Below are 230,686 nucleotides of genomic sequence, written 5' to 3'. Positions count from 1 at the left end.
ACGCCAGATCGAGCCGGCGAGCAGCACCACGCCGGCGCCGATCAGCGACATCAGCGTCTCCATGACATCGACATGGCTCGCGAGAGTGGTCTTGCCGGCGAGCAGCGCCGAGGTCGCCTCGATGTTGATGACGACGGTGCCGTCGAGCAGATGGTGCAGCATCGGCTCGATCGCGGGATCGGTCGCGATCACCTCGCCGGCCACCCAGCCGAGCAGCATCGCGCCGAGCCAGACCAGCAGCGGGAAGCGATCGAGCACCAGCATGATCAGCGCGGCACCCGCGATGATCAGCGGGATGCTCATGGCGAGGCCGATGATCAGCAGCGACGCCTGGCCGTTCGCGGCCGCAGCCACCGCGATCACGTTGTCGAGGCTCATCACGAGGTCGGCGAGCGCGACGATGCGGACCGCATGCCACAGCGTCGTGCCGGCGGCGATCTCGTCGTTCTCGTCTTCGGGCACCAGCAGCTTGGCAGCGATCACGAGCAGCGCCAGCCCACCGACCAGCTTCAGGTACGGCAACGCCATCAGGGTGGCGACGATGCCGGTAAAGGCGATGCGCAGCGCGACGGCAATGCCGGAGCCGGCGACCATGCCCCAGAAGCGATGCTTGCCGTGCAGGCCGCGGCAGGCGAGCGCGATGACCAGCGCATTGTCGCCCGACAACAGCACGTTGATCCAGACGATCTTGCCGAGCGCGAGCCAGAAGCCCGGGCTCTGCAGGTCGGCCTCGAATTGAGCGAGCATGTGGCCGAAGCTGGCGGAATCGGCGAGTTGCGATAGCCAGTTCACGGCCGGGCCTTTCAGACAAGTTCAGCGTAGAACACGAAGGTCGTGCGGCGGAGGGCGCCCTCCGCCGCACGAGGATCGATCAACCGACGATCTCGTTGCCGGAGAAGAACTGCGCGATCTCGATCGCAGCCGTTTCCGCCGCGTCGGAACCGTGCACCGAGTTCTCGCCGATCGACTTCGCATGCAGCTTGCGGATGGTGCCGTCGGCCGCCTTCGACGGATCGGTGGCGCCCATCACGTCGCGGTACTTCAGGATGGCGCCCTCGCCCTCGAGCACCTGGACCACGACCGGCCCGGAGATCATGAAATCGACCAGTTCGCCGAAGAACGGCCGCGCCTTGTGCACGGCATAGAAGGTCTCGGCCTGATCGCGCGTCATGCGGATGCGCTTCTGGGCCACGATGCGCAGGCCGGCCTTCTCGATCAGCGCGTTGATCGCGCCGGTGAGATTACGCTCGGTCGCGTCGGGCTTGATGATCGAAAAGGTGCGCTCAATCGCCATGATGTCGTCCTTGGAGGTGCGGGATTTGGGTGAGTTGCGGGCTTATATCGACGCGATCGGCCGACGGCAAGCGACCGGGACCCTGCCGGAGGCGGGACGCCTTACGACAATTTCACGATTCTGAACATAGTCTGAAGGGTCCGTGCCACCCGTGTTCAGCTCAGGGGCCTTAAGGTCGTGGCTATCGGGCGGGGACGAGCCAGCAGCACGACCGGTGGCCGCCCTCTCCCAGCCTCATCCGTCGGACAATTTCGGCGCCACCAGCGCTGTCATCCAGGAGACGATCATGTTGCGCAAACTCTCCCTCATCGCGGCGGCCGCAATTGCCCTCGGCGCAGCCGCCCTCGCCCCGACCGCCGCCTCGGCTCATTGGCACGGCGGCTGGCATGGGGGCGGTTGGCACGGCGGCTATGGCGGATGGCACCGTCCGTTCTACGGCCCGCGCTTCTTCGTCGGCGGCCCGGTCTACAGCTACGGCTATGGCGGCTGCTACGTGCGCCGCGTGGTTCCGACCCCGTGGGGACCGCGCTGGCGGTTGATCAACCGCTGCTATTGATACGAGCCTCGGCGCGGCACCCGCCCCCCGCCGCACCGAACTCGCATTGCCCCGGCGTCTCCCCCACGCCGGGGCTTTTTTTGTGCACTTTCAACCTCATTTCGGGGTATTCCGGTCGGGAGCCGGAAACAAATCGAGCGGCCACGACTTGTTACAGCATCGTCCTGCAACTGCCCGTGGAATACCGTCATGTCTGGCCGCACCGCCGATTTCAGCGACGCGCTCGATCGCAAGACCAGCCGGTCGATCTGCGAGGCGGTCGGCGAGCGCCTGCAACGCAGCCTGCCGCCGGACGGCTCTCACCTGCCAGCTCCCCTCGCGGAGCTGATGAACGAATTGCGCAAGCGCGACGAGGCCGGGACGAGCCGATCCGGCCGCTGAGACGCGACAAAGCGGTTGCCTTTGGCCGCGCGCGCGGTGACAAGGCGCGCATGCTTTCCATCACCGACATCTCCATCCGCCTCGCCGGACGGCTTCTCATCGACCAGAGCTCGGTGCAGATTCCGCCCGGCGCCCGCGTCGGACTGGTCGGCCGCAACGGCACCGGCAAGTCGACCCTGTTCAAGGCGATCCGCGGCGAACTGTCGCTGGAGACCGGCAGCATCAGCGTGCCACCGCGGTGGCGCATCGGCAGCCTGGCCCAGGAAGCCCCGAGCGGGCCCGAAAGCCTGATCGAGGTGGTTCTCCGGGCCGACCTCGAGCGGCACGCGCTGCTGCACGAGGCCGAGACGGCCCATGACGCAGACCGTATCGCCGAGATCCAGACCCGCCTCGTCGACATCGACGCGCATTCGGCGCCAGCGCGCGCGGCCGCGATTCTCAGCGGCCTCGGATTTTCCGCCACGGACCAGGCGCGGGCCTGCGCCGAATTCTCCGGCGGCTGGCGCATGCGGGTTGCGCTGGCGGCCACGCTGTTCGCCGCGCCAGACCTGCTCCTGCTGGACGAGCCGACCAACTATCTCGACCTCGAGGGCACGCTGTGGCTCGAGGATCACCTGGCGCACTATCCGCGCACGGTGATCGTGATCAGCCATGACCGCGATCTCCTGGAGACCTCCGTCGACCAGATCCTGCATCTCGACCGTTGCAAGCTGACGCTATATCGCGGCAGCTACTCCTCCTACGAAGAACAGCGCGCCACGCGCGAGATGCTCGATGCCAAGGCGGTCAAGCGCCAGGAAGCGGAGCGTGCGCGGCTGCAGGCCTTTGTCGAGCGCTTCAAGGCCAAGGCCTCGAAGGCGCGCCAGGCGCAGTCCCGCGTCAAGATGCTGGAGCGGATGAAGCCGATCACCGCGCTCGTCACCCAGGACGTGCACGAGATCACATTCCCCGCACCGGAGCGACTGCTGTCGCCGCCGATCATCGCGGTCGACAACGCTTCCGTCGGCTACGACCCCGCGCAACCGGTGCTCAACCGCGTCACCCTACGCATCGACAATGACGACCGCGTCGCATTGCTCGGCGCCAACGGCAACGGCAAGTCCACGCTGGTGAAGCTGCTCGCCGGCCGGCTCGCGCCATTCTCCGGCAAGGTCACGCGCGCCGACAAGCTGTCGATCGCCTATTTCGCCCAGCACCAGCTCGATGAGCTGGACGAGACCGGATCGCCGTATAGTCACGTGCGCAAGCTGATGGGCGATGCGCCGGAATCGAAAGTGCGCGCGCGCGCCGGCGCGATCGGGTTTTCCGGCAAGGCGGCGGACACGCTGGTGAAGAGCCTGTCGGGCGGCGAGAAGGCGCGGCTGCTGCTCGGGCTCGCGACCTTCTTCGGCCCGAACATGATCATCCTGGACGAGCCGACCAACCATCTCGACATCGACAGCCGCGCCGCGCTCGCCGAGGCCATCAACGACTTTCCCGGCGCCGTGATCATGGTGTCGCACGACCGCTATCTGATCGAGGCCTGCGCCGACCGTCTCTGGGTCGTCGCCGACCGCACCGTGAAGACCTATGATGGCGACCTCGATGACTACAGGCGCATGGTGCTGTCGTCGCGCAGCGGTGCCGGCACGCGAGACACCGAACGTCCGCAGGGGACCGCCGAGAAGACCGAGCGGCCCCGCAGCGACAACCGGCGGAGCGGGCTGAAGCAGAGGATCACCGCGGCCGAGGCCGAGATCGCGCGGATCACCGAGATCATCGCCAAGATCGACGGCGCACTGGCGCTGCCCGACATCTTCACGCGCGACCCGAAGCAGGCGGCGCAACTGTCGAAGGCGCGCGCCAATGCCGCCGACGCGCTGGCGCGCGCCGAGGAGCAATGGCTGGAGGCCAGCACGCTGTATGACGAGGCGGGGAGCTGAAGCGCCCCGAGCCTCGGATCGGGCATTCGGCGGAAAGTCGCAGACAACTCGGCTTTCGCGGAATGCCCTCGCGCTCAGCGGCTCGCGCGGATGAATGCGTGGTCGGCGCGAGCGGCCGGATCAGTTGGTCCGCTGAAACAGGTCCGCACCCGGCAGGTTGCCGAGATCGCCGTTGGGCTGAATGTAGAAGAGATTCCAATTCGTCCGGAGTAGATTGCCGCCGACCTGGCCTCTCCACCGCGTGATCGAATTGCACTGAGCAAACGTCACGACCAGCATGACGGCGCTGCCGGCCGATCTGCCGGATACCGGATAGGGGATACCCTGGCACGCAAATCCTGGCGCGTTGTTGGTGAATTGTCCTCGCACCTGTCCATCGGTGACTGACCAGATCTCGAGCACCGAGCCTCGTTGATTTGTCCATCTCGACGGCGCCGGCAGAACGTCGGCACGCGCAGCAATCGACGAAACTACGACAATCATCGCTGCAAAAAGATACTTGCTGAAGAACCACTTCATGGCGCGCCTCGCTATGCCCGGAGCTGGAGGTAGCAATGATGCCTACATACATCCATAAGCTGGAAAGCGCCATTGTGGCAGGTTCAAAATTGCTCTACTTTCGGTAGACAACGTTGATGTTGAGGTTCGATTGAAGCGATTTCAGGAGGACGAAACATGAACAAGCAGCTCTACGCTCGACTTGACGGCCTGCTCTACGACGTCTGCGTCAAGGCGGGTCAGAAGGTGCAGACCGGTGAGGTCCTCTACGTCATCGAGGCGGCCAAATCACAGCTGTCGGTGAAAGCTCCCTATTCCGGGACAATCAGTCAGGTCCGGCGCGGTGCGGGCGAGACGTTGAGCGCGACCGATGTCGTCATGGAGTTGGATGCGGAGGACGCAGCGGCCTGATCAGTCGCTCAAGTCCGGGGTTCGCTGCAGACGGATCGGCGAGGACGCGCCGTTGTAGACCGTCGCTCGAGCCAGCACGCGCTCGGCCTCTACGGGCGGCCAGGATTTTTCGATCTTGGGTCGTTTCCTGTCGAAGGCGCATTGCAGCTCCTCCGGCAGGTCGGACCAGAAGGGCACGAAGGACAACACGATCAAGGCGCGGTCTTCGCTCGAATTGTTGGCATGGGATGCATGCAGAAGCCTGCCGTCGCGAACGATCAGATCCCCCCTCCGAACGGTCACATCGACTTCGTCGCGTCGTGTGGAAACCAGCACGTCGTCGACAGGCAGAATCCGATCGGGATGGGTCGGCCGGTCCTTGATCAAGGCATGGAGATCGTTCTTGCGCCGATGGCTGCCGGGAAGCACGCGCAAGCATCCGTTCGCGGCGCTCGTGTCGGTCAAGTAGTACATGAAGTAGAGAATTGGAGGCGTGGCGGCGTAGCTCGCAGCGCTCGACCAGCCCCACCAATCCTGGTGCCAGTGCAGCCTCGGACATCCGGCCGGCTTGGAGATCAGGAAGCCGGCAAAAAAGCGCGCATCCGGGTATCCGGCGCGCTCCAACAGTTCATACTGTGCATCGAACAGAATGATAGGCGCGAAATCGACCGAAGAGCCGACTGAGACAACGGATCCGAGATGAGGCTCCGCGATCGCCTCACGACCGGCTCGCGACTTGATTCGATCGCCGGCCTCGAGCAACGCGCGAGGAAGAAAACCACGGCGCACCGCATACCCGGCCTCCTCCAACTCGCGACGGAGGCCGGTGATTTGCATGGCCGCCTCCTCCGTCAGGTCGCCCGCTTCTTCGCCTTGGGCTTCGCCACCTTCGGCGCCGGTCCCGGATCGGGCGCCCGCTCGACCGAGGTCAGGCGGCCGGAGCTGAACGTGTAGACGCCGGCGCGCGCGCCGCGCAGCCAGGTCACGGTGGCCACGCGCTCGCCGCCATTGCTCGAGATGTTGACGTTGTCGGGTGCACCGATGCCGCGCACCACGTCGCATTCGGTATGACCGAGCGCAACGGTGCCGCCGACAGCCGGCGCGGCCGTGGCGGGATCATTCGCCAGCGCGTTCGCGCCCGCAGCACCGGCCGCAGGCGCCATGCCCGGGCATGCGCCTTCGGCGCTCACAAGATCCTCAGCGGAGACCGGCTTGTCCGGCGTCAGCGGCGGCGCGTCGATCGAGATGTTTTTGATGAACAGGCGCTGCGGCCGGTTGAACCACTCGGCGTCCTTGGACAGGAAATCGGGCGTGCTCGAGCATCCGGCGACGACCGGGGCAAGCACAAGGAACGCCAGAGCGCGCGTCAGCTGTTTGGTGTGGTCTCGCACGATGAACCTTGCTGAATTGCAACCTGTGGACACTCTAACGTGTTGTCCCAACATCACTTTGCGGCACGTTCGTGGCTTTGCCAACGCTCTGCCGGCAAATCGGCAGATTATCATTAATCACGCGGCGCTGCCATCATCGGCGCTTCACGGGCTTCCGTATCACTGTCGGCGCTGCCAGCGGCCCCGTTCATCCGCCTGCCAGTAGGTGACCTCGAATCCCCGCGATTTGCAATCGGTCCACGCCGATCTCGCAGCCGCGAGCGCGTCCGGATCATCCCCATTGAACACGAGCACCATGCGCTCGTAGCTGTGCGAGTCCGCTGGCAGCGGCGCGTTATCCACCAGGAACCGGACGTTCGCGCGGTTGGGATTGCTTTCTTCCACCGCGAGCACGATCGGCTGGTCGGCCACGTCGGCCACCCGCCAGGTGGCGTGCGGCAGAAACGAATCGTCGCGATAGGTCCACAGATGCGCATCGAGCGCATCCGCACGCTCTTCGGACGTCGACTGCACCACGACGCGCCAACCGCGCTCGAGCGACTTCTCGAGCAGCGGCGGCAGCACGCCTTCCAGGGTCATGTTCTGCAGATGGTAGAACAGGACTTCAGTCATCGCCCGACGTCACGCCTTGGCGCCGGATTTGGCTTCAGCCTTTTCAGCCTTGGAGTCGGATTTGGATTCGTAGGAATCCCACACCAGCCGATCGAGCAGCCGGACGCCGTAGCCCGATCCCCAGCTCTGGTTGATCTCCGATTTCGGCGCGCCCATCGCGGTGCCGGCGATATCGAGATGCGCCCACGGCGTGTCGTTGACGAAGCGCTGCAGGAATTGCGCGGCGGTGATCGAGCCGCCATGGCGTCCGCCGGTATTCTTCATGTCGGCGAACTGCGAATCGATCAGCTTGTCGTATTCGTGGCCGAGCGGCATCCGCCACACCTTCTCACCCGTCTCCTGCCCCGCCTTGAGCAGCTTGTCGGCGAGATCATCATTGTTGGTGAAGAGACCGGCATGCTCGGTGCCCAGCGCGACCATGATCGCGCCGGTCAGGGTCGCCAGGTCGATCATGAATTTCGGCTTGAACTTGGTCGCGACGTACCAGAGCACGTCGGCGAGCACGAGGCGGCCCTCCGCATCGGTGTTGATGATCTCGATGGTCTGGCCCGACATCGAGGTCACGATGTCGCCCGGACGCTGGGCGTTGCCGTCCGGCATGTTCTCGACGAGGCCGATCGCGCCGATCACGTTGGCCTTGGCCTTGCGGGCGGCGAGCGCATGCATCAGGCCGACCACGCAGGCCGCGCCGCCCATGTCGCCCTTCATGTCCTCCATCGAGCCGGCCGGCTTGATCGAGATGCCGCCGGTGTCGAAGCACACGCCTTTGCCGATGAACGCGACCGGCTGCTCGCCGCGCTTGCCGCCATTGTAGTGCATCACGACGGTGCGGCTCGGCCGTGCCGAGCCCTGGCCGACGCCGAGCAGCGCGCCCATCCCGAGTTTCTTCATCGCGGGCACGTCGAGGATCTCGACGGTGACGCCGAGCTTGCGCAAGGCGGCAGCGCGCTTGGCGAACTCCTCCGGGTAGAGCACGTTCGGCGGCTCGTTGACGAGATCGCGCGCCAGTATCACCCCGTCGGTCACGTGGGATCGCGGCGCGAAAGCCTTCTTGGCCGCCGCGACGTCCGGCACGGCGATCGAGACATTGGCGCTGACGGCGCCTTCCTCGTCCTTCTTCTTGGTCTTGTAACGGTCGAACCGATAGGCCCGCAGCCGAATGCCGGCGGCCAGCGAGCTGACCTGATCCGGCAACAGCGGTCCCGAAGGCAGCTCGGCGAGCACCGTCACCGCTTCAGTTCCGGCGTTCAGCTTTCCGGCTAAAGTCCCGCCGTATTTGAGGAAATCCTTGTCCTTGAGGTCCGAGCCCTTGCCGATGCCGATGACGATCAAGCGCTGAATCTTGATTCCCTCTGGAGCCAGCAGGTCCAGCACCGCGCCATCCTTGCCCTTGAACCGGGCCGCACCGGCCGCGCGCTTGACGAGGTCCGAGGCTCCCCCGAGCACCTTGTCGGTCGCGCCTCCAAGTCGCAGGGTGTCATCGCAGAACGCCACCACGATGCCGCGCGGGGCGGTCGACAGCGGGACGAAGCCGACCTTGACGGCGTCGGACATCAAGCAATCCTCCAAATTTCGACGTGATGAGCAGCCACGTCCGACCGAAAACCTCAACGGCCAGACCAGGATGGCGGCAGTTCGGAACCCAACTTGGCAGCAGTATGGCCTGCCCGGGCCCGGGCTGCCAAGGGTCGCGTGGCGGACCGGTCACAATGATGAAATTTTAACCGTATTTTCGTGGCGCCATGCCACAGCCATTTTGTCGACGGATCAAAGGGATGGTACAGATATTCACCGCCTTCGGAACGTGACGGCGACTGCAGCCTTGGGGGGCCCGTTGCGAGGGTTGGCTGCAGCGCGCGTTCCGGCACAGATGACTGGGGATCGAGCGCAGACGATGGGGTCCATCGACAGGTACATCTTTCGCACGACGCTGGCGTCGTTCGCGTTGGTCCTGGTCAGCCTCACCGGCGTGATCTGGATTACGCAGGCGCTGCGCGGCATCGACCTGATGACCAGCCAGGGCCAGACGATCCTGACCTTCCTTGGCATCACCGGCCTCGTGATTCCCTCCCTGCTCGGCGTCATCGCGCCGATCGCGCTGATGATCGCGGTCTCGCACACGCTGAACAAGCTTGCGACCGATTCGGAGATCATCGTCATGAACGCGGCCGGCATGTCGCCGATCCGGCTGTTCGTGCCGTTCGCCTATGCCACCTGCGCGGTGGCCGTGCTGGTGACGCTGATCGCCGCCTTCTTCGCCCCCGACGGCCTGCGCCGGATCAAGCAGTGGGATGCCGAGATCACCGCCGACGTGCTCGCCAACATCCTGCAGCCCGGGCGGTTCGCGCAGCTCGACCAGAACCTGACCATCCGGATCCGCGAGCGCCAACCCGGCGGCGAGCTGTCCGGCATCCTGATCGACGACCGCCGCGATCCCAAGGAGCGAATCACGATCATCGCCGAGAAGGGCACCGTCGTGAAGAATGCCGACGGCTCGTTCCTGGTGCTCGAGGACGGCAATCTGGAACGCTTCGAGCTCGGCAAGCGCGAGCCGGCGATGGTCGCGTTCGCCCGCTACGCCTTCGACATGTCGAAGTTTTCGAACCAGGGCCGCGACGTCACGCTCGGCATTCGCGAGCGCTATCTGTGGGAGTTGATGGCGCCCGCCGAGAACGATCCGATCTACAAGCAGATCCCCGGACAGTTCCGCCAGGAATTGCACGACCGCTTCCTGGCGCCGATCTATCCGTTCGCCTTCGCGGCCCTCACCTTCGCATTCCTGGGCGCGCCGCGGACGACACGCCAGAGCCGCAACTTCTCGTTCGGCAGCGCCATTCTCGCCGTGTTCGGCGTGCGCATGGCGGGCTTCGCCTGCTCGGTCATGACCGTGAAGACGCCGATGGCGGCGCTGGTGCAGTACCTCATGCTGTTCGGCGTGCTCGGCCTCAGCATCTGGATCATCATCGGCGGCGTGGTGGTCGAGCCGCCGGCGCGGCTGATGGAAGCCATCAACCGCTCGAACGCGCGGATCGCACGGCTGTTCGGGAGGCCGGCCACCGCATGAGCATGGTCACCAACACGCTCGGGCGCTATTTCGCCGGCCGCTTCCTGGTCTCGGCGGTCGGCGTGTTCGCGAGCATCTTCATCCTGCTCGTGCTCGTCGACTACATCGAGATGGTGCGCAAGACCTCCGGACTTGCCTCCGCTTCGGCGCTGATGGTGGCGGAGACGTCGCTGTTCCGGGTGCCGCAATTGCTCGAGAAGATGATGCCGTTCTGCGTCCTGATCGGCGCCATGACCTGCTATCTCGCGCTGTCGCGCCGACTCGAACTCGTGGTGGCGCGCGCAGCCGGGGTCTCCGCCTGGCAGTTCATCGCGCCGGCGCTGGCAAGCGCCATCGTGCTCGGGCTGATGGCCACGACCCTCTACAATCCGATGTCGGCCAATCTGCGCGAGCTCTCCAAGCGGATGGAGGCCGAGCTGTTCGGCGCAGCGCCGGGCGGCGGCGTGCAGGATGCGGCCGGCTTCTGGCTCAACCAGATCAACCCCGACGGCTCGGTCATCATCAATGCCGCGCGCAGCGAGCAGCAGGGCGTCCGCCTGACCGGACTGACCCTGTTCCGTTTTGATACGGACAAGCACTTCAAGGAACGAATCGAAGCGCGCGAGGCGACCCTGGAAGAAGGCCGGTGGGTCTTCCGGTCCGTGCGCCGATTCTCCCTCGATGCCCCACCGGTCGACGAACCGACGTACATTCTTCCGACCAGCCTGACGCCGGCGCAGGTCCGAAACAGCTTCTCCACCCCCGAAACTGTGTCGTTTTGGCAACTGCCGACATACATCCGTTCGTCGGAGAGCTCAGGCTTCGCGACCGCGGGGTACCGACTGCAGTATCATAAGCTGATCGCGCAGCCGTTTTTGCTGGCTGCGATGGTCATGCTGGCTGCGTCCGTGTCGCTCAGGTTCTTCCGAATGGGTGGCGTACAGAAAATGGTTTTGAGTGGCGTGGGCGCCGGGTTTCTGCTCTACGTTCTGTCGAAAGTAACTGAAGATTTGAGCAAGGCTGAGTTGATGAATCCGATCGCTGCGGCGTGGCTGCCGGTGTTCGTCGGCGGCCTCACCGGTTTCATGGCTTTGCTCTACCAGGAGGACGGCTAGTGTCGTTCGTTGCCGTCCGTCAGACAGCGCTCGCCGCGCTTCGGCAGCACGCCGTTGCTCGCGCCGGTTGCGCGCGCGTGCGTCGCGCCGGGTCTGGCGTACTTGGATTCGTTCTGGCCTGCGGGCTCGGCCTGATGGTTGCTGCTGCGACCGCGGTCGTGGCGCCGACCCCTGCCGTCGCGCAGGGCTTCACCTACAATCCGCGCCCGCCCAAGCCGCCGCCGCCGCGCGTCGCCAACGACAACCAGATGCTGGTGCAGGCAACGGAGGTCGATTACGACTACAATAACTCGCGCGTGTCGGCGGTCGGCAACGTGCAGCTGTTCTACAACGGCACTTCGGTCGAGGCCGACCGGGTGATCTACGACCAGAAGACCAAGCGCCTGCATGCGGAAGGCAACATCCGCATGACCGACGCCGACGGCAAGATCACCTACGCCAACAGCCTCGATCTGGCGGACAATTATCGCGACGGCTTCGTCGATTCGCTGCGCGTCGAGACCGAGGATCAGACGCGGATGGCGGCGACTCGCGCCGACCGCTCCAAGGGCAATTACACCGTCTTCGAGAACGGCGTGTACACCGCCTGCGCGCCGTGCAAGGACGATCCGAAGAAGCCGCCGTTGTGGCAGGTCAAGGGTGCTCGCATCATCCACGACCAGACCGAGAAGATGCTGTATTTCGAGAACGCTCAGCTCGAGTTCTTCGGCGTTCCCCTGGCCTACATCCCCTACTTCTCGACACCCGACCCGACCGTGAAGCGCAAGAGCGGCTTCCTGATGCCCGGCGTCACCCAGACCGGCGGCTACGGCTTCGGCGTCGACATCCCCTATTACTGGGCGATCGCGCCGGATTACGACGCGACCTTCACACCGCGCATCACCTCCAAGCAGGGTGTGCTGCTGCAGACCGAGTTCCGCCAGCGCCTCAGCAATGGCGGCTATCAGGTGCGCCTGTACGGCATCGATCAGCTCGACCGCAAGGCCTTCGCCGGCCAGCCGGGCGATCGCCAGTTCCGCGGCGGCGTCGACACCAAGGGTCAGTTCGCGCTCAACGACAAATGGGTCTGGGGCTGGGACGGCATCCTGCTGTCCGACTACATGTTCCTGTCGGATTACCGGCTGGCGCAGTATCGCGATCCGTTCAACTCGTTCATGAGCCTCCCGACCGAGGCGATCTCGCAGCTTTACTTGACCGGCGTCGGCAGCCGCAGCTTCTTCGACGTCCGGGCGATCCACTATCTGAGCTTCTCGGGCAACCAGCAGACCGTGCCGGTGGTCTATCCGGTGCTGGATTACTCGAACGTGCTGAACTATCCCGTGTTCGGCGGCGAGTTCAGCTACAAGACCAACTTCGTCAATCTGAGCCGCCAGACGGCCGTGTTCGACCCGATCACGACCACGGCCAACACCGCCGGGCTGTGCACGACGGTGTCTGCCGATCCGCGGGCGCGCCTGCCCACCCAGTGCCTGCTGCGCGCCACGCCCGGCACTTACACCCGCCTGACCGCGCAGGCGGAGTGGCGGCGGTCGTTCACGGATCCCTACGGCCAGATCTGGACGCCGTTCGCGATCCTGCGCGCAGACGCGATCAACGCCAACGTCTCGAACCAGCCGGGCGTGGGCAACTTCCTGCAGACCGGGGACACCCAGGCGCTGCGCCTGATGCCGACGGTCGGCCTGGAATATCGCTATCCGTTCATCAACGTTCAGCCATGGGGCACGACGACGATCGAGCCGATCGCGCAAGTGATCATCCGGCCGAACGAGACCTATGCCGGCCGGCTGCCGAACGAGGACGCCCAGAGCATGGTGTTCGACGCCAGCAACCTGTTCAGCGTCGACAAGTTCTCCGGCTATGACCGCGTCGAGGGCGGCGGCCGCGCCAATGTCGGTGTCCAGGCCACCACGCAGTTCGACCGCGGCGGCACCATCAACGTGCTGTTCGGCCAGTCCTACCACCTGTTCGGGATGAACTCGTTCGCGGTGCAGGACGCCAACAACACCGCGATCGGTTCCGGCCTGGACAAGAACGCCTCGGACTACGTGGCGCGCGTCGACTATTCGCCGAACCGCACCTACACGTTCAGCATGCGCAGCCGGTTTGACCAGCAGACCCTGAACATCCAGCGCTTCGAGGCGGAAGCCAAGGCGAACTTCGATCGTTGGTCGGTGGCCCTGACCTACGGCAACTATGCCGCCGATCCGGCGCTCGGCTACCTCGACCGTCGCGAGGGCATCCTCGGCAGCGGCTCGGTCAAGGTGGCGCCGAACTGGGTCGTCACGGGTGCGGCGCGCTGGGATCTGGCAGCCAACAAGATCAACCAGTATGTGATCGGCGCCGGCTATGTGGACGATTGTTTCGTGCTGGCCGCCAACTATGTAACGTCGTATAATTATACGGCGGGCACCACTCCCCCCGTTCTGAGCCATGCCTATATGCTCCAGATCGGACTCCGGACGCTGGCCAATTCCTCGTCCACGGGAACCGGGGCTGGGGGCCTGCAGTAGCGCGCGCCAGTCTCCGACGGGCCGCTCCGTGGGGGTCGAAAGTCCCTCGTTGGGAGCCGTGGCGCCGCTTCCAGTTGGATCAATAGCGACAACGAAGCTTGGTCATGACGATCGCGTTCTCTCCTCGCCTTCGGGCCCTGGCCATCTGCACTCTTGCCGCACTCGTCTGCGGCATCGGAACGATGTCGGCTCGCGCCCAGAGCATCGTCGTCATGGTCAATGGCGATCCCATCACCGACTATGACATCGAGCAGCGCACCAAGCTGAACTTCCTGAGCACGCGCAAGCATCAGACTCGCCAGGAGATCATCAACGAGCTGATCGACGACAAGGTGAAGATCAAGGAAGGCAAGAAGTTTGGCGTCGAGCCGACCGCCTCCGACGTCGACCAGTCGTTTGCCGGCATGGGCTCTCGCATGCGGCTCAACCCGGAACAGTTGACCAAATCGCTGGAGAGCCAGGGTGTGCGGCCGGAGACGCTGAAGGCGCGCATCAAGGCCGAGATCGTCTGGAGCAGCCTGGTGCGCGGCCGCTACAAGGAACGCCTGATCGTCTCCGACAAGGACGTGGCCGCGGCTGTCGCCGCCGCGGGCGGCGATGGCGATCAGCAGGGCCAGGCGTTCGAGTACAAGATGCAGCCGATCGTGCTGATCGTGTCGAACTCCTCGAACCAGGGCCTGATGGAAGCGCGGCACAAGGAGGCCGAGGCCTTGCGCGCACGGGTGCAGACCTGCGCCGAAGCCAACAACATCTTCAAGACGACGGCGAATGCGGTCATCAAGGAGATCGTCGTCAAGACGTCCGCCGACATCCCGCCGAATCTGCGCAAGCTGCTCGATGACACGCCGATCGGCCACCTGACTCCGCCGGAAGCGACGCGGCAGGGCATCCAGATGGTGGCCCTCTGCTCGCGGACTCCGACCACGATCGACACGCCGAAGAAGCGCGAGATCAAGGAGCAGATGTACACCAAGAAATACGAGGCCACCTCCAAGGCCTATCTGCAGGAAGTCCGCAAGGCGGCGATGATCGAATATCGCTGATGACGAAGCCGCTCGCGCTGACCCTGGGGGAACCGGCAGGCATCGGACCCGACATCACCCTGCAGGCGTGGCTGCGCCGCACCGAGCTCGGACTCCCCGCCTTCTACGTACGCGGCGATCCTGTCTTTCTCGCGCAGCGCGCCAGGCTGCTCGACCTTCCCGTCACCGTGGACGAAGTTCGTCCCGAACAGGCGGCACAGGCGTTTGGGACCGTGCTGCCCGTGGTCTCCACCGGACACGCCGTGACGGCCCTGCCGGGCCGTCCGGACACGACGAGTGCCGCGGCGGCCATCGGCTCGATCCGTGAGGCGGTGGCCGACGTGAGGGCCGGACGCGCCAGCGCCGTCGTGACCAACCCGATCGCCAAGGCCGTGCTCTACCGTGCCGGCTTCTCGCATCCCGGCCATACCGAATTTCTCGCCGAGCTCGCCGCCGATGGCGGCGCGGTCCCGCAGCCTGTCATGATGCTGTGGTCACCGATGCTCGCCGTCGTGCCGGTGACGATCCACGTCGCGCTGCGCGACGCGATCGAGCAGCTCACGAGCCCGCTGATCACCTCGACGACGCGCATCGTCGCGGCGAGCCTGCGCCGCTATTTCGGCGTGTCGCGGCCGCGCATTGCGATGTCGGGACTCAATCCGCATGCGGGCGAGGACGGTACGCTCGGCACCGAAGAGGACACGATCATCGCGCCCGCGATCGCAACCTTGCGCAATGCCGGCCTCGACGTGCAGGGACCGCTGCCCGCCGACACGATGTTTCATGACGCCGCGCGCAAGACCTACGACTGCGCCATCTGCATGTATCACGACCAGGCGCTGATCCCGATCAAGACGCTGGCGTTCGACGACGGCGTCAACGTGACGCTCGGCCTGCCGTTCATCCGCACCTCGCCGGACCACGGCACGGCGTTCGGCATCGCCGGCAAAGGCACCGCCAATCCGGCAAGCCTGATTGCAGCGTTGCGACTCGCCGCACGCATGGTCCAGCAATCATCATGAGCGCGATCGACGACCTCCCGCCGCTGCGCGAGGTCATCCGCGATCATCAGTTGTCGGCGCGCAAGGCGCTCGGCCAGAACTTCCTGCTCGATCTCAATCTCACCGCCCGGATCGCGCGCGCCGCGGGGCCGCTCGAAGACGCCACCGTGGTGGAGATCGGCCCCGGCCCGGGCGGCCTGACGCGGGCGCTGCTCGCGCTCGGCGCACGCCACGTGATCGCGGTCGAGCACGACGAGCGCGCAATCCCGGCGCTGCAGGCGATCGCCGAGCATTATCCCGGCCGCCTCGAAATCGTCTGCGGCGATGCGCGGACCTTCGACGTCGCGCCCTATCTCGGGACCACCAAGGCGAAGATCGTCGCCAACCTGCCCTACAACATCGCGACGCATCTCCTGATCGGCTGGCTCTCTACAGAGCCGTGGCCGCCCTGGTACGACATGATGGTGCTGATGTTTCAGCGCGAGGTCGCCGAGCGCATCGTCGCGCGCGAGAACGAGGACGCCTATGGGCGGCTCGGCGTGCTCGCCAACTGGCGCTGCGAGACCAAGATCCTGTTCGACATCTCGCCATCCGCCTTCGTGCCGCCGCCGAAGGTCACGTCGTCCGTGGTGCGGCTGGTGCCGCGCCCGTCGCCCGAACCCTGCGACCGCCGCGCGCTCGAGCAGGTCGCCGCCGCCGCCTTCGGCCAGCGCCGCAAGATGCTGCGGCAGAGCCTGAAGTCGCTGCCGGCGGATCCCGCGCGGCTCGCAGCCGCCGCAGGCGTCGATCCCACCCGCCGCGCCGAGACCATTCCGGTGTCGGGCTTTGTTGCCATGGCCCGCGAATTGACCAATAGTCGCGACGAGAACAAGTCGTAATCAACAAGCATTTCAGGGAGTTTCATCATGGCGTTGATGCGCCGTCAGTCGCTCGTCAAGTTCGACGCACCGCTGTGCGAAACCATCGTCGAGACGCCGAAGCCGCAAGGCCGGGAAGTTCTGGTTCGCATCGAGCGCTGCGGCCTGTGCCACTCCGACCTGCATATCCAGGACGGCTATGCCGATCTCGGCGGCGGCAAGCGCCTGGACACCACGCGCGGCATGACCCTGCCCTTCACGCTCGGCCATGAGATCGCCGGCGTTGTCGACGAGGTCGGAGCCGACGTGCCGAAGGAGCTGATCGGCGCCCGGCGCGCGGTGTTTCCGTGGATCGGCTGCGGCCAGTGCCGCGACTGCGCCAATGGCGACGAGAATTTGTGCGCCAAGCAGCGCTTCCTCGGCGTCTCGATCGACGGCGGCTTCGCCACCCACGTGCTGGTGCCGGATGCGAAGTATCTGCTGGAATACGATCCGCTGCCGGTCAACCAGGCCGCGACGCTGATGTGCTCCGGCGTAACGGCCTATGGCGCGCTCAAGCGCCTCGTGGATCGGCCGCGCCAGCGCAATTTGCTGCTGATCGGACTCGGGGGCGTCGGCATGATGGGCCTGTCGTTCGCGCAGGCCATGTTCAAGCAGCCGATCTCGGTGGCCGACCTCTCGGCGGCCGCGCGCGAGACCGCGCTGAAGAATGGCGCTGCGACGGCCTACGATCCGGCCGAGCCGGATGTGATCAAGCGCATCCTCAAGGAGACCGAGGGCGGCTTCGACGAAATCGTCGATTTCGCCGGCAACGAGAAGTCGATGGCCTTTGCGGTCTCCGTCGCAGCGCGCGGCGGCAAGATCGTCGTGTCAGGACTGATGGGCGGCCAGTTCACCCTGCCGATGGTTCAATGGGTGTACAAGCGCATGACCATCGAGGGCTTCATGGTCGGCACGCTGGCCGAGGCGCACGAACTGATGGCGCTCGCGCGCGCCGGCAAGATCAAGCCGCCGCCGATGCGCGAGGAGCCGATGGCTGACGTACAGAAGTGGATCGATGCGCTGCGCGCCGGCCATGTGGTCGGACGCGTGGTGCTGACGAACTGATCCCTCGCCGTTGCGACATCGCACGCGGCCGCGGTGCTGCACCGCCGCCACTGCGGCCAATCATTTGTCCACAAACGTAGAGGTTGTCGGCGCGACGCCTCTGACCCCTGAGGGTGAAAAGCCAGGTCCATCGTCACCGATGTGACCGATTTGGCGCGATAGCGCGGCCAAAATCGCGGCGTGATGCGGAGCTTCTTGTGGGAAAAAAGCCGCACTCGGGCACGAAAGGATCGCGACAGAATTAATCCGGAATTGCGGCTCATTGCCACCCAACTTCTCTCCGAGAACGCGCCGTTGCGTAAGCGTATCCGGAGTCTTCAATGGCAAGCCGAACGGCAGGAGTTGCGTTTGCCATTGCAGCCGGAATCCTTGGCACCGTCGTGCTCGTGCTGCCGCGCGTCGTGTTGGCGGCGGAGGAATGTCTGACCGAGCCGACGGGAGAGAAGTCCGACGCGCAACGCTGGTACTATCGTTTCGATCGTGGCACCAATCGGCGTTGCTGGTATCTGAAAGACGCCAACGGCAACACCCGTGACGCCGCGGCACCGATACGGGCGACGCAGCAGCCGGCTCCGTGGGACTTCGCCCAGCCCGCTCCACCCAAACTGACGCCAAGACGCACCGATGGCCCGGTCGCTCGCACCAGCGACGCCCTCGCAGAAGCGCCGCAGCCGCGGCTGCGTGCCGATCTCGCCGTGCGGGGCACCCCGAAGCCGCAGACTCTTGCCACACCGACGACGCTGACCGCATCCGACACCAGCCTGCCCCGCAGCCTCGATACCTCGCCCTGGCCCTCTGCCCCGCCACAACAGGCGGAGCCGATCGCTGCCGATGCGCCACCGCCGGCAATGGCCGACGACGGCAATGCGGAGCCGGACACGAATGCGGCGCCGGCTGCCGACGGGCCGATCATCGCACCGAAGCCAAGCAAGCCCGAAGCGCCCATCCACGTGCTCATGCTCGTGGTCATCGGCGCCCTCGCGATTTCAGGACTGCTGGCGAGCGCGCTCTATCGGCTCAGCCGGATGGGACGGCGGCAACGGCGCAACGGCAGCTGGCACGCGGACGCAGTCCGGATGCGCCGTAGTCGCATCAAACCACGGTCCAAGGCGCCGCAGGGCGGGATGCGTGCGGGCCGCGGCAGCATGCCGGCAGCACCCTCCCATTCAGGCGGCAGCCGCGGCTCTCAGCCGGCTTCGGCGCTCGACCTCGCGAGCGCGCGGCTGGCGGCTTCGCCGGACCAGGTCGAGCCCCGTCCGCAGCGGCCGGCGCCGTCTCCCCAGCAGCAGGATCACCCGGCCGTAGCCGCACGCCGACGCGACCGGGACGCGGCTGCGGCGATGCAACGATCGCAGTCCACCGACGCGGTATGGCAGGCGGTCGATGAGCTGGTCGATCGCGCAGCAGTACGCCGGGCCGAGCCTTCCGGGGCACAGACCGCTGCGACCAACGCGCAGCCAATGCCGGTTGCCGCAACTGCCCCATCGCCTGCTGCTCCGGCGCAGGCACAACTGACGGCTGCCCAGATGGCCGCGGCGCAGGCCGCTGCCGCCAAGATTGCAGCAGCCCAGGCGAGCGCTGCTGCTGCAGACGCCTCGCCGCGCTCGCCGACCTATGCGGCACCGACGGCACCCGCCGAGCCCTGGCCGGCGGCGCAGCGGGTTGAACCAGCGAATCCCGCCCGTATCCAGGTGGGCGCACCAATGCCGCCATCGGCCCCGCCACCGACGCAGGCTGCCGCGACCGCCGCCCCACCCGCCCCTGTCGACGTCGGCGAAATCGTGTCGGCGCTGCGCAGGGCCCGCAACAGCGATGCCACGTCCCCCGCTGCCGGCGCGCCGATCGACGCCGCCAAGGTGATTGCCGCGCTGCTGGTGTCGCGCGCGGCCAAGCGGCGTACCCCGCAACCCGGCGAGGCTGGCGACGGTCCGGCTGCAGCGGCCCTCGCTGAGACGGCTCCGCCAGCGCAGGCGGACGCTGCACACCGGACCACGCAGGCGTCGCAACCCCTGACGAACCAATTGCGTGGCGGCCAGCCGGCCGCTCAGCCCGTTCCCGCGATGCCCGATCAGCCCGCGCCCCCGCGCGCGCCGTCAACGGCACCAGCCGATCCAGCGGCCGCGCTGATCGAGACGCTTCGCGCGCATGCGGCACGACAGCCGGCCCCTCAGCCTGACGATGACATCGCGAGGGCCGGACCCGGGATGATGTCGGAGGCCCCTGCCGCCGAAGACGACGAGCTCGACGATCCTGCGGCGGCGCTGATCAACCTTCTGCAGTCGCGCTTTTCATTGCCCGAAGACGAGCTGGAGGCGGAGCCGCAGCAGGAGGAGTTCTCCGTCGAGGCTCCGCAGGACGTCGCGCATATGCATGATGATCCCGCGGCCCGACTGATGAGTCTCCTGGAATCGCGGTCGTCGATCCCCGCCGCGCCACCGATCATCGACAGGCCGCAGGCGCCGCAGCAACCGCAGCGACCGCCGCAGCAGCGACCCCTGTTCGTGCCGAGCCAGTTCGAGGACCCGGCGACCCCGCCGCTCGACTTCATTCCGCGGCCTCCGGCGCTGCGCCCGCGGCCGCGCAACATTCAGCACGATGATGAGCTCGACGGCATCCAGGACATCCTGGCGCGCCTCGGCCGGCGGGCGTAGACAGAAGGCGTTTCAGCCCTCGAGCTGGCGCTGCAACTCGCGCACGAAGGTCGTCAGGCCGGTGCGGCGCTCGCGCTTCAGGCGCTCGGCCTTGAGGATCGACTGCACCTCGGCAAACGCGTCGTCGACGTTGCGGTTGATGACGATGTAGTCGTACTCCGCCCAGTGGCTCATCTCGTGGCTGGCGCGGCTCATGCGCCCGCGGATGACCTCATCGGAGTCCTGCGCGCGGGTGTGGAGACGCTTCTCCAGATCGGCGGCGGACGGCGGCAGGATGAACACGCTGACGACGTCCTGCCGCGCCTTCTCGCGCAGTTGCTGCGTGCCCTGCCAGTCGATGTCGAACAGCACGTCCTGGCCCGCCGACAACGCCGCTTCGACCGGCGCGCGCGGCGTGCCATAGCGGTTGTCGAACACGGTGGCCCATTCGAGCAGCTCGTTGCGCTTGGCCATGTGCTCGAAGCGCGCGCGGTCGACGAAGTGATAGTCGCGGCCGTCGACCTCACCTGGCCGCATCGAGCGCGTCGTCGCCGAGACCGACATCCGCAGACCCGACATGCGCTCGATCAGCAGGCGCGACAGCGTCGTCTTACCCGCCCCCGAAGGCGATGACAGCACGAACATCAGGCCGCGCCGCTCGACCCCATCGAAGCTTCCGTCGTGAGCCGCCATGGATCACTCCAGATTCTGAACCTGTTCGCGGAACTGCTCGACCACGGTCTTCAGCTCCAGGCCGATGTTCGTCAGCTCGATGTCGTTCGACTTCGAGCAGGTGGTGTTGACCTCGCGATGGAATTCCTGGGCGAGGAAGTCGAGCCGGCGGCCGACGGGCCCGCCCTTGCCGAGCATCTCGCGCGCCTGCGCGATGTGGGAGGCGATGCGATCGAGTTCCTCGCGCACGTCGGCCTTGGCCGCGATCAGCAGCGCCTCCTGCGCCAGGCGGTCAGGATCGAAGCGGTCCGACGTGTCGAGCAGGGCCGCGACCTGCTCGGCGAGTCGCGCCTTGATGGCCTCTGGCTTGCGGCCCGGCGATGTTTCGGCCCTCTTCGCCAGTGCCTCGATCTCGTCGACGCGCTGGTTGAGGATCTGTCCGAGCGTGTCGCCCTCACGCCGACGCATCTCCACGAGATGTTTCAGCGCGGTCTCGAACGCCGCGATCGCCGCCTCCTTGGCGGCCTTGTCCTCGGCCTCGTCGGTCTCCGGCTCCGCCACCTCGATCACGCCCTTGATCGACAGCAGCCCATCGATGCTGGGCGCGACCGCGTCGATCCGGCCCGCGAGCTGGCTCGCCACCTTCACGACGGCCGCCAGCACATCCTCGTTGATTCGTACCGTCGACCCGGTCTCGGTGCGCTTGACGGTGAGATTGGCGTAGACGGTGCCGCGCGACAGCACCTCGGTGGCGCGCTTCTTGGCGAAGGCCTCGACCTCGTCCCAGCCCTGCGGCAGCCGCACCCGGACGTCCAATCCCTTGGCATTGACCGATTTCAACTCCCACTCGAACGAGTAGGGACCGCTTGCCCCGTGGCTACGGGCAAAGCCGGTCATGCTCGACAGCGCCATTTCGTCCATGTCTCCGGCATATCGGGAATGGCGGGACAGACTCGCTCCGCCAAAAGTGCGCGAACCTTACGGCCTTTTGGGCAAATGTTAAGCCCGGTTCTGCGCGGCCGACATGCGTGGGAAATTATTGCTGAACGACCGGCGGGGTCGGCTGCGCAGCGCCCTGCCGCGCCCCGTTGCCGGGTGCAACACCGCCGTTGGCGCGGTTGGCGGGCGGCCTCTTCGCACCGGCCGGCGCCCGTGGCGCGGCTGCCCCGGCCGCCGGATCCACCGCTCCGCCGGCAACGGCCGGCGGCGCCTCGTCGGGCTCGACGGTGTCGTTCTGGGTCTGCCGCTCCATCGCCCTGAGCTTGGCGACGTTCTTCTGGTGCAGGTCGTAGGTCTCGGTGAACGCGTGGCCGCCGGTGCCGTCGGCGACGAAATAGAGATCGCGCGTGCGCGCCGGATTGGCCGTCGCCTCCAGCGAGGCGCGTCCCGGATTCGAGATCGGTCCCGGCGGCAGGCCCTCGATCACATAGGTGTTGTAGGGCGACGGTTGGGTGATCTCGCTGCGCTTGATCGGACGGCCCAGCGTGCCCTTGCCGCCGACCAGACCATAGATGATGGTCGGATCGGACTGCAGCTTGATCCGCTGCTTCAGCCGGTTGACGAATACTGCGGCCACCCGGCTGCGCTCGTCGGGCTTGCCGGTCTCCTTCTCGACGATCGAAGCCAGCGTCACCAGCTGCTCCGGCGTCCTGACCGGCAGATCCGGACTACGCCGTTCCCAGATCTCGGCCAACACGCGCTTCTGCGCCTGCTGCATGCGCTGCACGACCTGATCGCGGCTGGTCCCGCGCGGGAACTTGTAGGTCTCCGGCAACAACGTGCCTTCGCGCGGAATCTCGCGGACGCTGCCGGTGAAGATCTCGTTCTCGGACAGACGCGCCACGATCTGCTCTGACGTCAGGCCTTCGGGCACGGTCACCGAATGCTGCACGACCTTGCCTTCGACGATGACGCCGATCACGTCGCGCAACGATGCATTCTTCTGGAACGCATACTCGCCCGGCTTGAGGTCGGAACTGGCCTTCAGCGCATAGACCCCACCGATGAAGATCCACGGATTGACGTCGATCACACCTTCACGCGCGAGCACGTCGGCAATATCGCGTTTGCCCGCGCGCTGCGGGATGTTGACGACCTTGTCCTCCTGCAGCGGTCCTGCCGCTTCGAGGATCTGCCGTCCATAATAGTAGGCCGCGCCCACGCCGAGCATGGCCAGGATGAGCAAGGTGATGATCGCATTGCCGACCACCACGAACGGATTACGGGCGCGGTCGGAGCGGCGCGGCGGCGGCGGCACGCGTTCCGGCTCCAGCGCTGCGCGCGGGCTGCGGGGCGAGATGGGCGGCCGTTCACTCATCGATGCAACCTTCAGTCCTGTCGCTCTCGTCGTGGCCGTGCGCTCCCCAACGCAAGCGACCTGAAGTCCACGCCCAATTTAACGATTCGTCATCTCGTCATCGAATACGGCGAAAAGGTGTTTTCGCCGGGCCTCACCGCCATGCGCATCCACTTACCGCATCGGCGCCGAAGGCCGACCTGCGAAAGACACGCGAAGTTAAAGACACGCGAAGTCTTGGGTTCTAGTGTGGCTGCAGTCGGATATCCGCGTGACCAAGCGACAATCGGCCCGAGCGGCATTCCGTCCTTCCGCACTAGGTCACCACGCGCCGCAAAACCACCGACGCGTTGGTGCCGCCGAAACCAAAGGAGTTCGACAGCGCCACGTTGATCTCGCGTTTGCGAGGTGCATGCGGCACGAGATCGATCGCGGTTTCCACCGACGGATTCTCCAGATTGATCGTCGGCGGCGCGATGTTATCCCGAATCGCGAGAATGCTGAAGATGGCTTCGACGGCGCCGGCCGCGCCGAGCAAATGGCCGATCGACGATTTGGTCGACGACATCGAGATCTTCGAAGCGGCATTACCAAGCAGGCGCTCGACCGCACCGAGTTCGATCTCGTCGCCGACTTGAGTCGAGGTGCCGTGCGCGTTGATGTAGTCGAGGTCGGCGGCCGTGATGCCGGCCCGCTTCAGCGCCGCACTCATGCTGCGAAAGCCGCCGTCGCCATCCGGCGATGGCGATGTGATGTGATAGGCGTCGCCGGACAGTCCGTAGCCGCAGACCTCGGCGTAGATCCGCGCGCCGCGTGCCTTGGCGTGCTCATACTCCTCGAGCACGACCACGCCGGCGCCCTCGCCCATCACGAAGCCATCGCGGTCCTTGTCGTAAGGACGCGACGCGCGCTCGGGCGTCTCGTTGAATCCGGTCGACAGTGCGCGGGCCGCGCAGAACCCGGCCATGCCGATTCGGCAAATCGGCGATTCGGTGCCGCCGGCGACCATGACATCGGCATCGCCGAGCGCGATCAGGCGGCTGGCGTCGCCGATCGCATGCGCGCCGGTCGAGCAGGCGGTGACGACCGAATGATTGGGGCCCTTGAGCCCGTGCTCGATCGAGACATAGCCCGAGGCGAGATTGATCAGACGTCCGGGAATGAAGAAGGGCGACACTTTGCGCGGACCGCGCTCCTTCAGCAGGATCGCCGTGTCGGCAATGCCCGAGAGGCCACCGATGCCGGACCCGATCAGCGTGCCGGTGGCGCAGCGGTCCTCTTCCGTCGCGGGATGCCAGTTGGCGTCATCGAGCGCCTGACGCGCCGCAGCCATCGCGAAAATGATGAAATCGTCGACCTTGCGCTGGTCCTTGGGCTCCATCCACTGGTCGGCATTGAAGGTGCCGTCGGAGCCATCGCCGCGCGGCACCTGACAGGCCACCTTGGCGGGAAGATCGGAGACCTCGAACGACTCGATCAAGCGCGCACCGCTCTTGCCCTGAAGGATGCGCTGCCAGGTCGTTTCCACACCACAGCCAAGCGGCGAAACCATGCCAAGGCCAGTGACGACAACCCGCCTCATGTTCGTTTCTCCAGACCCGATTTTGAGCGCTTGTGGATCGGCTGACGGCCGTCGCCGCATCTCGGGTCAATTGTTCGAGTAACACGGTCTGGCCAGGCAGCGCGACCGAATCGTCTGTCGCCGGCCGCCAGATGACGGCTCATCACGACGCCGCCAACAGCAAGAAACCGGTCGACCGCACAAGACGGATCGGCCGGTTTCGCGCAACTTCGCCGGAGCGTCAGCTCTTGGCGTTCTTCTCTAGGAACTTGGTGGCGTCGCCGACGGTCAGGATCGTCTCGGCGGCGTCGTCCGGAATCTCGCAACCAAACTCTTCCTCGAAGGCCATGACGAGCTCGACCGTGTCGAGGCTGTCAGCACCGAGGTCGTCAATGAAGCTCGCGTTGTCGACCACTTTCTCGGGCTCGACACCAAGGTGTTCGACCACGATCTTCTTAACCCGCTCGCCAATCTCACTCATCGTTCAACCTCGTGCTTGTTCCTTTAAGACCCGACCCCCGGATGATCCGCATCACCCCGGCCGCTAAACTTCCTTCGCGATCGCGCAAAACCAGATTTGCCCCGCAGCGCCCCTTTACCGAAATTTGGCGGACGACTTGCGGTCCGAAAACTTCGGAAACGGGGCCACTCACAAACTCCAATCCACACTCTCCATGAGGCCGGTACGCCTCCGATCCAGAGCGCTCAAACAGGAACCCGGATCAGCAGCGCCAGCCGACGGAGGCCCGGCGAACGATGGCAGCTCGCCCCGCCAATATACAGGGTTTGGAAATCCTGCAATGGCGTTCTTCGTGCCCCCATCAGCTGCCCGGTTACCATACACGCGAATCGTTGACCACACGGCCCGGTATGCTGGTCGCGACGTCTTTTCGCCGCATTCCGAGCCGCGGCAGGGCCTAGATCATCGCCATGCCGCCGTTGACGTGGATGGTCTGGCCCGTGACATACGCCGCCTCGTTGGAGGCGAGGTACACCGCAGCTGCAGCAATGTCCTCTGGCGTGCCCAGCCGCGCCGCCGGCACCTTGGCGAGGATCGACTCGCGCTGCTTCTCGTTCAGAGCGTCGGTCATCGGTGTCTTGATGAAGCCCGGTGCGATGCAGTTGGCGGTCACGCCGCGCTTGGCGTACTCGGCGCCGAGCGTCTTGATCATGCCGATGATGCCGGCCTTGGACGCCGTGTAATTGCCCTGCCCCGGATTGCCGGTGACGCCGACGATCGAGGTGATCGCGATGATGCGGCCGAAGCGCTTGCGCATCATCAGCTTGGTGGCGGCACGCGAGAGGCGGAATGTCGCGGTCAGGTTGACCTTGATTACCTCGTCCCAATCCTCGTCGCGGAGCTGCACGAACAGGTTGTCGCGGGTGATGCCGGCGTTGGCGACGAGAATGTCGACCTGCCCCATCGCCTGCTCGGCGGCCGGCACCAGCGCCTCGACCTCGGCCGCGTCAGACAGATTGCAAGGCAGCACATGCACACGGCTGCCCAGCTCGCCCGCGAGGGTCTCGAGCACCTCGCGCCGGGTGCCGGAAACGGCCACGGTCGCTCCCTGGGAATGCAAGGCCTTGGCGATCGCATTGCCGATGCCGCCGGTCGCGCCGGTGACCAGCGCGGTCCTGCCACTCAGATCGAACATCAAACTCTCCTCAATGCCGCTATACGCGACGCTCTACGACGTTTTGACCGCGGCCAGCGCATCCTTGGCGGCCGCAATGTCCGCCGGTCCGCCGACGGCGACACCGACTGCACCATCCGCGATCCGCTTGACCAGGCCGCTGAGCACCTTGCCCGCGCCGATCTCCAGGAAGCGCGTCACGCCCTGGCTCGCCATGTAGGCGATCGATTCGCGCCAGCGCACCGTACCCGTGACCTGCTCGACCAGGCGACGGCGAATCTCGTCGGGATCACTGATCGGGGCCGCGAGCACGTTCGAGACCAGCGGCGAGGCCGGCGCCTTGATGGTGACCTTGGAGAGCGCCTCCGCCATGACGTCGGCCGCCGGCTGCATCAGCTTGCAGTGGAACGGCGCGGAGACCGGCAGCAGCATGGCGCGCTTGGCGCCCTTGGCGCGCGCGATCTCGACGGCGCGATCGACGGCGGCCTTGTTGCCGGACACCACCACCTGACCGCCGCCATTGTCGTTGGCGGCCTGGCAGACCTCGCCCTGAGCCGCCTCTTCGGCGACCGCCACGGCTGCCTCGTAATCCATCCCGAGCAGCGCGGCCATGGCGCCGACGCCGACCGGAACGGCCTTCTGCATCGCGAGACCGCGCGTCCGCAGCAGGCGGGCGGTGTCGGCGATGGTCAGGCTGCCGGCGGCCGCCAGTGCCGAATATTCGCCCAGCGAGTGACCCGCGACGAAGGCCGCGTCCCGCCCGACCGAGAACCCCGCCTCGGCCTCCAGCACCCGCAAGGTCGCCATCGACACCGCCATCAGGGCGGGCTGGGCATTTTCGGTCAGCTGCAGGGTCTCGGCCGGACCTTCCCAAATGATGGTCGTCAGCTTCTCGCCGAGGGCAGCGTCGACCTCCTCGAACACGGCGCGGGCCACCGGGAAGGCGTCCGCGAGCGCCTTGCCCATGCCGACGGCCTGGGACCCCTGCCCCGGAAAAGTGAATGCTGCCGTCATGGCCGCCCCCTGAACGTTCCAAAATCCCTGGAATTGAGTAACTTTGGCCGGAAAGACACTGGCAAAGGCCGGGATGTCAAGCGCGTGACGGGCGCATTTCGACCACTTTCCCTTGCCTTGGCGCCGAAAATCGGTATAAGGCCCGCCATCCGTGGATCCCGAGCCGGGAGCTGAACGGACGGTCCCAGCAAATTCACCTTGCTCAACCTTGGGGATGTACCCTCTCCAAGCTGTCCAGGCGATTTGATGTGGCAGGGCCAGTCGGCCCGTCGTCCCGTGTTCCCGCCTTCTGAGCTGACGTCTGCGAGTCCTTTCCACAAGGGCTCGAAGGGCTTGACGCCGGGATTTGCGCCAACTTGGAAAGGACAGCCATGCCGCTTTACGAGCATGTTTTCCTCGCGCGTCAGGACGCGAGCACCCAGCAGGTGGAAGAACTGACGGCTCAGATGACCGGTATCGTCGAGGGTCTCGGCGGTAAGGTCACGAAGACCGAGAATTGGGGCGTTCGCTCCCTCACCTACCGCATGAACAAGAATCGCAAGGCGCACTTCGTGCTGCTCAACATCGACGCGCCGTCCGCGGCGATCGCCGAGATCGAGCGCCAGGAGCGGATCAGCGAGGACGTGATCCGCTACCTCAGCGTCCGCGTCGAGGAGCTCGAGGAAGGCCCGTCGGCGATGATGCGCAAGGCCGATCGCGACCGTGAGCGCGACGACCGCGGCGGTGGCTTCCGTGGTGAGCGCGATGGCGGCGGCTTCCGTGGCGATCGCGGAGACCGTGGCGATCGTGGCCCGCGCCGGCCCCGTGACGAAGAAACGACGGACGAGGAGTAAGATCAATGGCTGAAGCCCCCGCACGTCGCCCGTTCTTCCGCCGCCGCAAGACCTGCCCGTTCTCCGGGCCGAACGCGCCGAAGATCGATTACAAGGACTCCAAGCTGCTGATGCGCTACGTGTCCGAGCGCGGCAAGATCGTGCCGAGCCGCATCACCGCCGTGTCCGCCAAGAAGCAGCGCGAGCTCGCGCGCGCCATCAAGCGCGCCCGCTTCCTCGGCCTGCTGCCCTACGTCATCCGCTGATTGCGGACCTCGGACCGGCGGCCCCGCGCCGCCGGCTCCTTCCGTTGAATTCTCATAAGGCTTCCGGGTCGTCCGGTCGCCGATGGTTGGGGCGAAGGCGCCTCTAACCGCTCGAAGGGAGCGGGACAGCTGATGATCGGAACGCTTCTCATCGCGCTCGCAGCAGGCGCTGCCTCCGCCGTCATGTTCGCCTCGACGGCGTCGGGCGTAATGACGGCGCTCGTGCTTGCGCTGCTCGCGCCCGTGCCGCTGCTGGTCGCCGCAATCGCCTGGGGCCGGCTTTGCGCTGTCATCGGCGGTCTCGTGGCAACCGCTTGCGTGCTGGCCATCTTCGGCTTCGATCGCGCGCTCGCCTTTGCCGTCTCGGTGACGCTGCCGGCCTGGTGGCTCGGCCACCTCGTCCTGCTCGGCCGGCCGACGACCAGCCCATCCGGCCAGGATGGCATCGAATGGTATCCGCCCGGCAACATCCTGCTGTGGATCGCGGTGATCGCCGCGCTGATTGCCGCATTCTCCTTCGGCACCGACATGACGGCCACCAATCAGGGTCTCAGGCGGCTGCTGTCGCGCGTGCTCGGCAATACCGTCGCGTCGACCGACGCGGTCGACATTCCCCGGCTGGTCGAGCTCCTGGTCTTCATGGCGCCGCCCATGGCCGCAGTGATCATGACCACGATCCTGTCGCTCAACGTCCTGGCGGCTGCAAAGATCACGGCGATCTCCGGCCGGCTGATGCGCCCATGGCCACGCCTGCGCGACACCAAGCTGCCGCTGATGACGCTGCCGGCGCTGTTTGCGATCATCGCCTTCTGCTTCCCGGGCGGGCTGATCGGCATGCTCGCGCGAATCGCCGCCGCAGCGCTGCTGACCGCCTATGCGCTCACTGGCTTCGCGGTCCTGCATACGCTGACCCTGCCGCTGCGCACCCGGCCGCTCTGGCTCGGCCTCGCCTACGCGCTGATGCTGACCTTCATCTGGCCGATCCCGATGCTGGCGATGATCGTCCTCGGCCTCGCCGACGCCGCCTTCGACCTCCGCCACCGCTTCGGCCCGCGGCAGCCGCCGCCGTTGCCGGTGCCGTAGAAGCTTCACCTCAACCAACCGCTTCGAACATCTTAAAGGAGAACATCGATGGAAGTCATTCTGCTGGAACGTGTCGCCAAGCTCGGCCAGATGGGCGAGATCGTGAAGGTCAAGGACGGGTTCGCCCGCAACTTCCTGCTCAAGCGCAAGAAGGCGCTGCGGGCCACCGCCGAGAACAAGGCCAAGTATGAGGGCATGAAGGCCGAGCTCGAGGCCAACAACATCAAGGCCAAGGGCGAGGCGTCCAAGGTCGCCGAGAAGATCGACGGCCGCGACATCGTCATCATCCGCCAGGCCTCCGAATCCGGCCAGCTGTTCGGCTCGGTCTCGGTGCGCGACATCGTCGCCGCCCTCGCCGCCGACGGCATCACCGTCAGCCGGCCGCAGGTCTGGCTCGACGCCCCGATCAAGACGATCGGCAAGCAGACGATCACCATCGCGATCCATCCGGAGGTCGAGACCTCGGTGACCGTGACGGTCGCCCGCAGCGCCGACGAGGCCGAGCGCATCAAGCGCGGCGAGGACATCTCGACCCGCCAGGAGGACCGCGACGCCGCCGCCGAAGCGATCGCGGCCGCCGGCGAGTTCTTCGATCCGGAGGCCCAGGACGAGGGCGCTGCCGGCGAGCCTGCGCAGCAGTAAGCGCCGCGCTAGCCCATTTGCGGAAAAGCCCGGCTCAACGAGCCGGGCTTTTTCATTGCCGTCTCACCGCGAGGGCGAGGACGGAACCGAGGGATCCGACGGCACCGACTGGGTCGTGGCCGGCGCCGGCGTCACCGGCGGGACCGGATCGGCGCGCAGCGCCGGGGCGGCGTCGCTCGATCTTGCCGGCTCAACCCGCGGCGGCTCGGAGCCGGCGGCGCTGTCCTCGCGCGACGGTGACGGCTGGGTCGCACCGGTCGGCTCGCTGCGCGTCTCATCCGCGGCCGCGCCCTCCTGGGCCGGCTTCTTGCGCTTGCCGAGCCGGCCCTTCTTTGCGGGCGCACTGCCCTCGCCGTCGGCCGGTGCAGCCGCGGGCTCCGCTGCCGCATCGGGCTTGGCCTCGGCCGGCGCGGAGCGCCTGGAATGATGACCCCGACGGCGCGGCTCGGCCGCATCGTCAGCGGTGGCCGGCTTCGCCTCGGACGGCTCGGTGGTGGCCGACCGGGCGCGACGCTCGGACCGCGTCTCCTTGCCGGAATGGCCCGTGGATCGCGCATCAGCGGCGCCGTTCGCAATCAGGTAATTGGCGAGCACGCCGGCCATCTCGGGGCTCGTCGTGTAATGCTGGCGCAGAAACCCGGGCAGCGAGCCGGCCGAGGTGTTCTTGGCCAGACCGCGCGGCGACTTGTGGCAGACCACGCAGGTCCCGTTGAAGATCTGCGCAGGACTCTTGCCCGCATCGAGATTTTCCTGCGCAACGGCGGCCCCCGCAAAGCCCATGCAGAACACCGCCACCACCGCCGCCAAATTGAGCGCTCGGCCCACCATTCTCATTCTCCAGCTATGGTTTCGCCCACACGGCGCCGCCCCGCGCGACATCCGCTGCCGTGTTTCCTCTCGCTATCAGCCGAACGTGACAGCGGACATTGCGGTCGCTCCACGCCGTCGACGGCGATCCCTTCAGACCTCGTCCGGCGGTCAGATGCCGGACACCGGCCAAAAGGCCGGCGGCCGCGGCCTTTTTAACGGATTGCGGAGCGAATGAAAGCGCACAGATGTTCCTGCGCCGAGATGTCCATCGATCAATGACAATGACCGTTCTGAATATCGGCTTTGTGTTCATGGCAGTGGCATCGGCGTGTGCCCGCTGGGTAACATAACAACGTGATGATTGGGAACCAATCGGTTCTCAACGCGTCGAGTGCGACGGCCGGGAAAGTCAGCAACTCACGGGAATAGCTCGTTGGGTGGTGTGGATGGACCGTTTGCTGCGAAGTCTGTTGAGTGGCTTCATTTGCCGTGGGTCGATCAGCTTTACGACGGCCAGCGGCACGTCGTTCAGCTGCGGGGATGGAACCGGTGTCCCCGTGGCGGCACGATTTCTGACTCGTGAAGCCGAGCGCCGGATTCTGGCCAATCCCGAGCTCGCGCTCGGCGAGGTCTATATGGACGGCTCGTTCGTCGTCGAACGAGGATCGATCGCGGATCTGCTGTCGATCGTGATGAGCCAGCCGGCCGCGGTGCCCGACTGGGCCAAGACGCAATGGTGGCTGCGCTACCTCGTCCGGCACCTGCACCAGCTCAACATCCGGGCACGCGCGCGCCGCAACGTCGCCCATCATTACGATCTCGACGGGCGGCTGTATTCGCTGTTCCTCGATGCCGACCGGCAATATTCCTGCGCCTATTTCGAGAAGCCGGATGCGACGCTGGACGATGCCCAGCTCGCCAAGAAACGTCATCTGGCGGCCAAGCTGCTGATCCGCCGCCGCCATCGCATCCTCGACATCGGCTGCGGCTGGGGCGGGCTCGGACTCTACCTGGCTGAGATGTGTGATGCCGACGTCACCGGCGTGACCTTGTCGGCCGAGCAGTTGCAGGTCGCCGAGGCCCGCGCGGCCGAACGGCACCTGTCCCATGCCGCCCGCTTCCTGCTGCAGGATTACCGCGACGTGCCAGGTACGTTCGAGCGCATCGTCTCGGTCGGCATGTTCGAGCATGTCGGGGTCGCCTTCTACGACACCTTCTTTCGCCGCTGCGCCGAGCTGCTCGCGGACGACGGCGTCATGCTGCTGCATTCGATCGGACGCTCCGAGGGCCCTGATGCGACCAACCCCTGGATCGCCAAATACATCTTCCCCGGCGGCTACGTCCCAGCCCTCTCGGAGGTTCTGCCGGCGATCGAGCGCGCCGGGCTCCTCGTCTGCGACATCGAGATCCTGCGCCTGCACTACGCGGAGACCCTGAAGGCGTGGCGCGAACGCTTCATGGCCCGGCGCGACGAGGCCGTGCAGCTCTATGACGAGCGCTTCGCGCGGATGTGGGAGTTCTACCTGGCGGCCGCGGAAATGGGGTTCCGCAAGCAGAACCTGATGAATGTCCAGATCCAGCTGACGAAGCGCCAGGGCGTCGTGCCGATGACGCGTGACTACGTCCACCGCGAGGAGACGCGGCTGCGGGCGCGCGAGCGCGGCAGCCGCCCGGCGCTGCAGATGGCGGGTGAGTAGCGCGCGCGGCCCGCGACGAAGGCGGAAGGCGGCGTCAGTGCAATGGTCCTGCAGAGACGGACGCCCGGATTCGCGCGGCCGCGCCGCGGGCCCGACTTCAATCTTGAGATGCGTAGATAACGGATCGCGTCCCAAGCGTGAGATCATGCCCATCCGACTCAAATTTTCAAACAAATCGTGCGGTCTGTGAACTGGCTCACAGACCCCGGGTAAGCCCGGCCGTAGTGTCCCGGCGTGTCCCAGAGCACCGCCAGAGCCATGTTGGAACCCCAGACCGACTTCAGCACCGACTACGCGCTGATCGCCGCGGGCGTAGGGGCATCCCTGATCGCCCTCCTCTATCTGCTGCTGGTCTGACGCCGGGCGCGGATCCACGCGCGGCCCTCGCACGCCCTGCCGTACCGACTCTCGTTCCCGCCTCGCGGACATGTCGAACGATCGCGCCGGTTGAGTGCACCGGCATGTCGCTCGCGCTCGCGCGGCCTTGAGTCCTGTCGGTTCCGTCAAGCACGGCATCTGGCGAGTCCGGATTCATCCACCAGATTTACCAGACGGTGAATTGCGCTCAGCTTTCGCTTCCGCTTCGCGCGCGACTGGCGCTTTATCCCCTCCCCTTCAAAGCTGCTAAACACGCGGTCATGGCACTCACCGATTCGAACGTTCACAAGCTGGCGCCGGCTGACGCAGCGACGCCGGCCTATCGCAGCGCTCCTCACAACATCGAGGCGGAACAGGGTCTGCTCGGCGCGATCCTGGTCAACAACGACGCGTTCTATCGCGTGTCTGACTTCCTGGAGCCGAAGCATTTCTTCGAGCCGCTGCATCAGACGATCTTCGAGACCGCGTCGAGCCTGATCCGCATGGGCAAGATCGCGACGCCCGTGACCCTGAAGACATTCCTGCCGGCCGACGTTGACATCGGCGGCATGACGGTCGGGCAATATCTGGCGCGGCTCGCGGCCGAGGCGACCACGATCATCAACGCCCAGGACTATGGCCGCACCATCTACGACCTTTCGTTGCGCCGCGACCTGATCGGCATCGGCGAGGACATGGTCAACGTCGCCTATGACGCGCCGGTCGACTTCGCGCCGCGCAACCAGATCGAGGACGCCGAGCGAAGGCTGTACGAGCTGGCCGAGTCCGGCCGCTACGACGGCGGGTTCCAGAAATTCTCGCAGGCGCTGACGACCGCGCTCGACATGGCCGCCAAGGCGTTTCAGCGCGACGGCAAGCTGTCCGGCATCTCCACCGGCCTGCGCGATCTCGACGCCAAGATGGGCGGCCTGCAGCACTCGGACTTGATCATCCTCGCCGGCCGTCCCGGCATGGGCAAGACCTCGCTCGCGACCAACATCGCCTACAACGTCGCCCAGGCCTATGTTCCGGAATTGCAGCCGGATGGCACCTATCGCGCCGCCCAGGGCGGCGTGGTCGGGTTCTTCTCGTGCGAAATGAGCGGCGAGCAGCTCGCCACCCGTATCATCGCCGAGCGCTCCGGCATTCCCTCGAGCCACATCCGCCGCGGCGGCATCACCGAGGCCGATTTCGAGAAGCTGCGCGAGTGCTCGATCGAGCTGCAGTCGCTGCCGTTCTATGTCGACGAAACCGGCGGCATCTCGATCGCGCAGGTGATGGCGCGCGCCCGCCGCCTCAAGCGGCAGAAGGGCCTCGACCTCCTGGTGATCGACTACATCCAGCTGCTGTCGGGCTCGGGCAAGCGCGGCAACGACAACCGCGTCCAGGAAATCACCGAGATCACCACCAGCCTGAAGGCGCTGGCCAAGGAGCTCAGTGTTCCCATCATCGCGCTGTCGCAGCTGTCGCGCCAGGTCGAGAACCGCGAGGACAAGCGGCCGCAACTGTCGGACCTGCGTGAATCCGGCTCGATCGAGCAGGACGCCGACGTGGTGCTGTTTGTGTATCGCGGCGAGTACTACCTCGCCGCCAAGGAGCCGCGCCCCGGCACCGAGGAGCACCAGAAGTGGCAGATGGAAATGGATCTGGCGCTTGGCAAGGCTGAGGTGATCATCGGCAAGCAGCGCCACGGTCCGACCGGCACGGTCGAATTGCACTTCGACGCCTCGGTCACCCGGTTCGGCGATCTCGCGCATGACGGTCTGCCGCCGCAGCATCACGACTATTGACCTGACGCGGTTGAACCGTGACGCCGTGGCGCGTAAAAGCGCCCCATGAGTGTTCCCGAACAGAAACCCGCCGAACAGCCTGTCTCGGCGGTCGATGACGCTGTCCCGGCCAGCGCCACCGGCGTGCTGACCATCGATCTCGACGCTCTCGCCGCCAATTGGCGCAAGCTGGAAAAGACCGCGGTGCCGGCCGAATGCGCCGGCGTGATCAAGGCCGACGCCTATGGCTGCGGCATTCCCCAGGTGGCGCGCACGCTCGCGGCCGCGGGCTGCAAGACCTTCTTCGTCGCAACCCTCGCCGAGGCCAAAACCGCCCGCGCCGCCCTGCCCGACTCGGCCGCGCTCTACGTGCTCGACGGGTTCTTCCAGAACACCGGCGACGACTACGCCGCCATCAACTGCCGCCCCGTCATCGGCGATCTCAACGAGCTCGCGGAATGGGACATGTTCTGCCGCCGCACCGGCTGGAAGGGTGGCGCGGCCATCCATGTCGACACCGGCATGAACCGGCTCGGCCTCAGCCTGATCGATGCGCAGAGCATGATCCCGCGCATCCAGAGCGGCGACCATGGCATCACCTTGGTGATGAGCCATCTCGCCTCCGCCGAGCAGATCAACAGCCCGTCGAACGCGCGCCAGCTCGCGGCGTTCCGCGAGGTCGCCGGCGTCTTCACCGGCGTACCCGCCGCGCTTGCCGCCTCCTCCGGCATCTTCCTCGGCGCCTCTTTCCAGTTCGACATGGTGCGCCCCGGCGCGGCACTCTATGGCGTCAACCCGACGCCGGAGGCCGACAACCCGATGCAGCCGGTCGCCGAGATCAAGGCCCGCATTGTGCAGCTGCGCGACCTCGCGCGCGGCGACACGGTCGGCTATGGCGGCACCTGGAGCGCGCGCCGGCCGACCAAGCTTGCGATCCTCTCGGCCGGCTATGCCGACGGCTACTTCCGCGCTGCCTCTTCGAATGACGGCACCCGCGGCGCCGACGTCATCATCGCCGGCCAGCGCTGCCCGATCGCGGGGCGCATCTCGATGGACCTGATCGCGGTCGACGTCACCGACCTGCCGCCGAAGGCCGCCCGCCGCGGCCACTTCGCCACCCTGCTCGGTGAGGGCATCACCGTCGACGAGCTGGCGCATCATTTCGGCACCATCGGCTACGAGGTCCTGACCAATCTCGGCCGGCGCTATCACCGGATCTACAAGGGTGGCGCGGCGGCCGCGGAGAGCTGATCGCGCGCAGCAACGCTCTCTGTCTGATGTGCACACCGCCGCTGCCACATCGTCATTGCGAGCTGACATGAGCCATCGTTCTCGCGGCATGTCACGCCCGAGGCTTGCATCTCGTTTTGACCCTCTTCGAAAGACGAGGGCGCAGGGAATGCCGGGTGAAGGCCTCACCCATGGCCCGCCTGCAGAAAAAAAGCAGGCGGCAGTCACCACAGGTTCAGCCGGTCAACCGGCATTCCCCGCGCGATGGCTTTACGCCTTATGCGTACTCTCCCCGGGGATCGGCTGTCTTGCCCCCGTGACCGGCGGATCATCACCGCCAGCGTAGCATCAGCGTCGAGATGCCAGGACCATACGTTTTCGACGTGCGCCCCGTGTCGTTCGTCCGCACGACGTCAAGCCATGCTGCGACCCGAAGCGCCCACCACATCCCACCCCGCGTGTCATGACGATCGCGATACGCCCCTCGTGTCGAGGCGGGACGGAGGGAGTGAACCACAATTTTCTGATAAACGGAAGTACAATATTTTTCGCGGAAGGACTGGACAGGGTGAGTCGCGTTGAGATTGCAGGAGAACTTCCCGTTTTGGCGCAGTAGTTTTGAGGGCGACCGTTGGATACTTCGGCCGACAAACCGATCACCGGCCTTCCCCACTTCAAACCGACAAGCGGCTGGATCCGGCAAGATGCTGCGCGCTCCCGCACTCATCTACGTGGTCGAAGATGGCGAATACTGTGGCTCGCCGTAGCGACCTGAAACGCGGCGACGTCCGGCGCCAATGCGGCGACCGCCACGTCCCACAGGTTGAATTGTCTGCATGCCCGAATGCTGAGCCGGTTCCAAAAGGCCGTCATGCCGCTTCGAAGAGCCCAAGCCCCCCCCTAAATCTTGCGTTATCAACCGTAGAGTTGTGCGCATATGGTGGAAAAGGGAACAAAACCGGCACGATTCGCTTGTGTGGGATCCACAACCAGCAGATACATGCCCACAATGTAACCAGGGGTGATTCGCCCCTTTAATTCGGAAACAGGACAATGGCAAAGACCTCTACCGTGAAGTCAGGAGGCCCGGCGCGCGTGCGCCTGGTCGTGTTCGATGCTGAGGTGCCGGATGGCGATTTCAATTCGCTGGCTCAGGTGCTTCAGAATGCCTTGAAGACCCCGACTGTCATCCAGGCGCCGCGCGCGGCCAACGGCTCCGCAGCCGCCAAGACCATCACGCATCAACCCTCTGAGACCGTGCAGGACGACGAGCCCGGCTTGTTCGATCACCTCGAGGCGGAGGACGCCGCGGAGGCTGCGTCGGCGCCTGCCAAGCCAAAGGCAGCGCGCAAGGCACCGAAGGCGCCCGACATCGTACCGATCGAGATGAACGAGCCGGTCTCCTTCGCCGACTTTGCCGCTGGCAAGAAGAACGATAGCTTGCACAAGAAGTACCTGATCGCTGCCGCGTGGCTACACGAGTGCCGCAACACGCCGATCGTGACCGATGGGCATATCTACACCTGCTTCCGGTCGATTGGCTGGTCGACCGCGCATAACGATTTCGGTCAGCCGTTGCGCGAGTTGAAGGCCCGAAAGTTCTTTACGACGCCGGCCCGGGGCCAGTACGAGATCAACCATATCGGTCTCGACTATGTGAAGAAGCTTGCCAATGGAGCTGAGTGACCTCGCCAGCCAGGTTACCGGCTTCGACGGAATGGCACCAGGCGAGAGGATCAGACTCTTCGCCTGGTGGCTTCACACTCACCAGAAGCTGGCGACGTTCAAGACTGGCGATATCCGCGGTTGCTACGAGCAGCTTCACCTGCCCGTGCCGAACATCGCGATGTATCTGACGCGCATGACGGAGACGAAACCGGCGAAGGCGCTCCGTAAAGGAGACGCCTATAACCTCACGCGTGAAGCCCGGACCGACCTCGATGCGAAGTACGGCATCCACCCCACCATTCAGGCCGTGAGCAAGCTGCTGACCGACCTGCCGGACAAGGTGCCGGACATAGCCGAGAAGGTGTTTCTCCGCGAGGCCATCGATTGCTACCGCGTGCGCGCCTACCGCGCCTGCATCGTGATGACCTGGAATCTGGCGTTTGACCACCTCTTGAACTGGATTTTCAAGGACGCGACGCGCTTGGCTGCGTTCAATGCGGCGATCCCGGTGAAATTCCAGAAGACGCCGAAGAAGGCTGCCATCGTCATCAACCGCTACGACGACTTCGCCGACGAGATGAAGGAGTTCGAGATCATCGAGCTGTGCAAGAACGCAAACCTTCTCAATGACAATCTCGTCCGGACGCTGAAGGAAAAGCTGGGCAAGCGGAATACCGCCGCCCACCCGTCCACGATGGTCGTGGTGCAGTCGCAGGCGGACGATGTCGTCACCGATCTGGTCAACAACGTCGTGCTGGCCCTGACCTGATTTTAATTTCTGATGTTCACGATGGTGGACCTAGTGGGTACCGGCAACCGCAACCAGCTTGGCGGCGCGCGACCGCGCGCACTCACGGTCGCGGCCGGCGCTCACGCCTTGAAGTGTTCCGGCTGGCCGATGTCGGCGATCAGGCCGATGCCCTCGGGCGTCCAGCCCAGGCGCTGCTGTGTCAAGACGCTGGAGGCCGGCATGTCCAGGCCCGCGAACATCGCCAGTGGACCGTAGTAGTCGCCCGGGCAAGCCGGTAGAGTCACAAATTCGGTGACAGTGCATAAAACTCTCCGCGCCAAGGGCCCGAGTCCCGGTTGACGCTACGATGGAAAGCACTTGCCGAACGCCGCCATCAGGCGGACCGGGCCTTTCAGCCGCAGCGAGCGGGTGAGGACCAGGCGTGCGACCGAGATCTCCTTGGCGAGGAAGCGCAGCCACGCCTTGGCGTCGGCGGTGATGCGGAGGTCGGCCTTGCCGACATGGCCCGGCTGCACGGTCAGCCGGCGGTCGCGGATGGTGACGGTGGCTTCGGCCGTCTCTTGGCCGGTGAAGGTGAAGTGATAGATCGCCGTCAGGCCCTTGGATTTGCCGGGCTGGAAGGTCAGCCGCATGCCGTCGAGGAAGCCGCGGATCGAGGTCGCACGGACGCTCGCCCGCACGAAGCGGATCGTCTTGTGCTGAAAGCGCCGCGCGACGTAGTCGGCGGCGTCGCTGCCGGGCACGACATAGACCGGCTCGGTCCTGCGCGTCAGCGGCTCCAGCACGTCTGCGACGTGCTGCTTGCGGTCGGCGAGATAGGGGCCGATGACGTCGTGGCCGGCGGGGCAGACGGCGAGGCAATAGGCGGCGTTGTAGTTCGGCCCGTAGGACAGGCTCTGCCAGCGCGTCACCGTCTCGGCGTAGCTCACGCGGCTGCGGAGATCGTTGGCCGAGCGCGACTCGGCGATGTCCTCGACGAAGTTGACGAAGCCGCCCATGAATTGCTGATAATTGTGGGTGAGGCAGGCGGAGAAGTCGAAGGCTCCGTCGGGCTTGATCGCCCCGACCGGACAGGCGGCGACGCACAGCTTGCATTCGAGGCATGGATTGTGGTCGAGCGGAGCAGCGACCGCATCGACCTCGGCAGCGATCAACACCGTGCCGAGCAGGATGAAGCTGCCGAAGCGCGGATGGATGACGCTGCGATGGATACCCATGCGGCCGAGCCCGGCGGCCTCGGCGGCGCGCTTGTGCGACACGATCCAGCCGCGCTCCGGAAAACGGTCCATCTCCATCGGAAACGCCATCGCCGGATTGAGCGCGCGGATGCCGCGATCCTCCAGCACGCGGACGATGCCGCGCGCGACCTCGTCGATGTGGTCGCCCGAACGGTGAAATTCGAGATTGGCGACCGAGCGCGCCGGCGAGCGGACCGGCTCGCGATGCATCCGTCCGACCAGCACCAAGAGCGTGCGCGTCTTGGGAAAGGCTGCGAGAATATGCGGCCGATCCTCGGCAAGGCTGGGATCGTCGATCGAGGCAAGGCCGCAATCATCGGCGCCGCAGGTGCGCGCAAGATCGAGCAGTTCCGATGCCGAAAGCCGCGACGGCGGAGGCGATGGGACGGCGACGGGGGACGGCGTGTCGGTCATCATGGCAGCGCACTCCGGGCTTCGGGAAGGATCGGCTCACGCCGCCTGCGTCATGCCGGCCATCACGCGTGCCAGCATCGCGGCACGGGCCGAGCGCGGCAGCAGCATCAGGCTCGCCTCCAGGGCCTTGGCGAGGAAGCCGGGCCGCACCGTGGTGCGACGTCCGAGCATGTTGAGCGTGCCGACGGCGACCTCGTCCGGTGTCTGGCCGCTGCGGATCGTCATGTGGGCGCGCTGGCCGAAGCCGCTCATCACCGGCCCCGGCGCCGAGGCCAGCACGTCGACGCCGAACGGCTTGAGCTCCGGCGCGAGACCTTCGGCGAGACTCTGCACGAAGGCCTTGGTCGCCGCGTAGTTGGCGACGCGCGCCACGCCCTGGAAGGCGACGAGCGAGCTCATCAGCACGATGCCGCCGCGCCGGCGCGCGGCGAAGCGGCGCCCGAACAGATGCGTGAGCTGCGCCAGCGCGCGGCAATTGACGTCGATCATGTTCAGCTCGGCTGCGAGATCGCCGTCGACGAACGGCCCCGAAGTGCCGAAGCCGGCGGCCGCGACCAGCAGGCCGACATCGATATCAGCGGTCTCTTGCGCGATCCGGTCGACATCGTCCGGCACCGAGAGATCGGCTGTGATCACGACCGGGCGGATGGGCGTGCGCGGTTCGAGCTCAGCGGCGAGCGCCTCCAGCACGGCGCGGCGCCGCGCGACCAGTACGAGGCCGAAGCCGGCCTCCGCCAGCCGCATAGCCACCGCGCGGCCGATCCCATCGGAGGCGCCGGTCACGACCGCATAGGTGCCATAGGCCCGGCGGAGGCGCTCGGCCTCGGTCAGGGGACGCAGGGATGGGCTGGTCATGGTCAGCTCCTATTTAGATTTCGATCGAACTCTAATTGCAAAGATGTCGAACGACCGCTAAATTGTCAAGCGACACGAGACAGGTTCGATCACATGCGCAAGACCAGGGAACAAACCGCTGAGAGCAAAGCGAAAATCGTCGATACGGCGGCGCGCCTGCTGCGCGAGCGCGGAGTCGCGGGGGCCAGCATCGCTGACGTGATGGCCGCCGCCGGCATGACGCAGGGTGGCTTCTACCGGCACTTCGCGTCGAAGAACGACATGCTCGCTGCCGCCACGCGGCACGCCTTCGCCGCGATGGCCGGCGGCATCGACCGCGACATGGACACAGGCGGCGCCGAAGCGGCGCTCGCCGCCTACGTGGCGCGCTACCTGTCGCGCGAGCACATCGCCCATCCCGGGATGGGCTGTCCCGCGGCGGGCTTCGGTGCCGACGCCGGGCGGATGCCGGACGTGCTCGGCACGGAATTCACCGTCGGCGCCGAGCAGTTGATCACGCGCGTTGCAGCCGGTCTGATTGCGCGCGGCGTTGCAGAGCATGACGCGCGCGCGGAAGCGATCCGCACACTGACGATGCTGATCGGTACTGTCGTCATGGCCCGCGCGCTCGGCGCCTCGCCGCTACAGGACGAAGTCATCGCGGCCGCGACGGCGGCGCTTGCAACGGATTGAACTCGACTGCGCAACTCCGGTGACAAGCATGAAATTTGAGACGATCCGCTCCAGGCAATCCTTCAACTCCGAGAGCTCGGCTTGAAGTAGTCCGGCTGGCCGATGTCGGCGATCAGGCCGATGCCCTCGGGCGTCCAGCCCAGGCGCTGCTGTGTCAGGGTGCTGGAGGCCGGCATGTCCAGGCCCGCGAACATCGCCAGCGGCCCGTAGTAGTCACCAGCCTCCTCCTTTCTGATCGAGACGACCGGCACGTTCAGCGCGCGGCCGACCGCCTCGATGACCTCGCGCATGGGGACGCCCTCCTCGCCGACGGCGTGGTAGATCGCGTCGGCCGTACCTTTCTCCAGGGCGAGCCGGTAGAGGCGGACGACATCCGATCGATGCGCCGCGGCCCAGCGCTCGGCGCCCGCGCCGACATAGGCGGCGCGGCCCTTCTGCCGTGCGAGCTCGACCAGATAGGAGATCAGCCCGGCTTTTCCCGGCGCGCCGTGCACCTGCGGCAGGCGGATCACCATTGCGCGCACGCCGCGCGACGCATAGGCGAGACCCGTCTGCTCGGACACGCGCGGGACATGCGCTGACGACTCGCGCCGCATGTCTTCGGTGACCACCACATTGGCCGCCACGAGCCCCGTTCCGGAGGTGACGATGAACGGCTTGTTCGAGCCCACCAGCACCTCGCCCATGGCTTCGATGGCAGCCTTGTCGATCGCACCGTTCTCCGCGAACTTCGCGAAGTCATGGATGAAGGCCAGATGGATCACGCCGTCGGCGTCCTTCGCGCCGCGCTTGAGGCTGTCGAGGTCCTGCAGCGATCCGCGATGAACCTGCGCGCCCAGTTGCTCGAGCGTGCGGACGTTCTCTTCGGAGCGCGCGAGGCCGATGACCTGATGCCCGGCAGCGATCAGCTCTTTGGTGGTTTCGGAGCCGATGAAGCCGGCGGCGCCGGTGACGAAGACACGCATGAGACACACTCCCTGTTCAGATCGCCGGGATATTGCTACGCTGCTCATGCGGGTAAAGTCGTGACATTATACGGGTATAATCGCTAACAGGATGACGGACAGCAACTCGCTCGGGACCTATCTCCGGGATCGCCGCGCCAAGCTCGATCCGACCGCGTTCGGCCTGCCGCTGCAGCGGCGGCGAACGCCGGGGCTGCGGCGCGAAGAGGTGGCGCAACGCGCCAATGTGAGCGCCACCTGGTACACCTGGCTGGAGCAAGGGCGCGGCGGCGCGCCCTCCGCCGACGTGCTGGACCGCATCGCGCGCGCCATGATGCTGACCGACGTCGAGCGCGAGCATCTGTTCCTGCTCGGTCTCGGCCGGCCGCCCGAAGCCCGCTATCACGCCATCGACGGCATCTCCCCCCGCCTGCAACGCGTGCTCGACACGCTGGACTACAGCCCCGCCTTCGTTCGCACGGCGACATGGGACATCGTCGCCTGGAACAGGGCCGCCACGGTCGTTCTCACCGACTACAGCACCCTGCCCGAGGGCCAGCGCAACGTTCTGCGCATGATGTTCCACGACAGCCGCGTCCGCGCCGCACAGTCCAACTGGCAGGCCGTGGCGCGCTATGTGGTCGCGTCCTTCCGCGCCGACGTGGCGCGCGCCGGCGCGGCCCGCAATGTCCAATCGCTGGTCGACGAGCTCTGCGCGACCAGCCCGGACTTCGCGGCGATGTGGCGCGACAATGATGTGCAAGGGCGGCATGGCGATGGCGTGAAGGTCCTGCACCATCCCTTCGCCGGGCCGCTCTCGCTGGAATTCTCGGGCTTCGCCGTCGATGGCCGGCCCGACCTCACCATGGTGATCTACAATCCCGCGACGCCGGAGGATGCGGACAAGATCCGCGCGCTGGTGACGTCGCGACCTAAATAGACACGTGCGCCCTCTCGACTCGCGCCGCCGAGAAGCGCGTGGCTGCCTGATGGGCCGGGCTTTCATAGGCAGCCTTGGCTGCATCGATGCTGCAGCGTGAACCAAAAGGCGATTGCGAGCTTGGTCATCCGGACCATCCCCACCGCAACAGGCATCATGAAGATCGCGACCTTCAACATCAACAATGTCCGGCGGCGGCTCCCCAATCTGCTGCGCTGGCTGCGCGCCGCCAGGCCCGACATCGTCTGCCTGCAGGAGCTGAAATGCACCGAGGTCGATTTCCCCGTCGATGCGATGGCCAAGGCCGGCTATGGCGCGGTGTGGCAGGGGCAGAAGACCTGGAACGGGGTCGCGATCCTGGCGCGGAAGGCCGAGCCGGTGCTGACGCGCACCGCCCTGCCCGGCGATCCCGGGGATCACGAGGCGCGCTACATCGAGGCCGCGGTGCGTGGCATCGTCGTCGGCTGTCTGTATCTGCCGAACGGCAATCCGCAGCCGGGGCCGAAATTCGACCACAAGCTCGCCTGGTTCAAGCGGCTGCACAGGCACGCGGCCAAGTTCATCAAGGACGACCTGCCGGTCGTGCTCGCCGGCGACTACAATGTGGCGCCTGATACGCTCGACATCTACCCGACAAAATCCTGGGACAAGGACGCGCTGATCCAGCCGAAGAGCCGCGCCGCCTTTCACGCGCTGGTCGATCAAGGCTGGTGCGACGCGATCCGCACGCTGCATCCGAAGGCGCCGATGTTCACGTTCTGGGACTACAAGCGCAACCGCTGGCCGCGCGATGCCGGCCTGCGGCTCGATCATCTGCTGCTGAGCCCGCAACTCGCGCCGCGCCTTGCCAAGGCCGGCATCGACCGCGCCATTCGCGGCGAGGACGGCGCGAGCGATCACGCGCCGGCGTGGATCGTGCTGACATAGTCCGAAGGTCGCGCGCGTCGGAGCTTCAGCCGCGGTCCGGCCAGGTCTGCTGCAGGTTGGTCGCCCGCTCCGGCAGGCCCTCGGTCAGCACCGCCATGCCGCCGCACACCGGCAGGTGTACGACGAGGCTCGCGGCGTCGGGCACGTTCGGGCGCGGCGTCACGTTCCACAGCATGATCTCCTGGCGCGTGCGCCGGATCTCCCTGAACTCGTAGCTGAAGGTCTCCGAGCCGCGCGGATATTCGCGCCAGAGCTGGCCTTCCTTGCGGAAGCTGCTCTGCGTGCCGTCATAGCGATCGGCATAGGACAGGCAGGCCGGCAGGTTCAGCGCGTCGAGCACGGCCGCGCCGACGTTCGACGCCGCGGGAATGACGCTGTTCACCGCGCCGATCGCAGCGAACACGGTCGTGATCACGCCGGCGGCCATCGCGAGCCAGCCGGCCCTGGTTGCGGCCGGCCGCGCGGGCGCTTTCGCGGCTGATGTCTTGGATGCAAGACCCCGAGGGGACGTCAGGTGGAGCTGGGCCATGACGCGTTCTCCGATGGTGCGGCGAGGATGGATGCCCCGCCGAGCTGCAATCATCGGAGATCAGTCTGGCCGATCGCGCTCCCGGCGAATGTGACGCCGATCACAACCTGGAATCATCACCGCGTGGCGTCACACCGAGAGCGTGACGGCGCCCCGTCAGTCCCGGCCCGCATCCATGATCGCTTGCGCGAGCCGGCCGGGATCGGAGAAGCACAGCTCATGGCTGCCGGGCACCTGGACCAGCCGGAACAGGCCGAGCTTGCCGGACAGGCGCGGGTGCCATGGCAGGCTGTGCGGCAGCGCCGTGTCCTCGGTGCAGTTGATGTAGGATTTCGCGATTGCCATCTCGGCGGGATTGGTGCGCAGCGTGATCTTGTCGGTGAAGGTCTTGTTGGGATGCGGATTGAGCATCTCATAGGTGCGCGTCGCGGTGGCGAGATCGGCGTCGTTGATGAAGGCCTCGCGCCAGACCGGGAACGGCAGCACCACCGAGCCGTCGCCGCGCTCCACCGCCACCGCGTCGAACAGCGCAACATAGTGCGGTGGCACCATGTCGTTGAGGCACTCGCCGTCGTTGGGCACGAACGCGTTCCAGTAGACCAGGCGGCGGATGCGCTGAGCGATGCGGTCGGCGACGCCGGTGATGACCATGCCGCCATAGGAGTGCCCCATCAGCACGGCGTCGGTGATGTCGTGCTCGGTGAAGTAGTCGCAGATCGAGGCGATCGCCTCGTCGAGTCCGGTGGTCTTGGCGTCGCCGGGGCGGTTGCCGCGGATGGTCGGCAGATGCACCGTGTGGCCGGCGGCGCGAATAGGCACTGCGACCGGTTCGAGCTCGGCGCCGGTATGCCAGGCGCCATGGACCAGGACGTAGGTTGACATGATCACGTTCCTTTGCACGATGGAAGGCGGTGCAAGGACTATGGGCCGGACCGCGCCCGCGGCGCTTGGCTGCAACTGAACCCGATTGGTCTCGGAGTGAACCGATGGGCGCCGAGCCGGAACGGCAGCGGAGCTGGAATACGGCAGCGGTGCGGCCGGAGGAGCAGTTCTCGTATTACCGCGAGGCGATCTGCCAGGCCTTCATGAACCTGACGCCGGAGCCGGCGCGCGGCATCGGATTCGCCGCGGAGGTGCAGAGCATCAGCGTCGGGAGCGGCGCCATCAACCGCGTCAGCTTTCCCGAGCACATCGTACGTCGCTCGCGCACGGACATCGCCGCTTCCACCCAGCGCTGCTTCTATCTCAACCTCAAGCTCGCCGGCCGCTGCACCATCCTGCAGGACAAATGCAATGTCAGCCTGTCCGCCGGCCAGGTCGGCATCTTCGACAGCGACCGCACCTTCGTGCTTCAGCACGATCGCGGGCCGTCGCTCGGCGTGATCTCGTTCCGCGTCCCAGCCGATGCGCTGTTCGGCCGCCTGCCGGCGGTGCCGGACATCGCGCCGACGCGGCTGTCCGACGACCCGTGCGTCGGCGCACTGATCGTGGAGACGGCGCGCTCCCTCAACGCCAACGCGCTGCGGCTCGCGCCGGACGATGCGTCGGCGCTGTTCGGCGTGCTGCTCGATCTGGTGGCGCTGAGCCTTTCGCGCCGCGGCCGCCGCGAGACGCATGCGACCACCGCGTTTGCCGATGCAACGACCTTGGCGCTGCGCCGCGCCATTCACGAGCGGGTGCGCGAGCCCGGCCTGACGGTGGCGACCATCGCATCTGTCGTCGGGATCAGCGAGCGCTATGTGCACAAGCTGCTGGCCCGCGCCGGCACCAGCTTCTCCGAACTGGTGATGGAGCGCCGGCTCGATGGCGCGGCGCGCGATCTGCGTGATCCCGCCCGTGGCGGCCGCGACATCGGCCGCATCGCCTTCGACTGGGGCTTTTCGGATCTGTCGCACTTCACGCGCCGCTTCAAGCAGCGCTTCGGCATGCGTCCGCGCGACTGGCGCGCGGAGACCGCGCGTTACTCGGGCTGACAGCCCCGCCGGCTCAGCGCGGACTCGGTTCGCGTGCTACGCCCCACAGCCAGATTGCCGCCAGCAGGACGAGCGAGCCGACGAACGCCGCGACGACATCGCGCAGCGAAATGACGATGCTGCCCATGCCAGGAAACAACCCGAACAGGTTGAACAGGACACCGCCGATCAGGGCGCCGACGCATCCCAATCCGATGTTGGTGAGGAGCCCGAAACCTGCCCGGCGGCGCTTCACCAGGATTCCGGCAAGGCCGCCGCCAATCAAGCCGACGACGAGCCAAGTCACTGCGTGTACCAGTGTGAACATTCTTCACTCCGTCGGTCTGCCGTCGCACTTCGGTTGGAGCATCACGGCCAGCAGCAAGATCATGAGAGCACGTTGCCGAGCGAAGCGGGACCGCCGGTTGCGACACGGATGCAGCCAGATCAGGGGTCACGCTCGCAGAGCCGGGCGAATCGCGCACGTGCAGGTTACATCGATTTCGTTGCCATGAGCTGAACTCTGCAGATCGGATGAGTTCGCGACCTAATCGCAAACTGGACGATACGCAGGCCGGCGTCCCTCACAATGTGATGCGGCCTGCTTGCTTCGAATGGCGATTCCGCTTCGAAGTCGCGGAGTTATTCCGAATTGACAATCATTCTAACCTATTCGTCTCGAACACGCGCAGCTCATGCGAACGCTTCGCACACAATGGACTACGTAGTTCCCCCGAGTTCATACGATCCGCGGAATCGGGAATAGTGCGTTTCCCGCAGAGCGTGCAAAGGTGAATTCATGTATGTCGCATGCAACTGGCCGAGATTTCGCGGTTTGCTCCAGCTTGATTGTGAATCCGCCAACGAGGCCGGGCTGTCACGACTCCGGCTCCTCCAGACAGGCGCGGCGTTCGCCGCGGTCGATGCTGGCCCAACATTGAGGTGCTCATGACCGTCATGAACGGCCAGGTCAGCCACGAACAGCGAAGCTGAATCCTAGTTTTTCTCCGATCGTCACCTCACGATCCAATCGAAATACTCGGACCGATTCCCGGAAATGCGGAGGCGTGTATGATCGACAGACGAATGCTCATCAAAGGCGCGGGAGCGGCGTTGGTCGCGTCCGAACTCGGTTTGCCGGCCGCGCGGGCCGAGTCCGCCGATCCGCTCTGCTACGCATCGGTCGCCGATCTCACCGCCATGTTCCGGGCCCGCAAGGCGTCGCCGGTCGATCTCCTGAAGGCGCAGATCAAGCGGATCGAAGCCTACAACCCGAAGGTCAATTGCATCACCTACGAGCACTTCGACCAGGCGATGAAGGAGGCCAAGCAGTCCGAAGACCGTTATCGGCGCGGCACCCCGAGGCCGCTCGAAGGGATCACGGTGGCCATCAAGGACGAATTCTCCAGACCGGGCTGGCGGACCACACAAGGCTCGCTCATCTACAAGGACTCGCCGCCGGCAACGGAGAACGCGGCCATCATCGACTCGCTCGAGGCGGCCGGCGCCGTGATGCCGTTCCAGACGACCGTGCCGGAATTCTACCTCTTCCTCGGCGCATCCACCCGCGCCTGGGGCACGACGCGCAATCCATGGAATCTCGAATATTCTCCGGGCGGGTCGTCGGCGGGGTCCGGCGCGGCGTTGGCCGCGGGCTTCACGACGCTCGCCCTCGGCTCCGACATGGGCGGCTCGATCCGAATTCCCGCCTCACAATGTGGTCTCTATGGCTTCAGGCCGCCGTTCGGACGCGTGGCCGGCGGGGAAATCCCGTTCTCGACCTCGGGCCCGATGGCGCGGCGCTTCGACGACCTCGTCCGCCTCCAGAACGCGATCGTCGGTCCGTCCGAGCGGGTGATGGCCGCGATGCGCCCTCGCCTCGACTATCCCACCCGTTATCCGCGCCTTTCCGGGTGGCGCATCGCCGTGGATTGGGGCGCCGGCATTGCGGAGGTCATACCCTCCGTGAAGGCTGCGATGCTGGGAGGCATCGCGGCGCTGCGCGCCGCGGGTTGCACGGTGGACGAGGTCGATTGCGGCTTCACGAAAGCCCACAAGATGGTCTTCATCCGTGGGCTGATGTCGACGTCCATCGGCACCGCGATCGAGATCTCGAATGCGCATCGCGATCAGCTCTCGCCCTACATGACCGAAATGCTCGACCAGGTCGGCCCGGTCGGACCGCGCCAGGCCGAAGACGCCGAGGAGCTGCTGCAGCGGCTGCACCGCCAGGTCCAGCAGCGCGTGTTCGGGAAGGGCTACCGCATTCTGCTCATGCCGACCATGGCAACGCCTCTTGTCGGGGCCGACATGTTCAAGAGCAAGGACAACAAGGTGGACCCGTGGGTGGGCACCGGCCTGAACCTGGCGCTGACGTGGCACTGGAACCTGCTCAACCGCTATCCCGTCGTCGAGGTCCCGCTCGGCTTGGTCGAGGACCGCATGCCCGCGGGCATGCAGGTGATCGGCCAGACCTACACCGATCTCGACACGTTCCAGTTCGCGTCCAACTGGTCCCGTCTCCGGCGCTCCCTGTTCGCGGGCGAGCGTTTCCCGACCTTCACCTGATGCAAGCGGGGCCATACGGTGCGGACGCGAGACAATGGCTGCCAGAGCAGCGCTTCGACAGCGAGGTCGACAAGGATTCCGAGAGCTTTTCGACGTGTGGTTCTGTCGCTCCTGATCGCGGCGCTCTGCCATGACTCCGGCGCCCTGGCACAGCAGGCCAGGGCGCCGTCGCTCGAAGATCTGGCCAAGGCGGCGCAGAACCCGATCGCGGACACGATCAGCGTCGGCCTCGAGAACATCGCGATGCCGAATACGGGCCCGTACCGGCAGACGGCCGACGTCTTCAAGATCGAGCCGGTCATCCCGTTCGAGCTCAATGCCGACTGGAATCTGGTGACGCGCACGACCATTCCCGGCATCGCCCAGGTGCGCTTCTCCCCTGAGCAGGGCCGGATCGGCGGGGTCGGCGACATCAACCAGATCTTCGCGCTCACCCCGTCGCATTCGGGCGCCCTCATCTGGGGTGTCGGCCCGACCTTTTCCTATCCGTCGGCGACCGATCCCGCCCTCGGTTCGGGAAAATGGAGCGCAGGTCCGACCCTCGTCGCGCTGACCATGCCGGGTCCGTGGGTGCTCGGGGTACTCGCCAACAACATCTGGTCGTTTGCCGGTCCGAGCGACCGCGCGCCGGTGAACCAGATGATGCTGCAGTACTTCGTGACCTACAACTTCTCCGACGGGTCCTACATCAGCTCGAGTCCCATCATCACGGCGAACTGGCTCGCGAAGGGCAATGATCGCTGGGTCGTCCCGATCGGCGTCGGCGTGGGCAAGCTCTTCATGGTCGACAAGCAGCCGATCAATGCCGAGGTGGGCGTCTACTACAACCTGCTGAAGCCGGACCAGGCATCGCATTGGCAGTTTCGGGCGAGTCTGGCTTTCCTGTTTCCAAAATGATTCTGCTCGGATCGAACGGCCGCTGTGGCCGTGAGTAGTGATCCGGTCTGCGATCCGGTCTGAAGGCATTCGATTTGAATTTTCGCCATCAGCAAACAGAACTTCGGTGTGCGTACGCACGTTCGCCTAGTTTGAGGCCGACTTGATCGCGGTCAATCCTGGAAGGCGCGGAGAGACGTAGTTTCGCGTTCGATTGGTAGACGACGCAGCTCATGCGGAGCGCGGGCGTTCGGAGCAGGACAATGTGCATCGCATGCGGCTCAGCCCTCGGTTCGCTGTTTGCGGCGTCGAACAAGGAGGGCGGCGGACTGACCCGTCGCCGGATGGTTGCAACCACGGCTGCCGCCGCAGCATTCGCGGCCGCCGGGCCGGCTCAGGCTTTTGCCGCCTCCAGCCGCACGACCGTGTTTCGCGGCGGGCGCGTCTATACTGTGGAAGACTCGCAGCCCTGGGCGACGGCGGTCGTCGTCAAGGGAAACAAGATCGTCTATGTCGGCGACGACGCCGGAGCGATGAAGTTTGCCAGACGCGAGGCTGAGGTCATCGACCTCGATGGCCGTATGCTGATGCCGGGCTTCGTCGAAGCGCATTGGCATCTTTGCACGCTCGCATTTGCTCGCGGCGCCTGGGTCAACGAGGAAGATCCCGAGCGCATCTACGAGATCCTGCGCGATTACGCCAAGACGCGTTCCGACGAGAAGTTCATTCTCGGCTTCGGATGGATCGCGGGCGCGTTTCCGGCCTCGGGTCCGCGCAAGGAACCGCTGGACGCGATCTTCCCTGACCGGCCGGTCCTGCTCGTCAGTTGCGATCTGCACAGCTACTGGGTCAATTCCAAGCTGCTGGAGATGGCCGGCATCACGAAGGACACCCCACGCGACGTCGTACCCGGCTCCTCCTGGTACGAAAAGGATCCTAATGGCGCGCCGACCGGCTTCATTTTGGAAGTGCCCGCGCTGTTCGCGGTGCTGAAGACGCTCGAAAAGCACGGCATCGAACCGTTCGGTCTCAAGTCGACCGCCGCCGCCATCGAGGAATGGCAGCCCAAGCTGGCGGCCGCCGGCATCACCACCTTCTTCGATGCCGGCTTCAGCGCCTGGCCGACCGAGCAGCATCACGGTTTCGACATGCTGGTCGACCTCGAGAGGCGCGGCAAGCTGCTGCAACGCGTGATCGGCTGCCTCTATCACAATGATCCCAACGTCGATCCGCTGCCGATCATTCGGGCGTACCGGAAGCGCTATCGCACGCCGCTGGTCAAGGCCGAGGTGCTCAAGCTGCTCGTCGACGGCACCGAGCTGACCCGCACCGCCTATCTGCTCGATCCCTATGCCGGAAGTCCGGATTGGCGCGGCGAACCGTTGCTGCCCGCGCCCGTGTTGAACCGGATCCTGCGCCAGGCACATGCGGAGGGAATCGACACGCATCTTCACACCGTCGGCGACGCCGCAGTCCGCATGAGCCTGGATGGATACGAAGCCGCGTTCGGCAAGCATGGCCCGGGCAACCGCCGCCATACCATCTGCCACGCGTTCCTCACTGCGCCCTCGGACATTGCGCGCTTCAGAAAGCTCGGCGTGATCGCGAACACCCAGATCCAGTGGGGCGTGCCGGACACGAGCCAGCGTCGCATCCGCGAGCTCTACGGCGAGGAACGCTGGAGCCGCATGTACACCTTCAAGACGTTCATCGACCAAGGCGTCACGGTGTCGTTCGGAATGGATGCCCTGGCGACCGGCTCGAAGGTCGTCGTCAAGCCGCTCGAGGCGGTGCAGGCGGGCCATACGCGTCAGGAGCCCGGCAAGCCCGACGGCCTGGTCCATCCACCCGCGACCGAACGCCTGAGCCTGCCGGAGCTCATTCGAGGCTACACGATCAACGGGGCCTATCAGATGCGCATGGAGGATAAGATCGGTTCCATCAAGGTCGGGAAGCTGGCCGATCTGATCGTGCTCGAGAAGAACCTGTTCGATATCGGGCCGCACGAGATCGGCAAGGTCAATATTCAGCTGACGATGATGAACGGCCGGATCACACATCGCGACGGACTCTGAACGGGAATGATGACGGTGCACGAGATGGCGAATGCGCGGACTGACCAGAGTCTTCCGCCGGCGGATTCGCCGATGCCGAAGCGCATTCGCTGGCTGATCCTCCTGACCGTCTCCGGCGCGCTGGCGCTCGTCGTCATCGACATGACTGTGCTCTATACGGCGCTGCCCAGCCTGACCCATGAGCTCGGAGCAACCGCCTCGGAGAAATTGTGGATCGTCATGGCCTACGGGCTCGTCGTCGCCGGCCTGCTTCCCGGCTTCGGCTCGCTCGGCGACCGCGTCGGGCACAAGAGGACATTCGTCGCCGGCCTCATCGTCTTCGGACTGGCCTCGGTCGTCGCCGCCTATTCGCCGACCGCCACGATCCTGGTTGGCGGACGCGTCCTGCTCGCGATCGGCGCCGCGCTGATGATGCCGGCGACGCTGTCGATCATTCGCATCACCTTCTCCGATGACCACGAACGGGCGCTCGCCATCGCGATCTGGGGAGCCGTTGCGTCCAGCGGGGCGGCGGTCGGCCCCTTGGTCGGCGGCGTCCTGCTGGAATATTTCTGGTGGGGCTCGGTCTTTCTGATCAACGTGCCGCTCGTCGTCCTGGCGCTGGCCGCCGGCCTGCTGCTGATTCCTGCGCCGCGAGATCGTGCTGAGCGCGACTGGGACCTCCTCGGTTCAGTGCAGGTGATGGCCGGACTGATCGGCTTCGCCTACGTCGTCGAGGAGCTCGGCAGTCGCCAGTCGTCCTATGTCGTCCTTGCCGGCACGGCCGTCGCGACAGTCATCATGTTGACGGTGTTCGTGCGCCGTCAATTGCGTCTCGAGGATCCTTTGCTCGACTTCACCCTGTTCCGAAACGTCGAGTTCACGCTCAGCGTGATCACCGCGATCGTGGCTTCACTTGCCATTGCGGGCACGGAGCTCGCGATCAGCCAGCGCCTGCAGCTCGTCCTCGGCTACTCGCCGCTGCAGGCGGCATTGTACATCCTGCCAGCCCCGCTGGGGGCATTCATCGGCGGGCCGCTCGCGAGCCTCATGCTCCGTCGCGTGGGAGCCGCCACCACGATGTCCGGCGCGCTGGCGATCGCAGGCATCGGCGCGGCCGGCTACCTGCTCTGCTACAACGCCAGCCTCGTGCTGCAATTGATCTGCATCGCAATCAACGGGCTCGGGCTCGGCGCATCCATCGCGGCCGCCTCCAACGCCGTGATGAATCACGCGCCCGAAGGCCGCGAAGGCATGGCCGCGTCGATCGAGGAAGTGTCGTTCGAGCTCGGCGGCACCATCGGCATCAGCATTTTCGGAAGCATCCTGTCCGGGGTCTATACGGCCTTCATGGTTCTGCCCGACGGCCTCGGCATTCCCGCCGCTGCGCGCGACAGCATCGACGAGGCGCTGATCGCAGCCGAGCGGCTGCCGACCGAGCTCGCTGCCATCGTCACCTCGCACGCCCATCGCGCCTTCGATCAGGCGTTCCTGACGGTCGTCACCGTGGCGATGCTCGTCCTGCTCGGAACCGCCTTCCTGGTCCGGCCCCGGGCAGAACGGACGACATCGAAAGCGGCTCGTCAGCGTGTCCATTAGACAGACGACGGCAAATCATGTGTCGTCGTCTGCGGTGGAGACCAACAGGCTCGCCAACGCAATGTCTCCGTCCGTCACGTAGTGATTGACCCGCTCGGGGAGGCTCTGACCAGCCTTGTACAGCTCCACGGTCTCGATCGATCGTGTCCTGATCAGTTCGGCCATGATGTAGTCCCGCTCGGCGTTGACATCCGGATCGGTGGCGTGCGTGACCTGAAACGTCAATCGGGTGAACGACAGGCCGGTGTCCTTCGTGCCGGCGCCGACCCACAGAGCGGATTCATCGACCGCCGGCTGATCGGCGTTGGACCAGAAATCGCCTGCATTCCAAGTTTGCTCTGCGTGTGCCAGGCCAACAGCCCAGAACCTGACGTGATGGCGCTTTCGCGGGCTGTTGCCGATGGCTTTCTGAAAGCCGATATCCTGGCCGCGCCCGAACAGATAGAGCGTGCTGAACGGAGCGGCGGGGTAAGGCGCATCGAGGACAAAGGCGCGGATCATGGCCCAGGAGCTCGTCAGGCCCAATCGGTCCGCTTCAGACCAACCGACCGCAGCAAAGCTTGCGCGAAGCTGTTGGAGCGTCCCGACCAGGGCGAGATTGACGGGGTCGCCGGGCAATCCATCCCCCGTGATCGTGTAGCTGGGCACTCGCCGCTTCTGAAGAATCCTGAGGCTCAACCGGATCACGCGTGGCAGAACGACATAGGCCGCGAACGCGTAGCTGACGCCGACTGCGGCAATCCAAGGCAGCCTGCGGTTCGCGGTCTCGAACACCACGAAGACGATCAGCCAGACCGTGAAGATCCCCAGCCCGGCGACCAGCACGCGTTGCATGAGGCGTATGAGCAGTCGCACTCGATCGGTCCGGCGAAAGAATTGAGCGGCAGTCGGTGGTTTCGGGAAGGTGTCCGATCTTCATCACAATGGCAACACACCGCACCTGAACGCATGAAACGGCCCAGCCGGCGGCGTTTCGACCAGCTCGTCCACGCTCGGTGGCTCGACATCCGCAGTCCAACGCAATCGGACTGCGCAGGGCTTAGGCCGACAGCCGCTCGGCGTTGGCCGCGACATAGCCCCGATAGAGATCGACGACTGCCGCCGGGCTCGCGCCGGCCATCAGCTTCGCCGTCGCCTCCAGGGCTGCGGCGATCTTTTCGCTGACCATCAGCTCAGCCTCCTCGCCCGCATCGGCTTCGCCGCGCGCGAACTTCTCCAGCCGGAGCCGGATGACCTCGCCGGCTTCCATGGCCAGCATCGCAGCCGTGAACCAGGGGAACTCCGCATCGGCGGTTGCCGTCATGGACGGCCGCATCTGCAAGGACATTGGCGTTTTGCTCATCGTCATCGTCCGAGAACATCAGCGGACCTGCGAGGAAATACGCTTCAACTTTTAATGATGCGGACGCACAATCATCGCCGATTTCGAGTCGGCTCGAACGAGCCGTTAACCACGGGACGCATCTCTCCGACTCCGTCATTGCGAGGAGCCCCTCGAGTCTCGCCTGCGGCGAGCCCGAGGGCAGGCTCCGCGACGACGCAATCCAGGGGCACGCACAGCCTGGATTGCTTGGCTTCGCTCGCAACGACGCGGAGAGAGATCTCGTCCGAGCGCGGAGACGATCTTCTTGGGCTTCCTCTTCGTGCTCGCGGTCGGCCTCGTGGCCGGCACCTTGTCCGGTATCGTCGGCACCGGCTCGTCGATCATGCTGATGCCGGTGCTGACCTATGAATACGGGCCGAAGGAGGCCGTGCCGATCATGGCGGTCGCCGCCGTGATGGCGAACCTGTCGCGCATCCTGGCGTGGTGGCGCGAGGTCGACTGGCGCGCCTGCGCGGCCTATTCGGTCACCGGGATTCCGGCCGCCGCACTCGGCGCGCGCACCTTGCTGATCCTGCCGTCGCACGCCGTCGACATCACCATCGGGCTGTTCCTGATGGCGATGGTGCCGGTGCGGCACTGGCTGGCGCGGCACGATCTCAAGGCCAACCTCTGGCATCTCGCGACCGGCGGTGCCGTGATCGGATATCTGACCGGCATCGTGGTCTCGACCGGGCCGCTGAGCGTGCCGCTGTTCCTGTTCTACGGGCTGTCGAAAGGCGCCTTCCTCGCCACGGAGGCCGCGAGTTCGCTTGGGCTCTACGTGTCCAAATCCATCACCTTCCAGCGCTTCGGCGCGCTCACGCCGGACATCCTGCTGAAAGGTTTGATCGCCGGCGGCTCGCTGATGGCCGGCGCCTTCGTCGCCAAGCGCTTCGTGCTGCACATGAAGCCGGACGTGTTCCGCGTGGTGATGGATGGCATCATGCTGGCCGCCGGCCTAAGTATGTTATGGAACGCTACCCACTCCTGACCGCACCGATTCTCACCTCATGGCCAAGACCACACTCTCCTTCGTCTGCCAGAACTGCGGCGCGGCCTATTCGCGCTGGCAGGGCAAATGCGAGGCCTGCGGCGAGTGGAACACGCTGGCGGAGGAAGACACGACGGGGGCAACCTCGGCGCCGGTGTCGCTGCGCTCCAAGCGCAAGGGCCGCACCTTCCAGCTGGAATCGCTGACCGGCAAGACCATCGACGCGCCGCGGCTGTCGTCGGGCATGACCGAGCTCGACCGCGTCACCGGCGGCGGCTTCGTGCGCGGCTCGGTGCTGCTGGTCGGCGGCGATCCCGGCATCGGCAAATCGACGCTTCTGACCCAGGCGACCTCGATGCTGGCGCGCGCGGGCCATCGCGCGGTCTACATTTCCGGCGAGGAAGCTGTCGCCCAGGTGCGGCTGCGCGCCGAGCGCCTCGGGCTTGCGGATGCGCCGGTACAACTGGCGGCTGAGACCTCGGTCGAGGACATCATCGCGACCCTGTCCGAGGGCGGCGTGCCGCGGCTGATCGTGATCGATTCGATCCAGACGATGTGGACCGACACCGTGGAATCGGCCCCGGGCACGGTGACCCAGGTGCGCGCCTCGGCGCAGAAGCTGATCAGGTTCGCCAAGAAATCCGGCGCGGCCATCATCCTGGTCGGCCACGTCACCAAGGACGGCCAGATCGCCGGCCCCCGGGTCGTCGAGCACATGGTGGATGCGGTCCTGTCGTTCGAGGGCGAGGGCTCGCAGCAGTTCCGCATCCTGCGTTCGGTCAAGAATCGCTTCGGCCCGACGGACGAGATCGGCGTGTTCGAAATGACCGGATTGGGTCTGCGCGAGGTCACCAACCCGTCCGAGCTGTTCCTGTCGGAGCGCGATCTCGGCAGCCCCGGCACGGCGGTCTTTGCCGGCATCGAGGGCACCCGCCCCGTGCTGGTCGAAATCCAGGCCCTGGTGGCGCCGACCTCGCTCGGCACGCCGCGCCGCGCCGTGGTCGGCTGGGATCCGAGCCGGCTGTCGATGGTGCTGGCCGTGCTGGAGGCGCATTGCGGCGTCAAGCTGTCGGGCCACGACGTCTATCTCAACGTCGCCGGCGGCCTGCGCATCAACGAGCCGGCGGCGGATCTCGCCGCGGCCGCAGCTCTGGTCTCGTCACTGGTCAACGCGCCGCTGCCGCCCGATGCGGTCTATTTCGGCGAGATTTCGCTGTCGGGCGCGGTCCGACCGGTGGCGCAGACCTCGGCACGGCTGAAGGAGGCCGCCAAGCTCGGCTTTTTGCGCGTGGTGCTGCCGGAGCGCGCCCGCGGCGAGGCCGGCGGCGACGCCGGGCTCAGCCTCAATACCGTCGGCGGGTTGACCAGCCTGGTGGCCGACATCGCCGCGCGCGGCACGCCTCGTGCCCGCCATGAGACGACCCGGCAGGGCGACGATGACGGCGACCACGGCCGCCGCGGACCGCGCCCTGCCGAAAAAAATGCCACACCAGCGAGATTCCGCCGCCAGGACGGCTAGCCGGACCGTGACGTTCGCGTGACTCGCCGCTATACAACGCCGCAACCGGTCGCCCACACGGGATCGTGCAGCGTCCGGACTTGCCGGGGAACCTCGCTGTCCTCCACCTGGAGGGGCGGTCCTCCGTCGATTCGAAGCGAACCTTGGACCTGTGAAGCGGACCTGAGCAGCCGATGCCGATAACGATCCTCGATCTCATCCTGCTCGGCGTGATGCTGGTGTCGGGGCTGCTCGCGATGGTCCGCGGCTTCATGCGCGAGGTGCTGTCGATCGCGGCCTGGGGCGCGGCCGCCCTGGTCACGCTTTATTCATTCTCCAAGCTGCTGCCGACCGCGAAGACCTATTTCAACAACGATACCGTCGCCAGCGTCGTCGTCGTCGCCGGTACTTTCGTGGGCACCCTGCTCATCGTCTCGGTGATCACGGTCAAGATCTCCGACATGATCCTCGATTCGCGCATCGGCGCGCTGGATCGCACCCTCGGATTCCTGTTCGGACTGGGCCGCGGCCTGCTGATCGTCGTGGTCGCGTTCCTGTTCTTCAGCTGGCTGGTGCCGGACAAGCAGCGCCCGGACTGGGTCACCGGCGCCAAATCCCGCGTCGTCCTGCAGGGAACCGGGGATTGGCTGATGTCGCTCTTGCCTGATGATCCCGAGAACACCATTTTAAAGAAATTCAAGAAGAACAAGCCGGACGACGACCAGACTGACACCGAGTCGCCCGGAGCGGGCGGCGATGGGTACAGCAAGCCTGCCCGCGACAGCTTGAAGAAGCTGATCGAGAAACCCGCGGCCAAGTGAGCTCAGCCCAGAAGAGAGGCGCGATGGACCTGCACCACGATTCTTCCGGCGAAGCCCAAGCGGATACTCACGCGGATCTGGACTTCGGACCTCAAGCCTACCTCAGAGACCCAGACCTGGACGGAGACACGCTGCGCGAGGAGTGCGGCGTGTTCGGCATTTATGGGCATAGCGATGCCGCCGCGATCACTGCGCTGGGCCTGCATGCGCTCCAGCATCGCGGCCAGGAAGCCGCCGGCATCGTCTCCTATGACGGCGCGCGCTTCCACAGCGAGCGCCGCCTGGGCCTGGTCGGCGACACCTTCTCCCGCCGCGAGGTGATCGAGCGCCTGCCCGGCAACGCCGCGGTCGGCCATGTCCGCTATGCCACCACCGGCGCCACGATCCTGCGCAACGTGCAGCCGCTGTTCGCCGAGCTCAATGCCGGCGGCTTCGCGGTCGGCCACAACGGCAACCTCACCAACGGGCTCACGCTCCGCCGCGAGCTGGTGCGCGCCGGCGCCATCATGCAGTCGACCAGCGACACCGAGGTGATCCTGCATCTGGTGGCGCATTCCCGCCGCACCAATTTCATCGACCGCTTCATCGAGGCGCTGCGCGCGCTCGAAGGCGCCTACTCGCTGGTCTGCATGACCAACAAGAAGCTGATCGGCGCCCGCGATCCCCTGGGCATCCGTCCGTTGGTCTATGGCGAGCTCGAAGGCTGCCCGATCCTGGCCTCGGAGACCTGTGCGCTCGACATGATCGGCGCGCGCTACATTCGCGACATCGAACCCGGCGAGGTCGTGATCTTCGACGAGACCGGCGCGCACAGCCACAAGCCGTTCCCGCCGAAGCCGGCACGTCCCTGCGTGTTCGAATACATCTACTTCGCCCGTCCCGATTCCGTCGTCGGCGGCCGCTCGGTCTACGAGGTGCGCAAGGCGTTCGGCGCCCAGCTCGCGCGCGAGAGCCATCCCGAGGTCGACGTCGTCGTGCCGGTGCCGGATTCCGGCGTGCCGGCGGCGATCGGCTACAGCCAGCATTCCGGCGTGCCGTTCGAGCTCGGCATCATCCGCAATCACTATGTCGGCCGCACCTTCATCCAGCCGACCCAGGCGATCCGCGAATCCGGCGTGCGCATGAAGCACTCGGCCAACCGCGCCGCGATCGAAGGCAAACGCATCATCCTGATCGACGACTCGCTCGTGCGCGGCACCACCTCGCGCAAGATCGTGCGCATGATGCGCGACGCCGGCGCCACCGAGGTGCATTTCCGCCTGGCCTCGCCGCCGATCCTCTACCCCGACTATTACGGCATCGACCTGCCGGATCGCGGCGGCCTGCTCGCGGCGACGCATTCGCTCGAGGAGATGCGCCAGCTGATCGGCGCGGACTCGCTCGCCTTCCTGTCGATCGACGGCATGTATCGCGCGATGGGTGAGCCCGCCCGCGACCCGGCAGCGCCGAAATATGCCGACCACTGCTTCACCGGCAGCTATCCGACCCATCTCACCGACCAGTCACTCGTCGAGCCGCCCCAGCAGCAGCTCTCGCTGCTGGCGGAAGCGAGCTGAGGCTCTTTCCACACGCCGTCGTTCCGGGGCGATGCGCGGTTGCCCGTCGTCTCTGCGAATGCCAGGACCATAGCCACCAGCGATCGTTGGGCGGCTAGGACTAGCCACGACGGTCCAACTCCCTCATAACCGCCGAGGAGTACGGGTCCCGGCTCCGGGCGCGCAATCGTGCGCCTGGCCCGGACGACGTCTGAGAGAATAGCGGCCATGACCACCCTTCCCCTCGCCAACCGGATTGCCCTCGTCACCGGCGCCTCGCGCGGCATCGGCCATGCGACCGCCCGCGCGCTGGCGCGCGCCGGCGCGCATGTTGTCGCGGTCGCCCGCACCCAGGGCGGGCTGGAGGAGCTCGACGACGAGATCCGGAAAGAGACCGGCAACGGCGCCACCCTGGTGCCGCTCAGCATGACCGACAGCGACGGCATCGCCCGTCTTGGCGCCGCGCTGCATGAGCGCCATGGCAAGCTCGACATCCTCGTCGGCAATGCCGCCGTGCCCGGCCCGTCCTCGCCGCTCGGCCATATCGACCTGAAGCCGTGGAACGACGTCGTCGCCGTCAACCTCTCAGCCAACTTCCAGCTGATCCGCTGCATGGAGCCGCTGCTGAAGGCCTCCGACGCCGGCCGCGCCGTGTTCCTCACCTCAGGCGCCGCCCACAAGGCCCAGGCCTATCTCGGCCCCTACGCCGTCACCAAGGCCGCGCTGGAGACGCTGGCGCGGGTGTGGGCGCACGAGACCGAGCGCACGCCGCTGCGCGTCAACCTGTTCAGCCCGGGCCCGATCCGCACCCGCATGCGCGCCACGGTCTTCCCCGGCGAAGACCCGATGACGCTCGAGACGCCCGAGCAGGTCGCCGACTTCATCGTGCCGATGTGCCTGCCGTCCTGGACCGAGACCGGCAAACTGTACGAGTACAAGACCCGCACGCTGAAGAGCTTTCAGCCGCCGGCGTGAGATCGTTGCTCCCCTCACCGTACGGCGAACGCCGGACCGATAGCCACCGGCGGTCGTGGTGGGCGACGATGACGACGCAGACCGTCTTTCCCAACACGCATCACGCGGTATCCGTCCCGGCGTTCGCCGGGACGACAGCGGCGGACGTGGTCGGCACCACGCCTCTCACGCACGACGCGTCAACCCGTTCGTGCCCCGACCACTTGTGAGCCGATCTGCGTCGGCAGCTATTTCGGAGCAGGACTCGCCGCCGCAGGCTTTGCGGCAGCGGGCTTCGCGGGGACGGGCTTCGCCGCGGCCGGCACCTGACGATCGCGCACCGCCGTCAGCTCCTTGCGCAGCTTTTCCTGCTGCTCCACCGACAGCACCGGACGCTGCTCGTCATGCGGCACGTCGTTCACCGGGAGATAGTTGTACGTGTTGCCGTACTGCGCCGTGTCGGACGATGGCGTCGTGCCCGAGGTCGCGCAGCCGCCGAGCAGCACGGACGTCAACAGCGCCGCGCTCCCGAGCACTGAACGCCAGGGCATGGGCCGCGTCAATCGTAAGCAGGTCCGGCGGAAGCTCATCGCGCGGCCGCTGCCATGGTGCGCGTGGTCCCCTGCGCCGTGATGCCATGCTCGTTGGATTGCAGCCCGGGCAGGCTCTTCACCCAGGGATAGCCCCGACGGCCCATGTCGTAACCGCGATCGAACAGCGCGGTCATGTAGGTGCGATCGAACGGGCCGTCGGCCTTGGCCTGGAAATCGGCCGGCACGCTGGCCAAGTTGAAGTCGATGCCGTTGAATTTCGCCACCGAGTAGATGCGGTAGATGTCACCGATGCCCTGGTTCTTGATCAGGGTCGACAGCGAGCGCTGGGTCACCGAGAGCACGTCGGCGCCGACGCTGTCCCATTGCGGATCGATGCGGGCATTGCGGATGACGTAGAGATGCGCGCCGCTCACGCTCCGGCGCGGGCCGCGGCCGGAGACGAGACGCAGCACCGACGGGCCGATGAAGACCTGCCGGGTGACGCCGCCATCGACATGCAGCTCGTCGTAATCCTTGTCGCCGATCCGCACCTTGATGCGAACCGGGGCGAAAGCGCCCGGCACGGTCGCGGACGCCAGCAGCACCTGGCGGAACAGCGCGATCGCCTCGGGCGTGTCGGCGGCAGCGATGCGGCCCATGTCCCACAGCACCGGCCGCTGCGCGTCGAGATTGGTGGTGCCGACCAGCAGCACCCTGCCCTTGCTGCTCTCGCGCGCGACATCGCGCAGGAACTCGCGATCGACATATTTCTCGATCAGCCGCGACAGCGGCGTGTTGTCGGCCAGCGCCGAGCCCTGCAGCAGGCCGGGAATGTTGACCGTGAAGATGTCCTTACGCTCGTAGGCGGTGAAGATCTCGCGCAGCTTGTCATCGTGCTCGCGCCCCAGGAAGACGAACGGCGCGATCAGCGCGCCGGAGCTGACGCCCGTCACCATGTCGAACGACGGCCGGTTGCCGGACTCGCCCCAGCCGGCCAGCAGCCCGGCGCCGAATGCACCGTTCTCGGCGCCACCGGAGATCGCGAGGAAATTCAGCGGACGCGAGATCGGGATTTCGGCCGAGGCGCGCGACATCGCGGCCTCGGCAAAGCGCGGCGCCGGCTCGTCACCCCAGTAGCGCACGTTGCGGAAGCCGACCGGGTCGGCGCTGACGGCAGCCGCTTCCGGCAGCGCGTTGCGCGGCATGACGGCTGCGCACGCCGCCAGCAGCAGCGACGCGGCGCATGCGAGCAGGATACGCGGAACCATCGCGCGGAAGGAGGCGGCAGACTTCATCGCGACGCTTGCTGCTCCACGCTTGCGATCTCCGACGCCGGCGGCGGCACGCCGGGCTTGACCTCGTCGGCCCCCTTGTCGGTCCAGCCCGGCGGCAGGCCCAGACCGGCACCGACGAAGCCCTTCAGGCCGGGGAAGCGTCCGTACTGCTCACATGCGGCATATTTGGGAGCGCCGCCGAGCTTGGCGGGCACGCTCGACACCGAAGGCAGCGAGGCCAGCGACGGGACGCCGGAGAACGGCGACTCGCCGGTCGATACCAGCCTGGCGAAATCGGCGCCGAACTCCGAAGCGAGGTCGTAGGCGTCGCCGTCATTGGCCATGCGGGCGGTCGACACCGAGGAGGCGCCGCGCGCCCACACCATCGCGGCCTTCTGGAAGCCGGCGAAATCGCGCGCCTCGGCCTCGACGGACAGCGTGCCGAGCCCGACCGGCAACCGTGGCACCGGCACCGGGACGCCCGGTAGCGCGACGCTCTTGGCGATCGACGCCGCCTGCGAGGCGGCCGAGGCGGTCGCGTTGGTCGCCGTGGCGTGAGTGACGGTCGCCTTGATCGTCAGATCCGCCTCCTCGCCGAGCGCAACGATGCGGAAGCGCTCGCTGAGCCGCAGGCACATTTCCCGGCTGATGGCGTTGGCGACCAGCTTGCGCTCGTTCTCGTCGAAGGCGATGTCGGGACGCGGTGGAAACGCGGTCGGCTCGATCCGGATCGTCCTGGCCTCGAGCAGCTCCTTCTTGTTCGCCTTGATCTGCGCGCGCGTCATCAGGCCATTGGCGTCGGCGAGACGATCGTAATTCTTGAGCGAGCCGGCCCGCTCCAGCGGAGCGGTGGCGCAGCCGGCCGTTGCCAGCGCCAGGGAAATCAGGGCCGTCGACTTCAGCGGGGCGAGGCGCATCTTACCGGCGAGACCCATTGATAGATAGCTCACTCTAATTAAGTCTCACAAGCCGAAACGCTTGTCCAACTAAACTAGATCAAATTCTCTAGATTAGAGCGGCGCGAAATATTATTTTATATTACAAGCAGTTGGCGGAAACGGCGAATGTGGCGAGAGTTGGCCCGACAGGACGTGTGATGAGAGACGCGTGATGAGAAAGGTCGATCCGGTCAAGCACGAGCAGAAGCGCCGGGAGATTCTCCAGGCGGCGTTGTCGTGCTTCGTCCGGAACGGTTTTCACGGCGCCAGCACCACCGACATCTGCGCCGCCGCCAAGATCAGCCCAGGCCACCTCTACCACTACTTCCCCAGCAAGGAGGCGATGATCCAGGCGCTGGTCGACCAGAACCTGAGCCACGCCGCAGCGCGCCTCCAGGCGATCCTGGCCTCACCCGACGTGATAGACGCCCTGGTGCAGGAGCTCGAGAGCACCAGCATTCATCAGCCGCAGGCCCAGGTCCTCAGCGCCGAGGCGTTGGCCGAGGCCTGCCGCAATGCCGATTTTGCCGCCATCGTCCACGCCCATGCGCGCGCGATGCGGGCGCTGCTGGTCGATTTTCTCATCAAGGCGCAGCGGCGCGGCGACGTCGATCCCCGCCTTGATCCCGAATCGACCGCCAATATTCTGTTCGCGATCGTCGACGGCGCACGCGCGCTGCCGATCCGGAATCCGAACGTCGACATAAAGAAGAGCACCGCACATCTGCGCATCATGCTGACGCGCTTCCTGCGGCCGCCCGCAGCCCCCTCGCCGGTCGGCGACAAGACCAGAAAGGCCCGCGGCTCGACGCCCATCGTCGAGCCCTCATGAGCTACCGCGCCGTGCTCAGCCGAGCATGACCTGATCATGGAAGGCGTCGGTCACGGGCCTCGTGATGAGCAACGGTATTCTTGCAGGGCCTGTACGCCCAGCGTTAACGCTCAAGCGAAACGCACAAACCTTGGGCGCGCCTCGCGCCTTTTGGCACATTGCCGCAACTCACAAGACCGGCTATCCAGGGAGACAGACGGCAAGGGGCGCCCAAGAAGCCTCGCCGTGACACGACACCAGGGAGGACTTTGATGACGACGTCTCAGGCGCGGCGGATGGCCGCGCTGCTTGCCGCCACCACGCTCAGCTTTGCCGGCTCCGCCTTCGCCGACGACAAGGTCGTCAAGATCGGCGTGCTCAACGACATGTCCAGCCTCTATGCCGACATCGGCGGACCGAACTCGGTCGCAGCCGTCAACATGGCGGTCGAAGATTCCGGCATGAAGGCCAAGGGCTGGACCATCGAGGTCATCAGCGGCGACCACCAGAACAAGCCCGACATCGGCGTCAATATCGGCCGGCAGTGGATCGACACCCAGAAGGTCGACGTGATCATGGACACGCCGAATTCCGGCGTTGCTCTGGCCATCTCCAATCTGGTCAAGGAGAAGAACTCGGTCCTGATCAATTCCGGCGGCGCGAGCGCCGACCTCACCGGCAAGGCCTGCAACGCCAACACCATCTCCTACACCTACGACACCTACATGCTGGCGAACGGCACCGGCAAGGCGCTGACCAAGGCCGGCGGCGACAGCTGGTTCTTCCTCACCGCCGACTACGCGTTCGGCCATGCGCTGGAGCGCGACACCTCGGCGGTCGTCACCGCCAATGGCGGCAAGGTGCTCGGCTCCGTCAAGCACCCGCTCAACACCGCCGACTTCTCCTCCTTCCTGCTGCAGGCGCAGTCGTCCAAGGCCAAGGTCATCGGCCTTGCCAATGCCGGCGGCGACACCACCAACGCGATCAAGCAGGCCGCCGAATTCGGCATCGTCCAGGGTGGCCAGAAGCTCGCCGCGCTGCTGCTGTTCGTCAACGACGTGCATGCGCTGGGCCTGAAGGTGGCGCAGGGCCTGACCTTCACCGAGTCGTTCTACTGGGATCTCAACGACAAGACCCGCGAATGGTCCAAGCGTTTCCAGAAGGTGTCGCCAAAGGGCACGATGCCGTCGATGACGGTCGCCGGCGTCTATGCCGGCACGCTGCATTACCTCAAGGCGCTGGACGCGATGGGCGGCAATCCGCATGACGGCGCCAAGGTCGTGGCCAAGATGAAGGAGATCCCGACCGACGATCCGCTGTTCGGCAAGGGCCCGCTGCGCGCCGACGGACGCCGCCTGATCCCGGCCTATCTGTTCGAGGTCAAGAAGCCGGAAGAGTCCAAATATCCGTGGGACTACTACAAGCTGATCGCGACGATCCCGGCCGAGGACGCCGCCAAGCCGCTCGAGGCCAGCGAGTGCCCGCTGGTGAAGAAGTAATCGTCCCGCATCGGTCCGGGCTGGCGCGCCAGCATCAGTCCGGACTCACGCCCATTTCCGATGCGCCGTCGCACGCATCGGGATGATGTCAGGAGGCGGCCTTCGCTTTTGCGAGCGTCCGCAGCGCGATCACGATCGCGACGATCATCAGCCCCGAGGCCAGCAGGAACGGCGCGCCGGGCAGATGCACGGGCGCAGTGGCCCCGATGAAATAGGCGAAGCTCAGCGTGAACAGGAACGGCCCCGTGAGCTGGGCCACGCTCTGCACGCTCGATGTCGCGCCCTGGAGCTGGCCCTGCTTGTCCGGCGCCACCAGCCGGGTCATCAGCGCCTGCAGCGCCGCGCCCGAGACGCCCCACAGCGCCATCACGGGAATGCCCAGCCAGCTCAGCGGTCCGGTCGGCGCCACGCCGAAAATGAAGAAGCCGACCAGCCCCGCGGATAGCCCCAGCATCAGCGCGCCGCGCTCGCCGAACACGCGCACGATCAGCCCGACCGCGCCGCCCTGCACGATCATCGCGCAGACGCCGACCATCGCCAATGTGAGGCCGACGGTGCGCGTGTCCCAGCCGTAGCGATAGGTCGCGTACAGCACGAAGGTCGACGGCAGCACGACATGGGCGAGCTGGGTGATGAAGTTCACGGTCGACAGTCCGGCCAGGATGCGGTCCGATGCCAGCAGCCGCAGCGCCCCGAGCGGATTGGCCGTTCGCCACCGGAATGGACTGCGCCGCTCCGGCCTCAGCGACTCCGGCAGCACCAGGAAGCCGTAGAGCGCGTTGGCGAAGCTGAGCCCCGCGGCCGCCCAGAACGGCAGCCGCGGATCGATGTCGCCCAACAGCCCGCCGGTGGCAGGCCCGAGCACGAAGCCCGCGCCGAACGCCGCGCCGATGCGGCCGAAGATCGCGGCGCGGCGGTCCGGCGGCGTCAGGTCGGCGATATAGGCGAAGGCAGTGGAGATGCTCGCCGAGGTGACGCCGGAGATCAGCCGCCCGACGAACAGCCAGGCGAGCGACGGCGCCAGCGCCATCAGCACATAGTCGGCGGCGAGGCCAAAGTTCGACAGCAGGATCACCGGCCGCCGGCCGAAGCGGTCGGACAGGCTGCCGAGCACCGGCGAAAACACGAACTGCATCAGCGCCCACGCGGTGCCAAACAGCCCGAAGATGCGTGCCGCCTGCGCGGTGTCGTTGCCGACGAAGCTCTCGATCAGCTTCGGCAGGATCGGCATGATCAGCCCGAGCGCGAGCATGTCGAGCAGGATGGTGACGAAGATGAAGGCGACCGCGCCGCGGCGCGGGGCCGGCGCATTTTCGGTCGCGACGCTCGGCGGGCTTGCTTCCATGGCCGGACCGCTTCCGCTACCGCGACTGATCAGTTCGGCCGCTTGCGCTTGTGCGCGAACGGGTTGGCCTTCTCGCGCAGGGTGATGCGCACCGGCGTGCCCGGCAGCTCGAAGGTCTCGCGCATCGAGTTGGTGAGATAGCGCAAGTAGGATTGCGGGATCGCGTCGGCGCGCGAGCAGAACAGCACGAAGCTCGGCGGCCGCGCCTTGGTCTGGGTGATGTAGTTCAGCTTGAGCCGGCGGCCCGACACCGCCGGCGGCGGATTGTCGGCGATCGCCCCCTCGAACCAGCGGTTCAGCGCCGCGGTCGGCACGCGCCGGTTCCAGACCGCGTAGGCCTCGACGATCGCCTGCATCAGCCGGTCGATGCCCTCGCCCATCAGGCCCGACACCGCCACGATCGGCGCGCCCGCGACCTGCGGCAGCCAATGGTCGGCGTCGCGGCGCAGCATCGAGATCTGGCCGGGCTTGGCCTCCATCAGGTCCCATTTGTTGACCGCGATGACGAGCGCGCGACCCTCGCGCTCGATCAGGTCGGCGATGCGCAGATCCTGCTCCTCGAAGCGGTTCTGCGCATCCATCATCAGCACGACCACCTCGGCGAAGCGCACCGCCCGCAGCGCGTCCGCCACCGACAGCTTCTCGAGCTTCTCCTCGATGCGCGAGCGCCGGCGCAGGCCTGCGGTGTCGTAGATGCGGAAGCCGCGGCCCTTCCATTCAATCTCGACCGCGATCGAATCGCGCGTCGTCCCGGCCTCGGGGCTGGTCAGCAGCCGCTCCTCGCCGAGCAGATGATTGATCAGCGTCGACTTGCCGGCATTGGGACGGCCGACGATCGCGACGCGGATCGGACGTGCGGCGCGCTCCTCGTCGGTCTCCTCGCGCTCGTCGTCCTCGTCGTCCGTGGGCGGCACGAGCTTGCTGACGGCGTCGTAGAGCTCGCCCATGCCCTCGCCGTGCTCGGCCGAGATCTGGATGGGATCGCCGAGGCCGAGCGCATACGACTCCATGGCGCCGAGCTCGCCATGCTTGCCCTCGCTCTTGTTGGCGAGCAGCAGCACCGGCTTGTCGGCGCGGCGGGCGAAATCGGCGAAGGCGCGGTCGGCGGGCGTCAGGCCGATGCGGGCATCGATGACGAAGAACAGCGCATCGGCGAGCGCGATCGCGGTCTCGGTCTGCTCCTGCATGCGCGCGGTCAGCGAGCCCTTCGGGCCCTCGTCGAGGCCGGCCGTGTCGATGATCGTGAAATGGAGATCGCCGAGCTTCGCTTCGCCCTCGCGGCGGTCGCGCGTGACCCCCGGCATGTCGTCGACGAGCGCCAGCTTCTGCCCGACCAGACGGTTGAACAGGGTCGACTTGCCGACATTGGGCCGGCCGATGATGGCGATGGTGAAAGGCATGATGATCCGTGCGCGTGAGCGCGCAGCTTTAGCGCATTCGGCCGCAAAACCGAACGGGCGATCAGTCGATTCGCGACTGAGATTAACGGCTGAAGGAGCCGCTCGGCATCGGCGCCGGGAAGCCGCCGCCCGAGCTCTGGGCGGCCGGCGGCTGCGCCGGGGCCGTGTCATCCGCCGGCGGTGCGGTGGTGCGGCGGCGCACGATCTTCTTCGGCTTCGGCGCCGGCGGAACGCCGGCGGCGCCCTGCTCGACCGCAGCGGCCTCGCCGTCCTGCGGATCGGCCGTGGTCGGGTTGCTCACGGCGGCCTGCTGCCGGCCCTTGGCGCCCTTCTTGCCCTTGGGCTCCTCGGCCGGGGGCGCCGGCATCGCCTCCTGGGCGCCTGGATCGGTCATCGGCTGCTGCTGCGCGCCCTTGTAGAGTTCCTTCGGCACGCCCTGCTCGAGACCCGGCACGCCCTCCGGGAACACCGGCTTGCGGTCGCCCGGCAGCTTCTTCTTGGTGTCGAGGAAGTCGAGCATGTCCGAGGGGTCGAAGCTTCCCCCGCTCGCGCAGCCGCCCAGCACGCCGGAAAGCGCAATGAGGACCGTGAGGGCAATGGCACGTTGGGCGCGGCGCATGATCGTCGTTCCAATCAACTCGGTTTCGCCGTCGCGCGATCCGCGATCAGCTCTTGGCGACTGCAGGCAACAGCGCCAGCAGCGCTTCGGCGCGCGAGCGCAGGCCCGGCGGGGTCTCACCATCCAGCGCAATCATGTCGAGCCATTGACGGGTCGCGGCGGCATCGTTGGCCTTCCACGCCGACAGCGCCAGCAATTCGCGGGCCGCGTGGCGGAACGGCGCACCAGGCGCCGTTTCGCCTTCGAGGCGCTGCTTGAGGTCCGCGTAAGGCGCCGTATCGGCCAGCAGGCCTGCCGCGCGCAGCCGCGCCATCGACTGCTGCTCGGCCCCGATGCTGCGGTCGGCAGCAAGCTCGTCATAGAGCTTCACGGCCGCCGCCTTGTCGCGCATGGCGGCCTCTGCGGCCTGATGGAAGCGGGCCAGCGTGCGGTATCCCGATGGGGCCGTGGCCGCGACATCCGCAAAGGCCTTTTCCGCCTCGGCATGCTTGTTCTGCTCGGAGAGCTCGAGGGCCTTGTTGAAGGCCGAGCCCGCCTCGGCCGCCTTCTGGCCTTCCAGGTATTGGTAGCCGCGCCAGCCGCCAACGCCGGCGATGATCAGCACGGCCAGGGCGATGATCAAGATCGAGTAGCGGTCCCACAGCTTCTTGAGCTGTTCCCGGCGGACCTCCTCGTCTACTTCATCAATAAAATCAGACACCTAAGGACATCCAGTCAGGTTCGCTGCGAACGCGCGCGCATGGCTTCGAAGGGCCGCGCGAGCGGCCCGTTGCCCACGCGCCGGCGCCGATACCGCATCGGCATGGCGGTGGCAAGGCGAGTCCAGCCGAATCAAGGCGTTACTCCCCGGTTCTGCCACAGGGTCCGAACGCGGCTATCACGCCGTCAAGGCTTCGCGCAACTGCCGTTTCATCACCTTGCCGTTGGCGTTGCGCGGCAGGGGGTCCGCGGTCACGGTCAGGGTTTCCGGAACCTTGTAATCCGAGACCCGCTCGGCACACCAGCTGCGCAGCGCCTCGGCGCTGATCGGCTCGCGGGTGACGACCACCGCGTGCACGCGCTCGCCGAGCACGGGACATGGCCGGGCGACGATCGCGCTCTCGACCACCGCCGGATGGCTCGCCAGCACCGATTCGACCTCGGCCGAGTAGATCTTCAGCCCGCCACGGTTGATCATGTCCTTCTGCCGGTCGAACACCCGGACGAAATTGTCGGCGTCGACGGAGCCGAGATCGCCGGAATGCCAATAGCCGGCGGTGAAGCTCTCGCCGGTGGCCTTGGGATTGTTCCAGTAGCCCCTGATGACCTGGCCGCCGCCGATCCAGATCTCCCCGATCTCGCCGCGCGGCAGTTCCCGCCCCTCCCCGTCCATGACCAGGATGCTGGCCCCTGGACACGGCAGCCCGACGCTGTCGATATGGCGCGCGGTCAGATCCGAGGGCATCAACGTTGCCGGCGAGGTGGTCTCGGTCGAGCCATAGGCATTGACCAGCCGCAGACCCGGGATCTTGGCGGCCAGCCGCTCGATGGTCGCGACCGGCATCGGCGCGCCGCCGAAGCCGCCGATCCGCCACGACGAGAGATCGTGGCTGTCGAAGTCGCGCTGCAGCAGGCAGAGATTGTACATCGCCGGGACCATGACCGTGTAGGTCACGCGCTCGCGCGCGGCGAGCTTCAGATACTCGCCGGCCTTGAACTCCGGCATGATGATCAAGGTGCCGGCGCAGCGCGCCATGCTGGTGATGTTGGCGACGACGCCGGTGACATGGCCGAGCGGCACCGCGGCGATCGAGCGGTCGGCTGGCGTCAGCCCCAGGCAGGCCTCGTAGACCATCGAGGAGTGGATGATGTTGCAATGGGCGAGCATCGCGCCTTTCGGCCGACCGGTTGTTCCGGAGGTGTAGAGGATCATCGCGGTGTCCTCTTCCGCCACGTCGACCCGAGCCTCGTGCGCGGCATGATCGGCCAGCGCTGCAAAATCCGATCGCGCCGGACGATCATCGACGGCAATGCGCCCCGCCAGCTCCGGCGTCTCTGCAGCAGCCGACAACCGGTCCGCCAGTGCCGCCTCGTGCAGCAGCAGCTTGGCGCCGCAATCCTTCAGCACATAGGCGATTTCCGGGGTCTGCTGCCGCGTCGACAGCAGCACCGTGATCAGCCCGAGCTTGGCGGCAGCGAACAGCGTGAGCACGAACTCGATGCGGTTGCCGAGCAGCAGCGCCAGCCGATCGCCCTGGCGCAGGCCCCTCGCCTGCAGCCCGCCGGCGATCCGCGCGGCGGCCTCGGCGACCTCGCGCCATGACAGCCGCACGGCCCCGCAGACCAGCGCCTCGCCGTCGCCGTTGCGCGCCGCGGCCTCCCCGACCATGGCCCAGATGTTCGCCGGCCGCTCCGTGAACAGCGGCACCACGCGATCGCCGAAACGGGCTTCGCGCCGCATCGGCGGCGTCACATAGGTCGACCAGTCCATGGCATTTCCCCGAGCTTGGCTTTTTTGTCGTTGTTTGCCGCGATGCGGACTGGCCCAAGCATAACCATCGGGCGATGCGCTTGGCTATCTCCGGCAGCGCCGGAGATAGCGCAGTGCCGCCGCGCGCATCACGGCTGCAACGCGACGACCAAGCGAGAGGCGCCCGTCAGGTCTTGGACTTCATGCCGTAGACATGTTCCGCCGCCGGAAACACACGGCTACGCACGTCGGCCGCGTAGCGCTCGACCGCCTCGTCGATCGCCGGACCGAGATTGCCGTAGCGACGGACGAATTTCGGCGCCCGTGACGACAGGCCGAGCATGTCCTCCAGCACCAGCACCTGGCCGTCGCAGGCGGCGCTGGCGCCGATGCCGATGGTGGGGATCGCGATCTGCTGCGTGATCTTGCGCGCCAGCGGCTCGGCCACGGCCTCGATCACAACCGAGAACGCGCCGGCCTGCGCGATCGCCGCAGCGTCGCTCTCGATCGCGGCCCAATCCGCCTCGTCGCGGCCCTGCGCGCGGAACGAGCCGAGCGTGTTGATCGATTGCGGCGTCAGGCCGACATGGCCCATCACCGGAATGCCGCGCTCGCTGAGGAAGGCCACCGTCTCGGCCATCCGCACCCCGCCCTCGAGCTTGACCGCGCCGCATTGCGTCTCCTTCAGGATCCGCACCGCCGCATGAAACGCCTGCTCCTTCGACGCCTCGTAGCAGCCAAACGGCATGTCGACCACCACCAGCGCCTGACGCGAACCACGCATCACGGCGCGGCCCTGCAGGATCATCATCTCCAGGGTCACCGGCACGGTGGTCTCGAAACCGTGCATCACGTTCCCAAGGGAATCGCCGACCAGGATCACATCGCAATGGCGATCGACCAGCGCCGCGGTATGGGCGTGGTAGGACGTCAGCATCACGATCGGCTCGCCGCCCTTGCGGGCGCGGATCTCGGGAGCCGTCTTTCGGCGGACCGTCGACTGCACCGACATCGCTACCCCCCAATGACCGGAATGCCGAGCACGACGGGATGGAACGCGAAGGCCAGCGCCAGATAGACGACGATGCCGACCACCACCGCGATCACGTCGTTGCCAACGCCGCCGACCGGGATCGGCGGGCCGCCGGCGTCAGCGCGCCGCTTCAGCGAAATGCGGTCGAACACCGCCCAGGCCAGGATCGAGCCGAACAGGATGATGCCGCCGAGGTCGCCATTGGCGAGCAGATGCCCGAACGCCCACAGCTTCACGCCGGCCAGCATGGGGTGCTTCAGCACGGTGTAGATGCGGCCGCGGATGTAGGCGGCGACCACCATGATGACGGCCGGCAGCATCAGCGCGAGATTGATGTGCTTGAGCGCCTTCGGCGGCGTCCAGACCTGGATCCAGCCACCGCTGCGGTAATCGGCAAAGCCCCACACGATCAGGACGAGGCCGGCAAGGGCCACGACCGTGTAGACCAGCTTGTACGTGCCCTCGCCCAGCCGCGCGATGACCTGCGCGCGCGCCTCGCGCCGGGTCGTGAACACATGGGCGCCGAGAAACAGCACCAGCCCCACCACCATCACCAGAAGTCCCACGGCATCCCCCTTCGCTTGCACGCGACCTGTGCGTGGGCACCGGTATCATTTCCGGGGGCGGCCTCGCAACGTGGCGCATGTCAAGGTCGGGGCGGCTCGAAAGCCGAAGCGGGAGTGACGGGCTGTCCGGTCGGGAGATCGAGTACAGCGCACGAAGCCATCACCGCTCCGACGTGTTCTTCAGATCACGATTCTCGACATAGCGGATCGCGATCGGCCGGCCGGCGAGCGCGCCGCCCAGCCCTTTTGTGAACTTCAGCGGCAGGCAGCCGTCGAGCGAGGCATTGATCGTCTTCAGATAGGTCGCACGCGTGTCGGCCGGGGCGCCTGATGTTGCGAAGGTCACGCGCGGCGGCGCGATCATCTCGCCGGTCCGCTTGAAGCTGAAGCGCACCGTCATCTGCATCCCGGCGCGGGCGTTGTCCTCCGGCGGCGGCGTCCAGCATGCACGCAGCGCTGCGAACAGATCGCCGATCGTGTCGAGATCGTGATCCGGCTTCTGATATTTGGCTTCCTGATCCTTGGCGGGCCGGCTCTCGATCGTCAGTTGCAGGTTCTGGCCATAGGGATAGTTCATCTCGGGAATGCAAGGCCACGGCCCGTAGACGCTGCAGAACGACGGCGTGCATGGTCCCTCGTCGAGCACGCTGCACGGTGTGTGCGCGAACGGCACCGGATTGATCTGCTGGCGGCGCGCGTCGGCGGTGGCCGGAGCGGCCACCATCAACAGTACGAGCACGACGACACGGAGCATGGGACTCTCGGGCTGGAATGGACTCCAAGCTGGATCCGATCGCAGAATTCGCAAGCTCAATCCCGTTCACGTCTGCGCGTTCCCGCGTCGCGAACGGCCCTCGACCGTACCTGCGGAACTCGGCTAGAACACGGCAGGATGCGACAACGGACGGACGCGACGATGAGCCACAGCGAGACCGTGATCAACGTCATCAACCCGAACATGACGGTGACGATGACCGAATTGATCGCCAAGGCGGCCCAGGCCAGCGCAAGCCCGTCGACGCGGATCGTCGGCCGCACCGCGCGGTTCGGCGCCGCCTCGATCGAGGGGCACTACGACGAGGCGATTGCCGCGGTCGGCATGCTCAAGGAGATCGAAGCCGGCGACGCCGAGGGCTGCCACGCCCATGTGATCGCCTGCTTCGGCGATCCCGGCCTGCTCGCCGCGCGCGAATTGTCGGGCGTGCCGGTGCTCGGAATCGCGGAAGCCGCGATGCATGCGGCGAGCTTCGTCGCCACCCATTTCAGCATCGTGACCACGCTGTCGCGCACCAAGGTGATCGCGGAGCACCTCGTGCGCAACTACGGCATGGAGCAGCATTGCCGCAAGGTGCGCGCGGTCGACGTCGCCGTGCTCGATCTCGACAAGCCCGAGGCCAATGTGCGCGGCACGCTGCTCGGCGAATGCCGGGCGGCGCTGCGCGAGGACGGGATCGGCGCCATCGTGCTCGGCTGCGCCGGCATGGCCGATCTGGCGCGCGATCTCTCGACCGAGCTCGGCATTCCCGTGATCGACGGCGTCGCCGCCGCCGTGCGCTTCGCCGAGGCGCTGGTCGGGCTGGGGCTGAAGACGTCGAAACACGGCGATCTCGCGTTTCCGCTGCCGAAGTCGCGGAAGACGCTCTGAGTTCAACTCATAGCCTGCCCATCCGGGGAGTTCCGAAACGCCGACCGACGCTCCACATTGGGATCAACCCATGGAGCCCGCGATGTCCGATCTGTCCACCCTCTACTCGCTCTCATCAGCGCTTTCGACGACCGTCGCCGCGGTCGCACCGTCTCTGGTCTCGGTCCACTCGCACCGCTTGCGCGCCTCCGGCTTCGTCTGGAAATCAGGCCTCATCGTCACCGCCGATGAGGCGCTGGCCGATGAAGGCGACGTCACTATCGTCTTCGCCGACGGCACCACACGTCCCGCCGGGATGGCAGGCCGCGATCACACCACCGACATCGCCCTGCTCCGCTTCGATGGCGGCGCGGCGGCGCCAGTCAAACTCTCCGGCGAGGTGCCCGCGCTCGGCTCGCTCGCGGTCATCGCCGCCGCCGACCAGGGCGCGCCGGTCGCAGCGCTCGCCATGGTCTCGAAATCCGCCGGCCCGTGGCGCAGCCTGCGCGGCGGCGACATCGATGCGCGGATCGAGCTCGACACCCGGCTGCGCCACAGCTCCGAAGGCGGCCTCGCGCTCGACGCTGCAGGCCACGCGATCGGAATGGCCGTGCGCGGCCCGCGCCGCACGCTCGTCATTCCCGCGGCCACGATCGAACGGGTCGCGGGCAAGCTCGAGACGAATGGTCGCATCGCGCGCGGCTATCTCGGCGCCGGCCTGCAGCCGGTCCGGCTCGACGACGGGCTCGGTGCGATGATCATGAGCCTCGACAAGAGCGGCCCGGCCGCGGCCGCCGGCCTGCGCCAGGGTGACGTCATCACCGCTCTCAACAAGGAGCCGTTCAGGGGCATGCGCGCGATGATGCGCGAACTCGGTCCGGACAGCGTCGGCGCCGTCGTCGAGGTCGCAGCGCTGCGTGCCGGCGAGCCGGTGCAGTTCGCCCTGACCATCGGCGAGAGGCCGGCGTGAGCGAGGAGGCGCGCGGGCCGATCAGGATCGCAATCGCGGTCGACGATGCCGAGCTCGCCGACCGGCTGGCGGCGCTGCTCGGCGATGTCACGGGCCTGACGCTGGTCGCCCCCGGCGAGAGCGCCGACGTCGCCATCGCGCCATTGCATGGCAGTGATGAGACGCACAGCGGCGACGACAGGATCGACGGCCAGGCGATCGATGATTTTCAGCTCACCGCGCGCGAGCGCGACGTGCTGGCGCTGATGGCCGAGGGCCGCTCCAACAAGGAGATCGCCCGCAGCCTCGGCATCTCCGTGCATACCGCGAAATTCCACGTCGGCTCGCTGCTCGACAAGCTCGACGCCACCGGGCGAACGGATGCGGTGGCGCACGCGGCAAGGCGCGGCATCATCGAGCTGTGAGCAGCCCCGAGTTTTGCAGGGAACTCTCTCCCCACGTCATTCCGGGGCGCCCGCAGGGCGAGCCCGGAATCCATCGGGCGACAGAACCAGAGGCAAGATGGATTCCGGGCTCATCGCTGCGCGATGCCCCGGAATGACGGCTGACAACGGAGCCAGCCTCACGCCTTCTTCTTCACGTCCTTGACGTTGGAGAACACGATGCCCTCCGCGCGCTCCTTGGTGTAGCCGAGATAGAACTCGTTCTTGGCCAGGAACACGGGGTCGCCATCGACGTCGTCGGCGACGCCGGAATTGTTGGCGGCGATGAACGCCTCGAGCTTCTTCTTGTCGTCGCAGGAGATCCAGCGCGCCAGCGAGAACTCGGAGATCTCGAACTCGACCGGCAGTGAATATTCCGCATCGAGCCGCGCCTTGAGCACGTCGAGCTGCAGCGGTCCGACCACGCCGACCAGCGCCGGCGCGCCATCGCGCGGACGGAACACCTGCACGACGCCCTCCTCCGACATCTGCTGCAAGGCTTCCTTGAGCTTCTTGGCCTTCATCGCATCGGTGAGGCGGACGCGGCGGACGATTTCCGGGGCGAAGCTCGGCACGCCGACGAAGGTCAGGTCTTCGCCCTCGGTCAGCGTGTCGCCGATGCGCAAGCTACCGTGGTTGGGAATGCCGACGACGTCGCCGGCGAAGGCCTCGTCCGCGACCGAGCGGTCCTGCGCGAAAAAGAATTGCGGGCTCGACAGCGGCATGGTCTTGCCGGTGCGCACCAGCTTGGCCTTCATGCCGCGGTTGAGCTTGCCCGAGCACAGCCGCGCGAACGCAATGCGGTCGCGATGGTTCGGGTCCATGTTCGCCTGGATCTTGAAGACGAAGGCGCTCATGCGCGGCTCGGCGGCGTCGACCTTGCGCAGGTTGGACTCCTGCGCGCGCGGCGACGGCGCGTAGCGGCCGAGACCTTCCAGGAGATCGCCGACGCCGAAATTGCGCAGCGCGCTGCCGAAATAGACCGGCGTCAGATGGCCCTCGCGGAACGCCTCCAGGTCGAACGGCTTGCAGGCTTCCTTGACCAGCTCAAGCTCGTCGGTGATCTGGCCCATGTCGAGATTGGCGTTGAGCTTGCCGAGCTCGGAGATCGCGATCTGCTGCGCCGCGCCGGTCTTGGCGCCACCGCCTTCGAGCAGGCGCACGCCGCCGTCTCTGACGTCATAGGTGCCGATGAAGTCGCGGCCGCGGCCGACCGGCCAGGTCATCGGTGTGGTGTCGAGCGCCAGCGTCTTCTCGATCTCGTCCAGCAGGTCGAAGGTGTCGCGGCTCTCGCGGTCCATCTTGTTGATGAAGGTGATGATCGGGATGTCGCGCAGGCGGCAGACCTCGAACAGCTTGCGCGTGCGCGCCTCGATGCCCTTGGCGGCGTCGATCACCATGACGGCGGAGTCGACTGCGGTCAGCGTGCGATACGTGTCCTCGCTGAAGTCCTCATGGCCCGGCGTGTCCAGCAGGTTGAAGACGAGGCCCTCGAACTCGAAGGTCATCACCGACGTGACGACCGAGATGCCACGCTCGCGCTCGATCTTCATCCAGTCCGAGCGGGTGTTGCGGCGCTCGCCCTTGGCCTTGACCTGGCCGGCGAGGTTGATGGCGCCGCCGAACAGCAAGAGCTTCTCGGTCAGCGTGGTCTTGCCGGCGTCCGGATGCGAGATGATGGCGAAGGTGCGCCGGCGCGCGACCTCATCGGAGAGCGCGGAGCGGGACGGCTGTTCAGTGGTGACGGCGGAATCGGACATGAGGCGGCGGACGTCGTTTTGAGGCCAGAGAGAGCGCTATGTGATGAAAAGGCGCGGGATCACGGCCGCCGCGCGCCCTCCATATAGGCGTTTTGCACCGCAACTCCAACCGGGGAGTTAACCGGCCTGACCGTGGCCCGCCCACGGCCGTCCTTCAAGACGCGCGCCAAGCGGCGCGCTCCTCAGGACGAGGTCTGAATCTGTAGCGGAGTCCGTTTTGCGGACCAGATCCAGCCTCAAACCCTCATGGTGAGGAGCGCCGCGCTTGCGGCGCGTCTCGAACCATGAGGCCCCAACGTTTCAGGACGGTCCCGCCGTCTTTAGTGCCTGAGCACCGACACCAGCCAGAAGCTCAGTGCCGCTACGATGGCCGAGGCCGGAATCGTGAAGATCCAGGCATAGACGATCGATCCGGCGACGTTCCAGCGCACCGCCGAGGCGCGGCGGGCCGCGCCGACGCCGACGATGGCGCCGGTGATGGTGTGGGTGGTCGAGACCGGCACGCCCAGGAAGGTCGCCAGGAACAGCGTGATGGCGCCGCCGGTCTCGGCGCAGAAGCCCTGCATCGGGTTCAGCTTGGTGATGCGCAGACCCATGGTGCGGACGATGCGCCAGCCGCCCATCAGGGTACCCAGCGCCATCGCGGCCTGGCACGACAGCACCACCCAGAACGGCACCGTGAACTGCTCGCCGAGATGGCCCTGCGAGTACAACAGCACCGCGATGATGCCCATCGTCTTCTGCGCGTCGTTGCCGCCGTGGCCGAGCGAATACAGCGAGGCCGAAGCGAATTGCAGGATGCGGAAGGCCCGGTCCACGGCAAACGGCGTCGAGCGCACCGAGGCCCAGGACACGATCGCAACCAGGATCATCGCCAGCACCAGCCCGACCAGCGGCGACAGCACGATCGCGAGCACGGTCTTGGACAGGCCGCTCCACACGGTGGCCGAGATGCCGGCCTTGGCGACCCCTGCCCCGACCAGGCCGCCGATCAGCGCGTGCGAGCTCGACGACGGAATGCCGGCCGCCCAGGTGACCAGGTTCCAGACGATCGCGCCGACCAGGGCCGCGAAGATCACGTGGGCGTCGACGATCGCGGGATCGATGATCCCGGTGCCGATGGTCTGCGCGACATGCAGTCCGAACACGCTGAACGCCACGAAATTGAAGAACGCGGCCCAGAACACCGCATATTGCGGCCGGAGCACGCGGGTCGAGACGATGGTCGCGATCGAGTTGGCGGCGTCGTGCAGGCCGTTCAGGAAATCGAAGGCGAGTGCGACGGCGATGAGGCCAACCAGGATCGGAAGGCCGAGTTGAGCGTCCACGGCGCGGCCCTACCCTAGACCTGTTCGATCATGATCGAATTGATCTCGTTGGCGACGTCGTCGAAGCGGTCGGCGACCTTCTCCAGATGGTCGTAGATCTCGGCGCCGACGATGAAGTCCATCGTGTTGGCGTTGCGGTGCTTGAGGAACAGCTCCTTCAGCCCGATGTCGTGGAGGTCGTCGACCCGGCCCTCGAGCTTGGTCATCTCCTCGGTGATTGCGGTGATCATCGGCACGTTCTGGCCGATCGCCTGCAGCAGCGGCAGCGCCTTCCCGATCAGATTGGCGCAATCGACCAGCAAGGTGCCCATCTCGCGCATGGTCGGCTCGAACTCCTTGACCTCGAACAGCACCACGGCCTTGGCGGTCTGCTGCATCTGGTCGATGGCGTCGTCCATCGAGGTGATCAGGTTCTTGATGTCGCCGCGGTCGAACGGGGTGATGAAGGTGCGGCGGACCGCGGTCAGCACCTCCCGCGTGATGTTGTCGGCCTCGTTCTCGAGCTGGCTGACGCGCTGGCAGTGCCTGAGGATGTCGTCGCCGCCCTTAAGCATGTCCTGCAGCGCATGCGCGCCTTGGATCACCACCTTGTTGTGGCGGGCGAACAAATCGAAAAACCGCTCCTCCCGCGGGAGAACGGCGCGAAACCAGTGCAGCATGGGACGAGATCCATCCATTCCGAAACGGGCCAGGGCCGACCCGTCACAGAACTGTCATACTCCGGATCGCGCACCAGCAGAAGCGGTGGCCGGTTCATCCACCGCTTTCTGCCCTTTCGACGATCTCTTTACAGATCAATAGCTTAGAGGGATCGCTTGAACAGATGGGCGATTTCTCCGACCACGCCGCGGCGGAAGGTGAGCACGCAGGCGACGAAGATGCCGCCCTGGATCACCGTCACCCACTGGCCGAAGCCGGACAGATATTGCTGCATGCCGACGATCACGAAGGCGCCGACGACGGGGCCGAACACGGTGCCGAGCCCGCCGACCAGGGTCATGAGCACGATCTGGCCGGACATCCCGACCTCGACGTCGGTCAGCGAGGCATTCTGGGCGACGAACACCTTCAGCGCACCGGCGAGGCCAGCCAGCGTCCCCGACAGGATGAAGGCGAGCAGCTTATACTGGTCGGTCTTGTAGCCCAGCGAGATCGCCCGCTGCTCGTTCTCGCGGATCGACTTCAGCACCTCGCCGAACGGCGAGTTGATGGTGCGGAAGATCAGCAGGAAGCCGGCGAGGAAGCCGGCCAGCACGACGTAATACAGCACCGTCGGCTTGGACAGGTCGAGGATGCCGAACATCCGCCCCTGCGGAATGCCCTGGATACCGTCCTCGCCATGGGTGAACGGCGCCTGCAGATAGATGAAGTACAAGAGCTGCGACAGCGCCAGGGTGATCATCGCGAAATAGATGCCCTGCCGGCGGATCGAGATGTAGCCGGTGATCACCGACAGGACGAACGATCCGGCAACGCCCGTGACGATGCCGAGCTCGGGCGGCAGCCCCCACACTTTCAACGCGTGGGCGCTGCAATAGCCGGCCGTTCCCAGGAACATCGCGTGGCCGAACGACAACAGGCCGCCATAGCCGATCAGGAGGTTGAAGGCGCAGGCGAGCAGCGCGAAGCACAGCGCCTGCATGACGAAGAACGGGTACAGCCCGGTCCACGGCACGATCGCCAGCAGCGCTGCCATGATGACGAACACGATCATCTCGTCGCGCATCGCGCGCGGGGTGATCGGCAGGGTCGCGTCGGTGATGGATGTCATGTCAGGCCGCCCGTCCGGTCAGACCCGTCGGCTTCACCAGCAGCACCAGGACCATCAGAACGAAGACCACGGTGTTGGAAGCCTCGGGGTAGAAATACTTTGTCAGTCCCTCGATCACGCCGAGCAGGAAGCCGGTGATGATCGAGCCCATGATCGAACCCATGCCGCCGATCACAACCACCGCGAACACCACGATGATGATGTGCTCGCCCATCAGCGGCCGCACCTGGTTGATCGGCGCCGACAGCACGCCGGCCAGCGCCGCAAGCCCGACGCCAAGGCCGTAGGTCAGCGTGATCATGCGCGGGACGTTGATGCCGAAGGCCCGCACCAAGGTCGGGTTCTCGGTGGCTGCGCGCAGGTAGGCGCCGAGCCGGGTGCGCTCGATCAGGAACCAGGTCGCCAGGCAGACGACCAGGGAGAAGATGACGACCCAGCCGCGATAGACCGGCAGATACATGAAGCCGAGGTTCATGCCGCCACGGAGCTGATCCGGGATCGCGTAAGGCAGGCCGGACGAGCCAAAGAAGTTCTGGAACACGCCCTGGATGATCAGCGCCAATCCGAACGTCAGCAGCAGTCCGTAGAGATGGTCGAGCCCGGCAATCCATTGCAGCATGGTGCGCTCGAGGATCATGCCGAAGGCGCCGACGATGATCGGCGCCAGCAGCAGCGCCCACCAATAATTGATGCCGCCGAGGTTGAGCAGAAAATAGGCGCAGAACGCGCCCATCATGTAGAGCGCGCCATGGGCGAAGTTGATGATGTTGAGCATGCCGAAGATGACGGCAAGCCCGAGACTGAGCAGCGCGTAGAACGAGCCGTTGATCAGTCCGACCAGGAGCTGTGCGTAGAGGGCCTGCATCGTCTTGTTTCTGTTTTCTCTCGGCGTTTCCTAAAGACAGCGGTTCCGGCGGGATCAGCCGCCGGGACGGCAGCGGTTCACTTCTTCAACAAGGCGCACGCGCTCTTGTCGAGCGGTGTGAAGGCCTGGTCGCCCGGTACCGAGCCGACCAGCTTGTAGAGATCCCACGGGCCCTTGGACTCCGAGGGCTTCTTGACCTCGAACAGATACGCAGTGTGGATGGTGCGGCCGTTCGGCTGGATCTCGCCCTTGCCGAACAGCGCATCGTCGGTCGGGATCGATTTCATCTTGTCGACGATCTTGACGCCGTCATGCGGGTTCTCGCCGAGCGCCTCCAACGCCTTGAAGTAATGCATCAAGCCCGCATAGACGCCCGCCTGCACCATGGTCGGCGGCGCGCCGTTCTTCATCCGTTTGGCAAAGCGGTCCGAGAACGCGCGGGTCTGGTCGTTCATGTCCCAGTAGAAGGTCTCGGTGAAGTTGAGGCCCTGCGCGATGTCGAGCCCGATCGACTTGACGTCGGTCAGGAACAACAGCAGCGCCGCGAGCTTCTGGCCGCCCTTCGTGATGCCGAACTCGGCCGCCTGCTTGATCGAATTGGTGGTGTCACCGCCGGCATTGGCGAGGCCGATGACCTTGGCGTTCGACGACTGCGCCTGCAGCAGGAAGGAAGAGAAGTCGGAGGTGTTGAGCGGGTGCTTGACGCTGCCGATCACCTTGCCGCCATTGGCGGTCACGACCGCCGTGGTGTCGCGCTCCAGCGCCGCGCCGAAGGCGTAGTCGGCGGTCAGGAAATACCAGGTCGAGCCGCCCGCCTTGACCAGCGCCTGGCCGGTGGTGTGCGCGAGCATGTAGGTGTCGTAGGTCCAGTGCACCGTATTGGGCGAGCACTGCGCGTTGGTGAGATCCGAGGTCGCAGCGCCCGAATTGATGTAGACGCCGTTCTTTTCCTTGACGACGTTGTTCACCGCCAGCGCCACGCCCGAGTTCGGCACGTCGACGATGACGTCGACCTTGTCGACGTCGAACCACTGCCGCGCGATCGAGGTGCCGATATCCGGCTTGTTCTGGTGATCGCCGGAGATGACGTCGATCTTCCAGCCCTTCGCAGTGAGACCGGAATCCTCGATCGCCATCTGCGCCGCGAGCGTCGAGCCGGGACCGCCCAGATCGGCATAAAGACCCGACTGATCGGACAGCGCGCCGATCTTGATGGTCTTGTCGCCGGCCGAAGCGACGCTGCCAGCGGCGAGCGTGAGTGCCGTTCCCAGCAGCAGCGACGCGATGAATTTGCTCTTCATTTCCAACTTCCAGAACTTTCCAAGACAACTGCCGAGAAAACTGCCGCAACACTAACGATCAAACCGTCGAGCCGACATCGCCGGCGCCGGTCAGACGCCGAGGTAAGTATGCAGCTTGTCCATGTTGGCCGACAGATCGGCATTGGCGAAGCCGTCGATGACCTTGCCGTGCTCGACCACGTAGTAGCGGTCAGCGACCGTCGAGGCGAAACGGAAGTTCTGCTCGACGAGGAGAATCGTGAAGCCTTCCTTCTTCAGCCGCGCGATGGTGTGGCCGATCTGCTGGATGATCACGGGCGCGAGACCCTCGGTCGGCTCGTCCAGCATCAGGAAGCTGGCGCCGGTGCGCAGGATGCGCGCGATCGCCAGCATCTGCTGCTCGCCGCCGGACAGCTTGGTGCCCTGGCTCTTCAGCCGCTCCTTCAAATTCGGGAACAGCTCGAAGATCTGATCGAGCGTCAGCCCGCCCGGCCGCACCACCGGCGGCAGCAGCAGGTTCTCGCGCACGTCGAGACTCGCGAAGATGCCGCGCTCCTCCGGGCACAGCGCAATGCCGAGCCGCGCGATCCTGTCCGAGGTCATGCGGATCAGCTGCTGACCGTTGAACTGAACCGAGCCGGTGCGCTTGCCGATGATCCCCATGATCGACTTCAGCGTCGTGGTCTTGCCGGCGCCGTTGCGCCCGAGCAGGGTGACCACCTCGCCGGCATTCACATTGAAGTTCATGCCATGGAGAATGTGGGATTCGCCGTACCAGCTCTCGAGGTTGTTGACGTCGAGAATGGTGCTGGTCGCAGCCGCCGCGCCTGGCTTCGTGGCCGTCATCACCTCAGGCATGTCCGGCTCCCAGATAGGCTTCCTTGACGCGCTCGTCCTTGGAAAGCTCTGAATACGGCCCTTCCGTCAGCACCTGCCCGCGCGTCAGCACGGTGATGGTGTCGGAGAGGTTGGCGACGACGCTGAGATTATGCTCGACCATCAGGATCGTGTATTTGGCGGAGATGCGCTTGATCAGCGCGGCGATCTTGTCGATGTCCTCGTGGCCCATGCCGGCCATCGGCTCGTCCAGCAGCATCATCTCCGGATCGAGCGCCAGCGTGGTCGCGATCTCCAGCGCGCGCTTGCGTCCATAGGGCATTTCGACCGCCGGAATATTGGCGAACTCGCTCAGGCCCACGTCGTTGAGCAGCTCGAGCGCCCGGCCGTTGAAGCGGTTCAGAACGCTCTTGGAGCGCCAGAAGTCGAACGACGAGCCATGCTGCCGCTGCAGAGCGACGCGGACGTTCTCCAACGCGGTCAGATGCGGAAACACGGCCGAAATCTGGAACGAGCGGACCAGGCCAAGCCTTGCCACGTCGGCCGGCGCCGTCGCTGTAATGTCCTGACCCTTATAGAGAATCTTGCCGGCAGACGGCGTCAGGAACTTCGTCAGCAGGTTGAAGCACGTGGTCTTGCCGGCCCCGTTCGGGCCGATCAGCGCGTGAATGGTGCCCCGGCGGATCTTGAGCGAAACATCGCGAACGGCAAAAAATCCCGCGAATTCCTTCGTCAATCCGTGGGTCTCGAGAATGAACTCGTCAGCCAAAGATTCCCCCCAAGCCGGCGCCTTCAGCGCCTGGCCCTCGCTTCTTCCTGTACGACGGCTCTGCTGGACGGCTGGACGATTCCTCGCCGCCACCCGCGACCGCTTCGCGGCGGAATATGCCGTCAATCGAGTGAGTTAGGCAAGGCGGAAAGCTGGGCAACGACGTCGCAAGGCGGCCAGCGGACCTTGCGTTGAAATCCGCCGGTATTTCCCGCTGACATAGAATATCATGCCACCGGCATTTTCCCGCACGCGCGCAGCGATCGCCGGCTCCAACTACTTCGCGGCCTTCACGTCCCTGGCGTAGAGATCCGGCTTGAAGCCCACCACGCGCCGGCCGCCGAGATCGAGCACCGGGCGCTTGATCATCGACGGCTGCGCCAGCATCAGCGCGATCGCCTTGCTCTCGGTGAGTCCGTCCTTGTCCGCGTCGGGCAACTTCTTGAACGTCGTGCCGGCGCGGTTGAGCAGCACCTCCCAGCCGAGTTCGTCGCTCCACGCCTTGAGTTTAGCCTTGTCGATTCCGGCGGTCTTGTAGTCGTGGAATTCGTAAGCGACGCCGTGATCGTCGAGCCAGGCGCGCGCCTTCTTCATCGTGTCGCAGTTCTTGATTCCGTAGATCGTGATGCTCATGCCACGCGTCCTCAAACAATCGTGTCCGACGGTGATGGATGTCCCACGTTGCGACAATCGGCCCTGCATTTTGCAGTGCGATTCACCCGCTTTTGATGCGGCGGAGGCCACGCGTTCCGCGGTCGGAATTCACTCCGACCTTTGCCACGAAACTGTCGGCTGAGCATTACATTTTCTTCGCATCCCCGGCGTATCTGGCCCACGAACAGGAGACCGCGATGGGCAAGATCATGGTACGTTGTCCGCAGACCGGCCGCAGCATCGAGACGGGGATGGAAATGGACGCTGCGCGCTTTCAGCGCATGCCCGTGTTCTTCTCGCGCGCCTACTGCCCGCACTGCCGCATCTACCATGAATGGTTCGCCGCCCATGCCTGGGTCGAGGAGATCAGCGACCGCGAGCGGGTTGCGCTGGCCTGACCTGACCCGCGAAAGGAAACGGCCCGCGCGATCGACCCTACCCACGCCACTGCTGCGGACGTCGCTCCAACGCACCCGTCCGCGGGATATCTCCCTGGAGCAGGCGAACCGCGATCGGGTGCTCAATCGTCTTTCGGATCGCTTTTCAACGGCGTATTGGAATCGCCCGGCATCAGGCAGGGATACAGCTCTGTGAACTTGAAATCGGCCCCGCCCGCGGCGCGGTCGAAGCGCAGCACGACATCGAAGCGTTTGCCGGACCAGTGGGTCGGCAACTGGCCTTCATTGCTCACCGGCAGCCGCGGCAGGATGTCGGAGATGATCGCCTTGTGCTCCCACGCCACCAGCACGGTGCCGGACAGCGGCAGCAGGGCTTCGACCAGCGCCGCCTCCTGCCCCTTCGCAAAGGACGTGTTCGGCTTGTCGAGCCCGATGCGCGCCGCGAGCTCGAGCACCGTCTCGTACGGCCGGCGGCTCGGGTCGGAGCCGTCCTTGGTGCTGTCGGGATCGGCGGCATAGACCGCCTGCGGTGTCGGATAGTCCGTGCCGCCCAGCCCGCTGCCGAACAGCGCGGTCCAGGCCCCTGCCCGCTCCCAGCCGAAGATCACCAGCGACTTCGAATCCGGCTTGCCCGTGTGGGTCAGGCCCGGGCCTGTCGTGTCGCCGTCAGGCTTCTCGGCATGACGGATGATCAGCAGCGTCAGCGCGTTCATCGGCAACCCTCTCGGGCGGCATCATACGGCCATCACACGGAATTGCTACTTGAGATTGCAATCGTGAGAACGCAACATGGCGTTTTTCCAACCAGGATTCATTTCAGATGAGCATGGGATTGCGACAGACCCGCCGAACGTTCCTGGCGACGGCCGCGATGGCGGCAGCCGGCACCGTCATCTCGCCGAGACCAGGCCACGCCGCCGCGAAATATCGCCGCGCCAACGTCACCAGCGCGGAAGGCCAGAAGATGCTCGCGAGCTACGCCAAGGGCGTCGCCGCCATGCTGCAGCTTCCCGCAAACCATCCGCAGAACTGGTTCCGCAACGCGTTCATTCATCTGATGGACTGCCCGCACGGCAATTGGTGGTTCTATGTCTGGCATCGCGGCTATCTCGGCTATTTCGAGCAATCGATCCGCGCGCTCAGCGGCGACGACAGTTTCGCCCTGCCCTATTGGGACTGGACCGAGCTGCCGGAAATTCCTGCCGGCATGTTCGACGGCGTGCTGACGCCGACCGACAAGGCATATCAGCCGTTCACCGGGAATCTCGCGGCCTTCACCTCGTTCATCAAGCCGGCCTTGACGGATTACTGGAACGGCCTGTCGAAGGACCAGCGCGGCCAGCTCGAGATCCGCGGCTACAAGTCGATCGACGATCTCTGGAACGACGTCACCGGCTTCTCGCCGTCCGCCAATGCCGGCATCTCCGGCAATGAGGCATTCGCGACCACCTGCGCCTCACGCTATCTGTCGCGCGACAATCCGAAGCTCGATGCTAAGACCACCTACGACGTCTCGCCGTTCGTGATCATGGCGGGCCTTCTGCCGACCGACTTCTATAACCCCGACAACTATCTGAGCTTCACCAGCTCGAAGACCGCTTCGCACAACACCCAGCCGAATGGCGCGACCAAGTTCTCGACCTTGGAAGGTCTGCCGCACAACAAGGTCCACAACTACATCGGCGGTGTCGGCCCGCTCGATCCCGGCCCCTATGGCAACATGACCAATTTCCTGTCGCCGGTCGATCCGATCTTCTTCCTGCATCATTCGAACATGGACCGGCTCTGGGATGTCTGGACACGCAAGCAGCAGCGGCTCAAGCTACCCTACCTGCCGCAGGGGGCCGACCTGAAGACATTCTCGGACGAGCCGTTCCAGTTCTACGCCGATGGCAAGGGCGGCTATGTCGGCCCCAGCAAGGCCGGCGACTACATCTCGACCGACCGCTTCGACTACGATTATGCGCCGGGTTTCGGCGAGGACATCGTGGGTCCGCCCGCGGTCGCCTCGGCGCCGCAGATCAAGCCGCAGCAGGGCTCGGTCAAGGCCAATGCGGGCACGGTGAAGATTCCTGGCGACGCGCTCGAAGCGCACCTGGCGGCAACGCGGCCGCAGCCGCTGATGGCGCAGATCACGCTGCCCCGCCCGAGCGGCTATTCGACCGTGCGCGAGTTCGACGTCCTGGTGAACGCGCCCGCCAACGTCACCAGGGTCACGGCTGACAGCCCGTATTATGCAGGCACCATCGCCTTCTTCGGATCGATGATGCCGGGCATGGCCATGACCATGGATGCGACCTTCGCGGTGCCGCTGCCGACGAAGCAGGAGGCGTTCTCCGCCCTGCGGGCCGCCCCCAACCAGCCGCTGAGCATCCGCGTCGTGCCTTCGGGCGGCGTCGGCACCGCGCCGACCCTGAAAGCGCTCTCGGTCGGACCGCTGCGCCGATGAACGGCAGGCGCGCCGCGCTGCGGGCCTGCGCCGTGCTGCTCTGTACCGTGCTGCTCTATACCTTGCTGCGACCGGCCTCGTCCTTGGCGGCGGAGCCCTTCAGAGCCGTCGATCTGGTCGTGCCGCGGCCATTGGATGCGAGCGACGCTGCGGTCGTCGAGATCAGCCTGGGCGCACTGGGGCGAGGCCAGGAAGTGACGGTGACGACCGCATCCGGGATGCCGCTCGGGACCATCTCGCCATTCGGCCTTCGCACTGGTGCGGAGGCCGGGACCTATGCGCTCCCGGTGCCGAAGGAGGCCATCGAGGGCGGACGGCTGTCGATCCGCCTCAGCATCAGCCAACCCGGCGGCAGCCGCGCGCCGACGCCGCAGGAGGTTCGCGGCATCACGCTCAAGCTCGCTCCGCGGCCGTGATCCGCCGTCGCGGCGGCAGGCGCGCCGGACTCAGAGCGTCCCGCTCCGCGCACGGTCTGCACGCGGCTCGAACGGGCTCGCCATGCTGGGCTGTCCGATCCAGACACGGTTGAGCAGCCGTGTGAACGGCGGACACGTCGTCCCCTCGATGCGCGCCATCGCCTCCTGATAGGGGCCGACGGTACGCAATCTCTCCGGCAGCAACGCGTAGGCGCGTGGCAGAAACCGTTTGGCCCGCGCCGCGCTGCGGCGTTCGCGCTCGCCATAGGGCAGCGCGAAAGCAAGGCGCAGCCGCTCCGGCAGCATCTCGGCCGTCAGCGCAGTGAACCAGCGCGGCGGTGCGATCCACGTCGCCTCGCCCGAGAAGATGCGTTGCGCGATGTCGCGCGCGGCCGTGCCAACCGTGAGCGTCTCCGACGCCATCATATCGGCCGCATAGACCTTGAACGACGTCCAGTCCGGCGGCATGGCCTCGTGTGGAATTCCGAACAGGCCCGCGAACCGCATGGCCTCGCGCCAATATTGCTCGCGCTCGGCATCGCCGAGCGGCGGACACAGCAGGCCGTAGGACATCATCGCGGTCTCGACCAGGGTGGCATGGACCCAGCGCAGCGCGTCGACGTCGTTGGCGCGATAGCGCGAGCCGGCGGAGAACGGTCCGACCGTCTCCGGCATCACGCCATCGACCGCGGCGTGCCGCCGATACAGCCGCCGCGCCACCGCGACCGCCTGCGCGCGCGTGCCGAACACCATGGTGTAGACGATGCTGAAGGTGCGGTGGAAACGGCCGAGCGGATCGGCAAACACTCTGGACTGCTCGGCAATGCCGGCCGCCACCCAGGGATGGGCGAGCTGCAACAGCAGCGCGCGGCCGGCGCCGAGAAACAGCGCGGCCTCGCGATGCACGCGCCACATCACGCTGTCGGACGGCAGCACGGCGTCGCCCGGCGTGGCCAGCAGCTCGGCGATGCAACGTTCGAAATCGGCTTCGCTGACGATCACGGCCGCTGCGGGATCTCGAGCCCGCGCTGCACCGCCGGCCGCGCCAGGCCGCGCTCCAGCCAGGCCGGCACGTGCTTGAGCTCATCGAAGGCGACGATGTCGCGCGCGCCGTAGAACCCGATCAGGTTGCGCACCCAGCCGAGCGTCGCGATGTCGGCGATGGTGTAGTCGGCGTCCATGATCCACTGCCGGCCGTCGAGCCTGTTGTCGAGTACGCCGAGCAGCCGCCTGCTCTCCGCGACGTAGCGCTGCAACGGCCGCTTGTCCTCGTACTCACGGCCGGCGAATTTGTGGAAGAAGCCGAGCTGCCCGAACATCGGGCCGATGCCGCCCATCTGGAAATGCACCCACTGGATGGTCTGCCACCGCCGCGCCGGATCGTCGGGGAGAAATTTCCCGGTCTTCTCGGCAAGGTACTGCAGGATCGCCCCGGATTCGAACAGGCCGAGCGGCTTGCCGCCGGGACCGTCGGGATCGATGATCGCGGGAATCTTGCCGTTCGGAGTGAGCGACAGGAATTCCGGCGTCTTCTGATCATCCTTGCCGAAATCGATCGCATGCGGCTCGTAGGCCAGGCCCGTCTCCTCCAGCATGATCGAGACCTTCACGCCGTTCGGCGTCGGCAGTGAATAGAGCTGGATGCGGTCGGGATGCCGCGCCGGCCAGCGCGTGGTGATCGGGAAGCTGGAGAGATCGGACATGATGGCTTTTTGCTCGCGCTGTCTCGTTGAGGGCTCAATCTAAGCCCGTGAACCGCCGCTGCAAGGTTCGATGCGGAACTGGCCGCGGCCGGCGATCTTATGTTGCTGCATGGTGCAGAAGGCCAGCATGCCGAGCCCGACCTACCGATTGATCATGCAGGCGATGCTCACGCGTCAGCAGATTCTGTGCATCTATGGCGGCTTCGCCCGCGCGATCTGCCCGATCATCCTCGGCCACACCGCCGGCCGCGAGCGCGTGCTCGTGTTCCAGTTCGCGGGCGGCGCGAGCAGCGGCCTGCCGCCGGGCGGCCAATGGAAGTGCTTCGATGTCGCCGACATGAGCGAGGTCGAGCTGCGCCAGGGGCGCTGGCATTCCGGGCGCAGCCACCGCCGGCCGCAATATTGCGTCGCCGAGGTCGAGCTCGACGTCAATCCGGAAAGCCCCTACGAGCCGAAACGACCAAATACGACGCCGCAAAGCGGTGAACTTCGGCGCAAGCGCTGACGCTACTGCGGCTCGCGCAGGCGCACGCGCAGCAGCGCCGGCAGCTTCGAGGTGGCGTCGTGCTGCGCGAGCTTGGCAGCGACGCGGCGCATCAGCGACGACGCGCCCTGCCTGGCAAACACCTTGATGCCGCGATAGCTGAAATCCACCACCACCTCGTGATGGCGCATGCCCTTGCCGCCCTTGACCAGGCCAAGGTCGCGCACCAGGCAATAATGCCCGTCGCTCATGCGTGCCAATCGGGTGTTCTCGAACATGCAGCGAAGCAATGCACCGAGACGCAAATCCGTCAAGATTGACAGGAACGACTCATGAACTCAGCACGTCGGCAACGCGCCGCCGCGGCGCAAACGGCAGCGCCGGCCCGTAGCCGAAGCGCAGCACGAGATCCGGCCGCCTTGTCGTTCCGACCACGCGCGCCAGCTCTGGCCGCAGCGTGGCAACTTCGACCGGCTGGTTGACGAAGGCGAGCTTCAGCCCCAGCCGCGTCGCTTCGAGCGCGAAGCGCTGGCACGCCTGCCCGGCCCTGATCCAATGCGAGGCGTCGGCCTGCTCGGCGGTGAACACGGCGACACCGGCCGATGAGCTGATCTGCCGCGCATATCTGTCGTTCTCCGATGCGGCATTGAAGAGCCGATCGAAGGCGAGGCCGCCGAGCGCGGTCGGCAATGACGGATTGCCGCTGGCCGCCGCGAACAGGCCGTCGCCCGTCTCCATCGCGCTCCGCGGATTGAACCGCAGCCAGCTCTTCAGCTCGCGCAAGAACGCGGCATCGTGCATCTGCGCATCGTTGCCGGCGACCACGAGATCGCGGATGGCAGCGATCACGGCGGGAGCCGTGATGATCGCGAGATCGACGCCTGGCATCGCCGAGGCCGCCTGCAGCGCGGCGAGATCGCCTGGCGGCACCGCTCGTCCGTCATACTCCGCGCGCGTCGACTGCCTGCGGACGATGGCCGCAAGCCGCGCATCGTCATGCGCCGTGCCGTTCGTGAAGCTGTACCGCACCATCCGGCCGTCGCTGCTGATCTCGCCCGGACGGCCGCTCGCATCGGCGGCGATCGCGAGATTGGTGGCCGCGCAGCCGAGGCTGACGAACAGATGATGGTCGTCCGGATCAACCACCGGCGTGCGGCGTGACGGATCGGGCATGATCTCGATCGCATCCCGCGTCACGCGAAAGCGCCACGGCTGCGTGTTGTGGCTGTTGGCCGCGAGCGTCGCGTAACGGATGACATCGGTGATGTCGGACGACAACGGCGCGCGCAACCGGGCACTATAGTCGTCATATGCGCGCATCGTGCCGGTCGCGGCGCGCCAGGAGCCGGCGCCGAGCGCGGCCGCTGCAAGCGCGCTGCCGCCTCCTATCAGGACCCGCCGTCGGTTCATGACTCTGCGCCCGCAATTCTCGCCGCATCTCGATATGCTCACGATAAGCATGCTCCGCATCGGCGCGTTGTTGCAGATCAAGGCCTCCGCAGCAGCCGGCAAAACATCAACGCCATGCTGTTGACAGCACCAACAAAGCGGCGTATGTCCCGCGGCCTCGCGAGCGACTGCGCCCGCGACAAACATGAGCGAGACGATGTCCTTCGGCTACGAACACTTCATCCGCACGTCCAACGGCGTCATGCCGGTGGATGGCGCACGCCATGCTCGGGGGAGCGATCTTGCTTGAGGCAAGATCAACAGTCCGCATCACACGGACCCTCCCGAGCCCGCCGCTCCGGAGGGTTTTTTGTTGCCCTCACGTGAGCCGGCTGCACGGCGAACAACCAGATGTCCCGGCCTCGAGCCGGAACGGGAGACCCGGATCCCGGGGCTCGCGCAGGTGATGCGCGTGGCCTGCGCGCGCGGGGCCTGTCGGAGGGAACGAGGCGGCAACGCCGGACACCGATGACAGAGCGAGCTCCCTGGAGCTCGCAACACGCGGCGCCGTGCAGCGCCGCAGACAAGCCAATTGAATTCCCGGCCGTTCGCAGCCGGGAGCTGCTGGTGGTGAAGATCGCGGCTCCTTCGCGCCAATGCGGCCGCGCGCCGCCTTCGATCGATCGTACCGTGGAATCCGTCAAGCGAGATGGGTGAGTCGCGGGTTGCGGCGAGGCTGATGCCAAGCCTGCGTTTCGATCGTCGTATCGCCGTGATCGCCCGTTCCCCAGCATGCCATCAATGCCGCCCGGCCGCATCCCGCAGCCGTGCGGCCAAGGCGGTGGTGAAGATGCCTGTTACTTCGTTGAAACCGAGCGCCCCACTGGGGCAGCAACAGCATCACCCATTCCCCGCCGAACTCATTCGCGAGCCGTGGTGAAGATGACTGTTACTTCGCCTTCCACGCCAGAGGTCGCGGGTTCGAATCCCGCCCGGCGTCATGCCGGTAGCTTAGAGGTCAGAGCGCTGTCCGGGCCATGCAAGTGGCCCGGGTCTCAGTCATCGCCCGTTCCCGGCTCGTGATCCATCTCAACCGGTGATCGTCTCGAACAGGCGGTCACCGCGACGGCGCAGATACGCTCTGCGCTCCTTCTTCCACGCGCCGTGGTGAGGAATGCTGATACTTCGATTGCTAATCGAGAGGTCGTGGGTTCGACTCCCACCCGGCGCTCCATGCGCCGGTAGCTCAGCGGTAGAGCACTAACCGATCAGCATTCGCCCGTTCCCGGCGCGTGGTTCCCATCACGCCTGATCTCGAACGAGATCGCGCGTGCCGGCCGATGCTCCCGGCCATTTATCCATCGACCATTAACCCAAGAGGAGGCCCTGGCATGGTCAAGCTCAACACGTTCCTGCGCGCCTTCACCCACGAGGGTGCGCCGTCCCGACAGCTCGCGCCGGCACAGGCGCTGCAGCGCACGCTGATGAGCTGCCTGCTCTGGGAGGACCAGTTCTACGAGGACGGGATCGCGATCGCCGATCGCATCAAGGCGCTGGTGCCGCAGGTCGAGCCGCGCGAGGTGGCTCAGCTCGCGGTCCGTGCGCGCGAGGAGATGAAGCTGCGGCACGCGCCGCTGCTCGTCGCCCGCGAGATGGCGCGGTTGCCGTCGCACCGCGCGCTGGTCGCCGAGACGCTGTCGCGCATCATCCAGCGGCCGGACGAGATGGCCGAGCTGCTCGCGATCTACTGGGCGGACGCTCTCGGTCCGCAGCAGCAGCGCAAGCGGCAGCCGGTCTCGGCGCAGGTCAAGAAGGGGCTGGCGAAGGCGTTTTCGAAGTTCGACGCCTATCAGCTCGCGAAGTATGACCGCGAGGGGCCGGTGCGGCTGCGCGACGTCCTCTTCCTGGTTCACGCCAGGCCCAGGGATGCCGTCCAGGAGGCGGTGTGGAAGCAGCTCGTCGATGGCGAGCTGCCCTCGCCCGACACCTGGGAGGTCGCGCTGTCGGCCGGTGCGGACAAGCGTGCGAGCTTCGAGCGGCTGCTCGGTGAGAACAGGCTCGGAGCGCTGGCGCTGTTGCGCAACCTGCGCCTGATGCGGCAGGCCGGAGTGCCGCGCGCAACGATCGCACAGGCGATCGCGACGATGCGGACGGACCGGGTGCTGCCGTATCGGTTCATCACGGCGGCCCGGCATGCGCCGGCCTTCGAGCCCGAGCTCGAGGCCGCGATGTTCAGGTCGATCAAGGGTTACGCGCGGCTCAAGGGCCGCACGCGGCTCCTGATCGACGTCTCCGGCTCGATGTTCGCGGCGCTGTCCGCGAGGTCGGAGATGACGCGCGCGGACGCGGCGTGCGGGCTGGCCATCCTCGCCCGCGAGGTCTGCGACGAGGTGGAGATCTTCACGTTCAGCAATGAGGTCGTGAAGGTGCCGCCGCGACGTGGCTTTGCGCTGCGCGACGCGATCCTCGACTCTCAGCCGCATGTCTCGACCTATCTCGGCCGCGCGGTCAGCGAGGTCGACCGCAAGGGCGACCACCTGATCGTCTTCACCGACGAGCAGAGCCACGATCCTGTGCCGGCGCCGAAGACGCGCGGGACCATGGTCAACGTGGCGTCGTACCAGCACGGGGTCGGCTACGGGCCCTGGACGCGGGTCGACGGCTTCTCCGAGGCCGTGATCGCCTGGATCGCGGCGCAGGAGGAGAGCTTGCGCGGCGCGACCCTGCACTGACGACAACCGACCCGGACGCGTCACAGACGCGCCCGGGTCTTCTTCCACAAACAGTGGACCACCCCACGCGCCCCCGTTTAAGTGACGCCATGTACCTGTCCATCGCCACCACCCATCAGCCTGCCACCGATCTCGGCTACCTGCTCAACAAGCATCCGGAGCGGCTGCACGAGCTCGCGCTCACCTATGGCAAGGCGCTGATCTTCTATCCCGAGGCCAGCGAGAGCCGCTGCGAGGCGGCGCTGGTGCTCGACGTCGACCCGATCGGCCTCGTCCGCGGCAAAGGCCAGAGCGACGGGCTGCTCGACCAATATGTCAACGACAGGCCCTATGCCGCGTCGTCGTTCCTGTCGGTCGCGCTGAACAAGGCGTTCCGGACCGCGATGAACGGCGTCAGCAGCGCGCGCCAGGAGCTCGCCGACAGCGCCATTGCACTCGAAGCGGTTGTGACACCCCTGCCCCTGCGCGGCGGCGAAGCCGTGCTGCGGCATTTGTTCGAGCCGCTCGGCTGGCAGGTCGGTCTCACCACGATCCCGGGACCGCAAGGCGATCCGTCGAGCCGCTACGTCCGGCTCACCTTGCGCGGCACCGCGCGGCTCAGCGCGCTCCTCAATCATCTCTACGTGCTGATCCCCGTCATGGACGACGCCAAGCATTATTGGGTCGGCGACGAGGAGATCGACAAGCTGCTCAAGCGCGGCGAAGGCTGGCTCGACGCGCATCCCGCGAAGGAGCTGATCGTGCGCCGCTATCTACGCCACCGCGGTGTGCTCGCGCGCGCGGCGTTGGCGCGGCTCGCGCCGGAGACGCAGGACGAGGCCATCGAGCCCGAGGCGCGCAGCGAGTCAGAAGAGACACTGGAGGCGCCGACCCGCCTCAACGACCTGCGCATGGCCGCCGTGGTCGAGGCGTTGCGGGCGAGCGGCGCCAAAATTGTCGCCGACCTCGGCTGCGGCGAAGGCAGGCTGCTGCAGCTCCTGGTCCGCGAGCGCTGGGTCGACAGGCTGATCGGGCTCGATCCCGCCGTCCGCGAGCTGGAGCGCGCGGCCAAGCGGCTGAAGCTGGGCGCGCCCGGCGCGCCGCCCGAGGGTCGCGTCATGCTGTTGCACGGTTCGCTCACCTATCGCGATGCGCGCTGGGCCGAGGCCGACGCGGCGGCACTGGTCGAGGTGATCGAGCACCTCGATCCCGACCGGCTGCCGATGCTCGAGCGCGTGGTGTTCGGCGCAGCGCGGCCGCGCGCGGTGATCGTGACCACGCCGAACGCCGAATACAACGCACTGTTTCCGAGCCTGCCCGCCGGGCAGTTCCGCCACCGCGACCATCGCTTCGAATGGTCGCGCGCCGAGTTTGCCGACTGGGCGCAGCGGATCTGCGCAACCTTCAACTATCAGGCCGCCTTCTCCGGCATCGGCCATCACGACGAGAGCCATGGCGCGCCGACGCAAATGGCCGTCTTCACCCGCTGAGCAATTCCATGAACATCGACATCCCCGATTTCGCGCTGATCGTGCTGATCGGCTCGACCGGCTCCGGCAAGTCGACCTTTGCTGCGAAGCATTTCCTGCCGACCGAGGTGATCTCCTCGGATCATTGCCGCGCGCTCGTCGCCGACGACGAGACCGACCAGGGCGTCTCCGCCGACGCGTTCGACATCGTCCGCGAAATCGCGGGCAAGCGATTGAAGCACCGCAGGCTCGCCGTCATCGACGCCACCAATGTGCGCCCCGCCGACCGCAAGGGCTGGGTCGAGCTGGCGCGCAAATGGCATGCGCTGCCGGTCGCGATCGTGTTCGATCCCGGCATCGACGTCTGCATCGACAGAAACAGGACACGTCCCGAGCGCGCCTTCGGCGGCCCGGTCGTGCAGCGCATGGTCTCGGAGATCCGCCGTGGCTTCGGTGGCCTGCAGCGCGAGGGCTTTCGTCAGGTCTGGAAGCTCGACAGCGTCGCGCGCATCGAGGCCGCCACCATCGCGCGGCAGCCGCTGTGGACGGACAAGCGGCACGATCGCGGGCCGTTCGACATCATCGGTGACGTCCATGGCTGCGCGGCCGAATTGCAGGCGCTGCTGGCGAAGCTCGGCTATCAGGTCACATGGATCGACGCCGGGGGCGATCGCGCGGTCACCGTGACGCCACCGGCGGGCCGCAAGCTCGTCTTCGTCGGCGACCTCGTCGACCGCGGCCCGCAATCGCCCGACGTGCTGCGCATCGTCATGAGCATGGTCGCGGCCGGCACCGCCTATGCCGTGCAGGGCAATCACGACCGCAAATTCCAGCGCTGGCTGGCGGGCCGCAAGGTCACGATCGCGCACGGCCTGCAGGCCACGATCGATCAGCTCGCCAGCGAGGAGCGAAGCTTCCGCGACACTCTGCCGGGCTTTCTCGACGGGCTGCGCAGCCATGTCTGGCTCGACGGCGGCCGGCTCGCGGTGGCGCATGCCGGGCTGAAGGAGGAGATGATCGGCCGCGGCTCCGGCGCAGTGCGCGAATTCGCGCTGTATGGCGAAACCACCGGCGAGATCGACGAATTCGGCCTGCCCTTGCGCGCCGACTGGGCCGCGAACTACCGCGGACCGACCACCGTGGTCTACGGTCACACGCCGGTGCGATCAGCCGAATGGGTCAACAACACCATGTGCATCGACACCGGCTGCGTGTTCGGCGGCCGGCTGACAGCGCTGCGCTGGCCGGAGCGTGAGCTCGTCGAGGTCGAGGCCGAGCGCGTCTGGTGCGAGCCGGTCCGTCCGCTCGCGCCTCGCGCCGGCAGCGCCTCCGCGCAGGCCGAGGCCGATCAGCTGCTCGATATCGATGATGTGAGCGGCCGCCGCTGGATCGACACCACGCTGCGCGGCCGCATGGTCGTGGCCGAGGAGAACGCGGCCGCCGCGCTGGAGGTGATGAGCCGCTTCGCGCTGCCGCCGCAATGGCTGGTCTATCTGCCGCCGACCATGTCGCCATCGGAGACGAGCGCGCGCGAGGGTTGGCTGGAACGGCCCGAGGAGGCGTTCGCGCATTTCCGCGCCCGCAACGTTGCCGAGGTCGTGTGCGAGGAGAAGCACATGGGCTCGCGCGCCGTCATTGCGCTATGCAACAGCGCCGATGTTGCCAGGGCCCGCTTCGGCATCGCAGGCGACGAGAGCGGCGCGATCTGGACCCGCACCGGCCGCGCCTTCTTCAACGATGCCGCGATGACCGAGGCGCTGCTGGCACGGCTGCGTGACGCTGTCGACAGCGCCGGCCTGTGGCAGGAGCTGCAATCCGACTGGCTGCTGCTCGACGCCGAGATCATGCCCTGGTCGGCCAAGGCCGGCAGCCTGATCGAGAGCCAGTACGCGCCGGTCGCGGCGTCATCGGTCGCCGGCCTCGAAGCAGCAGCCGACGCAGTGGCGCGCGCCGCCGCGCGTGGCCTCGATGTCGCCGCGCTCGGCGACCATTTCCGCGATCGTGTCGCGCGCGCCAAGCGCTATGGCGCTGCCTGGGCGCCTTACGTCTGGCCGGTCGGCGGCATCGACGATCTCAAGGTCGCGCCGTTTCATCTGCTCGCCAGCGAGGGCCGGGTCTGGTTCGATCAGGACCACGTCTGGCACATGACGCTCGCCGATCGGCTGGCCGCCGCATCAGCATCCGTCGTCACTCGCACGCAATGGCGCACTGTTGTGCTGGCCGACGACACGGCCGTCGCCGACGCCATCGCGTGGTGGGAGCAGCTCACGGGAAGCGGCGGCGAAGGCATGGTGGTGAAGCCGAAAAACTTCTTCGCGCGCGGACCGAAGGGCCTCATTCAGCCGGCGCTCAAGGTGCGCGGGCCGGAATATCTGCGCATCATCTACGGCCCGGAATATGATGCGCCGGAGCACATCGTCCGGCTGCGCCAGCGCAAGCTCGAGGGCAAGCGCAACCTGGCCCTGCGCGAGTTCGCGCTCGGCCACGAGGCGCTGACCCGCTTCGTCTCCCGCGAGCCGCTGCGCCGCGTGCACGAATGCGTGTTCGCAGTTCTGGCACTGGAGAGCGAGCCGATCGATCCGCGGCTGTGAGCCGCTCAACAACCAACCACGGCGATCTTCTGCGATGTACAAGCCGGTCTTGCGCGATTGGATCTGGGCTGACGGACGCGGACCAGAGCTGCGACGAGCGCACTTTTTCGGCCACGGATTGAACTTGATCGCCCTCGACTATCTGAACCCGGACTGGGCTTCCGAGGACGATATGCGACACTTGATCCTTCACAAGACTCAAGTGCATCAAGTCACCCCAGAGGAAGTCCATGACTAATCCCGTGAAACCGTCGATTGGGGGCCCGCGATCGATCAAGCCGCCGTGGTGGACCTGGGACGATCAGCCTGGCTGATGAGCTTCTCCCAGCGGCATCTTGCCCGCTGCCGACATTTTCGCATCATGTTCTATGACGAATATGTCGACGTCATCTGCGAGAGTATCACAGCCGCCCATGGTGCCTACGCTCCGTAGTTGTGGCGCCCAGTGACGGGCGCTCTCGAGCCAAACGTGACTTTGGGCAGCCGAACTGCGGAAGGGAGCCATGGGATCGTTCATCACCAACCTCCACGTTCGCGACGCCGCACCTCGCAACGCGGTCCGTAAGAAAGCGATCGAGGCCTATCCGATGATTGCCGCCAAGATGCCGAATCCGCCGAGCCTCGAGCAATATCTCGCCGACATCGAAAAGCGCATGGCTACAAGGCCTGCCGCAATCGTCGCCACGCCGTCCCCAGCCAGGCCGTTCATGTTTGCCGAAGACAGGTTGACGGGCCTCGCTGAGCTTCTCGGCATTCCCAGCGGACATGCACTTGATAGCTATCACTACCTCTCCGGTGGCGAGGGCACGCCCGGAGTGCTGACGCTCATCGGGCCGGACGGCGAAACCGAGATCAGCTTGTCTTGAGTGCGCGGACCGGCTTCTGAGACCCGTCTAGTCATCGCAGCGCGCAGCCGCAGGGGCGTGCGAGCGAGCCGATCGAGCGGCGGGGTGAGCGTAGGACGGTGGCCTCAGGTCGACGGGGGTGAGCTTCCGCAGGGCCGCTGACATCGTCACCGATGTGCCGGCTGCCTTCGAGGAGATCGAAGCCATCGCGGTCATGCTGCTGACGCAGCAGGTATTGGTACTGCCTCTCGATGTCGGCGATATCATCATCGTGGAGCAGCTTCCTGGCAGTCACGCCGTCTCGTCCAGGTACGATTCCCGGAACGCGACGCCGTTCCTCCGGCGCGATCCCCTTCGGCTTGATCCTGCGCAACGAACGGACGCAGGACACACGCTACCTCGCTACCGTGCCTACACCACTCCCCAAGGAGGCTTGAATGAGGACGTCCTTGCAACTCGCCATCGTCATCGCCGCCACCGCGGCCATGCCCGCTTTCGCTCAGGGAACCGGGCCGGTGGCAACGCAATGCGCCGCTGACATCCAGAGCTTCTGCTCCGGCAAGCAGCACGGCGCAGGCCAGGTTCGCGCCTGCCTCGAGACCAACCGCGAGAAAGTCTCAGCGGATTGCCGCCAGGCTCTCGACACGACGGGACCCGGCCGAGGCAAAGGCCAAAGACGCTGAGCATGCGCATCGGCTGGCCTGGCCCGGTTCCGGGCGCAGGCCAGCCGGCAACTTCCACGGCGATCCGGCCGCGCCCGGGCGAGATCGCCTGCGCCCAGACGAAGCCGATCTTCGGCGCCAAACACCAGCCTTTCCAATGCGATCGGGGTTCGCATGCCGCGTCCACGAAAATTTCGCTTTCGTTTTTCCGAATTCTATGAAATACTCCGCCTGTCCCGCCTCGCCATGAGGGGCGCTTCGCGATCGTCACGAACGTGGAGGCGGTGATGCGACGGGCGCAGGCTGCCGCAGCATGGTTCTCCGTGCGGACGAACGGCAGAAGGCGCCGGCGAAATCGTGTGGTCCTGGCCTCCCGATGCTGAGGTCAAGCCGGCCGAGATGATGACCGGCTGGCGACGGGGGCAACCAAGCCGGTCCCCGGGGAGAGCACGTATAAGCCGTCCAACCGTTGCGCAGGGAAGGCCGGAGTCGTCCGGCTGAGCCTGTGGTTCCTGCCCCGTGCACTTCTTCACGCACGGGGGCCGCGGGTATCAGCGGATACCCGGTCTTCCCTGCGCCCTCTCCTCTCGAGAGGGACATCGTCCTGATATCACCCGGGCGCGCAACGCGCCGCGGGATCGCGACCGCATATCCGGCTGTTTGACATTCACATCAGAACAATCCGTTCAGCGAGATGGGCGCGAGCTCTCACTTGCCATCGTCGAGATGGACCAGCACCGCCGCATTGGCGATGATGATGGCGTCGCTGCCGGCCTCGGCCGGAATCTCCAGCCCGCCCTTCACGGCGGTGACGGTGACCGTGCCATAGGGCAGCTCCTTGGCGACGGCCGCGGTGTCCACCGCCTCGGGGTTCGGCACGCCGATGGTGACGTCGACGAACATGTCCTGCGGCGTCTTGCCGACCATGCGGAAGAAGCCCAGGCTGGAATGACGGATCGCATCGGACACCGCCCGCCTGGCCGCCTTGGTGGCGTCGCGGCCGTGGACGTCGACGCCCATTCCCATCTCGGTGATACAGCGGATGCGCGCCATGACGTGTTCCCTCGTCTCGCTTTGCCGGCCTGGCACGACCATAGCCAACGACGCAGCCGGCGCAAGCCGGTGCAGATCGACGACGATCTCCGCATCAAAACGGTCATCCATTGCGGGCGTATATCGTACATGATGACGCTCAGAACTGACGCTGAGAAAGCCCGTGAGATCGTCTCGGGCCGCGGGCATCGGGCTTGCGCGCCTGCCGCAACTGCCGCCGCCGAGATGACCCGTCATGATGCCGGCGAACCGCGCAACGTCACACCGCGCAGTAGCGATCCTGGATGTCCTTGTCGGCCAGCAGCGCCGCGGCGCTGCTCTCATGCACGACCTCGCCCTGGTCAATGATGACGGCGCGATCGGCGAGCCGCAGCGCCCATTCGACATTCTGCTCCACCAGCAGCAAGGTCTTGCCCTGGTCGCGCAGCCGGCGAAACAGCACGCCCATCTCCTCGACGAGCACCGGCATGATGCCTTCGGAGGGCTCGTCGAGCAGCACCATGCGCGGCCGCGCGATCAAGGCGCGCGCGATCGCCAGCATCTGCTGCTCGCCGCCCGACAGCGTGACGCCCTCCTGGTCCAGCCGCTCGTTCAATCGCGGAAAGGTCTCGGCGATCTCGGCGAATGCCACGCGCTCGTCGATGTCGGCCTTGGCGGCGACCAGCCCAAGCCGCAGATTCTCGCGCACGGACAGGCCCGGCACGATGCGACGCTCCTCCGGCACATAGGCAAGGCCGAGATGGAAGCGCTTGTGCGCGGCCAGCGGCAGCAGGTCCTGGCCGGCGAAGCGCACGCTGCCCGAGGCCTTCGGCATCAGCCCCATGACGGTACGCAAGGTCGTGGTCTTGCCGGCGCCGTTGCGGCCGACCAGCGCCACCACCTCACCCTCGTTCACGCGCAGCGAGATGCCGTGCAGCACGTGGCTGGCGCCGTACCAGGCCTGGACATTGTCGAGCTCGAGCAACGCGGTCTCAGCCATAGCCCTCACTCTGTCCCAGATAGACCCGGCGCACGTCCGGATTGGATCGGATGTCCTCAGGACGACCATCGGCGAGCAGCCGGCCGTGATGCAGCACCAGCACCCGCTGGCTCAAGCCGAGCACCATCTTCATCTTGTGCTCGACCAGCAGCACCGTGCGCTTCTCCGCGAGCCGCTCCAGCAGCGCCACCATCTCCTTGGTCTCTTCCGGCCCCATGCCCGCGGTCGGCTCGTCGAGCAGCAGAAGCTCCGGCTCGGAGACCAGCGCAATCGCGATCTCCAGCGCGCGCTGCTGGCCATGGGCGAGATACTTGGCGAGCTCGCAGCGCCGGCCGATCAGGCCGACCGCCATCAAGGCTGCATCGGCGCGTTCGCCGAGTTCGGCAAGATCGGCGCGCTTGCGCCAGATGTCGTAGCTCACGCGCATGGCCTGCGCGGCGACCCGGACATTCTCGTGGACCGACAAATCGGGAAAGATGTTGGTGATCTGGTACGAGCGCGAGATGCCCTGATGCACGAAGCGATGCTGCGGCAGGCCGTTCAGCTCGCGGCCCTTGAACCGCAACGTGCCGCTGCTCGGCGACAGCGTGCCGGAGAGAATGTTGAAGAAGGTGCTCTTGCCGGCCCCGTTCGGGCCGATGATCGAGGTCAGCTCGCCGGCCGCGAACGCGACCGAGATGCCTTCCAGCGCGACGAAGGCGCCGAAACGACGGCCGATCCCGTCGGCGCGCAGCAGCTCGGTGCTCATCGGCGTTGCCTCGCGATCGGCAGCACATCGAGGAACGTGCCCCAGATGCCCTTGGGCAGGAACAGCACGAACACGACGAAGATGGCGCCGACGACGATCTGCCAATGCGGCGTCCACAGCGAGACGACGTCCTCCAGGATCAGGAAGGTGGCGGCGCCGACGAACGGCCCGAAGAAGCTGCGTGCGCCACCGAGCAGCACCATCATCACGATCATGCCGGAGGTCTGGTAGTGCAGGATGTCGAGCGGAACGATGGACAGATGCAGCGCCGACATGCAGCCGCCGACGGCGGAGATCGCGCCCGACAGCATGAACACGATCAGCTTGCAGCGCTCGACGTCGTAGCCGCAGGCCCGCGCGCGCTGCTCGTTCTCCCTGATCGCTTCGATCACGGCGCCGAACGGCGAGTTGAGGATCCGCGACTGCACCCAGATCGCGATCGCCGCGAGCACCATCAGCACGTAATATTTGTTCACGGGGTCGAGGAAATTGATCTGCGCGCCGAACAGACCGATGTGCTCGATCGTGAAGCCGCGCAGCCCGTTCTCGCCGCCGGTGAAGGAGGAGGCCTGCAGCGCGACGTAGTAGACGAGTTGCGCCAGCGCGAGCGTGACCATGGAGAAATAGATGCCGCGGGTGCGCGTCGAGATCGTGCCGATCAACGCGGCGAGCAAGGTGCTCGCGGCGATCGCCAGCGGCACCGCGACGAACCATGGCAGGCCCCAGCGGCCGATGGCGATGCCGGTCAGATACGCGCCGGTGCCGAAGAATGCGGCGTGGCCGAACGACAGCAGCCCGGTGTAGCCGAACAGCAGATTGTAGCCCATCACCACGACGCCGTAGATCAGGACGTTCACGGCGAGCGCCTTCGACGGCAGCAGCCAGGGCAGCAGCGCCAGCGCAATGAGCGAGACCAGCACGCGGTGATCCGCGAGAACCGCGACGAGACGCTGCGCCTGAGGAAGCGGCGGTGCTTCGCCGGTCGACTGCACCGTCATCACGCTCTCCCCTTGAGGCCGAACAGACCCTGCGGCCGCACCAGCAGCACGGCCGCCATCAGCGCGAACATCACGATCGTCGCCATCTCGGGCGCGAACAGCGCGACCATGCTGATGCAGATCCCCACCATCAGCCCGGCGACGACAGCACCGACGATCGAGCCAAGGCCGCCGATCACGGTGACGACGAAGGCTTCCGCCAGCACCAGCGTTCCCATCTCCGGATTGACGCTGCGCATGGGTCCCGCCAGCACGCCGCCGAGCGCGGCGAGACCGACGCCAAGGCCGAAGATCGCGAGCCACACCTTGCCGATGTCGACCCCGAGCACCCGCATGATCAGCGGATCACGCGCGCCGGCCCGGACGATCAGACCGACCCGGGTCTTCTCCAGCATCAGCCAGAGCACCAGCAGCACGACGGCCACCAGCGCGATCACGAACAGACGATATTTGGGAAAGAAGCCGACACCGAGATCGACGACGCCGACCAACTGCGACGGGGTCGGGAACGGAATGCCATCGCTGCCGAATACGATGCGCACGCCCTCGACCAGGATGTAGCTGAGACCGAAAGTGAGCAGCAGGGGATCATCGATCGAGCGGCCATACAGGCGACGGACCAGGACGTATTCGATCAGCATGCCGAATGCGCCGACCAGAATTGGCGCGAGCAGCAAGCCCCACCAGAAGCTGCCGGTCAGCGACGCCACATACAGGCCGGCATAGGCCCCGATCATGAACAACGCGCCGTGGGCGAAATTGACGACACCCAGCATGCCGAACACGATGGTGAGACCGAGCGCAGTGATGACCAGCACCGCCCCAAGGGCGATGCCGGAAAACAGCTGCATGATGATCAGCGAGAGGTCCATGCGATCGGGATCAGGTGGGATGACCCAGTTCGCTGCAGCTTCGCAGCATCTCGTCCGCCCCGGGATCGCTGGCTACGATCGCGAACAGGTCGTTCTCGTTGGCCATCGCCGACTTCTTCTTGGACTCCAGCACCAGCACCGACTGCACCGACTGGTGGTCGCATTTGCGGTAGTGCTGCGGGCCCTTGGTCAGGTCGTATTGCAGTCCTTCCAGTGCCGCGACGACCTTGTCGGTGTCGGTGCCGCCGGCGGCCTGCATCGCCTGCAGCAGCGAGCCGACGCCCGAGTAGCCATAGGCGCCGTAATCGGTCGGGATCGCGCCGCCATTGGCGGCCCGGAACGCCTTGTTGAACTCGGCCGCGGTCTTGTTCTGGGTCTCGAGACCCCAATAATAGTTGGCGCCTCCGACCACGCCCTCGAACACGTCAGGCCCGACGGCGAGACGCTGGTTGTGCAGGATCACCGGCACCACGATCTTCATCTGCTGCTTGATGCCGAAGTCGACCGCCTGCTTGATCGCGTTGGCCTGGTCGCGGCCGAAATTGCTGATGCACAGCACGTCCGGCCGCAGCGACATCAGCCGCGGCATGAAGGTCGAATAGTCGGCCGCACCGAACGGATGCAGGATCTCGCCGACGCTCTCGGCGCCAACAGCGGTCTGCGCCCGCTTGAAGCCGCGCAGCATCTCATGGCCGTAGGCATAGTCGGCCACGAGATGCGCGACCTTCATGCCCTTCTTGATGGTCTGGCGGGCCACGGCCGCCGTGGTCATGTGCGGGTTCAGCGCCTCATGGAAGGTGTACTTGCTGAAATCCTTGGCCTCGTTGATGGTGTCGGACTGGCTGATCGACACGTAGATCACGCCGCGGGCGCGCGTCACCTCGTTGACGGCGAGCTGGACGGCGCTGGAGAGCGCGCCGACGACGGCGTGCACCTTGTCCTTCTCGATCAGCTCCAGCGTCCGCGTCGCGGCCTCGCCGGCGTTGAGCTTGTCATCGCGCACCAGGAGCTCGACCTTGCGGCCGGCGATGCCCCCCTTGTCGTTGACCAGCTTCACGGCGAGCTCGGCGCACTTGACCTGGTCACGGGCCTCGGCGGCGAACGGGCCGGTCAGCGGCGTCGGAAAGCCGATGCGGATGGTGTCATCGGCGGCGCGTCCCAGGCGCGGCATCGCGAGCGTGGCGACACCGGCCGACATTCCCATCAACGCCGTGCGGCGGGATATTCCTGGGCGTCGCAGCCTCGTCTCGTAGCTTGGCATGATCTCCTCCCTCATTCGTTTTTCTTAGAACCGGTTGAGCGCCTTGAGCACGCGCGCGGGCGTGATCGGGATGGTGTTGATGGTCGCGCCGAAGGGCATCAGCGCATCATTGACCGCATTCAGCACGCAGGCCGAGGCAGCGGCCGTGCCGGCCTCGCCGCAGCCCTTTGCGCCGAGAATGGTGTCCGCCGTCGGCGTCTCGACGTGATCGATGGTGATGTCCGGCATCTCCATCGCCATCGGCACCAGATAGTCGGCCAGCGATCCGTTGAGCAATTGGCCGGTCTCACCGTAACGGCATTCCTCGAACAGCGCCGCGCCCAGACCCTGAACGACACCGCCGCGCAACTGCTCGTCGACCAGCATCGGATTGATGATGCGGCCGCAGTCCTCGACGACATAGTGCTTCAGCAGCCTGATGAAGCCGGTCTCGACATCGACTTCGAGATAGCAGCCTTGAATGCCGTTGGTGAAGGCGAAGGGGTAGCCCTGCGGCGCGAAATGATGGCTGACCGTCAGTTGCGCCTGGGTGCCCGGCGGCAAGGTGTCGGAGCGGAAATAGGCGATGCGCGCGATCTCGGCGACCGGCAGACGCGGCTGCCCCGTCGCGGCACTGACGATCTGGCCATCGACGACGTCGAGCGCGGCGGGCTGCTCCTGCAGCACCAGCGCGGCAATCTCCAGAATGTTTGCCTTGAGCTTCCGCGCGGCCTGCAGTGCCGTCTCGCCACCGATGCCCGCGCCGCGGCAGGCCCAGGTCGCACCACCATGCGGCGTGACCTCGGTATCGCCGGTGATGATCTTGACGTGCTCCTGGGCGAGGCCGAGCTGCTCGGCGACGATCTGGCTGATGATCGCCTCGGTGCCCTGCCCCTGCTCCGTCACGGAGATCGCGCAGCGCACCTCGCCCGACGGCGTCAGGCTGACGGTCGCGCCATCCTGCGACGAGATGCGCGCGCCGCCGACGCCGTAGAAGGCCGGACTGGGGTTCGTAATCTCGACGAAGGTCGCGATGCCGATGCCGCGATGGATACCGCGCCGGCGCAGCTCGGCCTGCTCGGCCCGTAGCGCGTCATAGTCCATGATCTCGCGCAGCCGCCGCAGGCAGACTTCGTGCGACAGCGCCTCGAACCTGTAGCCGGTCGGCGAAGCCGTCGGATAGGCATTGTCGGCAATCACGTTCCTGGCGCGCATCGCGAATGGATCGAGCCCGACGCGGGCAGCGGCGAGATCCACCATGCGCTCGGTGACCGCGCAGGCGATGGGATGTCCGACCGCGCGATACTGGCTGGTCTGCACCTTGTTCTGGAATACGACCTCGAGCGCGGCGCGATAGGACTTGAAATAATAGGGCGCACCGATCAGGCGGATGACCTGGTTGCCTTCGACGACGCTGGTGCGCGGATAGGTCGAGAACGCGCCGATCGCCGTGGCATCGTGGACATCCATGGCGAGGATCTTGCCGTCGGTACCAACGGCCATGCGCGCGTGGACATGGTGATCGCGGGCATGAATATCCGAGACGAAGGACTCGATGCGATCGGCGACGTATTTGACCGGGCGCCCGAGCAGGATCGACAATCCGACGACCGCCATGTCCTCGTGATAGACATGCAGCTTCATGCCGAACGAGCCGCCGATATCCGGCGCGATCACGCGCACGCTGGCTTCCGGGATGCCGTAATGGCGGGAGTACAGATCCTGGAACTGATAAGGCGTCTGCGTCGCATGGTGCACCGTCAGCGCACCGCCCTCGGGATCATAGTCCGCGACGATGGCGCGCGGCTCGAGCGTCACCGGCGTATGACGGCCGAAGCTGAATTCCTGCTCGATCACGTGCGCGGCTGCCGCGAAGGCCTCGTCGACGCCGCCGCTGTCGAGCTGCGTGCGGAAGCAGACGTTGGACGCGGAAGCCGGATTGACCCGCGGTGTCCCCGGCTGGCGCGCGGCGTCGAGATCGACCACCGCCGGCAGCTCCTCGTAACCGACCGAGATCAGCTCCAGCGCATCCTCCGCGATCGCCCTGCTCTCGGCAACCACGGCAATCACGGCCTGGCCGGCCCAGACGACGCGATCGGGCGGCAACGGCAGCTGCGGCTCGGACGTCATGCCCTTGAAATGATCGAGTGTTCCGGTCCATGGCGTACAGATCTTCGCGAGATCAGCGCCGGTCGCGACCAGATGAACGCCCGCAAACGCCCGCGCCGCATCGACCTCGATGCCGGTGATGCGTGCATGAGCATAAGGGCTGCGCAGGAAGGCGGCGTACAGCATGCGCGGCAGGCGAATGTCGGTGACATAGTGCCCGCGTCCGGCGAGCAGCCGCTTCGCATTCGGACGCGGCACGGAGCGGCCGATATAGGAATTCGGACGGTCGAGCGAGGTCAGCGGCGCGGTCATGGCGACGAGCCCTCCGCGCCCTGCGATGCCGTTGCCGCCCGTGCCTCGGCGACCGCGGCAATGGCGTCAACGATCGCTTCATATCCGGTGCAGCGGCAGAAATTGCCCGAAAGCGCGTCGCGGATGCTCTCGCGACTCGGCTGTGCCGAATGGGTCAACAGCTCATGAGCGGTGATCAGCATGCCCGGCGTGCAGAACCCGCATTGCAGCGCATTGCGCCGATGAAACTCGGCTTGCAGGTCGGCGATCACGCCGCTCTCCGAGAGCCCCTCGATGGTCTCGATGCGCGCACCATCGGCCTGCACGGCAAACATCAGGCAACCATGCACGGCAGCGCCGTCGAGCTGAACCAGACAGGCGCCGCAGGCGCCCATCTCGCAACCGGCATGCGTGCCGGTCAATTCGAGCTGCTGGCGAAGACAATCCACCAGCGTGTCGCGGGGCGCGACGTCACACGCGACCTTGCGGCCGTTGACGATGAGGCGAATACGGACCTGCTCCTCGGTCTCGACGTCGACCGGCGCGTTCATGCGGCTTCTCCGATCCGTCCCAGCAGCCGGCCGAGCAGAACGCGCGCCAGATGCAGGCGCATCGCCGCCGGAACATCGTCGATGTCAGCAGGCGCGAGATCGTCGTCGAGCGCGGCCTGCGCGGCCGCAATCCGTGCCGCATCGATCCGGCTGCCCGTGAGGACTGCCTCCGCCCGTCTCGCACGGGTCGGGATATTGCCGACCGAGAAGAACGCGATGCGGAGGCGCTCGATCAGATCGCCCCGGCAGGTCGCGAGCAAACCGCAACCGACCAGTGCATAGTCGCCGCGCCGGCGGGCCAGCTCATCGAACGCGATGCGCTGACCGGCTTTGAAGAGAGGAACATGAACCGCAACGAGGAGCTCGCCGGGCGCGATCGCAGTCTCAAAAAGGTCGGTGAAGAAGTCGTCGGCCTTGACGCGGCGCAGGCCGGACGCGCCGGCAATCTCGATTTCGGCGTCGAGCGCCAGCACCATCGCCGGAAATTCGGAGGCCGGGTCGGCCAGCGCGACGCTGCCGCCAAAGGTCCCGCGATTGCGGATGGCAGGATGCGCGACGAACGGCGCCGCGGCACGCAACAGCGGGGCAAACTCGGCAATCAAGGGATCGGTCAGCATCTCGCAGTGTCGGGTCAAGGCGCCGATCCGCAACCATTCGCCGTCCCGCGTGATGCCGCGCAGCTCTGCAATGTGGTTGATATCGATCAGAGTTCGCGGGGCCTGGAGACGCAACGCCAGCGCCGGAACCAGGCTCTGGCCACCGGCAATGAATCGCGCATCGTCGCCGGCGCTCGCATGAGCTTCGAGCGCCTCGCCGATCGTGTGTGCACGAAAATAGCTGAAAGCCCTCGCTTTCATCCGTTTCCTCGCCGCCAGGGCTCGCCAGCCCGAAATTCCAGATTTGTAACCATCTGGTCTCAAAAGAATTGCACGCGGCGGCAGTGCGGTCAACCAGAAACGAACGATTGGTCACAAATCTGCTTTCGGGTATCAGACAGGCTTGTCGCCACAATCGATTGAGACCATGGCCAGGACTCCGAAGACAGCGAGCGTTGAGACGAAGGGCCGCATTGGTGGACGCCCGCGCAAAACCGACGGCCGCCCACAGGCGAGGCGCCGCAACATGCGCGCTGCCGACCGCGAGCGCCTGATCGTGGATGAAGCGATCCGCTTTTTCGCCGAGCGCGGCTTCGAAGGCCAGACGCGGGAACTCGCCAAGCGCATGGACATCGCGCATTCGGTGATCTACCGGCACTTCCCCAGCAAGGAAGCCCTCATCGAACGCGTCTATCAGGAGGTCTATCTGAGCCGCTGGTCGCAGGACTGGGGCCCGCTGATCCGCGATCGCAGCCATCCGCTCAAGGCGCGACTGACCGGCTTCTATCTCGACTACGTGGCGCGCGTGTTCGAATACAACTGGGTGCGGATCTTCGTGTTCTCCGGCATGAAGTCGTTCGGCATCACCGGCCGCTATCTCGACCTCGTCCGGCGCGAGATCATCGAGCCTGCCGCGATCGAGCTGCGGCATGAACTGCAGCTTCCGGACACCGCGACCCACCCCCTCGGCAGCCGCGAGGCGGAGATGTTCTGGGGACTGCACGGACGCATCTTCTATCTCGCGATCCGAAAGTTCATCTACGAAACACCCGTTCCATCCGATCTCGAGCAGACCGTCCGTGATGCGATCGACCTCTTCATGGACGGCGCCAGACTGGCACTCCCGCGACTGCTGCACGACGATCAGGCCGGACCATTACGATGATCCGGCCCATCGTCGATGACCGTCACGCCGTCCGGCCGCGCCCGCCCTTGATCTTCGCGGCGACGAGATACGATAGCGGCATGGCGACGACGAATCCGACCAGCGCCGCCAACGGCAGGTCTTTCATCGGACTCGCGACCAGCCCCTGCACCGTCAACAATGCCGTCACCGCGCTGCCGGCCAGCACCGTGCCCAGCATGACCCAGATGAGAATTGCGACCTTGAACATCTGTCCTTCTCCGCCAGTAGGAAAGCTTTCGATCCCTTGACGCGAGAATGCTCTGCCTGCGGCCTCCAGGCGGCATTGATTTGGAACAACCGGACTCAGCAATCGAGGGAGGAGCGACCGCTCCTCCCTCGATCAGTCCCGATGAGCCGACGGACTGTCGGCGATGCCTCGCGGTCGGCGATCGAACGACACTGCTCTATCGTGTCGCTGGAACGAAGTGATCGCGTTTGCTGACCGACGTCCCGGTCGCCGGATCCGTGATCTTGATCTCGATGTCCACCGGCGCGGAGGGAAGGTCGGCCCCCTTGGCCTCGATCGACATGCGGATCTCGCGGGTCTGATCCTGACCGACATCGATCACCATGCGACCGTCCTGCTCGCGCGTCTCCCCGGCCACCGTCACCTTCGCGTTCGGAAGCCCCACGACGTCCAGCACGAAGTCGCGCGGCCCGCGCTTGTTGAGCAGACGGACCGTGTAGTCGTTACGGACGCCGCCATCCGACAACTGCACGAACAGCGGGTTACGTTCATGCAGCACGTTGATGCCCATCGTGCCGCGCGTCGCCAGCGAGTACAGCATGATCCCGCCGACGATCGCGATGAAGCTCGCATAGATGATCGTGCGCGGCCGGATGATCCGGTAGATCTCGGGCTTGCCTTCCTTGCGGCGCTGGACGTTGATGTCGGTGTCGTACCCGATCAGGCCGGTCGGACGGCCGATCTGGGTCATCACGCTGTCGCAGGCATCGATGCACAGGCTGCACTGGATGCAGCCGAGCTGGATGCCGTGGCGGATGTCGACGCCGGTCGGGCAGACGTTGACGCATTGGTGGCAGTCGATGCAGTCCCCGGCGGGTGCGCCCTGCAGCCGTGCGGCTTCCGCCTTCTTGACCGACATGCGCGGTTCGCCGCGGTCGCCCTTGTAGGTGACGTTGAGCGCCCATTCGTCGGTCAGCGCCGCCTGGATGCGCGGCCACGGGCACATATAGATGCAGACCTGCTCGCGGGCGTGACCGGCGAACACGTAGGTCGTCGCCGTCAGGATGCCGATCCAGAGATAGGCGGTGAACGGCGCCTGGAAGGTGGCAAGGTCCTTCACCAGGGTCGGCGCATCGTCGAAATACAGCACCCAGGCGCCGCCGGTCCACCAGCCGATCATGATCCAGAGGAAGTGCTTGAGCGCAACCTGGCGGATATGGGTGAAGGTCCAGCCGCGCTTGTCGCTGAGCATGCGCTCACGGCGGTCGCCCTCGGCCCAGCGCTCGACGGCGTAGAACAGGTCGGTCCACACCGTCTGCGGACAGAGATAGCCGCACCACAGCCGGCCGGCGACCGCGTTCATCAGGAACAGGGCGACCGCCGCAATGATGAGCAGGCCGGTGAAGTAGTAGACCTCCTGCGGCCACAGCTCGATGAAGAAGAAGTAGAACCGGCGGTGCGGGAAATCGACCAGCACCGCCTGGTTCGGCATGCCGGGTCCGCGATCCCAGCGGACGAAGGGCAGCAGGTAGTAGATGCCGAGCGTGATGCACAGGATCGTCCACTTGATGCGCCGGAAGCGGCCGTGCACGGCCGCCGGATAGACCTTGTCGCGCGCCTTGTAGAGCGGCCCGACAATATAGGTGTCGTCCGAGTCAGCCATGATATCCCCGCTTCATCTTGCCGTCCTTCCGATCGGTTCAGGAGAACGCGTTGCCGCTCTTGAGCCCCAGCTTCTTGAAGACGATCGCTGCCGGGCAGAAGCCCGTGAACGAGGCCTGGATCATGTTCACGCCAGCAAAGGCCGCCAGCAAGAACCAGTAGGGACTGACGTACCAACCCAGCGCCAGACTGAGCAGGACGACGATCCCTGCGAAGGTGAGAACCGCTTTGTCGACGTTCATGACATATTCCTTCATGGTTGCATTTGAGCGTAATCAAGCAAGTGATTGCCCGGCGGTACGGCTATTGCCGCAGGCCGGACAGTGCCCAGGCGACGATTCGTTGCGAGTCCATCGCACCCGAGATCCGCGCCAGCTCCCGCCCCTGCTGCAACAGCAGCATGGTCGGAATTCCGGAGATGCCGAACCGTGCCGACACCTCCGGCGCCTCGTCCGAGTTCAGCTTCAAGAGTTGAACACGCGGCTCCAGCTCCTGGGCCGCGCGCGCGAACATCGGCGCCATCGCACGGCATGGACCGCACCACGGCGCCCAGACGTCGATGAGCAGCGGCAAACTGCTATGCGCGACATGACGTTCGAACGCGGCCTGGTCGACCTCGATCGGATGGCCGCCGAACAGCGGCGTATGACACTTGCCGCATTTCCCCTGCGTCGGCGCCCGGTCCGCGGGCAGACGGTTGATCTGCCCGCAATGGCCGCACACGATCTGCAAACCGTTGCTCATGTCCCGGTCCTGACCTCCTTGATCTTGGCGATGTTGAGCCGGTCGAGCAGGAACTTCTCGTAGAACGGCTCGGGCGTCCCGCGCCTCATCTTGCGCAGGAAGTACTTCTCGAAGGCGACCTTGGCGTAATGCACCCACTCTCCCTTCGACGACCAGTTGACGTTGCGCGGCGGGATCTGCGGCTGGGCCAGAAACGCGACGCCGGAATCACCGAAATCGGCAAGACAGATCGCGTTCCAGGTCGGCTCGGCTTTTGGCTCCTGGCCGCGCAGCAGCGCCCCGATGTTCAAGGCCGTCGCCGTCACCATCGATTCGATCATGAAGCCGGTCTTGGGCACGCCGACCGGCACCGGCGTCGGCCCGATCGGCGGGATCGCAACGCAGACGCCGATGGCAAACACGTTGGGGAAGGTCGGATTACGCTGATGCTTGTCGACGACGACGAAGCCGCGGGGATTGGTGAGCTTGTCGATGCCGCGGACGGCTCCCACGCCGCGAAAGGCGGGCAGCATCATCGAATAGGCAAACGGCAGCTCGTGCGTCTTACGGACGGTGCCGTCGTCGGCGACCTCCTCCACGAACATGCGGCCATCCTCGACCTTGGTGACGCGCGCGCTGGTAATCCACTTGATGTGCTTTTCGCGCATCTCGCTTTCCAGCAGGCCCTTGGTGTCGCCGACGCCGTCGAGGCCGAGATGGCCGATATAGGGCTCGGAGGTCACGAAGGTCATCGGCACCTGGTCGCGCATCTTGCGCCGGCGCAGCTCGGTTTCCAGGATGAAGAGGAATTCGTAAGCGGGGCCGAAGCAGGAGGCGCCCTGTACCGCACCGACAATCACCGGCCCGGGCTTCTCGGCGAGCCTGTCGAAGGCGGCCTTGGCATGAGCGGCGTGGTCGACATGGCACACGGATTGCGTATGCCCATCGGGTCCAAGTCCCGGGATTTCGTCGAAGGCGAGTTCGGGACCGGTGGCGACGACGAGATAATCGTATGCCACCATGCCGCCATCCGTCAGCTCGACCTGGTTCTCGGCTGGATGCACGCGCTTGGCGCCCTGCGTCAGCAGCCGGATGCCCTTGCGCTGCATGACGTCGACCAGATCGATCTCGATCTCGTCGCGCTTGCGCCAGCCCACGGCCACCCATGGGTTGGATGGCACGAAATGATAGGAGGATCCCTGCGAGACAACGGTCACGCGATCCTCCCTCCTCAGTTGCGGCAACATTTCATAAGCCATCAGCGAGCCGCTCAGCCCCGCCCCGATCACCACGATTTCCGCCATTGGGATCCTCCATCCGCACTTGATTCATTCTTGCTTCATGTCACCGCGGCGCCGCCGCCGGCCTTGACTATATATTCGAATATCTGTATATACGCAACTATGAAAATTGATGCTGACATCATGGAAGCGGCGGCGGACCAGGCCAGCGACCTCCTGAAGGCGCTGTCGAACCGCCATCGCCTCCTGATCATCTGCCAGCTGGTCGACGACGAGCGGTCGGTTGGAGAACTGGCCGAGTTTCTCGGCCTGCGCGATTCGACCGTGTCGCAGCACCTGGCGCTCCTGCGCAAGGACGGCCTGGTCACCGCCAGGCGCGAGGGGCAGACGATCTACTATTCGATCACAAGCGATCCGGCCCGCGAGGTCCTCAAGACGCTCTATCAGGTGTACTGCGGGCCGAGACCGCGACCGAGACTATGAGGATGCCGGACCGGCATCTTGACCAATATCAAACGGGAACCCCCATCCAGGTGAGATGTCTGCAGCCGACCGCGGACGGCTCGCCCAATCTCACAATTCGAATCAAACCAGACAGGAATAGGCTGATGCGCAGATTATCGGTCCTGAGCTTGATCGCCGCGATGGCGTGGCAGGCAGCGCCGGCCCTTGCGGAGACGCTGACGGTGGCGCCGCGGCAGGTCGCCGACGAGAAGGCGGTGTTCGCGACGGTGGAGAGCATCAGCGTGGTCCCTGCCCGCGGCCGCATCGGCGGCACCATCGTGCAGCTTTCGGTGCGCGAAGGCGACCCGGTCAAGCGCGGCCAGCCCATCGCCTTGATCGGCGACGACAAACTGGCCCTGCAGATCAAATCGCTCGACGCCCAGATCGAAGCGCTGCAGGCCCAGGCCAATCAGGCGCAGATCGACTTCACCCGCACCGAGGGGCTCGTCGAGCGTGGCACCCTGCCCCGGGTCAAGCTCGACGAGACGCGCACCGCGCTGAACGTCGCCGAGAATTCGCTGCGGGCCAAGACCGCCGAGCGCGCCGTGGTCAACCAGCAGATGAGCGAAGGCCAGGTGCTGGCGCCCGATGACGGCCGCGTGTTGAAGAAGCTGGTTGCCGTCGGGTCGGTGGTGCTGCCCGGCGATCCCGTGGTCACGGTGGCGCAGCAGAACTTCAAGCTGCGACTGCGCGTGCCCGAGCGCCACGCTCTCTTTCTCAAGGCCGGCGACAAGGTCCGGGTCGACGGCGCCGAGTTCGGCGACAGCTCCGACAAATGGGGCGTGATCGACCTCGTCTATCCGCAGATCGAGGAAGGCCGGGTCGTGGCGGACGCGATCGTCTCGGGTCTCGGCCAGTATTTCGTCGGCGACCGGCTGCGGGTCTGGATCTCCGGCGGCCAGCGCGACGCCTTCGTGATTCCGTCCCGCTACGTTACGACACGGTTCGGCATCGACTATGTCCAGTTACAGCAAGGGACGCAGAAGGTGAGCGTTCCGGTGCAGCGCGGACGCGCTCTGCCGAGCGCCGATCTCCCCGATGGACTTGAAATCCTGTCCGGCCTGCGCGCCGGCGACCAGTTGGTGCAGCCGTGAAACTCGGACTCTCAGGCAAGCTTACCCAGGCGACCATCGCCTCGCCGCTGACGCCGCTGTTTCTGCTCGCGGCGCTCGTGGTCGGCCTCATCGCCGTCGTCGTGATTCCGCGCGAGGAAGAGCCGCAGATCAGCGTGCCGATGGTCGACATCCGTGTCAACGCCGACGGCCTGCGTGCGCCCGACGGCGTCGAGCTCGTGACCAAGCCGCTGGAGACCATCGTCAAGGCGATCGATGGCGTCGAACACGTCTACAGCCAGACCGAGGACGACCGTGTCATGGTCACCGCGCGGTTCCTGGTGGGGACCAAGTTCGAGGACGCGATCCTGCGCGTCCACGAGAAGCTGCGCGCCAACCTCGACCGCATCCCCGTCGGCATTCCCGAGCCGCTGATCGTCGGCCGCGGCATCAACGACGTCGCCGTCACCGTGCTGACGCTGTCGCCGAAGCCGGAGGCCGCCGGGCGCTGGTCCGACAAGGACCTCTACGAGCTCGCCGACAAGCTGCGGGCGGAGCTGACCAAGGTCGACAATATCGGCCTGACCTATATCTCCGGCGGCGGCGCCCAGCAGATCCGGGTCGAGCCCGATCCGGAAAAGCTGTCGCTGTTCGGCGTGACCCTGCAGCAGCTCGTCGCCAAGGTGAAGGACGCGAACCGCTCGTTCCTGGCCGGAGACGTTCGCGACGGCGGCATCGTGCGCAATGTCGCCGCGGGCCAGACGCTCACGGGCATCCCGGATATCGGCCTGCTCCTGATCTCGACGCGCGATGGTCGTCCCGTCTATGTGCGCGACGTCGCCACCGTGGTCATCGGCCCCAATCTCGCCGAGCACCGCGTCTGGGACGACGCCCGCAACGACAAGGGCGACTGGCACCGGGTGCCGGCGGTAAGTCTTGCGCTCGCCAAGCGCGCCGGCGCCAATGCCGTGGTGGTGTCGCACGACATCGCGCAGCGCCTCGAAGGGCTGAAGGCCAGTCTCATTCCGAGCGACGTCGCCGTCACGGTGACGCGCGACTACGGCGAGACCGCCAATGAGAAGGCCAACGAGCTGCTGTTCCATCTTGGCCTCGCCACGATCTCGATCGTCGTGCTGATTGCGGTCGCCATCGGCTGGCGCGAGGCCCTCGTCACTTTCGTGGTGATTCCGACCACGATCCTGCTGACGATGTTCGCCGCCAATCTGATGGGCTACACGATCAACCGGGTCAGCCTGTTTGCGCTGATCTTCTCGATCGGCATCCTAGTCGACGACGCCATCGTCGTGGTCGAGAACATCGCGCGCCATTGGGGCATGCATGACGGCCGGCCGCGCCTGCAGGCCACCATCGAGGCCGTCGCCGAAGTCGGCAATCCGACCGTTGTCGCGACCCTGACCGTGGTCGCCGCCCTGCTGCCGATGCTGTTCGTGTCGGGACTGATGGGTCCCTACATGGCGCCGATCCCGGCCAACGCCTCGGCGGCGATGCTGTTCTCGTTCTTCGTCGCCATGGTGGTGGCGCCGTGGCTGATGCTGCGGCTGGCGCCGAGGTCGACCAGCGCCTCTGCGGACTCTCATGACGCGCATGGCGAAGGCCGTCTCGGACGCATCTATCGCAGCGTCGCGCGCCCGATCGTCGCCAGCAAGCGCTCCGCCTGGATCTTCCTGCTCGGCGTCGGCATCGCCACACTGCTGTCGATGACGCTGTTCGCGACCAAGTCCGTCACCGTCAAGCTGCTGCCGTTCGACAACAAGTCGGAGATCGCGGTGATGGTCGATCTCCCCGAGGGCGCGAGCCTGGAGGATACCGAGCGCACGCTGTTCGCGGCCGCCGATATCGCGCATGGGCTGCCCGAGATAACGAATGTGCAGAGCTATGCCGGTACGGCGGCGCCGTTCAACTTCAACGGCCTCGTCCGGCACTATTATCTGCGCGAACGGCCCGAGCTCGGCGAGCTCCAGGTCAATCTCGCCGCGCGCGGCGACCGCAAGCGCGCGAGCCACGACATCGCGCTCGAGTTGCGGCAGCGGCTGAAGAGCATCCCTGTGCCTGCCGGCACCAGCATCAAGGTGGTCGAAGTGCCGCCCGGGCCGCCGGTGCTCGCGACCCTGCTCGCCGAGATCTACGGTCCGGACGCGGCGACCCGGCGCGCCGTCACCACCGAACTCAAGAAGGTCTTCGCCGACGTTCCCTTCATCGTCGATATCGACGATTCCATCGGCCAGCGCCGGCCGCGGCTGCGGCTGTCGATCGACCAGGACAGTCTCGAGTTCTTCGGTGTCGAGCAGCGAGACGTCTACGACACGATCCAGACGCTGTTCGGCGGCGTCTCGGTCGGCTACTCGCATCGCGGCGAAGACCGCAATCCGATCGAGATCGCCGTGCGTCTGCCGAAGCACGACAAGAGCTGGAGTCAGGCCCTGGCATCGACGCCGGTGCCCGCCAACACGTTGCCCGGCAGCAAGACTGTCGTCGAACTCGGCCAGGTGGTGAAGGCCACCATGGAAGAGGGGTCGCCGATGATCTTCCGCCGCGACGGCCGCTTTGCCGACATGGTGATGGCAGAACTCGCCGGCCGCTTCGAGGCGCCGCTCTACGGAATGCTCGCGGTCGCCGACCGGATCGACGCCCATGACTGGGGCAAGCTGCCGAAGCCGGTGATCGGCTTCCACGGCCAGCCGGCGGACGAGTCCCGTCCGACGCTGCTGTGGGATGGCGAATGGGAGATCACCTACGTGACCTTCCGCGACATGGGCGCCGCATTCGGCGCGGCCATCCTCGGCATCTACGTTCTGGTCGTGGCGCAGTTCAAGAGCTTCCGGCTCCCGCTGGTGATCCTGACGCCGATCCCGCTGACACTGATCGGCATCCTGCTCGGCCACTGGTTGCTGGGCGCGCCGTTCACCGCGACGTCGATGATCGGCTTCATTGCGCTGGCCGGCATCATCGTCCGCAACTCGATCCTGCTGGTCGACTTCATCCGCCACAGCGGCGGCGAGGGCAAGACCCTGCGCGACGTCGTGTTGGAGGCCGGCGCCGTGCGCTTCAAGCCGATCCTGCTGACGGCGCTGGCGGCGATGATCGGTGCTGCGACGATCCTGCTCGATCCGATCTTCCAGGGTCTGGCGATCTCGCTGCTGTTCGGTCTGGCCTCCTCCACCCTGCTCACCGTGCTCGTGATCCCCGCGATCTACATCGCGCTGCGCGAGCCCGGCAAACCCACCACGAAGATGTCGTAGGAGCTATCATGACCAAACTGTACAGCGAGATCTGCAAGGACATCTCGGGTAACCTGAAGACGCTGCGCAAGGACATTCCGGACGTGATGCAGGGCTTCTCTGCATTGGCGAGGGCCGCCGCCGCTGATGGCGCGCTCGACAAGAAGACCAAAGAGCTGATCGCGCTGGCGATCGGGGTCGCCGTCCGGTGCGACGGCTGCATCGGCTTCCACGCGGAGGCGCTCGTCCGTCTCGGTGCAAGCCGGCAGGAGGTCGAGGAGACGCTCGGCATGGCGATCTACATGGGCGGCGGACCGTCGTTGATGTATGCCGCCGATGCGATTGCGGCGTTCGAGCAATTCCAGCAACAGGCAGCCGCCGCCTGAGCGCAGGTTCAGTCGCAGATATCGAGAATGGCCAGCATGTAGATGCGGATCATGTCGAGATAGTCGGGAATGTCGACGCGCTCGTCCGGCATCGTGTTGTAGCGGCCGCCCGGCCCGCAGACGATGCCCTCCATGCCGCCATACGTATAGAGATGGCCGGCATCGGTGCCGTAGAAGCAGCTCGGCGCCACCGGGCCGGTCGGCTGGGAGGCGCCACGCACGACGCGATAGGCATTGTTGACGGCACGGACGATCGGGCTGTCCGGCGCGACCTCGAACGGCGGCATGGTCGGCACGCCGGCGCGGTCCTCCGACATCAGATGGGCCTTCAGGCCGGGAAAACGCCCCTCCAGCGCATCGAGCTCGCGCCGCATGTCCGCGAGCGCGCCCTGCTCGGTCTGCCCTGGAGCGTAACGGCCGGAGCCCTTGATGCGGACGAAATCCGCGACCTGCGGCGTGCGCCATTCGTGCAACTCACGACCGAGCGCGCCGTGCACGACGCCGACATGGACGCGGTTGATGGCCTCATGTGCCGGCGAACGCGCGCCGGAGAACCGCATCGCGTTGAGACGCGGAATGAGATCGCAGACGGCGGTGATCGCGTCCACCGCCTCCTCGCGCTTCGACAGATGCCGCGTGTTGCCGACGAGCTCGATGATGAACATGAAGGCCGCGGCATGCATCGTCATCGCCTTGAGGTCGGTCGGCTCCGAATTGATGAAATAGTCGGCGCGCAGCCCCTGCTCCAGCAGCGAATAGGTGCCGACTCCACCCTGCAGCTCGCCGACCACATAGGTCAGGATGACATCGCCCCGCAGCTTCACGCCGGCCTCGATCAGCGTCTTGACCGCGCAGAAATAGGCGGCGTCGCCGGCCTTCATATTTGACACGCCGATGCCGTAGATGAAGTCGTCGTCGACCTTCCCCGCCCAGGGATCGACGGTCCAGCCCTCGGTCACCGGATTTGTATCGACATGGCCGTTGAAGAGCAGGCTCTTGCCGCCGCCGGTGCCGTGCCAGCGGCCGACCGCGTTGACCCGGCCCTCGGCCCCGAACGGAGCGAGGGCGGCATCCAGGCCGATCGCGCTCATCTGTTCGGCCATGAAGGCCGCGAGCTGCTTCTCGCCCTCGGTCTTCGAATAGCTCTTGTGCTGTACCATGCGCGACAGCAGCGCGAGCGAGGCGGGAATATCGATGCGGGCGAGCAGGTCGTTGCGGTCCATCGGGTCAATCCTTGCGGTCAGCCAACCGGCGCTGGCGAGGCCGCCATCAGCTCGCGGGTGTAAGGGTGAACGTCTTCGGCGCCGAAAGCATCAACGGCGCGGCTGTCGACGAGCTGGCCATGACGCATCACGACGATGCGGTGCGCGATCTGCCGGATCAGATTGAGGTCGTGGGTAATGAACAGATAGGCCGCGCCGGTCTCGGCGCGCAACGCCAGCAGCAGCTCGATGATCCGGGCCTGGACGGAGACGTCGAGCGGCGCCGTGATCTCGTCGCAGATCACGAGCCGCGGCCGTGCCGCAAACGCGCGCGCGATCGCGACGCGCTGCTTCTCGCCACCGGAGAGCTGGTGCGGCCAGCGCATCGCATAGGAGGCCGGCAGTCGCACCTGCTCCAGGAGCCGCGGCACGGCGGCGACGTCGCCGCCATAGAGTTTCAGGGGACGCGACAGGATCTCACCGATCCGATGGCGCGGATTGAGCGAGGAATCCGGGTGCTGGAACACGATCTGAACATCGCGACGATAGGCCCGGTCCATGTCGCCAGCCCCGCGCAGCGTCCGGCCGTCGAAGCTGATCGTGCCGTCGAAGCGGGCGAGCCCGGTGAGGGCGCGAGCGACTGACGACTTTCCCGAACCGGATTCACCGACGAGGCCGACGATTTCGCCGGCGCGGACGTGGACGTCGACGGCCTTGGTCGCCGGCGGCGGCGCCGCACGGAACAGCCCGCCTCGGCCGTAGTGAACCTCAATGCCGCGTGCGTCGAGCACCAGGGCCGCGCCCGGCTGATCGTTCACGAGCCGCCGTTCCGGACGCGGCACCGCGGCGATGAGCGCCTTGGTGTAGTCGTGCCGCGGCGTGCGGAAGATATCGGACGCGGGCGCCTGCTCGACGATGCGGCCGTGTTGGATGACTGCGACGCGATCGGCGACGCGGGTCATCATCGCGAGATCGTGCGAGATGTAGAGCGCAGCGACACCGGTCTCCGCCCGCAACCGCGCAAACAGCTCGATGATGCGGGCGCCGGTGATGACGTCGAGCGCCGTCGTGGGCTCATCGAACAGGATGACATCGGGCCGGCAGCCGAAGGCCGTCGCGATGATCACACGCTGCTTCTCTCCGCCCGAGATCTCGTGCGGATAGCGCCGCAGCAACGCCGCGGGATTGCGGAGCTCGACATGGCCGAGCAGATCGATCGCGAGATCCCTGGCGGCCCGCGCATTCAAATCGCGATGACGCATCAGCGCCTCGGTGATCTGACGGCCGATGGTCAAGGTCGGATTGAGCGCTGTCGACGGGTCTTGGAACACCATGCCGATGCGGCGGCCACGGACCGCGGTCAGTCGCTTCGGGCTGAGGGACCGCAGGTCGAGGTCGCCCAGACGCAGCGAACCCGAGACTTCCAGGGCATTGGCCGGCAGATGCCGCATCAACGCCCAGGCCAGCGAGCTCTTGCCGGAGCCGGATTCGCCGACGAGGCCGAGCACCTCGCCGGGCGCGATCTCGAGTGACACGTCGCGCAGCACCTCGACGGCGCCCGCCGAGGTGACATAGTCCAGCCCGTAGTCGGTGATGGCGAGCGCCGGCCTCATCGATCGTCCCGCGGATTCAGCGCGTCGCGCAGGGCATCGCCGACGAGATTGAAGGCGATCGCCGACAGCGCGATCGCGGCCGAGGGCGCGATCAGGAGCCATGGCGCCCGGTGCATGTATTGGCGCGCATCGGCGACCATGAGCCCCCATTCCGACGCCGGCGGCTGCGCACCCAGGCCAAGGAAGCTGAGCGTCGCGAACAGCATCACCGCGAATGACACGCGGATGGTGGCCTCGATGATGATCGGGCCCATCACGTTCGGAAGCATCTCGCGGAAGATGATCTGCGAGGCCGCCTCGCCGCGCGCGATGGCAGCCTTGACGTAGTCCTGATTGCGTACCGCAAGCGCCACGGAGCGCGTGACCCGCGCCATGCCCGGCGCAAACGCAAAGGCAATCGCGATCACCGCGTTGATAGCCCCATTGCCCAGCGTGCTGACCAGCAGCAGCGCCATCAGAAGACCCGGAATGGCCATCACCGCATCGTTGGTGCGCATGATGAATTCGTCGGCCTTGCCGCCGAGATAGGCCGATGCGACGCCGATCACGGCGCCCATCGCACTGCCGGCGAGCGTCGCCGCCAGCGCCATCGGAACGGTGGCGCGCGCTCCGGACAACAGGCGGCTCAGCACGTCGCGGCCGAACTGGTCGGCCCCCAGCCAGTTCTGCCATCCCGGTGCGCGGAAGCGGCCGAGAAAATCCATCTTCTCCGCCCCATAGGGCGCGAGCCACGGGCCGAGAATGCAGACGACGGCGAGCGCAACGAGCAGCGTCACGCTGATCGCGCCCTGCGGCTTCCGGATCATGCGGCCGAGCAGCTCAGTCATAGCTGATCCGCCTGTCGAGCAGCGCGTAGACGACGTCCGCCAGCGTGTTGGTGATGGCATAGGTGACCGCCATGATCATCGCGCCGGCCTGGATCGACGGCAGATCGCGGGTGGTGATGGCGATCATCAATGCGCGGCCGATGCCGGGAATGGCGAAGATCTCCTCGATGACGATGATGCCGCCCAAGAGATAGCCGACGTCGAGCGCGACGATGGTGATGACCGGCAGCAGCGCGTTGCGCATCACGTGCCGCACCAGCACCGTCCGCTCGGGCAGGCCCTTCAGCCGCGCCGCGCGGACGTAGTCGGACTGCAGCACGTCCAGCGTCTCCGACCGCATCATGCGCATCACATGCGCGACGAGAATGACCGACACCGTCAGGACCGGAAGGATCAGGTGGCGGAGCGCCAGCCCGGTATCCTCCAGCGGCGACACGTAGCCGGTCGCCGGCAGCCATGGCAGGATGTCGGTCAGCAGCAGCGCGAGCACGGTTGCGGTGACGAACTCCGGCAGGGAGACCCCGAGATAGGCGACCACGCTGGCGGCCGTATCCGCCGGCCGCCCCCTGCGGAGCGCCGCGAAGATTCCGAGCGGGACCGCGATCAGAAGGGTGACGACGAGTGCGCCGGCTGCCAGCAGCAGCGAGCGAGACAGCGCCGTCAGCATCTCCGGCGCGACCGGCAGGCCGGTGCGCATGGAGACGCCGAAATTGCCGATGGCCGCGTGCGCGACCCAATGCGCGAATTGCAGCCAGACCGGGTCGTCGAGCCCGAGCCGGCCGCGAACGGCGGCCAGCGCCTCCGGCGAGGCGTTCTCGCCAAGCAGCGTCTGCGCGGCATCAGCCGGCAGCGCCTGCGTGATGGCGAACACCAGCACGCTGACGATGACGACCGTGTAGGCCATCAGGAGCACCCGCCGCAGCAGCCAGGCGAATGACACCGCTCGGATCCCGCCTCAGCTGCGCTTGGGCGCGCCTGCGCCGAGCGAGACGAGATCGAGCCGGAACACCGACCCGCGCGGATGCAGCTGGTATCCTTCCACATAGGCGCGCTGCGCCGCCAGGATGTCGAAGAAGACCGGAATCACCGACGGCACCTCCTCGCTCATCATCGTCTGGGCCCGCGCATAGAGCGCGGCGCGATTGGCATCGTCGGTCTCGCTGCGCGCCGCATTGACGATCTCGTCGAAGCGCGCATTGTTCCAGCGCGTCTCATTCCAGGCCGCATCCGAAGTGTAGAGCAGCTTGAAGATCGCGTCGGCGGTCGACTGCATGTTGTAGAAGCCGACGTAGAAATTGCCCTTCTTCCAGACCTGGTCGAGATAAGTTGCGTGCGGCATCGTCTGAACGTTGATACGGAAGCCCGCGGGCGCCGCCATCTCACGGATCGCAACACCGAGCTGCGTGCGCGTGTCCGGCTTGTCGGACGCCACCATCGTCAGGTCGATCCCGGAGGGATAGCCGGCATCGGCGAGCAGTTGCTTGGCCTTGGCGATGTCGGGCTTCTTCAGTTTGCTGTCCTGATAGAAGCGGTAGGCGGGGCTCAGCGGCGTATCGTTGCCGGGCGTGCCATAGCCGCCGGCCACGAAGCCGGCCATGGCCTCGCGATCGATAGTCAGCGCCAGCGCCTGGCGCACGCGAACGTCGTTGAAGGGCTTCTGGTCGCAGCCCATGTTGACGTTCAGAAACTGCCCCGAGGGAATCCGCACCGCCTTGACGCCACTGGCCTTGCCGAGCCGGTCATATTCGCCGGGCGTGGTCGACAACATGAGATCGATGTCGCCCGAAATCAGAGCCGACGCCTCAGCCGTACGGTCGGGATAGACGAGGATCTCGACGCGATCGAGTGAGGGTCGCGCGGGATCGTAATAGGCCGGGTTGCGCTCGACGACGATCTTGCGGTCCGGCTCGTAGGACACGAGCTTGAACGGCCCCGAACCATTCGCCTTGGTGGCAAGGCTGGCGAGATCAGCGGCAACGACCTTCGCAGGCACGATGCGCGCATTGTTGTAGGCGAGCGCGACCGGAAAATCGGCGAAGGCAACCGACAGTGTGAACCGAACGGTCGACGGATCGACGGCGACGACGTCCTTGATCGGGCCGACATTGGTGCGCGCCGGTGACGCGGTCTTCGGATCGAGGATTGCCTTGAAGGTCGAAACGACATCCTCCGCCGTCAGCGGCGAGCCGTCGTGGAAGCTGAGATTGGGCCGCAGCTTGAACGTCCACTCGGTGAGCCCCGCGCCGGCCTGCCAGGACAAGGCGAGGTCCGGCTCGACCGACATGTCCGGCTTCAACCGGGTCAGGTTGGAATAGAGCAGCTCGGTGATGAGGTATTCCGGATTGACACGCGCGAGCAGCGGATGAATGACCGCCGCGCCCTGATCGACCGAGATCCGCAACACGCCGCCGCGCTTCGGCGCCTCGGCGGAGAGAGAGACTTGCGGCAGAGCACCAAGCACGAGCGCGGAGCCGGCAAGAAAATGGCGACGGGTCACGGACGGCATCAGGCGAAGTCCTTTTCAGGCGTGATGGCTTCGGGAGAGAGCTCGGGACGGAACTCGGCTGCAAGATAGGCGAGCACCGACTTTGCCAATGCGACGATGTCGGCGAGCGTCGTGGATTCGCCCGGCGCATGAATGCGGCTATCGGGCTTTCCCAGGCCCGTGAGCAGCACCTCCTGCACGCCCGTGGCCTGCTGCACCCAGCCGAAATCGGAGCAACCGGACGCCCCCCAGCGCGCGAAGTCTTCCGCCGCGTAGCCGAAGCCGGCCGACAGCGCCTGCTGCCAGCGCGGCCAATGCGGCCCGCCGGGATCGGATGTCGGCATCAGATGGCCGGTGAGGATGATCTCGACGTCGAGGACATCGGCGGCCCGCTGGATTGCCGCCTCGATCTCGCGGCGTGCGGTGGCGAAGTCCTCCTCGGGCGCATAGCGGCGGCACACGAGAATCTCGACCAGCGAAGGGATCTGTCCACCGCATTGGCCACCATGAATGGCTGAGATGTCCAGGCTCCCCGCGAGAGGTCCGGCTGCCTGCGGCGGTGGCGGCAATGCCGACGTCCGCTGCGCGATGACCGGTTTGAGGGCCGCGAGCGCATTGAGGATCGGCAGCGCCGCCTCGATCGCGTTGGCGCCGGAGCGGCGCTGCTCGCCGGCATGCGCCGGCTTGCCGTGAACCCGCACCGTGAGCGTGAACAGGCCGAAGCAGCCGGCCCAGATCCGCGGCATGGCGCTGCCGTTGAAGTTGAGGATGTGACCTTCGAGACGGCCCTGCTCGGCAAGGTAACGCACGCCGGGATAAAGCCCTGCCTCCTCGTCGGTGCACAGCAACAACATCGGATCATAGGCCAGCGGCAATCCGGTCTGCTGCGCGCCGCGGAGCGCGAGCAGCGCCGCCGCGATCGATCCCTTCATGTCGGCTGCGCCGAGTCCGATCAGACGATCACCGTCACGGCCCAGTTGCAGCGGATCGGTGGCCCAGCCTGGCGCAGGCGGCACCGTATCGACGTGGAAATAGAGCCCGAGCACCGGTTTGCCGGAGCGACGCCGTGCGACCAGATTGGTGCGCGATCCGTGCGAACCCGGTGCGCGCCACAGCTCCTCCGGAACGATCACGCGCTCGCAATTCAGCGCCAGCGGCGAAGCAAGCTGTTCCATCACGTCGGCAAAGGCATCGTAGCCGGCCCCCGGCGGAAAGCTGGTGTCGACCGCCACCATCTTCCGCAGGTCCTCGACCGCCGTCTCGGCCATGGCGTCGATCGCGGCAAAAGCGCCGGCGAGACTGCGCGCGCCCCGGTCCGCTGGAATGCCCTCAGAAATCATTTGCGGTCTGCTCAATCCTATATTCTATATAGAAATAGAATTCACGACGCGGCATTTGTCAATTCCATGAAAAAGGCAGCTGTGGCCAGCAAAGCGGCAGACGGGGTCGGTGCGGGTCCCGGCGCGCTGCCGGTGCCGCTCTACGAGCATGTCAAGCGCCAGATCGCCGAGGCGATCCTGATCGGCGACATGCCGCCCGGCACGGTGCTGCCCGGCGAGGTCGCGCTCGCCAATCAATATTGCGTCGCCGTCGGCACCATCCGCCGCGCGCTGGCCGATCTCACCGCGGGCGGCATGCTGATGCGCCGGCGCAAGACCGGCACGGTGGTGACGGGCCGCGCGTCGCAGCATGGGCTCAGCTTCTTCTTCCAGTACTTCCGCCTGCTCGGCGCGGACGGTAGCCTGCTGCACTCGGAGGCCGAGGTGCTGTCGGTGACGACACGCGCCGCCGAACGGGACGAAGCGGCGCTGTTCGCGGTGGCCGATGGCGAGCCGCTGCTGCATCTTCATCGCATCCGCCGCGTCGCCGGCGCGCCGGTGCTGCATTCGCGGATCTCGATGGTCGGGAGCCGCGTGCCGGGATTTGCGCGCGAGCCGAAGAAGGTCCCTGCCCTGATCTACCGCCATCTGCTCGAGGCCTATGGCATCCGGATCGCCGCCGTGCGCGAGAAGGTGACGGCCGAGGTCGCCACCAAGGAGGACCGCAAGCTGCTCGGCCTACCCTCTCCGAGCGCCGTGCTCGTGATCGACGAGGAAGCCTACGACCAGACCGGCGCGCTGGCGATCCTCAGCCAGCACCGCGCCACGACGGCGCAGCACTACTACTCGAACGAGATCCGCTGAGCACGCATCGCGTCAGCAGCCCCAGCGCAGCGCCGCGGTGTGCACCGGCGCGTCCCACAGCGCCAGCGACGCATCATCGAGCGCGGTCACGGTGAGCGAGCAGCCGGCCATGTCGAGCGACGTGACGTAGGAACCGACCAGCCCGCGCGCGATGGCGAGCCCGCGCCCTTCCAGGATGCGCCGCGCCGCATGGGCCATCACGTACAACTCCATCGCCGGCGTGGCCCCGAAGCCGTTGACCAGCAGCAGGCACGGCGTTCCCGGCTTCGCTGCGAGATCGGTTAGGATCGCGCCCATCATCTCCTCGGCGATGGCGTCCGCGGAGGCCAGCTTGACCCGGCGGCGGCCGGGCTCGCCATGGATGCCGACGCCCATCTCCATCTCGTCCTCGCCGAGCGTGAAGGTCGGCCTGCCGGCGGCCGGCACCGTGCAGGACGTCAGCGCCACGCCCATCGATCGGGTGCGCCTGTTGACGTCGTCACCGAGCGCCTTCAGCGCGTCGAGATGGCGGCCCTGCTCGGCCGCGGCGCCGAGCATCTTCTCCACGACCAGCGTACCGGCAACGCCGCGGCGGCCGGTCGAATAGGTCGAGGTCTCGACCGCGACGTCGTCGTCGGTGATCACGGTCGCGACCTTGCCCTCCATCATCTCCGCGGCCATCGCGAAATTCATCACGTCGCCTTCGTAGTTCTTGACGATGAACAGCGCGCCCGCGCCGGTGTCCACGGCCTGCGCGGCCGCGAGCATCTGGTCCGGTGTCGGCGAGGTGAAGACCTGGCCTGGACAGGCGGCATCGAGCATGCCCGGCCCGACGAAGCCGGCATGCAGCGGCTCGTGGCCGGAGCCGCCGCCGGAGATCAATGCAACCTTGCCCGGCTTGAGGCTCTTGCGGCGTACGAACTTGTTTTCCTCACCAAGCGTGACGATGTCGCCATGCACCGCGGCAAATCCCTGCAGGCTCTCGGTCAGCACGTCGTCGACGGCGTTGATCAGCTTCTTCATGGCTTCCCTCCCGGCTCGGATTCGTCCTGGTTTTCGTTGGCTGAGATCAGCGCGGTGATGCCGCGCGCGACGCCGGTGATGATGCGGTCGGCATGGGCGTTGAGCGCGGGGTCGCCAAAGTCCGGCAGCTCGACCACCAGACGCCGCATCGGCCGCTGCGCCTCGGCCTCGTCCAGCCGGCCCGGATGCGCGGCGCGGTAGGCGGTCAGAAACGCCTGCTGCTCATGTGGCGAGAAGTGACAGATGTGGAAGATGGTCTCGAGATGCTGCAGCGGGATCGGCGTCGCATAGGCCGGATTGACGATCTGCGAGATGAAGCTGCGGTTCTTGCCGATTGCCTCCGCCAGCCGCTGCCGCGTGCCGGAGGGACGGCTGTCGATGACCGCGCGCAGGATCGCCTTGTACTCGGCAAGCGGGCTTGCGGCCCCCGATGCATCCGGCTCGCTCATGCGCCCTCTACTGACTTGGCGAGATCGAGTTCGCGGATCGCGGCCTTCACCAGCGGCAGCAGGCCAGGCGACACCGACAGCGCGCGGATACCGACCTCGAGCAAGGCGGGAATCGCCCTGACATCACCGGCGGCGTCGCCGCAGATCGAGACGTCCACGCCTCGTGCGCGACCAGCGCGCGCGACATGGGCGATCATCGCCAGCACCCCGGGATGCAGCACGTCGGCATAGTCGGCGACCTCGGCGCCGTCGCGCGAGGCAGCGGTCGCATATTGGGTCAGGTCATTGGTGCCGATCGAGAAGAAGTCCGCAGCGAAGTCGTGCGCTGCCAGCGCAGCGGCCGGGACCTCGACCATCATTCCGAAGGCCGGCGCGGCGAACGCAACGTTGCCGCCGGCCAATTCGGCGAGCACGGCGCGGAGATGGTCACGGGCCACGTCCAGTTCCGCTGCATTGGTCACCATCGGCAACATCACCTTGAGCGGTCCGAGCGCAGCGGCGCGGGCCAGCGCGCGCAATTGGACGCGGAAGATCTCGGGATGACGCAAGGACAGGCGGAGGCCACGCAGACCAAGAAACGGGTTGCTTTCGCCATCGATCGTGTAGCCCGGAATCGGCTTGTCGCCGCCGGCATCGAGCGTGCGGATCGTGACCGGCCGGCCTTCGGCCCAGCGCACGAGCTCGGCATAGGCGTGATATTGCGCCTCCTCGTCGTGAAGCAGGTTGCCGGTGAGAAACTCGGTGCGTGCCAGACCGATGCCGTCGCAGGCTGCCGCCGGAAGCAGCGTCATGTCGGCGGGGCCGGAGATGTTGACGAGGACGGAGACGCGGGTGCCGTCGCGCGTCAGTGCCGGTTCGTGCTGCCGCGCCCTTGCCTCCGCCCTGCGGCGCGAGACCGTCTCGTCCTCCGCCCGCGCGGCGGCGACAATGTGCGCGCCGGGATCGACGATGACGACACCGCGACCGCCATCGACCAGCAGATCCCCTGCCAGCGTCTCCCAATCGCCGCCGAGCCCGACCACCATCGGCACGCCGCGGCCGCGCGCCAGCATCGCGACGTGACTGGTCGGGCTGCCATCGCCGAGCGCGACGCCGCCGCCCCCGGTCCAGTCGATGGCGAGAAACGCCGATGGCGCCAGATCATGCGCGACGACGATCGCTCCTTTCGGCACTTCGCCGTTCTGCGGCAGGCCAAACAAGTGCCGCAGTACGCGGTCCCGGATGTCGCCGAGGTCGCTGGCGCGAGCACGAAAATACTCGTCGTCAGCGGACTCGTAGCCCGCGATCTCCTCCGCCATCGCCGCGCGCCAGGCCTCATCCGCAGCGACACCGCCCTCGATCTGAACGTAAGCCGCCTCCGTCAGCGCATCGTCTTCGAGCAGCGCGAGCTGAAAGCCGATTAGCTCGGCCGCGTCTCCCTCGAGCCTGCCGATCAGCTCGGCCACGGCCTCGCGTGCATGCGCGACCGCTGTGGCGAGCGCTGCATGCTCCTCGGCGATCGCCCCTTTCCTCCGGCTCGCACCCTCCAGCGCACGCAGGATCGCGGCCGGCCCAATGGCCAACCCGTCCGATGCCCCACGCCCGAAAACGCGCCGCTCCATCATCACTCCTCGTCGAACTTGCGGTCGACCAGATCAACGAGCGCCGCGATGGCCGCCTCGGCATCGGTTCCGTTGGCGCGAAGGAACAGCGTCTCACCCTTGGCCGCCTTGACGCGCATGATCTTCACCGGGCTCTTGGCGTCGGTCCAGGGCCCGTCGGCCGCGATCGCGACTTCGATGCTCGACGCAAAGCGCTTGGCGAGCTGGGTCAGCTTGACCGAGGGCCGCGCATGCAGCCCGACCTCGTTGGTCAGCAGCGCATGCGCCTTCGCTTCCTGCATGCCGATCTCTCCACCGTCAGCCATCGTCGTTCCTGCTCATCCGCCCATCAGCTCTTCGGCGGTCGCGCGCACCGCATCGAGCGGCGAGCCGCCGGAGGCCTCCGTCGCCGCCATCACGGCGCCTTCGACCAGCGGCGCATTGCAGATCACGATGCGCTCGCGCCGCTCCTCCGGCATCATCTCCACCGCCATCTCGCTGTTGGTCTCGGCGCCGCCAAGATCGACCAGGATCGCAACGCCCGACTCCGACCACGCCCTGTCGATCGCGCCCATGATGGCGCCGACATCGGTGCCGAGCCCGCCATCGGCATTGCCGCCGACCGCTGCGAGCGGCACGCTGTCGCCGACCATCTGCCGGACCATGTCGGCCGCGCCCTCCGCCACCTTGGCGGAATGCGACACGATGACGATGCCGACATTCTTCTGCTCATTCATGCTCGGGCCTCATTGAAGACGCTGCAGATCGCCTGCACCAGCAGGCTGGACGAGCGCGCGCCGGGATCCATGTGCCCGATCGAACGCTCGCCGAGAAACGAGGCGCGGCCGCGGATCGCCAGCATCGGCACCGTCGCATCGGCAGCTTCAGCGGCGATCGCGGGCAGCCGGGAACCGAGATCGTCGCCACCGGCCGCAAAAGCCGCCTGCACGGGGATCAAGACGTCGAGCATGGTCTTCTGACCTGCTTCCGACTTGCCCCGTGCCTTGACGTCCGCGATGGCGCGACCGAGCGCCGCCGCCGCGTCGGCGGCAGAGGGCTCTGATGGCAGCGCCTTGCCAAGTCCCATCGCCAGCGTGCCGTAGAGCGGACCGGACGCGCCGCCGACCTTCATCACCAGCGCCATGCCGACCGCCTTCAGGGCCTCCGGAAGGGGCTTGGCGGAAATGTTGTCCGCATCGGCGAGCACGGCCTCGAAGCCACGCTTCATATTGAGGCCGTGATCGCCGTCGCCGATCGCCGAATCCAGCGCGGTCAGCTCCTCGGCATGGGCGATCATGGCATCCGCCATCGCCACGATCAGCTTACGCTTGAACGCCTGGTCCATTGTCTATCTCACCCGCTGGCCCGCCCGGTCGAACAGCAGCGGCCGGGTGAACTCGATAGCGACGGAGTCGCCGACTTTCAATTCCGTATCCGGCTCCACCAGGCTGACGATGGTCTGGTCCTGCAGCGTGATATGCAGATGATTCTGATCGCCGAGATGCTCGATCCATTTCACCCGCGCGTCTGCACGGGTCTCGGCGCGCCGGACCGTCATGTGCTCGGTGCGCGCGCCGATCGTCGCGACGTCGCCCGGCATTGCGAGATCCGGGAACAGCCGACGCGGCAGAAGATTGATGCCGGGGCTGCCGAGCCGGGTCGCCACATAGGTATTGTCCGGATCCTCATAGACCTCCCGCGGGCTGCCGACCTGCACCAGACGGCCCTGGTCGATCACGCCGATGCGGTTGGCGAGCGTCATCGCCTCGATCTGGTCGTGGGTGACGTAGAGCATGGTGGCGCCGAGATCCTGCTGGATGCGCTTGAGCTCGATACGCAGCTCCGAACGCAGCTTGGCGTCGAGCGAGGACAGCGGCTCGTCGAGCAATGCAATCGCAGGCCGGCGCACCAGGGCACGGCCGATCGCCACGCGCTGCATCTGGCCGCCCGAGAGCTGAGTGGCGCGATTGCCGAGCTTGTCCTCGATCCGCAGCATCCCCGCGACGTCACGGACGATGCGCTTGATCTCGGCCTCCGCAATCTTGCGCACCGGCGAGCGCAGTGGAAAAGCCAGATTGTCGTACACCGACAGATGCGGATAGAGCGAATATTGCTGGAACACGAAGGTGACGTCGCGCGCGGCCGGCGTCGCCTTGGTCTGGTCGACGCCACCGATGGTGATGCTGCCGCGATCCGGCTGCTCGAGGCCCGCTACCAGGCGCAGCGTCGTGGTCTTGCCGGCACCGGTCGGCCCGAGCAGCACCACGAGCTCGCCATCACGGATGGTCAGCGACAAATCCCGCACCGCCGGCTTTGGGCCGAACGACTTGCTGACGGCGTTGAGCCGCGTCTCAGCCATGATGTCGTCCTCCTCTCACCGGCTGTTCATACAGCGCCGTGCGGACCGCACGGCCCGTGGCGGCGTCGAACAGCGACAGCCGGTCGGCGCGGAAGCTGAGCCCGACCGGCTCCGCACGCGCCACGCGGAGCGCCGCGGGCGCGCGTGCCTTGACGGTGCCGTGCGCCGTCGTGACGGTGATGATCTGGGTGGTGCCGAGATATTCGGTGCCAAACACCTCGCCGCGCAGCCCGCCTTCGGCGCTGAGCGTCACCTGCTCCGGCCGCACGCCGAGAACCAGCTCGTCGCTCCCGGCATCCTCGCGCAGCTCGGGCACGCCGATCTCGGCACCGTCGATGCGCACGCAGTTCGTGCCGGCGCCAAGTCGGCCCGCGAAGCGGATGAAGTTCATCGCCGGCGAGCCGATGAAGTCCGCAACGAACATGGTGGCGGGACGGTCATAGATCTCCTGCGGCGTTCCGAGCTGCTCCACGACGCCGCGATTCATCACGGCGATCGTGTCGGCCATCGACATCGCCTCGAGCTGGTCGTGCGTGACGAACACGGTGGTGGCCTTGAGCCGGTCGTGCAAGGCGCGCAGCTCGCCGCACATGATGTGCCGGAACTCCGCATCGAGCGCGCCGAGCGGCTCGTCCATCAGGAACGCCTTGGGCTCGCGGACGATGGCGCGGCCGAGCGCGACGCGCTGGCGATCGCCGCTCGACAACCCGCTGACCGGACGGTCGATCAGATGGTCGATGCGCAGGATGCGCGCGGCTTCCTCGACCCGCCGCCGGATCTCCGCCTTGGGCACGCCCATCGAGACCAAGGGAAAGGCGATGTTGCTGCGCACGTTCATATGCGGGTAGAGCGCGAACAGCTGGAACACCATGGCGATGTCGCGTTCACGCGCACGGCGGAAGGTGACGTCCTCGCCGCCAAGCCTGATCGTGCCCGAGGTCGGCAGCTCCAGGCCTGCGATCATGCGCAAGGTGGTGGTCTTGCCGCAGCCAGACGGACCGAGCAGGCAGAAGAACTCACCATCGGCGATCGTGAAGCTGGTGCCACGCACGGCGGCGAAGCCGCCGAACTCCTTGAACAGATTCTCGATCCGGATCTCGGCCATGGCGTCAGTCCGGAAACTTGGAGACGATGGTGAACATCACGACACCGGCGAGCGTGGTGATGAAGGAATAGGTGTAGAGCACCAACGCGAACGGCTGCAGCAGCATCAGCACGCCGGCAGCAATCAGGATCGTCGCCAACGTCTCCATCGGGCCGCGCCGAAGCGCCCGTGGCCAGCGCGTAGCCGCGACATCGGCAGGCCTATTTCGTATCGACCGGCTCATTTGCGCACCGCTCCGAAGGTGATGCCGCGCAACAGGTGCTTCCTCAGCAGCACCGTGAACACGACGATCGGGATCAGGAACAGTGTGGTGCCGGCAGCGACCGCCGGCCAGTCCTGGCCGCCCTCGCCGATGATGATCGGAATGAAGGGCGGCGCGGTCTGCGCCGTGCCCGAGGTCAGAAGCACCGCGAAGGCATATTCGTTCCAGGCGAAGATCAGGCAGAAGATCGCGGTGGCGACGATGCCGGTGGTGGCCTGTGGCAGCACGACCTTGAAGAAGGCTTGCAGGCGGGTGTAGCCGTCGACCATCGCCGCCTCCTCGTATTCGCGCGGGATCTCGTCCATGAATCCCTTGAGCAGCCAGACCGCGAGCGAGATGTTGACGGACGTATAGAGCAGGATCATGCCGAGCCGCGTGTCGGACAGGCCGAGCTCGCGATACATCAGGTAGATCGGGATCGCGACCGCGATCGGCGGCATCATCCTTGTCGACAGGATGAAGAACAGGAGATCATCCTTCAGCGGCACCTTGAAGCGCGAGAACGCATAGGCCGCGAGCGTGCCGAGCACGACCGACAGCGCGGTCGAGCCGAATGCGATCACCAGCGAGTTGACGTAGCGCGGGATGTAGTTCGACGGACCCGCGACCACCATGTTGCGGCCGCGCGAGATGCGGTCGCACAGATCGGCCGCCGGCGGCAGCTTGGCCATGTATTCCGGGGTCTGCCGCGTCCGGGTCGTGAACAGGTTGCAATAGCCCTCCAGGCTCGGCTCGGCGACGAGCTTCGGCGGATAGGCGATCGCATCCGATGGAGACTTGAACCCGGTCATGAAGATCCACAGCAGCGGCACCAGGGTGATCAGCGCATAGGCGATCACCACGGTCGCCGCGATCCGCTTGGTCAGCGGCGAGGGATCGACAACGGAATGGGCGGTTGCGAGACCGGTCATCGGCTTTTCACCCGGTTGAGCGCCTTGACGTAGATGTTGGCGAGGCCGAACACGGTGACGAACAGGATGATCGCGAAGGCCGAGGAATAGCCGGTACGCCACTTCTCGAACGCCTCCCGCTTGAGCGTGATCGAGGCGACCTCGGTGGTCGAGCCGGGTCCGCCGCCGGTCAGGAGGTTGACCATGTCGAACATCTTGAAGTTCTCGATGCCGCGGAACAGCACCGCGAGCATGATGAAGGGCAGCGCCATCGGCAAGGTGATCGACCAGAACTGCCGCCACGGCGAGGCGCGATCGACCTCGGCCGCCTCGTAGATGTAGTCGGGAATCGAGCGCAGACCGGCAAGGCAGATCAGCATCACGTAGGGCGTCCACATCCAGGTGTCGACGATGACGATGGCCCACGGCGCGAGCGGCACTTGCGCCAGCATCTGGAAAGACGATGCCGGCGCGCCGGTCGCGGCGGAGATGACGTAGTTGAAGAGCCCGATCTGCGGCTGGTACAGGAACGTCCAGAAATTGCCGACCACGGCCGGCGACAGCATCATCGGCAGCAGGATCAAGGTGGTCCACAGGCCGTGGCCACGGAATTTCTTGTCGATCAGCCAGGCCAGCGTGAAACCGAGCACGGTCTGGATCAGGATGGTCCAGAATACGAAGCGCGCGGTCACCGTCATCGCCGCCCAGACGTCCGGATCGGTCAGGATCGACTGGTAGTTGGCGAGCCCGACATCGAGCACCGTCGCATTGGGCCGGTTGGCGCGATAGTTGGTGAACGACAGCCGGATGGTCCAGATCAGCGGGAAGATGTTGATCGCGAGCAGCAGCAGCATGGTCGGCGTGATGAACAGCCAGGCGATGGCACGCTCGGAGAGGCCGCGCACGCGCCCCGCCACGGCGGGCGGCGTCACCAGGGCGGCGCGGTCGACGAGGCTGCTCAGTCCGGTCTGGTCGGTCATGCGAGGGGCTGCTTCACTGGCTGCTTCTGGCTGGCGGTGAGACTGGCTGGTCCGCCCGGCAAGCCGAAGCTCGCCGGAGGGATCGTCGTGACGCATCCCGCTTGCACGCGAGATGCCGCTTCCATCAGAGCTTGCCGTCCTCCTTGAACACCTTGGTCCAGTCGGCGATCAGGCCGTCGAGCGCGCCCTTGGCGGTGCCCTGGTCGGCGACGACATAGTCGTGGACGCGCTTCTGCATCGCGAGCAGGAGCTGGGCGTAGGACGGCTCGGCCCAGAAATCGACCACCTGGTCCATCGCCACCAGGAAGTCGGCGGCGAACGGCGCGGTATTCTTGAAGTTGGGATCGTTCAGCACGCCCTTGTGGCAGCTGTAGCCGCCGAGCGCCCACCACTTCTTCTGGGTATCCAGCGAGGCGAACCACTTGATGTAGGCCAGCGCCTCGGCGCGGTTCGGCGAATAGGCCACCACCGAGATGCCCTGCCCGCCGAGCTGCGAGCCCTTCTCCTTCTGCGCGGGGTTGACGAAGAAACCGATCTTGTCGCCGCCGACATTGGGGTCCTTGTAGAGGCCCGGGAAGAAGGCGAACCAGTTCATCTGCAGCGCGACCTGGCCGGACTTGAAGGCATCCAGGCCCTCCTGCATGTAGCCGTTGGAATAGCCGGGCGGCGTGCAGCATTTGTACAGCGCCTTGTAGAATTCGAGGCCCTTCACCGCGTCGTCGGAATTGACGAAGCCCTGCATGTCATACGGCTTCTTCGGGTTCTGATACTTGAAGCCGAACGGATAGAGCGCGTTGGTGACGCCCATGGTGATGCCTTCCGAGCCGCGCTCGGTGAAGATCGCCGCACCGTAGACGGTCTTGCCGTCGATCACCCGCTTCTGGAAGAACTCGGCGATGTCCTTCAGCTCTTCCTGCGTCTTCGGCACCTCGAGCTCACGGCCGAACTTCTTCTTGAACTCCTCGCGGATCTCCGGCCGCGCGAACCAGTCCTTGCGATAGGTCCAGCCGTTGGCGTCGCCCATCGCCGGCAGCGCCCAGTAGTTCGGCGAGCCCTTTGGCCACTCGGCGTAGCCGGCGACGGTGGCGGGCATGAAGTCGGAGATCTTGATGCCTTCCTTGTCGAAGAACTCGTTCAGCTTGACGTATTGGCCGTTCTCGGCGGCGCCGCCGATCCACTGGGAGTCGCCGATCATCAGATCGCACAGCTTGCCCTTGGAATTGAGCTCGTTGAGCATGCGGTCGGCGAAGTTCGGCCACGGCACGAACTCGAACTTCATGTTGACGCCGGTCTTGGCGGTGAAGTCCTTGGACAGCTCGACCAGCGCGTTGGCCGGATCCCAGGCGGCCCAGCACAAGGTGATCGTCTTTCCCTCGGCGCGTGCCGGCGCGGACGCGCCGAGCACTGTCGCGGCGGCGACCGTCGCCGTCAGTGCAAATGTCTGCAGCAACTTCATCTGGCACTCCCTCCCTGTTGGCGCCGCCCCTGCCTTTGCGCTGATGACGGCGGTGTTGGCCCGCGGCGAGAGGCGCCGTCACAACGACAGCGCGAGCCGCAAGCGTTTCCTCATGGTCCCGGATCGACTGTCCGAGTTAAGTATTTTGTTTAGTAAATTGCGAATGACTAAACATGTCAAGCGCATTTCCCCGCAATTCGCAGCGCATCATGTTTAGCGACTGCGGTAAGCAGCTCATCGGATGAAGATTTCCTGAGATCGCGCCCCCACAGCTTTCCGGCGCAGCGGCAACAAGAACGGCCCGCCCCAACCCCAGGCTGCGTTCGGGCCATCAGCGCTGCGCGAGCGTCACGCCGCAGCTCACCCGGCCGTCAGCGACGCGGAAACGTCCGGCGAGACGAGCAACCGCGGCCGGCCAGTCCTCTTTCATGACACGTGCCTCGAACGTGCCCGCCGGCCATGCGATCGCGAGCTCGACATCCTGGAAATCCAGGAAGCCGCGCGTGAGCGGGTACTGGCATTTGTAGTAGGCTTCCTTGGCGCTGAAGATCACGATCGGCAGCATCGGCTGCAGCGCATCGGGCTGGCCGCGAAGCCATCGCCGCTCGGCCGGCGTGAGCACGAGATCGCGCATCGACGGATCGAGCTCGCTCAGGTCCTCGACATCCAGTCCAAGCGACGGGACATCCCTGCTTCGGGCCACGGCAACAGCGCAGTAGTCGGCGCAATGCGAGATGCTTCCCACATAGCCCGGCGGCCACACCGGCGCGCGATCCGGCGTCGGGACGAGCGCGACCGGCGAAGCTCCGAGCGACGCCAGCGCCCTGCGCGCCAGGATCCGCGCGGTCGCGAACTCGGCGCGCCGCTTGGCGACCGCGGCCTGGATATGCGCGCGCTCTTCGGGAAACAGCTCATCCTCCGCCAGCGAGAGGCTCGATGCCGCAACCACGACCGGACCGTCAAACAGCTCTGCAATCGCCTTCATCGCCAACTCTGCACGCGCGCTGCCTCTCTTGCGGACCGGCCCTGACCAACACGGATCGGCTGGCCGCCACTCTACACGACGCGGCTGCTCCGAAACCGATCTCGAACGATTCCACATGACATCGCGATCTCGCGGCGTGTTTCGCCCGAGCTTTGCTTCCGTTCGTCCTCCTCTCCAGCGAGAAGAGGCGCAAGGAAGGCCGGGAGCCTGCCGCCCCCATGGCCCCCGTGCGGAAAGAATGCACGGGGCAGGAACCACAGGTTCGGCTGGGACATCCCGGCCTTCCCTGCGCGATGGTTTGACGGCTTATACGTGATCTCCCCGGGGACCGGCTTGATTGCCCCCGTCGCCGACGGATCATCATGACCGCCGACTTGGCGCCAGCTTCGGGGCGCCAGGACCACACGATTTCGCCGTCGCATCGTTCCGTTCGTCCGCGCAATCGAGATCACGCTGCGGACCGACACGCCCATCGCATCCCCGGCTCGACGTTCGTGACGATCGCGAAACGTCCCTCTTCAGCGAGCCGGGATGCGCGGAAATGTGGAGGTGATTTGCCCGACGGTGCAAGGGATAAGTGCGCGACAAACTGGCACGACGGGCAGTTTGGACATGACACGCATGCGGCAACGGCCCGTCGGGTGCAGGACCTTGATCGCCGAGGCAGCGGCGCGCCGCGCGGGCCCCGACTCGGATCAGGCCGGCCGCCGGCCGCCGCCCAGCAGGAACAGCACCGGCAGCATCAGCACGGGGCTGAGAATGGCCGACAGAAACACGCAGCCCCAGAAGCCCATGCGGGAGTCGCGGCCGAAATAGCCGCTCAACAGGCACAGCAGCACATAGATGATGATGACGAAGGCAGACATCAGGCGATGCTCCTCATGCTGGCGAAAACGGTGGGCGGCGCGGAGCTAGCGGGCATTCTGCACCGGAGCCGCCGGAATGGGGGATCCCTGCCGTACCGGCGCCGGCGGCGACCCGAGGGGAGTCATGCGGGCCTGTCCTGGCAGATCGACGCCGCTCGGATTCTCCAAGACGTCCCGCGGCGGCTGCTGGATCTTGGGGAAGCTGAGCTTGGTGCTGTCGAAGTCCATGATCGAGGGGTTCGGCGCTGTGGCGCTGCCTGACGAGATATCCGAGCCCAGGATGAGCGGCATCTGATTGGCGCCGCCGCCGACCACGACGACCTTGCTGTTGTTGGAGCGGGCGAGGTCCAGCGTTGCCTGGATACCGGTCCAGGTCAGCACGTCCTTCGACAGCGACCGCGACACCGTCGCATAGTAGTTCTCCAGGCCGATGGCCTCGATGCGCTGGCGCTCGGCCTCCGAGCGGGCCCGTGCAAGGATGAACTCATAGGATGCGGCGTACTGCTCCTGCGTCAGCTTGTCCTCGATCGCCTTTCGCATCCCGTCGGGAAGCATCACCCGGGTCACGACCATGTCGTCATAGAGCAGGATCGTGCTCTTGGGCTCGCCGCGCAGGGCATCCAGCATCTGGCCGGTCAGGAGCTCGCTGTCGAGCGTGTAGAGGCGATGGCTGTCGAACTTGCCGATCACGCGCCTGATGACGCCGAGTGCCACCGGCATGACCAGGCGATTGACGTAGTCGGTGCCGACCTCCTTCAGGAGCCGGGGCGCGGAGTTGGCATCGACGTGGAAGATGAGGTTGGCCTTGACGTCGACGCGCAGGCCTTCGAGGCTGAGCGCCTCGACGTCGAGCGCCAGCGACTGGACGCGCGTCTCGAACAGATACATCCTGTTCCAGGGCAGCTTGAGCGCCAGCCCCTCGCGATAGACGTCGTTGATGACGGTGCCGCCGCCGAGCAGGCTGTAAAGCACACCGACATGGCCTGCGGGAACCACGACGATCACGGTCCGCCACAGCAACAGGACCAGCAGGCCGGCGAAGGCGATGGTGCCGACGACATAGGCTTCGATGCGATCGCGCAGTCTGCCGCGCGTCGGCCTGAGCGGAGACGGCGAGTTGCGAAGGCTGCGATCGGGATAGGCCACGCTCATGTCAAAGCCTCGGCTTGCTCGAGCCGGCCGTCCCGCATCGTGAGAACGCGATCGCCCATCGAGAAATAGCGATCATCGTGGCTGATGACGATAACGGCCTTGCCGCGAGCCCGCAAGTCGGGAAGGATTTCGGTATAGAAGCGGTGCCGGAACGACGGATCCTGATCGGCGCCGACCTCGTCCAACAGGTAGATCGGCCGGTCCTCGAGCAAGGCGACGATCAGCGCCAGCCGCTTGCGCTGTCCGGTCGACAGATCGAGCTGGGTGAAGCCGCCGTCGCGAAACGCCGTCTTCTCGGCCAGTCCGAAATCGGCCACCATGGCATTCACCTTGGCCGGATCGATCGTGCGCGCGCCGTAGAAGCGATCGAACAAATGGAAGTCGGCGAAGACACAGGAGAACAACTGGCGATATTTGCCGCGCAGGGCATGGTCCACCGGCTCGCCGTCCCACAGGATGACACCGCCCGCGGGGTCATAGAGGCCGGTGAGCAGGCGCATCAGGGTCGACTTGCCGCTGCCATTGCCGCCGATCAGGTAGGTGATCTGCCCGGGTCGAACGACGAGGTCGCACGGCCCGAGCGTGAAGCTGGGCTTGCCGTCGCGGCCGGTGTGCGAATAGGTGATCGCGCGCAGCTCGACCCGCTCGAACACCTGATGCGCGGCATCGGGTGACGGCTCGGGCTCGCGCGCGGCGGCCAGCAGCCGCTTCTCCATGTCGAGCAGATGCTCCATCGACAGGTTGGCGCGTGCCAGCACCGCGGCCGAGCGCAGGACGTTGTCGAGCGACGACAGCATGAACAGCACGGTGTAGAGAACCTGGAGAACCGTGCGGTGCTCCTTGATGTAGCCCGGCAGGATGAAGACCACCGCGGCGAGCAGGCTGTAGAAGCCGATATAGGAGATGCTCATGCCGGAGGCGATGTGGTCCATCGCGACCGTATTCTTGACGTCGATCTGCTCCGAGGCCGGCAGCAGATGATCCTGCTCCAGGTCGTAACCGCGCGCGGCGTTCTGACGCACCTCTTTGAAGCCGTGCAGCAGATGGCCCATCAGGTCGAGGAACCGCGTCTCCTGCGCGCTCGCGGCGACCAGGGCCGCCCGCGAGCCACGCTGGCTGTAGCGGTAGAAATACACGGTCACGACGAAGGCGAACACCAGCAGCGTGATCGCGAACAGCGACAGGTAGGCGATGTAGGCGCCGAGCAGCAGGAAAGTCATCGCCGAGATGATCCCGGTGACGATCTGCGGCGCGGCGTCGGAGATCAGGATGGTCTCGCGCGCGACCACGTCATAGATCCGGTCGACGCCGGTGTGCTCCAGCGCCTCGAGCTCGATCCGCCGGACCAGCAGCACGTAGTTGTCACGGATCTGGCGCAGGATGGCCTCGCTGAGGGCCGTGACCATGCGCATGGAGTAGCGGTGCGAGCCGATCACGAGCGCCGCCAGGACCAGGAACAGCAGCACCATCTCCAGCGCCGGCCCGTCGCTCGACTCCGGCGCGGTGGCCGTGTTGGTGACGACCATCAGCGCGCCCATGGCGAAGCTGGTCAGCACCATGCCTGCGATCAGGCGAAAGCGGATGGGACCCGCGGATGCGAGGACGAAGCGTATCAGGTCCAAGGTTCAAACCGCCTTCTGTCCACGCTGAAATCCCTCAACGCCCCGATGCCGACGGCGGGCGCAGCACTCCGCCACAAAACAGCGCCGGCGATCACGACGAAGCTCGTCCGGCACATCGGGCAACATCGAATCCTGCTGCAACGTGTTTGATCACAACCAGCGTCCAGGGCAAAGAGGGCACGGCAAGGCTGACAAATAAACCAATCGGACAACATGCAACCTGATCGAACCGCGCCTCAGGACGGCGCGGCGACGAAGCGGTCGGCCAGCAGCTCCGACAGCACCGCCTCAGGACGATCGGACAAATAGAAGTGCCCGCCCGGAAAATCGCAGCGGCGAACGGGCCGGAGTGAGACACGATCCCATCCTGCGATCCGCTCATCCGCCGTCTGCGGGTCATCGCGTCCGCGCATGACGGTGAGATCGATGTCGAGCGGATCGGGCGATGGAATGCGATAGCCGAGCACGGACGCGAAATCGGCGCGCAGCGCCGGCGCGATCAGCTCGCGCAATTCCGCGACCTCCATCACGGCCGGCGGAATGCCGCCGTAGCGGCGATCGACGGCGATCAGAAACTCATCATCGGCCAGCGTCATGAAACCGGTATCTTGCATTGCAAGATCGGGGGATTCCCGGCCGGAGACCGCCAGACGGAGCTCGGGCGCATATTCCGCACGGCGAAGTCCCCGAGCCGCTTCGAGCGCCAGCAGCGCGCCCATGCTGTGGCCGAACAGCACGGTCGGCAGATCCGGCCTGGCGAGCAGCGCGCGGACGACTTCCTCGGCGGACTCCACGATGTCGCGACGCGGCTCCTCGCCAAGGCGCGTCTCCCGACCTGGAAGCTGGACCGCCAGCACCTCGACATCGGGCGGCGCCAGATCGGGCCAACGCCGATAGAATGACGCGCCGCCTCCTGCCGGCCCGAAGCAGACCAGCCGGCGGCGGGCCGCAGGTCTCGGCTTGAAACAAAGAAGCCACTCATCAGCAAACGAATGCTGCCAGCGATCAGGCATCGATCAACCCACTTCAAATTTGTCGCATATTATCATGACAGGCCGATGCTGCCGCACCTCCAGATGCGGCCGCGCCGACGATGCTCACAGGACAATCGAGGGGATTCCCATGAATCCGCACCTCATTGTGCATTGCCCGCACCTCTCAGCCGCCTGCGGCGTTGCTACGTCCTGATAAGTCTAAGCTTCTTTTGATCGGTCTCTCGACATCCGTATCAATCACCTGGGCATTATCTGGTGACAGTCCGCGAGAAGCGAGCGGACGGCCCTTCCAAGGGAGGTGGAAGGATGGTACCTTTCAACTAATAATTGGGAATCAATCATCATGACAAATTTGGCTGCTAGCGACCAAGCTGTTTCCCCCGCCCCCGTGTCCCCCGAGCATCACAAGCAGGCGCTGGCGATCGTCAAGCGCAACGCCGGGTTTGGTGCCATCACCGGACTCATCCCTTTGCCTTTGCTCGATGTTTTCGCGCTGACAGGTATTCAGATCAAGATGATCAGCGAGCTCGCCGAGGTCTATGAAATTCCGTTCAACGAGAACGCCGTGAAGTCGTACGTGGCCGCCTTGATTGGCGGCATCGTGCCGGTCAGCCCGCTGTCCGGCGTCGCGATCCGCGCGGCCCGCTACGTTCCGTTCATCGGTCCACTGCTCGGCATCGCCGTCGTGCCGGCATTCGCCTCGGCGCTCACCTGGGCCATCGGCCGGGTCTTCGTCAATCATTTCGAAAAGGGCGGAGATCTGTTGTCGGTCGATCTCGATACGATGAAGGAGCAGGTCAAGCGCGGGTTGACCCGCAAGGGTACGACCGCCGAGACGGCGACCGCTTAAGCCGCTTGCACACGGCCGCCCGCTGCGGCCGCTGATCTGCATGACCCGTACCGCGCGGTTCAGGGAACGCCGTTCTATGCCCTTGGTGTCGACATGGTGAATGTATTCGACGACGAGAACACCGTCTTCGTCGTGCTGGTCAACGACGAGGAGCAGTATTCGCTCTGGCCGCAATTCAAGGACATCCCGGCTGGATGGCGGCAGACCGGACCGACGGGCGGCAAAGCGGAATGCCTCGCGTTCATCGAGGGTGCCTGGACCGACATGCGGCCGCTCAGTCTCCGCCGCCAGCGAGATGCCGCCGACCCGTCTGCAGCGTGACGCATCGTGAACGATCGATGGGATCCATCCCGCGCAGAATCGGAGCGCCTGCCGGCTGAGGACAGCCCGATCGAGACTCCGGCCGCCGGCAACGGCGACGAACTCCAGCGCAAGCGGCAACTCGCGGCCGAGCTGTTGCGCCGACGCGGGACCGAGGCGGCTCATCATCCCCTGTCGTATGGGCAGCAGGCGCTGTGGTTCCTGCATCAGCTGGATGCCACCAGCACCGCCTATCACGTCGCATTTCCCATTCGGCTTCGCGGTGCGGTCGATGTCGCAGCGCTGCGGCAGGCCATGCAGGATGTGATCGAGCGCCACCCTGCCCTGCGCGCCACCTTCGCCTGGCGTGGCGGGACGCCGATCCAGACCGTCTCGCCGCGCGCGGCCGAGCTGCGCCACGTGCAGGTCGCAGACCCGGCTGAGCTCGATCGGGCGGTGCAGGACGCCTACGAAGAACCGTTCGACTTCGAGCGCGGCCCGCTGTTCCGGGCGGTGCTCATCAGCCGCGGACACGAGGATCACGTCCTGCTGCCGCTGGCTCATCACATCGTCATCGATGGCCAGTCGATCGTCATCCTGCTCGACGAAATCGGACGCAGCTATCAGGCGCGGGCCCGCGGCGAGGTCCCTCAGCTCCCTCGCGTGGAGCGCAGCTATGCGGATTTCGTGCGCTGGCAGCGCACGATGCTCAGCGGGGCGCGCGGCGAGCAGCTGTGGTCGTACTGGCAGTGGCTGCTGTCCGGCGAGCTTCCCGTGCTCGACCTGCCGCTCGATCATCCGCGGCCGGCGCAGCGCCGCCAGCGCGGCGAGCAGATCGACCTCGCCATCGCGCCGGAGCTGCTTGTACGGCTCAAGGCGCTGGCGCGACGCCACGAGACCACGCTGTCCGTCGTGCTGCTCGCCGCCTACAGCCTGCTGCTGCACCGGTTGAGCGGGCAGGACGACATTCTGCTGGGCGCGGTGGTGGCCGGGCGCACCCAGCCGGCCTTCGATCCGACGGTGGGCTATTTCGTCAACACGGTCGTGCATCGCACCCGCCTGGTGGACGGCCAGAGCCTCGCCGCCTTTCTCGACGCCACGAGACGGGCGGCCGCCGAAGCGGCGGAGCATCAGGACTACCCATTCGCGGTGCTCGCTCAGCGGCTGCAGACGCAGCGCGATCCGGCGCGGACCCCTGTCTACGAGGCTTGCTTCAACTTCCTGCAGTTGCGCGGACAGCATGCCGTCCAGGGGCTCATCGCGCCGCTGGCGGATGACGGCTGGAGCACGTGGGGCGGGCTGGCAGCGCGCGTCTACCAGTTTCCGCAGCAGCTCGGGCAGTTCGATTTCGCGCTCGAGCTGTATGAGGCGAACGAGGCGCTGTTCGGCAATTTCAAGTTCAATCCGGATCTGTTTGCCCGGACGACGGTTGCGCATTGGGCCGGCGCGTTCGAGATGCTGCTGCGCGGGCTCGCCGATGCCCCCGCAATCCCGGCGGCACGGCTGGCGCTGGCCGCCCCCGATCTGGCGCGCGCCGATGATCCCGGCGCGCCCCCCTGTCTCACGGCGGTCGCGCCGCGCGAAACGCTTGCCACGCGGTTCGCGGCCGAGGTCCGCCGCATCCCCGACGCGATTGCCATTCGCACCGACGACCATACGCTCACCTATCGCGATCTCGACCGCCGCGCCAACGCGCTCGCGCACGACCTGATCGCGGCCGGGGTCCGGCCGCAGGACCCGATCGCGCTGCTGTTCGCCTGCTCATCCGAATTCGTCATTGCCGTGCTGGCGGTGCTGAAGGCCGGCGCGACCTATGTTCCGCTGGAGCCGGGCCAGCCCAGGGATCGGCGCGATTTCATCCTGCGCGAGACCGGCGCCCGCTTTGCCCTGGCCGCGCCCGCGCTCGTGGCCGAGCTTGCCGGCCATGGCGGCCTCGGCATTCTTTCACCTCGTCCCGACGCCTTCGATGATCGGGATCCCGGCGTCGCCGGCGCGGCCGATGATCTTGCCTATGTCATGTTCACGTCGGGCTCGACCGGCCATCCCAAAGGCGTCGGCATCAGCCATCGCAACATCCTCTCGCTCGCGGACGACCCGGTCTGGCACGACGACGGACCGCAGACGATCCTGCTGCATTCCAATCCCGCCTTCGATGCCAGCACCTTCGAGCTGTTCGTGCCGCTACTCCACGGCCACACGATCGCGATCGGACCAACCGGCGCATTCGACGCGCGCCGGCTGGCCACGGCCATCCGTCAGCATGGCGTCACGCGCCTGTTCCTGACCTATCAACTGTTCGCAGCGATCGCGGAGGAGCATCCCGACTGCTTCGACGGGGCGAGTGAGGTGCTGACGGGTGGCGAGACCGTGTCGCCGGATGTGGTGCGCCGCGTGCTCGAATACAGCCGCACGGTGGTCTCCAACGCGTATGGTCCGACGGAGACCACGACCTTCGTCACGCGGCATGCTCTGTCTGACGTGGCCGCGATCACGTCACCCCTTCCGCTCGGGCGCACTCTTGCCAATCGCTCCGTCGTCATTCTCGATGACGCCCTCAATCCGCTGCCGCCGGGCGTCGTGGGCGAAGTCTATGTCACGGGCGCGGGCTTGGCACGGGGCTACATCAATCGTCCCGGATTGACGGCGGAGCGCTTCATCGCCGATCCATTCGGACCGCCGGGCACCCGGCTGTATCGCACCGGCGATCGCGCCCGCTGGCGCGCCGACGGCACGCTCGAGTTCCTGGGACGCGCCGACCATCAGGTCAAGATCCGCGGCTTCCGCATCGAGGCCGGCGAGGTCGAGAGCGCGCTGCGCCGTCACGACGGCGTCGCTGCTACCGCCGTGGTGCCGCAGGAGCATCCGCAAGGGCGGCGCCTCGTCGCCTACGTCGTCGGCCGCGACGGCGTTGCGCCGTCCATCGCAGAGCTGCGCAGCCATCTCGGCAGCCTGCTGCCGGACTACATGGTGCCGGCGTTGTTCGTCACGCTCGATGCGCTGCCGCTCACCCCCAACGGCAAGCTCGACCGCAAGGCGCTGCCCGAGCCCGATCTCGCTGCTGCGTCCGAGACACCCCATCGCGCGCCACGCTCCGCCACCGAGCAGGCGCTTGCCGCGATCTGGGCCGAGCTGCTCGGCCACGACGAGATCGGCATCGACGACAATTTCTTCGCGCTCGGCGGCCACTCGCTGCTCGCCACCCGCCTCGTCTCCCGCCTGCGCAGCCAGTTCGGCCGCGAGCTGCCGCTGCGCCGGCTGTTCGAGCAGCCGACCATTGCCCGCCTCGCCGCCTGCCTCGACGGCGAGACCGGCGATCAGGCCACCGCCTTCGTCGCCGTGCCGCGGCCGGCCGACTTGCCGCTGTCCGCCGCCCAGACCCGGCTCTGGTTCCTGGATCAGCTCGAAGGCGGCTCGGCCGCCTATCTCATTCCCTTCGCGCTCGACCTCGATGGTCTGCTCGATCCACGAGCGCTCGATCGCGCGCTGACGGCGCTGGTCGCACGCCATGAGAGCCTGCGCAGCACGGTCGAGCTCAAGGCCGATCGTCCGGTCCAGATCATCCGCCCGGCCGGCGCCTTTCGCCTGCTGCACGACGACCTCTCCGATCTCGCGCCCGCCGACCGTGACGCCGCGCTGGCTGCGCGGCTCGACGGCCTGGTGCAGCACCGCTTCGACCTGTCGCGCGACCTGCCGCTGCATGCGGTGCTGGTGCGGCTCGCTCCCGAGCGCCACGTGCTCGCGGTCGTCATCCATCACATCGCCTTCGACGGCTGGTCGTCTGGCATCTTCTTCGGCGAGCTCGCCCGTCTGTATGCGGCCGCCTGCAACGGCACGGTCGCGAGCCTGCCCGAACTGCCGGTGCACTATGCCGACTACGCGCTGTGGCACCGCCAGCTGCTCGCCGATCCCAACGGTCCGATTCCGCGCGAGCTCGCCTACTGGCGCACGGCGCTCGCCGATGCGCCGGCGCGGCTCGAACTGCCACTCGACCTGCCGCGGCCGGCGACGCCGCGCCATCCCGCGGGCTTCGTGCATCTGCGCCACGAGGCCGGCGAGGTCGCGGCCTGGGAAGCCTTGGCGCGCCGCCATGGCGTCACCCTGTTCATGGTGCTGCACGCCGCCTTCGCCACCGTCCTGGCGCGCTGGAGCGGCAGCGACGACATCAGCATCGGCACCCCGATCGCCAACCGCACCCGCCGCGAGTTCGAGGGCCTGATCGGCTTCTTCGTCAACACCTTGGTGCTGCGGCTGCGCCTCAGTGATGATCCGACATTGGCCGAGCTGCTCGCGCGCGTGCGCGAGACCGATCTCGCCACCTTCGCGCATCAGACCCTGCCGTTCGAGCAACTGGTCGAGGAGCTGCAGCCGCAGCGCCAGCTCGGCATCAGCCCGCTGTTCCAGGCGATGCTGGCGCTACAGAACGCCGCCGCCTTCCGCGCCCCCGACATGCCCGGCCTCACGACGCGGATGCATCCGCCGGAGCCCGGTGTCGCCAAGTTCGCGCTGACCCTGTCGCTGCAGCCGACCGCCGACGGCGGCCTCGAAGGCATCCTGGAATACGACGCCGAGATGTTTGCCCCCGCCAGCATGGCGCGGCTGGCCGGCCATGTCTCGACCCTGCTTCGCGCGATGGCGAGAGCCGATGGTGCGGCGAGGCTCAGCAGCCTCGCGATGCTCGGCGCCGACGAACGGCGCCAGCTACAAACGTGGAATGCGACGGCTGCGCCGCGTGTTGTCGACGAGACCATTCTCGATCTGCTCGATGCGGCCGCGCGTGACCATGCCGACCGGCCTGCGATCATCCACGCCGGCGGCGAGATCAGCTATGCCGAGCTGCACCGCCGCGCCGATCATCTCGCGGGACACCTCGCCGCTCGCATTCCCACGACCAACGCACTGATCGGCATCGCGCTGAACCGCGGGCCGGAGCTGATCGTCGCGATCCTCGCCGTGCTCAAGGCGGGACACGCCTATGTGCCGCTCGATCCGGCCTATCCGGCCGAGCGGCTGCGCGTCATGGCTGGGGACGCCCGGCTGCAACTGGTGCTGACCGACGGCAGCACCGCCGCATTGCCCGACGATCTCGCGCAGCTCCGGCTCGACGATCCCGCGCTGCTGCAACCGCCGCCGGCGTGGCCGCGGCATCGTCCGCTGCCCGACGACCTCGCCTACGTCATCTTCACCTCCGGCTCCACCGGCCGCCCCAAGGGCGTCGCCATCCCCCAGCGTGGTCTCGTCAATCTCGTGCGCTGGAGCTTTGCCGCTGTTGGCACCGACGTGCTGGCGGCGACCTTCGCCTCGTCCTCGATCAATTTCGACATGTCGGTGCTGGAGATGTTCTCGCCGCTGAGCTGCGGTGGGTGCATCGAGGTCGCATCCGACCTGCTCGCCATCGCCCATCGCGGCCGCTCCGGCATGCGGCTGTTGAGTGGCGTACCGTCGGTGTTGCGCGCGCTGCTCGACATGTCGGCGCTGCCGACCGACGCGCGCGCGCTGATCCTTGCCGGCGAGGCGCTGCCCGAGGAGCTGGTGCACCGGACGCGCGCCGTGCTGCCGGACTGCCGGATCTGGAATCTGTATGGGCCGACGGAAGCGAGCGTCTATTCCACCGCCTGGTTCTCCGACGGTCCGCACGACGCGCCGCCGACGATCGGCCGTCCCGTCCACAACATGCAGGTGCACCTGCTCGACGAGCGGCTCGCGCTGGTCCCGATCGGCGTCGTCGGCGAGGTCTATGTCGCGGGCGCGGGTCTCGCGCGCGGCTATATCAACCGTCCCGGGTTGACGGCGGAGCGCTTCATCGCCGATCCGTTCGGACCGCCGGGCACCCGGCTGTACCGCACCGGTGATCGCGCGCGCAGGCAGGCCGACGGCACGCTGGAGTTCCTGGGACGCGCCGACCATCAGGTCAAGATCCGCGGCTTCCGCATCGAGCCCGGCGAGGTCGAGAGCGCGCTGCGCCGTCACGACGGCGTCGCTGCTGCCGTCGTGGTGCCGCAGGAGCATCCGCACGGGCGGCGCCTCGTCGCCTATGTGGTCGGCCGCGACGGCGTTGCGCCGTCCATCGCAGAGCTGCGCAGCCATCTCGGCAGCCTGCTGCCAGATTACATGGTGCCTTCGCTGTTCGTCACGCTCGATGCGCTGCCGCTCACCCCCAACGGCAAGCTCGACCGCAAGGCCCTGCCCGAGCCGGACCTCGCCGTGGCCTCCGAGGCGCCCCATCGCGCACCGCGCTCCGCCACCGAGCAGGCGCTTGCCGCGATCTGGGCCGAGCTGCTCGGCCACGACGAGATCGGCATCGACGACAATTTCTTCGCCCTCGGCGGTCATTCGCTGCTTGCCACCCGCCTCGTCTCCCGCCTGCGCAGCCAGTTCGGCCGCGAGCTGCCGCTGCGCCGGCTGTTCGAGCAGCCGACCATTGCCCGCCTCGCCGCCTGCCTCGACGGCGAGACCGGCGATCAGGCCACCGCCTTCGTCGCCGTGCCCCGTCCGGTCGACCTGCCGTTGTCCGCCGCCCAGACCCGGCTCTGGTTCCTGGATCAGCTCGAAGGCGGCTCGGCCGCCTATCTCATTCCGTTCGCGCTCGATCTCGACGGCGCGCTCGATGCCCAGGCGCTCGATCGCGCGCTGACGGCGCTGGTCGCACGCCATGAGAGCCTGCGCAGCACGGTCGAGCTCAAGGCCGATGCGCCGGTGCAGATCATCCGCCCGGCCGGCGCCTTCCGCCTGCTGCACGACGACCTCTCCGATCTCTCGCCCGCCGACCGCGACGCTGCGCTGGCCGCAAGACTCGACGGCCTGGTGCAGCACCGCTTCGACCTGTCGCGCGACCTGCCGCTGCATGCGCTGCTGGTGCGGCTCGCTCCCGAGCGCCACGTGCTCGCGGTGGTCATCCATCACATCGCCTTCGACGGCTGGTCGTCCGGCATCTTCTTCGGCGAGCTCGCGCGGCTGTATGCGGCCGCCCGCAACGGCACGGTTGCGAGCCTGCCCGAGCTGTCGGTGCACTATGCCGACTACGCACTGTGGCATCGCCAGCTGCTCGCCGATCCCAACGGTCCGATTCCGCGCGAGCTCGCCTACTGGCGCACGGCGCTCGCCGATGCGCCGGCGCGGCTCGAACTGCCGCTCGACCTGCCGCGGCCGGCGACGCCGCGCCATCCCGCGGGCTTCGTGCATCTGCGCCACGAGGCCGGCGAAGTCGCGGCCTGGGAAGCCTTGGCGCGCCGCCATGGCGTCACCCTGTTCATGGTGCTGCACGCCGCCTTCGCCACCGTGCTGGCGCGCTGGAGCGGCAGCGACGACATCAGCATCGGCACCCCGATCGCCAACCGCACCCGCCGCGAGTTCGAGGGCCTGATCGGCTTCTTCGTCAACACCTTGGTGCTGCGGCTGCGCCTCAGTGATGATCCGACATTGGCCGAGCTGCTCGCGCGCGTGCGCGAGACCGATCTCGCCGCCTTCGCGCATCAGACCCTGCCGTTCGAGCAGCTGGTCGAGGAGCTGCAGCCGCAGCGCCAGCTCGGCATCAGCCCGCTGTTCCAGGCGATGCTGGCGCTGCAGAACGCAGCCGCCTTCCGCGCCCCCGACATGCCCGGCCTCACCACCCGGATGCATCCGCCGGAGCCCGGTGTCGCCAAGTTCGCGCTGACCCTGTCGCTGCAGCCGACCGCCGACGGCGGCCTCGAAGGCATCCTGGAATACGACGCCGAGATGTTCGCCCCCGCCAGCATGGCGCGGCTGGCCGGCCATGTCGCGACCCTGCTCGGCGCGATGGCAAGCGCCGATGGTGCGGCGCGGCTCAGCAGCCTCGCGATGCTCGGCGCCGACGAACGGCGCCAGCTACAAACGTGGAACGCGACGGCTGCGCCGCGTGCTGCCGACGAGACCATCCTCGATCTGCTCGATGCGGCCGCGCGTGACCATGCCGACCGGCCTGCGATCATCCACGCCGGCGGCGAGATCAGCTATGCCGAGCTGCACCGCCGCGCCGATCATCTCGCCGCGCATCTGACTACACGCATTCCCACGACCAACGCGCTGATCGGCATTGCGCTCAACCGCGGGCCGGAGCTGATCGTCGCGATCCTCGCCGTGCTCAAGGCCGGCCACGCCTATGTGCCGCTCGATCCGGCCTATCCGGCCGAGCGGCTGTGCGTCATGGCCGGGGATGCCCGGCTGAAACTGGTGCTGACCGACGGCAGCACCGCCGCATTGCCCGACGATCTCGCGCAGCTCCGGCTCGACGATCCCGCGCTGCTGCAACCGCCGCCGGCGCGGCCGCACCATCGTCCGCTGCCCGACGACCTCGCTTACGTCATCTTCACCTCCGGCTCCACCGGCCGCCCCAAGGGCGTCGCCATCCCACAGCGCGGCCTCGTCAATCTCGTCCATGCCCAGACGGTCGCGTTCGAGATCGGAGCCGGCGACCGCGTCCTGCAGTTCGCCTCGCCGAGCTTCGACGCGTCGGTCTCCGAGATCGCCACGGCGCTCTCGAAGGGCGCCGCGATCGTCACCGGCGACGCCGACACGCTGCGCCCCGGACCGTCCCTGGCGACGCTCGTCCAATCCTGCGCGGTGACCCATGCGACGCTGCCGCCGACAGCGCTCCGCGTGATGGAGCCGGACGATCTCGCCGGCTGCCGCGTCCTCGTCGTCGCCGGCGAAGCCTGCCCCGGCGACCTCGTCGCGCTGTGGTCGCCGCATCGCCGGATGCTGAACGCGTACGGGCCGACCGAAGTCTCGGTCTGCGCCAGCATCAGCGCGCCGTTATCGGGCGACGCGCCGCCGCCGATGGGCGCACCGATCGAGAACGCGCGCATTCACCTGCTCGACGCCCAGCTCAACGAGGTACCGATCGGGGTTGCAGGCGAGGTGTATGTCGCCGGCGCGGGGCTTGCGCAGGGCTATCTCAACCGTCCGGATCTGACGGCGGAGCGCTTCATCGCCGATCCGTTCGGACCGCCGGGCACCCGGCTGTACCGCACCGGCGATCGCGCGCGCAGGCAGGCCGACGGCACGTTGGAGTTCCTGGGTCGCGCCGACCAACAGGTGAAGATCCGCGGCTTCCGCATCGAGCCCGGCGAGATCGAGACGGCGCTGCGACGGCACGACGGCGTCGCCGCTGCCGCGGTGGTGCCGCAGGAGCATCCGCACGGGCGGCGCCTCGTCGCCTATGTGGTCGGACGCGACGGCGTTGCGCCGTCCGTCACAGAGTTGCGCAGCCATCTCGGCAGCCTGTTGCCGGACTACATGGTGCCGGCGTTGTTCGTCAGCCTCGATGCGCTGCCGCTCACCCCGAACGGCAAGCTCGACCGCAAGGCGCTGCCTGAGCCCGATCTCGCTGCTGCGTCCGAGGCACCCCACCGCGCGCCGCGCTCACCGTCTGAGCAGGTGCTCGCCGCGATCTGGGCCGAGCTGCTCGGCCACGACACGATCGGCATCGACGACAATTTCTTCGCGCTCGGCGGCGATTCCATCACCAGCATCCAGATGGTGACGCGCGCGCGACGCGCCGGGCTCGTGATCACGCCGCGCGACGTGTTCCAGCAGGGCACGATCGCGAAGCTCGCGAGCGTTGCAACCGCGGCCCAGCAGGTCACCGCCGACGATCGCGCGGACGGCGGCCCCATTCCGCTGACGCCGATCATGCGCTGGCTGCTCGAGCGCGGCAGGAATGTCGACCGCTTCAGCCAGAGCATGACCGTGCGGCTGCCGCGCGGCCTGACGTCGCAGCAACTGATCGCCCTGCTCGATGCCACGTTGTCGCGCCATGCCATGCTGCGGTCCCGCCTCGCATTCGATCCGATCGATGGCAGGCCGTCGCTGCACATCGCGCCCTCCGACACAGCGCTGGCGCGGCGCCGGCTGCGCCAGATCGATGTCGCCGCGTTGACGCCGGAGCAGCGCGCGCAGCGGATCAGCCAGGAGATCGGCGCTGCCGAGGCGCGTCTCGATCCCGCAGGCGGCGTGATGCTGCAGGCGGTTCAATTCACGGCCAGCGTAGCTGATAACGACGCGCTGCTGCTCGTACTGCATCATCTCGCCGTCGACGGCGTGTCGTGGCGGATCCTGATCGAGGAGCTCGCCGCGTCGTGGCACGCTACGACGGCCGGCCAGCCGGCTCAGTTGCCTGCGCTCGGCACCAGCTTCGGGCAGTGGTCGCGGCTGCTTCAAGCGCGGTCGCGACATTCCTCCGTGCAGGCAGAGCTGCCGCATTGGCAGCGAACATTGGCGGCAAGCGCCGCTCCCCTGCGGCTGACGCCGCCCCGCCAGCCCGTTGCGAACAGCGTCAAGCATCTGACGCTGACATTGCCGGCAGCGGTGACTGCGCGCGTGATGAGCGAGGCGCCGCGACGGCTCGGCGCGCGGGTGCTCGACATCCTGCTTGCGGCTTTCGTCACGACGCTCGCCGATGGCGATGCGGCAGCGCAGACCATCGTGATCGACCTCGAAGGCCACGGCCGCAACGAATTCGACCCTGCCATCGACCTGTCGCGCACCGTGGGCTGGTTCACGAGCCTCTATCCCGTTCGCTTCGACCTTCCCGCCGGAGATTCCACGACCACCGCCGGCGACGCCGAACGCCTGCTCGGCGCGCTGCACGCCGTGCAGTCCGGTCTCGCCGACGTCCCTGACGACGGGCTCGGCTTCGGCCTGCTGCGCTACCTGGACGAGGACGCGGCGCGGACGCTCGCCCGCCTGCCGACGCCGCAGGCGGGCTTCAACTATCTCGGCCGTTTCTCGACCGATCATGTTGCGGATTGGAGCATCATCCCGACGGCACTGCCCGGCGACCTCGTCGAGCAGGCCGAGTTGCGTCCGGCCCATGCGATCGAATTGAACACGGTGGTGATCGGCCAGGGCGCCGACGCCCGCCTCAGCGCCACCTGGTCCAGCGACCGAAGCCTCGTCGATGACGACGTCGTGCAGGTGCTCGCGACGCGCTGGTTCGCCCTGCTCGAGCGCCTTGCCGAACTGACGCCGGCCGCGCCGCATCCGGCCGCAAAGCCGTCGGTCCGTCAGCTCCGGCTGTCGCCATTGCAGCGCGGCCTGCTCTACGAGAACCTGTCCGATCCCGTCCGTGCCGACGTCTATGTCGTCCAGCTCGAAGTGGAGTTTGCAGGTGAGCTCGATCGCGACCGGCTGCGCGGCGCGATCGCCGCGCTGATCGCGCGGCACGACAATCTGCGCGCGGCGTTCCGGGCCGACGACAGCAGCGGCTTCACCCAGAGCGTCGTGCCCGCGGTCGATCTGCCCTGGCGTGAACTGGCGGTCGACGCCGGCACGGATTTGCAGGCGGTTCTCGATCGGGCCCGCCGCGACGACTTGACGTACCGCTTTGACTTGGCGGCTGCGCCGTTGCTGCGCAGCAGCCTGGTCGGCGCCGGCACGACCAACGTGCTGATCCTGACGCTGCATCACATTTTGATCGACGGCTGGTCGATGCCGATCGTGCTGCGCGAGCTGATGCAGCTCTATCACGGGACGGCCGAGCTGCAGCCGGCGGTGCCGTTCAGCCGCTATCTCGACTGGCTCGACCGTCAGGATCGCGCCGCGGCGCTGGCGGCCTGGCGCGCGGCCTTCGACGGCTGGAGCGGACCGCTGCTGGTCGCGCCGAACCTGCCGGGCCAGACCACGGCAACGCAAACCGACGTCGCGCTCGACGAGCACGAGACCCAGCGGCTGGTCGCGGCCGCGCGCTCGCTCGGGATCACGCTGGCCACCTTGATGCAAGGCGCCTGGGCGCTGTGGCTCGCGGCGCGCACCCATCGCGACGACGTCGTGTTCGGCATCACCGTCGCTGGGCGTGACGCCGCGCTCGACGGCGCCGACCAGATCGTCGGCCTGCTTGCCAACACCGTCCCGTTGCGCGCACGCGTGTCGCCCGCGCGCACGATCAAGGCATTCCTCGGCGAGTTGCAGGATCGCCAGGCAGCGCTGATCGCCCATCAGCATCTCAGCCTCGGCGAGATCCAGCAGATGCTCGGCACCGACGCGTTGTTCGATACGCTGCTGGCGTTCGAGAACTATCCGGTTTCGGCTGATGCCATCGACAATGCCGAAGCGTTGCGCATCACCCGGGTGCAGGGGCGCGACGCCAACCACTATCCGCTGAGCCTTGCGGTGCTGCCCGGACCGCGGCTGACGCTGCGGCTTCACGTCCGGCCCGGTCTGTTCGACGGCGCGCCGGCGGCGGAGTTGATCGCGGAACTGCGCCGGCTGCTCATGGCTCTCGCTGACGATGGCGACGCGCCGATCGGCCGCGTGCTAGGAGCCCACGCGAGCCGCGATCCGCGGATTGCGGCCTGGAATATGACCGCGCAGCCGGAGCCGGCGGGCCACCTCCTGGATGGCTTCCTGCGGCAGGCCCGCATCGCGCCGTCCGCACCCGGCCTGATCTGGCGCAACGAGACGTTCGACTATGCGCGGCTGGATGCGATGTCCGGCCGGCTCGCCGGCCAGCTTGCGGCGCGCGGCGTCGGCGCCGACGATCTCGTCGCGCTGCATCTGCCGCGCTCCCCCGCGCTGCTGATCGCGATCCTCGCGGTGCTGCGGGCCGGTGCGGCCTACCTGCCGATCGATCCCTCGCTGCCGCGCGATCGCATCGGCTACATGCTGGATGACGCCCGGCCCGCGCTTGCCATCACTGCCGACGCGTCGGCGGATCTGCCAGCCCCGGTGCCAGTCCTCGCGATCGATCTCGGCGCTGCGGCTGCCGCGCCCGCCTTGCATCAGGCGAATCCGCTCCAGGCCGCCTACCTGCTCTACACATCCGGCACGACCGGCCGGCCCAAGGGCGTGACCGTCACCTATCGCGGCTTGGGCAACCTGCTGGCGGCCGTACAGTCGGAGCTCAAGCTCACGCCCGACGATCGCTTCGCCGCCACCACCACGGCGGCGTTCGACATCTCGATCGTGGAATTGCTGCTGCCGCTCGTCACCGGCGGCTGCGTCGTGCTGGCGGCCGAGGACGAGGCCACCGCTCCCGACCGGCTGGCGGCGCTGATCGCCGCGGCCGGCGTCACCGCGATGCAGGCGACGCCGACGGTCTGGAACATGCTGACCACCGCAGCGCCCGGCGCACTCGCCGGGCTGAGGGTCGTGAGTGCTGGCGAAGCGCTGACCGAGGCGACATTGCGCCGTCTCGCCACCTGCCGCGTTGCCAGCGTTCATAACTACTACGGCCCGACCGAGACCACGATCTATTCGACCATGATGCGGTTCTCGGCCAACGACGGCGGGCGGCCGCCGATCGGCACGCCGATCGCCAACACCGTCATCCGCATCCTCGACGACTGGCTGGCGGACGTCCCGGCCGGCGTCGAAGGCGAGATCTACATCGGCGGCGTCGGGCTCGCGCGCGGCTATTGCAACCGGCCCGGTCTCACGGCCGAACGCTTCATCGCCGATCCCGGCGGCCCGCCCGGCGCGCGGCTCTATCGCACCGGCGACCGCGGCCGCTGGCGCGACGACGGCGTGCTCGAATGCTTCGGCCGCGTCGATCACCAGATCAAGATCCGCGGCCTTCGGATCGAGCCCGGCGAAATCGAGCACGCGTTGCAGCGTCATCCGGAGATCGCCGACACCTGCGTGATGGTGCGCGAAGCCCGCGGCAATCCGCAGCTCGTCGCCTATGTGGTGCCGCGACACGGCGACTGCCCTTCGCTCGACGCGTTGCGCAGCCATCTCACCTCGTTCCTGCCGGACTACATGGTGCCGTCGCGCATCATCGATCTGCCGGCGCTGCCGCGCAGCCGCAGCGGCAAGGTCGACCGCGCCGCGCTGCCCTGGTCCGAAGCGGAAGCGGCCGAGCGCGCGCGCCGTGCGCCGGACACCGTCACCGAGAAACGCCTCGCGGAAATCTGGGCGTCAGTCCTCGATCAGGATCACATCGGGATCGACGAGGATTTCTTTGCGCTCGGCGGCGATTCCATCCTCGCCATCCAGGTGGTGATGCGCGCGCGCCAGGCCGGCCTCGTCTTCAGTGCGCGCGACATCTTCCGGCAGCCGACGGTCGCGCGCCTGGCGGCCCATGTGCAACATCAGGCCGCAGCGGCGCCGGCGGTCCGCACGCCGGATATTTCGTGGCCAGAGACGGAAGAGCTGCAGCTCACACCGTTGCAGCTCGGCCTGCTGCGCCACAGCCTCGATGACGACGCGGCCGGCGCCTATCGCATGCAGACCGCGATGATCATCACGGGCAGCCTCGATGAAGCGGTCCTCCACGCCGCCTGGAAGGCGGTCGTGGCCCGCCATGCCGTGCTGCGGACGACGATCGGCGAGCGTGACGGCCGCTACGTCATGGTTATCAGGCCCGATGCCGAGGCACCATGGCAGACGCGCGATCTCAGCACTGACGACGATCCCGAGCAGACGCTGCGCGATCTCCTGGCGCATGACATGACGACGCCGTTCCGGTTCGACGGCACGCCGCTGCTGCGGCTGATGCTGCTGCGCCTCGCGCCGGATCGCCACGCCCTGGTGATCAGCAATCATCACGTGCTGCTCGATGGCTGGTCATTGTCGCTCGTGCTCGAAGACCTGTTCGTTGCGCGCGCGGCCCTTGCCGCCGGCCGTATCGAGGCGCTGCCGCCGCGCGCGCCGTTTGCCGCGTTCGTCCATTGGCTCGCCCAACGGGATCGCGAGGAGAGCGCGAGCTTCTGGCGCCAGCACCTTGCCAGCGCGACGACGATGGCCCGCATTTCGCTGCCGACGCCGGCCCGAGGCAGCGGCCAGCGCGCCTTGAAGCGGATGCTCGGCGAGGACAGGTCGACCGCGTTGCGCCATGCGGCACGGCGGCACCATGTCAGCGCCAACACGCTGCTCCAGGGCGCCTGGGCGATGATGCTGTCGCGCCTGTGCTCGTCCGAGGATATGGTGTTCGGGACCACGATCGCCTTGCGCCCGCCGGAAGTGGAGGGCATCGCGCGGATGGCGGGGCTGCTGATCAACACGGTCCCGGCGCGGATCAGGCTCACGGAGCAGGCGAGCGCCGGCGAGTGGCTGGCGCGGCTTCATGCCGAGCAGGCGGAACGGATGAGCTACGCATATGCTGGCCTCGGCGACATCATGCGCTGGACCGAGCGCGCGGAGGGCGAGCTGTTCGAGACCCTGATGGTGTTCGAGAACCAGCCGGCCACGTCGATGGACGGGATGCTCGACGATCTCTCCATTCGCGCGCTGCCCGTGGAACAGCATACGCATTATCCCCTGGCTGTCGCCGTCATGCCGGGCGACTCCTATGAGCTCGCGTTCAGCTACGACGCCGGCCGGTTCGCGGCGGAGGATATCGCGCGACTGGCCGACGACTTCATCGCCGTCATCGAGCGCCTGGCCGCGGCGGACCGCGATCTGCCGCTGCATCGCCTGCTCGGTGCCGACGCCAGGGATCTGCAGCAGATCGCTGCCTGGAACGCGACCACGCCGGTGGTCCTTGCCGAGGAGACGCTGACCGAGCTGCTCGACGAAACCGCCCGGGACCATGCCGACGAGCCGGCGCTGATCGGCGATTTCGGCCACCTGACCTATCGTGAGCTGCACGACGCCGCCGATCGCCTGGCCGGCCGGCTGCGCGATGACGGCGCGCGCCCGGGTGAGTTCATCGGCATCGCCTGCGAACGCCGGGCCGGCTTCGTGACCGCCGCGCTGGCAGCTCTCAAGGCCGGACTCGCTTACGTGCCGCTGGATCCGTCCTATCCGCCCGACCGCCTCGGCTTCATCATCACTGACAGCCGCGTGCAGCGCGTGCTGACCGATGGCGCGGCGGCCTGGCTCCCTCCGGCAGTCCGCCGCATCGGCATCGACGAACAGGACGTGCCTGCTGCGACCGGCAATAAGCCGCGCCAGCCGCGGCCCGCGATCTCGGCCGACGACCTTGCCTACGTGATCTACACGTCCGGCTCGACCGGACGGCCGAAGGGCGTCATGGTTCCGCATCGCGGCGCCGCTAACCTGATTCGCGCCCAGCGCGCCGCGTTTGGCGCAGGGCCTGGCGATCGCGTGCTGCAATTTGCCTCGCCCAATTTCGACGCCTCGGTGTGGGAGATCTGCATGGCGCTGGGCAGCGGCGCCGCGCTCGTGGTCGGCTCGCCCGATGACCTGCTGCCGGGAGACGCTCTTGCCGACTTCGCCCGGCGGCACGGCGTCAGCCACGCCACCCTGCCGCAGAGCGCGCTCGGCGTCATGGCACCGCGCGATCTCGACGGTTGCCGCGTGCTGGTGGTTGCCGGCGAGGCCTGCCCGGCCGAGACGGCACGGCTGTGGGCTCCCGGCCGGACCTTCATCAACGGCTACGGCCCGACCGAAACGACAGTGTGCGCCTCGCTCAGCGCTCCGCTCGCCGGCGACCGCACGCCGCCGATCGGCCGCCCGATCCTCGGCCTGCGCTGCCACGTGCTCGACGACAGGCTCACTCCGCTGCCGATCGGTGCCGCAGGCGAACTCTACGTCGCCGGCCGCGGCCTTGCGCGCGGCTATCTCGATCGCCCGGGCCTGACCGCCGAACGCTTCATCGCCGACCCGTTCGGCCGACCGGGCGAGCGGCTGTATCGGACCGGCGACCGCGCTCGCTGGCTTCCCGACGGCACCCTCGAATTCCTCGGCCGCAGCGACGCTCAGATCAAGCTGCGCGGCTTCCGCATCGAGCCGGGCGAGATCGAGGCGGTGTTGCGCCGGCACGCGACGGTGGAGGCTGCGGCCGTCGGTCTCGAGGCCAGCCGCGGCGATCAGCGTCTGGTGTGCTGGTGGTCAGCGAAAAGCGGTGCCGACGCTGCGCCGTCCGAACTTCGCCGCCATCTCGCCGAGCACCTGCCGTCCTACATGCTGCCGGCACAGTTCATCCGACTCGACAGCCTGCCGCTCAACCCGGCCGGAAAGATCGACCGGCGTGCGCTGGCGACGATGCACGGATCGGATGTCTCATCCGATGGTCGCACCATCGCGCCCCGCGACGACATCGAGTTCCGGCTGCAGGCGATCTGGCAGGAGCTGCTGCAGACGCCGTCGATCGACGTCACCACGAGCTTCTTCGAGTTGGGCGGCGACTCGCTGATCCTGATCCAACTGATCGCGCGCTGCCGCAATGAGTTCGGCCTCAAGCTGCGAGCCGGCGACATTGCCGCCGACCCGACCATCGAAGGCATGGCGCGGCTGTTGCGCGGCACGGTCCCGGCGCAACCGGCGAAGGCACTGGTGACGCTGCGCGGCAACGGCGCCGAGCCGCCGCTGTTCTGCATCCATCCGGCGACCGGAACGGTGTTCTGCTATCTCGACATCGTCTCGCGCCTGTCGGTGCCACGCCCGGTCTACGGACTGCAGGATGTCACCGGCCGCAACGCGGGGCCGGCGAGCCTCGTCGAGCAGGCGCAGAGCTATCTCCGGGAGGTCCGCAGCGTTCAGCCGCACGGCCCCTATCATCTCATGGGCTGGTCCTTCGGTGGCGTGGCCGCCTTCGAAATCGCCCGCCAGCTCGCGGCGGAGGGAGAGACGGTGGCGTCGCTGCTGCTGCTCGACGCGCCGGTCAAGCCCGCGGGCGGATGGGAGGTCAGCAAGGCAGAGATCATCGCCGACCTCACGGGCGAGGCCTCCGACGACGCGACGCTCGACTATGCGAGAGCCGCCGCGGTGCTGAGCCGCAGCGGCGAGTTTCCGCCGGACATCACCGCCGCCCAGGTGGAGGAGATCGTCGAGGCTTATGTCCGCTGCGGAAAGCTGCTCGGCACCTATCAGCCCACGCCCACCATGGGACACGCCACCTTCTTCCACGCGCGTGTGCGCGGCAATCCGGCTGCGCCTGCGGGCTGGCGCGAGCTGATCGGCGGAGAGTTCGAGCTGATCGAGCTCGATTGCGATCATGATGGTCTGATGCGCGGCCTTCATGCCGAGCGCGTGGCCCGGCGGGTGGATCAGTCATGACCGAGCATCGTTCCTCACCACTGTCGCATGTGACGCTCGAGGCGCCGATCCTCCAACGCCTGCAGCGCGCCGTGGCCGAGCAGCGCATTCCCGCACCGAGCCCAACCTACGATGAGGCGCGGGCCTGGTTCGCCATCGACACCGGGGCGGATCAGTCGGGCATCGTGGTTCGCGCGGCCCGCGAAACCGATCTCGCCGGCCTTGTCGCACTGGATACGGCCTGCTGGCCGGAGCCGCTGCGCAGCCGGCCGGAACGCCTCCTGCGGCGCATCCACCAGGCTTCTGGCGATCATATCGTGGTGCTGCGGCAGGAGCGCATCATCGGTGCGATCTACACGCAGCGGATCGCAGATGCGCGGGCGTTGCGCGATCTGCCCGCGGAACAGTTCGAGACGCTGCACGCGCCCGACGGCATGGTTGCGCAACTGCTCGGAGTCTGCGTCGATCCTGATCACGCCCAGACCGGCCTCGGCGAGGCGCTGGTGCAGTTGGCGCTGCGGATCGCCCGCGCCGCCGGCGCGACGACGATCGTCGGCGTGACGCTGTGCCGGGACTTCGCGGCCTCTGACGACGACATCATCGCCGCCTATGTCGCCCGCCGCGATGCCAACGGGCTGCCGGTCGACGCGATTCTGCGTTTCCATGCCGCACGCGGCGCTCGCATCGTCGACGTGCTGCCCGGCGCCTTCCCCGGCTACGCCGCAGGCGGCGAGGCCGGCGTGCTGATCGAATACGACGCGGACCGCCTGGATGCGATCACCACGAGCAGCGCCGGCCAGCCCATCGTCAGCGCGCGCGATCTGCCCGAGATCGTCGCCGCTACCTTGCGCGATGTGCTGGGGCCGGCGCGCGCGAAAGATTTCGCGCCTGGACGCACCTTGCATGCGATGGGGCTGGACTCGCTCGACCTGCACAGCCTGAGGGCCGGGCTGAACCGCGCGCTCGGCACCGCGATCGATGCCACCTTCTTCTTCCGTCATCCGACGCCGGAGCAGATCGTCAACGGCCTGATCGCGCCATCCTCTGCGCCGAAACGTGCGGCCGCCCCGCGCGGCAGCGCCTCATCATCGACCGCTCGCCACCAGCAGACAGGCCAGACCGCGGCGCCGGTGGCGATCATCGGGATGGCGTGCCGCTTCCCGGGCAACGTGACCAGCCCGGATGAGTTCTGGACGCTGCTCAGCGAAGGCCGCGATGGCATCACCGATGTCCCGGCCACGCGCTGGAATGCGGACGTTCTCTGCAATCCCGCCGGCGGTCCCGGACGCATCACGACGAGGCGCGGTGGGTTCATCGCCGATGTCGATCAGTTCGATCCCGGATTCTTCGGGCTGTCGCCGCGCGAGGCGGCGGCGATGGATCCGCAGCAGCGCCTGCTGCTCGAATGCAGCTGGGAGGCGCTGGAGCATGGCGGCATCGATCCCACCGCCCTCGCCGGTTCGGACACGCAGGTCCTGATTGGCCTGTTCGGACACGACTATGAGCGCATCGCCGGCGCCGCCGGACGGCTCGACGGCCACTACGGCACCGGCAACGCCGGATCGATCGCCTCGGGGCGCATCGCCTATACGCTGGGGCTGCAGGGCGCGGCGCTGTCGGTCGACACCGCCTGCTCTGCCGGCCTCGTTGCCGTGCATCTCGCGGTCAAGGCGCTGCGCGCCGGCGATTGCCGGATGGCACTGGCAGGCGCCGTCAACCTGATCCTCGGCCCCGAGCTCAGCATCGCCTTCTCGCAGGCCAGCATGCTGGCACCCGACGGACGCTGCAAGCCGTTTTCCGCCGAGGCCAACGGCTATGTGCGCAGCGAGGGCTGCGCCGTGCTCGCGCTCAAGCGGCTCGACGACGCGCTGGTCGATGGCGACCCCGTGCTCGCTGTGATCGAAGGCAGCGCCGTCAACAATGACGGCCCGAGCAACGGCCTCACCGCGCCGAACGGCCTGGCGCAGCAGGCTGTCATCCGCCGCGCGCTCGACGATGCCGGCATCGCCGCGTCCGACATCGACTATGTCGAAGCGCATGGCACCGGCACGCCGCTCGGCGACCCCATCGAGTTCAACGCGCTGGCCGCCGTGCATGGCGGCCGCGAGCATCCGCTGCTGATCGGCTCGGTGAAGAGCAATATCGGCCACACCGAGGCGGCCGCGGGCCTCGCCGGACTGATGAAGGCGGTGCTTGCGCTTCGTCACGGCGCGATCCCGCCGCAACTGCATCTCGGCGCCATCAACCCGCTGCTCGATCTCTCAGCGATCCCGGCCAGCATTCCAATCCAACTGCAAGCCTGGGAGCGGCGCGACGGCCGGCGCCGCCGCGCCGCCGTGAGCTCGTTCGGCTTCTCCGGCACCAACGCGCACGTCGTCCTCGCCGAAGCGCCGCGGCCGGACGACCGTCCCGACGATCCGCGGCAGCACCATCTGCTCGTCCTCTCGGCGCGCTCGCCCGCGGCGCTGCACGAGCTCGCGCGCCGCTACCTCGATCATTTCGCATCCGTCGGCGGCACGCAGGCGCCGGGCGACATCGCCGCGACGGCGGCCGCCGGCCGCAGCGCACAGCCGCATCGGCTCGCGATCGTCGGCAGTGGCCCGGGCGACTGGCAACGCGAGCTGAGCAGCCATCTCGCAGGAGAGCCGTATTCCGACGTGATGGCGGGCACGGCCGGCAACGCGCCCGTGGTCGCCTTCCTGTTCACCGGACAGGGCTCTCAATATCCGGGGATGGCCGAGGAGCTCGCCGGAAGCCATCCGGGTTTTGCTGCCGCATTGCACGAATGCGCTGAGCTGTTTGCGCCGTTCCTCGACAGACCGCTGCTGGAGATCATGAACCCCGCCCCCGGCGAGCCGGACATGATCGCGCAGATGCGCTACGCGCAGCCCGCACTGTTCGCGCTCGAATATGCCCTCGCGCGGCTGTGGATCGACGCCGGCATCACGCCGGCCGTGGTGATGGGTCACAGCCTCGGCGAAGTGACGGCGGCGTGCATCGCCGGGGCGCTCGACCTTGCCGAGGCCGTCGAGCTCGTCGCGATGCGCGGACGGCTGATGCAGGCGACGCCTGACGGCGCGATGGGCGTCGTGTTCGCCGACGCCGCCTTCGTCGAGCGCCGCGTGGCCGGCCAGGAGGTCGTGATCGCGGCCTACAACGGCCCGCAGAATTGCGTGATCTCGGGCGCGCCGGCCGCGGTCGAAGCCGCGCTCGCCGATTTCGCCCGCGAGGGCATCGAGGTCCACCGGCTGCATGTCTCGCGCGCGGGTCACTCGCCGCTGATGGACGGCATGCTGGCGCCGTTCGGCGACACCTGCCGCAAGCTGCATCCGCGGCGGCCGCGGATCAGCATCGTCTCCAACGTCACCGGACGATTGATCGATGACGAGCTGATGGACCCCTTGTACTGGGTGCGCCATGTGCGCCAGCCGGTCCGCTTCCGCGACGGCATCGCGACGGCCGCTGCGCTCGGCGCCAATGTGTTCATCGAGATCGGGCCGCGGCCGGTGCTCACCGGTGTCGCCCGCGATTGCCTTGCCGACAATGCGGTCGCGCTGCTGCCGAGCCTGGTGCCGACGGAGTCCGCGTGGCAGACCCTGTCGCGGGCGGCAGGCGAGCTGTTTGTGCGGGGCGCTGAGATCAATTGGCGCAGCCTCGATTGCCGGCCGCCGCGGCGCGTCGCGCTGCCGACCACGCCGTTCGAGCGCAAGCGCTACTGGATCGACCCGAGCTCGGACGCAGAACCGCAATCATCCCCACGCGTCGAAGTGCCGACACCCGATCCGGCCACCCTGATCGGTCCGATGATCCCGCTCGCGCTGGACGGAGCGGTTCATGCCACCAGGCTCGGCGGCGGCCGGTGGCCGGCCCTGGAGACGCACCGCATCGGCGAGAGCGCGACGCTGTCGGCGGCGGCGATGCTCGCGATGATGATCGAGGCGCATGGCAGCGGCCCCGGCGGAGCCTGCCCGATCAGCCTCGCGCCGCTGCGCCTGTCGTCGCTGGTCTTTCATCGGCCGCTGCATCTGCCGGATCACGGCGTCGACGTGCAGACCGTGCTGCTGCCGCAGGGCGCCGGGACGAGCCGCGTGCGGATCGCAAGCCGTAACGCTGCGGCGAGCTGGACGGTTCATGCCGAAGCCGAGATCGGCGACGTCGTCGTGGACGGGCTTGGCACGGCGACGGCAGAGCTCGACGCGCTCCGGCATGAACTAACAGACGACACGATCGATCGACTCGCCGAACGGCTGCGTGCCCAAGGCTGCGAGCCGGGCATCGCGATCGCGAGTCTCGCGGCTCTTACGACCGGCCGAGGCGAGGCGCTCGGGCAGATCGGCGCCGCCGACGTACCGCCAGCGCTCGCCGGTGCGATACGGCTGGACGCGGCGCTGCTGGCGGCGCAGGCCGTGCTGCCCGTCGCCATTCCTTGCGGCATTCCCGCGGGCTGCGAGCGCATCGACCTGCTCGGGGACATCGCGACGATCGCCTGGTCGCACGCACGACTGCGCGATGCCGCGCCCGACGGCAGCGCCGCCGTGGTCGACCTCGATGCCTCCACGGCCGATGGCGCACCGGTGCTGCGCATCAGCGGCATGACCTTCGTCCGCGCCGTCTCGGCGCGTCCGGCCGAGACGCCCGCGCACAATTTGCACGTGGTCGAATGGATCGACGCGCCGCAGCGCAAGCTCCCGCCGCGTCCTGCCGCGTCGATGGTACGGCCGTGGCTGCTGCTGTCCGATCACGCCGCGCAGGCTCTACTGCTCGCGACATCGCTCGGCCGCCGCGGCGTCCGCTGCATCGTCGCGACCGACGATGTCGACGGCTTCCGCCATCTCGACGACGGCGTCGAGGCCGTGATCGATATGCGGGCGTCGTCCGCCGAATTCACGGCCGAAAGCACGCCGGCCGAGCGGCTGACGACGATGGGACCACGCCTGCTCGCATTGTTGCAGCGGCTGACCCGGCTCGCGCGACCGCCGAGGCGGCTGTTCTCGCTCAGCCGAAGCGCCATGGCGGCCAGCGCAGAGGACCGGGCCGACGTCGCGCTCGCCGCTTTGCAGGGCCTCCCTCTCGTGCTCGGCCGTGAGCAGACCTGGCTCGGCATGCGGCTGATCGACATCGACGCCTCGGCCCTGAGCGACGCCGCCTTTGCCGACTGGCTGATCGGCGACCTCACCGACAGCGCGCCGGCGGAATGGCTGATGGCATGGCGCAACGGCCGCGCGCGCGTGCCGCGGCTCCGCGCGTCCGGCGCAACGGCCGCGACGAGGCCACTGGATCTTACCGGGCGAACCCAGCTGATCGCCGGCGGCGGCGCGCTCGGCGCCGCACTCGCCCGCTGGCTCGCCACCAGCGGCGCCACCCACATCGTGATCGCGAGCCGCTCGGCCGAGGCGGCAGCGCGCGCGCTTGCCGATGAGCTGCGGGCGCAGAACGTCACGGTGATGCTGCGCTCGACCGACCTCGGCCGGCGTGACGAGGTCGCCGCATTGCTCGATGCATGCAGCCGCGAACTGCCGCCGCTCGGCGGCGTCTTCCACACCGCCGGCAGCCATGATGACGGCGTGATCGAGACCCAGAGCTGGGATCGCATCAGCGCGGTGCTTGCGGCCAAGCTCGACGGCGCCTGGCATCTGCACGAGCTGACCCGCAGCCAGCCGCTCGATCATTTCGTGCTGTTCTCCTCGGCGTTCGGGCTGCTGGGTGCTCCCGGCCTCGCCGGCTATGTCGCCGCCAATGCCGGACTGGATGCGCTCGCCCAGCATCGGCGCGCGGCGGGGCTGCCGGCGCTCAGCATCAATTGGGGACCGTGGTCCGGCCTCGGCATGGTCGGCGCCGGCGAGCGGGCGACGCGGCGTGAGTGGACCCGGCAGGGCTTGCGCGAGATGCCGGGTGAAATCTGTCTCGCGGCGCTCGGCGAACTCATCAGGACCGATCTGCCGCAGGCCGCGGTGCTGGACGTCGACTGGGCGCAGTTCGCCAGCGCCTGCGCCGACGCGCCGCCTGCCCTGGTCGATGCGTTCGTGGCGCCGCAGCCCAAGGCGGCCGCGACGGCCGGCGCCGTGCCGTTGCGCGTGGTCCGGCCGGAGCCTTCGGCGGACGATCGGTTGCGGATGGAGCTTGCGCGCCTGCCAGCACGCCGCCGCCGTGCTGCGCTCGCCGACCATCTTGCCGGCCTGGTCGCCGCGGTGCTCGGCTTCGCCGGTGCTGCCGAGATCGATCGCACGCGCGGCTTCTTCGCGCTCGGCATGGACTCGCTCGCCACGCTGGACCTGCGCAACCGCATCCGCGCCAGCCTTGGCCACCGCATCGAGCAGACCACGCTGTTCAGGCACGGCTCCGTGGACCAGCTCGCAACCTTCCTCGACGCCGAGCTGTTCGATCGGCCGTCAGAGCTGACCGGAGTGCGGGCATGACGCGACGACGCGCCCCCATTGCCATCATCGGCGCCGGCTGCCGCCTGCCGGGAGGCATTGCCGACCTCGACACCTATTGGGATCTGCTCCGCTCCGGCCGCGATGCCATCGGCGAACTGCCGGCGGGCCGCTGGGACAATGACGCTCTGTTCGATCCCGATCGCCGCGCGCCCGGCCGCACCTATGTGCGGCGCGGCGCCTTTCTCGACGATGTCGACGGCTTCGATCCAGAATTCTTCAACATCAATCCGCGTGAGGCGGCCTCGCTGGACCCGCAGCAGCGGCTGCTGCTGGAGGTCGCATGGGAGGCGATCGAGAATGCCGGCGTGCCCATCGGCACGCTGCGGGGCAGCCGCACCGGCGTGTTCGTCGGCATCGGCCAGCCGCAATATGGACCGCGCGAGCTCTACGGCGCCGATCCCGCGTGCATCGGTCCCTATTCCGGCACGGGCGCCCTGCTCTGCTTCGCGTCGGGACGGCTGTCGCACGAGCTCGGGCTGAACGGACCGAGCCTGTCGCTCGACACCGCCTGCTCCTCCTCGCTGGTGGCGCTGCATCTGGCCTGCCAGAGCCTGGAGAACCGCGAGTGCGACCTCGCACTGGTCGCCGGTGTGCATCTGCATCTGACGCCCCAGGTCACGCTGTTCCTGTCGCGCACCGGCGTGCTCGCGCCGGATGGCCGCAGCAAGGTGTTCTCTGCCGACGCCGACGGCTTCGGCCGCGGCGAGGGCTGCGTCGTGCTCGTGCTGCGCCGGCTGGAGGACGCTGCCGCAGACGACGTGCTCGGCGTGGTGCGCGGCGCCGCGGTCAATCACGACGGACCGGCCAGCGGGCTCACTGTGCCCAACGCAATCGCGCAGGAGCAGGTCATCCGTGACGCCCTGACGGCGGCGGGTGTACCACCGGAGGCGGTCGGCTATGTCGAGACCCACGGCACCGGCACGCGGCTCGGCGACCCGATCGAGCTTGAGTCGCTCGCCGCCGTGTTCGACGCGCCACAGCGCACGACGGAGCTGCCGCTCGGATCAGTCAAGAGCAGCATCGGCCACCTCGAAGCGGCGGCCGGCCTTGCCGGGCTGCTGAAGACGCTGCTGATCCTGAAGCACCAGCAGGTGCCGCCGCAGCCGGGTGTCGGCACGCCGAACCCCGACATTCCCTGGCACGCCCTGCCATTCACGCTGCCATCGCGTCTCGAGGACGCGCGCGACGAGTTGCGCTTTGCCGGCATCAGCTCATTCGGCATGAGCGGCACCAATGCGCATGTCGTCGTGGAGCGTTCAGATCCCAGGTCGGAAGCGGAGCCCGTCTCAGTTGCGCATGCGTCGACGCTGCTGTTGTCGGCGCAAGGACCGCAAGGGCTGACGCTGCTGGCCGGTGCGATGCGCGACCGGCTCCAGGGCGTCAACCAGAATGAATTCGCCGGCATTTGTTCGAGTATGCTTCGGCGCAGGACGCCATTGCGGCACCGGCTCGCCATCGTCACTGATCAGCCTGACCAGGCGCGAGCCGCGCTCGATGCAGCCGTCTCGGGCAGTCGGCATCCGGCGCTGCTGATCGGCGAGGCCAGCCGCCGCAGCGGAGGCGCGGTCGCGTTCCTCTTCACCGGCCAGGGCGCTCAGCGCCCGGCGATGGCGCGCGCGCTGCACGCCTCCGAGCCGGTGTTCCGCGACAGCATCGAACGCTCGATCGCGCTGACCGCGCGCGAGTTCGACGTGCCGCTGCGTGATCTCCTGCTCGGCGACGTCGATCCCGGACAACTGCGCCGCACCGGATGGGCGCAGCCGGCGCTGTTTGCATTTGGACTTGCATTGGCCGAGCTGTGGCGCGCCTGGGGCGTGGTACCGGATGTCGTGCTCGGCCATAGCCTGGGCGAGTACACTGCGGCCTGCGTCGCCGGCGCCTTCAGCCCTGAAGACGGTTTGCGCCTGGTGTGCTGGCGCGCGGCCCTGATGCAGTCGCTGCCCGAGGGCGGCGCCATGGCGGCGGTGCGCGCCGATGCCGGGCGGCTCGGCGCGCTGGTGCAGCGCTATGGCGGCGAGGTCGAGATCACGGCGACGAATGCGCCGCGCAGCGTGACCATCGCGGGCCCGGCGCGGGCGATCGAGGATGTCATCGCGCGCTGCGGCCGCGACGGCGTGGCCGCGCAGCGCCTCGACGTCTCCCACGCCTTCCATTCGCAGGCGATGGAGCCGATCCTTCCGGCGCTGCGGCAAGCAGTGTCCGAGGTCCGGTTCATGACGCCGACCGTCGAGCTGATCAGCAATCTCACCGGCGCCGCCGTGAACGCCGACGACATCGCTGATCCCGAGCGCTGGTGCCGACACACGCGCGAGCGCGTGCGTTTCGAGGACAGCCTGCGGCAGCTCACGGAGCGCGACGTCACGGCCGTCATCGAGATCGGCCCGCAGCCGGCCCTGATCGGACTCGGCCGCCAGACCCTGCCCGATGCGGACATCTTGTGGCTGCCGAGCGTTGCGCCCGGCGCCGCCGATGCCTGGCAGATGCGCCATTCGCTGGCCGCGCTCGCCGTCGACGGATCGGCGGCCGATGTCGCAGCCAGCCAGCCTCCGGCGCCGCGCGTGCCGCTGCCCAATACGCCGTTCAACCGGCGGCCGATCCGCCTGGCGCCGGCCGCCGCGGCGGCCACGCCGGCACCGAACAACACGCGGGTGATCGGCCGCAGGCTCGCGCTGCCGCAGTCGCACGGCGAGGCGCGGTTCGAAACCGAGCTCGCCGGACGTGATCCGTTCCTCATCGAGCACCGCGTGTTCGGCGAGGTCATCGTGCCCGCCGCCTGGCATCTCGCCATGATCTTCACCGGCCTGCGGACGTTGTCCGCGGCCGGCCCGCTGACCCTGCGCGACGTGACGCTGGTGCAGGCCGCGCACCTGCCGCCGCACGGCATCGTCATGCAGCTCGTGCTGACGCCGGAGCCCGGCGGCCATCGCATCCGCCTCATCAGCCGGCGCGCCGATTCCGATCCGTTCGACGACGAGGCCTGGACCACCCACGTCACCGGTCGCGCCGATCTGCCTCTCAGCGCTCCCCGCGATTGGGAGCGGCACGGCGGCGCGCCAGCTCGATCCGGCGCGCTCGATGGTAGAGCATTCTACGACGACCTCGTGGCACAGGGCTTCGACCTCGGACCGTCGTTTCAATGGGCCGATGCGATCCACTGCGATGGCCGCGAGCTGACAGCCGAGCTGCGGCGTCCCGCGCATCTGGTCGATGTCACGGATGCCATCATTCATCCCGGGCTGCTGGACAGCTCGTTCCAACTGCTCAGCCGCTTCTGGGACCGCCGCGACACCGACATCGCGCGTCTGCCCTTCCGCATCGACCAGCTCCGCCTCTGGCCACACCGCATCGAGGCATCGCTTGCATGCGTCGCCTGGCGCGAAGACGGTCCGAACGCTCAGGGAAATTCTCCGGCGGCGAACGTGCAATTGATGATGGGCGACACGCCGCTGCTCGAAGCCAGCGGCTTCGTGTTCCGCGCCGCCAGCCGCCGCGTGCTGACCGGCGATACCGCGGCCGCATCCGGCAGAGCACCAATCAAGGCTGCGTCCCCGACATCAGCGATGATCTCCGTTGCGGGGCGCCATGCCACCGACCGCAGCCGCGCCGCGATCGAGCGGCATCTGCGCGAGCTGCTCGGCCATGTTCTTGGACTGGCCGATGCCGATACGATCGCGCCGCGGACGCGGCTGTTCGATCTCGGCCTGGATTCTCTTGCCGCCCTGGAGCTGCGCGAAGATCTCGGCGAGCGGCTGGGGGCGCCGCTGCATGCCACCCTGCTGTTCGACTATCCGACCATCGAGGCGCTGCTCGACCATCTCGGCGGCCTGTTTGTGGATCCCGCTGCACAGTCCGCACCTGCCATGCCTCAACCGGTCGCGACGGCCGAGATCGACGATCTGTCCGAGGAAGAGGCCGAGCTGTTGCTGCGTCAGGAACTGGAGCGACTGCAATGACGTCATCTCGCCATGATCAGCCGGTGATCGCGACCTATGATGCCGCCGATCTGCCCGCACGCCGGGACGAATTGCTCGAGCGCCGCCAGCCGGCGGTCATCTCCGGCCTGTTCAAGGGACAATTGCTCGGCGAGCTGACCGACGCGCAGAAGGTGCGCGAGGCGCTCGGCGACCTCCAGGTCATGATCGGCGTCAACTACATCGATGCGCATCTCGCCAACATCCGCAACTTCGTGCAGGGCAGCAGCGCCCCGATCGCGATCGACAAGAAGCCGGGCCTGCTGCGCGACTATCTCGATCTGATCGAGCGCGAGCCCACGACGCGCGCGCTCACCAGCGAGCAGCCGACGCCCGAGAGAATCCTGGACGATTGCAATCTCGGTGCGGTCGGAATCGAGAAAGTGCATGGCGGCTACGGCAATCCGCTCGCGCAGCGCAGCGCGAGCGAGGCGCATTCGCTGATGTTCGTCGCCAATGCCGGCAACGCCTCCGATCTCCACACCGACTGGGACGGCCGCGACGTCCTGCTGCATCAGGTGTTCGGCCGCAAGCGCATCGTGCTGTTTCCGCCGAAATCCGGCTTCAAGCTGTTTCCCATCGACATCTTCTCGACCGTCGCGGTCAACGCGATGGACGATGCCGAGCGTGCGGCGCTGATCGCCTATGCCGGCGGCGTCGAGGTCGTGGTCGAGGCCGGCGAGACCATCCTGATGCCGGCGTTCTGGTGGCATCACGTCGGCTATGTCGATGCCGCGATGTCGGTGAGCTTCCGTTTCGGCGGCGTAACCGATCCCGACGCGGTCGCCCTGATCGGCAGCGTGCACCGCGATTGCCACATCCAGAACATCGTCGCCGGCACGTTGGATCCACGCCGTGCGGAGGCGAGCAAGGCCGCCGCGCGGCGGCTGCGCGCGGCTGCGGCCGAACCGGCGCCGAGCGCACGCGAGAAGTACCGTGCGATGCGCATACTCGCCGCCGAATGCTATCGCAGCACGCTGCTTCCGGGCGAGCAGGCACCGGCCGAGCCGGTGATCACCGCCGAGGACTTCCTCGACGGCGCGCTGTGCGCCTTCTACCGGCGCCCGCCCAAGGGCCCGGCTTGGCGCCAGCGCATCTGGCAGAAGCGCGAGGCGTTCAACGAGGCCGTCCGCCGCTTCGGCCGGCGGCTGGCCTATCAGGCCTGACGTAGCGATGGTCATGAGCAGTCCAGAGCCCAAGGACCCGTCCCTCATCAAGCAGGCGCTGCTGACGATCCGCCGCCTCGAGGCGGAGATCGCGCGCCTCAAGACGCCGGCGCCGATCGCGATTGTCGGCATGGCCTGCCGCCTGCCCGGCGCCGGTACGCCCGCGGAGCTGTGGGACAGTCTCGCCAATGGACGTGACGCAGTGACCGAGACGCCCCGGGATCGCTGGGACAACGCCCGCCTCGTCGATCCGGATCCCGCCACGCCGGGGCACATGACCGCGCGCCACGGCGCATTCTGCGCAGGCGTCGATCGCTTCGATGCCGACTTCTTCAACATCGCGCCGCGCGAAGCCCATGCCATGGATCCGCAGCAGCGTGTGCTGCTTGAGGTGAGCTGGGAGGCGCTGGAGCGCGCCAACCAGGATCCGACCGCGCTCTACGGCAGCCCTGCCGGCGTGTTCGTGGGTCTCGGCACTTTCGACTACGCAACGCTGCAGGCGGCGCCCGAGGATCGCGAGAAGGTCGGGCCCTATCACGTCAGCGGCACGGTGCTCAGCGTGGCCGCCGGCCGCCTGTCTTACGTCCTCGGCCTCACCGGCCCGAGCATGACCATCGACACCGCCTGCTCGTCGTCGCTGGTCGCGATCCACCAGGCCTGCCGCAGCCTGCAGCAGAACGAATGCAGCCTTGCGCTCGCCGGCGGCGTCGGGTTGATCCTCAGCCCGGTCCCAAGCATCGCCTTCTCCAAGGCGCACATGCTGTCGCCGCGCGGGCGCTGCCGCACCTTCGACGCCGGCGCCGACGGCTATGTCCGTGGCGAGGGCTGCGGCGTCGTGGTGCTGAAGCGTCTCGCCGATGCCGAGGCCGACGGCGACACCATCCTCGGCATCATCAGAGGCAGCGCCGTCAACCAGGACGGCGCCAGCGGCGGCCTGACCGTGCCGAGCGGAGCCGCGCAGGAAGCCGTCATGCGCGAAGCACTCGGCCGCGCGTGCCTCGCTGCGTCCGACGTTGCCTATGTCGAGGCTCATGGCACCGGCACGCCGCTCGGCGATCCCATCGAGCTGCGGGCGATCGGCCGTGTCTATGCCACCGAGCGCAACGAGCCGCTGCTTGTTGGATCGCTGAAGACCAATTTCGGGCATCTGGAAGCCGCGGCCGGCGTTGCCGGGCTGATGAAGACCCTTCTCAGTCTGCGGAACGGCATCGTGCCGCCGCATCTGCACTTCGAGACACCCAATCCGAACATCGACTGGGATCACTACCGGCTTGCAGTGCCGCGCAAGCCGACGCCCTTGCCGCCGGGCCGACGCGTCGCCGCCGTCAGCGCCTTCGGCTTCTCCGGCACCAACGCCCATCTCGTCATCGAGGTGCCCGTGCCCGCGGATGTGCCGGCCATTCCGGCGCCTTGCGGCGACGAGCTGCTGGTGATCTCGGCAAAGTCCGCCGCGGCGCTGCGCGAGCAGGCCGAGCAGCACGCGGGTCTGCTGGACGCATTGCCGGCGGCCGAGCTCCGCGATTATTGTGCGACCGCCGCGACCTGCCGCGGCGCGTTCGGGCATCGCCTCACGGCTATCGCATCCGAGCCCAGCGAGTTCGCGCGGCAGCTACGCGCCTTTGCACGCGGTGACGCCACCTCGCAGGCCGCTTCCGCGGTCGCTCGCAGCGTGAGTGGCGACGGCGAACGAACAACCGACCGCCACGCCGCCGCTGCGGCGTTTCTCGCTGGCCGCAGCGTCGACTGGTCGATGCTCTGGCCGCGGCAGAGCTGGCGCAAGCGCGATGTCGCCACCACGGCGTTCCAGCGGCAGCGTTATTGGTTCGACCTCGCAAGCGGCGCGCCCCGCTCTTCGATCGGCGCTCTCGTCCGCTCGGCCGCGCTCGACGCGACCTTGTTTCATTTCCGGCTTGGCCCTTCGCTGCAGCCGCTGCTTGACGATCACGAGGTGCAGGGCGCGATCGTTGTCGCCGGCGCCGTATGGATTGCGGCCGCCCGCGAGGCGGCCATGCGCCTCGGCGTCAGCGGCCTCAGCGACATCAGGCTGCCACAGCCCCTCACGCTGCCGCGTGGCGCTGACGTGGAGGTGGAAATCGCCGTCACTGATGGCGATGCCGATGGCGGCCAGCTCAAACTGATGGGCCGTGCCGCTAATGAGTCGGCATGGCGGCGGTGCCTGACAGCGCGCTTGCAGGACGTCAGCGGGGCTGCGCCCGCGAGCGATCTCGCTGCGCTCCGCGGCGCTTGCCCCGACGCGCTCGATGTCGTCGCGCTCTATGCGCGCGCCCGCCGGTTCGGGATCGCGCTCGGCCCGCGCTTTCGCCATCTGCAGCAGGTCTGGCGCGGCCGAGACCAGGCCCTGGCGCGCTGCGCGCCACTCGATCATCTCACCGCGGATGAAGCAGGTCCGCTGCATCCTGGCTTGATCGATGCGGGCTTTCAATTGCTGCTCGCGGCGCTCGGCGACGACTACAATGCGCCGATCGTCCCGGTGCGTTGCGCCGGCCTGCGATGGACGGGTGGTCCGGACCAGGCGACCGGCTGGTGGCACATGCGCCTGACGCGCCGCGATGCCGACAGCGTCACCGCCGACCTGCGCCTGCTCTCGGACACGGGCGATACGCGGCTCGTGATCGAAGGCTTCGAAGCGCGCGCCATGCCGGCCGACTGGCTGGCCCACGCGGATGCCGCGCCCGACGCCTGTTTCATCGCCGAGCATTGGCGCGCGCAGCGGCTGCACCGGCCCGCCGTCCGCAAGATCGCGGCATCGGTTGCCGCGACAGGCGAACGTCTCGCGGCAACGCCGGCCTACGTCGCCTATCGCGACGGCCAACGGCTGCTCGATGAGGTCAGCCTTTGCTATGCCGCCGGCGCGCTCCATGCGCTCGGCTGGCGCCGTCACCTCGCGCTCGACGGCTCGGTGGAGACGATCGCGGTGCGCTTCGGCATTGCTTTGAACCAGCGCGCCCTGCTCGCGCGCATGCTGTCGATGTTGGCGGAGGCCGGCCTCATCGCCACGATATCCACCGGCTTTGTCGATCGGCTCGACCGGCCGCTGCCGCCGCGCGCGCCCGCCAATTTGCCCGACATCTCGATCGCCGCCGAGTGGCGGCTGCTGTCGCGTTGCGGACCCCGGCTGCACGAGGTGCTCACCGGCAAGCTCGATCCGCTCGAATTGCTGTCGCCCGCCGGCGATCCGCGCCAGCTCGCCGAGCTCTATTCTGAGCCGTTGCCGACGCGCTGTATGAACACGCTGCTGAAGCAGGCGCTGGCGTCCTGGGCCGAACAGGCAGCCCCCGGTCAGATCCAGGTCCTGGAGATCGGTGCCGGAACCGGAGCGACCACGGCCGCCGTGCTCGATGCGCTGCCCAGAGATGCCACACGCTACGTGTTCACCGACATCGGCACCGTGTTCCTGACCGATGCACGCGACCGCTTCGGCGAGCAGATCGAGACGAAGCGTCTCGATATCGAAGCGGAGCCAGCGAGCCAGGGTCTCACGCTGCGAAGCTTCGACATCGTGGTCGCCGCCAACGTGCTGCATGCGACGCGAGACCTTGCCGTCACGCTCGCCCACGCGCGCCAGTTGCTGGCGCCTGGCGGTCTGCTGGTGCTCGTCGAAGCGGTGACGCCGCAGCGCTGGCTCGATCTGACCTTCGGCATGACCGACGGCTGGTGGCGCTTCGATGACGACCGGCGCAAGACCGGCCATGCTTTGCTCGACATCGCCGGCTGGGTCCGGATGCTCACACGACACGGCTTCGACGAGATCTCACCGCTGCTTGGCGCAGAGCCGTTCGGTCAGACCGTCATCCTCGCGCGCGCCGGCCATGTCGTTGCCGAAAGCGAATGGCTTCTCGTGGCCGACGAGGGAGGTGAGGCGGCACGGCTGGCGCAGGTGCTGGCCGAAGCCGGCGCGCAATGCAGCCTGCTGCAACCACCCGAGCTGCATCGCCGTGCGGCCGAAGCGACGGGCCGCGTTCACGTTGTCGACTGCACGGCGCTGGATGCGGCCGGCGCTCCCGACGTCGCAGTCGAAACCATGCGCGCGGCGATCCTCGACACGACGGCGCGCAGTCTCGCCACCTTGCAGCTTGCTGCAAGCCTGTCCTCGCCCGCGCGCGTCAGCATCCTGACCCGCGGTGCGATCGCTGCATCACCGGGCGACCAGGTCGATGGTCTGGTCGCAGCCTCGCTGCCGGGGCTGATGAAAGTGGCAGCGCTCGAGCTGCCGAATCTGGCCGCACGACTGATCGATATCGACGCCAGCACGACCAGCGCCGATCTGCTGGCCGCGCTCGATTGCGACGAGGGCGAAACGCTTCAGGCGGTCCGCAACGGGCGCCGTTTCGTGCCGCGGATTGCGCCAGCCCCGCCGAAGCGGACCGAGGGTTCGCCCGCCACACTTTCGTTCGACGGCATCCAGCTGATCACCGGCGGCTATGGCGGTCTTGGCCTGGCGCTCGCGGAAGCGCTGATCGCGAAGGGGGCGCGCAACATCGCGCTGCTTGGTCGCCGCCCGCCCGATGAGACCATTGCGCGGCGTCTCGCAGGCTGGAGCGCCGCGGGAATCCAGATCCATGCGCTGGTGGCCGACGTCGCGAGCGAGCATGCAATGCAGTCGGTGCTCTCTTCATTGCCCGCCGACGTCCCCATCCGCGGCGTGTTTCACGCGGCCGGCGTGCTCGACGATGCGCTGTTGACTGAACAGTCGCCGGGGCGGCTGGCCCTGGCGTTCGATCCCAAAGTGGCCGGCGCGTTGGTGCTGCATCGGCTGTTTGCGCAGCATGACCTCGGCTGCTTCGTACTGTTCTCCTCCGCCGCATCGCTGCTCGGCTCGGCCGGACAGGCCAGCCATGCGGCCGCCAATGCCTGGCTCGATGCGCTGGCCGCCCATCGGCGTGCGCGTGGGCTTGCCGCAATCAGCATCAACTGGGGCGCCTGGTCGGAGACCGGCGTCGTGGCCGAACACGACCATCAAGGCAATCTGCAGCGCCTCGGCATCGGCGGGATCCGCACCGCGCAAGGTCTCGACGCGCTCTGGCGCATCCTGAAAGCCAATCCGGCGCAGATCGGCGTGGTGCCGCTCGACGTCGATCGCTTCCTGGAGCGCCGCCCGGCGGCGCCTCAACTCGCGGAGCTGCGTGCCGGCCGCGAGCGGCACGTTCCAGCAAAGGCTCGGACGGAGATTGCGGAGCCACGTCCTTCGGATGAGACGCTGCTTGCCGGGGTCCTGGCCGATCTCGCCCGGTCGCTCGGGCGTGATGCAGGCGATGGCATCGATCCCGACCGGCGCTTCGCGGAGCTTGGCCTGGACTCCCTGAGCGGCCTCGACCTGCGCAACCGCCTGCAGGGCCGCACCGGCATCCGCCTGCCGGCCACCGTGATCTTCGACCATCCGACACCGCGGCTGCTCGCATCGCATCTCGAAACGATGCGGGCGGATGCGCCTTCCGCCGAGCCCGTTCCGGCAGGCGACACGCCAATCCTGTCCGACGGCGAGCTCGATGCCCTGTCGGAGGACGAACTCGATGCGCTGATCGACATGCTCGCTGCGGAGGGCACCGGCCGTGACTGACAACAATGCCATCAGACTGAGCCCGTCGCGGACCGGGACCGGGATGCCGGATCAGCCTTGCGGACCACAGCTCCATCTGTCCACCCGTGCCGTTCAAGCAACCGCAGAGCGGCAGACTCCGCAGCCCGCGATCCAGCCGGCCTCGACGGTGTTCTTCGACACTGTCGAGACCCTGCACGAAGCCGAGGCCAATCCGTTCGACGTGTTCTTCTATGGCGGCATGGGCACGCCCGCCGTCAGCAGGATCGAGACGGCGGTCGCCCAGCTCGAGCTCGGCGAACGCGCCATCCTGGTGTCGAGCGGCAGCGCCGCGGTGACCGCGGCCCTGATCGCCTTCGCCCGCGCCGGCCAGCATCTCCTCGTCGCCGACACCGTCGCGTCGAGCACCCGCCGGTTCTGCGAGACCGTGCTGCGCGGCCTTGGCGTCGAGATCGAGTTCTACGATCCGGCCGCCGGCGCCGACATCGCCCGGCTGCTGCGGCCGGGGACCTGCGCGGTCTATATGGAATCGCCGGGCTCGCTGTCGCTGGAGATGCAGGACGTACCCGCCATCGCGGCTGCGGCGCGATCGCACGGCGTCATCACCATTCTCGACAACAGCTGGGGCGCGTTCGGCGCGTTCCGGCCGTTCGAGCACGGTGTCGACGTGGTCGTGGTGTCGCTCGGCAAGCAGGCGGCGGGCCATGCCGACCTGATGCTCGGCGCCCTCGTCACCTCGCATCGCCATGCCGCGCGGCTGAAGGACATCGCCGTACAGCTCGGGCACGTACCCGGCGCGCTGGAATCGTATCTGGCGCTGCGCGGCCTGCGCAGCCTGCCATTGCGCGGCGAGCGCCAGCTGCGCACCACGATCGAGCTCGGCCGCTGGTTCGCCGCACGCGCGGACGTGCGCCGCGTGCTGTGCCCGGCACTGCCTGGCGCGCCGGGGCACGAGCTGTGGCGGCGCGACTGCAGGAGCGCAGCCGGACTGCTGACGATCGCCTTCGCCGCCGAGGCCCGCGACGACGTCATCGCCGCCATCAACCGCCTCGCTCTGAGCCGGCTCGGCTTCGGCTGGGGCGGCGCCGAGAGCCTCGTGCTGCCGATCCTGGAGCCGCCGCCGCGGCAGTTCGCCAAACAGCCGGCGGATGAATTCTGGGTGCGGCTCTCGACCGGCCTCGAGGAGGCTGCCGATCTGATCGCCGACTGGTCGCGCGCACTCGATGGAGACGCGTAGCGGTCACGCGCCGAGGTCGGCAAGGCTGCCGCCCTGCTCGAAATGATCGAGGAAGATGCCGCCGAGCACGCGCGTGGTGGTCATCGCCGTCAGCGAGAACACCGCGATCCCGTACAGGTTGGCGCCGGGCACCACACGACTCAGCGCCGCCGTGGTCAGGCCGCCCGCCACCACAGGCGCCGCAGCCGCCATCAGGCTGGCAACGATCGGGCGCGCCTGATCGTATTGGAACGGCACGCTGTACTCCTCGGCGAGCTTCTTCAGCATATGCAGCACGATCAGCCCGACCCCGACGGGGCCGGCGAAGGGAATCGGGATCAGCCCACCCGCGGCGGCATAGGCGGCATAGCGCTCGACGATCAGCTGGCCGCGCTGCCGGTGCGACGGCACGACCGCCGACGACACGCCGGGCACCAGCGCCGGCGCGATCACCTCGTCGACCGCGTCCGAACCGGCATCCGCAGGCGCCGCCTTGGCCTTCACGCTCTTGCCCTCGGCGACCTGCGCGTCGTCGCCATCAGCAGCGCCGGTGCCGCGCATCTCCCCCATGGTCCGGCCGACCGCCTTCGGCAGCTTGCGGCTCATGCCGCGGCCTCGTGGAGGAACAGACGATCGATCTCGTCGGCGATCGCCGCGATGTCCTGCGCCGCGCGCCCCCCCTCGTCGATCAGATCCGGCGTGGCGCCATACAGCGCGGCTTCCGGATAGGCGACGCGGTTCTGCATCTCGCTGTCGAGCAGCGGAAAACCGGCCTTCATGATCTCCACGCGAATGTGCTTGGCGATCACCGACTCCCGCGTCGTCTGCGTCAGCAGGCAGCGGAACAGCGGCCGCCAGCCCTTGATGCCGTTGACCAGGATCGCAAGCGTGTCGAGCATGGCATCGACATCCAGCGGCGACGGCTTCACCGGAACGATCACGAGATCGGCCGCGGCCAAGGCGCCGAGCGTCGAGGGCGTGCGGAACCCCGGCGTGTCGATGATCACCAGCGCCGATTTTGCGAGCTCCTTGGCGGTGCGCCAAACGCCTTCGGTGGCATCCTCGACGACGCGCAGGCCGGCGAGCGCACGCTCCCGCTCGGCGAGCCGCACCACCGATCGCTGCGGATCGGCATCGACCAGCACCACCCTGCGCCCGGCGAGGTGCCAATGCACCGCCAGGCAGGTCGCGACCGTACTCTTGCCGCTCCCACCCTTCAGCGTGGCCAGCGTGATGATCCGATTAGTCATGTCAGCTCACCCCGGGAGCCCATGCGCGTATCAGGATAGGAGCATAATGCGATGCAAGTCGATTCTGCCATAACTCCTCGGCTTGTCCAACGCGCCCCCTGCCGCTGTCCCCGCCCCATGCATCGCCTGGCCGAAATGCGCACCAGCGGGCAGCTTTCGCTTGACGGCGGCGGGCTGCGACGGGACTTATCCAGTCCCTCTGTCCGTCGAAGAAGTGCGTTGCCATGGCCGCCGATCCGCTCTCGATCCTCAAGACCGTGTTCGGCTATGACAGTTTCCGCGGACGGCAGCGCGACATCGTCGAGCACGTGATCGCCGGCCATAACGCCTTCGTGCTGATGCCGACCGGCGGCGGCAAGTCGTTGTGCTACCAGATTCCGGCGCTGGCGCGTCCCGGCCTCGGGCTGATCATCTCGCCGCTGATCGCGCTGATGGAGGACCAGGTCGCGGCGCTCCGGCAGGCCGGCGTGAAGGCCGCGGCGCTCAACTCGCGGCTCTGGGGCGCGGAGAAGGATCTGCTGTGGCAGGACATCGAGCGCGGCGAGCTCGACCTGCTCTACATGGCGCCGGAGACGCTGCTCAAGCCCGAGAACCTCGAGCGCCTCAAAACCGCGCAATTGTCGCTGATCGCGATCGACGAGGCGCATTGCGTTTCGCAATGGGGCCATGACTTCCGGCCCGAATACCGCGCCCTCGACTGCCTCGCCGGGCTGTTCCCCACCATACCGCGCATCGCGCTCACCGCCACGGCCGATGCGCCGACCCGCGCCGAGATCGTCGAGCATCTCGCCATCGGCGACGGCAACAGCTTCATCGCCGGCTTCGACCGGCCGAACATCCGCTATGGCGCGGCCGAGAAGGTCAACAGCATGCAGCAGATGCTGGCCTTCCTCAAATCGCGCGAGGGCGAGAGCGGTATCGTCTATTGTCTGTCGAAGCGCAAGACCGAGGAGGTCGCGGCCTCGCTCAGCGATCACGGCTTCCCGGCGCTGCCCTATCATGCCGGCATGGAGATGAAGGCGCGGGAGAAGAATCAGCGCCGCTTCCAGCTCGAGCAGGGCCTGATCATGGTTGCCACCATCGCCTTCGGCATGGGCATCGACAAGCCCGACGTGCGCTTCGTTGTTCATGCCGACCTGCCCTCCAGCATCGAGGCCTACTATCAGGAGACCGGCCGCGCCGGGCGCGACGGCCTGCCCTCCGAGACTCTGATGCTGTACGGGGCGGAGGACATCGCGCTGCGCCGCCGCTTCATCGACGAGTCCGACGCGCCCGATGCGCGCAAGCGCACCGAGCGCCGCAAGCTCGATGCGCTGCTCGGCTTCGCCGAGACCTGCCAGTGCCGCCGCCAGGTGCTGCTGCGCTATTTCGGCGACGATTGCGCGCCCTGCGGCAATTGCGATATCTGCCTCGATCCGCCTGAGACCTTCGACGGCACCATCGCCGCGCAGAAGCTCCTGTCCTGCATCCACCGCACCGGAGAGCGCTTCGGCCAGGCGCATGTCGTCGCGGTGCTGCTCGGCGAGAGCGACGAGCGCATCGAACGGCTCGGCCACGACAAGCTCTCGACCTTCGGCATCGGCAAGGAGCACGACCGCAACGCCTGGCGCTCGATCGTCCGCCAGCTCGTCGCGCACGGCCTGATCAGCGTCGACGTCGCCGGCCATGGCGGCCTGTCGATCTCGCCCGAAGGCCGCCAGTTCCTGCGCGACAGGCCGCAGCTCAGCCTGCGCGTGCTGAAGAAGGCGAAGCGCGACCGCAAGGCCCGGGAGCGGCAGACTGCCGCGGCGTTTCCCGACCTCGATCGCGACCTGTTCGACAAGCTGCGCGTGCGGCGGATGGAGCTCGCCAAGGCGCAGAACGTCCCGCCCTACGTCATCTTCCACGACAAGACGCTGGCCGAGATGGCGGCCCGCCATCCACGCTCCGTCGCGGAGCTCGCCAGCATCCCCGGCGCCGGCACGGTCAAGCTCGCGCGCTACGGCGAGGCCTTCGTGGCGGTCATCAACGCGCATGATGCGGGCGATTGAGACCGGCGGCACGTTCGCTGGGCGCGCGCAAGGTTCCTCTCTACCAAGTTCACGGCGGCATTCGAGGTTGCGCAGGGATGGTCATGGTCAGATGCGCCGCTGCATCGACGCGGGTTGGAGATCCTGCTCGCAGCGACAGCTCTTCTGCGCCCTCTCCCGCAGGATCTGCGAAACCATCCGCTCCGTCCCGGTCAGGCCAGTCAGGATCGTCGCACCGACCGCCATGCCTGATCTCAATCCGGCGGGCATCGCCGCCCTCGGCAGGCGGATCTTCAGCGCGATCCGGTCTTCGTTGTCCGGCGAGCCGGACGCTGCGCCGATCAGTTCGGCATCCGCAACATGTCCATACAGCCGGAGGGAAGGCAGGCCCGGCACGTCGATCGTGACCGCCTGTCCGATCGCGACATAGGTGATCTCGGAGACCGCGAGGGCAGCGATGATATCGGGCTCGCCCGGCGTGACCACGGCCATCAACGACCGATCTGCCGTCACGACGTCCCCGACATGGAGACCGCCTGCGGCCACGACGCCGGCGACGGGAGCGATGACGTCGTTCAGCGCGACCGTCGCGGCGCGCTCGTCCCGGTGCTCGATCCGTGCCAGAACCTGTCCCGCAACGATCTCCTGATTGTCGGTCACGAGCAGGTCCCTGACCCGGCCGGACACCGCCGACCTGACCGGGACTTCGTTCATCCTGACATAGGCGTCATCGGTGTGGACGAGATACTGGCCGACGGTCACATATTCGACCATCCATGGCAGCGCGACGAGCATTCCGATCATCAGGCCGAGCCCGGCGAGCGGCCACAGCGCACGTCCAGCGGCCCCCCTGGGTGTGGCGCGCGGGTCCGCCGGCGAACGCTCCTTATGCACAATGCCCGGCCGGGATCCGCCCGGCGCTTGTTGTCCGTCCACCGTTCGCTCCTCACGACCACGGCATCGGGCGCGTTTGCTGCCTCGGCGCCGTCCTCGTGACGTGAGGGTCGCGCCCACCGGATGCTCGTGACGCCGATGTGGCGGCTCGCAGGCCGGTTGATAATGGCGCCTGGACCGAATTGGGTCTTCAATTTCTCGAAACAATGCCCGCATCGACGGCACCGCGACGCCACCTCACAGCTCGAGACGAGACGGCTCTGACGGCCGCCGCGGAAGCGACCGGCGCAATCCACGATTTCCGACAGGCGTGTCGCCTTCCCTAATCGTCCGAGTGAGGCAGCATGCGAAGCAGCGTCCGGTCCCGGAAGATCCAGTGATGGATCAGCGCAGCGGCCGCATGCATTGCGGCCACGATGACAAGGGTGTGGGCGAGAATTTCATGCACTTCCTTGACGTTGTGAGCAAACGCGCGATCCTTGGGCCAGGGCGACGCGATCTCGGCGATGCCAAACAGCGGCAAGGACTCACCGCGCGCAAACTGCAACACGATGCCAATGACGGGCACGGCAAAGAGCAGCGCATAGAGAACATAGTGCGCGAAACGCGCGGCCGGATCCTGCCACTTTCCCATCCATGTGGCGAATTCGGTCGCTTCCGGCGGCGGAGATGGATCGGCCAGCCGCCAAGCCAGGCGCACCACCAGAAGCATGAGGATCGCGATCCCGGCCGTCACATGGACGAGCAGGCCGGACTCGCGCGGCGCGCCCTTGGGCAGCACGTCACCGAACACCCCAAGCGCCCAGGCGACGGCCACGAGAACGACCGTCAGCCAATGCAGCGTCTGCGGAATCGCGCCGTAGTCCCTCGTCGAGTTGAAGAGCTGCATCTCAGACCTCTGTTAGCAACAGATGCTCCTGGCGCGACCGTCCCTCGTTGATGTGGATCAAGCCCTTGCAGGTCTGGGTGCTCAGACCGGCGGGACGAGTGCCAGCTCTGCATCGGCCATGACATAGCGGACGTAGCGGTAGTCGCGGATGAAGCTGATCTTGCCGTCGCGCCAGCTCAGCCACATGAAGTAGCTGGGCTGCGGATCGCCCGGGCGTTCGAACACGGCGATCACTTCCCGGCCCTCCAGCCGGGCCGGCGCCAGCCAGACGCCGTCCATCCCGGCATAGATGCTGAAGAACATCCCGACATCGGCCGAGCCGACACGGACGGGATGAGTGGACTGGTGCAGTTTGACGTCGTGCGCCAGCAGCGCACGCAGGCCGTCCCAATCACGCCGGTTGAACAGGCTGACATAGCGTGTCACCGCATCGGAGGCGGGTCTCGCCGCCGGCCGTGCCTCGGCCACAGCGTTGATCTCGGAGAGCCGCGCCCGGGCGCGGGCGAGATGCGCCTTCACCGAGTCCACCGTCAGGCCGAGCAGCGCCGCGATGTCGGCGAGCGGCTCGTCGAGCACGTCCTTCAGAACGAGGACGCTGCGCTGAGTGATCGGAAGCTCCGCGAAGCGCGACACCGCGGTCCGCACCGCCTCCTCGCGCATCATCATCTCCATGGCATCGGGCACGGTGTCGTCGGCGACGCCGTCGGCCGCCTCCATCGGTTCGGCAGCCCGGATCACACGGCTGCGCAGCAAGTCGAGCGCCCGGTTGTGCGCGACCCGGAACAGCCAGGCGCGCAGCATCGCGACGTCGCGCATCTCGTTCACCGCGACGAGCGCTTTTGTCAGTGTGTCCTGCACGACGTCCTCGCCGTCGATCACCGAGCCCATCAGGCGCGCGCAATAGCGATGCAGCTCCGGCCGCAGCTGCTCCGCCAGGGCCACGAGCTCGGCGCTGCGCACGCCGGGCGAAGCATGTCCGCCGTCACTCAAGCTGCCGCTCCTTCCATCACCGTCACGCCGTCGTCGCCGTTCAGACCGAACACGACACCATCGGCGAAGCGCTGGTCCTCCAGCACGGAGACGACGCGGTCGCCGAACGCGCGCGGCGGCATCGGCGCGCCGAAACGGGCAACGAACGCTTCCGGCGTGATGCCCATCGCGCCCGCATAGGCGCCCGCGGCCGTATCCCCCACTCCCGTGCCGAGGATCATCATGCGCGGCACGATCGCCTGGAAGCGGATGCCGAGCCTGTCGTCCTGCGACACGCCGTTGGCGTATTTCGCCATGAACCAGAGCATGCGCTTGGCGCCGCCATAGCCGCCTGACATCTGTGAACCGCCCACCGCCGCGCCGCTCGATCCGACCAGGACGCGGCTTCCTGATTTCAGGGGGAGCTTGAGCGCCGCCTGGATCCAGTACAAGCCCGCCTTGACGTCCGTGTCCCAGGCGATCGAAAAATCCTCCCACCTCAGCCGATCCAGCCGGTCCATGTGCGGCGTCGTTCCGGCGTTCAAGACCAGGATGTCGGGGCGGATATCGCCGACGATGCGATGCGCGGCGGCCTCGTCGGTGACGTCGGCCGCAATCGTGGCCACGCCGAGGCGGGCGGCGACGGCATTCAACGCGCCGGTTCCGCGCGCGACGACGGTCACCTTGGCGCCGCGATCGACGAGGGCCTCCACGACTCCCAGGCCAAGGCCGCGGCTTCCGCCGGTGACGACGATCGTCTTGTCTTTCAGGCTCATGATGATGCTCCAATGTCGAGATGACATGAAGACGATCGAGGCATCGGAAAAGAGTCAGGCGGCGAAACCAATGCGAGCCCTCTTGCGCAACCGGCCGCCGGGCTGGATGCTCCGGGCACATCGTTCATCATGGGAATCGCTTCATGTCCGTCGACACCGCCGCCGCCACCGATCGTCTGATGCGTTTTCTCGCCGTGCAGGGCGTGACCGGACAGGAAAAGGCGATCGGGCGCGAGATCATGGCGGCGCTGAAGCAGGCGGGGGTCCCGGCCAAGGCGATGCGGCTCGATGATGCCAACACCCGGATTCCGCTGCCGACCGAGACCGGCAACCTGATCGTCGAGCTGCCCGGCCGCGGCACGATGCACAACCAGCCGCGCGTCATGTTCATGACCCACATGGACACCGTGCCGCTGTGCGCCGGCGCGCAGCCGAAGATCTCCGGCCGCAAGATCGTCAATCAGGCCAGGACCGCGCTCGGCGGCGACAATCGCTGCGGCTGCGGCATTCTCGTCACCCTCGCGGCCGAGCTGATCCGCGAGAGGCTCGATCATCCGCCGATCACCCTGCTGTTCTGCGTGCGCGAGGAGAGCGGGCTCTATGGCGCGCGGCACGTCAACACCGACGACCTCGGCGGGCCCGAGATGGCGTTCAACTTCGACGGCAGCTCCGCCTCCGCCGTCACGATCGGGGCTGTCGGTGCCGACCGCTGGGAGGTCGAGATCTTCGGACGCGCCTCGCATGCCGGCGTCGCGCCTGAGCGCGGCATCAGCGCCACCATGATCCTGGCGCTCGCGCTCGCCGACGTCAAAGCCGGCGGCTGGTTCGGCAAGGTGGTGAAGGGCAAGGGCAAGGCCGCGAGGCTTGGCACCAGCAATGTCGGCCCGGTCACCGGCGGCGAAGGCCGCCCCGCGGGCGACGCCACCAACGTCGTGACCGACTACGTCCACGTCCGCGGCGAATGCCGCAGCCACGATGCCAAGTTCATCCGCGAGATCACCAAGGCCTACAAGACGGCTTTCGAGAAGGCGGCCAAGCAGGTCACCAACAGCGAGGGCAAGTCCGGCCGCGTCAAGTTCAAGGCCGAGACCGACTATCATCCGTTCCGGATGAAGGAGACCCTGCCCGTCGTCAAGCGCGCCACCGCCGCCGTCGCCGACATCGGCGCCACGCCGACCTTGCGCGCCGGCAATGGCGGCCTCGACGCCAACTGGATGGTCCGCCACGGCATCCCCACCGTGACCTTCGGCACCGGACAGAACGAGCCGCACACGACAGACGAATGGATCAACCTCGACGAATACGACCGCGCCTGCGCGCTGGCGCTGCGGCTCGCGACGATGGGCTGACACGACGCCGATGCAGGAAGCCTGCGCAACGCCGGCGCGGGACATCGTCACCACCACTTCCCTCCTTCGGGCGATCGATCTGCAGACAAGGCCGAGCGATCTCGCGGCGGCGTACGCCCGAGTTTTGCATGGAGCTGACCTCTCCTACGAAGAAGAGGCGCAGGGAAGACCGGGTATCGGCTGATACCCGCGGTCCGCGTGCAACAAGAAGCACGCGGCAGAACCACAGGTTCAGCCCAATATCCGGCCTTCCCTGCGCGACGGTTTGACAGCTTATACGAGCTCTCCCCGGGGAACGGCTGTCTTGCCCCCGTCGCCTGCGGATCATCACCGCCGGCTTGGCATCAGCACCGCGATGCCAGGACCACACGATTTCGCCGTCGCGTCGCTCCGTTCGTCGGCTCGGCTGTGACACCAGGCTGCGGAGCAACACGCCCATCGCATCTTCCGGCTCGACGCTCGTGACGATCGCGAAACGTCCCTCTTCAGCGAGCCGGGATGTCCGGAAATGTGGAGGTGATTTGCCCGACGTGACAAGGGAGAAGTCCGCGACAAACTGGCACGACGGCCAGTTGGCGCATGGAGGGCATGCGAGGATTGCCCGTCGTGCACATCGGCCGGATCCGCGCGCGTGCCGGCGGGCACACTGCGCTTGCGCCCGGCACGACCAGACGATTCCGTTCGGCCCATGTCAGACAGCGGTAAGCTTGATGACGTTCACATCGCATGGCGCAAGGCGCAGAGGCAGCTTTGGAGCGAGGAGAGCCTTTGACTCATGACATCGGCGAAAGCCGCATGACACTCGAGATCGCGGACAACCGGAATCTGCAGGGCTTCAAGAAAGAATTGCGGGAGGCCTTCTCGGCCGCCGTGATGGACGAGGTCGGCTCGGTCCCGGACCAATCGATCCCCTCCGACGACGACATCGAACAGTCAGTCAACGCGGCGGGCGCCGTGACATATCAAATCCTGTTGGACGGCACACCCGTCGGCGGCGCCGTCCTGACCATCGATCCAATCTCGCATCACAATTCGCTCGATCTGTTCTACATCTCGATCCGGCAGCATGGCCGCGGCATCGGGCAAAGGGCCTGGCACGCGATCGAGGCGCGCTATCCGGACACCAAGGTGTGGCAGACGTTCACGCCCTATTTCGAGAAGCGCAACATTCATTTCTATGTCAACAAATGCGGCTTCAAGATCGTCGAGTACTACAACGCCTACAACCCGCTGCCGCACCAGCCGCCGCTGCAAGGCATGCCTGACGACGGCGACTTCTTCCGCTTCGAAAAGCTCATGCAGGACGGTCGGTGAGCGGATGGAGCACGTTGGCGCTGAGCGATCGATCAGTTGTCTTGCGCACGGTATTTCGGCCGTCAACGCATCCTTTGCGTGGGGGCCGCCGGTGTTGCGGCGACCCGTCGCTTCATCCTCACGGCGCAGGCAAGCGGGCCGGTGCCCCGGCAAGCCCATCGCACGTGTCGCGCAAGCTCATCTAAACGCGCATCTGTTCATGGACGAGCGCTCGTGGTCGGGTCGTCAGCTCTTTCGCTCGAGCGTCGAGACGACTTCGTAGAGGCCAGGGTCGGCCTGGCCGAAAGCGTTGTTGCCCTGGATCAGGCCGCGCGCCATGAGGCGCTCGATGACGCGCGCTGCGGCGTCTTGATCCACGCTTTGCGCGTAGTTCACCACGCGCGTCCCATCCAGGCTGCGATGCAGGCTCGCGGATATCCACCCGTCCACCTCTCGAGCCGCTTCGGCGGCCCTTGCGAGACGGTCGATCAGTGGCTCCTGCTGACGCCGGAGACGTAACGTCGAGGTTCCAGGAAGTCAATCCGCCGACAGACCCACCTCCACGGCGATTCGACGACGCGCACAAGTTCGGTCGGCGACCCGGAACTCCGAGGGGCAGCAGTGGTTCTACTGCGGTGGGCCCTGACATTCTTTTTGGGACCGCCGTTGGCGCCTGAAGCGAAGTCAGGTCCAGCGCAGCAACTGATCACCCGTCTGCCGGCATGCCCTGCTTCTGACAGTCGTCATCAGTTCTTGGCAGAGCCGGTCACCTCGAGACATCCGCCGATCACGGCGCACTTCACTGGAGGCCTGACATGTCGACCAAGAAATCTCTGCTCGGCCGCACGGCCGTGTTTGCTTCATTGACCGCGCTCGCCATCGGTGCCTTGACCCCGACCACCGCCGACGCGCGAAATGGTCGCTGGCACGGCGGCGGTGGCGCTGCCGTCGGCGCGGCGCTGGCGGCCGGCGCCATCGGCACCGGGCTTGCGATCGCCGCGAGCCGCAACGCCTATGATTACTACGATGGCCCGGTCTATGGCGGCCCGGCCTACTACCAGGCTCCCGCCTACTATGGCGTGAACCCCAACGCCTATGGCTACTACCGCAAGGGCGAATACCCGTATCAGGTCTATGGCGGCGACAGCCCGAACGCGGTCTGCGCGCAGGGCACGACCTGGAATTGCCGCTGAGGCCGCTTCTGATTGAAACCTCGGCGCGGCACCGGGCAAGGTCTCGCGGCGCTCGCCCGGTGCCGGACGCCCTTCTCTGCTGTTGTGAGCAGCCCCGTAGCCCGCTAAGAGCGCAGCGACATGCGGGACGATCTCTCGCCGGTCGCTTCCCCGAAGCCCATTGGGCCTCGGCGGGGGCTACGCGTCGACCGCGAGGCGGACAACCGATCGCGATACCTTTATCGGCATGCGCGCGGCTGCCAAGACTCGGCGCGCCGGCATCCTGATCGCTATGCGCCATCCGGCGGGATGACACCCTTGCTGAAGATGAAGCAGCCGTAGAACCGGCGCTCGCCGGTCGCGATCACGCAGTAGGCGCTCCTGGCCATCTCATAGAATGCGTAGCGCTCGACGCCGACCAGCGGCCACGGCCTGCCTTCGGCGCTGTTGATCACCGCCTGGACCTCCTGCTGCACCGGCGTCACCTCCTCCGGCTTGCCGACGACCTCCATCCGGATGGCGGCATCGTCGATGAAGGTGTCGAGCGGCAACACCGACAGCACCGCCTGGACGGCCCTGGCCGCACTGACATTGTCGATGCGCAGCAACTCGCCGAAGACGGTCTGCCGCGCGATCGCATCCGCCGGAAAGTTGGCGTCGCACATCACGAGACGGTCGCCATGCCCCATCGCTCTGAGCGCGTAGAGCACGTCGGCATTGAGCAGCGGATCGATCCCCTTGAGCATGTGGTCTCCCTGTCAGTTTTCATGGACGGACCATGTCGGCAGTTGCGACCGCAGCCATCGCATTGCGGGCTACGCTCGCCTCTCGCCGACCAGCCGAAGATCGATGCTGCCAATCAGGTCCGCTCGCAGCGTTTCAGCGGCAGCCATCGCCGCCATGGTCTGTCGCAAGGTGCTCACGTTCGATCCGAGCGAAACGATGCCGCCGAGCACCGCGGCAATCGCCCCGAGGACGACGACCGCATTGGACCCGAGCAGGCCCAGTACCGCCCCGAGCAGCAATGCGGCGCCGCCGGATATCACGATCTTCGAGGCCAGGATGATCTTTCGACACCGCTCGGCCATTTCGGCAAGCTGTTCGATCCGCCGCTCGATGAGGGAGATTTGATCGCTCGGGTCGTCCTCATCCATCAGACCAACTGTTCTCCACGGTGTTTGCTTTGGGCGAATTCCGTCCCGCCCACCAACGTACGGCCATTGACTGGACATTCCAAGAGATGGTTTGCAGCCGTGAGGAATCGACCTTGATGAAGCTCGCGATCATCCGACATGGTACGGTGTTGGATCACGCCAACACATGACATTTGGCTTTGCCACGGCGCGACCAAGGCGAGGAGGCTCTCGAGGCTAGGCCGGCACGGGAACCCCGGCCTTCTTCTCCAGCGCGGCCACCCGGTCGCGAAGGCTGCGGATCTCCGCGACCAGGTCGAGGACGTCCGGCGCGGGTTGATGCCCGATCATCCCGACATGGGTCGTGGTCACACGAATGGTCGACGAGTTGATCTCCATGCTGGTGTGGGAGCTCGCAACTGGACCCGGTTGCAGTGCAGGCGTTGCGGGGACTGCGATCGTAACGCCACCGGCCACAATTCCGTCTGGAGCGGCAACAGTTTTCTCGAACCGCGCGGCGCCTTTGACGGTCATGTCTTCGAGTTTCGCAGCACCGTGAATCGAAACGCCCCCCGCGTAATGCTTGCCATCGTTGAGAACAAGCTCGTCTGCCTGGGAGTGCGAGAGCGCCGCGCGCGCCGCCGGGGGCACTTTCGGGCTCTGGAGCTGCACCGTCTCGACGTTGCATACCATCATCGCTCGCCCCAGCCAGGCCGGAGCCAGCAAGAGACGCCCCGCGTGGGCCTCCGCGCCGTCAAACTCGATTCTGAGCATGCCGGGATAGCCCTGCGCGTCGACGGGAATCCTGACGTTGCCGCTCTGCAGCACAGTCGTTGATCCTTCCAGGATGACCGACGTGTCGGTGAGTTTGATGTCGCTCGTCATGTTCGCCGCCTCCCGTTGAAGATGTAGCTTAAAATATCGTCAACTCGGCCGCCGCGGGTTGATTCACGTCAACGCTCCATCGGCTGGCGCCTGCGACCGTTAGCTATCAAGTAGGATGTTCTGGCGCGCGACAGGCCGCGCTCAGAACATGCGAACTGGCGGGGTCTTGAAATGCCCAATGATCTGCACACCGTCCTGAGCGGCATTCACGGATTGAAGGTCGACGCAGTCGAGAGGTCGGTTCCGGCCTGCGCGGACCATGCCTTTGCCTGGGCAGGCAAGCTGCTCGCCGTCCCTCATCCGCGAGCCCGCGCCGATTTCAGCTCGGCTCATCAACGGGCCTGGCTCGAGGCCATGAGCAATCTAAGCGCATGGAAGACGCGGCAGATCGATGTGAACCTGCCGGCATCGGAGAAGCTGCTGATTGTCGGATGGTACTTCCCGGAGCTCGCGAGCCTGCTCGGCACTGCGAAAGAAAAGCATGTGGTCGTTCTAGTATCGAATGATGCTCCCTGGCTCTCCGAGCTGAAGGACGCGGGCACCACACTGAACTTCCGGGCCGAAGGCGGTGCGTCGGCGCTCGCCGCGTACATGCGCGAAGGCCGCAACGTGTTCGCGATGATGGACAACATTCATCCGGGCACCGAGTTCATCCGCAGCCCATTCTTCGGGCGCCCCGCCAAGACCCCGGCCGCCATTCTGAGGCTTGCGATCCGCAACGGCTACACGCTGGCGCTGATAGCGCCCAGGGACAACCGTGTGGAGGTGGTGGCGACACTGCCCACCGCCGGCAAGCAGCCGGAGGATCTCGCTGCCTGGGTGAACCAGAAGATCGAACAGGAGGTCAGACGGGCGCCGGAACGCTGGCTGTCCTGGCCGACGCTCGCCTACCGCTTCCAGGCAAGCTGATTCACCAGTCAGGAGGACGCGCGCATGCCCACCACGTCGTTCAATCAGCTCGCGCAGCAGGCCGACGCACTTCACCCGCCGCAGTCGCTGCACAGCCTCTTGTCCAGGCTGCGCTACCCCGGAGCGGCACCGGGAACGACCCTGCCGACGGCTTCGTTCGCCGACGCAGCTTGGCGCCTGTCGGGCCCCTCCACGACACGAATTTCATTCTTGCACTACAACATCTGGTGCCTGCGCGCGAAGATCGGACTGAAGGAGATCGTCGCCGCTGCCGGGGGAGTGGGCCACTTCGCGGCTTGTCTCGGGGTCTCGTCGGCCGAGTTCATCGGCAAGGCACTGGAGATGGTCGGGGCCGACATCGGAGATGTCTGCGACCGCATCTTCCCACCGATCGTGGAAGTCTGCGGCGTTTCCGTCAACCCGCTGAACGATGCCTGCAAGCTGGTGGGCGACTGCCTCTCGCTCGGCGGATACATCATCGAACATCTCAGTTCCGACCTCGACTGGCTGATAAGCCTCTTCTCGATCCCGGAGGAGGTCGTATTCGAGCTGCTGATGCAGATGGTCGCGCCGGTACTTGGCGTGTTCGAAGTGAGCGCCATGGAGAAGCCGGTTATCCCCGAGCGCGCCGACGAAATCGGCCGGAGGGTGTTCGCCTACGACCTCGTATCGCTGGTCGAGGCTTGGGACCAGGATACGAGGGATAAGATCCTGGCACATGGCACCGCGCAGCATGTCGAGGGACCGACCGGCTCCCTCGCCTACAAGCAGCTGCAGAGTGGGATTCTCGTACTCAGCCCGACGCGGACGATCGAGAATGGCGGCGGGCATGTCTATGCCGCGGACGGCGTGTCGCGAGTCATGCCCGGCGGATGCGAGATGAGCTACATGTTCGATTCCGACAAATGGGCGAACAAGGGGGTGCAGCTCACGCGTATCCCGGTTGGCTTTGGTGCGATCGAGCTATATTCGACGCACGTTTATGCCGGCGACGGCGGCCTTCTGTCGCCCGGCCCGACCGACGCGGAGAAGATCGACGTCAGGCGCAGGCAGATTGACGAGTTGATTGCCTTCATCAAGGCGACGCACCTTCCATCCAACGTGGCCATTGTCGCCGGAGATTTCAACATCGGCGCGGACACCGACGAATACCACAATCTGGTCGCGGCGATGGAGCAGGCCGACTTTTATGACCTGTGGACCGTCCCGTTCGATACGATGAAAAGCGATGGTTTGACCGACCGTCACGGCGAGGGCGACGAGCCGATCTACAACGACTTCAATACCAACTGTAAGGTCTATCGCGCCAGCGAGGCATATCGGCAAGCCTACGATCCGGCCCTTGCCACGCCAACGATGTCGGACGATGTCGATTACTACTGCGACGACATGCAGCCGGACGACGCGAATCCCACCGGATCCAGGATCGACTACCTGTTCATGGAACGTGCGACTGCATTTCACGGCTTCAATCTCGACGTCTCGCGTGTGCGCCGGCGCGCTTTCAAGTCACGCATTCGCTGGGTCGTCACCCCCGGCCCGCAGGACTATCTCTCGGACCACATCGGATTGGAGACGACTTTGTTCGCCAGCCCAAGGCACTAACCCAAGGCACTAACCCAAGGCACTAGCGCACTGGGTGTTCAAGAAGCGCGGCAAGAGGCTCCAATTCACTGAATGGGTCGCTCATCGTCGATGCGCAGCGCTCGACGGCGGGAAGCCAAGTTGAGGCGTCTTCGCACTCGACCTGGTAAACGGCAGGCCACGCTACAGCGGTCGCGCCCCCATCCGACGTCCGCGCCGAACTACCAACCGTGGGCCGCACCGTCGCTCCGTGGATCTGAACCTCCGGCCAGAATGCCACTCTGCGGGTCGCGCGTAATGCCGTGGGCGTGGCCGGCCATCTCGTTCCATGCGCCCCAGCGGTTGATGATGTGCCCGCGCCGCGCCAGCTCGCTGACCGTCTCCTCCGGGAAGCGGCCTTCCATGTGAAGCGTATCCCGGGCCTCGCCGAGTCCGAAGCGGCCGGAGAGGAAGCGCGGCAGCTCGATGGCCTCCTGGATGTCGAGGCCGTGATCGATCATCGCCGAATACAGCTGGAGCTGGATCTGCGGCTGCCCGTCCGCGCCCATGCAGCCGAGCACGCTCCACAGCCGGCCATCGCGCTTGGCGATCGAGGCGATCAACGTGTGCAAGGGGATCTTGCCCGGCTCGAGCCGATTGGGATGGTCGGGCTCGAGCGAGAAATACGCGCTGCGATTCTGCAGCACGATTCCGGTGCGGCCGGCGACCGGGCAGGATCCGAACGCACCGTACAGGCTCTGGATCAGCGAGACCGCGTTGCCGTCGCCGTCGACCACCGCGACATAGACGGTGTCGCCGGCCAGGCTGCCATAGGAGGGAATCTGATCCCAGCGCAGCGCGCGACGAGGATCGATCAGTCCGGCGCGGCTGTCCGCATAGGCTCTGGAAATGAGCTCCTGATCCGGCACATCGACGAAGGCGGGGTCGGCGAGCACGCGGTCGCGGTCGTGATAGGCGATCTGCTTGGCCTGGACCATCAGATGCACGCGGTCGGGACCGAGCAGATCCTTCTCGTGCAGTCCGTGAGGCTCGAGCAGATTGAGCATCTCGAGCACCGAGAAGCCCTGGGTCGGCGGCGGCGTGTTGTAGATCTCGACGCCGCGGTAGCGGCCGACGAGCGGCGTGCCCCAGCCCGCCCGCTGCCGTGCCAGATCGCTGTCGCCAAAAAAGCCTCCCGCCTCGCGCGAGACGCGCGTCAGCTCGTCGGCCACCGGCCCGCCATAGAAGCCGGCCCAGCCCGCGTCCGCGACAGCGCGCAGCGTCCGGGCGAGATCCGGATTTGCGAGCCTCGCGCCCGCCGCGGGGATTGCGCCTCCGGGCATGAACAGCGCGGCCGCCTCCGGCTGGCGACAAAGCTCGTCACGCATCAGCTCGATGAAGCTCGCCAGCCGGGCTGTGACGGGAAAGCCATCCTGCGCGTAGGCGATGGCGTTCTCGAGCACCTTGGCGAGCGGCAGGCAGCCGAAGGCGCGATGCGCCTCGGTCCAGCTGGCAACCGCGCCCGGCACCGTCAGCGTGGCCGGGATGATGCCGCGCAGCGGGATCTCGCTGATCCCTCTCTCGCGCAACGCCGGCAGCGAGGCCGATCCGGCTGCCTTGCCGCCGCCGTTCAGGAATTTGACCGCTCCGCTGCGGCCGTCATGGATCAGCCAGAAGGCGTCACCGCCGAGGCCCGTCATGTGCGGATAGACCACCGACAGCACGGCGCTGGTCGCGATCGCGGCATCGACCGCGGAGCCGCCGGCGCGCAGGATGTCGCCCCCCGCGCTCGAAGCGAGCGCATGCGGCGAAGTCACCATTCCGCGGGGCGCAAGCGTAACCGGCCGACCGGTGCTGATGTCCATGACAGATCCTTTGACAGCCAATCAGAGGCCGGGTGGCCGGGCGAAGCCGCCCAGGGCCTGCTCGACCAATTGGGCAAACTTCAGCGTGGTGCGATCGCCGAGATACGGTCCCACGACCTGCACCCCGGCGGGGACGCTGCCGACCTTGCGGCCGGTCGGAATGGCCGTGGCCGGCAGGTTGGCGACGGTGACCAATCCGGGCCAGGCCAGATTGTCCATGTACGGAATTGTGCCGCCATCCACGGCCAGGCGACGGGTGAATTGCGCGGCGAGATCGAGCCGCTCGACATCGTGCGGGAACGCCACCGTGGGCGTCACCGGACAGATCAGCACGTCGTAGTCGGCGAAGAAGCGACGCCAGGCGCGATAGAGCTGATGGCGCTGCTCCGCCGCGGCGAGATGCTGCGGCAAGGATTGGCTGACCGCGTCGGCGACGCGGCGCGCGTAGCTGCCCTGCTCCGCCTGCTCCCCCGCGGCGAGCAGCGCGTCGCGGGCGGGCGGCGGCAGCCCGGCCCCGATGATGCCGAACAAGGTCTGCAGGTAGAGTTGGTAGCTCGCAGCAGGATCGATCGGCGGACGCGCCTCCCTGTCGACCGTCACGCCGAGGCGAACGAGATCATCGACGAAGGCGTCGATCGCCGCCGCGTAGCCATTGTCGAGCGGATAGGACTTTGCATCGCTCCACACCGCCACGCGGAAGGCGCGGAGATCCTGATGCCGTGCGCGCGGCAGCCGCAGCTCGGCCCCTGCAGCCTCGATCTCGGACATGCCCTGGACGACGTCGAACAGCAGCTCGAGATCGAAGGCGCTGCGCGCCAAGGGACCGGCGACACCGAGCTCAGCCGGTGCGATATGGCCGGGCGGTGGCGGAATGTGGCCCTCGGTGCTGACGAGGCCGTAGCTCGGCTTGTGACCATAGACACCGCAGAAATGCGCGGGCACACGGATCGAGCCGCCGATATCGCTGCCGAGCTCCAGCGACGTCAGGCCGGCTGCGAGCGCTGCGGCCGAACCGCCGGAGGAGCCGCCGACGGTGCGCTCGCCGTCCCACGGATTGCGCGTCAGGCCGAACAGCGTGTTGCAGGACTGGTGGTCCGCCGCTCCCGCCGGCAGGTTGGTCTTGCCGAACATCACGGCGCCGGCGGCGCGGATCTTCGCCACGGCGACGGCGTCCGACGGCGGGCGATGGTCGCGCAGGTCTTCGAGCCCGCAGGTCGCGGCCATGCCCGACACGGCGAAGGAATCCTTGATCGTCATCGGCAGGCCATGCAGCGGCCCGATCTGCTCGCCACGCGCCATTATCGCGTCGGCGGCGACGGCCTGACGGCGCGCGCCCTCCTCATCCAGCGCGACCACGGCGTTGCAGGATGGATTGACGCGCTTCACGTGATCGAGATGCAGGTCGAGCAATTCGCGCGCGCTGATGCGCCGCGAGGCGAGCAGCTTGCGCTGCTCCGTGGCGCTGAGAAAGCAGATCTCGTCGGGAGCCGTCGCGGTGGTCGGCATTCCGTTCACAGACATGGCGCATTATCCCATTTGTCCGGCCTTGTCGGCCAGCGGAGCAAGCGCGGGCGCGGCAGGGGCTGTCCGGCCGACGCCGAGAAAATTGAGCCCGAATCGATCGCGCAGCGGCGGCCACAGCCCGCGCGGCGACCACAACATGATGATCACGGCGACCGAACCCAGCGCGACGAGGTACCAGCCGGCGGATAGTCCGAGCTGGTCGGTGATCAGCTCGCGCAAGCCGAAGAAGATCACCGTGCCGATGATCGGCCCTTCCAGCGTGCCGATGCCGCCGATCATCACGACGAACATCATGTAGACCACCCAGTTCACGTCGAACGCCGCGGCGGGCGAGACATAGAGGTTGCCCAGGAAGGAGACCGCGCCGGCAAGCCCGCAGCCGGCGGCGGACAACACGAACACGATGAAGCGATTGCGCTGGACGTCGACGCCGACGCTCATTGCCGCCAGATCGTTGTCGCGCACGCTCATCAGGCCGAGTCCGAAGCCGGAGCGCATCAGAACAAACAGGCCGCCGATTGTCCCGAGCGCCAGCGTCCCGGCCATCCAGAACAGCGCCGGCTCGAACCAGTCGAGATCCATGAGCCGGCTCGATTTCAGCGGCAGGCCCGACGTCCCGCCAAGCCAGCCGGCCTTCATGACGAGGGCGGCAACAATCTCGGAGAACACCCACATCGCGATCGAGAAATACGCCTCGCGCAGCCGGAACAATGGCAGCGCGATGATCGCAGCGACGGTCGCGCACGCCAGCGGCGCGACCGGCAGAACCCAGTAAGGCGACAGCTCGAACGTATCGGAGATCAGGAACAGACCGTAGGCGCCGATGCCGACGAACACCTGATGACCGAACGACACCAGCCCGGCATACCCGGCCAGCAGATTCCACATCTGCGCCATCGCCAGCACCAGCAGGCACTCGGTCGCAAACCGCAAGGTGCCCTCGCCGAGCAGCCATGGGCCGGCGACGAGCAGCGCCGCCGCGATGGTCGAGGAGATCACGATTGCTCTCATCGGATCACGCCCTGCTCGCGACCAGGCCGGCGGGCCGGATCAGCAGCATCACGAAGAACAACAGATGCGCATAGAGCAGGCCCGCATTCGCGTCCCATTTCAGGCCGGCGAGCTGCGCCATGCCGAGCACGATGCCGCCGAGCAGCGCGCCCCAGAACGAACCGATGCCGCCGAGCACCACGACCTCGAAGGCGATCAGCAGGCGTTCGACGCCGGAGAACGGGGTGAAGCTCGAGCGAACCGCCAGCAGCACGCCGCCGATGGCGCCGAGCGCCAGCGACAGGCCCATGACGTAGTTGTAGACCATGTCCGGCCTGACGCCGAACAGGCGGACGATGTCGCGCCGGTCCGCGGTGGCCCGCACGATGCGGCCGAACACCGTGCGCTTGAGCGCCCATTGCAGCAGCAGGAACAACAACACGGCCACGCCGAGCGTCAGCAACGGCATGACGCCGATGGTCAGCCCGAACAGACTGATGCTCGCGCGGGAGAGCTCGCCGAGCTGCAATCCCCTGACGTCGGCGCCGAAGATCTCGACCATCAGGTTGCGCAGCACGATCGAAACCCCGAAGGTCAGCAAGAGCGGCGCCAGCGGGTCCGGCGCGCGGGCCACCCGGTTCATGACAGCAGCCTGATAGAGATAGCCGACGCCGAACGCCGCGACCACAACCGGGATCAGCACGAACAGCGGATGCACCTGCGGAAACAGGCCGACGAGCATCACGGCGAGATAGGCCGCCAGCACCATGAACTCGCCATGGGCAATGTTGACCAGCCGCATCACGCCAAAAACGAGCGCAAGCCCGATGCCGAGCAGGCCGTATAGCCCGCCCAGCAGCGCCCCGTTCACCAGCGTCTCCAACCAGGCCATGTCCCCTCGCTTACATTCCGAAATAGGCTTGCGTCAGCTCGGCGAGACCGACCTCGCCTGCGCTCGCCGACAGCGACACGCGTCCCTTGAGCAGGCAGTAGATGCGGTCGCTCGCACTCGCGGCGCGCTTGACGTCCTGCTCGACGAGCACCAGCGCCGTCCCCTCGCTGCGAATGTCGGCGAACGCGCCGTAGATCTGCTCCACCATGACCGGCGCCAGGCCGAGAGAAATCTCGTCGCACAGCAGCAGGCGCGGATTGCACATCAGCGCGCGGCCGATCGCGACCATCTGCTGCTGCCCGCCGGAGAGCTGCCGCGGCATGTGGTTGCGCCGCTCCTGCAACGCCGGAAACAGGTCGTACACGCGCCGCAGGGTCCACGACCCCGGCCGCCTGCTCACCTGCCCCATCAGGAGGTTTTCCTCGATGGTCAGCGTATCGAACAGCATGCGCCCCTCGGGCACCATGCCGAGGCCGAGCCGCGCGATGCGCTCGGCCGGCATGTTCACGATGTCGCCGCCGGCGAACCGGACGCTGCCGCGCTTGCTGTCGATCAGTCCGACCAGCGCACGCAGAAAGGTGGTCTTGCCAGCGCCATTGGCGCCGACCAGCGCCACGGCTTCGCGCTCGGCGACCGTAAAGTCGAGACCAAACACCGCCTGCAGATCGGCGTGAAAGACGTCGAGGCCCGCCACCTCAAGCAATGTCATCAGCCGTGAGCCCCATGTAGATTTCCTTGACCGTCCGGCTCTCCATCACCTCCGCAGGCGGTCCATCCAGCACCTTGCGACCGAAATTCAGCACGAGGATGCGATCGGCGACGGCGCGCAGGGCGTGCGGAATGTGCTCGATCCAGATCATGGCGTGATCGGCCTTCACGCCCGCGATGATGTCGATCAGCCGCTCGACCTCCGGCTCGGTCAGTCCGGCAGCGATCTCGTCGAGCAGGATCAGGCGCGGCCTGGAGGCGAGCGCCTTGGCGAATTCGAGCCGCTTGCGGTCGATCAGCGGCAAGGCGCCGGCGACGCGATCCGCTTTGCCGGCGAGCGAGGTACGGCCAAGCACCTCCATGGCCCAGTCGGTGGCCGCGGCGCCGTGCAGGCGGCCGCCATAGGTTGCGGCGACCAGCACGTTTTCATAGACGGACAGATGGGGGAATGGCTGCGGAATCTGGAAGGCGCGGCCGATGCCGAGCCGGGCCCGGCGATGCGGCGGCTCGGCGGTGATATCGCGGCCATCGAGCATGATCGTGCCGGCATCCGGCTTGATCAGTCCGACGATCAGGTTCAGGATCGAGCTCTTGCCGGCGCCGTTCGGACCGATCACGCCGAGGCACTCGCCGCGCGCGAGCTCGAAGTCGAGGTCATCCGCAACCCGGATGACCCCGAAATTCTTGCAGAGATTCTTTACGCGCAGCACGCGGCCATCCCTCAGGCGAGCTTCGACAGCAGTGCGAGATCGGCCTGCTTCGGGATGAACGGCGCGGTGCCATTGTGCACGATCAGGAGCTCGTAGGGCGACTTGCCGCTCTTGGTCTTGCGCCATTGCCCGCCCGACAGCGAGGTCACCGCGACGTTCTTAATCGGGCTACCCTTGAATTTGACCGGGCCGACGACGGTCTCGAGATCGAGCCCGGCGATGGCATCGCGTAGCGAAGTCTTGTCCTTGGGATCACTGTTGCGCAGCGCCGCGAAGCCGACCTCCCAGAGCGCGTGCGCATAGCCGATCGGCTGCGTCCATTGCTTGCCGGTCGTCTTCTCCCACTCGGCTGCAAGCTCGGCGGCACTCTGGCCGGTGAGCGAGGATCTGAACGGATAGGCTGGCGTCCACCACACCTCCGTCGACATGCCGTCGCCGCGGTCGCCGAGCGCATTGACCGCGCTTGGAAACAGGAAAGCCGCCGCGACGGTGCAGATCTGCGGTTTGAAGCCGGCCTGCGCGGCCTGGTTCCACAACGTGACCCAATGATTGCCGTAGGCAAAGCCCGAGACGATGTCCGCACCGGCATTCTTGAAGGTCGACACCTGATTGGAGAAGTCATCGGTTGCGATCTGGAAGCTGCCGGTCGAGACCTCCTGGAAGCCGGCCTGCCTGATGCCGGCCGGCAGGCCGAGCTTCTGATCGGAAAACGCCGTGCCTGCGGGATTGTCGATGTAGAGCGTCCCGACCTTCTTGTTGGTCTCGACCGACTGCCACATGCCGACGAAATTCTTCACGACGTCGTCGGCGCCCCAGAAGAAATGGAACGTGTAGGGGAAGCCTTTGTCGGGCGTGGATTTGCGCGGAAACATCCAGCCTTGCCAGGGCAGCATGGTCGAAATCGTCGGCACGCCGCGGGCATCCGCCAGCTCGCCGATCGGGATCTCCGCGTCGCCATCCTCGACCAGGATGAGATCGCATTTCTCGCGCAGTACGAGCTCGCTGGCCACCACCGACGCACGGTTGGGATCGGACTGATCGTCCTTGATCACGAACTCCACGGCGTAGTTCTTGCCGCCGATCTTCAGACCGTCCTTCACCAGACCCTTCATCCGCTCGTGGATCCAGGGATCCGGCTCGGCAAAGGGGGCGCGTACGCCCGAAAGGCAGCCGCACCAGCCGATCTTGATGGTACTCGACGCGGCTCCTGCAATATTCACCAGCGGCACATTGCTGACCGCCGCCAATCCTGCCGTTCCGGCCGCCTTGAGCAGGCTGCGCCGACTGACCTTCCCGCTACCGATCTTCGTCACGACATGTCTCCTGCAAATCAAGCGTTAATGGAAAGCCGCCGGTCTCATGCAGCCGGCCGCGCAATGCTGTCGCGACTGATTTCGCCGAAACGCGCGAGCGTGTGCTCGATGGCGTGGGCGGCAATATCGCGGACGATGAACACGAGGCGGGAGCTGCGGTCGTCCGACGGCCATGACTCCAGCGCGATCGGCGGATGCAGCACATGCTGCACCGCGTGCACCACCAAGGGCCCTTGCGGCCGATCTTCGACGTTGACCAGCGCCTTGAACCGAAGCAGGTCGTCTCCCTTGAGCGCGACGACGTACTCCAGCCAGCGCGAGAAGGCGGCCCAGCGGATCGGCTCGTTCACGACCAGACTGAAGGAAGAGATGCGCTTGCCGTACGCGTGATGATCAGGATGCGGCTGCGCGTGGGCCGCGGCGGCCGCTGCAAACCAGGCTTCGACCCGCTCCGATCGCACCTGCGGCGTGAACAGGCCGGCCTCGAATACGGCGTCCGGCGCGATCGCTCCGTGCGCCACGCGGATGACGGGGGCCGTCGGATTGATGGAGCGGATCGACTGCTCCACCGCAGCGAGGGTCCCAGCTTCGGCGAGATCGGATTTTGTCAACAATATCCGGTCGGCCATCGCGATCTGCTTGACGACTTCTTCGTGCCTCTCGAACGAGGAGATCGCGTTGACCGCGTCGACAGTCACCACGACACCATCGATCCGATAGCGCGCGACCACGCTCGGCGCCGTCATCAACGTGTGCAGCACCGGCACCGGATCGGCAAGACCGGTGGTTTCAACCAGGATGCGCCGGACCGGCGGTAGCGCACCGCGGGCTTGACGCGACGACAGGTCGTCGAGCAGCGCGACGAGATCCTCACGGACCGAGCAGCAGACACATCCATTGTCGAGCAGTGCGAAGCGCTCCTCGCTCGTCTCGACCAGGAGATGATCGAGGCCGACCTCGCCGAACTCGTTGATGATCGCGACCACCCCGTCCATGCCGGGCTGACGCAACAGATGGTTCAGCACAGTGGTCTTGCCGCTACCGAGAAAGCCGGTCAGAACGGTGATTGGAATGAGCGAGTCACTGCTCATGGTTTCGCTCATAGACTTTGCGCCCCTCGAAGAAGGTCATCTGCACAATCGTTTCCGCGAGCTGATCAGCAGGGATCTCGAAGAGCGGCTGGTTCAGTACGATCAAATCGGCAGACTTGCCGACCTCGATCGATCCGGTGAAGCCGCCGAGGCCAGCGGCTCGCGCGGCATCGATGGTGTAGATCTCGATCACTGTTGCCAGGTCGAGCGCCTGCTCGGGCCAGAGCGCCAGGCCGGGAAAGTCGCCCGCTGGATTGCGTCGCGTCACCATGCCTTCGATGCCGTGCCAGGGATCCGGGTTCGGGATGACCGGCCAGTCCGAGCCGCCGGCCATCAACGCACCGGCCAGCTTCAGATCGCGATTGGGCCAGAACCGCTGTGCCCGCTCCGCGCCCATCGCTGCCTTGTGCGCCTCGAGGAAGACCGTCGGAAACCAGATGATCGGCGAGAGGTCGGCCGCGACACCGAGATCGGCGAAGCGCCGGATATCGTCGGGCGCAATGTAGCTCGCATGCGCGATGTGATGGATGAGTGCCGTCGGCCCGTTGAACGAGCGCACCACCTCGATTGCATCGAGCGCCTGCGTGACGGCGGCATCGCCGGCACAATGGATCTTGGCCGCGAGGCCGAGCTTCTCGCATTTTCCGAGCCAGCGGATCAGCTCCGGCACGGTCAGCATGGTGGTGCCGCGAAAGCAGCAGCCGCGCACGGGATCGGCCACGTAGGGTTCGTGAAAAGCGGCCGTCTTGGCGCCGGGGACGCCATCGAGGAACATTTTGGCGTAGTCGGGCTTCACGTGGGCGGAGCGATACTGATCGCGCAACGCGAACAGTTCCTCGCCCGAGGTGCCGAACATGAAGCCGGGCTCCACGATGGGCATGGCGCAGACCGCCCACGCCGACAACTCGCCGCGGTCGTCAAGCCCCTTCAGCGCGGCCAGGATCGGCTGCATGCTCGCGGCGTCGACGAAGCCAGTAACGCCGAACGAGTTCAGCACGGCGATCGAACGGGCGACCGCAGCGCGGTCCATCTCCGCGGTGTAATGGCCGACCTTCGCGAGCGCGCGCTCGATGATGCCCGAGGCTGCTTCCACCATCAGCCCGGTCAGCCTGCCACTGTCGAGATCCCGGCCGATCTCGCCGTCGACGGGGTTCTCCGTCTCCTCGGTGACACCTGCGAGCCGTAACGCCTCGGCGCTCGCCCAGCGATTGTGATAGCTGTCGTCGCGCAGCAGCACGGGGTGGCCGAGGCTCGCAGCGTTGAGCTCCGCTGCCGCGGCATCGGTGTTGAGCCTTTGCAACAGGTCGTTGCCGAACTGTCCACCGACGATCCAGCTTCCGGGAGCCGCCTTCTCCGCCGCCCCCCTCACGGCACCCGCGATTTCGCTGATCGAATGGCTCGACGAAAAGCGCAGCTCGTAGAGATCGGCCTGACCACCCATCATGATGTGGTTGTGGATGTCGACGATGCCCGGCATGGCCATACGGCCCGCAAGATCCACCACCTCGGTGTCGCTGCCGACGAAGGGTTCGATGTCGGATTCCTCGCCGACGGCGACGAAGCGCCCTGCCTTCACCGCCGCGCAGCTTGCCCAGGGACGGCCGGGATCGACAGTGTAGATCCGCCCGTTTCGGAACAGCATGTCGGCGCTAGTCTTGATCTCGCTCATTCCCCGATCCCGATTGCGCCCTGAGCTTGTTCCGCGCGTCCGCCTGTCACAATCAGCCGTTTGGTTGATGACGCAGCGAGTCCCGTACCTGCCGGACGGACGGCCGCCCCGCACACGACCACGGGCCGCCCCCGGCGACCCGTTCGCGTCGATCGGTGTCACGACTGGCCTTCATTTGTTGATGAGTAATCGCCGCGGCGCGCGGCTACTGCGGCGCCAACGGCTCGCGCATCAGCCCCATTGTCGTTCGACTGCAAAGCCCGTCTCGGGAAGCGTCGCTCCCCCGTCGACCACAATGGTCTGCCCGGTGACGTAGCGGGCCTGCTCGGAGGCGAGATAAAGCATCGCGTAGGCAACGTCGTCGGCAGTCCCGATCCGTCCCATCGGAATATGGCGAGCGACCCGGGACAGATTTTCGGGAGTGCTAAAGGTCCCTCGCCCGGGCTTGGCGATGAACCCCGGCTCCACGGCGTTTGCCGTGATCCCGTCGCGCGCCAATTCGAAGGCCGTGCCTCGGATGAATGCGTTTATCGCTGCCTTTGCGGCCGAGTAGTGCGCGCCTCCCCCCATCGCCAGCCGGGCCGAAATCGACGAAGTCACCAAAATTCGCCCATATTGCTGCGTGCGCATGAACGGCACGGCCGCTTGGATGAGCCAGATGGCCGCGGTGAGGTTGATCGACATGGCCTGATCGAGCTTGTCTTCGTCGAGCTCCTCGATGCCGGCCCAGGGGCAGCCGCCTGCGTTGTGCACCAGAATGTCGAGCCGGCCGAAACGGCCAGCCACGTCACTCACGAGCTCGTGCAGACCGCCACGATCGAGTTTATCGAACCCCGCGACGCTCGCCGCGAGATGCCTTCCGCCCAAATCGGCCGCGAGCGATTCGGCCACATTACGCGAGCGATTGGCGATCACGACGTGAGCTCCCGCCTCCGCCAGCCGCGTCACGATCGCAGCGCCGATACCCCGGCCGCCGCCGGTCACCAGAGCAACGCGCTCCGTCAGGTCGAACGGCGACGCCACGATCAGATCACTCCTGCATCTCGGACCAGCCCGACGAAGCGCTCGAAAATCTCGCCATGCGTGTCCACATCGGCGGACGATATTGCAGGGCAGGTCAGCAGCATTCCGTGAAACGGCGTGATCAGGATGCCCTCGTTCATGTAGTAGGCGTGCATCAACGTCTCGAGATCCGGCTGTCGTGCCGCGATCACGTCGGCTCCATTGCGCGGCGCATCAGGCATGAACATGATCTCGATGCGGGCGCCGATCTGGGTCACGTGCCAGGGCAAAGCGTTGCGGGAGATCAAGTCTCCGACCCGCGCGGCGAGGCATTCGGCATGTCCAATCATGCGTGCATAGGCTGGGGCCGTCAGCACGTCCTCCAGGACGGCACGCATCGCGGCCACCGCCAACGCGCCGCCAGCCAGCGTGCCGCCGAACCCAAGGTGCGCCGATTGTCGCTGCCGCGGATTGACCTGTGGCACGATGTGCCACAGCTGCTCGGCAACGGCCTCATCGAGACCGAGAACACCGGCCGGAATGCCGCCGGCGATTGCCTTGCCGGCGACGAGGATGTCCGGCGCAAGCCCGTGAAGCGCGGTGTAGCCGCCCGGCCCGCACGACAACGTATGCGTCTCGTCGATGATCAACACGGTGCCGGCGCGCCGCGTCGCCTCGCGCAGGGCGCGGTGGAACCCGTCGGCGACCGGGATCATGCCGAAATTCGTCATCACGGGCTCGGTGAGCACGCAGGCGACATCGCCTTCCGCAAGCGCCATCTCCATCGCCGCAACGTCGTTGAATTCGACCACCTTCGCCACGGCGTCATAGGCGACTGCATTTGGGTGAATCATGTTGCGCAGCCCGACCCGCCCGTCGCGAAGTTCGACATGCGCCTCGTCGACCCCGCCATGATAGCAGCCGGAGAACACCAGGACCTTGGCACGACCGGTGATCATGCGTGCTATCCGAATGGCCGCGCGGTTGGCATCGGTTGCCGAGGTCGTCAGGGTCCAATAGCGGGGACCGAAGCGGCGCGACAGCTCGGCGCCGACCCAAAGACTGTCCTCGGTCGGCAGCATCATCGTGGCGCCGCGCGCGATCTGCCGCGTAACCGCTCGCGTCACGGCCTCGGGCGCGTGGCCACACATCGCGCCCGTATCGCCAAGGCAGAAGTCGACATAATCGCGACCGTCGATATCCCTGACATGGGCACCGGACGCCGCATCGACATAGACCGGAAAGCCGCCCGCCCAGCGACGCATCCAGTGCGACGGGCCGCCATACAGGAAGTGCCGCTGCCCCTCCCGCCACGCGGCCGCCGAGCGCGGATGTTCGCGCAGGAAGCGCGCCTGCTCCGCGTCGATCAGCCGGTCGAGCGCCGGATGTGCTGGCGGCGTCATAGCGCAATCCAGGCGGTTTTCCGATCGGTGTATTCGTCGAGCGCGTGCAGCGACTTGTCGCGGCCGAAGCCGGACTGCCTGAAACCTCCGAGCGGCACCGTCAGATCAGTGCCGCCATAGGTATTGACATGCACCACGCCGGCATTGATCGCGCGCACCATCCGATGCGCTGTCCGGAGCGATCCGGTCCAGACCGCGGCGGCCAGTCCGTAGACGCTCGCATTGGCGAGCCGCACCGCATCGTCCTCATCCTCGAACCGCGTCACCGCAAGCACAGGGCCGAACACCTCTTCGCGCCACAGCTGCATGCCGGGGCTCACACCGGCGAAGATTGTCGGAGCCATGTAGTAGCCGCCGCCGGTCTCATGCAGCCGCTCACCCCCACACAGCCGCTCTCCCCCCTCCTCCTCCGCCTGCCGTACGACGTCGAGATTCTTGCGCAATTGAGCATCGCTGTTGACGGCGCCGATATCGGAGCTGAGATCGAGGGGATCGCCGACCCTGAGCTTGGCTGTGACCGCGAGCAGCTCGCTCAAGAACCGGTCATAGATTCTGGACTGTACCAGCAGCCGCGAGCCGGCCACGCAAACCTGACCGGAGTTGCGGAAGACGCCGTTCGCCGACACCTTGGCGGCCTGCTTGATGTCCACGACATCGTTGAAGACCACGTTCGGCGACTTGCCGCCGAGCTCAAGATAGACTCGCTTCAGATTTGAGCGCGCCGAATACTCCAGCAGCCGTCGCCCGACTGCTCCCGACCCCGTGAACGCCAGAACGTCGACATCCATGTGCAGGGCCAGCGCCTCGCCGGCGGTGGCGCCGCGCCCGGTGACGACGTTCAGCACGCCTTCGGGCAAACCGGCTTCGCTCGCCAGCTCCGCCAGGCGCAGCAGCGTCAGCGACGCGGTCTCTGGCGGCTTCACCACCACGGAGTTTCCGGCGGCAAGCGCGGGCGCGATTTTCCAGGCGCCGATCATCAACGGAAAGTTCCATGGAACGATCACGCCGATCACGCCGAGCGGCTCGCGATGGATCAAGCCGAGCACATCGCGGCTGGTGGGCGCGATCTCGCCATAGACTTTGTCCATGGCCTCCGCGTAGTAGCGGATGGAGCCTGCTGCCGACAGCGGCTCCGCCTTGTAGGCCATGCCGATCTCGGTGCCGTTGTCGCGCACGCCGAGCACCGCGAGCTCGAGCGCATGGCGCTCGACGAGATCGGCGAATCGCAGCAGCACCGTCTTGCGCTCCGCGGGCGCCGCGCGCGACCATGCTCCGCTGTCATAGACTCGTCGCGCGGCCAGCACCGCGCGATCGATATCTTCGGCGCTGCCGTCAGCAATCGTCGTCAGCCGCCTGCCATCGATCGGGGAGATCACGTCCAAACGACTGCCGGCCGAACTCTCGGCAACGGCACCGGCGATGAAGAGCCGTTGCGCAGAGACAGCCGCTCCACGCAACGCGTCGATTTCGGATTGTAACATGAAGGAGCCCTGTAAAGAACCGGCTGATCGATCGCCACGCTGCCGAGTCCGATCGTACCTCATTCAGCCGGATGAGCCTTTTCTCGCAATCCACCGATAGGTGGATGTCATGCATTGCAACAACTTCATAGGTTGCGGGCACCACTCGGCTGCTCACGACGACAGATTGCCGCCCTCCTCGCATTCGAGACGACATTCCAAGACCATGACCAACAGATCACCTCCGCGCATCCTGCTGATCGGCACCGGCGATACCAAGGCCGACGAGCTCCTGTTCATGCAGCGCTGCATCGGCGGCGCCGGCGGCGAGGCCGTCATGATGGACATCAGCGTGCTCGGCGATCCTCCCTACGCGGCAGCGCACGACAAGCATGCCGTGGCTGCCGCTGCCGACACGACGATCGAAGCGGTGATCGCCAGCGGCGACGAGAACTCGTCGATGACCCTGATGGCACGCGGCGCGGCGCGCCTGACACGACGGTTATGCGACCAAGGTGAGATCGACGCCATGATCGCGATCGGCGGCACCATGGGCACCGACCTGGCGCTCGACGTCGCACTTGCGCTGCCGCTCGGCTTTCCCAAGCTGATCGTCTCGACGATCGCGTTCTCGCATCTGATCCCGCCGGAACGCATCGCGGCCGATCTGATGATGATCCTGTGGGCGGGCGGGCTCTATGGCCTCAACGGCACCTGCACCGCGGTGCTGTCGCAAGGCTGCGGTGCGATCGTCGGCGCAGCCCGCAGCGCGATCAGGCCGCGGCCCGACCGGCCGATCGTGGCGCTGACGTCGCTCGGCAAGAGCTGCCTGAGCTACATGGTCGATCTGAAGCCTCAGCTCGAGGCGCGCGGCTACGAGGTCGTGGTTTTTCATACCACCGGCATGGGTGGCCGCGCGATGGAGTCGATCGCTGCGCATCGCGGATTTGCCGCGGTGCTCGATCTCAGCCTGCAGGAGGTCGCCAATCAGCTGATGGGCTCGGTGGTGAATTCCGGCTCCGATCGGCTGACGAATGCGGGCCGCAACGGCATTCCGCAGATCGTGGCGCCCGGCGCCATCGACATGGTGGACTTCCCCGCCTGGCTGCCGGTGCCGACCGAGCTCGCCGACCGCCCGTTCCACGCGCATAATCGTCTGCTCGCTTCCGCGACGTCGCGTCCCGCCGACCGGCGCCGGATCGCGCGCGCGATCGCGGCCAAGCTCTCTGCGATGAATGCGCCAGTTGCGTTTGTGCTCCCGGCCGGCGGGATCCAGCAATGGGATCAGGACGGCGAGCCGCTGCATGATCCGGAGGGCCTCGACGCCTTCGTCACGGAAATGCGCGGCGCCCTGCATCCGCCGGTCGAGCTGCATGAGATCGAGGACCACATCAACGACAAGGGCTTCGCTGCAAAGGTGCTCGCGATCTTCGATCGCTGGGTTGCCGGCGGCATCATCCCGGCCGGCGTGCCCCACGCGGAGCAGCGATGACCGCCGCCTCGTCACGTGCATTGGTTCTGGATTTCGGCGGGGTGATCTCAAAGACCCTGTTCGAAACCCACGACGCAACGGAGGCCGTGCTCGGCCTTGCCGCGGGCACGCTGACTTGGCGCGGCCCGTTCGATGAGGACAGCGATCCGCTCTGGTCGGCCATGCAACGTGGCGAGTTGTCCGAGCGCGACTATTGGGCGGCCCGAAGCCGCGAGGTCGGCAGGCTCGTCGGCGAGGACTGGCGCGACATGCAGACCTTCGTGCGCCGCGCGCGCGGCGCCGATCCGGCGCTGGTCATCCGTCCCGAAGCCGAGCGCGCCATTCGCATTGCGAGCCGCGCCGGCTGCAAGCTTGCCATTCTCTCCAACGAGCTCGACCTCTTCTATGGTGAGGACTTTCGGCACCGGCTGCCGCTGCTCGCGCATTTCGACGTCATCATCGATGCCACGCACACGGGGATCCTGAAGCCTGATCGCCGCGCCTACCTGGCGACGTGCGACGCTCTGCGGCTCGCGCCGCAAGCCTGCGTCTTCGTCGACGACCAGCAGCGCAACATCGACGGCGCGGTCGCCTGCGGCTTGTCGACCGTCTGGTTCGATGTCCGGCACCCCGAAAAATCGTATAGTCAGGCCTTGCAGATGCTTGGCCTCGTTTTCGACTGACCACCATCGGAGCACTCCATGCGCGACATCAACTTTCTCATCGAGAACAACGCCCGGCGCATCTGGCACCCGATGGCGCATCCGAAGGAGATGCGGGACCATCCGCCGCGCATCATCGCCAAGGGCGAGGGCGTCCACGTCACCGATATCCATGGCAAGTCGGTGCTCGACGCGGTCGGCGGCCTCTGGAACGTGACGCTGGGCTATAGCTGCGCCCCGATCAAGCAGGCGATTGCCGATCAGCTCAGCGAGCTGCCGTATTATTCCGGCTTCCGCGGCGTGTCGACAGGCCCGGCGATCGAGCTTGCCTACGAGCTGACCGAATGGTTCAAGCCCGAAGGCATGACCCGGGCGTTCTTCACCTCGGGCGGCTCCGACTCGGTCGAGACGGCGCTGCGGCTTGCGCGGCAGTACTGGAAGATCAAGGGTCAGCGCGACCGCACCAAGTTCCTGTCGCTCAAAAAGGGCTACCATGGCACGCATTTCGGCGGCGCGTCGGTCAACGGCAACGCCAATTTCCGCCGCAACTACGAGCCGCTGCTGCCTGGCGCCCACCACATCCCCTCGCCCTGGACCTATCGCAATCCGTTCAACGAGACCGATGCGGCCAAGCTCGCGCAGCTCTGTGCCAATGCGCTGGTCGATGAGATCGAATTCCAGGGCGCGGATACCATCGCCGCCTTCATCATGGAGCCCGTGCTGGGCGCCGGCGGCGTGATCGTGCCGCATGACAGCTTCATGGGACTCGTGCGCGAGATCTGCGACCGCACCGGCATCCTGCTGATCTCGGACGAGGTCGTCACCGGATTCGGCCGCACCGGCGCCTGGTCCGGCGCACGGCTCTGGAACGTCAAGCCGGACATGATGACGATCGCGAAGGCGGTCACGTCAGGCTATTTCCCGCTGGGGGCAACCATGATCGGCGACAAGATGGCCGAGGCGTTCGAGAGCGACGAGACCAGCTTCGGCTCGATCGGCCACGGCTACACCTATTCGGGTCACCCGGTGGGTTGCGCCGCCGGCATTGCCGCGCTGGCTGAAACCAAGCGGCTGCAACTCGATGCAAAGGCCGCAGCCTCGGGCATCGTCCTCAACGACGCGCTCGCCGCGCTGAAGCAGAAGCATGACATCGTAGGAGATGTCCGCGGCAAGGGATTGATGGCCGCGCTGGAGCTGGTGGCGGATCGCGCCACGAAGAAGGCGCTCGACAAGAAGACTGTCGGCAGGATCGCCGATGCGATCTACGAGGCCGGCGTGATGGTGCGCGTCTCCGGCAGCAACATCATCCTGTCGCCGCCTCTGATCATCACCGCCGACGATGCGAGAACAATCGCCGCCGCCATCGACCACGGCCTCGCAAGCACCTGAGCGAGAGCGGCCGCGCGCTAGTTCGGCCGCGCCATCAGCGCCACGACGGCGGATCGCGTTTCCACGCCGAGCTTCTCGAAGATGTGGATCAGGTGCGTCTTCACCGTCGCCTGGCCGATCTTCAGACATTCGCCGATCTCACGATTGGTGCGGCCGCAGCACAGGAGCCGCACCACATCCATCTCGCGGCTGGTCAGACCGTAGCGTTGCCCGTCCTCGGACCCGGCTGGCCGGCCGACAAGGTTGAATTGAAGATACTGATGAATCTTCTGGGCGATGGCCTCAGCCCCCTCAGGAATCCGTGCATCCTTGTTCCATGCGACACTCATGCCGGCGACGATCTGGTCATCACGCCGGAAGAAGAAGTCGACCATATCGACGATCCCGCACTGATCGACGAAGGCGCGGTAGGGCGCCATCTCGTCGGGCTGTTTGCCAGACATCGTCCTGCTCAGCCGCGCGACCGCAAGAGCTCCCGCGTGACGCGGATGCTGCGGATCGAACTCGCTCATGCCCTCGAGATACTGCCGGTGAAACGGCTCCGGAATGCCCGACAACAGGAAGCGCTGGAGATTGTACCCTCCGTCGATCTCATAAAATGCTGTCGCCGATCCGTCCAATATGGACTGGGCGAAGTGCACGGCTTCGCTGGTTGCCGCGTCCGAGCGGCCCAAAAGCATCAGCATGGCCTCCCCTCCTCGATTTCACTCCATTCGGGACATCTGCCGTGTCCTCGCGCTGATGACGCTGAGACAGGCACCACACTTAGTCAAGCAATTTCCGGACCACGCCGATCACTTCGCGCCGGCCCCCTGAGCCGACGAATCCGGGTCTCAACCAATCGGTTGATTGACTGGCCAACATCCATGTCTTTCCAGCGGGTGCATAGTCCGGTTCGTGTTGCACGACGGCGCGGACGTCCGATGCATGTCCACGAACGGGCTTTCGTCGAAGGGCTCCTGGAAAAGGACACATGGCAACGCCAGCGCGGAATAGTCTGGGCCCTTCTCCACGTTTCAAACAGCAGGCATGACTGGGCTGTCTCGCGGCGACCTGGGCCCGAGCTCTGCGATCAGTCGACCTCATACTCCAGCTGGAGCCGAGCAGGCTCGCGTGCGCCGAGCTGATATCGCGCGATTGCACGGCCCGCTTGTCTCAGGGCAGCTCGGCAGCACGGTGGCACGCAACGTAATGATGTGATCCGATCGCATCCAGAACGGGGAGACGCTGCGAGCATTCGTCGATCGCCATCGGGCAGCGCTGCGCGAAACGGCAGCCGGGCGGCGGATCGACCGGGCTCGGCGGATCGCCCTTGACGAGATAGCGGCGCTTCAGGTCCTCACGCATCGGGCCGGGCGGCGCGGCGGCCGCAATCAGCGACCACGTATAGGGATGACGGGGCGCGGCGAAGATGTCGGCCGCCGGCGCCTGCTCGACGATCTTGCCGAGATACATCACCGCGACCTCATCGCAGAATTTCTGGATCACGCCGAGATCGTGCGAGATGAAGATGTAAGTGAGATCACGCTCGCGCTGCAGCCGCTTCAACAGATTGAGGATCTGCGCCTGGATCGCCACGTCGAGCGCGGACACCGCCTCGTCGCAGACGATCAGGTCGGGCTCTGGCGCCATCGCCCGAGCGATGCACAAACGCTGGCGCTGGCCGCCGGAAAATTGATGCGGAAACAGGTCGGCGGCTTGTGGCGGCAGACCGACCTCGGCCAGCAGCCGGCGCACGCGCTCGTCGCGCTCGCTGCGCGTGCCGATTCCGAGCAGGTCGAGGGGCTCGCGGATCTGATCGCCCGCGCGGCGGCGCGGATTGAGCGCCGAGAACGGGTCCTGGAACACGATCTGCAGATGCCGCCGCACCTCGCGCAGCGGCTGGCCGGTGAGGCCCGCAATGTCGCGGTTGCCGAACACGATCTGGCCGGATGTCGCCGGCACCAGCCGCATCACGGCCTGCACGGTGGTCGACTTGCCCGAGCCGCTCTCGCCGACGATGCCGAAGGTGGTGCCGCGGCGAACGCGAAAGCTGACGCCGTCGACCGCGTGCACGAAGGACGGCTTGCCATGGCGGCGGCCGGCCGGAAAATGCACGACGAGGTCGTTGACGTCGAGCAGCACCTCTTGGGCGCCTGTCCCGCGGATGGCTTCCGCCATGCTCATGCCGCGATCTCCGTCCTGCGCCAACACGACACGGCGTGCCCCGGGGCAATCGGCTCGAGCGCAGGCTGCAGCTTCGCACGGCAGATGTCGCGGGCCTGCGCGCATCTTGCGAGAAAGGCGCAATCGGCACCGCGCGCGCCGAGTGGCGGCACCATGCCGGGGATCTCGCCGAGATCGACCCAGGGCCGCGGCGGCTCGCCAAGGGCGAGGTGCGGAACACAGTTCAGCAGACCCCGCGTATAGGGATGACGCGGCGTTGTCGCGATCGCGTCCGCGGCCCCCGCCTCGATGCAGCGTCCGGCATAGAGCACCAGCATCTCGTCCGCGAGCTCTGCGACCGCGCCGAGATCGTGGGTGATCAGCAGGATCGCCGTGCCGGTGCTGCGTTGCAGCTCGGCCAGCAGGTCGAAGATCTGCGCCTGCACGGTGACGTCGAGCGCGGTGGTCGGCTCATCGGCGATCAAGAGCTTCGGCCGCCCGGCCAGCGCCATTGCGATCATCACGCGCTGGCGCATGCCTCCCGAGAGCTGGTGAGGATAGGCATCGATCCGCTGCCCGGCCGCCGGAATCTGCACGGCGCGGAGCAGCTCGATGGCGCGCGAGCGCGCCGCCGCGCGATCGAGCCCCTGGTGCCAGCGCAGCACCTCTCCGATCTGATCACCCACGGTGAACAGCGGATTGAGCGCCGTCATCGGCTCCTGGAAGATCATCGACATAGCGCTGCCGCGCAAGCCCCGCATCTCCTTCGGCGGCAAGGCCAGCACGTCCCTGCCCTCCAGCACGATGCGGCCCGAGGTAACGACGAAATCCTCCGGCAGCAGCCGCATCAGGGCCAGCGCCGTCATGCTCTTGCCGCAGCCGGATTCACCGACCAGCGCCAGGGTCCGCCCCGGTGCGATCGTGAACGACAGGTTCTCGATCACCGGGACGAGGCGGCCGGCCCCGTTGCGCATGCTGACGTTGAGATCATCCACTTCGAGCAGCGCACTCATCACGACCTCCGCCGCAGACGCGGATTGATCGCGTCGTTGAGACCGTCGCCGACCAGGCTGATCGCGAGCACCGCAAGGAAGATCGCCGCTCCCGGGAACATCACCGCCCACCAGGCATCGAGAATGTAGTTGCGGTTCTGGCCCAGCATCAGTCCCCAGCTCATGACGTTCGGGTCGCCCAGACCCAGGAAGCTCAGCCCGCCCTCGAACAGGATCGCGACACCGATCGCCAGCGTCGCCGACACGATCACCGCGGGCAGCGCATTGGGCAGCAGCACGCGCAGGATCAAGTTCGCGTTGGAGGCGCCCGCCGCGCGCGACGCCTTGACAAAATCGAGATCGCGCAGCCGCATGAACTCCGCCCGCGTCAGCCGCGCCACCGAGGTCCAGCTCACGCCGCCGATCGCGAGCGTGATCGTGGTCAGCTTCGGTCCGAACAGTGTCACCAGCACCATCGCGAACAGCAATGGCGGCAGGATCTGGAAGAACTCGGTGATCTTGACCATGGTGGCATCGATCGCACCGCCGAAAAAGCCGCCGACCGCGCCGATGACGAGCCCGATTGCGATCGTGATGAGCGCCGCGACGGCGCCGACGGCGAGCGTCGCGCGCCCACCATGGATGAGGCCGGCCAGGACGTCGCGTCCGAGATAGTCGGTGCCGAACCAGGCATCGGCATCCGGCGGCATGAACGGGGCGCCGACGAGATCGAGCGGATCGACCGGATACAGCGATGGCCCGACCACGGCCACCAGAATGATCAGGATCAGCATGCAGGCGCCGGCGACGCCCGACGGGCTCTTCATGAACTGCCGCAGCGCCAGGCGGCCCGGCGACGCGGCGGTTCGCGCGGGCAGATCGGCCGGCGACGTCGACACCTGCGAGGTGCTCTCGATCACCGTCATCGCCGTCCTGTCCGGATTCGCGGGTCAACGAGGCGGTAGACCACGTCAGTTAGAATGTTGGCGGTCATCACCATCAGCGCAGAGAAGAACAGCACCGCCATTAGGGTCGGATAGTCGCGACGCAGGATGGAATCGAACACGAGCCGGCCCATGCCGGGCCAGCTGAACACGGTCTCGACCAGCACGGCGCCGGCGAACAGATTGCCGAACTGATGGCCGGCGACGGTGACGATCGGGATCAGCGTATTGCGCAACGCGTGTTTGCCGACGACCAGCCATTCCGGGAGCCCCTTGGCACGGGCGGTTCTGACATAGTCGGCCGACAGCGCCTCGATCATGTTCACCCGCGCCAGCCGGCTGTATTGCGCGATGAACACGAGCGCGAGCGTCAGCGAAGGCAACACCAGATGGCGGCCGACATCGAGCGCGTAGGCGAAGCCCTGCTTGGGATTCACCACGTCGGTCATTCCGACCACGGGGAGGATCGGCCATACCGAGCCGAACAGCAGCAGCAACATCAGCCCGGTCCAGAAGATCGGCGCGGCATAGCCCGCCAGCGAGACCACGGTGACGGCGTGGCTGAAGGGGCCGTTCGGCCGCCGCGCGCTGACCACCCCGAGCAATGTGCCGATCGCGAGCGCACCGGAAAGGGCGCACAGGGTCAGATAGAGCGTCGCCGGCAGCCGCTGCAGGATCAGGCCGAGCACGGGCTGGTTGAAGTAGTAGGAGTAGCCGAAATCGCCGACGGCGACGTTCGCGAGATAGATGGACAGCTGCTGCAACAGGCTCTGGTCGAGGCCGTATTTGGCCCGCAGTGCCGCGACGACCTCCGCCGATGCGCCGCCCATCTCGCCGGCGATCACCTGGACGGGATCGCCGGGAGCAAGATGGATCAGGCAGAAGTTGAGCACCAGCACGGCGATCAGCAGCGCGACAGCATTGATGATCTGCCGGGCCAGATGGGTGGCGAATGCCATGGTGCAGCAAGTCTCCTCGTGGCTCTCACGAAACCGGGGATAGCTCCGCCTCAGGTCTTCGGCGGCGTTTCCCAGTAGAGCTCGTCGAGCGGCGACATCATGCCCCAGATCGAGTTCGGGAGATTGCCGAGCCCCTTGGCGAAGGCATTGTAGTACGGGCTGACGTTGATGAAGTAGATCGGCACATCCGAGACGACGATCTTCTGGAACTCCGAGTACAGCGCCTTGCGCTTCTCGGGCGAGGTTTCGACCGCCGCCGCCTGCAACAGCTCGTCCACCTTGGGATTGGAGTATTGCTGCGTGTTCGACCAGATGACGCCCTTGCGGATGTTCGACGTCAGATAGGTGCGGTTGACGCCGATCACCGGGTCACCCCAGTTGTAGACGGTGTCCATGGTGAGGTCGAAATCGAAGTTCGAGACGCGCTGCGCCCAGGTCGGGAAATCCGGCGCGGCGCGCACCTCGAGATTGATGCCGACCCGCTTGAGCTGCGAGCGCAGGTACTCGGCGACGTTGCGCTGTTGCTCGTCGCCGCCCGGAATGTAGTCGATGGTCAGCGAGAAACGCGAGCCGTCCGCCCCCTTGGCGTAGCCGGCAGCATCCAGCAGCGCGGCCGATTTGGCGTAGTCGACCTTGTAGGGTTCGACGGCGGCTTCGGCGAGCGGCGAATCCGGTGCGATTGGCCCCAGCGACGGCGTGGCCTTGCCGCCCATCAGCTTGGAGACGATGAAGTCGCGATTGGCCGCATAGGCGATGGCCTGGCGCACGCGGACATCATCGAGCGGCTTCTTTTTGGTATTGAAGGCAAGCCAGTTGAGCGGGCCGACGCCCGCCATGCCCTTGTCGGTCACGACAAGGTTCGGCGACTTTTGCAGACGATCGATGTCGCGCGCGCCTGCGATGAAGGGAAACGCGTTGAAATCGCCGCGTTCCAGCGAGACGACGGCCGCATTCTGATCCGACACCAGCCTGACCACGATCTTGTCGAGCTTGGGCCGGCCAGGGATGAAGAACTTGTCGAATTTCTCCAGCGTGTAGTATTCGCCCTGCTTGTACTCGGTCAGCTTGAACGGGCCGGACCCGATCGGCTTCAGATTGGCCGGATGCGTCTTGAGGTCCTGGCCGTCGCCATAGATGTGCTTGGGAAGGATCGGCATCAGCGCCGGCGACATCGCCAGGAGCAGCGACGGGCTCGGGTTTTTCAGACGGAGGATGGCGGTCGCGGGATCAGGCGTCTCGACCTTGTCGACCGCCGCCAGCATCGTCTGGAACGGATGGTTGGCCTTGATGGCCATGATCGAAAACGCGACGTCCTCGGACGTCACGGGGTGGCCGTCGTGGAAGACGGCGTCCTTCACCAAGTGAAGCGTGACTGAAAGCCCGTCAGCCGCGACCTCCCAGGACTGCGCCAGATAAGGTTGCGGATTCCACTTGTCGTCATAGCGCAGCGGGCTCGCGAAGATCTGGGCGGTCGGCATGGCCGTCGCCATGCCCGACTGCACGGCGCCGTTGAAATGCCGCGGCACCTGCGTGGTCGCGACCACCAAGGTGTTGCCGCCGGATGACTGCGCCTGCGCCGCGGGGGATGCGGCCGTGGCCGCGACGAGACCGAGAGCTCCGAGCACAAAATGTCGTCTGATCAACATAGCTATCCCGCTTCCTGATTCACGACCGGGTGGATGATGAGAAACTGGCGTGGTGGTCCAATGGGCTCTGATGTCATTGCGTCACGCTGCGGTAGACAAAGCACGGTCGAGGATCGCGTCGAGCTCCGGATCCGATGGCAGATCCGCGGTCCCCACGCCGGCGAGCGTGATCGTCTCCGACGCGGTCGCCGGACCATCCTCGGCCGGCGTCAGCGACCAGTTGCGCGACACCAGTTGGAACACCTGCGCGCGGCCGTCGCCGTCGACCCGGCAAATTCCCTTCAGCCGCAGCAATTCGCGCGGCAGGGCGCCCACCGCGGCGGCCAGCCTGTCGCGATTGAAACGTCCGGCCCGCTGATAGGTCCAGCGACGGAAGTCGTTCTCGTGGTCGACCGTCTCCGCGACCAGATCGGCGCGGAAACGCGCCGCCCGCCCCCGCCCGAAGACCGACTGATGCACAGGCGTCAGGGTCGACAATTGTTCGATCGGCACATTCGGCCGGATGGCGCCGATGGCGGCGCACGCCGCCTTGCGCTGGCTCTCGCTGGCCAGATCGCATCTGCTCAGCAGCACCACGTCGCATTTGGCGAACTGATTGCGGATGGTCTCGCCGATGTGCCGGTCCTCGCACTGCACCGTGATGCGGGTTGCATCGGCCAGCACGACGACGCCGTCGAGCTGCAGCGACGGCTCGACCAGCGCGATCTCCGCGATGCGCCAGGGATCGCCGACGCCGCTGGCCTCGATCACCACGCGATCGAAGCGCCCGATATCGTCGAGCAGCCGCGCCAGCGTATCGAGAAAGCCCGTCCCGATGCTGCAGCAGACGCAGCCATTGGTGAGCGACATCGTCGTGCCGTCGTGGCTGCGGATCAGCGCGGCATCAACATTGATCTCGCCGAAATCGTTCACCAGCACGGCGCAGCGCTCGGTGCTAGCCGACAGCAGACGGTTGAGCAGCGTCGTCTTTCCGGCGCCGAGAAAGCCGCCGATCACGGTGAACGGAATGGGCGCGGATGCCGTCATGCGCGCGGCGCTTCCTTGACGATGCCGCCGACGACAGTGCCCCAGACCGCAACGTCCTTCAATGTCTCCGGCGTGACCGTCAATGGATCCTGCTCCAGGACCGCGAAGTCCGCGTACTTGCCGGTCTCGATACTGCCGATGAGATGATCGAGCTTGAGCGTGTAGGCTGCGCCGATCGTGATGGCACTCAGCGCCTGCTCCACGCTCAGCGCCTCGGTCTCGGCACCGAGCTTGCGGCCCGACGAGGAGACGCGGTTCACGGCGCACCACGCGGTGAACAGCGGCGACAGCGGTGTGACCGGCGCATCTGAGTGGATCGAGTAGGGAACGCCGATCCGCTGTGCCGTGCCTGTCGCATCGAGGCGGTTCGCCCGCTCTGGTCCCATCGTCAGCTCGTAGTGGGAATCGCCCCAGTAGAAGACGTGATTGGCAAACAGGTTGACGCAAAGACCGAGCGCCTTCATGCGGCGGAACTGCGCGGCGTCGGCCATCTGGCAGTGCTGCAGCGTGTGGCGATGATCCAGCCGCGGGTGAGCGGTCTGCGCCTTTTCCACGGCGTCCAGCGCAAGCTCGGTCGCCTCGTCGCCATTGGTGTGGATGTGAAGCTGGATGCCGGCCTTGTGGTAGAGCTCGACCAGGCGCGGCAGCTCCTCCGGCGCGATGTACCAGAGGCCGTTCGGCGCGCCGTTGTGATATCCAGGCCACCGTAGGCGGGCCGTGAAGCCCTGGATCGACCCGTCGACGACCAGCTTGACAATGCCGTAATGCAGCTTGTCGTTGCCGGACTCGCGCAGCGCCGCGATCTTTTCGATGGCCTTGTCCGGAGGATGCGTGGCCGAGGCCAGCGCCGGTACCAGGCGCACACCGAACTCCGCCTGCTGCGTCGCGGAGCGATAAAGGTCCAACGTGTTGTCGGTGAGATCGTTGTGCAGATCGGTGATCGTGGTGACGCCCTGCACGCAGGCCGATGACGCATAGCGCTGCACGTCGGACATGGTCAGCAGCTCCGACAGCGGATTGCCCACCAAGCGGAACGCCCGCAGCCGGGCTGCGATACCCTGCAGTTCGCCGCTGGCCAGACCGCCGGCTCCGGCGACGACACCGGAGATGTCGGTGGCATGCAGAAGCTGCGTGCGCTCCAGCACCAGCGTGTTGACCACACTGATATGGAAGCTGGCGTGGATCACCATGATCGGCCGCGTTGTCGAGACCCGGTCCAGTGCTTCGCGCGTCAGCTTCTCACCACCGATATGCAGCGGATCGAAACCCCATGCGAACAGCGTTGCGTTCGGATCAGCCATGCCGGCTTCGGCCTCGCGGAGGCGTGCCACGATCGCATCGATGTTGGGAACGCCGGCGACCGCCCTGCCCTCCGGCGAGCGCCGTTCGAAGGCCCCGACATAGGGCAGCGACCACATCATGCCTTCCATGATGTGGCTGTGGCCCTCGACGAACCCAGGTAACAGCACCTTGTCGCGGAAGCGCGTGTCGATCCGACCATCAGGAGCGAATTGCGCGATCTCCGCTTCACTGCCAACGGCAACGATCCGCCCCTCTCGCACCGCAACGTGCGTCGCATGGGGTCGCGACGGATTCATCGTCACGATCCTGCGGGCCGCGTAGACGACGGTATCTGAGCTCACCGCGAACTCCCTCAACTTCCCAAGCCGTTGTCGAAACCTGCGGTGTCGGATGGGTCCAGGCCAGCGCCAGATGCCATGCACAAATGGAGCCAGCCCATGCGAGCCACGCCCGCAATCATTCCGCTATGGCGCGGTTTTTGCTTTAGTTTGAGCGCCTCACGGCTTTCAGGACCAAATACCTCGATGGCAAAATTCGCGCCCCTGCTGCGATCCCAAGCGACCGGACCGGCTGTTCCGATCCATGACGTGCTGTTCTGGATCTCGCTGTTCGACGGCCTGGACCGCGGCGGCACCTTCCTGCAGCTTCAGATCCGGCAGATGATCGTGACCGCGATCGAGGACGGCCGTCTGCCGCTCGGCGTCCGCATGCCGTCGAGCCGCGATCTCGCAGCCCTGCTGAAGGTATCGCGCAACACCATCGTCATCGCCTATGAGCAGCTGGTCGACCAGAACTTCCTGGTGTCGCGCGAGCGCAGCGGCTACTTCGTGGCCGGCCTGCCCAAGCACATCGGCGAAGCCCGGCAGCCTGCGACGGAGGTCTACAGCCGGCGCTGGACCGAGCGATTCGCGCTGCAGCCGTCGGCGCTTCGCAATATCGTCAAGCCGCTCGACTGGCAGACCTATCCGTATCCCTTCATCTTCGGGCAGTTCGACCCGAGCCTGTTTCCGACCAACGACTGGCGCGAGAGCGCGCGCGCGGCGCTCAGCGTCCCCGAGATCAACAACTGGGCGCGCGACATGATCGACGGCGACGATCCGGCGCTGATCGAACAATTGCAGCGGCAGGTGCTGCCGCGCCGCGGCATTCGCGCCCGTGCCGACGAGATCATGCTCACGATCGGAGCACAGCACGCCCTCTATTTGATTGCGAAGCTGTTCCTGCAGCCCGACACCCCGATCGGCATCGAAGATCCCGGCTATCCCGACGCACGCAACATCTTCGGCATGATGACGTCGCAGGTTGTGCCGCTTCGGCTGGACGATCAGGGCCTGGTCCCTGACGAGGCGTTCGCGCGCTGCGCGCTGGCCTATGTCACGGCGAGCCACCAATGCCCGACCACGACCGCGATGTCGCGGGCGCGGCGCGAGGAGATTCTCCAGGTCGCTCGCGAGCGCGACATCGTCCTGATCGAGGATGATTATGAAAGCGATCTGATGCCGGAGGGCAGCAGCCTGCCGCCGCTGATGAGCCTGGACCGCGACCAGAGCGTGCTCTACGTGGGCAGCCTGTCGAAGGCCTTGGCCCCCGGCCTGCGGCTCGGCTACGTCGTGGCGCCTGCGCCCGTCATCCGCGAGTTGCGCGCGTTGCGCCGGCTGATGCTGCGCCATCCGCCGCTGAACAACCAGCGCGTCGCGGCCTTGTTCATCGGTCTCGGGCACTACCGCTCCCATCTGCAGCAGGTCGGCCGCGTGCTGCTCGAACGCGCCACCCTGCTCGACGCGCTGTTGCCGCAGGCGCTGCCGGGCTGCACCTGGTCGCGCGGCCCGGGCAGCACCAGCTACTGGATCACCTGCCCTGCGGGAACGGATACGATCAAGCTGTCAGAGGTCGCACGCGCCGAAGGCGTGGTCATCGAGCCCGGCGACGTGTTCTCGATCAACCCGGAGGCGACGCGCAACTGCTTCCGTCTCGGCTTCTCCTCGATCCGCACGGACCGGATCGCGCCGGGAATTGCCAAGCTGGGCCAGATCTTCACGCGGTACATGTCGTCGCAAACGACCTGAGCGGCTACAGCAGGTCGCTCAGCCCCTTGAGCGCACTACCGAGTGCGACCACCGCGAGACTTGCGATCGACACCCGACGATGCAGCGTGTCGCTGCCGCGATGAAAGCCGAGATCGCCGAGCCAGGTGCCGACCAGCATCACGGGAACGCCGAGCGCGGTCAGGACCGCAATGTGCAGGTCCAGGAGATCGAACCAGGCGAGGCTGGCGGTCGCAACGATAGAGGAGACCAGGAAGAACACCATCATCGACGCGCGGGCGGCAACCCGGTCGAATGCGCCCGCGTTGTAATAGACGATCACAGGTGGCCCGGGCATGCCTGCAAGGCCGTTGAACAGACCGGCGGCGAGGCCGACCAGCGCCGTGATCCAGCGCGCTGGCGCCGCCGCCAGCCGAAACCCCGCATTGAGCAGCACGACCGCGCCGACGGTGATCAGCGCGATGACAACGCGTGCCACTGAGGCGGATACCAGGCTCAGGACCAGCACACCGGTCGGTGAGCCGATCAGGCCTCCGAGAGTCAGCCAGCGCAGAGACGACCAGTCGCAGACCCGCGAGGCGCGCGGCAGATCGCCGAGCCCGATCAGAAGCTGCAGACAGACCGCAACCGGCACCGATTGCGTCGGCGGCATGAACAGACCGAGCAGCGGCACGGCCGTCAGCGCAAAACCGAATCCCGTGAAGCCGCGCACGAGCGCCGCGGCAAAGATCGACAGCGCCGCAGCGAGTACCAGGGCCGGGCTCGGCAGCGATGTGGCGGCGATGTCATGGACCGCGACGGCCAGTTCCTGCAGGGCCATCGTCAGCGTGGGGCGTGAGAGCACAAAGGCGGCATCATCCGGCCAGTCAGCAACTCCGCCATGGTGATGAAAGGGCCAGCCGGCGCCCTACCATCGGGCCAGTTCTGGCCGCAGAGGTCGCGCGCTCTGGTTCTAGGGCCTCCAGCCGATCGCGTGGCACATGCGAGCCAAGCTCCAGCCGCGGCGCGATGCGCAAGGACATGACATGGCCGATCTCGAAACCGTCCGCAGCGAACTGCTCGATAATCTGTTCGCCGCCTTCAACCGGCACGATGGCGCAGGCGTGATGGCCTGCATGACCGACGACATCGTGTTCGACGCGGCCGCAGGGCCCGACAGCTGCGGCCGTCGCATCAGCGGCGCAGCCGATGTACGCGCCGCGTTCGAAGCGACCTGGGGCGGCATGCCCGACGTCAGCTGGGAGTGCACGCGCCATACGGTGTTCGGCGATCGGGCCCTGTCCGAATGGATCTTCCGTGGAACTGCACCGGACGGCCGGCGCATCGAGGTGCAGGGCTGCGACCTGTTCGGCTTCCGCGGCGACAGGATCTGCACGAAGAGCGCCTTCCGCAAGGACCGGCCGCCGCAGCCGGCCGCAACCGGGAGTGCCGCGCGATGAACATGCACGCTCTGCCGGCGGCCGCCTATGATCCGCACTACGATCCGCTCGTCTCTGACGGGCCCGGCCGCAACCGCGACTACGCGCCGACCTACTGGATCGCGACGGCCGGCGAGCCGCCGGAGAGCGACGGTCCGGTCACGGCCGACACGACGGCCGACGTCGCCATCATCGGCTCGGGCTATACCGGCCTTGCCTGCGCGATCTTCCTGGCGCGCGAGCACGGCATCAAGGCGGTCGTGCTCGAAGCCAACCGCGTCGCCTGGGGTTGCAGCACGCGCAACGGCGGCCAGGCCCAGAATGCCTCGGGCCGCCTGACACGCTCGCAATGGATCTGGCGCTGGGGCCTCGACGTCGCCAAGCGCATGCACGCCGAGGTCACCGAGGGCTTCGAGACCTTCGAGGAGCTGGTGCGATCAAGCCCGATCGACGTCGAGCCGCAACGCGGCGGTCACCTCTACATCGCCCACCGCCAGCGCAATCTCGACAAGATCGCAGCCGAATCGAAGGTGCTCAACGACGTCTTCGGCTATGCCTCGCGCGTGATGCCGCGTGAGGAGCTGGCGCGCGACTTCGTCGACGAGAACGAAGCCGTCGGCGCGGTGCACGAGCCGCTCGGCACGGGTGTGCACCCGGCCAAGCTTGCCTTCGGCTATCTGCAGATGGCGCGCGCGCTCGGCGTGCGCGTTCATACCGCAAGCCCGGTGACGCGCATCGCGCAGCGCGACGGCAAGTTCATCCTGCAGACCCCCGGCGGCAATGTGACCGTGAACGGCGTCGGCATCGCCACCGGCGCCTATACCTCGCTCGGGCTCACGCCGGAATTGTCCGGCCGCTGCATGCCGATCCTGTCGAACTCGCTGGTGACGCGTCCGCTCACTGTGGCCGAGCTCGCGGCGACCGGCTTCAAGACGAGGCAGGTCATCACCGACACGCGCACCTTGCGCTTCTACTACCGGCTGCTGCCGGACGACCGCGTCCAGATCGGCAGCCGGAGCGCCATCACCGGCGCCGACGCCACCCATGACCGACACTTCCAGCTCCTGGTCGATGGCCTGCATCGCAAATTCCCCGCGCTTACGGGCATCGAGATCGACTATTCATGGTGGGGCTGGGTCGATGTCAGCCATGACATGATGCCGCGCATCGTGCGCCCCGATCCCAAGGCGAAGCTGGTCTATGCGCTCGGCTATGGCGGCAACGGCGTGTCCTATTCGGCCCAGGCCGGCCGTCGCATGGCGCAGATGCTCGCGGGCCAACCGTTCAAGGGACAGGATTTGCCGATCTTCACCTCGCCGCTGCCGACCCATCCGTTCGCGCCGTTCCGGCGTATCGGCCAGCGCCTGCTCTATCGCTGGTATCACCTGCGCGACGAGGCGAATTGAACCCCCTCTCGCTGCCGCCTATGGATCCGATGAGCATGCCCCTACGGCGGCAGGGTTCATGCTGTCGGCTCTCTGATCTCCACGCGGATCGAAGTCGGATCGAAACCGTTGCAGGGATTGTTCACCTGCGGACAGTTCGAGATCACGAACAAGACGTCCATCTCGGCGGTCACGTCGACGAAGTTGCCCGGCGACGACGGCCCATCGAGAACGGTGAAATTGCCTGAGGGCTCGATCGGCACGTTCATGAAGAAGTTGAGGTTGGAGACGATGTCGCGCTTGGTCAGGCCGTGTCGCGACAGCTCCAGGATGAAGTTCTCCCGGCAGGCATGCTGGTAGCGCGTCGCCTCGCCGAAGCGCACGGCATTGCTCTCGCAGGAGCAGCAGCCCGCCGACGTATCATGGCGGCCGCAGGTGTCGGCGGTGATCTTTGCCATCACCCGGCCGCGGTTGGAGATCAACCGCGTGCCCAGCTCGAGATAGGCCGAGCCCTGCACGCGCAACGTATCCTGCGCGCTGTAACGCTCGGCGGTGTCGTCGGCGACGTACATCAGCGCATCCACCGCCTGCTCGCCTTCGCTGTCGATGATGCGCAGCGTCTGGCCCTTCTTCAGCACCCGTGACCAGGGCTGCTCGGCGGGAATGTCGAAGGCGTGGACGATGCGGTCCGGATCGGTCGGCGACATGAGCGCTCCTCAGGCGAACAGCTGATCGGTGAAGGCGTAGGCGCGCGACGTTTCCGCTGACGCCGTGCGGCAGACGTCATCGGCCGCGGGCGGCGGCAGCCGATGCTGGATCAGGGTGATCGGCGCGCTCGCCACCGGCCGTGCCGGATCGAGCGGATGGGCGCAGTTGGAGACCGCGACGATCAGGTTCATCTCGGCGCGCAGATCGACGAAATCACCGGGTCGCTTGCGCGCGGCGTGCCAGACGAACCGCCCGGTCACGTCCGTCGTCACGGGCGCAAAGAAGGTCACGCAGGGCGGGATGTCGCGCACGCCCAGTCCGATCTTGGCAGCGGCGGAGATGAAGTTCGCCTGCGTGTTGCGCGTCACCTCGCCATAGGCCGCGAGCGTCGAGTCCGCGGTCGAGCCGCCGACCAGAAGATCGTGCGCACCTGAGGTATCCTCGATCACCGACAGCAGCACACGTCCCATGTCCGACAGGATCATCCGGCCCTTCGACAGCGCTGCGCTCCATTGCACCTTCACCGTGTCGGCACAGTTGATCCGTTCGCTCGGATCCTCGGCGCGCCATGCCAGCAACGATGCGCTCGAGCGCCCGTGATCATCGATGATGCGCAACGCCTCGCCGCGCGACAGCCGCACCGTCGTGTGCCAGCCGGACGGCACCCGC

At 66.7% G+C, this 230,686-nt stretch carries 194 protein-coding genes and 1 tRNA gene (2 of these 195 only partly in view); 76 read left to right on the top strand and 119 right to left on the bottom strand.

What is annotated here, in order from left to right:
• Together ACQR1H_RS29495 and ndk are read right to left on the bottom strand one after the other, a co-directional pair.
• Positions 1 to 792, bottom strand: partial view of a TerC family protein gene (locus tag ACQR1H_RS29495; RefSeq protein ID WP_315800281.1) — the 5' portion only. It extends 66 nt beyond the left edge of the window; 792 of the gene's 858 nt are visible here — the first part of the coding sequence; it begins with the start codon at positions 790 to 792; its stop codon lies beyond the left edge, outside the window.
• A gap of 79 nt (positions 793 to 871) precedes the next feature.
• A complete protein-coding gene (gene ndk, locus ACQR1H_RS29490) occupies positions 872 to 1,294 on the bottom strand; it encodes a nucleoside-diphosphate kinase (protein WP_315712380.1) in 423 nt (140 codons plus the stop codon).
• Between the two features lie 286 nt (positions 1,295 to 1,580).
• On the opposite strand from ndk, the gene ACQR1H_RS29485 reads away from it, so the two are divergent.
• From ACQR1H_RS29485 to ACQR1H_RS29475, 3 genes are all read left to right on the top strand, one after another.
• Positions 1,581 to 1,850 (top strand): sulfur globule protein precursor, encoded by a 270-nt coding sequence (locus tag ACQR1H_RS29485; protein ID WP_315800444.1) that lies wholly within the window; start codon positions 1,581 to 1,583, stop codon positions 1,848 to 1,850.
• Between the two features lie 189 nt (positions 1,851 to 2,039).
• Positions 2,040 to 2,231, top strand: a complete 192-nt coding sequence (locus ACQR1H_RS29480) for a hypothetical protein (protein WP_315800282.1) — start codon at positions 2,040 to 2,042, stop codon at positions 2,229 to 2,231.
• A 50-nt stretch (positions 2,232 to 2,281) separates the two neighbouring features.
• The gene (locus ACQR1H_RS29475) at positions 2,282 to 4,153 is read left to right on the top strand and encodes an ABC-F family ATP-binding cassette domain-containing protein (protein WP_434908591.1); all 1,872 of its coding nucleotides are present in this window, start codon (positions 2,282 to 2,284) and stop codon (positions 4,151 to 4,153) included.
• A 120-nt stretch (positions 4,154 to 4,273) separates the two neighbouring features.
• Here ACQR1H_RS29475 and ACQR1H_RS29470 read toward each other — a convergent pair whose 3' ends face one another.
• Entirely contained in the window at positions 4,274 to 4,672 is a 399-nt protein-coding gene (locus tag ACQR1H_RS29470) for an avidin/streptavidin family protein (RefSeq protein WP_315800284.1), read from the bottom strand.
• Positions 4,673 to 4,828: 156 nt separating this feature from the next.
• Between ACQR1H_RS29470 and ACQR1H_RS29465 the strand changes: the two genes are divergently transcribed.
• Positions 4,829 to 5,062 carry an acetyl-CoA carboxylase biotin carboxyl carrier protein subunit gene (locus ACQR1H_RS29465; RefSeq protein ID WP_315800285.1) on the top strand — a complete coding sequence of 78 codons (234 nt, stop codon included), beginning with the start codon at positions 4,829 to 4,831 and terminating at the stop codon, positions 5,060 to 5,062.
• Here the strand turns inward: ACQR1H_RS29465 and ACQR1H_RS29460 are convergent, their stop codons facing one another.
• The 4 genes from ACQR1H_RS29460 to ACQR1H_RS29445 all read right to left on the bottom strand — a co-directional run bounded on the left by ACQR1H_RS29460 (position 5,063) and on the right by ACQR1H_RS29445 (position 8,598).
• Positions 5,063 to 5,878: a phytanoyl-CoA dioxygenase family protein gene (locus tag ACQR1H_RS29460; protein ID WP_434845871.1), complete on the bottom strand. Its 816-nt coding sequence runs from the start codon at positions 5,876 to 5,878 to the stop codon at positions 5,063 to 5,065.
• A 14-nt stretch (positions 5,879 to 5,892) separates the two neighbouring features.
• Positions 5,893 to 6,387, bottom strand: a complete 495-nt coding sequence (locus tag ACQR1H_RS29455) for a hypothetical protein (protein WP_315800445.1) — start codon at positions 6,385 to 6,387, stop codon at positions 5,893 to 5,895.
• A 204-nt stretch (positions 6,388 to 6,591) separates the two neighbouring features.
• Positions 6,592 to 7,044 (bottom strand): DNA polymerase III subunit chi, encoded by a 453-nt coding sequence (locus tag ACQR1H_RS29450; protein WP_315800287.1) that lies wholly within the window; start codon positions 7,042 to 7,044, stop codon positions 6,592 to 6,594.
• A 9-nt stretch (positions 7,045 to 7,053) separates the two neighbouring features.
• Positions 7,054 to 8,598: a leucyl aminopeptidase gene (locus tag ACQR1H_RS29445; protein ID WP_434908590.1), complete on the bottom strand. Its 1,545-nt coding sequence runs from the start codon at positions 8,596 to 8,598 to the stop codon at positions 7,054 to 7,056.
• A gap of 340 nt (positions 8,599 to 8,938) precedes the next feature.
• Here ACQR1H_RS29445 and lptF point away from each other — a divergent pair, with 340 nt between their 5' ends.
• The 8 genes from lptF to ACQR1H_RS29405 all read left to right on the top strand — a co-directional run bounded on the left by lptF (position 8,939) and on the right by ACQR1H_RS29405 (position 20,350).
• Entirely contained in the window at positions 8,939 to 10,108 is a 1,170-nt protein-coding gene (gene lptF / locus ACQR1H_RS29440; RefSeq protein ID WP_315800289.1) for an LPS export ABC transporter permease LptF, read from the top strand.
• Positions 10,105 to 11,202: an LPS export ABC transporter permease LptG gene (gene lptG / locus ACQR1H_RS29435; RefSeq protein ID WP_316180909.1), complete on the top strand. Its 1,098-nt coding sequence runs from the start codon at positions 10,105 to 10,107 to the stop codon at positions 11,200 to 11,202. Before lptF ends, lptG begins: the two co-directional genes overlap by 4 nt.
• Positions 11,202 to 13,712: an LPS-assembly protein LptD gene (locus ACQR1H_RS29430; protein ID WP_434908589.1), complete on the top strand. Its 2,511-nt coding sequence runs from the start codon at positions 11,202 to 11,204 to the stop codon at positions 13,710 to 13,712. The genes lptG and ACQR1H_RS29430 overlap by 1 nt, the downstream gene beginning before the upstream one ends.
• A 104-nt stretch (positions 13,713 to 13,816) precedes the next feature.
• The gene (locus tag ACQR1H_RS29425) at positions 13,817 to 14,755 is read left to right on the top strand and encodes a SurA N-terminal domain-containing protein (RefSeq protein ID WP_315800292.1); all 939 of its coding nucleotides are present in this window, start codon (positions 13,817 to 13,819) and stop codon (positions 14,753 to 14,755) included.
• On the top strand, positions 14,755 to 15,756 hold the full coding sequence (gene pdxA, locus ACQR1H_RS29420) for a 4-hydroxythreonine-4-phosphate dehydrogenase PdxA (protein WP_434840010.1): 1,002 nt from the start codon (positions 14,755 to 14,757) through the stop codon (positions 15,754 to 15,756). Before ACQR1H_RS29425 ends, pdxA begins: the two co-directional genes overlap by 1 nt.
• Positions 15,753 to 16,613, top strand: coding sequence for a 16S rRNA (adenine(1518)-N(6)/adenine(1519)-N(6))-dimethyltransferase RsmA (gene rsmA / locus ACQR1H_RS29415; protein ID WP_434898630.1), 861 nt, complete (start codon positions 15,753 to 15,755; stop codon positions 16,611 to 16,613). Before pdxA ends, rsmA begins: the two co-directional genes overlap by 4 nt.
• 27 nt (positions 16,614 to 16,640) lie before the next feature.
• The gene (locus tag ACQR1H_RS29410) at positions 16,641 to 17,699 is read left to right on the top strand and encodes an alcohol dehydrogenase (protein WP_434840008.1); all 1,059 of its coding nucleotides are present in this window, start codon (positions 16,641 to 16,643) and stop codon (positions 17,697 to 17,699) included.
• 320 nt (positions 17,700 to 18,019) lie between these two features.
• On the top strand, positions 18,020 to 20,350 hold the full coding sequence (locus ACQR1H_RS29405; protein ID WP_434908588.1) for a hypothetical protein: 2,331 nt from the start codon (positions 18,020 to 18,022) through the stop codon (positions 20,348 to 20,350).
• 12 nt (positions 20,351 to 20,362) lie between these two features.
• Here ACQR1H_RS29405 and gmk read toward each other — a convergent pair whose 3' ends face one another.
• From gmk to fabD, 7 genes are all read right to left on the bottom strand, one after another.
• A complete protein-coding gene (gene gmk / locus ACQR1H_RS29400) occupies positions 20,363 to 21,022 on the bottom strand; it encodes a guanylate kinase (protein ID WP_316236640.1) in 660 nt (219 codons plus the stop codon).
• Positions 21,023 to 21,025: 3 nt separating this feature from the next.
• Positions 21,026 to 21,913, bottom strand: a complete 888-nt coding sequence (locus ACQR1H_RS29395) for a YicC/YloC family endoribonuclease (RefSeq protein ID WP_315800446.1) — start codon at positions 21,911 to 21,913, stop codon at positions 21,026 to 21,028.
• A gap of 124 nt (positions 21,914 to 22,037) precedes the next feature.
• Entirely contained in the window at positions 22,038 to 23,318 is a 1,281-nt protein-coding gene (gene mltG / locus ACQR1H_RS29390; RefSeq protein WP_316215640.1) for an endolytic transglycosylase MltG, read from the bottom strand.
• 295 nt (positions 23,319 to 23,613) lie between these two features.
• Positions 23,614 to 24,879 (bottom strand): beta-ketoacyl-ACP synthase II, encoded by a 1,266-nt coding sequence (fabF, locus tag ACQR1H_RS29385; RefSeq protein ID WP_315800299.1) that lies wholly within the window; start codon positions 24,877 to 24,879, stop codon positions 23,614 to 23,616.
• A gap of 220 nt (positions 24,880 to 25,099) precedes the next feature.
• Entirely contained in the window at positions 25,100 to 25,339 is a 240-nt protein-coding gene (locus tag ACQR1H_RS29380; protein WP_006610957.1) for an acyl carrier protein, read from the bottom strand.
• A 436-nt stretch (positions 25,340 to 25,775) separates the two neighbouring features.
• The gene (gene fabG / locus ACQR1H_RS29375; RefSeq protein WP_315800300.1) at positions 25,776 to 26,513 is read right to left on the bottom strand and encodes a 3-oxoacyl-[acyl-carrier-protein] reductase; all 738 of its coding nucleotides are present in this window, start codon (positions 26,511 to 26,513) and stop codon (positions 25,776 to 25,778) included.
• Positions 26,514 to 26,546: 33 nt separating this feature from the next.
• The gene (gene fabD / locus ACQR1H_RS29370) at positions 26,547 to 27,506 is read right to left on the bottom strand and encodes an ACP S-malonyltransferase (protein ID WP_315800301.1); all 960 of its coding nucleotides are present in this window, start codon (positions 27,504 to 27,506) and stop codon (positions 26,547 to 26,549) included.
• A gap of 371 nt (positions 27,507 to 27,877) precedes the next feature.
• Between fabD and rpsF the strand changes: the two genes are divergently transcribed.
• The 4 genes from rpsF (at position 27,878) to rplI (ending at position 30,309) form a co-directional block, all read left to right on the top strand.
• Complete coding sequence (rpsF, locus tag ACQR1H_RS29365; RefSeq protein WP_315800302.1) at positions 27,878 to 28,339, top strand: 30S ribosomal protein S6; 462 nt, start codon at positions 27,878 to 27,880, stop codon at positions 28,337 to 28,339.
• A 5-nt stretch (positions 28,340 to 28,344) separates the two neighbouring features.
• Positions 28,345 to 28,584, top strand: coding sequence for a 30S ribosomal protein S18 (gene rpsR, locus ACQR1H_RS29360; RefSeq protein ID WP_008963441.1), 240 nt, complete (start codon positions 28,345 to 28,347; stop codon positions 28,582 to 28,584).
• Positions 28,585 to 28,716: 132 nt separating this feature from the next.
• Entirely contained in the window at positions 28,717 to 29,667 is a 951-nt protein-coding gene (locus tag ACQR1H_RS29355; protein WP_434845860.1) for a hypothetical protein, read from the top strand.
• Between the two features lie 48 nt (positions 29,668 to 29,715).
• Positions 29,716 to 30,309 carry a 50S ribosomal protein L9 gene (rplI, locus tag ACQR1H_RS29350; RefSeq protein WP_315800304.1) on the top strand — a complete coding sequence of 198 codons (594 nt, stop codon included), beginning with the start codon at positions 29,716 to 29,718 and terminating at the stop codon, positions 30,307 to 30,309.
• A gap of 63 nt (positions 30,310 to 30,372) precedes the next feature.
• Here rplI and ACQR1H_RS29345 read toward each other — a convergent pair whose 3' ends face one another.
• Positions 30,373 to 31,137, bottom strand: a complete 765-nt coding sequence (locus tag ACQR1H_RS29345) for a hypothetical protein (RefSeq protein ID WP_316180925.1) — start codon at positions 31,135 to 31,137, stop codon at positions 30,373 to 30,375.
• Positions 31,138 to 31,565: 428 nt separating this feature from the next.
• On the opposite strand from ACQR1H_RS29345, the gene ACQR1H_RS29340 reads away from it, so the two are divergent.
• From ACQR1H_RS29340 to ACQR1H_RS29320, 5 genes are all read left to right on the top strand, one after another.
• Entirely contained in the window at positions 31,566 to 32,816 is a 1,251-nt protein-coding gene (locus tag ACQR1H_RS29340; RefSeq protein WP_434840005.1) for a class I SAM-dependent methyltransferase, read from the top strand.
• Between the two features lie 638 nt (positions 32,817 to 33,454).
• On the top strand, positions 33,455 to 34,963 hold the full coding sequence (locus tag ACQR1H_RS29335) for a replicative DNA helicase (RefSeq protein ID WP_434840004.1): 1,509 nt from the start codon (positions 33,455 to 33,457) through the stop codon (positions 34,961 to 34,963).
• 45 nt (positions 34,964 to 35,008) lie between these two features.
• Complete coding sequence (gene alr, locus ACQR1H_RS29330) at positions 35,009 to 36,193, top strand: alanine racemase (RefSeq protein WP_434908587.1); 1,185 nt, start codon at positions 35,009 to 35,011, stop codon at positions 36,191 to 36,193.
• Between the two features lie 1,032 nt (positions 36,194 to 37,225).
• Positions 37,226 to 37,858, top strand: coding sequence for a hypothetical protein (locus tag ACQR1H_RS29325; protein ID WP_434908586.1), 633 nt, complete (start codon positions 37,226 to 37,228; stop codon positions 37,856 to 37,858).
• Positions 37,839 to 38,609 (top strand): hypothetical protein, encoded by a 771-nt coding sequence (locus tag ACQR1H_RS29320; protein ID WP_434908585.1) that lies wholly within the window; start codon positions 37,839 to 37,841, stop codon positions 38,607 to 38,609. The genes ACQR1H_RS29325 and ACQR1H_RS29320 overlap by 20 nt, the downstream gene beginning before the upstream one ends.
• Before the next feature lie 101 nt (positions 38,610 to 38,710).
• Here ACQR1H_RS29320 and ACQR1H_RS29315 read toward each other — a convergent pair whose 3' ends face one another.
• From ACQR1H_RS29315 to ACQR1H_RS29305, 3 genes are read right to left on the bottom strand one after another with little or no spacing between them, the layout of a single operon-like run.
• Positions 38,711 to 38,875: a hypothetical protein gene (locus ACQR1H_RS29315; RefSeq protein ID WP_434908584.1), complete on the bottom strand. Its 165-nt coding sequence runs from the start codon at positions 38,873 to 38,875 to the stop codon at positions 38,711 to 38,713.
• A gap of 57 nt (positions 38,876 to 38,932) precedes the next feature.
• Positions 38,933 to 40,246 (bottom strand): SCP2 sterol-binding domain-containing protein, encoded by a 1,314-nt coding sequence (locus ACQR1H_RS29310; RefSeq protein WP_316236647.1) that lies wholly within the window; start codon positions 40,244 to 40,246, stop codon positions 38,933 to 38,935.
• Between the two features lie 33 nt (positions 40,247 to 40,279).
• Complete coding sequence (locus ACQR1H_RS29305; RefSeq protein WP_315800310.1) at positions 40,280 to 41,098, bottom strand: SDR family NAD(P)-dependent oxidoreductase; 819 nt, start codon at positions 41,096 to 41,098, stop codon at positions 40,280 to 40,282.
• Between the two features lie 93 nt (positions 41,099 to 41,191).
• On the opposite strand from ACQR1H_RS29305, the gene ACQR1H_RS29300 reads away from it, so the two are divergent.
• Complete coding sequence (locus tag ACQR1H_RS29300; RefSeq protein WP_315800311.1) at positions 41,192 to 41,770, top strand: TetR/AcrR family transcriptional regulator; 579 nt, start codon at positions 41,192 to 41,194, stop codon at positions 41,768 to 41,770.
• Positions 41,771 to 41,832: 62 nt separating this feature from the next.
• Here ACQR1H_RS29300 and ACQR1H_RS29295 read toward each other — a convergent pair whose 3' ends face one another.
• Positions 41,833 to 42,735 (bottom strand): SDR family oxidoreductase, encoded by a 903-nt coding sequence (locus ACQR1H_RS29295; protein ID WP_434898626.1) that lies wholly within the window; start codon positions 42,733 to 42,735, stop codon positions 41,833 to 41,835.
• A gap of 91 nt (positions 42,736 to 42,826) precedes the next feature.
• Here ACQR1H_RS29295 and ACQR1H_RS29290 point away from each other — a divergent pair, with 91 nt between their 5' ends.
• Both ACQR1H_RS29290 and ACQR1H_RS29285 read left to right on the top strand, forming a co-directional pair.
• Positions 42,827 to 43,654, top strand: a complete 828-nt coding sequence (locus ACQR1H_RS29290; protein WP_434898625.1) for a helix-turn-helix transcriptional regulator — start codon at positions 42,827 to 42,829, stop codon at positions 43,652 to 43,654.
• A 156-nt stretch (positions 43,655 to 43,810) separates the two neighbouring features.
• Complete coding sequence (locus tag ACQR1H_RS29285) at positions 43,811 to 44,581, top strand: exodeoxyribonuclease III (protein ID WP_434872902.1); 771 nt, start codon at positions 43,811 to 43,813, stop codon at positions 44,579 to 44,581.
• Positions 44,582 to 44,606: 25 nt separating this feature from the next.
• Here the strand turns inward: ACQR1H_RS29285 and ACQR1H_RS29280 are convergent, their stop codons facing one another.
• Both ACQR1H_RS29280 and ACQR1H_RS29275 read right to left on the bottom strand, forming a co-directional pair.
• Positions 44,607 to 45,110 carry a hypothetical protein gene (locus tag ACQR1H_RS29280; RefSeq protein WP_434872903.1) on the bottom strand — a complete coding sequence of 168 codons (504 nt, stop codon included), beginning with the start codon at positions 45,108 to 45,110 and terminating at the stop codon, positions 44,607 to 44,609.
• 156 nt (positions 45,111 to 45,266) lie between these two features.
• Entirely contained in the window at positions 45,267 to 45,992 is a 726-nt protein-coding gene (locus ACQR1H_RS29275; RefSeq protein ID WP_316180944.1) for an alpha/beta hydrolase, read from the bottom strand.
• A 104-nt stretch (positions 45,993 to 46,096) separates the two neighbouring features.
• Here ACQR1H_RS29275 and ACQR1H_RS29270 point away from each other — a divergent pair, with 104 nt between their 5' ends.
• The gene (locus ACQR1H_RS29270; protein WP_434886005.1) at positions 46,097 to 47,083 is read left to right on the top strand and encodes a helix-turn-helix domain-containing protein; all 987 of its coding nucleotides are present in this window, start codon (positions 46,097 to 46,099) and stop codon (positions 47,081 to 47,083) included.
• Positions 47,084 to 47,096: 13 nt separating this feature from the next.
• On the opposite strand, the gene ACQR1H_RS29265 is transcribed toward ACQR1H_RS29270, so the two are convergent.
• On the bottom strand, positions 47,097 to 47,390 hold the full coding sequence (locus ACQR1H_RS29265; RefSeq protein ID WP_316215629.1) for a GlsB/YeaQ/YmgE family stress response membrane protein: 294 nt from the start codon (positions 47,388 to 47,390) through the stop codon (positions 47,097 to 47,099).
• A gap of 743 nt (positions 47,391 to 48,133) precedes the next feature.
• Between ACQR1H_RS29265 and ACQR1H_RS29260 the strand changes: the two genes are divergently transcribed.
• From ACQR1H_RS29260 to ACQR1H_RS29245, 4 genes are all read left to right on the top strand, one after another.
• Positions 48,134 to 49,630 (top strand): amidase, encoded by a 1,497-nt coding sequence (locus tag ACQR1H_RS29260; protein WP_434886004.1) that lies wholly within the window; start codon positions 48,134 to 48,136, stop codon positions 49,628 to 49,630.
• Between the two features lie 96 nt (positions 49,631 to 49,726).
• The gene (locus tag ACQR1H_RS29255) at positions 49,727 to 50,527 is read left to right on the top strand and encodes a hypothetical protein (protein WP_434886003.1); all 801 of its coding nucleotides are present in this window, start codon (positions 49,727 to 49,729) and stop codon (positions 50,525 to 50,527) included.
• Positions 50,528 to 50,769: 242 nt separating this feature from the next.
• Positions 50,770 to 52,581: an amidohydrolase gene (locus ACQR1H_RS29250; protein ID WP_434908583.1), complete on the top strand. Its 1,812-nt coding sequence runs from the start codon at positions 50,770 to 50,772 to the stop codon at positions 52,579 to 52,581.
• A 72-nt stretch (positions 52,582 to 52,653) separates the two neighbouring features.
• The gene (locus ACQR1H_RS29245; protein WP_316180953.1) at positions 52,654 to 54,159 is read left to right on the top strand and encodes an MFS transporter; all 1,506 of its coding nucleotides are present in this window, start codon (positions 52,654 to 52,656) and stop codon (positions 54,157 to 54,159) included.
• A gap of 15 nt (positions 54,160 to 54,174) precedes the next feature.
• Here ACQR1H_RS29245 and ACQR1H_RS29240 read toward each other — a convergent pair whose 3' ends face one another.
• Together ACQR1H_RS29240 and ACQR1H_RS29235 are read right to left on the bottom strand one after the other, a co-directional pair.
• Positions 54,175 to 54,993, bottom strand: coding sequence for an LssY C-terminal domain-containing protein (locus ACQR1H_RS29240; RefSeq protein ID WP_316180955.1), 819 nt, complete (start codon positions 54,991 to 54,993; stop codon positions 54,175 to 54,177).
• Between the two features lie 205 nt (positions 54,994 to 55,198).
• Positions 55,199 to 55,501, bottom strand: a complete 303-nt coding sequence (locus tag ACQR1H_RS29235; RefSeq protein WP_316180957.1) for a hypothetical protein — start codon at positions 55,499 to 55,501, stop codon at positions 55,199 to 55,201.
• Positions 55,502 to 55,787: 286 nt separating this feature from the next.
• On the opposite strand from ACQR1H_RS29235, the gene ACQR1H_RS29230 reads away from it, so the two are divergent.
• The 5 genes from ACQR1H_RS29230 to ACQR1H_RS29210 all read left to right on the top strand — a co-directional run bounded on the left by ACQR1H_RS29230 (position 55,788) and on the right by ACQR1H_RS29210 (position 61,342).
• Positions 55,788 to 56,513, top strand: a complete 726-nt coding sequence (locus tag ACQR1H_RS29230) for a sulfite exporter TauE/SafE family protein (RefSeq protein ID WP_316180958.1) — start codon at positions 55,788 to 55,790, stop codon at positions 56,511 to 56,513.
• A gap of 19 nt (positions 56,514 to 56,532) precedes the next feature.
• Positions 56,533 to 58,032 carry a DNA repair protein RadA gene (radA, locus tag ACQR1H_RS29225; protein WP_316180959.1) on the top strand — a complete coding sequence of 500 codons (1,500 nt, stop codon included), beginning with the start codon at positions 56,533 to 56,535 and terminating at the stop codon, positions 58,030 to 58,032.
• A gap of 173 nt (positions 58,033 to 58,205) precedes the next feature.
• A complete protein-coding gene (locus tag ACQR1H_RS29220) occupies positions 58,206 to 58,832 on the top strand; it encodes a CvpA family protein (RefSeq protein ID WP_315712460.1) in 627 nt (208 codons plus the stop codon).
• 23 nt (positions 58,833 to 58,855) lie between these two features.
• Positions 58,856 to 60,388: an amidophosphoribosyltransferase gene (gene purF, locus ACQR1H_RS29215; protein WP_316180960.1), complete on the top strand. Its 1,533-nt coding sequence runs from the start codon at positions 58,856 to 58,858 to the stop codon at positions 60,386 to 60,388.
• A gap of 207 nt (positions 60,389 to 60,595) precedes the next feature.
• On the top strand, positions 60,596 to 61,342 hold the full coding sequence (locus ACQR1H_RS29210; RefSeq protein ID WP_316180961.1) for an SDR family NAD(P)-dependent oxidoreductase: 747 nt from the start codon (positions 60,596 to 60,598) through the stop codon (positions 61,340 to 61,342).
• A 227-nt stretch (positions 61,343 to 61,569) separates the two neighbouring features.
• Here ACQR1H_RS29210 and ACQR1H_RS29205 read toward each other — a convergent pair whose 3' ends face one another.
• The 3 genes from ACQR1H_RS29205 to ACQR1H_RS29195 are packed head-to-tail and all read right to left on the bottom strand — an operon-like array spanning position 61,570 to position 64,063.
• A complete protein-coding gene (locus ACQR1H_RS29205) occupies positions 61,570 to 61,872 on the bottom strand; it encodes a hypothetical protein (RefSeq protein WP_316180963.1) in 303 nt (100 codons plus the stop codon).
• 35 nt (positions 61,873 to 61,907) lie between these two features.
• On the bottom strand, positions 61,908 to 63,149 hold the full coding sequence (locus ACQR1H_RS29200) for a patatin-like phospholipase family protein (protein WP_316236652.1): 1,242 nt from the start codon (positions 63,147 to 63,149) through the stop codon (positions 61,908 to 61,910).
• Complete coding sequence (locus tag ACQR1H_RS29195) at positions 63,146 to 64,063, bottom strand: DUF3313 family protein (RefSeq protein WP_434908582.1); 918 nt, start codon at positions 64,061 to 64,063, stop codon at positions 63,146 to 63,148. Before ACQR1H_RS29195 ends, ACQR1H_RS29200 begins: the two co-directional genes overlap by 4 nt.
• A gap of 175 nt (positions 64,064 to 64,238) precedes the next feature.
• On the opposite strand from ACQR1H_RS29195, the gene ACQR1H_RS29190 reads away from it, so the two are divergent.
• Positions 64,239 to 64,898: a TetR/AcrR family transcriptional regulator gene (locus ACQR1H_RS29190; RefSeq protein ID WP_316180966.1), complete on the top strand. Its 660-nt coding sequence runs from the start codon at positions 64,239 to 64,241 to the stop codon at positions 64,896 to 64,898.
• Positions 64,899 to 65,149: 251 nt separating this feature from the next.
• Complete coding sequence (locus ACQR1H_RS29185) at positions 65,150 to 66,376, top strand: ABC transporter substrate-binding protein (RefSeq protein ID WP_315800332.1); 1,227 nt, start codon at positions 65,150 to 65,152, stop codon at positions 66,374 to 66,376.
• 88 nt (positions 66,377 to 66,464) lie between these two features.
• Here ACQR1H_RS29185 and ACQR1H_RS29180 read toward each other — a convergent pair whose 3' ends face one another.
• The 8 genes from ACQR1H_RS29180 to ACQR1H_RS29145 all read right to left on the bottom strand — a co-directional run bounded on the left by ACQR1H_RS29180 (position 66,465) and on the right by ACQR1H_RS29145 (position 74,542).
• The gene (locus tag ACQR1H_RS29180; protein ID WP_315800333.1) at positions 66,465 to 67,721 is read right to left on the bottom strand and encodes a TCR/Tet family MFS transporter; all 1,257 of its coding nucleotides are present in this window, start codon (positions 67,719 to 67,721) and stop codon (positions 66,465 to 66,467) included.
• Positions 67,722 to 67,750: 29 nt separating this feature from the next.
• The gene (der, locus tag ACQR1H_RS29175) at positions 67,751 to 69,121 is read right to left on the bottom strand and encodes a ribosome biogenesis GTPase Der (protein ID WP_316215618.1); all 1,371 of its coding nucleotides are present in this window, start codon (positions 69,119 to 69,121) and stop codon (positions 67,751 to 67,753) included.
• A gap of 82 nt (positions 69,122 to 69,203) precedes the next feature.
• Positions 69,204 to 69,740: a hypothetical protein gene (locus tag ACQR1H_RS29170; RefSeq protein WP_315800335.1), complete on the bottom strand. Its 537-nt coding sequence runs from the start codon at positions 69,738 to 69,740 to the stop codon at positions 69,204 to 69,206.
• 46 nt (positions 69,741 to 69,786) lie between these two features.
• The gene (locus ACQR1H_RS29165) at positions 69,787 to 70,440 is read right to left on the bottom strand and encodes a tetratricopeptide repeat protein (protein WP_434908581.1); all 654 of its coding nucleotides are present in this window, start codon (positions 70,438 to 70,440) and stop codon (positions 69,787 to 69,789) included.
• A gap of 177 nt (positions 70,441 to 70,617) precedes the next feature.
• Positions 70,618 to 72,210 (bottom strand): class I adenylate-forming enzyme family protein, encoded by a 1,593-nt coding sequence (locus ACQR1H_RS29160; protein WP_434908580.1) that lies wholly within the window; start codon positions 72,208 to 72,210, stop codon positions 70,618 to 70,620.
• 166 nt (positions 72,211 to 72,376) lie between these two features.
• Entirely contained in the window at positions 72,377 to 73,201 is an 825-nt protein-coding gene (gene panB / locus ACQR1H_RS29155; RefSeq protein ID WP_434908579.1) for a 3-methyl-2-oxobutanoate hydroxymethyltransferase, read from the bottom strand.
• A gap of 2 nt (positions 73,202 to 73,203) precedes the next feature.
• Positions 73,204 to 73,788, bottom strand: coding sequence for an NnrU family protein (locus ACQR1H_RS29150; protein WP_315800339.1), 585 nt, complete (start codon positions 73,786 to 73,788; stop codon positions 73,204 to 73,206).
• Between the two features lie 160 nt (positions 73,789 to 73,948).
• Positions 73,949 to 74,542, bottom strand: a complete 594-nt coding sequence (locus ACQR1H_RS29145) for a hypothetical protein (RefSeq protein WP_315800340.1) — start codon at positions 74,540 to 74,542, stop codon at positions 73,949 to 73,951.
• Positions 74,543 to 74,704: 162 nt separating this feature from the next.
• Here ACQR1H_RS29145 and ACQR1H_RS29140 point away from each other — a divergent pair, with 162 nt between their 5' ends.
• From ACQR1H_RS29140 to ACQR1H_RS29130, 3 genes are all read left to right on the top strand, one after another.
• Positions 74,705 to 75,433: an aspartate/glutamate racemase family protein gene (locus ACQR1H_RS29140; RefSeq protein WP_315800341.1), complete on the top strand. Its 729-nt coding sequence runs from the start codon at positions 74,705 to 74,707 to the stop codon at positions 75,431 to 75,433.
• A gap of 82 nt (positions 75,434 to 75,515) precedes the next feature.
• Entirely contained in the window at positions 75,516 to 76,382 is an 867-nt protein-coding gene (locus ACQR1H_RS29135; RefSeq protein ID WP_434908578.1) for a S1C family serine protease, read from the top strand.
• A complete protein-coding gene (locus ACQR1H_RS29130) occupies positions 76,379 to 76,786 on the top strand; it encodes a response regulator transcription factor (protein WP_316215614.1) in 408 nt (135 codons plus the stop codon). The genes ACQR1H_RS29135 and ACQR1H_RS29130 overlap by 4 nt, the downstream gene beginning before the upstream one ends.
• Positions 76,787 to 76,944: 158 nt before the next feature.
• Here the strand turns inward: ACQR1H_RS29130 and ACQR1H_RS29125 are convergent, their stop codons facing one another.
• From ACQR1H_RS29125 to ACQR1H_RS29085, 9 genes are all read right to left on the bottom strand, one after another.
• Entirely contained in the window at positions 76,945 to 78,564 is a 1,620-nt protein-coding gene (locus tag ACQR1H_RS29125) for a peptide chain release factor 3 (protein ID WP_315800344.1), read from the bottom strand.
• A 320-nt stretch (positions 78,565 to 78,884) separates the two neighbouring features.
• Positions 78,885 to 79,892, bottom strand: coding sequence for an inorganic phosphate transporter (locus tag ACQR1H_RS29120; protein WP_315800345.1), 1,008 nt, complete (start codon positions 79,890 to 79,892; stop codon positions 78,885 to 78,887).
• A gap of 14 nt (positions 79,893 to 79,906) precedes the next feature.
• Positions 79,907 to 80,551 carry a DUF47 domain-containing protein gene (locus ACQR1H_RS29115; RefSeq protein ID WP_315800346.1) on the bottom strand — a complete coding sequence of 215 codons (645 nt, stop codon included), beginning with the start codon at positions 80,549 to 80,551 and terminating at the stop codon, positions 79,907 to 79,909.
• Between the two features lie 143 nt (positions 80,552 to 80,694).
• Positions 80,695 to 81,663 (bottom strand): branched-chain amino acid ABC transporter permease, encoded by a 969-nt coding sequence (locus ACQR1H_RS29110; RefSeq protein ID WP_434839987.1) that lies wholly within the window; start codon positions 81,661 to 81,663, stop codon positions 80,695 to 80,697.
• Position 81,664: 1 nt separating this feature from the next.
• Positions 81,665 to 82,528 carry a branched-chain amino acid ABC transporter permease gene (locus tag ACQR1H_RS29105; protein WP_315800348.1) on the bottom strand — a complete coding sequence of 288 codons (864 nt, stop codon included), beginning with the start codon at positions 82,526 to 82,528 and terminating at the stop codon, positions 81,665 to 81,667.
• A gap of 77 nt (positions 82,529 to 82,605) precedes the next feature.
• Complete coding sequence (locus tag ACQR1H_RS29100; protein WP_315800349.1) at positions 82,606 to 83,829, bottom strand: ABC transporter substrate-binding protein; 1,224 nt, start codon at positions 83,827 to 83,829, stop codon at positions 82,606 to 82,608.
• A gap of 90 nt (positions 83,830 to 83,919) precedes the next feature.
• Entirely contained in the window at positions 83,920 to 84,666 is a 747-nt protein-coding gene (locus ACQR1H_RS29095; RefSeq protein WP_315800350.1) for an ABC transporter ATP-binding protein, read from the bottom strand.
• Complete coding sequence (locus ACQR1H_RS29090) at positions 84,659 to 85,414, bottom strand: ABC transporter ATP-binding protein (RefSeq protein ID WP_315800351.1); 756 nt, start codon at positions 85,412 to 85,414, stop codon at positions 84,659 to 84,661. The genes ACQR1H_RS29095 and ACQR1H_RS29090 overlap by 8 nt, the downstream gene beginning before the upstream one ends.
• A 276-nt stretch (positions 85,415 to 85,690) precedes the next feature.
• Positions 85,691 to 86,047: an ArsC family reductase gene (locus tag ACQR1H_RS29085; RefSeq protein ID WP_315800352.1), complete on the bottom strand. Its 357-nt coding sequence runs from the start codon at positions 86,045 to 86,047 to the stop codon at positions 85,691 to 85,693.
• Positions 86,048 to 86,265: 218 nt separating this feature from the next.
• On the opposite strand from ACQR1H_RS29085, the gene ACQR1H_RS29080 reads away from it, so the two are divergent.
• A complete protein-coding gene (locus tag ACQR1H_RS29080; protein ID WP_315800353.1) occupies positions 86,266 to 86,466 on the top strand; it encodes a hypothetical protein in 201 nt (66 codons plus the stop codon).
• A 122-nt stretch (positions 86,467 to 86,588) separates the two neighbouring features.
• Here ACQR1H_RS29080 and ACQR1H_RS29075 read toward each other — a convergent pair whose 3' ends face one another.
• Positions 86,589 to 87,179 (bottom strand): histidine phosphatase family protein, encoded by a 591-nt coding sequence (locus ACQR1H_RS29075; protein WP_316215609.1) that lies wholly within the window; start codon positions 87,177 to 87,179, stop codon positions 86,589 to 86,591.
• Positions 87,180 to 87,286: 107 nt separating this feature from the next.
• Between ACQR1H_RS29075 and ACQR1H_RS29070 the strand changes: the two genes are divergently transcribed.
• The gene (locus ACQR1H_RS29070; protein WP_434872911.1) at positions 87,287 to 88,915 is read left to right on the top strand and encodes a tyrosinase family protein; all 1,629 of its coding nucleotides are present in this window, start codon (positions 87,287 to 87,289) and stop codon (positions 88,913 to 88,915) included.
• On the top strand, positions 88,912 to 89,331 hold the full coding sequence (locus ACQR1H_RS29065; protein ID WP_316236663.1) for a hypothetical protein: 420 nt from the start codon (positions 88,912 to 88,914) through the stop codon (positions 89,329 to 89,331). The genes ACQR1H_RS29070 and ACQR1H_RS29065 overlap by 4 nt, the downstream gene beginning before the upstream one ends.
• A gap of 30 nt (positions 89,332 to 89,361) precedes the next feature.
• Here the strand turns inward: ACQR1H_RS29065 and ACQR1H_RS29060 are convergent, their stop codons facing one another.
• Together ACQR1H_RS29060 and ACQR1H_RS29055 are read right to left on the bottom strand one after the other, a co-directional pair.
• Positions 89,362 to 90,333: an oxygenase MpaB family protein gene (locus ACQR1H_RS29060; RefSeq protein ID WP_434883217.1), complete on the bottom strand. Its 972-nt coding sequence runs from the start codon at positions 90,331 to 90,333 to the stop codon at positions 89,362 to 89,364.
• Complete coding sequence (locus ACQR1H_RS29055; RefSeq protein ID WP_434883218.1) at positions 90,330 to 91,034, bottom strand: glutathione S-transferase N-terminal domain-containing protein; 705 nt, start codon at positions 91,032 to 91,034, stop codon at positions 90,330 to 90,332. The genes ACQR1H_RS29060 and ACQR1H_RS29055 overlap by 4 nt, the downstream gene beginning before the upstream one ends.
• A 127-nt stretch (positions 91,035 to 91,161) precedes the next feature.
• Here ACQR1H_RS29055 and ACQR1H_RS29050 point away from each other — a divergent pair, with 127 nt between their 5' ends.
• Positions 91,162 to 91,539: a hypothetical protein gene (locus tag ACQR1H_RS29050; RefSeq protein WP_316180994.1), complete on the top strand. Its 378-nt coding sequence runs from the start codon at positions 91,162 to 91,164 to the stop codon at positions 91,537 to 91,539.
• 2 nt (positions 91,540 to 91,541) lie between these two features.
• Here the strand turns inward: ACQR1H_RS29050 and ACQR1H_RS29045 are convergent, their stop codons facing one another.
• Positions 91,542 to 91,769 (bottom strand): hypothetical protein, encoded by a 228-nt coding sequence (locus ACQR1H_RS29045; RefSeq protein WP_316180996.1) that lies wholly within the window; start codon positions 91,767 to 91,769, stop codon positions 91,542 to 91,544.
• A 79-nt stretch (positions 91,770 to 91,848) separates the two neighbouring features.
• Positions 91,849 to 92,928, bottom strand: coding sequence for an Acg family FMN-binding oxidoreductase (locus ACQR1H_RS29040; RefSeq protein ID WP_434908577.1), 1,080 nt, complete (start codon positions 92,926 to 92,928; stop codon positions 91,849 to 91,851).
• A gap of 1,138 nt (positions 92,929 to 94,066) precedes the next feature.
• Between ACQR1H_RS29040 and ACQR1H_RS29035 the strand changes: the two genes are divergently transcribed.
• The 7 genes from ACQR1H_RS29035 (at position 94,067) to ACQR1H_RS29005 (ending at position 101,206) form a co-directional block, all read left to right on the top strand.
• A tRNA-OTHER gene (locus ACQR1H_RS29035) sits at positions 94,067 to 94,141 on the top strand.
• Between the two features lie 157 nt (positions 94,142 to 94,298).
• Entirely contained in the window at positions 94,299 to 95,639 is a 1,341-nt protein-coding gene (locus tag ACQR1H_RS29030; RefSeq protein WP_434891171.1) for a TROVE domain-containing protein, read from the top strand.
• An 89-nt stretch (positions 95,640 to 95,728) separates the two neighbouring features.
• Positions 95,729 to 97,108, top strand: a complete 1,380-nt coding sequence (locus ACQR1H_RS29025; RefSeq protein ID WP_434845827.1) for a 3' terminal RNA ribose 2'-O-methyltransferase Hen1 — start codon at positions 95,729 to 95,731, stop codon at positions 97,106 to 97,108.
• A gap of 8 nt (positions 97,109 to 97,116) precedes the next feature.
• Positions 97,117 to 99,678, top strand: coding sequence for a polynucleotide kinase-phosphatase (locus ACQR1H_RS29020; protein ID WP_434908576.1), 2,562 nt, complete (start codon positions 97,117 to 97,119; stop codon positions 99,676 to 99,678).
• A gap of 503 nt (positions 99,679 to 100,181) precedes the next feature.
• The gene (locus ACQR1H_RS29015; RefSeq protein WP_315800366.1) at positions 100,182 to 100,544 is read left to right on the top strand and encodes a hypothetical protein; all 363 of its coding nucleotides are present in this window, start codon (positions 100,182 to 100,184) and stop codon (positions 100,542 to 100,544) included.
• 118 nt (positions 100,545 to 100,662) lie between these two features.
• The gene (locus ACQR1H_RS29010; RefSeq protein WP_434840040.1) at positions 100,663 to 101,061 is read left to right on the top strand and encodes a hypothetical protein; all 399 of its coding nucleotides are present in this window, start codon (positions 100,663 to 100,665) and stop codon (positions 101,059 to 101,061) included.
• Positions 100,961 to 101,206, top strand: a complete 246-nt coding sequence (locus ACQR1H_RS29005) for a cysteine rich repeat-containing protein (RefSeq protein WP_434839981.1) — start codon at positions 100,961 to 100,963, stop codon at positions 101,204 to 101,206. Before ACQR1H_RS29010 ends, ACQR1H_RS29005 begins: the two co-directional genes overlap by 101 nt.
• Positions 101,207 to 101,893: 687 nt before the next feature.
• On the opposite strand, the gene ACQR1H_RS29000 is transcribed toward ACQR1H_RS29005, so the two are convergent.
• From ACQR1H_RS29000 to ACQR1H_RS28960, 9 genes are all read right to left on the bottom strand, one after another.
• On the bottom strand, positions 101,894 to 102,238 hold the full coding sequence (locus ACQR1H_RS29000; RefSeq protein WP_315800448.1) for a Lin0512 family protein: 345 nt from the start codon (positions 102,236 to 102,238) through the stop codon (positions 101,894 to 101,896).
• Positions 102,239 to 102,497: 259 nt separating this feature from the next.
• A complete protein-coding gene (locus ACQR1H_RS28995) occupies positions 102,498 to 103,217 on the bottom strand; it encodes an ABC transporter ATP-binding protein (RefSeq protein ID WP_434872917.1) in 720 nt (239 codons plus the stop codon).
• Positions 103,210 to 103,965 carry an ABC transporter ATP-binding protein gene (locus ACQR1H_RS28990; protein ID WP_434848240.1) on the bottom strand — a complete coding sequence of 252 codons (756 nt, stop codon included), beginning with the start codon at positions 103,963 to 103,965 and terminating at the stop codon, positions 103,210 to 103,212. Before ACQR1H_RS28990 ends, ACQR1H_RS28995 begins: the two co-directional genes overlap by 8 nt.
• Positions 103,962 to 104,963 (bottom strand): branched-chain amino acid ABC transporter permease, encoded by a 1,002-nt coding sequence (locus tag ACQR1H_RS28985; RefSeq protein WP_434900263.1) that lies wholly within the window; start codon positions 104,961 to 104,963, stop codon positions 103,962 to 103,964. Before ACQR1H_RS28985 ends, ACQR1H_RS28990 begins: the two co-directional genes overlap by 4 nt.
• Positions 104,963 to 105,835, bottom strand: coding sequence for a branched-chain amino acid ABC transporter permease (locus tag ACQR1H_RS28980; protein ID WP_315800372.1), 873 nt, complete (start codon positions 105,833 to 105,835; stop codon positions 104,963 to 104,965). The genes ACQR1H_RS28985 and ACQR1H_RS28980 overlap by 1 nt, the downstream gene beginning before the upstream one ends.
• 10 nt (positions 105,836 to 105,845) lie before the next feature.
• Entirely contained in the window at positions 105,846 to 107,096 is a 1,251-nt protein-coding gene (locus ACQR1H_RS28975) for an ABC transporter substrate-binding protein (RefSeq protein ID WP_316215598.1), read from the bottom strand.
• A gap of 24 nt (positions 107,097 to 107,120) precedes the next feature.
• Entirely contained in the window at positions 107,121 to 109,496 is a 2,376-nt protein-coding gene (locus ACQR1H_RS28970) for a xanthine dehydrogenase family protein molybdopterin-binding subunit (RefSeq protein WP_434908575.1), read from the bottom strand.
• Entirely contained in the window at positions 109,493 to 110,026 is a 534-nt protein-coding gene (locus ACQR1H_RS28965; protein ID WP_315800375.1) for a (2Fe-2S)-binding protein, read from the bottom strand. The genes ACQR1H_RS28970 and ACQR1H_RS28965 overlap by 4 nt, the downstream gene beginning before the upstream one ends.
• The gene (locus ACQR1H_RS28960; protein WP_315800449.1) at positions 110,023 to 110,883 is read right to left on the bottom strand and encodes an FAD binding domain-containing protein; all 861 of its coding nucleotides are present in this window, start codon (positions 110,881 to 110,883) and stop codon (positions 110,023 to 110,025) included. The genes ACQR1H_RS28965 and ACQR1H_RS28960 overlap by 4 nt, the downstream gene beginning before the upstream one ends.
• Positions 110,884 to 111,148: 265 nt before the next feature.
• Here ACQR1H_RS28960 and ACQR1H_RS28955 point away from each other — a divergent pair, with 265 nt between their 5' ends.
• Positions 111,149 to 111,787: a TetR/AcrR family transcriptional regulator gene (locus ACQR1H_RS28955; protein ID WP_434908574.1), complete on the top strand. Its 639-nt coding sequence runs from the start codon at positions 111,149 to 111,151 to the stop codon at positions 111,785 to 111,787.
• Between the two features lie 22 nt (positions 111,788 to 111,809).
• On the opposite strand, the gene ACQR1H_RS28950 is transcribed toward ACQR1H_RS28955, so the two are convergent.
• From ACQR1H_RS28950 to ACQR1H_RS28930, 5 genes are all read right to left on the bottom strand, one after another.
• A complete protein-coding gene (locus tag ACQR1H_RS28950; protein WP_315712536.1) occupies positions 111,810 to 112,016 on the bottom strand; it encodes a hypothetical protein in 207 nt (68 codons plus the stop codon).
• Positions 112,017 to 112,212: 196 nt separating this feature from the next.
• Positions 112,213 to 113,658, bottom strand: a complete 1,446-nt coding sequence (ccoG, locus tag ACQR1H_RS28945; RefSeq protein WP_315800377.1) for a cytochrome c oxidase accessory protein CcoG — start codon at positions 113,656 to 113,658, stop codon at positions 112,213 to 112,215.
• 37 nt (positions 113,659 to 113,695) lie between these two features.
• A complete protein-coding gene (locus ACQR1H_RS28940) occupies positions 113,696 to 113,899 on the bottom strand; it encodes a YgaP family membrane protein (RefSeq protein WP_315739305.1) in 204 nt (67 codons plus the stop codon).
• Positions 113,900 to 113,960: 61 nt separating this feature from the next.
• On the bottom strand, positions 113,961 to 114,401 hold the full coding sequence (gene trxC / locus ACQR1H_RS28935) for a thioredoxin TrxC (RefSeq protein WP_315800379.1): 441 nt from the start codon (positions 114,399 to 114,401) through the stop codon (positions 113,961 to 113,963).
• Positions 114,398 to 115,684, bottom strand: coding sequence for an NAD(P)/FAD-dependent oxidoreductase (locus ACQR1H_RS28930; RefSeq protein ID WP_315800380.1), 1,287 nt, complete (start codon positions 115,682 to 115,684; stop codon positions 114,398 to 114,400). Before ACQR1H_RS28930 ends, trxC begins: the two co-directional genes overlap by 4 nt.
• Positions 115,685 to 115,804: 120 nt before the next feature.
• On the opposite strand from ACQR1H_RS28930, the gene ACQR1H_RS28925 reads away from it, so the two are divergent.
• The 4 genes from ACQR1H_RS28925 to ACQR1H_RS28910 all read left to right on the top strand — a co-directional run bounded on the left by ACQR1H_RS28925 (position 115,805) and on the right by ACQR1H_RS28910 (position 120,802).
• Positions 115,805 to 116,104, top strand: a complete 300-nt coding sequence (locus tag ACQR1H_RS28925; protein ID WP_315800450.1) for an ArsR/SmtB family transcription factor — start codon at positions 115,805 to 115,807, stop codon at positions 116,102 to 116,104.
• Positions 116,105 to 116,229: 125 nt separating this feature from the next.
• Positions 116,230 to 117,219: an efflux RND transporter periplasmic adaptor subunit gene (locus ACQR1H_RS28920; protein ID WP_316183486.1), complete on the top strand. Its 990-nt coding sequence runs from the start codon at positions 116,230 to 116,232 to the stop codon at positions 117,217 to 117,219.
• Positions 117,216 to 120,437: an efflux RND transporter permease subunit gene (locus ACQR1H_RS28915; protein ID WP_315800382.1), complete on the top strand. Its 3,222-nt coding sequence runs from the start codon at positions 117,216 to 117,218 to the stop codon at positions 120,435 to 120,437. Before ACQR1H_RS28920 ends, ACQR1H_RS28915 begins: the two co-directional genes overlap by 4 nt.
• Before the next feature lie 8 nt (positions 120,438 to 120,445).
• Complete coding sequence (locus ACQR1H_RS28910; protein ID WP_315712545.1) at positions 120,446 to 120,802, top strand: carboxymuconolactone decarboxylase family protein; 357 nt, start codon at positions 120,446 to 120,448, stop codon at positions 120,800 to 120,802.
• A gap of 8 nt (positions 120,803 to 120,810) precedes the next feature.
• Here ACQR1H_RS28910 and ACQR1H_RS28905 read toward each other — a convergent pair whose 3' ends face one another.
• From ACQR1H_RS28905 to ACQR1H_RS28880, 6 genes are read right to left on the bottom strand one after another with little or no spacing between them, the layout of a single operon-like run.
• A complete protein-coding gene (locus ACQR1H_RS28905) occupies positions 120,811 to 122,025 on the bottom strand; it encodes a M20 family metallopeptidase (protein ID WP_434908573.1) in 1,215 nt (404 codons plus the stop codon).
• 17 nt (positions 122,026 to 122,042) lie between these two features.
• Positions 122,043 to 123,617, bottom strand: a complete 1,575-nt coding sequence (gene nikE / locus ACQR1H_RS28900; RefSeq protein ID WP_434908572.1) for a nickel ABC transporter ATP-binding protein NikE — start codon at positions 123,615 to 123,617, stop codon at positions 122,043 to 122,045.
• A complete protein-coding gene (locus ACQR1H_RS28895; RefSeq protein ID WP_434839077.1) occupies positions 123,614 to 124,444 on the bottom strand; it encodes an ABC transporter permease in 831 nt (276 codons plus the stop codon). The genes nikE and ACQR1H_RS28895 overlap by 4 nt, the downstream gene beginning before the upstream one ends.
• Positions 124,437 to 125,384, bottom strand: a complete 948-nt coding sequence (locus ACQR1H_RS28890) for an ABC transporter permease (protein WP_434892259.1) — start codon at positions 125,382 to 125,384, stop codon at positions 124,437 to 124,439. Before ACQR1H_RS28890 ends, ACQR1H_RS28895 begins: the two co-directional genes overlap by 8 nt.
• A gap of 15 nt (positions 125,385 to 125,399) precedes the next feature.
• Positions 125,400 to 126,950, bottom strand: coding sequence for an ABC transporter substrate-binding protein (locus ACQR1H_RS28885; RefSeq protein ID WP_315800388.1), 1,551 nt, complete (start codon positions 126,948 to 126,950; stop codon positions 125,400 to 125,402).
• On the bottom strand, positions 126,950 to 128,269 hold the full coding sequence (locus tag ACQR1H_RS28880; RefSeq protein ID WP_434908571.1) for a M20 family metallopeptidase: 1,320 nt from the start codon (positions 128,267 to 128,269) through the stop codon (positions 126,950 to 126,952). Before ACQR1H_RS28880 ends, ACQR1H_RS28885 begins: the two co-directional genes overlap by 1 nt.
• A gap of 66 nt (positions 128,270 to 128,335) precedes the next feature.
• On the opposite strand from ACQR1H_RS28880, the gene ACQR1H_RS28875 reads away from it, so the two are divergent.
• Positions 128,336 to 129,112 (top strand): GntR family transcriptional regulator, encoded by a 777-nt coding sequence (locus ACQR1H_RS28875; protein ID WP_434908570.1) that lies wholly within the window; start codon positions 128,336 to 128,338, stop codon positions 129,110 to 129,112.
• Positions 129,113 to 129,124: 12 nt separating this feature from the next.
• Here the strand turns inward: ACQR1H_RS28875 and dhaK are convergent, their stop codons facing one another.
• The 17 genes from dhaK to ACQR1H_RS28790 form a co-directional block, all read right to left on the bottom strand.
• Positions 129,125 to 130,114 carry a dihydroxyacetone kinase subunit DhaK gene (dhaK, locus tag ACQR1H_RS28870; RefSeq protein WP_434900270.1) on the bottom strand — a complete coding sequence of 330 codons (990 nt, stop codon included), beginning with the start codon at positions 130,112 to 130,114 and terminating at the stop codon, positions 129,125 to 129,127.
• Positions 130,111 to 130,563, bottom strand: a complete 453-nt coding sequence (locus tag ACQR1H_RS28865; protein WP_315800392.1) for a hypothetical protein — start codon at positions 130,561 to 130,563, stop codon at positions 130,111 to 130,113. Before ACQR1H_RS28865 ends, dhaK begins: the two co-directional genes overlap by 4 nt.
• Positions 130,560 to 132,164, bottom strand: coding sequence for a phosphoenolpyruvate--protein phosphotransferase (ptsP, locus tag ACQR1H_RS28860; RefSeq protein ID WP_316215586.1), 1,605 nt, complete (start codon positions 132,162 to 132,164; stop codon positions 130,560 to 130,562). Before ptsP ends, ACQR1H_RS28865 begins: the two co-directional genes overlap by 4 nt.
• Positions 132,165 to 132,166: 2 nt before the next feature.
• Positions 132,167 to 132,469 carry an HPr family phosphocarrier protein gene (locus ACQR1H_RS28855; protein ID WP_315712559.1) on the bottom strand — a complete coding sequence of 101 codons (303 nt, stop codon included), beginning with the start codon at positions 132,467 to 132,469 and terminating at the stop codon, positions 132,167 to 132,169.
• 12 nt (positions 132,470 to 132,481) lie between these two features.
• Positions 132,482 to 132,880 carry a dihydroxyacetone kinase phosphoryl donor subunit DhaM gene (gene dhaM, locus ACQR1H_RS28850; protein ID WP_316183475.1) on the bottom strand — a complete coding sequence of 133 codons (399 nt, stop codon included), beginning with the start codon at positions 132,878 to 132,880 and terminating at the stop codon, positions 132,482 to 132,484.
• Positions 132,877 to 133,488, bottom strand: coding sequence for a dihydroxyacetone kinase subunit DhaL (gene dhaL / locus ACQR1H_RS28845; RefSeq protein WP_316183474.1), 612 nt, complete (start codon positions 133,486 to 133,488; stop codon positions 132,877 to 132,879). Before dhaL ends, dhaM begins: the two co-directional genes overlap by 4 nt.
• Before the next feature lie 3 nt (positions 133,489 to 133,491).
• Positions 133,492 to 134,502 (bottom strand): ABC transporter ATP-binding protein, encoded by a 1,011-nt coding sequence (locus ACQR1H_RS28840; protein ID WP_315800396.1) that lies wholly within the window; start codon positions 134,500 to 134,502, stop codon positions 133,492 to 133,494.
• A complete protein-coding gene (locus ACQR1H_RS28835; protein ID WP_315800397.1) occupies positions 134,495 to 135,607 on the bottom strand; it encodes an ABC transporter ATP-binding protein in 1,113 nt (370 codons plus the stop codon). The genes ACQR1H_RS28840 and ACQR1H_RS28835 overlap by 8 nt, the downstream gene beginning before the upstream one ends.
• Positions 135,608 to 135,611: 4 nt before the next feature.
• Complete coding sequence (locus ACQR1H_RS28830; RefSeq protein WP_316215583.1) at positions 135,612 to 135,830, bottom strand: hypothetical protein; 219 nt, start codon at positions 135,828 to 135,830, stop codon at positions 135,612 to 135,614.
• Positions 135,827 to 136,780, bottom strand: coding sequence for a carbohydrate ABC transporter permease (locus ACQR1H_RS28825; protein WP_316215582.1), 954 nt, complete (start codon positions 136,778 to 136,780; stop codon positions 135,827 to 135,829). Before ACQR1H_RS28825 ends, ACQR1H_RS28830 begins: the two co-directional genes overlap by 4 nt.
• Positions 136,777 to 137,739 (bottom strand): carbohydrate ABC transporter permease, encoded by a 963-nt coding sequence (locus tag ACQR1H_RS28820; protein WP_434883246.1) that lies wholly within the window; start codon positions 137,737 to 137,739, stop codon positions 136,777 to 136,779. The genes ACQR1H_RS28825 and ACQR1H_RS28820 overlap by 4 nt, the downstream gene beginning before the upstream one ends.
• A 124-nt stretch (positions 137,740 to 137,863) precedes the next feature.
• Positions 137,864 to 139,195 (bottom strand): ABC transporter substrate-binding protein, encoded by a 1,332-nt coding sequence (locus ACQR1H_RS28815; RefSeq protein ID WP_316215580.1) that lies wholly within the window; start codon positions 139,193 to 139,195, stop codon positions 137,864 to 137,866.
• Positions 139,196 to 139,526: 331 nt separating this feature from the next.
• Positions 139,527 to 140,180 carry a 4'-phosphopantetheinyl transferase family protein gene (locus tag ACQR1H_RS28810; RefSeq protein ID WP_434839070.1) on the bottom strand — a complete coding sequence of 218 codons (654 nt, stop codon included), beginning with the start codon at positions 140,178 to 140,180 and terminating at the stop codon, positions 139,527 to 139,529.
• 695 nt (positions 140,181 to 140,875) lie between these two features.
• The gene (locus tag ACQR1H_RS28805) at positions 140,876 to 141,046 is read right to left on the bottom strand and encodes a hypothetical protein (RefSeq protein WP_434908569.1); all 171 of its coding nucleotides are present in this window, start codon (positions 141,044 to 141,046) and stop codon (positions 140,876 to 140,878) included.
• 45 nt (positions 141,047 to 141,091) lie between these two features.
• Entirely contained in the window at positions 141,092 to 142,198 is a 1,107-nt protein-coding gene (locus tag ACQR1H_RS28800; RefSeq protein ID WP_315800404.1) for a prohibitin family protein, read from the bottom strand.
• Positions 142,195 to 143,820 carry a cyclic peptide export ABC transporter gene (locus ACQR1H_RS28795; protein WP_315800405.1) on the bottom strand — a complete coding sequence of 542 codons (1,626 nt, stop codon included), beginning with the start codon at positions 143,818 to 143,820 and terminating at the stop codon, positions 142,195 to 142,197. Before ACQR1H_RS28795 ends, ACQR1H_RS28800 begins: the two co-directional genes overlap by 4 nt.
• A 236-nt stretch (positions 143,821 to 144,056) precedes the next feature.
• Entirely contained in the window at positions 144,057 to 144,833 is a 777-nt protein-coding gene (locus ACQR1H_RS28790; protein WP_434900275.1) for a thioesterase II family protein, read from the bottom strand.
• A 280-nt stretch (positions 144,834 to 145,113) separates the two neighbouring features.
• On the opposite strand from ACQR1H_RS28790, the gene ACQR1H_RS28785 reads away from it, so the two are divergent.
• The 8 genes from ACQR1H_RS28785 (at position 145,114) to ACQR1H_RS28750 (ending at position 182,228) form a co-directional block, all read left to right on the top strand.
• Positions 145,114 to 145,665, top strand: a complete 552-nt coding sequence (locus ACQR1H_RS28785) for a YcjF family protein (protein ID WP_434908568.1) — start codon at positions 145,114 to 145,116, stop codon at positions 145,663 to 145,665.
• Between the two features lie 93 nt (positions 145,666 to 145,758).
• Positions 145,759 to 145,986, top strand: a complete 228-nt coding sequence (locus ACQR1H_RS28780; protein ID WP_316236695.1) for an MbtH family protein — start codon at positions 145,759 to 145,761, stop codon at positions 145,984 to 145,986.
• 6 nt (positions 145,987 to 145,992) lie between these two features.
• Positions 145,993 to 163,881, top strand: coding sequence for a non-ribosomal peptide synthase/polyketide synthase (locus tag ACQR1H_RS28775; RefSeq protein ID WP_434908567.1), 17,889 nt, complete (start codon positions 145,993 to 145,995; stop codon positions 163,879 to 163,881).
• A complete protein-coding gene (locus ACQR1H_RS28770) occupies positions 163,878 to 170,276 on the top strand; it encodes an SDR family NAD(P)-dependent oxidoreductase (RefSeq protein WP_434908566.1) in 6,399 nt (2,132 codons plus the stop codon). Before ACQR1H_RS28775 ends, ACQR1H_RS28770 begins: the two co-directional genes overlap by 4 nt.
• Positions 170,273 to 174,250 (top strand): type I polyketide synthase, encoded by a 3,978-nt coding sequence (locus ACQR1H_RS28765; RefSeq protein WP_434908565.1) that lies wholly within the window; start codon positions 170,273 to 170,275, stop codon positions 174,248 to 174,250. Before ACQR1H_RS28770 ends, ACQR1H_RS28765 begins: the two co-directional genes overlap by 4 nt.
• Positions 174,247 to 175,434, top strand: coding sequence for a cupin-like domain-containing protein (locus ACQR1H_RS28760; protein WP_316182728.1), 1,188 nt, complete (start codon positions 174,247 to 174,249; stop codon positions 175,432 to 175,434). The genes ACQR1H_RS28765 and ACQR1H_RS28760 overlap by 4 nt, the downstream gene beginning before the upstream one ends.
• A 13-nt stretch (positions 175,435 to 175,447) precedes the next feature.
• Positions 175,448 to 181,012, top strand: coding sequence for a type I polyketide synthase (locus ACQR1H_RS28755; RefSeq protein ID WP_434908564.1), 5,565 nt, complete (start codon positions 175,448 to 175,450; stop codon positions 181,010 to 181,012).
• A complete protein-coding gene (locus ACQR1H_RS28750; RefSeq protein ID WP_315804974.1) occupies positions 181,005 to 182,228 on the top strand; it encodes a trans-sulfuration enzyme family protein in 1,224 nt (407 codons plus the stop codon). The genes ACQR1H_RS28755 and ACQR1H_RS28750 overlap by 8 nt, the downstream gene beginning before the upstream one ends.
• Before the next feature lie 3 nt (positions 182,229 to 182,231).
• Here the strand turns inward: ACQR1H_RS28750 and ACQR1H_RS28745 are convergent, their stop codons facing one another.
• Together ACQR1H_RS28745 and ACQR1H_RS28740 are read right to left on the bottom strand one after the other, a co-directional pair.
• The gene (locus ACQR1H_RS28745) at positions 182,232 to 182,813 is read right to left on the bottom strand and encodes a hypothetical protein (protein WP_434885973.1); all 582 of its coding nucleotides are present in this window, start codon (positions 182,811 to 182,813) and stop codon (positions 182,232 to 182,234) included.
• Positions 182,810 to 183,457: a ParA family protein gene (locus ACQR1H_RS28740; RefSeq protein WP_316182726.1), complete on the bottom strand. Its 648-nt coding sequence runs from the start codon at positions 183,455 to 183,457 to the stop codon at positions 182,810 to 182,812. The genes ACQR1H_RS28745 and ACQR1H_RS28740 overlap by 4 nt, the downstream gene beginning before the upstream one ends.
• Before the next feature lie 224 nt (positions 183,458 to 183,681).
• Between ACQR1H_RS28740 and recQ the strand changes: the two genes are divergently transcribed.
• Positions 183,682 to 185,487 (top strand): DNA helicase RecQ, encoded by a 1,806-nt coding sequence (gene recQ / locus ACQR1H_RS28735; protein WP_434908563.1) that lies wholly within the window; start codon positions 183,682 to 183,684, stop codon positions 185,485 to 185,487.
• An 87-nt stretch (positions 185,488 to 185,574) separates the two neighbouring features.
• Here recQ and ACQR1H_RS28730 read toward each other — a convergent pair whose 3' ends face one another.
• From ACQR1H_RS28730 to ACQR1H_RS28715, 4 genes are all read right to left on the bottom strand, one after another.
• Positions 185,575 to 186,480 (bottom strand): biotin/lipoyl-binding protein, encoded by a 906-nt coding sequence (locus ACQR1H_RS28730; protein ID WP_434908562.1) that lies wholly within the window; start codon positions 186,478 to 186,480, stop codon positions 185,575 to 185,577.
• A 202-nt stretch (positions 186,481 to 186,682) separates the two neighbouring features.
• The gene (locus tag ACQR1H_RS28725; protein ID WP_315804979.1) at positions 186,683 to 187,249 is read right to left on the bottom strand and encodes a cytochrome b; all 567 of its coding nucleotides are present in this window, start codon (positions 187,247 to 187,249) and stop codon (positions 186,683 to 186,685) included.
• An 81-nt stretch (positions 187,250 to 187,330) separates the two neighbouring features.
• Positions 187,331 to 188,239, bottom strand: a complete 909-nt coding sequence (locus ACQR1H_RS28720; protein ID WP_434908561.1) for a sigma-70 family RNA polymerase sigma factor — start codon at positions 188,237 to 188,239, stop codon at positions 187,331 to 187,333.
• Positions 188,236 to 188,994, bottom strand: a complete 759-nt coding sequence (locus ACQR1H_RS28715; protein WP_316239063.1) for an SDR family oxidoreductase — start codon at positions 188,992 to 188,994, stop codon at positions 188,236 to 188,238. The genes ACQR1H_RS28720 and ACQR1H_RS28715 overlap by 4 nt, the downstream gene beginning before the upstream one ends.
• Positions 188,995 to 189,137: 143 nt before the next feature.
• On the opposite strand from ACQR1H_RS28715, the gene ACQR1H_RS28710 reads away from it, so the two are divergent.
• Complete coding sequence (locus ACQR1H_RS28710; RefSeq protein ID WP_315804982.1) at positions 189,138 to 190,343, top strand: M20/M25/M40 family metallo-hydrolase; 1,206 nt, start codon at positions 189,138 to 189,140, stop codon at positions 190,341 to 190,343.
• A gap of 795 nt (positions 190,344 to 191,138) precedes the next feature.
• Complete coding sequence (locus tag ACQR1H_RS28705; RefSeq protein ID WP_434908560.1) at positions 191,139 to 191,657, top strand: GNAT family N-acetyltransferase; 519 nt, start codon at positions 191,139 to 191,141, stop codon at positions 191,655 to 191,657.
• Between the two features lie 225 nt (positions 191,658 to 191,882).
• Here the strand turns inward: ACQR1H_RS28705 and ACQR1H_RS28700 are convergent, their stop codons facing one another.
• Positions 191,883 to 192,035 (bottom strand): hypothetical protein, encoded by a 153-nt coding sequence (locus ACQR1H_RS28700; protein WP_316218607.1) that lies wholly within the window; start codon positions 192,033 to 192,035, stop codon positions 191,883 to 191,885.
• 416 nt (positions 192,036 to 192,451) lie between these two features.
• Here ACQR1H_RS28700 and ACQR1H_RS28695 point away from each other — a divergent pair, with 416 nt between their 5' ends.
• Positions 192,452 to 192,829 carry a hypothetical protein gene (locus ACQR1H_RS28695; protein ID WP_434908559.1) on the top strand — a complete coding sequence of 126 codons (378 nt, stop codon included), beginning with the start codon at positions 192,452 to 192,454 and terminating at the stop codon, positions 192,827 to 192,829.
• 269 nt (positions 192,830 to 193,098) lie between these two features.
• Here ACQR1H_RS28695 and ACQR1H_RS28690 read toward each other — a convergent pair whose 3' ends face one another.
• From ACQR1H_RS28690 to ACQR1H_RS28680, 3 genes are all read right to left on the bottom strand, one after another.
• Complete coding sequence (locus ACQR1H_RS28690; RefSeq protein ID WP_434908558.1) at positions 193,099 to 193,554, bottom strand: RbsD/FucU family protein; 456 nt, start codon at positions 193,552 to 193,554, stop codon at positions 193,099 to 193,101.
• A 69-nt stretch (positions 193,555 to 193,623) separates the two neighbouring features.
• Positions 193,624 to 193,962 (bottom strand): hypothetical protein, encoded by a 339-nt coding sequence (locus ACQR1H_RS28685; RefSeq protein ID WP_316239065.1) that lies wholly within the window; start codon positions 193,960 to 193,962, stop codon positions 193,624 to 193,626.
• A gap of 216 nt (positions 193,963 to 194,178) precedes the next feature.
• Positions 194,179 to 194,826 (bottom strand): hypothetical protein, encoded by a 648-nt coding sequence (locus ACQR1H_RS28680; RefSeq protein ID WP_316239066.1) that lies wholly within the window; start codon positions 194,824 to 194,826, stop codon positions 194,179 to 194,181.
• A gap of 171 nt (positions 194,827 to 194,997) precedes the next feature.
• Between ACQR1H_RS28680 and ACQR1H_RS28675 the strand changes: the two genes are divergently transcribed.
• Positions 194,998 to 195,735 carry a hypothetical protein gene (locus ACQR1H_RS28675; RefSeq protein WP_434847863.1) on the top strand — a complete coding sequence of 246 codons (738 nt, stop codon included), beginning with the start codon at positions 194,998 to 195,000 and terminating at the stop codon, positions 195,733 to 195,735.
• A 24-nt stretch (positions 195,736 to 195,759) separates the two neighbouring features.
• Complete coding sequence (locus ACQR1H_RS28670; RefSeq protein ID WP_434908557.1) at positions 195,760 to 197,340, top strand: endonuclease/exonuclease/phosphatase family protein; 1,581 nt, start codon at positions 195,760 to 195,762, stop codon at positions 197,338 to 197,340.
• A 200-nt stretch (positions 197,341 to 197,540) separates the two neighbouring features.
• Here the strand turns inward: ACQR1H_RS28670 and ggt are convergent, their stop codons facing one another.
• The 12 genes from ggt to ACQR1H_RS28610 all read right to left on the bottom strand — a co-directional run bounded on the left by ggt (position 197,541) and on the right by ACQR1H_RS28610 (position 211,946).
• Positions 197,541 to 199,163 (bottom strand): gamma-glutamyltransferase, encoded by a 1,623-nt coding sequence (gene ggt / locus ACQR1H_RS28665; RefSeq protein ID WP_434908556.1) that lies wholly within the window; start codon positions 199,161 to 199,163, stop codon positions 197,541 to 197,543.
• Positions 199,164 to 199,184: 21 nt separating this feature from the next.
• Positions 199,185 to 200,684 (bottom strand): amidase, encoded by a 1,500-nt coding sequence (locus tag ACQR1H_RS28660; RefSeq protein WP_434908555.1) that lies wholly within the window; start codon positions 200,682 to 200,684, stop codon positions 199,185 to 199,187.
• Between the two features lie 6 nt (positions 200,685 to 200,690).
• The gene (locus ACQR1H_RS28655; RefSeq protein ID WP_315804992.1) at positions 200,691 to 201,698 is read right to left on the bottom strand and encodes a branched-chain amino acid ABC transporter permease; all 1,008 of its coding nucleotides are present in this window, start codon (positions 201,696 to 201,698) and stop codon (positions 200,691 to 200,693) included.
• 4 nt (positions 201,699 to 201,702) lie between these two features.
• A complete protein-coding gene (locus ACQR1H_RS28650) occupies positions 201,703 to 202,569 on the bottom strand; it encodes a branched-chain amino acid ABC transporter permease (RefSeq protein ID WP_316218602.1) in 867 nt (288 codons plus the stop codon).
• Positions 202,570 to 202,579: 10 nt separating this feature from the next.
• Positions 202,580 to 203,278: an ABC transporter ATP-binding protein gene (locus tag ACQR1H_RS28645; RefSeq protein WP_315804994.1), complete on the bottom strand. Its 699-nt coding sequence runs from the start codon at positions 203,276 to 203,278 to the stop codon at positions 202,580 to 202,582.
• Complete coding sequence (locus tag ACQR1H_RS28640) at positions 203,265 to 203,987, bottom strand: ABC transporter ATP-binding protein (RefSeq protein ID WP_434839050.1); 723 nt, start codon at positions 203,985 to 203,987, stop codon at positions 203,265 to 203,267. Before ACQR1H_RS28640 ends, ACQR1H_RS28645 begins: the two co-directional genes overlap by 14 nt.
• Positions 203,988 to 203,998: 11 nt before the next feature.
• Positions 203,999 to 205,300 (bottom strand): ABC transporter substrate-binding protein, encoded by a 1,302-nt coding sequence (locus tag ACQR1H_RS28635; RefSeq protein WP_434908554.1) that lies wholly within the window; start codon positions 205,298 to 205,300, stop codon positions 203,999 to 204,001.
• A 44-nt stretch (positions 205,301 to 205,344) separates the two neighbouring features.
• A complete protein-coding gene (locus ACQR1H_RS28630) occupies positions 205,345 to 206,391 on the bottom strand; it encodes a CobW family GTP-binding protein (protein ID WP_434908553.1) in 1,047 nt (348 codons plus the stop codon).
• Positions 206,381 to 208,060, bottom strand: coding sequence for an amidohydrolase (locus tag ACQR1H_RS28625; RefSeq protein ID WP_434908552.1), 1,680 nt, complete (start codon positions 208,058 to 208,060; stop codon positions 206,381 to 206,383). Before ACQR1H_RS28625 ends, ACQR1H_RS28630 begins: the two co-directional genes overlap by 11 nt.
• Before the next feature lie 231 nt (positions 208,061 to 208,291).
• Positions 208,292 to 209,083, bottom strand: coding sequence for an SDR family oxidoreductase (locus tag ACQR1H_RS28620; RefSeq protein WP_315804999.1), 792 nt, complete (start codon positions 209,081 to 209,083; stop codon positions 208,292 to 208,294).
• A gap of 2 nt (positions 209,084 to 209,085) precedes the next feature.
• Positions 209,086 to 210,465, bottom strand: coding sequence for a transaminase (locus ACQR1H_RS28615; RefSeq protein WP_434908551.1), 1,380 nt, complete (start codon positions 210,463 to 210,465; stop codon positions 209,086 to 209,088).
• On the bottom strand, positions 210,462 to 211,946 hold the full coding sequence (locus tag ACQR1H_RS28610) for an aldehyde dehydrogenase (RefSeq protein WP_315805001.1): 1,485 nt from the start codon (positions 211,944 to 211,946) through the stop codon (positions 210,462 to 210,464). Before ACQR1H_RS28610 ends, ACQR1H_RS28615 begins: the two co-directional genes overlap by 4 nt.
• A gap of 205 nt (positions 211,947 to 212,151) precedes the next feature.
• On the opposite strand from ACQR1H_RS28610, the gene ACQR1H_RS28605 reads away from it, so the two are divergent.
• From ACQR1H_RS28605 to ACQR1H_RS28595, 3 genes are read left to right on the top strand one after another with little or no spacing between them, the layout of a single operon-like run.
• Positions 212,152 to 213,417 (top strand): Tm-1-like ATP-binding domain-containing protein, encoded by a 1,266-nt coding sequence (locus tag ACQR1H_RS28605; RefSeq protein WP_434839048.1) that lies wholly within the window; start codon positions 212,152 to 212,154, stop codon positions 213,415 to 213,417.
• Entirely contained in the window at positions 213,414 to 214,079 is a 666-nt protein-coding gene (locus tag ACQR1H_RS28600) for an HAD-IA family hydrolase (RefSeq protein WP_315805003.1), read from the top strand. Before ACQR1H_RS28605 ends, ACQR1H_RS28600 begins: the two co-directional genes overlap by 4 nt.
• An 18-nt stretch (positions 214,080 to 214,097) precedes the next feature.
• The gene (locus ACQR1H_RS28595; RefSeq protein WP_315805004.1) at positions 214,098 to 215,447 is read left to right on the top strand and encodes an aspartate aminotransferase family protein; all 1,350 of its coding nucleotides are present in this window, start codon (positions 214,098 to 214,100) and stop codon (positions 215,445 to 215,447) included.
• Between the two features lie 17 nt (positions 215,448 to 215,464).
• Here ACQR1H_RS28595 and ACQR1H_RS28590 read toward each other — a convergent pair whose 3' ends face one another.
• From ACQR1H_RS28590 to ACQR1H_RS28555, 8 genes are all read right to left on the bottom strand, one after another.
• Positions 215,465 to 216,127: a helix-turn-helix transcriptional regulator gene (locus ACQR1H_RS28590; RefSeq protein ID WP_316239078.1), complete on the bottom strand. Its 663-nt coding sequence runs from the start codon at positions 216,125 to 216,127 to the stop codon at positions 215,465 to 215,467.
• Between the two features lie 475 nt (positions 216,128 to 216,602).
• The gene (locus ACQR1H_RS28585; protein ID WP_434908550.1) at positions 216,603 to 217,613 is read right to left on the bottom strand and encodes an ABC transporter ATP-binding protein; all 1,011 of its coding nucleotides are present in this window, start codon (positions 217,611 to 217,613) and stop codon (positions 216,603 to 216,605) included.
• On the bottom strand, positions 217,610 to 218,605 hold the full coding sequence (locus tag ACQR1H_RS28580) for an ABC transporter ATP-binding protein (RefSeq protein WP_316218592.1): 996 nt from the start codon (positions 218,603 to 218,605) through the stop codon (positions 217,610 to 217,612). Before ACQR1H_RS28580 ends, ACQR1H_RS28585 begins: the two co-directional genes overlap by 4 nt.
• Positions 218,605 to 219,510, bottom strand: coding sequence for an ABC transporter permease (locus tag ACQR1H_RS28575; RefSeq protein ID WP_316218590.1), 906 nt, complete (start codon positions 219,508 to 219,510; stop codon positions 218,605 to 218,607). Before ACQR1H_RS28575 ends, ACQR1H_RS28580 begins: the two co-directional genes overlap by 1 nt.
• Entirely contained in the window at positions 219,507 to 220,487 is a 981-nt protein-coding gene (locus ACQR1H_RS28570; protein WP_316182707.1) for an ABC transporter permease, read from the bottom strand. The genes ACQR1H_RS28575 and ACQR1H_RS28570 overlap by 4 nt, the downstream gene beginning before the upstream one ends.
• A 50-nt stretch (positions 220,488 to 220,537) precedes the next feature.
• Positions 220,538 to 222,133 carry an ABC transporter substrate-binding protein gene (locus ACQR1H_RS28565; RefSeq protein ID WP_315805010.1) on the bottom strand — a complete coding sequence of 532 codons (1,596 nt, stop codon included), beginning with the start codon at positions 222,131 to 222,133 and terminating at the stop codon, positions 220,538 to 220,540.
• A gap of 81 nt (positions 222,134 to 222,214) precedes the next feature.
• Positions 222,215 to 223,159, bottom strand: coding sequence for a CobW family GTP-binding protein (locus ACQR1H_RS28560; RefSeq protein ID WP_434908549.1), 945 nt, complete (start codon positions 223,157 to 223,159; stop codon positions 222,215 to 222,217).
• Positions 223,156 to 224,802 carry an amidohydrolase gene (locus ACQR1H_RS28555; RefSeq protein ID WP_434908548.1) on the bottom strand — a complete coding sequence of 549 codons (1,647 nt, stop codon included), beginning with the start codon at positions 224,800 to 224,802 and terminating at the stop codon, positions 223,156 to 223,158. Before ACQR1H_RS28555 ends, ACQR1H_RS28560 begins: the two co-directional genes overlap by 4 nt.
• A 183-nt stretch (positions 224,803 to 224,985) precedes the next feature.
• Here ACQR1H_RS28555 and ACQR1H_RS28550 point away from each other — a divergent pair, with 183 nt between their 5' ends.
• Positions 224,986 to 226,527: a PLP-dependent aminotransferase family protein gene (locus tag ACQR1H_RS28550; RefSeq protein ID WP_316218588.1), complete on the top strand. Its 1,542-nt coding sequence runs from the start codon at positions 224,986 to 224,988 to the stop codon at positions 226,525 to 226,527.
• A 4-nt stretch (positions 226,528 to 226,531) separates the two neighbouring features.
• Here the strand turns inward: ACQR1H_RS28550 and ACQR1H_RS28545 are convergent, their stop codons facing one another.
• A complete protein-coding gene (locus ACQR1H_RS28545; RefSeq protein WP_434839043.1) occupies positions 226,532 to 227,350 on the bottom strand; it encodes a sulfite exporter TauE/SafE family protein in 819 nt (272 codons plus the stop codon).
• A gap of 181 nt (positions 227,351 to 227,531) precedes the next feature.
• Between ACQR1H_RS28545 and ACQR1H_RS28540 the strand changes: the two genes are divergently transcribed.
• On the top strand, positions 227,532 to 227,945 hold the full coding sequence (locus tag ACQR1H_RS28540; protein ID WP_434908547.1) for a nuclear transport factor 2 family protein: 414 nt from the start codon (positions 227,532 to 227,534) through the stop codon (positions 227,943 to 227,945).
• Complete coding sequence (locus ACQR1H_RS28535) at positions 227,942 to 229,330, top strand: NAD(P)/FAD-dependent oxidoreductase (RefSeq protein WP_434908546.1); 1,389 nt, start codon at positions 227,942 to 227,944, stop codon at positions 229,328 to 229,330. The genes ACQR1H_RS28540 and ACQR1H_RS28535 overlap by 4 nt, the downstream gene beginning before the upstream one ends.
• Before the next feature lie 56 nt (positions 229,331 to 229,386).
• Here the strand turns inward: ACQR1H_RS28535 and ACQR1H_RS28530 are convergent, their stop codons facing one another.
• The gene (locus ACQR1H_RS28530; RefSeq protein ID WP_434908545.1) at positions 229,387 to 230,016 is read right to left on the bottom strand and encodes an urea amidolyase associated protein UAAP2; all 630 of its coding nucleotides are present in this window, start codon (positions 230,014 to 230,016) and stop codon (positions 229,387 to 229,389) included.
• A gap of 9 nt (positions 230,017 to 230,025) precedes the next feature.
• Positions 230,026 to 230,686: the 3' portion of an urea amidolyase associated protein UAAP1 gene (locus ACQR1H_RS28525; protein WP_434908544.1), read on the bottom strand. It continues 149 nt past the right edge of the window; only the last 661 of its 810 coding nucleotides appear in the window; the start codon falls outside the window, past its right edge; its stop codon occupies positions 230,026 to 230,028.

Origin of the sequence: Bradyrhizobium sp. HKCCYLRH2015 (assembly GCF_051168215.1) — a bacterium.
Lineage (GTDB): Bacteria > Pseudomonadota > Alphaproteobacteria > Rhizobiales > Xanthobacteraceae > Bradyrhizobium.
The sequence above is the reverse complement of the archived record's forward strand: the minus strand, read 5'-3'. Positions and strand labels throughout refer to the sequence as shown.

Coding starts and splice junctions, on each gene's coding strand:
- ACQR1H_RS29240 (WP_316180955.1), bottom strand. CDS start 54,993: ATGCAACGCGTGCTGGTCGCCGGGCTGGGGATCTTCACGGTCTGGCTG.
- ACQR1H_RS28875 (WP_434908570.1), top strand. CDS start 128,336: ATGAAAAAGGCAGCTGTGGCCAGCAAAGCGGCAGACGGGGTCGGTGCG.
- ACQR1H_RS28650 (WP_316218602.1), bottom strand. CDS start 202,569: ATGGCCTGGTTGGAGACGCTGGTGAACGGGGCGCTGCTGGGCGGGCTA.
- ACQR1H_RS28965 (WP_315800375.1), bottom strand. CDS start 110,026: ATGAACGCGCCGGTCGACGTCGAGACCGAGGAGCAGGTCCGTATTCGC.
- fabF (WP_315800299.1), bottom strand. CDS start 24,879: ATGAGGCGGGTTGTCGTCACTGGCCTTGGCATGGTTTCGCCGCTTGGC.
- ACQR1H_RS29450 (WP_315800287.1), bottom strand. CDS start 7,044: ATGACTGAAGTCCTGTTCTACCATCTGCAGAACATGACCCTGGAAGGC.
- trxC (WP_315800379.1), bottom strand. CDS start 114,401: ATGAGCAACGGTTTGCAGATCGTGTGCGGCCATTGCGGGCAGATCAAC.
- ACQR1H_RS28855 (WP_315712559.1), bottom strand. CDS start 132,469: ATGGCTGACGGTGGAGAGATCGGCATGCAGGAAGCGAAGGCGCATGCG.
- ACQR1H_RS29480 (WP_315800282.1), top strand. CDS start 2,040: ATGTCTGGCCGCACCGCCGATTTCAGCGACGCGCTCGATCGCAAGACC.
- ACQR1H_RS28670 (WP_434908557.1), top strand. CDS start 195,760: ATGCCCACCACGTCGTTCAATCAGCTCGCGCAGCAGGCCGACGCACTT.
- ACQR1H_RS28745 (WP_434885973.1), bottom strand. CDS start 182,813: ATGAGCCGCAAGCTGCCGAAGGCGGTCGGCCGGACCATGGGGGAGATG.
- ACQR1H_RS29380 (WP_006610957.1), bottom strand. CDS start 25,339: ATGAGTGAGATTGGCGAGCGGGTTAAGAAGATCGTGGTCGAACACCTT.
- ACQR1H_RS28560 (WP_434908549.1), bottom strand. CDS start 223,159: ATGACGGCATCCGCGCCCATTCCGTTCACCGTGATCGGCGGCTTTCTC.
- ACQR1H_RS28690 (WP_434908558.1), bottom strand. CDS start 193,554: ATGCTCAAGGGGATCGATCCGCTGCTCAATGCCGACGTGCTCTACGCG.
- ACQR1H_RS28590 (WP_316239078.1), bottom strand. CDS start 216,127: ATGCTTTTGGGCCGCTCGGACGCGGCAACCAGCGAAGCCGTGCACTTC.
- ACQR1H_RS28950 (WP_315712536.1), bottom strand. CDS start 112,016: ATGTTCAAGGTCGCAATTCTCATCTGGGTCATGCTGGGCACGGTGCTG.
- ACQR1H_RS29095 (WP_315800350.1), bottom strand. CDS start 84,666: ATGCCTGAGGTGATGACGGCCACGAAGCCAGGCGCGGCGGCTGCGACC.
- ACQR1H_RS28920 (WP_316183486.1), top strand. CDS start 116,230: ATGCGCAGATTATCGGTCCTGAGCTTGATCGCCGCGATGGCGTGGCAG.
- ACQR1H_RS28880 (WP_434908571.1), bottom strand. CDS start 128,269: ATGATTTCTGAGGGCATTCCAGCGGACCGGGGCGCGCGCAGTCTCGCC.
- ACQR1H_RS29070 (WP_434872911.1), top strand. CDS start 87,287: ATGAGCATGGGATTGCGACAGACCCGCCGAACGTTCCTGGCGACGGCC.
- ACQR1H_RS29160 (WP_434908580.1), bottom strand. CDS start 72,210: ATGGACTGGTCGACCTATGTGACGCCGCCGATGCGGCGCGAAGCCCGT.
- nikE (WP_434908572.1), bottom strand. CDS start 123,617: ATGAGGCCGGCGCTCGCCATCACCGACTACGGGCTGGACTATGTCACC.
- ACQR1H_RS29470 (WP_315800284.1), bottom strand. CDS start 4,672: ATGAAGTGGTTCTTCAGCAAGTATCTTTTTGCAGCGATGATTGTCGTA.
- ACQR1H_RS28580 (WP_316218592.1), bottom strand. CDS start 218,605: ATGAGTGCGCTGCTCGAAGTGGATGATCTCAACGTCAGCATGCGCAAC.
- ACQR1H_RS29335 (WP_434840004.1), top strand. CDS start 33,455: ATGGCACTCACCGATTCGAACGTTCACAAGCTGGCGCCGGCTGACGCA.
- ACQR1H_RS29235 (WP_316180957.1), bottom strand. CDS start 55,501: ATGAGCAAAACGCCAATGTCCTTGCAGATGCGGCCGTCCATGACGGCA.
- ACQR1H_RS28530 (WP_434908545.1), bottom strand. CDS start 230,016: ATGTCGCCGACCGATCCGGACCGCATCGTCCACGCCTTCGACATTCCC.
- ACQR1H_RS29110 (WP_434839987.1), bottom strand. CDS start 81,663: ATGACATCCATCACCGACGCGACCCTGCCGATCACCCCGCGCGCGATG.
- ACQR1H_RS29100 (WP_315800349.1), bottom strand. CDS start 83,829: ATGAAGAGCAAATTCATCGCGTCGCTGCTGCTGGGAACGGCACTCACG.
- ACQR1H_RS28600 (WP_315805003.1), top strand. CDS start 213,414: ATGACCGCCGCCTCGTCACGTGCATTGGTTCTGGATTTCGGCGGGGTG.
- ACQR1H_RS28760 (WP_316182728.1), top strand. CDS start 174,247: ATGACGTCATCTCGCCATGATCAGCCGGTGATCGCGACCTATGATGCC.
- ACQR1H_RS29245 (WP_316180953.1), top strand. CDS start 52,654: ATGCCGAAGCGCATTCGCTGGCTGATCCTCCTGACCGTCTCCGGCGCG.
- ACQR1H_RS28895 (WP_434839077.1), bottom strand. CDS start 124,444: ATGACTGAGCTGCTCGGCCGCATGATCCGGAAGCCGCAGGGCGCGATC.
- ACQR1H_RS29135 (WP_434908578.1), top strand. CDS start 75,516: ATGTCCGATCTGTCCACCCTCTACTCGCTCTCATCAGCGCTTTCGACG.
- ACQR1H_RS29280 (WP_434872903.1), bottom strand. CDS start 45,110: ATGGCCCAGCTCCACCTGACGTCCCCTCGGGGTCTTGCATCCAAGACA.
- ACQR1H_RS29220 (WP_315712460.1), top strand. CDS start 58,206: ATGCCGATAACGATCCTCGATCTCATCCTGCTCGGCGTGATGCTGGTG.
- ACQR1H_RS29305 (WP_315800310.1), bottom strand. CDS start 41,098: ATGACCAGCCCATCCCTGCGTCCCCTGACCGAGGCCGAGCGCCTCCGC.
- ACQR1H_RS29170 (WP_315800335.1), bottom strand. CDS start 69,740: ATGCGCCGCGCCCAACGTGCCATTGCCCTCACGGTCCTCATTGCGCTT.
- recQ (WP_434908563.1), top strand. CDS start 183,682: ATGGCCGCCGATCCGCTCTCGATCCTCAAGACCGTGTTCGGCTATGAC.
- ACQR1H_RS28975 (WP_316215598.1), bottom strand. CDS start 107,096: ATGCCAAGCTACGAGACGAGGCTGCGACGCCCAGGAATATCCCGCCGC.
- ACQR1H_RS29045 (WP_316180996.1), bottom strand. CDS start 91,769: ATGAGCGACGGGCATTATTGCCTGGTGCGCGACCTTGGCCTGGTCAAG.
- ACQR1H_RS28625 (WP_434908552.1), bottom strand. CDS start 208,060: ATGAGCGAGATCAAGACTAGCGCCGACATGCTGTTCCGAAACGGGCGG.
- ACQR1H_RS29345 (WP_316180925.1), bottom strand. CDS start 31,137: ATGGTGGGCCGAGCGCTCAATTTGGCGGCGGTGGTGGCGGTGTTCTGC.
- ACQR1H_RS28575 (WP_316218590.1), bottom strand. CDS start 219,510: ATGACGGTGATCGAGAGCACCTCGCAGGTGTCGACGTCGCCGGCCGAT.
- ACQR1H_RS28595 (WP_315805004.1), top strand. CDS start 214,098: ATGCGCGACATCAACTTTCTCATCGAGAACAACGCCCGGCGCATCTGG.
- ACQR1H_RS28675 (WP_434847863.1), top strand. CDS start 194,998: ATGCCCAATGATCTGCACACCGTCCTGAGCGGCATTCACGGATTGAAG.
- ACQR1H_RS29425 (WP_315800292.1), top strand. CDS start 13,817: ATGACGATCGCGTTCTCTCCTCGCCTTCGGGCCCTGGCCATCTGCACT.
- ACQR1H_RS28820 (WP_434883246.1), bottom strand. CDS start 137,739: ATGACCGACCAGACCGGACTGAGCAGCCTCGTCGACCGCGCCGCCCTG.
- ACQR1H_RS28715 (WP_316239063.1), bottom strand. CDS start 188,994: ATGAGCCTGAAAGACAAGACGATCGTCGTCACCGGCGGAAGCCGCGGC.
- ACQR1H_RS28925 (WP_315800450.1), top strand. CDS start 115,805: ATGGAAGCGGCGGCGGACCAGGCCAGCGACCTCCTGAAGGCGCTGTCG.
- ACQR1H_RS29190 (WP_316180966.1), top strand. CDS start 64,239: ATGAGAAAGGTCGATCCGGTCAAGCACGAGCAGAAGCGCCGGGAGATT.
- ACQR1H_RS28645 (WP_315804994.1), bottom strand. CDS start 203,278: ATGACATTGCTTGAGGTGGCGGGCCTCGACGTCTTTCACGCCGATCTG.
- ACQR1H_RS29080 (WP_315800353.1), top strand. CDS start 86,266: ATGGGCAAGATCATGGTACGTTGTCCGCAGACCGGCCGCAGCATCGAG.
- ACQR1H_RS28540 (WP_434908547.1), top strand. CDS start 227,532: ATGGCCGATCTCGAAACCGTCCGCAGCGAACTGCTCGATAATCTGTTC.
- ACQR1H_RS28615 (WP_434908551.1), bottom strand. CDS start 210,465: ATGACGCCGCCAGCACATCCGGCGCTCGACCGGCTGATCGACGCGGAG.
- ACQR1H_RS28800 (WP_315800404.1), bottom strand. CDS start 142,198: ATGAGCGTGGCCTATCCCGATCGCAGCCTTCGCAACTCGCCGTCTCCG.
- ACQR1H_RS28955 (WP_434908574.1), top strand. CDS start 111,149: ATGCGCGCTGCCGACCGCGAGCGCCTGATCGTGGATGAAGCGATCCGC.
- rplI (WP_315800304.1), top strand. CDS start 29,716: ATGGAAGTCATTCTGCTGGAACGTGTCGCCAAGCTCGGCCAGATGGGC.
- ACQR1H_RS29310 (WP_316236647.1), bottom strand. CDS start 40,246: ATGATGACCGACACGCCGTCCCCCGTCGCCGTCCCATCGCCTCCGCCG.
- ACQR1H_RS29085 (WP_315800352.1), bottom strand. CDS start 86,047: ATGAGCATCACGATCTACGGAATCAAGAACTGCGACACGATGAAGAAG.
- ACQR1H_RS29410 (WP_434840008.1), top strand. CDS start 16,641: ATGGCGTTGATGCGCCGTCAGTCGCTCGTCAAGTTCGACGCACCGCTG.
- ACQR1H_RS29025 (WP_434845827.1), top strand. CDS start 95,729: ATGTACCTGTCCATCGCCACCACCCATCAGCCTGCCACCGATCTCGGC.
- lptF (WP_315800289.1), top strand. CDS start 8,939: ATGGGGTCCATCGACAGGTACATCTTTCGCACGACGCTGGCGTCGTTC.
- der (WP_316215618.1), bottom strand. CDS start 69,121: ATGCCTTTCACCATCGCCATCATCGGCCGGCCCAATGTCGGCAAGTCG.
- ACQR1H_RS29405 (WP_434908588.1), top strand. CDS start 18,020: ATGGCAAGCCGAACGGCAGGAGTTGCGTTTGCCATTGCAGCCGGAATC.
- ACQR1H_RS29000 (WP_315800448.1), bottom strand. CDS start 102,238: ATGGCGCGCATCCGCTGTATCACCGAGATGGGAATGGGCGTCGACGTC.
- ACQR1H_RS29340 (WP_434840005.1), top strand. CDS start 31,566: ATGGACCGTTTGCTGCGAAGTCTGTTGAGTGGCTTCATTTGCCGTGGG.
- ACQR1H_RS28830 (WP_316215583.1), bottom strand. CDS start 135,830: ATGAGCCGGTCGATACGAAATAGGCCTGCCGATGTCGCGGCTACGCGC.
- ACQR1H_RS29185 (WP_315800332.1), top strand. CDS start 65,150: ATGACGACGTCTCAGGCGCGGCGGATGGCCGCGCTGCTTGCCGCCACC.
- ACQR1H_RS29205 (WP_316180963.1), bottom strand. CDS start 61,872: ATGCCCTGGCGTTCAGTGCTCGGGAGCGCGGCGCTGTTGACGTCCGTG.
- rpsF (WP_315800302.1), top strand. CDS start 27,878: ATGCCGCTTTACGAGCATGTTTTCCTCGCGCGTCAGGACGCGAGCACC.
- fabG (WP_315800300.1), bottom strand. CDS start 26,513: ATGTTCGATCTGAGTGGCAGGACCGCGCTGGTCACCGGCGCGACCGGC.
- ACQR1H_RS28695 (WP_434908559.1), top strand. CDS start 192,452: ATGTCGACCAAGAAATCTCTGCTCGGCCGCACGGCCGTGTTTGCTTCA.
- ACQR1H_RS28565 (WP_315805010.1), bottom strand. CDS start 222,133: ATGTTGATCAGACGACATTTTGTGCTCGGAGCTCTCGGTCTCGTCGCG.
- ACQR1H_RS29465 (WP_315800285.1), top strand. CDS start 4,829: ATGAACAAGCAGCTCTACGCTCGACTTGACGGCCTGCTCTACGACGTC.
- ACQR1H_RS28980 (WP_315800372.1), bottom strand. CDS start 105,835: ATGGACCTCTCGCTGATCATCATGCAGCTGTTTTCCGGCATCGCCCTT.
- ACQR1H_RS28680 (WP_316239066.1), bottom strand. CDS start 194,826: ATGACGAGCGACATCAAACTCACCGACACGTCGGTCATCCTGGAAGGA.
- ACQR1H_RS29030 (WP_434891171.1), top strand. CDS start 94,299: ATGGTCAAGCTCAACACGTTCCTGCGCGCCTTCACCCACGAGGGTGCG.
- gmk (WP_316236640.1), bottom strand. CDS start 21,022: ATGGCGGCTCACGACGGAAGCTTCGATGGGGTCGAGCGGCGCGGCCTG.
- ACQR1H_RS28805 (WP_434908569.1), bottom strand. CDS start 141,046: ATGTCTGCCTTCGTCATCATCATCTATGTGCTGCTGTGCCTGTTGAGC.
- fabD (WP_315800301.1), bottom strand. CDS start 27,506: ATGACGGCAGCATTCACTTTTCCGGGGCAGGGGTCCCAGGCCGTCGGC.
- ACQR1H_RS29020 (WP_434908576.1), top strand. CDS start 97,117: ATGAACATCGACATCCCCGATTTCGCGCTGATCGTGCTGATCGGCTCG.
- mltG (WP_316215640.1), bottom strand. CDS start 23,318: ATGAGTGAACGGCCGCCCATCTCGCCCCGCAGCCCGCGCGCAGCGCTG.
- ACQR1H_RS28710 (WP_315804982.1), top strand. CDS start 189,138: ATGTCCGTCGACACCGCCGCCGCCACCGATCGTCTGATGCGTTTTCTC.
- ACQR1H_RS28770 (WP_434908566.1), top strand. CDS start 163,878: ATGACCGAGCATCGTTCCTCACCACTGTCGCATGTGACGCTCGAGGCG.
- ACQR1H_RS29270 (WP_434886005.1), top strand. CDS start 46,097: ATGGGCGCCGAGCCGGAACGGCAGCGGAGCTGGAATACGGCAGCGGTG.
- ACQR1H_RS28605 (WP_434839048.1), top strand. CDS start 212,152: ATGACCAACAGATCACCTCCGCGCATCCTGCTGATCGGCACCGGCGAT.
- ACQR1H_RS28790 (WP_434900275.1), bottom strand. CDS start 144,833: ATGCCTGATCGCTGGCAGCATTCGTTTGCTGATGAGTGGCTTCTTTGT.
- ACQR1H_RS28585 (WP_434908550.1), bottom strand. CDS start 217,613: ATGAGCATGGCGGAAGCCATCCGCGGGACAGGCGCCCAAGAGGTGCTG.
- ACQR1H_RS28570 (WP_316182707.1), bottom strand. CDS start 220,487: ATGGCATTCGCCACCCATCTGGCCCGGCAGATCATCAATGCTGTCGCG.
- purF (WP_316180960.1), top strand. CDS start 58,856: ATGGACCTGCACCACGATTCTTCCGGCGAAGCCCAAGCGGATACTCAC.
- ACQR1H_RS29055 (WP_434883218.1), bottom strand. CDS start 91,034: ATGTCCGATCTCTCCAGCTTCCCGATCACCACGCGCTGGCCGGCGCGG.
- ACQR1H_RS28905 (WP_434908573.1), bottom strand. CDS start 122,025: ATGGACCGCAACGACCTGCTCGCCCGCATCGATATTCCCGCCTCGCTC.
- ptsP (WP_316215586.1), bottom strand. CDS start 132,164: ATGGAGCGGCGCGTTTTCGGGCGTGGGGCATCGGACGGGTTGGCCATT.
- ACQR1H_RS29290 (WP_434898625.1), top strand. CDS start 42,827: ATGACGGACAGCAACTCGCTCGGGACCTATCTCCGGGATCGCCGCGCC.
- ACQR1H_RS29005 (WP_434839981.1), top strand. CDS start 100,961: ATGAGGACGTCCTTGCAACTCGCCATCGTCATCGCCGCCACCGCGGCC.
- radA (WP_316180959.1), top strand. CDS start 56,533: ATGGCCAAGACCACACTCTCCTTCGTCTGCCAGAACTGCGGCGCGGCC.
- ACQR1H_RS28740 (WP_316182726.1), bottom strand. CDS start 183,457: ATGACTAATCGGATCATCACGCTGGCCACGCTGAAGGGTGGGAGCGGC.
- ACQR1H_RS28705 (WP_434908560.1), top strand. CDS start 191,139: ATGACACTCGAGATCGCGGACAACCGGAATCTGCAGGGCTTCAAGAAA.
- ACQR1H_RS28940 (WP_315739305.1), bottom strand. CDS start 113,899: ATGAACGTCGACAAAGCGGTTCTCACCTTCGCAGGGATCGTCGTCCTG.
- ACQR1H_RS29300 (WP_315800311.1), top strand. CDS start 41,192: ATGCGCAAGACCAGGGAACAAACCGCTGAGAGCAAAGCGAAAATCGTC.
- ACQR1H_RS29180 (WP_315800333.1), bottom strand. CDS start 67,721: ATGGAAGCAAGCCCGCCGAGCGTCGCGACCGAAAATGCGCCGGCCCCG.
- ACQR1H_RS29115 (WP_315800346.1), bottom strand. CDS start 80,551: ATGCTGCACTGGTTTCGCGCCGTTCTCCCGCGGGAGGAGCGGTTTTTC.
- ACQR1H_RS28970 (WP_434908575.1), bottom strand. CDS start 109,496: ATGACCGCGCCGCTGACCTCGCTCGACCGTCCGAATTCCTATATCGGC.
- ACQR1H_RS28550 (WP_316218588.1), top strand. CDS start 224,986: ATGGCAAAATTCGCGCCCCTGCTGCGATCCCAAGCGACCGGACCGGCT.
- ACQR1H_RS28810 (WP_434839070.1), bottom strand. CDS start 140,180: ATGAAGGCGATTGCAGAGCTGTTTGACGGTCCGGTCGTGGTTGCGGCA.
- alr (WP_434908587.1), top strand. CDS start 35,009: ATGAGTGTTCCCGAACAGAAACCCGCCGAACAGCCTGTCTCGGCGGTC.
- ACQR1H_RS29065 (WP_316236663.1), top strand. CDS start 88,912: ATGAACGGCAGGCGCGCCGCGCTGCGGGCCTGCGCCGTGCTGCTCTGT.
- ACQR1H_RS28835 (WP_315800397.1), bottom strand. CDS start 135,607: ATGGCCGAGATCCGGATCGAGAATCTGTTCAAGGAGTTCGGCGGCTTC.
- ACQR1H_RS29445 (WP_434908590.1), bottom strand. CDS start 8,598: ATGTCCGACGCCGTCAAGGTCGGCTTCGTCCCGCTGTCGACCGCCCCG.
- ACQR1H_RS29275 (WP_316180944.1), bottom strand. CDS start 45,992: ATGTCAACCTACGTCCTGGTCCATGGCGCCTGGCATACCGGCGCCGAG.
- ACQR1H_RS28885 (WP_315800388.1), bottom strand. CDS start 126,950: ATGCCGTCCGTGACCCGTCGCCATTTTCTTGCCGGCTCCGCGCTCGTG.
- ACQR1H_RS28990 (WP_434848240.1), bottom strand. CDS start 103,965: ATGAGCACCGAGCTGCTGCGCGCCGACGGGATCGGCCGTCGTTTCGGC.
- ACQR1H_RS28610 (WP_315805001.1), bottom strand. CDS start 211,946: ATGTTACAATCCGAAATCGACGCGTTGCGTGGAGCGGCTGTCTCTGCG.
- dhaK (WP_434900270.1), bottom strand. CDS start 130,114: ATGAAGAAGCTGATCAACGCCGTCGACGACGTGCTGACCGAGAGCCTG.
- ACQR1H_RS28630 (WP_434908553.1), bottom strand. CDS start 206,391: ATGAGCAGTGACTCGCTCATTCCAATCACCGTTCTGACCGGCTTTCTC.
- ACQR1H_RS29040 (WP_434908577.1), bottom strand. CDS start 92,928: ATGAACCGACGGCGGGTCCTGATAGGAGGCGGCAGCGCGCTTGCAGCG.
- ACQR1H_RS29105 (WP_315800348.1), bottom strand. CDS start 82,528: ATGCAGGCCCTCTACGCACAGCTCCTGGTCGGACTGATCAACGGCTCG.
- ACQR1H_RS28865 (WP_315800392.1), bottom strand. CDS start 130,563: ATGAGCGAGCCGGATGCATCGGGGGCCGCAAGCCCGCTTGCCGAGTAC.
- ACQR1H_RS28910 (WP_315712545.1), top strand. CDS start 120,446: ATGACCAAACTGTACAGCGAGATCTGCAAGGACATCTCGGGTAACCTG.
- ACQR1H_RS29475 (WP_434908591.1), top strand. CDS start 2,282: ATGCTTTCCATCACCGACATCTCCATCCGCCTCGCCGGACGGCTTCTC.
- ndk (WP_315712380.1), bottom strand. CDS start 1,294: ATGGCGATTGAGCGCACCTTTTCGATCATCAAGCCCGACGCGACCGAG.
- ACQR1H_RS28535 (WP_434908546.1), top strand. CDS start 227,942: ATGAACATGCACGCTCTGCCGGCGGCCGCCTATGATCCGCACTACGAT.
- ACQR1H_RS29460 (WP_434845871.1), bottom strand. CDS start 5,878: ATGCAAATCACCGGCCTCCGTCGCGAGTTGGAGGAGGCCGGGTATGCG.
- ACQR1H_RS29285 (WP_434872902.1), top strand. CDS start 43,811: ATGAAGATCGCGACCTTCAACATCAACAATGTCCGGCGGCGGCTCCCC.
- dhaL (WP_316183474.1), bottom strand. CDS start 133,488: ATGGACCAGGCGTTCAAGCGTAAGCTGATCGTGGCGATGGCGGATGCC.
- ACQR1H_RS29250 (WP_434908583.1), top strand. CDS start 50,770: ATGTGCATCGCATGCGGCTCAGCCCTCGGTTCGCTGTTTGCGGCGTCG.
- ACQR1H_RS28660 (WP_434908555.1), bottom strand. CDS start 200,684: ATGTCTGTGAACGGAATGCCGACCACCGCGACGGCTCCCGACGAGATC.
- ACQR1H_RS29050 (WP_316180994.1), top strand. CDS start 91,162: ATGCCGAGCCCGACCTACCGATTGATCATGCAGGCGATGCTCACGCGT.
- ACQR1H_RS28725 (WP_315804979.1), bottom strand. CDS start 187,249: ATGCAGCTCTTCAACTCGACGAGGGACTACGGCGCGATTCCGCAGACG.
- ACQR1H_RS29015 (WP_315800366.1), top strand. CDS start 100,182: ATGGGATCGTTCATCACCAACCTCCACGTTCGCGACGCCGCACCTCGC.
- ACQR1H_RS28985 (WP_434900263.1), bottom strand. CDS start 104,963: ATGACGGTGCAGTCGACCGGCGAAGCACCGCCGCTTCCTCAGGCGCAG.
- ACQR1H_RS28995 (WP_434872917.1), bottom strand. CDS start 103,217: ATGGCTGAGACCGCGTTGCTCGAGCTCGACAATGTCCAGGCCTGGTAC.
- ACQR1H_RS28815 (WP_316215580.1), bottom strand. CDS start 139,195: ATGAAGTTGCTGCAGACATTTGCACTGACGGCGACGGTCGCCGCCGCG.
- ccoG (WP_315800377.1), bottom strand. CDS start 113,658: ATGGCTGACTCGGACGACACCTATATTGTCGGGCCGCTCTACAAGGCG.
- ACQR1H_RS29260 (WP_434886004.1), top strand. CDS start 48,134: ATGATCGACAGACGAATGCTCATCAAAGGCGCGGGAGCGGCGTTGGTC.
- ACQR1H_RS29125 (WP_315800344.1), bottom strand. CDS start 78,564: ATGTCCGATTCCGCCGTCACCACTGAACAGCCGTCCCGCTCCGCGCTC.
- ggt (WP_434908556.1), bottom strand. CDS start 199,163: ATGGACATCAGCACCGGTCGGCCGGTTACGCTTGCGCCCCGCGGAATG.
- rpsR (WP_008963441.1), top strand. CDS start 28,345: ATGGCTGAAGCCCCCGCACGTCGCCCGTTCTTCCGCCGCCGCAAGACC.
- ACQR1H_RS28755 (WP_434908564.1), top strand. CDS start 175,448: ATGAGCAGTCCAGAGCCCAAGGACCCGTCCCTCATCAAGCAGGCGCTG.
- ACQR1H_RS29395 (WP_315800446.1), bottom strand. CDS start 21,913: ATGGCGCTGTCGAGCATGACCGGCTTTGCCCGTAGCCACGGGGCAAGC.
- lptG (WP_316180909.1), top strand. CDS start 10,105: ATGAGCATGGTCACCAACACGCTCGGGCGCTATTTCGCCGGCCGCTTC.
- ACQR1H_RS28825 (WP_316215582.1), bottom strand. CDS start 136,780: ATGACCGGTCTCGCAACCGCCCATTCCGTTGTCGATCCCTCGCCGCTG.
- dhaM (WP_316183475.1), bottom strand. CDS start 132,880: ATGAATGAGCAGAAGAATGTCGGCATCGTCATCGTGTCGCATTCCGCC.
- ACQR1H_RS29325 (WP_434908586.1), top strand. CDS start 37,226: ATGGCAAAGACCTCTACCGTGAAGTCAGGAGGCCCGGCGCGCGTGCGC.
- ACQR1H_RS29485 (WP_315800444.1), top strand. CDS start 1,581: ATGTTGCGCAAACTCTCCCTCATCGCGGCGGCCGCAATTGCCCTCGGC.
- ACQR1H_RS29075 (WP_316215609.1), bottom strand. CDS start 87,179: ATGAACGCGCTGACGCTGCTGATCATCCGTCATGCCGAGAAGCCTGAC.
- panB (WP_434908579.1), bottom strand. CDS start 73,201: ATGTCGGTGCAGTCGACGGTCCGCCGAAAGACGGCTCCCGAGATCCGC.
- ACQR1H_RS28960 (WP_315800449.1), bottom strand. CDS start 110,883: ATGAAAGCGAGGGCTTTCAGCTATTTTCGTGCACACACGATCGGCGAG.
- ACQR1H_RS28685 (WP_316239065.1), bottom strand. CDS start 193,962: ATGGATGAGGACGACCCGAGCGATCAAATCTCCCTCATCGAGCGGCGG.
- ACQR1H_RS29265 (WP_316215629.1), bottom strand. CDS start 47,390: ATGTTCACACTGGTACACGCAGTGACTTGGCTCGTCGTCGGCTTGATT.
- ACQR1H_RS28780 (WP_316236695.1), top strand. CDS start 145,759: ATGGTGAATGTATTCGACGACGAGAACACCGTCTTCGTCGTGCTGGTC.
- pdxA (WP_434840010.1), top strand. CDS start 14,755: ATGACGAAGCCGCTCGCGCTGACCCTGGGGGAACCGGCAGGCATCGGA.
- ACQR1H_RS29295 (WP_434898626.1), bottom strand. CDS start 42,735: ATGCGTGTCTTCGTCACCGGCGCCGCCGGCTTCATCGGCTCCGAAACC.
- ACQR1H_RS29145 (WP_315800340.1), bottom strand. CDS start 74,542: ATGCTCCGTGTCGTCGTGCTCGTACTGTTGATGGTGGCCGCTCCGGCC.
- ACQR1H_RS29140 (WP_315800341.1), top strand. CDS start 74,705: ATGAGCCACAGCGAGACCGTGATCAACGTCATCAACCCGAACATGACG.
- ACQR1H_RS29355 (WP_434845860.1), top strand. CDS start 28,717: ATGATCGGAACGCTTCTCATCGCGCTCGCAGCAGGCGCTGCCTCCGCC.
- ACQR1H_RS28765 (WP_434908565.1), top strand. CDS start 170,273: ATGACGCGACGACGCGCCCCCATTGCCATCATCGGCGCCGGCTGCCGC.
- ACQR1H_RS29200 (WP_316236652.1), bottom strand. CDS start 63,149: ATGAAGTCTGCCGCCTCCTTCCGCGCGATGGTTCCGCGTATCCTGCTC.
- ACQR1H_RS28930 (WP_315800380.1), bottom strand. CDS start 115,684: ATGGCGGAAATCGTGGTGATCGGGGCGGGGCTGAGCGGCTCGCTGATG.
- ACQR1H_RS29195 (WP_434908582.1), bottom strand. CDS start 64,063: ATGGGTCTCGCCGGTAAGATGCGCCTCGCCCCGCTGAAGTCGACGGCC.
- ACQR1H_RS28840 (WP_315800396.1), bottom strand. CDS start 134,502: ATGGCTGAGACGCGGCTCAACGCCGTCAGCAAGTCGTTCGGCCCAAAG.
- rsmA (WP_434898630.1), top strand. CDS start 15,753: ATGAGCGCGATCGACGACCTCCCGCCGCTGCGCGAGGTCATCCGCGAT.
- ACQR1H_RS29210 (WP_316180961.1), top strand. CDS start 60,596: ATGACCACCCTTCCCCTCGCCAACCGGATTGCCCTCGTCACCGGCGCC.
- ACQR1H_RS28655 (WP_315804992.1), bottom strand. CDS start 201,698: ATGAGAGCAATCGTGATCTCCTCGACCATCGCGGCGGCGCTGCTCGTC.